General features: G+C 46.7%; 236 protein-coding genes, 1 tRNA gene, 3 pseudogenes, 1 riboswitch and 2 other annotated features (1 of these 243 cut by a window edge). Of the genes and pseudogenes, 42 read left to right on the top strand and 198 right to left on the bottom strand.

What is annotated here, in order from left to right; all coding sequences use genetic code 11:
- The 43 genes from trpE to GON05_RS15785 form a co-directional block, all read right to left on the bottom strand.
- Positions 1-1,271, bottom strand: partial view of an anthranilate synthase component I gene (gene trpE / locus GON05_RS15985; protein ID WP_157320000.1) — the 5' portion only. Its footprint begins 277 nt before the window's first position; only the first 1,271 of its 1,548 coding nucleotides appear in the window; it begins with the start codon at positions 1,269-1,271; its stop codon lies off the left edge, out of view.
- Positions 1,272-1,564: 293 nt separating this feature from the next.
- Complete coding sequence (aroH, locus tag GON05_RS15980; protein WP_157319999.1) at positions 1,565-1,951, bottom strand: chorismate mutase; 387 nt, start codon at positions 1,949-1,951, stop codon at positions 1,565-1,567.
- Entirely contained in the window at positions 1,941-3,050 is a 1,110-nt protein-coding gene (aroB, locus tag GON05_RS15975; RefSeq protein WP_157319998.1) for a 3-dehydroquinate synthase, read from the bottom strand. Before aroB ends, aroH begins: the two co-directional genes overlap by 11 nt.
- A 1-nt stretch (position 3,051) precedes the next feature.
- Positions 3,052-4,215: a chorismate synthase gene (aroC, locus tag GON05_RS15970; protein WP_127451384.1), complete on the bottom strand. Its 1,164-nt coding sequence runs from the start codon at positions 4,213-4,215 to the stop codon at positions 3,052-3,054.
- A gap of 240 nt (positions 4,216-4,455) precedes the next feature.
- Entirely contained in the window at positions 4,456-4,620 is a 165-nt protein-coding gene (locus tag GON05_RS38855; protein ID WP_167053794.1) for a hypothetical protein, read from the bottom strand.
- A 95-nt stretch (positions 4,621-4,715) separates the two neighbouring features.
- Positions 4,716-5,501, bottom strand: a complete 786-nt coding sequence (locus GON05_RS15965) for a CheR family methyltransferase (protein ID WP_157319997.1) — start codon at positions 5,499-5,501, stop codon at positions 4,716-4,718.
- A gap of 129 nt (positions 5,502-5,630) precedes the next feature.
- The gene (gene ndk, locus GON05_RS15960; RefSeq protein ID WP_157319996.1) at positions 5,631-6,074 is read right to left on the bottom strand and encodes a nucleoside-diphosphate kinase; all 444 of its coding nucleotides are present in this window, start codon (positions 6,072-6,074) and stop codon (positions 5,631-5,633) included.
- 166 nt (positions 6,075-6,240) lie between these two features.
- Positions 6,241-7,218, bottom strand: a complete 978-nt coding sequence (locus GON05_RS15955; RefSeq protein WP_157319995.1) for a polyprenyl synthetase family protein — start codon at positions 7,216-7,218, stop codon at positions 6,241-6,243.
- Positions 7,215-8,078 carry a menaquinone biosynthetic enzyme MqnA/MqnD family protein gene (locus GON05_RS15950; RefSeq protein WP_157319994.1) on the bottom strand — a complete coding sequence of 288 codons (864 nt, stop codon included), beginning with the start codon at positions 8,076-8,078 and terminating at the stop codon, positions 7,215-7,217. Before GON05_RS15950 ends, GON05_RS15955 begins: the two co-directional genes overlap by 4 nt.
- Positions 8,071-8,673, bottom strand: coding sequence for a UbiX family flavin prenyltransferase (locus tag GON05_RS15945; protein ID WP_157319993.1), 603 nt, complete (start codon positions 8,671-8,673; stop codon positions 8,071-8,073). Before GON05_RS15945 ends, GON05_RS15950 begins: the two co-directional genes overlap by 8 nt.
- Positions 8,670-9,545: a UbiA-like polyprenyltransferase gene (locus tag GON05_RS15940; protein ID WP_157319992.1), complete on the bottom strand. Its 876-nt coding sequence runs from the start codon at positions 9,543-9,545 to the stop codon at positions 8,670-8,672. Before GON05_RS15940 ends, GON05_RS15945 begins: the two co-directional genes overlap by 4 nt.
- 7 nt (positions 9,546-9,552) lie before the next feature.
- Positions 9,553-10,302, bottom strand: coding sequence for a demethylmenaquinone methyltransferase (locus tag GON05_RS15935; RefSeq protein WP_157320062.1), 750 nt, complete (start codon positions 10,300-10,302; stop codon positions 9,553-9,555).
- A gap of 19 nt (positions 10,303-10,321) precedes the next feature.
- Positions 10,322-11,188 (bottom strand): heptaprenyl diphosphate synthase component 1, encoded by an 867-nt coding sequence (locus GON05_RS15930; protein ID WP_127451372.1) that lies wholly within the window; start codon positions 11,186-11,188, stop codon positions 10,322-10,324.
- Positions 11,189-11,285: 97 nt separating this feature from the next.
- On the bottom strand, positions 11,286-11,819 hold the full coding sequence (locus GON05_RS15925) for a hypothetical protein (RefSeq protein WP_157319991.1): 534 nt from the start codon (positions 11,817-11,819) through the stop codon (positions 11,286-11,288).
- Between the two features lie 126 nt (positions 11,820-11,945).
- A complete protein-coding gene (mtrB, locus tag GON05_RS15920) occupies positions 11,946-12,194 on the bottom strand; it encodes a trp RNA-binding attenuation protein MtrB (protein ID WP_246239167.1) in 249 nt (82 codons plus the stop codon).
- Between the two features lie 80 nt (positions 12,195-12,274).
- Complete coding sequence (locus GON05_RS15915) at positions 12,275-13,192, bottom strand: phosphatase PAP2 family protein (protein ID WP_309492343.1); 918 nt, start codon at positions 13,190-13,192, stop codon at positions 12,275-12,277.
- Positions 13,193-13,296: 104 nt separating this feature from the next.
- Positions 13,297-13,370, bottom strand: a tRNA-Pro gene (locus GON05_RS15910).
- A 154-nt stretch (positions 13,371-13,524) separates the two neighbouring features.
- Positions 13,525-13,797, bottom strand: a complete 273-nt coding sequence (locus GON05_RS15905; protein WP_145655310.1) for an HU family DNA-binding protein — start codon at positions 13,795-13,797, stop codon at positions 13,525-13,527.
- A gap of 247 nt (positions 13,798-14,044) precedes the next feature.
- Complete coding sequence (spoIVA, locus tag GON05_RS15900) at positions 14,045-15,523, bottom strand: stage IV sporulation protein A (RefSeq protein ID WP_090821662.1); 1,479 nt, start codon at positions 15,521-15,523, stop codon at positions 14,045-14,047.
- A gap of 264 nt (positions 15,524-15,787) precedes the next feature.
- Complete coding sequence (locus GON05_RS15895) at positions 15,788-16,537, bottom strand: DUF3939 domain-containing protein (RefSeq protein ID WP_309492319.1); 750 nt, start codon at positions 16,535-16,537, stop codon at positions 15,788-15,790.
- Positions 16,538-16,562: 25 nt separating this feature from the next.
- A complete protein-coding gene (locus GON05_RS15890) occupies positions 16,563-16,916 on the bottom strand; it encodes a 2Fe-2S iron-sulfur cluster-binding protein (RefSeq protein WP_157319990.1) in 354 nt (117 codons plus the stop codon).
- Between the two features lie 34 nt (positions 16,917-16,950).
- Complete coding sequence (locus tag GON05_RS15885; protein ID WP_181646562.1) at positions 16,951-17,535, bottom strand: nucleotidyltransferase domain-containing protein; 585 nt, start codon at positions 17,533-17,535, stop codon at positions 16,951-16,953.
- A 27-nt stretch (positions 17,536-17,562) separates the two neighbouring features.
- The gene (locus GON05_RS15880; protein WP_157319988.1) at positions 17,563-17,856 is read right to left on the bottom strand and encodes a 2Fe-2S iron-sulfur cluster-binding protein; all 294 of its coding nucleotides are present in this window, start codon (positions 17,854-17,856) and stop codon (positions 17,563-17,565) included.
- An 18-nt stretch (positions 17,857-17,874) separates the two neighbouring features.
- Positions 17,875-18,054: a DUF2768 family protein gene (locus GON05_RS15875; RefSeq protein WP_127451234.1), complete on the bottom strand. Its 180-nt coding sequence runs from the start codon at positions 18,052-18,054 to the stop codon at positions 17,875-17,877.
- A 101-nt stretch (positions 18,055-18,155) separates the two neighbouring features.
- Positions 18,156-18,422 carry a stage VI sporulation protein F gene (locus GON05_RS15870; protein WP_127451790.1) on the bottom strand — a complete coding sequence of 89 codons (267 nt, stop codon included), beginning with the start codon at positions 18,420-18,422 and terminating at the stop codon, positions 18,156-18,158.
- 93 nt (positions 18,423-18,515) lie between these two features.
- Complete coding sequence (locus tag GON05_RS15865) at positions 18,516-19,559, bottom strand: NAD(P)H-dependent glycerol-3-phosphate dehydrogenase (protein ID WP_157319987.1); 1,044 nt, start codon at positions 19,557-19,559, stop codon at positions 18,516-18,518.
- A gap of 54 nt (positions 19,560-19,613) precedes the next feature.
- Positions 19,614-20,222 carry a glycerol-3-phosphate 1-O-acyltransferase PlsY gene (gene plsY, locus GON05_RS15860; RefSeq protein ID WP_157319986.1) on the bottom strand — a complete coding sequence of 203 codons (609 nt, stop codon included), beginning with the start codon at positions 20,220-20,222 and terminating at the stop codon, positions 19,614-19,616.
- Between the two features lie 14 nt (positions 20,223-20,236).
- The gene (gene der / locus GON05_RS15855; protein WP_157319985.1) at positions 20,237-21,562 is read right to left on the bottom strand and encodes a ribosome biogenesis GTPase Der; all 1,326 of its coding nucleotides are present in this window, start codon (positions 21,560-21,562) and stop codon (positions 20,237-20,239) included.
- Between the two features lie 131 nt (positions 21,563-21,693).
- Positions 21,694-21,873, bottom strand: coding sequence for a capping complex subunit for YIEGIA (locus GON05_RS15850; RefSeq protein ID WP_127451228.1), 180 nt, complete (start codon positions 21,871-21,873; stop codon positions 21,694-21,696).
- Positions 21,874-21,879: 6 nt separating this feature from the next.
- Positions 21,880-22,785, bottom strand: coding sequence for a YIEGIA family protein (locus GON05_RS15845; protein ID WP_157319984.1), 906 nt, complete (start codon positions 22,783-22,785; stop codon positions 21,880-21,882).
- Positions 22,785-23,411, bottom strand: a complete 627-nt coding sequence (locus GON05_RS15840) for a YphA family membrane protein (protein WP_157319983.1) — start codon at positions 23,409-23,411, stop codon at positions 22,785-22,787. The genes GON05_RS15845 and GON05_RS15840 overlap by 1 nt, the downstream gene beginning before the upstream one ends.
- A gap of 127 nt (positions 23,412-23,538) precedes the next feature.
- On the bottom strand, positions 23,539-24,597 hold the full coding sequence (fni, locus tag GON05_RS15835; RefSeq protein ID WP_157319982.1) for a type 2 isopentenyl-diphosphate Delta-isomerase: 1,059 nt from the start codon (positions 24,595-24,597) through the stop codon (positions 23,539-23,541).
- A gap of 31 nt (positions 24,598-24,628) precedes the next feature.
- On the bottom strand, positions 24,629-25,939 hold the full coding sequence (gene rpsA, locus GON05_RS15830) for a 30S ribosomal protein S1 (RefSeq protein ID WP_127451220.1): 1,311 nt from the start codon (positions 25,937-25,939) through the stop codon (positions 24,629-24,631).
- A 148-nt stretch (positions 25,940-26,087) separates the two neighbouring features.
- Entirely contained in the window at positions 26,088-26,669 is a 582-nt protein-coding gene (locus GON05_RS15825) for a lysophospholipid acyltransferase family protein (protein ID WP_127451218.1), read from the bottom strand.
- A 1-nt stretch (position 26,670) separates the two neighbouring features.
- Positions 26,671-27,354 carry a (d)CMP kinase gene (gene cmk, locus GON05_RS15820; RefSeq protein WP_157319981.1) on the bottom strand — a complete coding sequence of 228 codons (684 nt, stop codon included), beginning with the start codon at positions 27,352-27,354 and terminating at the stop codon, positions 26,671-26,673.
- A gap of 139 nt (positions 27,355-27,493) precedes the next feature.
- Positions 27,494-27,766, bottom strand: a complete 273-nt coding sequence (locus GON05_RS15815) for a hypothetical protein (RefSeq protein ID WP_246068972.1) — start codon at positions 27,764-27,766, stop codon at positions 27,494-27,496.
- Positions 27,767-27,827: 61 nt separating this feature from the next.
- On the bottom strand, positions 27,828-28,511 hold the full coding sequence (locus GON05_RS15810; RefSeq protein WP_338114085.1) for a flagellar brake protein: 684 nt from the start codon (positions 28,509-28,511) through the stop codon (positions 27,828-27,830).
- Between the two features lie 85 nt (positions 28,512-28,596).
- Positions 28,597-29,970: a germination protein YpeB gene (gene ypeB / locus GON05_RS15805; RefSeq protein WP_181646561.1), complete on the bottom strand. Its 1,374-nt coding sequence runs from the start codon at positions 29,968-29,970 to the stop codon at positions 28,597-28,599.
- 109 nt (positions 29,971-30,079) lie between these two features.
- The gene (locus GON05_RS38850; RefSeq protein ID WP_164819461.1) at positions 30,080-30,235 is read right to left on the bottom strand and encodes a hypothetical protein; all 156 of its coding nucleotides are present in this window, start codon (positions 30,233-30,235) and stop codon (positions 30,080-30,082) included.
- Between the two features lie 70 nt (positions 30,236-30,305).
- Positions 30,306-31,001, bottom strand: coding sequence for a glutamic-type intramembrane protease PrsW (prsW, locus tag GON05_RS15800; protein WP_127451210.1), 696 nt, complete (start codon positions 30,999-31,001; stop codon positions 30,306-30,308).
- 95 nt (positions 31,002-31,096) lie between these two features.
- A complete protein-coding gene (locus GON05_RS15795; RefSeq protein WP_157319979.1) occupies positions 31,097-32,599 on the bottom strand; it encodes a DnaB-like helicase C-terminal domain-containing protein in 1,503 nt (500 codons plus the stop codon).
- A 132-nt stretch (positions 32,600-32,731) separates the two neighbouring features.
- Positions 32,732-33,337 (bottom strand): genetic competence negative regulator, encoded by a 606-nt coding sequence (locus tag GON05_RS15790; protein ID WP_127451207.1) that lies wholly within the window; start codon positions 33,335-33,337, stop codon positions 32,732-32,734.
- Positions 33,338-33,583: 246 nt separating this feature from the next.
- Positions 33,584-33,928 (bottom strand): hypothetical protein, encoded by a 345-nt coding sequence (locus GON05_RS15785; RefSeq protein WP_157319978.1) that lies wholly within the window; start codon positions 33,926-33,928, stop codon positions 33,584-33,586.
- Positions 33,929-34,093: 165 nt separating this feature from the next.
- On the opposite strand from GON05_RS15785, the gene GON05_RS15780 reads away from it, so the two are divergent.
- Positions 34,094-34,951, top strand: coding sequence for a polysaccharide deacetylase family protein (locus GON05_RS15780; protein ID WP_157319977.1), 858 nt, complete (start codon positions 34,094-34,096; stop codon positions 34,949-34,951).
- Between the two features lie 57 nt (positions 34,952-35,008).
- Here the strand turns inward: GON05_RS15780 and GON05_RS15775 are convergent, their stop codons facing one another.
- Positions 35,009-36,667, bottom strand: a complete 1,659-nt coding sequence (locus GON05_RS15775) for a stalk domain-containing protein (protein WP_157319976.1) — start codon at positions 36,665-36,667, stop codon at positions 35,009-35,011.
- A gap of 305 nt (positions 36,668-36,972) precedes the next feature.
- A complete protein-coding gene (locus GON05_RS15770) occupies positions 36,973-37,584 on the bottom strand; it encodes a CPBP family intramembrane glutamic endopeptidase (RefSeq protein WP_157319975.1) in 612 nt (203 codons plus the stop codon).
- 89 nt (positions 37,585-37,673) lie between these two features.
- Between GON05_RS15770 and GON05_RS15765 the strand changes: the two genes are divergently transcribed.
- The gene (locus GON05_RS15765; RefSeq protein WP_157319974.1) at positions 37,674-38,594 is read left to right on the top strand and encodes a hypothetical protein; all 921 of its coding nucleotides are present in this window, start codon (positions 37,674-37,676) and stop codon (positions 38,592-38,594) included.
- Positions 38,595-38,671: 77 nt separating this feature from the next.
- Here GON05_RS15765 and GON05_RS15760 read toward each other — a convergent pair whose 3' ends face one another.
- Entirely contained in the window at positions 38,672-38,995 is a 324-nt protein-coding gene (locus GON05_RS15760; protein WP_309492308.1) for a rhodanese-like domain-containing protein, read from the bottom strand.
- 238 nt (positions 38,996-39,233) lie between these two features.
- Positions 39,234-39,466 (top strand) — a binding site (T-box leader).
- Positions 39,467-39,539: 73 nt separating this feature from the next.
- On the opposite strand from GON05_RS15760, the gene serA reads away from it, so the two are divergent.
- Positions 39,540-41,120: a phosphoglycerate dehydrogenase gene (serA, locus tag GON05_RS15755; RefSeq protein WP_157319972.1), complete on the top strand. Its 1,581-nt coding sequence runs from the start codon at positions 39,540-39,542 to the stop codon at positions 41,118-41,120.
- 125 nt (positions 41,121-41,245) lie between these two features.
- Here the strand turns inward: serA and GON05_RS15750 are convergent, their stop codons facing one another.
- The 9 genes from GON05_RS15750 to GON05_RS15710 all read right to left on the bottom strand — a co-directional run bounded on the left by GON05_RS15750 (position 41,246) and on the right by GON05_RS15710 (position 50,634).
- Positions 41,246-43,141 (bottom strand): HAMP domain-containing sensor histidine kinase, encoded by a 1,896-nt coding sequence (locus GON05_RS15750; RefSeq protein ID WP_181646560.1) that lies wholly within the window; start codon positions 43,139-43,141, stop codon positions 41,246-41,248.
- 1 nt (position 43,142) lies between these two features.
- On the bottom strand, positions 43,143-43,856 hold the full coding sequence (locus GON05_RS15745; RefSeq protein ID WP_127451191.1) for a response regulator transcription factor: 714 nt from the start codon (positions 43,854-43,856) through the stop codon (positions 43,143-43,145).
- Positions 43,857-43,895: 39 nt separating this feature from the next.
- On the bottom strand, positions 43,896-45,155 hold the full coding sequence (gene ccsA, locus GON05_RS15740) for a cytochrome c biogenesis protein CcsA (RefSeq protein ID WP_181646559.1): 1,260 nt from the start codon (positions 45,153-45,155) through the stop codon (positions 43,896-43,898).
- Entirely contained in the window at positions 45,152-46,813 is a 1,662-nt protein-coding gene (gene resB / locus GON05_RS15735) for a cytochrome c biogenesis protein ResB (protein ID WP_127451189.1), read from the bottom strand. Before resB ends, ccsA begins: the two co-directional genes overlap by 4 nt.
- 35 nt (positions 46,814-46,848) lie before the next feature.
- On the bottom strand, positions 46,849-47,382 hold the full coding sequence (gene resA, locus GON05_RS15730) for a thiol-disulfide oxidoreductase ResA (protein WP_127451188.1): 534 nt from the start codon (positions 47,380-47,382) through the stop codon (positions 46,849-46,851).
- Positions 47,383-47,468: 86 nt separating this feature from the next.
- The gene (locus tag GON05_RS15725; protein ID WP_127451187.1) at positions 47,469-48,215 is read right to left on the bottom strand and encodes a pseudouridine synthase; all 747 of its coding nucleotides are present in this window, start codon (positions 48,213-48,215) and stop codon (positions 47,469-47,471) included.
- Positions 48,216-48,276: 61 nt separating this feature from the next.
- Entirely contained in the window at positions 48,277-48,810 is a 534-nt protein-coding gene (locus GON05_RS15720; RefSeq protein ID WP_127451186.1) for a spore maturation protein, read from the bottom strand.
- A gap of 6 nt (positions 48,811-48,816) precedes the next feature.
- Positions 48,817-49,416 carry a nucleoside recognition domain-containing protein gene (locus tag GON05_RS15715; protein WP_127451185.1) on the bottom strand — a complete coding sequence of 200 codons (600 nt, stop codon included), beginning with the start codon at positions 49,414-49,416 and terminating at the stop codon, positions 48,817-48,819.
- Between the two features lie 24 nt (positions 49,417-49,440).
- Positions 49,441-50,634 carry a D-alanyl-D-alanine carboxypeptidase family protein gene (locus tag GON05_RS15710; protein WP_157319971.1) on the bottom strand — a complete coding sequence of 398 codons (1,194 nt, stop codon included), beginning with the start codon at positions 50,632-50,634 and terminating at the stop codon, positions 49,441-49,443.
- A gap of 258 nt (positions 50,635-50,892) precedes the next feature.
- Between GON05_RS15710 and GON05_RS15705 the strand changes: the two genes are divergently transcribed.
- Entirely contained in the window at positions 50,893-52,188 is a 1,296-nt protein-coding gene (locus tag GON05_RS15705) for an ArsB/NhaD family transporter (RefSeq protein WP_157319970.1), read from the top strand.
- A 52-nt stretch (positions 52,189-52,240) separates the two neighbouring features.
- On the opposite strand, the gene ytfJ is transcribed toward GON05_RS15705, so the two are convergent.
- The 15 genes from ytfJ to GON05_RS15635 form a co-directional block, all read right to left on the bottom strand.
- The gene (ytfJ, locus tag GON05_RS15700) at positions 52,241-52,735 is read right to left on the bottom strand and encodes a GerW family sporulation protein (protein ID WP_157319969.1); all 495 of its coding nucleotides are present in this window, start codon (positions 52,733-52,735) and stop codon (positions 52,241-52,243) included.
- A 116-nt stretch (positions 52,736-52,851) separates the two neighbouring features.
- The gene (locus GON05_RS15695; RefSeq protein WP_221435235.1) at positions 52,852-53,559 is read right to left on the bottom strand and encodes a DUF2953 domain-containing protein; all 708 of its coding nucleotides are present in this window, start codon (positions 53,557-53,559) and stop codon (positions 52,852-52,854) included.
- Positions 53,560-53,653: 94 nt separating this feature from the next.
- Positions 53,654-54,256, bottom strand: coding sequence for an SMC-Scp complex subunit ScpB (gene scpB, locus GON05_RS15690; protein WP_157319967.1), 603 nt, complete (start codon positions 54,254-54,256; stop codon positions 53,654-53,656).
- The gene (locus tag GON05_RS15685; protein ID WP_157319966.1) at positions 54,240-55,031 is read right to left on the bottom strand and encodes a segregation and condensation protein A; all 792 of its coding nucleotides are present in this window, start codon (positions 55,029-55,031) and stop codon (positions 54,240-54,242) included. The genes scpB and GON05_RS15685 overlap by 17 nt, the downstream gene beginning before the upstream one ends.
- A 15-nt stretch (positions 55,032-55,046) precedes the next feature.
- Positions 55,047-55,685 (bottom strand): site-2 protease family protein, encoded by a 639-nt coding sequence (locus GON05_RS15680; protein ID WP_157319965.1) that lies wholly within the window; start codon positions 55,683-55,685, stop codon positions 55,047-55,049.
- The gene (gene ribH, locus GON05_RS15675; protein WP_127451174.1) at positions 55,685-56,155 is read right to left on the bottom strand and encodes a 6,7-dimethyl-8-ribityllumazine synthase; all 471 of its coding nucleotides are present in this window, start codon (positions 56,153-56,155) and stop codon (positions 55,685-55,687) included. The genes GON05_RS15680 and ribH overlap by 1 nt, the downstream gene beginning before the upstream one ends.
- A gap of 55 nt (positions 56,156-56,210) precedes the next feature.
- Positions 56,211-57,437, bottom strand: coding sequence for a bifunctional 3,4-dihydroxy-2-butanone-4-phosphate synthase/GTP cyclohydrolase II (locus GON05_RS15670; protein WP_157319964.1), 1,227 nt, complete (start codon positions 57,435-57,437; stop codon positions 56,211-56,213).
- Positions 57,438-57,480: 43 nt separating this feature from the next.
- Positions 57,481-58,152: a riboflavin synthase gene (ribE, locus tag GON05_RS15665; protein WP_157319963.1), complete on the bottom strand. Its 672-nt coding sequence runs from the start codon at positions 58,150-58,152 to the stop codon at positions 57,481-57,483.
- Positions 58,153-58,168: 16 nt separating this feature from the next.
- Positions 58,169-59,278 carry a bifunctional diaminohydroxyphosphoribosylaminopyrimidine deaminase/5-amino-6-(5-phosphoribosylamino)uracil reductase RibD gene (gene ribD, locus GON05_RS15660; RefSeq protein WP_157319962.1) on the bottom strand — a complete coding sequence of 370 codons (1,110 nt, stop codon included), beginning with the start codon at positions 59,276-59,278 and terminating at the stop codon, positions 58,169-58,171.
- Positions 59,279-59,512: 234 nt separating this feature from the next.
- Positions 59,513-59,694, bottom strand: a riboswitch (FMN riboswitch).
- A 636-nt stretch (positions 59,695-60,330) separates the two neighbouring features.
- Positions 60,331-60,522: a hypothetical protein gene (locus GON05_RS38845; protein ID WP_185157217.1), complete on the bottom strand. Its 192-nt coding sequence runs from the start codon at positions 60,520-60,522 to the stop codon at positions 60,331-60,333.
- A 258-nt stretch (positions 60,523-60,780) separates the two neighbouring features.
- On the bottom strand, positions 60,781-61,212 hold the full coding sequence (locus GON05_RS15655; protein ID WP_127458246.1) for a peptidylprolyl isomerase: 432 nt from the start codon (positions 61,210-61,212) through the stop codon (positions 60,781-60,783).
- Between the two features lie 180 nt (positions 61,213-61,392).
- Positions 61,393-62,724, bottom strand: coding sequence for a diaminopimelate decarboxylase (gene lysA / locus GON05_RS15650; RefSeq protein ID WP_127458245.1), 1,332 nt, complete (start codon positions 62,722-62,724; stop codon positions 61,393-61,395).
- A gap of 165 nt (positions 62,725-62,889) precedes the next feature.
- Positions 62,890-64,509 carry a spore germination protein gene (locus tag GON05_RS15645; RefSeq protein ID WP_157319961.1) on the bottom strand — a complete coding sequence of 540 codons (1,620 nt, stop codon included), beginning with the start codon at positions 64,507-64,509 and terminating at the stop codon, positions 62,890-62,892.
- 22 nt (positions 64,510-64,531) lie between these two features.
- Complete coding sequence (locus tag GON05_RS15640; RefSeq protein ID WP_157319960.1) at positions 64,532-64,951, bottom strand: stage V sporulation protein AB; 420 nt, start codon at positions 64,949-64,951, stop codon at positions 64,532-64,534.
- Positions 64,948-65,583 (bottom strand): stage V sporulation protein AA, encoded by a 636-nt coding sequence (locus tag GON05_RS15635; protein ID WP_127458242.1) that lies wholly within the window; start codon positions 65,581-65,583, stop codon positions 64,948-64,950. Before GON05_RS15635 ends, GON05_RS15640 begins: the two co-directional genes overlap by 4 nt.
- 177 nt (positions 65,584-65,760) lie before the next feature.
- Here GON05_RS15635 and GON05_RS15630 point away from each other — a divergent pair, with 177 nt between their 5' ends.
- Positions 65,761-65,970 (top strand): DUF378 domain-containing protein, encoded by a 210-nt coding sequence (locus GON05_RS15630; RefSeq protein ID WP_127458241.1) that lies wholly within the window; start codon positions 65,761-65,763, stop codon positions 65,968-65,970.
- 96 nt (positions 65,971-66,066) lie between these two features.
- On the opposite strand, the gene GON05_RS15625 is transcribed toward GON05_RS15630, so the two are convergent.
- The 17 genes from GON05_RS15625 to GON05_RS15545 form a co-directional block, all read right to left on the bottom strand.
- Entirely contained in the window at positions 66,067-67,497 is a 1,431-nt protein-coding gene (locus GON05_RS15625; RefSeq protein WP_157319959.1) for a SulP family inorganic anion transporter, read from the bottom strand.
- A gap of 156 nt (positions 67,498-67,653) precedes the next feature.
- On the bottom strand, positions 67,654-68,409 hold the full coding sequence (gene sigF / locus GON05_RS15620; protein ID WP_029192952.1) for an RNA polymerase sporulation sigma factor SigF: 756 nt from the start codon (positions 68,407-68,409) through the stop codon (positions 67,654-67,656).
- An 11-nt stretch (positions 68,410-68,420) separates the two neighbouring features.
- Positions 68,421-68,867, bottom strand: a complete 447-nt coding sequence (gene spoIIAB / locus GON05_RS15615) for an anti-sigma F factor (protein WP_127458239.1) — start codon at positions 68,865-68,867, stop codon at positions 68,421-68,423.
- Positions 68,864-69,217 carry an anti-sigma F factor antagonist gene (gene spoIIAA, locus GON05_RS15610; protein WP_127458238.1) on the bottom strand — a complete coding sequence of 118 codons (354 nt, stop codon included), beginning with the start codon at positions 69,215-69,217 and terminating at the stop codon, positions 68,864-68,866. Before spoIIAA ends, spoIIAB begins: the two co-directional genes overlap by 4 nt.
- Positions 69,218-69,384: 167 nt before the next feature.
- Entirely contained in the window at positions 69,385-70,515 is a 1,131-nt protein-coding gene (locus GON05_RS15605; RefSeq protein ID WP_246239195.1) for a D-alanyl-D-alanine carboxypeptidase family protein, read from the bottom strand.
- Between the two features lie 231 nt (positions 70,516-70,746).
- Positions 70,747-72,048, bottom strand: a complete 1,302-nt coding sequence (locus GON05_RS15600) for a pyrimidine-nucleoside phosphorylase (protein WP_157319957.1) — start codon at positions 72,046-72,048, stop codon at positions 70,747-70,749.
- A gap of 72 nt (positions 72,049-72,120) precedes the next feature.
- A complete protein-coding gene (locus GON05_RS15595) occupies positions 72,121-72,504 on the bottom strand; it encodes a cytochrome c oxidase subunit II (protein ID WP_127458235.1) in 384 nt (127 codons plus the stop codon).
- A 224-nt stretch (positions 72,505-72,728) separates the two neighbouring features.
- A complete protein-coding gene (locus GON05_RS15590; RefSeq protein WP_157319956.1) occupies positions 72,729-73,583 on the bottom strand; it encodes a purine-nucleoside phosphorylase in 855 nt (284 codons plus the stop codon).
- A gap of 39 nt (positions 73,584-73,622) precedes the next feature.
- Positions 73,623-74,450, bottom strand: a complete 828-nt coding sequence (locus GON05_RS15585; RefSeq protein ID WP_157319955.1) for a purine-nucleoside phosphorylase — start codon at positions 74,448-74,450, stop codon at positions 73,623-73,625.
- A gap of 39 nt (positions 74,451-74,489) precedes the next feature.
- The gene (gene deoB / locus GON05_RS15580) at positions 74,490-75,662 is read right to left on the bottom strand and encodes a phosphopentomutase (protein WP_181646558.1); all 1,173 of its coding nucleotides are present in this window, start codon (positions 75,660-75,662) and stop codon (positions 74,490-74,492) included.
- Positions 75,663-75,776: 114 nt separating this feature from the next.
- Positions 75,777-76,673 carry a site-specific tyrosine recombinase XerD gene (xerD, locus tag GON05_RS15575; RefSeq protein ID WP_157320054.1) on the bottom strand — a complete coding sequence of 299 codons (897 nt, stop codon included), beginning with the start codon at positions 76,671-76,673 and terminating at the stop codon, positions 75,777-75,779.
- Between the two features lie 77 nt (positions 76,674-76,750).
- Positions 76,751-76,990 carry a DUF4227 family protein gene (locus GON05_RS15570; protein ID WP_157319954.1) on the bottom strand — a complete coding sequence of 80 codons (240 nt, stop codon included), beginning with the start codon at positions 76,988-76,990 and terminating at the stop codon, positions 76,751-76,753.
- A gap of 59 nt (positions 76,991-77,049) precedes the next feature.
- Positions 77,050-78,180, bottom strand: a complete 1,131-nt coding sequence (ald, locus tag GON05_RS15565; protein ID WP_157319953.1) for an alanine dehydrogenase — start codon at positions 78,178-78,180, stop codon at positions 77,050-77,052.
- 167 nt (positions 78,181-78,347) lie between these two features.
- Positions 78,348-78,833, bottom strand: a complete 486-nt coding sequence (fur, locus tag GON05_RS15560; protein WP_127458229.1) for a ferric iron uptake transcriptional regulator — start codon at positions 78,831-78,833, stop codon at positions 78,348-78,350.
- Positions 78,834-78,938: 105 nt separating this feature from the next.
- Positions 78,939-79,580, bottom strand: coding sequence for a stage II sporulation protein M (spoIIM, locus tag GON05_RS15555; protein ID WP_309492296.1), 642 nt, complete (start codon positions 79,578-79,580; stop codon positions 78,939-78,941).
- A 63-nt stretch (positions 79,581-79,643) separates the two neighbouring features.
- Positions 79,644-80,822 (bottom strand): endonuclease Q family protein, encoded by a 1,179-nt coding sequence (locus GON05_RS15550; RefSeq protein WP_157319952.1) that lies wholly within the window; start codon positions 80,820-80,822, stop codon positions 79,644-79,646.
- Position 80,823: 1 nt separating this feature from the next.
- The gene (locus GON05_RS15545) at positions 80,824-81,378 is read right to left on the bottom strand and encodes an NUDIX hydrolase (protein ID WP_157319951.1); all 555 of its coding nucleotides are present in this window, start codon (positions 81,376-81,378) and stop codon (positions 80,824-80,826) included.
- A 102-nt stretch (positions 81,379-81,480) separates the two neighbouring features.
- Here GON05_RS15545 and mciZ point away from each other — a divergent pair.
- A pseudogene (gene mciZ, locus GON05_RS40075) lies at positions 81,481-81,546 on the top strand (Z-ring formation inhibitor MciZ); the annotation flags it as partial.
- Positions 81,547-81,580: 34 nt separating this feature from the next.
- On the opposite strand, the gene GON05_RS15535 reads toward mciZ, so the two are convergent.
- Entirely contained in the window at positions 81,581-82,714 is a 1,134-nt protein-coding gene (locus GON05_RS15535) for a DUF3866 family protein (RefSeq protein ID WP_157319949.1), read from the bottom strand.
- 131 nt (positions 82,715-82,845) lie between these two features.
- Complete coding sequence (locus GON05_RS15530; protein WP_157319948.1) at positions 82,846-83,976, bottom strand: M20/M25/M40 family metallo-hydrolase; 1,131 nt, start codon at positions 83,974-83,976, stop codon at positions 82,846-82,848.
- A 73-nt stretch (positions 83,977-84,049) separates the two neighbouring features.
- On the opposite strand from GON05_RS15530, the gene prli42 reads away from it, so the two are divergent.
- The gene (gene prli42 / locus GON05_RS15525) at positions 84,050-84,154 is read left to right on the top strand and encodes a stressosome-associated protein Prli42 (protein ID WP_307719957.1); all 105 of its coding nucleotides are present in this window, start codon (positions 84,050-84,052) and stop codon (positions 84,152-84,154) included.
- A gap of 1 nt (position 84,155) precedes the next feature.
- On the opposite strand, the gene GON05_RS15520 is transcribed toward prli42, so the two are convergent.
- From GON05_RS15520 to lpdA, 4 genes are all read right to left on the bottom strand, one after another.
- Positions 84,156-85,526, bottom strand: coding sequence for a dihydrolipoamide acetyltransferase family protein (locus GON05_RS15520; protein ID WP_157319947.1), 1,371 nt, complete (start codon positions 85,524-85,526; stop codon positions 84,156-84,158).
- Between the two features lie 67 nt (positions 85,527-85,593).
- A complete protein-coding gene (locus tag GON05_RS15515; RefSeq protein ID WP_157319946.1) occupies positions 85,594-86,574 on the bottom strand; it encodes an alpha-ketoacid dehydrogenase subunit beta in 981 nt (326 codons plus the stop codon).
- A gap of 3 nt (positions 86,575-86,577) precedes the next feature.
- On the bottom strand, positions 86,578-87,588 hold the full coding sequence (locus GON05_RS15510; protein WP_127458221.1) for a thiamine pyrophosphate-dependent dehydrogenase E1 component subunit alpha: 1,011 nt from the start codon (positions 87,586-87,588) through the stop codon (positions 86,578-86,580).
- Positions 87,589-87,693: 105 nt separating this feature from the next.
- A complete protein-coding gene (gene lpdA / locus GON05_RS15505; protein WP_157319945.1) occupies positions 87,694-89,118 on the bottom strand; it encodes a dihydrolipoyl dehydrogenase in 1,425 nt (474 codons plus the stop codon).
- A 157-nt stretch (positions 89,119-89,275) separates the two neighbouring features.
- Between lpdA and GON05_RS15500 the strand changes: the two genes are divergently transcribed.
- On the top strand, positions 89,276-89,533 hold the full coding sequence (locus GON05_RS15500; RefSeq protein ID WP_127458219.1) for a DUF2627 domain-containing protein: 258 nt from the start codon (positions 89,276-89,278) through the stop codon (positions 89,531-89,533).
- Between the two features lie 17 nt (positions 89,534-89,550).
- On the opposite strand, the gene GON05_RS15495 is transcribed toward GON05_RS15500, so the two are convergent.
- The 3 genes from GON05_RS15495 to steA are packed head-to-tail and all read right to left on the bottom strand — an operon-like array spanning position 89,551 to position 92,299.
- Positions 89,551-90,441, bottom strand: a complete 891-nt coding sequence (locus tag GON05_RS15495; protein WP_157319944.1) for a hypothetical protein — start codon at positions 90,439-90,441, stop codon at positions 89,551-89,553.
- The gene (locus tag GON05_RS15490; RefSeq protein ID WP_157319943.1) at positions 90,411-91,142 is read right to left on the bottom strand and encodes a glycosyltransferase family 2 protein; all 732 of its coding nucleotides are present in this window, start codon (positions 91,140-91,142) and stop codon (positions 90,411-90,413) included. The genes GON05_RS15495 and GON05_RS15490 overlap by 31 nt, the downstream gene beginning before the upstream one ends.
- Positions 91,139-92,299 carry a putative cytokinetic ring protein SteA gene (gene steA / locus GON05_RS15485; RefSeq protein WP_157319942.1) on the bottom strand — a complete coding sequence of 387 codons (1,161 nt, stop codon included), beginning with the start codon at positions 92,297-92,299 and terminating at the stop codon, positions 91,139-91,141. The genes GON05_RS15490 and steA overlap by 4 nt, the downstream gene beginning before the upstream one ends.
- A gap of 121 nt (positions 92,300-92,420) precedes the next feature.
- Here steA and GON05_RS15480 point away from each other — a divergent pair, with 121 nt between their 5' ends.
- On the top strand, positions 92,421-92,606 hold the full coding sequence (locus tag GON05_RS15480; protein WP_157319941.1) for a hypothetical protein: 186 nt from the start codon (positions 92,421-92,423) through the stop codon (positions 92,604-92,606).
- A gap of 72 nt (positions 92,607-92,678) precedes the next feature.
- Here the strand turns inward: GON05_RS15480 and GON05_RS15475 are convergent, their stop codons facing one another.
- Complete coding sequence (locus tag GON05_RS15475; RefSeq protein WP_157319940.1) at positions 92,679-92,858, bottom strand: hypothetical protein; 180 nt, start codon at positions 92,856-92,858, stop codon at positions 92,679-92,681.
- A gap of 125 nt (positions 92,859-92,983) precedes the next feature.
- Here GON05_RS15475 and GON05_RS15470 point away from each other — a divergent pair, with 125 nt between their 5' ends.
- On the top strand, positions 92,984-93,217 hold the full coding sequence (locus tag GON05_RS15470; protein ID WP_157319939.1) for a hypothetical protein: 234 nt from the start codon (positions 92,984-92,986) through the stop codon (positions 93,215-93,217).
- Here GON05_RS15470 and GON05_RS15465 read toward each other — a convergent pair.
- Positions 93,184-93,423, bottom strand: a complete 240-nt coding sequence (locus GON05_RS15465; protein WP_127449687.1) for a hypothetical protein — start codon at positions 93,421-93,423, stop codon at positions 93,184-93,186. The two genes, GON05_RS15470 and GON05_RS15465, sit on opposite strands and share 34 nt — an antisense overlap.
- Before the next feature lie 102 nt (positions 93,424-93,525).
- Here GON05_RS15465 and GON05_RS15460 point away from each other — a divergent pair, with 102 nt between their 5' ends.
- On the top strand, positions 93,526-93,792 hold the full coding sequence (locus tag GON05_RS15460; protein ID WP_127449685.1) for a hypothetical protein: 267 nt from the start codon (positions 93,526-93,528) through the stop codon (positions 93,790-93,792).
- Positions 93,793-93,833: 41 nt separating this feature from the next.
- Here GON05_RS15460 and GON05_RS15455 read toward each other — a convergent pair whose 3' ends face one another.
- From GON05_RS15455 to GON05_RS15440, 4 genes are all read right to left on the bottom strand, one after another.
- Positions 93,834-95,243, bottom strand: a complete 1,410-nt coding sequence (locus tag GON05_RS15455) for a cobyrinic acid a,c-diamide synthase CobB (protein ID WP_157319938.1) — start codon at positions 95,241-95,243, stop codon at positions 93,834-93,836.
- On the bottom strand, positions 95,236-95,466 hold the full coding sequence (locus tag GON05_RS15450; protein ID WP_157319937.1) for a hypothetical protein: 231 nt from the start codon (positions 95,464-95,466) through the stop codon (positions 95,236-95,238). The genes GON05_RS15455 and GON05_RS15450 overlap by 8 nt, the downstream gene beginning before the upstream one ends.
- 122 nt (positions 95,467-95,588) lie before the next feature.
- On the bottom strand, positions 95,589-96,014 hold the full coding sequence (locus GON05_RS15445) for a hypothetical protein (protein WP_127449678.1): 426 nt from the start codon (positions 96,012-96,014) through the stop codon (positions 95,589-95,591).
- An 89-nt stretch (positions 96,015-96,103) separates the two neighbouring features.
- Positions 96,104-97,198, bottom strand: a complete 1,095-nt coding sequence (locus GON05_RS15440; RefSeq protein WP_246239163.1) for an MBL fold metallo-hydrolase — start codon at positions 97,196-97,198, stop codon at positions 96,104-96,106.
- 202 nt (positions 97,199-97,400) lie between these two features.
- On the opposite strand from GON05_RS15440, the gene GON05_RS15435 reads away from it, so the two are divergent.
- Positions 97,401-97,493, top strand: coding sequence for a YjcZ family sporulation protein (locus GON05_RS15435; protein ID WP_145655433.1), 93 nt, complete (start codon positions 97,401-97,403; stop codon positions 97,491-97,493).
- A 73-nt stretch (positions 97,494-97,566) separates the two neighbouring features.
- On the opposite strand, the gene GON05_RS15430 is transcribed toward GON05_RS15435, so the two are convergent.
- From GON05_RS15430 to GON05_RS15295, 28 genes are all read right to left on the bottom strand, one after another.
- Positions 97,567-97,794: a helix-turn-helix domain-containing protein gene (locus GON05_RS15430; RefSeq protein ID WP_157319936.1), complete on the bottom strand. Its 228-nt coding sequence runs from the start codon at positions 97,792-97,794 to the stop codon at positions 97,567-97,569.
- Between the two features lie 101 nt (positions 97,795-97,895).
- Positions 97,896-98,699 (bottom strand): sporulation transcription factor Spo0A, encoded by an 804-nt coding sequence (gene spo0A, locus GON05_RS15425; RefSeq protein WP_157319935.1) that lies wholly within the window; start codon positions 98,697-98,699, stop codon positions 97,896-97,898.
- 232 nt (positions 98,700-98,931) lie between these two features.
- Positions 98,932-100,272, bottom strand: a complete 1,341-nt coding sequence (gene spoIVB / locus GON05_RS15420) for a SpoIVB peptidase (protein ID WP_157320050.1) — start codon at positions 100,270-100,272, stop codon at positions 98,932-98,934.
- Between the two features lie 118 nt (positions 100,273-100,390).
- Complete coding sequence (recN, locus tag GON05_RS15415; RefSeq protein WP_157319934.1) at positions 100,391-102,121, bottom strand: DNA repair protein RecN; 1,731 nt, start codon at positions 102,119-102,121, stop codon at positions 100,391-100,393.
- Between the two features lie 15 nt (positions 102,122-102,136).
- The gene (ahrC, locus tag GON05_RS15410; RefSeq protein WP_127449667.1) at positions 102,137-102,586 is read right to left on the bottom strand and encodes a transcriptional regulator AhrC/ArgR; all 450 of its coding nucleotides are present in this window, start codon (positions 102,584-102,586) and stop codon (positions 102,137-102,139) included.
- A gap of 2 nt (positions 102,587-102,588) precedes the next feature.
- Entirely contained in the window at positions 102,589-103,041 is a 453-nt protein-coding gene (locus GON05_RS15405) for a hypothetical protein (RefSeq protein WP_157319933.1), read from the bottom strand.
- Positions 103,042-103,284: 243 nt separating this feature from the next.
- Positions 103,285-104,118 (bottom strand): TlyA family RNA methyltransferase, encoded by an 834-nt coding sequence (locus GON05_RS15400; protein WP_157319932.1) that lies wholly within the window; start codon positions 104,116-104,118, stop codon positions 103,285-103,287.
- 38 nt (positions 104,119-104,156) lie between these two features.
- Positions 104,157-106,043 carry a 1-deoxy-D-xylulose-5-phosphate synthase gene (gene dxs, locus GON05_RS15395; protein ID WP_181646557.1) on the bottom strand — a complete coding sequence of 629 codons (1,887 nt, stop codon included), beginning with the start codon at positions 106,041-106,043 and terminating at the stop codon, positions 104,157-104,159.
- A gap of 117 nt (positions 106,044-106,160) precedes the next feature.
- Entirely contained in the window at positions 106,161-107,057 is an 897-nt protein-coding gene (locus GON05_RS15390) for a polyprenyl synthetase family protein (RefSeq protein WP_157320048.1), read from the bottom strand.
- 10 nt (positions 107,058-107,067) lie between these two features.
- Positions 107,068-107,322 carry an exodeoxyribonuclease VII small subunit gene (gene xseB / locus GON05_RS15385; protein WP_127449659.1) on the bottom strand — a complete coding sequence of 85 codons (255 nt, stop codon included), beginning with the start codon at positions 107,320-107,322 and terminating at the stop codon, positions 107,068-107,070.
- On the bottom strand, positions 107,309-108,679 hold the full coding sequence (gene xseA, locus GON05_RS15380; RefSeq protein ID WP_157319931.1) for an exodeoxyribonuclease VII large subunit: 1,371 nt from the start codon (positions 108,677-108,679) through the stop codon (positions 107,309-107,311). Before xseA ends, xseB begins: the two co-directional genes overlap by 14 nt.
- A gap of 8 nt (positions 108,680-108,687) precedes the next feature.
- The gene (gene folD, locus GON05_RS15375) at positions 108,688-109,554 is read right to left on the bottom strand and encodes a bifunctional methylenetetrahydrofolate dehydrogenase/methenyltetrahydrofolate cyclohydrolase FolD (RefSeq protein WP_157319930.1); all 867 of its coding nucleotides are present in this window, start codon (positions 109,552-109,554) and stop codon (positions 108,688-108,690) included.
- Positions 109,555-109,604: 50 nt separating this feature from the next.
- Complete coding sequence (gene nusB, locus GON05_RS15370) at positions 109,605-110,063, bottom strand: transcription antitermination factor NusB (RefSeq protein WP_157319929.1); 459 nt, start codon at positions 110,061-110,063, stop codon at positions 109,605-109,607.
- Positions 110,060-110,254 carry a hypothetical protein gene (locus GON05_RS15365; protein WP_157319928.1) on the bottom strand — a complete coding sequence of 65 codons (195 nt, stop codon included), beginning with the start codon at positions 110,252-110,254 and terminating at the stop codon, positions 110,060-110,062. The genes nusB and GON05_RS15365 overlap by 4 nt, the downstream gene beginning before the upstream one ends.
- Before the next feature lie 16 nt (positions 110,255-110,270).
- Positions 110,271-110,498 carry a DUF2273 domain-containing protein gene (locus GON05_RS15360; protein WP_127449651.1) on the bottom strand — a complete coding sequence of 76 codons (228 nt, stop codon included), beginning with the start codon at positions 110,496-110,498 and terminating at the stop codon, positions 110,271-110,273.
- A gap of 14 nt (positions 110,499-110,512) precedes the next feature.
- The gene (amaP, locus tag GON05_RS15355) at positions 110,513-111,073 is read right to left on the bottom strand and encodes an alkaline shock response membrane anchor protein AmaP (RefSeq protein ID WP_181646555.1); all 561 of its coding nucleotides are present in this window, start codon (positions 111,071-111,073) and stop codon (positions 110,513-110,515) included.
- An 88-nt stretch (positions 111,074-111,161) separates the two neighbouring features.
- Complete coding sequence (locus tag GON05_RS15350) at positions 111,162-111,575, bottom strand: Asp23/Gls24 family envelope stress response protein (protein WP_127449647.1); 414 nt, start codon at positions 111,573-111,575, stop codon at positions 111,162-111,164.
- An 83-nt stretch (positions 111,576-111,658) separates the two neighbouring features.
- A complete protein-coding gene (accC, locus tag GON05_RS15345; protein ID WP_157319926.1) occupies positions 111,659-113,017 on the bottom strand; it encodes an acetyl-CoA carboxylase biotin carboxylase subunit in 1,359 nt (452 codons plus the stop codon).
- 41 nt (positions 113,018-113,058) lie between these two features.
- Positions 113,059-113,556 (bottom strand): acetyl-CoA carboxylase biotin carboxyl carrier protein, encoded by a 498-nt coding sequence (gene accB / locus GON05_RS15340; RefSeq protein WP_127449643.1) that lies wholly within the window; start codon positions 113,554-113,556, stop codon positions 113,059-113,061.
- Between the two features lie 156 nt (positions 113,557-113,712).
- Complete coding sequence (locus GON05_RS15335; RefSeq protein WP_157319925.1) at positions 113,713-114,528, bottom strand: SpoIIIAH-like family protein; 816 nt, start codon at positions 114,526-114,528, stop codon at positions 113,713-113,715.
- Positions 114,529-114,564: 36 nt separating this feature from the next.
- Entirely contained in the window at positions 114,565-115,227 is a 663-nt protein-coding gene (gene spoIIIAG, locus GON05_RS15330; RefSeq protein ID WP_246239161.1) for a stage III sporulation protein AG, read from the bottom strand.
- The gene (gene spoIIIAF / locus GON05_RS15325; protein ID WP_157319924.1) at positions 115,208-115,930 is read right to left on the bottom strand and encodes a stage III sporulation protein AF; all 723 of its coding nucleotides are present in this window, start codon (positions 115,928-115,930) and stop codon (positions 115,208-115,210) included. Before spoIIIAF ends, spoIIIAG begins: the two co-directional genes overlap by 20 nt.
- 13 nt (positions 115,931-115,943) lie before the next feature.
- Positions 115,944-117,143 (bottom strand): stage III sporulation protein AE, encoded by a 1,200-nt coding sequence (gene spoIIIAE / locus GON05_RS15320; protein ID WP_157319923.1) that lies wholly within the window; start codon positions 117,141-117,143, stop codon positions 115,944-115,946.
- A 24-nt stretch (positions 117,144-117,167) separates the two neighbouring features.
- Positions 117,168-117,557 carry a stage III sporulation protein AD gene (gene spoIIIAD / locus GON05_RS15315; protein ID WP_127449633.1) on the bottom strand — a complete coding sequence of 130 codons (390 nt, stop codon included), beginning with the start codon at positions 117,555-117,557 and terminating at the stop codon, positions 117,168-117,170.
- Between the two features lie 10 nt (positions 117,558-117,567).
- Complete coding sequence (gene spoIIIAC, locus GON05_RS15310) at positions 117,568-117,771, bottom strand: stage III sporulation protein AC (RefSeq protein ID WP_029197158.1); 204 nt, start codon at positions 117,769-117,771, stop codon at positions 117,568-117,570.
- A 59-nt stretch (positions 117,772-117,830) separates the two neighbouring features.
- Positions 117,831-118,349, bottom strand: coding sequence for a stage III sporulation protein SpoIIIAB (spoIIIAB, locus tag GON05_RS15305; protein ID WP_127449631.1), 519 nt, complete (start codon positions 118,347-118,349; stop codon positions 117,831-117,833).
- A gap of 6 nt (positions 118,350-118,355) precedes the next feature.
- A complete protein-coding gene (gene spoIIIAA / locus GON05_RS15300) occupies positions 118,356-119,339 on the bottom strand; it encodes a stage III sporulation protein AA (protein ID WP_157319922.1) in 984 nt (327 codons plus the stop codon).
- A gap of 72 nt (positions 119,340-119,411) precedes the next feature.
- Positions 119,412-119,675 (bottom strand): YqhV family protein, encoded by a 264-nt coding sequence (locus GON05_RS15295; RefSeq protein WP_127449627.1) that lies wholly within the window; start codon positions 119,673-119,675, stop codon positions 119,412-119,414.
- 354 nt (positions 119,676-120,029) lie between these two features.
- On the opposite strand from GON05_RS15295, the gene comA reads away from it, so the two are divergent.
- Genes comA through GON05_RS15280 form a run of 3 tightly spaced genes read left to right on the top strand, consistent with a single transcriptional unit; the run spans position 120,030 to position 122,096 of the window.
- Positions 120,030-120,833: a phosphosulfolactate synthase gene (gene comA / locus GON05_RS15290; protein WP_157319921.1), complete on the top strand. Its 804-nt coding sequence runs from the start codon at positions 120,030-120,032 to the stop codon at positions 120,831-120,833.
- Positions 120,834-120,836: 3 nt separating this feature from the next.
- Positions 120,837-121,574 (top strand): 2-phosphosulfolactate phosphatase, encoded by a 738-nt coding sequence (locus GON05_RS15285; protein ID WP_157319920.1) that lies wholly within the window; start codon positions 120,837-120,839, stop codon positions 121,572-121,574.
- Between the two features lie 57 nt (positions 121,575-121,631).
- Complete coding sequence (locus tag GON05_RS15280) at positions 121,632-122,096, top strand: DUF441 domain-containing protein (RefSeq protein ID WP_127449623.1); 465 nt, start codon at positions 121,632-121,634, stop codon at positions 122,094-122,096.
- Between the two features lie 9 nt (positions 122,097-122,105).
- Here GON05_RS15280 and GON05_RS15275 read toward each other — a convergent pair whose 3' ends face one another.
- The 5 genes from GON05_RS15275 to GON05_RS15255 all read right to left on the bottom strand — a co-directional run bounded on the left by GON05_RS15275 (position 122,106) and on the right by GON05_RS15255 (position 126,172).
- Entirely contained in the window at positions 122,106-123,362 is a 1,257-nt protein-coding gene (locus GON05_RS15275) for an aspartate kinase (protein ID WP_157319919.1), read from the bottom strand.
- 142 nt (positions 123,363-123,504) lie between these two features.
- On the bottom strand, positions 123,505-124,062 hold the full coding sequence (efp, locus tag GON05_RS15270; protein ID WP_181646554.1) for an elongation factor P: 558 nt from the start codon (positions 124,060-124,062) through the stop codon (positions 123,505-123,507).
- A 15-nt stretch (positions 124,063-124,077) separates the two neighbouring features.
- Positions 124,078-125,151 carry a M24 family metallopeptidase gene (locus GON05_RS15265; RefSeq protein WP_157319918.1) on the bottom strand — a complete coding sequence of 358 codons (1,074 nt, stop codon included), beginning with the start codon at positions 125,149-125,151 and terminating at the stop codon, positions 124,078-124,080.
- 20 nt (positions 125,152-125,171) lie between these two features.
- Positions 125,172-125,606 carry a type II 3-dehydroquinate dehydratase gene (gene aroQ, locus GON05_RS15260; protein ID WP_127449615.1) on the bottom strand — a complete coding sequence of 145 codons (435 nt, stop codon included), beginning with the start codon at positions 125,604-125,606 and terminating at the stop codon, positions 125,172-125,174.
- Between the two features lie 77 nt (positions 125,607-125,683).
- Entirely contained in the window at positions 125,684-126,172 is a 489-nt protein-coding gene (locus tag GON05_RS15255; protein ID WP_157319917.1) for a YqhR family membrane protein, read from the bottom strand.
- A gap of 152 nt (positions 126,173-126,324) precedes the next feature.
- Here GON05_RS15255 and GON05_RS15250 point away from each other — a divergent pair, with 152 nt between their 5' ends.
- Positions 126,325-127,269 (top strand): DUF1385 domain-containing protein, encoded by a 945-nt coding sequence (locus GON05_RS15250; RefSeq protein ID WP_157319916.1) that lies wholly within the window; start codon positions 126,325-126,327, stop codon positions 127,267-127,269.
- Positions 127,266-127,526 (top strand): hypothetical protein, encoded by a 261-nt coding sequence (locus tag GON05_RS15245; RefSeq protein WP_157319915.1) that lies wholly within the window; start codon positions 127,266-127,268, stop codon positions 127,524-127,526. Before GON05_RS15250 ends, GON05_RS15245 begins: the two co-directional genes overlap by 4 nt.
- Before the next feature lie 10 nt (positions 127,527-127,536).
- Here GON05_RS15245 and GON05_RS15240 read toward each other — a convergent pair whose 3' ends face one another.
- Positions 127,537-128,505 (bottom strand): patatin-like phospholipase family protein, encoded by a 969-nt coding sequence (locus GON05_RS15240; RefSeq protein ID WP_157319913.1) that lies wholly within the window; start codon positions 128,503-128,505, stop codon positions 127,537-127,539.
- Between the two features lie 111 nt (positions 128,506-128,616).
- Entirely contained in the window at positions 128,617-129,042 is a 426-nt protein-coding gene (gene mntR, locus GON05_RS15235) for a transcriptional regulator MntR (RefSeq protein WP_127449606.1), read from the bottom strand.
- Positions 129,043-129,205: 163 nt separating this feature from the next.
- Between mntR and splB the strand changes: the two genes are divergently transcribed.
- On the top strand, positions 129,206-130,267 hold the full coding sequence (gene splB, locus GON05_RS15230; RefSeq protein ID WP_157319911.1) for a spore photoproduct lyase: 1,062 nt from the start codon (positions 129,206-129,208) through the stop codon (positions 130,265-130,267).
- On the opposite strand, the gene GON05_RS15225 is transcribed toward splB, so the two are convergent.
- The 10 genes from GON05_RS15225 to GON05_RS15180 all read right to left on the bottom strand — a co-directional run bounded on the left by GON05_RS15225 (position 130,264) and on the right by GON05_RS15180 (position 141,667).
- A complete protein-coding gene (locus GON05_RS15225) occupies positions 130,264-130,977 on the bottom strand; it encodes a cytochrome c biogenesis CcdA family protein (RefSeq protein WP_157319909.1) in 714 nt (237 codons plus the stop codon). The genes splB and GON05_RS15225 overlap by 4 nt on opposite strands.
- A 1-nt stretch (position 130,978) precedes the next feature.
- Entirely contained in the window at positions 130,979-131,779 is an 801-nt protein-coding gene (locus GON05_RS15220) for a metal ABC transporter permease (protein ID WP_127449601.1), read from the bottom strand.
- Between the two features lie 12 nt (positions 131,780-131,791).
- The gene (locus tag GON05_RS15215; protein WP_157319907.1) at positions 131,792-132,571 is read right to left on the bottom strand and encodes a metal ABC transporter ATP-binding protein; all 780 of its coding nucleotides are present in this window, start codon (positions 132,569-132,571) and stop codon (positions 131,792-131,794) included.
- Between the two features lie 34 nt (positions 132,572-132,605).
- Entirely contained in the window at positions 132,606-133,526 is a 921-nt protein-coding gene (locus tag GON05_RS15210) for a metal ABC transporter substrate-binding protein (protein ID WP_157319905.1), read from the bottom strand.
- A 143-nt stretch (positions 133,527-133,669) separates the two neighbouring features.
- Complete coding sequence (locus GON05_RS15205) at positions 133,670-134,071, bottom strand: hypothetical protein (protein ID WP_181646553.1); 402 nt, start codon at positions 134,069-134,071, stop codon at positions 133,670-133,672.
- Between the two features lie 114 nt (positions 134,072-134,185).
- Positions 134,186-136,183 carry a methionine--tRNA ligase gene (metG, locus tag GON05_RS15200; RefSeq protein ID WP_157319901.1) on the bottom strand — a complete coding sequence of 666 codons (1,998 nt, stop codon included), beginning with the start codon at positions 136,181-136,183 and terminating at the stop codon, positions 134,186-134,188.
- 372 nt (positions 136,184-136,555) lie between these two features.
- On the bottom strand, positions 136,556-136,804 hold the full coding sequence (gene yidD, locus GON05_RS15195) for a membrane protein insertion efficiency factor YidD (protein WP_220138879.1): 249 nt from the start codon (positions 136,802-136,804) through the stop codon (positions 136,556-136,558).
- Positions 136,805-136,897: 93 nt separating this feature from the next.
- A complete protein-coding gene (locus tag GON05_RS15190; RefSeq protein ID WP_157319900.1) occupies positions 136,898-137,623 on the bottom strand; it encodes a transposase in 726 nt (241 codons plus the stop codon).
- A 1,113-nt stretch (positions 137,624-138,736) separates the two neighbouring features.
- Positions 138,737-139,543 (bottom strand): pyruvate, water dikinase regulatory protein, encoded by an 807-nt coding sequence (locus tag GON05_RS15185; RefSeq protein ID WP_181646552.1) that lies wholly within the window; start codon positions 139,541-139,543, stop codon positions 138,737-138,739.
- Between the two features lie 96 nt (positions 139,544-139,639).
- Positions 139,640-141,667: a beta-galactosidase gene (locus tag GON05_RS15180; protein ID WP_157319898.1), complete on the bottom strand. Its 2,028-nt coding sequence runs from the start codon at positions 141,665-141,667 to the stop codon at positions 139,640-139,642.
- Positions 141,668-141,793: 126 nt separating this feature from the next.
- Here GON05_RS15180 and GON05_RS15175 point away from each other — a divergent pair, with 126 nt between their 5' ends.
- Together GON05_RS15175 and GON05_RS15170 are read left to right on the top strand one after the other, a co-directional pair.
- Positions 141,794-142,615 (top strand): AraC family transcriptional regulator, encoded by an 822-nt coding sequence (locus GON05_RS15175; RefSeq protein ID WP_181646551.1) that lies wholly within the window; start codon positions 141,794-141,796, stop codon positions 142,613-142,615.
- 65 nt (positions 142,616-142,680) lie between these two features.
- A complete protein-coding gene (locus GON05_RS15170; RefSeq protein ID WP_157319894.1) occupies positions 142,681-143,337 on the top strand; it encodes a DsbA family oxidoreductase in 657 nt (218 codons plus the stop codon).
- Between the two features lie 96 nt (positions 143,338-143,433).
- Here GON05_RS15170 and GON05_RS15165 read toward each other — a convergent pair whose 3' ends face one another.
- Positions 143,434-144,843, bottom strand: coding sequence for an MFS transporter (locus tag GON05_RS15165; RefSeq protein ID WP_157319892.1), 1,410 nt, complete (start codon positions 144,841-144,843; stop codon positions 143,434-143,436).
- A gap of 165 nt (positions 144,844-145,008) precedes the next feature.
- Here GON05_RS15165 and GON05_RS15160 point away from each other — a divergent pair, with 165 nt between their 5' ends.
- Positions 145,009-147,108: an LTA synthase family protein gene (locus tag GON05_RS15160; protein WP_157319890.1), complete on the top strand. Its 2,100-nt coding sequence runs from the start codon at positions 145,009-145,011 to the stop codon at positions 147,106-147,108.
- 56 nt (positions 147,109-147,164) lie between these two features.
- Entirely contained in the window at positions 147,165-147,548 is a 384-nt protein-coding gene (locus tag GON05_RS15155) for a YmaF family protein (RefSeq protein WP_157319889.1), read from the top strand.
- A 53-nt stretch (positions 147,549-147,601) separates the two neighbouring features.
- On the opposite strand, the gene GON05_RS15150 is transcribed toward GON05_RS15155, so the two are convergent.
- Together GON05_RS15150 and GON05_RS15145 are read right to left on the bottom strand one after the other, a co-directional pair.
- A complete protein-coding gene (locus GON05_RS15150) occupies positions 147,602-148,582 on the bottom strand; it encodes an aldose 1-epimerase (protein ID WP_157319887.1) in 981 nt (326 codons plus the stop codon).
- A gap of 24 nt (positions 148,583-148,606) precedes the next feature.
- Positions 148,607-149,503, bottom strand: a complete 897-nt coding sequence (locus GON05_RS15145) for a CPBP family intramembrane glutamic endopeptidase (protein WP_157319885.1) — start codon at positions 149,501-149,503, stop codon at positions 148,607-148,609.
- A gap of 154 nt (positions 149,504-149,657) precedes the next feature.
- Between GON05_RS15145 and GON05_RS15140 the strand changes: the two genes are divergently transcribed.
- The gene (locus GON05_RS15140; protein WP_181646550.1) at positions 149,658-151,016 is read left to right on the top strand and encodes a sensor histidine kinase; all 1,359 of its coding nucleotides are present in this window, start codon (positions 149,658-149,660) and stop codon (positions 151,014-151,016) included.
- 11 nt (positions 151,017-151,027) lie between these two features.
- The gene (locus tag GON05_RS15135) at positions 151,028-151,729 is read left to right on the top strand and encodes a response regulator transcription factor (RefSeq protein ID WP_157319881.1); all 702 of its coding nucleotides are present in this window, start codon (positions 151,028-151,030) and stop codon (positions 151,727-151,729) included.
- Here GON05_RS15135 and GON05_RS15130 read toward each other — a convergent pair.
- Entirely contained in the window at positions 151,726-152,571 is an 846-nt protein-coding gene (locus GON05_RS15130; protein ID WP_246239187.1) for a YitT family protein, read from the bottom strand. The two genes, GON05_RS15135 and GON05_RS15130, sit on opposite strands and share 4 nt — an antisense overlap.
- Before the next feature lie 258 nt (positions 152,572-152,829).
- On the opposite strand from GON05_RS15130, the gene GON05_RS15125 reads away from it, so the two are divergent.
- Positions 152,830-154,944 (top strand): LTA synthase family protein, encoded by a 2,115-nt coding sequence (locus GON05_RS15125; RefSeq protein WP_157319878.1) that lies wholly within the window; start codon positions 152,830-152,832, stop codon positions 154,942-154,944.
- A gap of 69 nt (positions 154,945-155,013) precedes the next feature.
- Here the strand turns inward: GON05_RS15125 and GON05_RS15120 are convergent, their stop codons facing one another.
- Both GON05_RS15120 and GON05_RS15115 read right to left on the bottom strand, forming a co-directional pair.
- On the bottom strand, positions 155,014-156,033 hold the full coding sequence (locus GON05_RS15120; protein ID WP_157319877.1) for a Gfo/Idh/MocA family protein: 1,020 nt from the start codon (positions 156,031-156,033) through the stop codon (positions 155,014-155,016).
- 36 nt (positions 156,034-156,069) lie between these two features.
- Positions 156,070-156,843 carry a sugar phosphate isomerase/epimerase family protein gene (locus tag GON05_RS15115; RefSeq protein WP_157319875.1) on the bottom strand — a complete coding sequence of 258 codons (774 nt, stop codon included), beginning with the start codon at positions 156,841-156,843 and terminating at the stop codon, positions 156,070-156,072.
- A gap of 173 nt (positions 156,844-157,016) precedes the next feature.
- Here GON05_RS15115 and GON05_RS15110 point away from each other — a divergent pair, with 173 nt between their 5' ends.
- Together GON05_RS15110 and GON05_RS15105 are read left to right on the top strand one after the other, a co-directional pair.
- Positions 157,017-157,778, top strand: coding sequence for an AraC family transcriptional regulator (locus tag GON05_RS15110; protein WP_338114077.1), 762 nt, complete (start codon positions 157,017-157,019; stop codon positions 157,776-157,778).
- Between the two features lie 252 nt (positions 157,779-158,030).
- Positions 158,031-158,258: a 3-dehydroquinate dehydratase gene (locus tag GON05_RS15105; protein WP_127449564.1), complete on the top strand. Its 228-nt coding sequence runs from the start codon at positions 158,031-158,033 to the stop codon at positions 158,256-158,258.
- Positions 158,259-158,302: 44 nt separating this feature from the next.
- Here GON05_RS15105 and GON05_RS15100 read toward each other — a convergent pair whose 3' ends face one another.
- The 8 genes from GON05_RS15100 to GON05_RS15065 all read right to left on the bottom strand — a co-directional run bounded on the left by GON05_RS15100 (position 158,303) and on the right by GON05_RS15065 (position 166,247).
- Positions 158,303-158,815: a DinB family protein gene (locus GON05_RS15100; RefSeq protein ID WP_157319873.1), complete on the bottom strand. Its 513-nt coding sequence runs from the start codon at positions 158,813-158,815 to the stop codon at positions 158,303-158,305.
- A 67-nt stretch (positions 158,816-158,882) separates the two neighbouring features.
- Entirely contained in the window at positions 158,883-161,078 is a 2,196-nt protein-coding gene (locus GON05_RS15095) for an alpha-galactosidase (protein ID WP_157319871.1), read from the bottom strand.
- 162 nt (positions 161,079-161,240) lie between these two features.
- Positions 161,241-161,528: a ferredoxin family protein gene (locus GON05_RS15090; protein ID WP_157319869.1), complete on the bottom strand. Its 288-nt coding sequence runs from the start codon at positions 161,526-161,528 to the stop codon at positions 161,241-161,243.
- Positions 161,525-162,835 (bottom strand): FAD-dependent oxidoreductase, encoded by a 1,311-nt coding sequence (locus GON05_RS15085; RefSeq protein WP_181646549.1) that lies wholly within the window; start codon positions 162,833-162,835, stop codon positions 161,525-161,527. The genes GON05_RS15090 and GON05_RS15085 overlap by 4 nt, the downstream gene beginning before the upstream one ends.
- Positions 162,832-163,944 (bottom strand): electron transfer flavoprotein subunit alpha/FixB family protein, encoded by a 1,113-nt coding sequence (locus GON05_RS15080; protein WP_157319868.1) that lies wholly within the window; start codon positions 163,942-163,944, stop codon positions 162,832-162,834. Before GON05_RS15080 ends, GON05_RS15085 begins: the two co-directional genes overlap by 4 nt.
- Positions 163,945-164,019: 75 nt before the next feature.
- Positions 164,020-164,853, bottom strand: a complete 834-nt coding sequence (locus GON05_RS15075; protein WP_127449553.1) for an electron transfer flavoprotein subunit beta/FixA family protein — start codon at positions 164,851-164,853, stop codon at positions 164,020-164,022.
- 277 nt (positions 164,854-165,130) lie between these two features.
- Positions 165,131-165,556 carry a GNAT family N-acetyltransferase gene (locus GON05_RS15070; RefSeq protein ID WP_157319866.1) on the bottom strand — a complete coding sequence of 142 codons (426 nt, stop codon included), beginning with the start codon at positions 165,554-165,556 and terminating at the stop codon, positions 165,131-165,133.
- A gap of 40 nt (positions 165,557-165,596) precedes the next feature.
- On the bottom strand, positions 165,597-166,247 hold the full coding sequence (locus GON05_RS15065; RefSeq protein ID WP_246239159.1) for an HAD family hydrolase: 651 nt from the start codon (positions 166,245-166,247) through the stop codon (positions 165,597-165,599).
- A 151-nt stretch (positions 166,248-166,398) separates the two neighbouring features.
- Here GON05_RS15065 and GON05_RS15060 point away from each other — a divergent pair, with 151 nt between their 5' ends.
- Entirely contained in the window at positions 166,399-167,514 is a 1,116-nt protein-coding gene (locus tag GON05_RS15060) for an MHYT domain-containing protein (RefSeq protein ID WP_157319864.1), read from the top strand.
- A 69-nt stretch (positions 167,515-167,583) separates the two neighbouring features.
- Here the strand turns inward: GON05_RS15060 and GON05_RS15055 are convergent, their stop codons facing one another.
- Complete coding sequence (locus GON05_RS15055) at positions 167,584-168,918, bottom strand: MFS transporter (RefSeq protein ID WP_246239158.1); 1,335 nt, start codon at positions 168,916-168,918, stop codon at positions 167,584-167,586.
- Between the two features lie 201 nt (positions 168,919-169,119).
- Between GON05_RS15055 and GON05_RS15050 the strand changes: the two genes are divergently transcribed.
- Positions 169,120-169,884, top strand: a complete 765-nt coding sequence (locus tag GON05_RS15050; RefSeq protein WP_157319863.1) for a sulfite exporter TauE/SafE family protein — start codon at positions 169,120-169,122, stop codon at positions 169,882-169,884.
- A gap of 68 nt (positions 169,885-169,952) precedes the next feature.
- On the opposite strand, the gene GON05_RS15045 is transcribed toward GON05_RS15050, so the two are convergent.
- Positions 169,953-170,696, bottom strand: coding sequence for an ABC transporter permease (locus GON05_RS15045; RefSeq protein ID WP_157319861.1), 744 nt, complete (start codon positions 170,694-170,696; stop codon positions 169,953-169,955).
- Positions 170,697-170,698: 2 nt separating this feature from the next.
- The gene (locus GON05_RS15040; RefSeq protein ID WP_157319860.1) at positions 170,699-171,328 is read right to left on the bottom strand and encodes an ABC transporter ATP-binding protein; all 630 of its coding nucleotides are present in this window, start codon (positions 171,326-171,328) and stop codon (positions 170,699-170,701) included.
- Positions 171,329-171,585: 257 nt separating this feature from the next.
- On the opposite strand from GON05_RS15040, the gene panD reads away from it, so the two are divergent.
- The 3 genes from panD to GON05_RS15025 all read left to right on the top strand — a co-directional run bounded on the left by panD (position 171,586) and on the right by GON05_RS15025 (position 174,056).
- Positions 171,586-171,987 carry an aspartate 1-decarboxylase gene (gene panD, locus GON05_RS15035; RefSeq protein ID WP_157319858.1) on the top strand — a complete coding sequence of 134 codons (402 nt, stop codon included), beginning with the start codon at positions 171,586-171,588 and terminating at the stop codon, positions 171,985-171,987.
- Positions 171,980-172,714, top strand: coding sequence for a YheC/YheD family protein (locus GON05_RS15030; protein ID WP_157319857.1), 735 nt, complete (start codon positions 171,980-171,982; stop codon positions 172,712-172,714). Before panD ends, GON05_RS15030 begins: the two co-directional genes overlap by 8 nt.
- Positions 172,715-172,844: 130 nt before the next feature.
- Positions 172,845-174,056 carry a threonine synthase gene (locus tag GON05_RS15025; protein WP_157319855.1) on the top strand — a complete coding sequence of 404 codons (1,212 nt, stop codon included), beginning with the start codon at positions 172,845-172,847 and terminating at the stop codon, positions 174,054-174,056.
- Positions 174,057-174,117: 61 nt separating this feature from the next.
- On the opposite strand, the gene GON05_RS15020 is transcribed toward GON05_RS15025, so the two are convergent.
- From GON05_RS15020 to GON05_RS14975, 10 genes are all read right to left on the bottom strand, one after another.
- Positions 174,118-174,750: a hypothetical protein gene (locus GON05_RS15020; RefSeq protein WP_157319853.1), complete on the bottom strand. Its 633-nt coding sequence runs from the start codon at positions 174,748-174,750 to the stop codon at positions 174,118-174,120.
- 342 nt (positions 174,751-175,092) lie between these two features.
- Complete coding sequence (locus GON05_RS15015) at positions 175,093-176,982, bottom strand: arginine--tRNA ligase (protein ID WP_157319852.1); 1,890 nt, start codon at positions 176,980-176,982, stop codon at positions 175,093-175,095.
- Positions 176,983-177,035: 53 nt separating this feature from the next.
- Positions 177,036-177,256: a binding site (T-box leader), on the bottom strand.
- Positions 177,257-177,304: 48 nt separating this feature from the next.
- Entirely contained in the window at positions 177,305-178,189 is an 885-nt protein-coding gene (locus GON05_RS15010) for an EamA family transporter (protein WP_157319850.1), read from the bottom strand.
- A gap of 59 nt (positions 178,190-178,248) precedes the next feature.
- On the bottom strand, positions 178,249-180,483 hold the full coding sequence (locus tag GON05_RS15005; RefSeq protein WP_157319849.1) for a GDYXXLXY domain-containing protein: 2,235 nt from the start codon (positions 180,481-180,483) through the stop codon (positions 178,249-178,251).
- Between the two features lie 181 nt (positions 180,484-180,664).
- A complete protein-coding gene (locus tag GON05_RS15000; RefSeq protein WP_246239156.1) occupies positions 180,665-182,221 on the bottom strand; it encodes a sensor histidine kinase in 1,557 nt (518 codons plus the stop codon).
- Positions 182,214-182,906 carry a response regulator transcription factor gene (locus GON05_RS14995; protein ID WP_157319847.1) on the bottom strand — a complete coding sequence of 231 codons (693 nt, stop codon included), beginning with the start codon at positions 182,904-182,906 and terminating at the stop codon, positions 182,214-182,216. Before GON05_RS14995 ends, GON05_RS15000 begins: the two co-directional genes overlap by 8 nt.
- A gap of 242 nt (positions 182,907-183,148) precedes the next feature.
- Positions 183,149-184,927 carry a methyl-accepting chemotaxis protein gene (locus GON05_RS39925; RefSeq protein WP_157319846.1) on the bottom strand — a complete coding sequence of 593 codons (1,779 nt, stop codon included), beginning with the start codon at positions 184,925-184,927 and terminating at the stop codon, positions 183,149-183,151.
- Positions 184,928-184,932: 5 nt separating this feature from the next.
- Entirely contained in the window at positions 184,933-186,603 is a 1,671-nt protein-coding gene (locus GON05_RS14985; protein ID WP_157319844.1) for a pyridoxal phosphate-dependent decarboxylase family protein, read from the bottom strand.
- A gap of 312 nt (positions 186,604-186,915) precedes the next feature.
- Entirely contained in the window at positions 186,916-188,718 is a 1,803-nt protein-coding gene (locus GON05_RS14980; protein ID WP_157319843.1) for an ABC transporter ATP-binding protein, read from the bottom strand.
- Positions 188,705-190,456 (bottom strand): ABC transporter ATP-binding protein, encoded by a 1,752-nt coding sequence (locus GON05_RS14975; protein WP_157319842.1) that lies wholly within the window; start codon positions 190,454-190,456, stop codon positions 188,705-188,707. Before GON05_RS14975 ends, GON05_RS14980 begins: the two co-directional genes overlap by 14 nt.
- A 182-nt stretch (positions 190,457-190,638) precedes the next feature.
- On the opposite strand from GON05_RS14975, the gene GON05_RS14970 reads away from it, so the two are divergent.
- Positions 190,639-190,842, top strand: a complete 204-nt coding sequence (locus GON05_RS14970; RefSeq protein ID WP_127449519.1) for a YrzA family protein — start codon at positions 190,639-190,641, stop codon at positions 190,840-190,842.
- 54 nt (positions 190,843-190,896) lie between these two features.
- Here the strand turns inward: GON05_RS14970 and GON05_RS14965 are convergent, their stop codons facing one another.
- On the bottom strand, positions 190,897-191,856 hold the full coding sequence (locus GON05_RS14965; protein ID WP_157319841.1) for an acetylxylan esterase: 960 nt from the start codon (positions 191,854-191,856) through the stop codon (positions 190,897-190,899).
- Between the two features lie 18 nt (positions 191,857-191,874).
- A complete protein-coding gene (locus GON05_RS14960) occupies positions 191,875-193,545 on the bottom strand; it encodes a hypothetical protein (protein WP_157319839.1) in 1,671 nt (556 codons plus the stop codon).
- A 235-nt stretch (positions 193,546-193,780) separates the two neighbouring features.
- Here GON05_RS14960 and GON05_RS14955 point away from each other — a divergent pair, with 235 nt between their 5' ends.
- From GON05_RS14955 to GON05_RS14945, 3 genes are read left to right on the top strand one after another with little or no spacing between them, the layout of a single operon-like run.
- A complete protein-coding gene (locus tag GON05_RS14955) occupies positions 193,781-194,809 on the top strand; it encodes a methionine ABC transporter ATP-binding protein (RefSeq protein ID WP_157320042.1) in 1,029 nt (342 codons plus the stop codon).
- The gene (locus GON05_RS14950; RefSeq protein ID WP_157319838.1) at positions 194,806-195,468 is read left to right on the top strand and encodes a methionine ABC transporter permease; all 663 of its coding nucleotides are present in this window, start codon (positions 194,806-194,808) and stop codon (positions 195,466-195,468) included. Before GON05_RS14955 ends, GON05_RS14950 begins: the two co-directional genes overlap by 4 nt.
- A 30-nt stretch (positions 195,469-195,498) precedes the next feature.
- Entirely contained in the window at positions 195,499-196,356 is an 858-nt protein-coding gene (locus GON05_RS14945) for a MetQ/NlpA family ABC transporter substrate-binding protein (RefSeq protein ID WP_157319837.1), read from the top strand.
- A gap of 46 nt (positions 196,357-196,402) precedes the next feature.
- On the opposite strand, the gene ald (GON05_RS14940) is transcribed toward GON05_RS14945, so the two are convergent.
- The 16 genes from ald (GON05_RS14940) to GON05_RS14865 form a co-directional block, all read right to left on the bottom strand.
- A complete protein-coding gene (gene ald, locus GON05_RS14940; RefSeq protein WP_157319835.1) occupies positions 196,403-197,518 on the bottom strand; it encodes an alanine dehydrogenase in 1,116 nt (371 codons plus the stop codon).
- Between the two features lie 123 nt (positions 197,519-197,641).
- Positions 197,642-199,309 carry a PucR family transcriptional regulator gene (locus GON05_RS14935; protein WP_309492261.1) on the bottom strand — a complete coding sequence of 556 codons (1,668 nt, stop codon included), beginning with the start codon at positions 199,307-199,309 and terminating at the stop codon, positions 197,642-197,644.
- A gap of 140 nt (positions 199,310-199,449) precedes the next feature.
- Positions 199,450-200,601: a DUF2264 domain-containing protein gene (locus GON05_RS14930; RefSeq protein WP_157319834.1), complete on the bottom strand. Its 1,152-nt coding sequence runs from the start codon at positions 200,599-200,601 to the stop codon at positions 199,450-199,452.
- On the bottom strand, positions 200,594-201,715 hold the full coding sequence (locus GON05_RS14925; RefSeq protein WP_127449506.1) for a glycoside hydrolase family 88 protein: 1,122 nt from the start codon (positions 201,713-201,715) through the stop codon (positions 200,594-200,596). The genes GON05_RS14930 and GON05_RS14925 overlap by 8 nt, the downstream gene beginning before the upstream one ends.
- A 17-nt stretch (positions 201,716-201,732) precedes the next feature.
- Positions 201,733-202,752 (bottom strand): LacI family DNA-binding transcriptional regulator, encoded by a 1,020-nt coding sequence (locus GON05_RS14920; protein ID WP_157319832.1) that lies wholly within the window; start codon positions 202,750-202,752, stop codon positions 201,733-201,735.
- Between the two features lie 134 nt (positions 202,753-202,886).
- On the bottom strand, positions 202,887-204,233 hold the full coding sequence (locus tag GON05_RS14915; RefSeq protein ID WP_157319831.1) for an ABC transporter substrate-binding protein: 1,347 nt from the start codon (positions 204,231-204,233) through the stop codon (positions 202,887-202,889).
- 481 nt (positions 204,234-204,714) lie between these two features.
- Complete coding sequence (locus tag GON05_RS14910; protein ID WP_157319829.1) at positions 204,715-205,623, bottom strand: LLM class flavin-dependent oxidoreductase; 909 nt, start codon at positions 205,621-205,623, stop codon at positions 204,715-204,717.
- Positions 205,624-205,659: 36 nt separating this feature from the next.
- The gene (locus GON05_RS14905; protein WP_157319828.1) at positions 205,660-206,442 is read right to left on the bottom strand and encodes an SDR family NAD(P)-dependent oxidoreductase; all 783 of its coding nucleotides are present in this window, start codon (positions 206,440-206,442) and stop codon (positions 205,660-205,662) included.
- Between the two features lie 115 nt (positions 206,443-206,557).
- Positions 206,558-207,643: a Gfo/Idh/MocA family protein gene (locus GON05_RS14900; RefSeq protein ID WP_157319826.1), complete on the bottom strand. Its 1,086-nt coding sequence runs from the start codon at positions 207,641-207,643 to the stop codon at positions 206,558-206,560.
- A 37-nt stretch (positions 207,644-207,680) separates the two neighbouring features.
- The gene (locus GON05_RS14895; protein WP_157319825.1) at positions 207,681-208,763 is read right to left on the bottom strand and encodes a Gfo/Idh/MocA family protein; all 1,083 of its coding nucleotides are present in this window, start codon (positions 208,761-208,763) and stop codon (positions 207,681-207,683) included.
- 540 nt (positions 208,764-209,303) lie between these two features.
- Positions 209,304-209,987 carry a hypothetical protein gene (locus tag GON05_RS14890; protein WP_157319824.1) on the bottom strand — a complete coding sequence of 228 codons (684 nt, stop codon included), beginning with the start codon at positions 209,985-209,987 and terminating at the stop codon, positions 209,304-209,306.
- Between the two features lie 134 nt (positions 209,988-210,121).
- On the bottom strand, positions 210,122-211,084 hold the full coding sequence (gene glpX / locus GON05_RS14885) for a class II fructose-bisphosphatase (RefSeq protein ID WP_157319823.1): 963 nt from the start codon (positions 211,082-211,084) through the stop codon (positions 210,122-210,124).
- Positions 211,085-211,125: 41 nt separating this feature from the next.
- Positions 211,126-211,917, bottom strand: a complete 792-nt coding sequence (locus GON05_RS14880) for a pyruvate, water dikinase regulatory protein (protein ID WP_157320040.1) — start codon at positions 211,915-211,917, stop codon at positions 211,126-211,128.
- 28 nt (positions 211,918-211,945) lie between these two features.
- Positions 211,946-212,560 carry a helix-turn-helix transcriptional regulator gene (locus GON05_RS14875; protein WP_157319822.1) on the bottom strand — a complete coding sequence of 205 codons (615 nt, stop codon included), beginning with the start codon at positions 212,558-212,560 and terminating at the stop codon, positions 211,946-211,948.
- 236 nt (positions 212,561-212,796) lie between these two features.
- Positions 212,797-213,339 (bottom strand): chromate transporter, encoded by a 543-nt coding sequence (locus GON05_RS14870; protein ID WP_127449486.1) that lies wholly within the window; start codon positions 213,337-213,339, stop codon positions 212,797-212,799.
- 16 nt (positions 213,340-213,355) lie between these two features.
- Entirely contained in the window at positions 213,356-214,000 is a 645-nt protein-coding gene (locus GON05_RS14865; RefSeq protein WP_127449484.1) for a chromate transporter, read from the bottom strand.
- A 241-nt stretch (positions 214,001-214,241) separates the two neighbouring features.
- On the opposite strand from GON05_RS14865, the gene GON05_RS14860 reads away from it, so the two are divergent.
- Positions 214,242-214,610, top strand: a complete 369-nt coding sequence (locus tag GON05_RS14860; RefSeq protein ID WP_157319821.1) for a hypothetical protein — start codon at positions 214,242-214,244, stop codon at positions 214,608-214,610.
- 83 nt (positions 214,611-214,693) lie between these two features.
- Here GON05_RS14860 and GON05_RS14855 read toward each other — a convergent pair whose 3' ends face one another.
- Positions 214,694-215,602 (bottom strand): DMT family transporter, encoded by a 909-nt coding sequence (locus GON05_RS14855; protein ID WP_157319820.1) that lies wholly within the window; start codon positions 215,600-215,602, stop codon positions 214,694-214,696.
- 169 nt (positions 215,603-215,771) lie between these two features.
- Here GON05_RS14855 and GON05_RS14850 point away from each other — a divergent pair, with 169 nt between their 5' ends.
- The 5 genes from GON05_RS14850 (at position 215,772) to GON05_RS14830 (ending at position 220,946) form a co-directional block, all read left to right on the top strand.
- On the top strand, positions 215,772-217,172 hold the full coding sequence (locus GON05_RS14850) for a spore germination protein (protein WP_157319819.1): 1,401 nt from the start codon (positions 215,772-215,774) through the stop codon (positions 217,170-217,172).
- 11 nt (positions 217,173-217,183) lie between these two features.
- Complete coding sequence (locus tag GON05_RS14845) at positions 217,184-218,272, top strand: GerAB/ArcD/ProY family transporter (protein WP_157319818.1); 1,089 nt, start codon at positions 217,184-217,186, stop codon at positions 218,270-218,272.
- Positions 218,265-219,383 (top strand): Ger(x)C family spore germination protein, encoded by a 1,119-nt coding sequence (locus GON05_RS14840; RefSeq protein ID WP_157319817.1) that lies wholly within the window; start codon positions 218,265-218,267, stop codon positions 219,381-219,383. The genes GON05_RS14845 and GON05_RS14840 overlap by 8 nt, the downstream gene beginning before the upstream one ends.
- A gap of 122 nt (positions 219,384-219,505) precedes the next feature.
- Complete coding sequence (locus tag GON05_RS14835) at positions 219,506-220,717, top strand: threonine synthase (protein ID WP_157319816.1); 1,212 nt, start codon at positions 219,506-219,508, stop codon at positions 220,715-220,717.
- A gap of 13 nt (positions 220,718-220,730) precedes the next feature.
- Positions 220,731-220,946, top strand: a complete 216-nt coding sequence (locus tag GON05_RS14830) for a hypothetical protein (RefSeq protein WP_157319815.1) — start codon at positions 220,731-220,733, stop codon at positions 220,944-220,946.
- Between the two features lie 11 nt (positions 220,947-220,957).
- Here the strand turns inward: GON05_RS14830 and GON05_RS14825 are convergent, their stop codons facing one another.
- The 5 genes and pseudogenes from GON05_RS14825 to GON05_RS14810 all read right to left on the bottom strand — a co-directional run.
- Positions 220,958-221,449, bottom strand: a complete 492-nt coding sequence (locus GON05_RS14825) for a hypothetical protein (protein ID WP_157319814.1) — start codon at positions 221,447-221,449, stop codon at positions 220,958-220,960.
- A 125-nt stretch (positions 221,450-221,574) separates the two neighbouring features.
- Positions 221,575-225,285: a rhamnogalacturonan lyase family protein gene (locus GON05_RS39750; RefSeq protein ID WP_157319813.1), complete on the bottom strand. Its 3,711-nt coding sequence runs from the start codon at positions 225,283-225,285 to the stop codon at positions 221,575-221,577.
- 11 nt (positions 225,286-225,296) lie between these two features.
- Entirely contained in the window at positions 225,297-226,340 is a 1,044-nt protein-coding gene (locus GON05_RS14815) for an S-layer homology domain-containing protein (protein ID WP_157319812.1), read from the bottom strand.
- 94 nt (positions 226,341-226,434) lie between these two features.
- Positions 226,435-227,244, bottom strand: a pseudogene (locus GON05_RS40230) (cohesin domain-containing protein); the annotation flags it as partial.
- Positions 227,245-227,280: 36 nt separating this feature from the next.
- Positions 227,281-229,563, bottom strand: a pseudogene (locus GON05_RS14810) (rhamnogalacturonan lyase); the annotation flags it as partial.
- Between the last annotated feature and the right edge of the window lie 1,123 nt (positions 229,564-230,686).

Raw genomic sequence — 230,686 nt, 5'->3', positions numbered from 1 at the left:
TCTGGCTCCAGCTCAGCAATAATCTCCATAGCTCGCAGCTTCGGCGCTCCAGACACCGTCCCTGCTGGCATGCAGGAAAGAAAAGCATCGAAGAAATCTTTATCTTTCGCAATTTTTCCAGATACGTTGGAAACGATATGCATGACATGTGAGTAGCGCTCGATATCCATGAACGTATCGCACTTAACCGTGCCAAATTCCGATACGCGGCCAATGTCATTACGTCCCAAATCCACTAGCATCAAGTGTTCAGCGCGTTCTTTCTCATCCGCTAGCAGCTCTTTTTCCAAAGCTAAATCTTGTTCCGGCGTCTTGCCACGCGGCCTTGTTCCGGCAATTGGACGAGTTTCCACTTTTTCCTCTTCAACCCTTACAAGCAGCTCGGGTGATGTGCCAACGACGACTTCATCATCCATTTTGAGCACATACATGTAGGGAGATGGATTCATCGTACGCAGAACCCGATATACCTGCAGCGGTGAGACCGTAGTTTCCATCTCAAAACGCTGTGACAACACAACCTGGAAAATATCACCGGCACGAATATATTCCTTCGCTTTATTCACATTGGCAATGTACTTTTCCTTTGTGATATTCGAACGAATGTCGCCAAGATCCGGCTCCGATACAATCGGATTGTGTGTCATCGTTTCCGTGCCAAGCGGCCTTTTAATCTTCTCAATCGTCGCATCGATTTTCTCACAAGTCGCATGATAAGCTTGAGCGATCTCTGCATCCGTTGCAAAAGGCTTCACATGTACGTTAGCAATCACTTTGATTTGCTGTTTAAAATGATCGAAAACGATAACTTGATCACAGAACATGAATTGAATGTCGTTCATTTGCAAATCATCAATTTGATGAGCCGGCAGCTTCTCATAGTATTGCAGAAGATCGTATCCAAAGAATCCGACAGCGCCGCCCGTGAATCTCGGCAGATCCGCAAGCTGAGGACTGGAGTAGGATCTTAGGTACGCCTTCAACACATCGATGGGTTTCTCATCCGTCACCTTGTTCTCGGTTTGTGTTTCAACGACCGTTTTCCCATGTTTCGCCTTAATCATCAGGAAAGGATCGCTTCCAATGAAGGAATATCGAGCCCATTTCACGCCGCCCTCTACGCTTTCCAACAGGAACGCACGCTTCTCTTGATACAAGTGTTGAAAAACACGAATCGGGGTTTCTGTATCGGCTAATAGATGACGTACCACAGGAATGAGGTTATAGTCTTTGGATAATCGAATCACTTCTTGAATTTCAGGTGTATACATGGTTACATCCCCTCTCAGCTTGTGAGCCTTCCGTCGTTCTCCGAGGTGCTCCAAACTCTAATTGAATAACAAAAAAGCCTCTACCGAAGTAGAGGCTGGCTTTTAGTTTTATGTAGAAGATTAAGAAGAATGTGAAAAATAAACGTTGAATGTATGACGAAACAAACGTCTCCGAATGAGTCGTGTTCATCTTCATACAGTTCTCTGCTATCATTCTCATCTCAACTGGGCTCTGCTCTACTCAACTAAACTTGCTCTGCTCTACTTACCTAATCTCATCTAACTACACTATACTACCGTGCAGCTTCATTTGTCAATTTAACAATATCAGGGCGAAGTGCTTTAGCTTCTTTTAAATAAATATGGTTGATTTCCGATTGGCTCTTTGTTGTGTTCACTTGAACCATGAGACGGATACATTTTGGCAATGAATTTTCAACCGGAACTTCCAATGAACACATTAACGGCACGAGTTCCCAGCCAACCATCGTACGAATGGCCCGCGCAGGGAATGTTGCTGTAATGTCTTCCGTCACTGTAATAAAAACCGAACAAATATCCTCTGGGCGAAAATCATTCGCCTCTACGATGGCGCGAAGCAGCTCTCCAGTAGCGGTCAAAATTTCTTCCGCTTCATTGTGTTCAACTGTCGTTGCGCCACGAATTCCCCTACAAAACATCGGCTACACTCTCCCCTTTCAGAAGCTCGACAATTTGTCTGACTTGCTCTACTGTAACATCCTTACGGATTTCAACTTTACCAATTTCCATAGGAATAATGTAGACCATAGTGCCTTCTTTGAATTTCTTATCGTGCATCATCGCGCTCATAATGCTATCCGTGTCCAAATGAGGCGGAATGCTGACAGGCAGTCCGTATTTCAAGAACAGGCCCTTGGTTATTTCATGAATTTCTTCAGAGTATCCAAATTCCTGGGCAAGCTTGGCAGCCCCAACCATACCGATGGAGATCGCTTCCCCATGCAGCAGCTCACCATAACCAGCCACTGCTTCCAAAGCATGGCCAATCGTATGTCCTAAATTTAAGATGGCGCGCAAATCGTTCTCCCGTTCATCTTGAGAGACGACGATCGCCTTCACTTTGCAGCCTATATACAGCGCATAACTAAGCGCTTCTGGATCAAGAGATAACAAGCGCTCTGCATTGTCGTCACACCACTGCGTGAACTCAGCATCCCAGATCAAGCCATGCTTGATCACTTCGGAGAGGCCCGCCTTCACTTGGCGCGGCGGCAAAGTCAGAAGCAAGTCGATGTCGAAGAGAACGAGCTCGGGCTGGTGGAACGCCCCGATGATGTTCTTCGCCATCGGGTGGTTTACGGCTACCTTGCCGCCGACAGAGCTGTCGTGGGCAAGAATCGTCGTCGGGATCTGCACGAAGCGGATCCCGCGCATGAAACTCGCCGCCGCGAAGCCGGCGAGATCGCCGACCACGCCTCCTCCAAGGGCGACGATCGCAGAACTGCGATCAAGGCCCGCCTGGAGGGCGGTGGTGACAATTCCCTCGAGCTGCGCGAGGGATTTGGATGTTTCGCCTGCGGGAACGACGCAGGACGTTGCGGCGAAGCCGCCTTCGCGGAGCAGCGCCATAACGCGCTCAAGGTGCAGCGGAGCCACCTCGCTATCGGTGACGACAAGCAGCGGTGACTTGCGGCTGAGCTTCGCGCGGTCGAACAAAGCCGTGATATCGTTCAGGACGCCTTGACCAATGTAGATCGGATAAGAACGTTCGCCAAGCTCTACCGTAAGCTCTCTCATATTAGTAGTTCTCCACTTGTTTCAAGAAGTTGTTGAGATTCGCACGAATTTCCTCAATGGAGTCCCCGCCGAATTTATCCAAGAAGGCATTCGCCACTTCCCATGCAATGACATTCTCCATAATGACGCCCGCAGCCGGGACTGCACAAGTATCGGAACGCTCAACCTGCGCTGTGAATACTTCTTTCGTATCGATATCCACGCTTTGCAGCGGTTTGTAGAGTGTCGAGATCGGCTTCATTACACCGCGAACGATAATTTGCTCGCCAGTCGTCATCCCGCCTTCGAATCCGCCTGCACGATTCGTTCTGCGTCTAAAGCCACTTTCTTCTGTATATAAAATTTCATCATGGACATTCGATCCTCTGCGCTCCGCAGCTTCAAACCCAATACCGAATTCCACGCCTTTGAATGCTTGAATAGATAGAACCGCTTGCGCAATTTTCCCATCCAATTTGCGATCCCATTGTACGTGGCTGCCCAATCCTACCGGCACGCCTTCAATGATAACTTCAACGATACCGCCGAGTGTGTCGCCATCTTCTTTGGCAGCGTCGATCGCCGCGATCATTTTGGCTTCCGCTTCTTTGTCAACCACACGCACCGGTGATTCCTCGGTAATTGCAATCAGTTCATCGATCGGAAGTTCTTGACGCTGTGCTTCTACATCCCCGATGCGGATGACTTGTCCAGCCACCTTAATTCCGAACTCTGCCAGCAATTGGCGTGCTACAGCCCCAGTCGCTACGCGCATAGTCGTTTCGCGGGCGCTTGAGCGCTCCAAAATGTTGCGCAGATCTTTTTGATTATATTTCAAACCGCCGTTCAAATCGGCATGCCCAGGGCGAGGACGGTTCACGCGGCGTTTGCCTTCGTTATCCTCTTCGACCGGCTCAATGCCCATAACGGTTGTCCAATGCTTCCAGTCATTGTTGACAACAACTAACGCTATTGGAGCACCTGTTGTTTTGCCATGGCGCACACCGCCGGCAATCGTAGCCGTATCTTTCTCGATTTGCATCCGACGACCACGGCCATACCCTTTCTGACGTCTATGTAATTGAAAATTCAAATCCTCAAAGTTAAGGGTTACATTACTTGGAAACCCTTCAATAATCGCAGTGAGCTGCGGTCCATGTGTTTCTCCAGCCGTTAAATATCTCACAATCCGTTACCCCCTATAATTTGGTGAAGCATTTGCTTATAAGTGCTGCCAAGATGAAGTTACTGCCGTTTCAACTTGAAATTGTTTCCAAACGCTTTAGCGCTTTGACGCGCGATTATCTTTTAGTCATTATAGTATAGGTACTCTGGTTTGGCAACAGCACAAACGCAAAAACACGCTTTGCATATAAGGGGTATTCCCTTAGGCGCAAGCGTGTTAACATCGGCTCAGGAGCAATGGTTACCCGTGCATGGGCTGCTTTTGGACAACTCTTGGAAGTTCTGCCATTTGTGGGTCATTCATCAAACCCATGATTTGCGACGAATCTACTCCCAAAATTTGTGCACATTCCTGAATGGAGATCATTCCCCTACGATAAGCGGTTATCACTTTGCGTTTGTCCATAAGAGCCCCCTAAGAGTTGCATCATTTTTATGTATTGTACTCATTAACGTTCATTGAGCTTTGCTACATCTTAGTATTGGAAGATATGGAAGATCTTATACACCCTTTTTCCTATAAAAGAAAGTATCCGCCGGTTCTAAGTCATACTGCCCTGGTGAAAAAATTTGCTCAGTCGACCCAACGAATAGTAACCCTCCTGGCTTTAATGCTTTTGCAAATTTCTGATATAACACATGCTTCGCTTCTTCAGTAAAGTAAATGATCACATTTCGGCATACAATCAAATCGAACCCGGTATCAAACGTATCGACAAGCAGATTCTGCTTTTGAAATTTTACTGTTTTTTTCAAGTCATCTGAAACATGATACATAAGCTGATCCTGCCGAAAATATTTCTTCACATACTTCTCGGGAACATCTCGCAAGGAGCGATCGAGGTAGGCCGCTTTGCGCGCTTTATCCAGGGCGCCCTCATCGATATCCGTCGCAAGCAAATGGACATCGTTCAAGGCCCCCTGCTCCGCCAGAATCATGGCTAACGTATAAGGCTCCTCTCCTGTTGAACAAGCAGCGCTCCAAACCTTCAGTCTTCGATTCTTTTTGAGCATTTCGGGAATGAATCTTGATTCCACCAGCTCCCAGCGATTCGGGTTCCGCCAAAACTCGGAAACGTTGATAGTCATCCGATCCAGAAATTCATAAAAGAGTTCTTTATTTTTCATCATGGCATCAAAAAAGGAAACAAACGTTTGATAACCACGTTTCATTCGAAGTGTTGTCAGACGTCTTTTCATTTGTGCCTCTTTATAAAGAGCAAGATCTATGGACGTATGTTCTTTTACTTTTTTTATAAATAACAAAAAATCCTGATCCTCTTCCATGCTGTCCACCCACCTTGGTCTTTGTCTAAATAACATACATTCTTTCATTCGTTGCCAAATTCCTTCAAAGCACGACAAAAAAAAGAACCTGCATCTGGAAAGATGTCAGGTTCTTCAGGTTTCGAATTGCTAAATCCACTGCTGAATGATTTTCGTATAATCGAGAAGCTCGTCCGCTTTAAAGAAATTACCGATCTCGCGTTCAGCGCTTTCCGGTGAATCCGAGCCATGAATGAGATTGAAGTTCGTATGTACCGCATAATCGCCACGAATCGTACCAGGTGCCGCTTCCAATGAATTCGTTTTGCCGATTAACGTGCGGGATAAAGGAATAACTTGATCTCCCTGCCACACCATTGCGAAGACAGGACCGGAGGTAATGAAATTAACGAGTCTTTCGTAGAAATCTTTGCCTTCATGTTCAGCATAATGAAATGCAGCTTGTTCTCTCGAGACCATCGTCAATTTGCTGCCAATAAGTTGAAAGCCTTTCTGTTCAAAACGCTTTACAATTTCACCGATCAGGCCGCGCTGTACGCCATCCGGTTTCACCATCAAGAATGTTTTTTCCATGTAACGATATCCTCCTTAGCGTTTTCTTTAGAAAACTTGCTTCATAAGCAACTACTGAGTTTTCGTTAGAAAACTGACTTCCATCGTAGGCCTGTACGCCCAAAAGGGTTAAATCTTATGTATTCCCTCTTAGTTTACACTTTCTGGCAGCTTTTCTCAAATCACTTTAGTACGAGCGATTGCCGATGAAATGTGCAACTTCGATTAAATCTTTTTTGGCTTGCCCGTTCGGCAGCTTATCCAAAGAAGCAATTGCCTTGTCAATGTATTTCTGCGACAGCGTATCTGCCATAGCAATACCTTCACTGTGACGGATGATATCCAAAAAAGTGCTAACATCTGTTTGTCCATCTAATTTATGTATACGGTCTAACTCAGCCAAAATAAGCGGTTTAAGTGCCGGGTCCTGCATAGCAAACAAGACAGGAATCGTAATGTTACCTTGCTTCACATCGGAACCTGGCGGTTTCCCGATCTGCTTCTCGGTCCCGATAAGATCCAGAATATCGTCTCTGATTTGGAAAGCCATCCCCACGTTGTAGCCAAAACCATAAAGTTTATTGCTAATCCAATCCGGCGCATCCGCAGCCATTGCACCCAATTGACAGGAAATAGCGATAAGCAGCGCTGTTTTGCGCCTGATTCTCAATAAGTAATCACGAATCGTTTGCTCGGAGTGAAAAAAGAACCGGATTTGTTCCATCTCACCAATGGACATCTCTACAATCGCTTTAGACATGATCTGATGTACCGCTGGCTTGTGAATTTGAGTGATGACGCCTAATGCCTTTGCAAATATGTAATCACCTGTATACATCGCAATCCGGTTATCCCATTTGGATCGGACTGTTAATTGCCCGCGTCTTGTATTCGCATCATCAATAACATCATCGTGAACAAGCGATGCCATATGAATGAGCTCCAACGGCACGGCCACGCGCTTCATCGTTTCCAACTGATAGTTGCCGAACTCGCCCGAAAGCAGTACAAAAACAGGACGAATTCGTTTGCCGCCAGCTTTCAATAGATGATTTGATGTTTCTCTCAACATGGCGTGATCGGAGTATACGCTTTCCTCAAGCGTTTTTTCAATTGCCGCTATATCTTTTTTCTTTCTTGAATAAATATCGATTAAATTTTTCATTCTGTCACCCGTGCCACTTTATTCTCTGACCATAAAGCGATGCTTACCGGCTTCGGCAGGAACCCAAGCTCATAACAATACTTGTAATAGGAAGCAAGCCCTTCCCATTGTTCCGGACCAAAATCATAACATAACGTATGAAAGTAATGATGCCAATAGGAAGCCGTACCGCCAACGGAAGCTTGCGCCTCCTCAATCATTTCTTCCGGATTACTGTGTGCTTTCGCTTTACTTGCCATGAATGCATTAAACACATTGGCCACAAGCTCCGGATACAGGTCTGCCGTCTCCTTGCGTATCGCCCATACGGCAAAAGAAATCCATTGTCCTGTCCATTTCGCCCATTCTTGCCCAAGATCCGTAATCATATACGTTTTATTGCGCCAACTCTCTTTAATCGCATCATCTCCGATGAGCAGTGCACCGTCCCCAAGCGCCATCATCTGCTCGACATCGGGAGTTGCATATTCATAAGTGGGTTTCCCCTCGTAAAACTTCTCAAGGATGATCTTGAGCAAGTTTACCGATGTAGCTGAAGTTGTGGGCAGCAAAATATGCCCGTTCGCAATCTCGCGGAGCGGCTTCTCATGAAACAACAGGATGGAATTGACTTCTCCATATGCACTTACGGAAAGATCCGGATATAACAAATAATTCTCAAATGACTCTCCATAAGCAAAAGAGGAGATTGGCCCCATATCAATATCTCCGGCAGCCATCGCTTTATTCAACGAAGTCGGAACCTGCTCAATAATATCGACCTCGGACGTGTTCATCAGTTCAGGAAAATAATAATAGATCGGCCAGACGTTGGTATAATTGATACGGCCAATACGAATTTTCGGGTCAGAGCTACTCATCGTTATCACCCCATCTTCGGTACAAGGAATGCTCAATGTCCATACTGTCCAGCACCTTGCCTACCAAGAAATCGACCATCTCCTCAATAGAGCTCGGACGATGATAAAAGGCTGGCATAGCCGGAATCATACGTACGCCCATTCTAGACAAGGTCAGCATGTTTTCCAAATGTATGGCATGCAATGGCGTTTCCCTTGGAACCAGAATTAATTTTCTTCCTTCTTTCAGCATCACATCGGCTGTCCGTTCCAGCAAATTATCGGATGAGCCATGCGCGATGCCAGATAACGTGCCCATCGAGCAAGGGATGACAACCATCCCTTTTGTCCGAAAGGATCCACTGGCAACGGTTGCTCCAATATCAGCAATCGGATGGTGCTCGAATGAGCCTGTACGGCCGCCAAAATGCTCTTGCAGCATTTCTTTGCGTTTGCTTGCCTGCCAGCCCATCTCATCATGCAGCACTCGCCAACCGGCCTCTGTGACAATCAAATGCACATCCAAGCCTTGATCCAGCATGACCTGACACAACCGAACGCCATAAACAGCTCCGCTTGCCCCAGTAATCCCTACCACCCAATTGCCGCCGCTCATAAGTACTCTCTCACAAGCACATCAAGCAGTGTAAAAGCAAACATCACAAGACTAAGCACACCGTTCATTGTAAAAAAGGCTGTATTCAATTTAGATAAATCCTGTGGCGAAACAAGTCTGTGTTCTTTGTACAAAATAAAATAAGCAATAACGAGTCCTACTAGATAAAACCAGCTCAAATGTGTAATGAAGAATAAGGTAACCAGACCAACCGCTGTCAGTACGTGAAGGACACGAGCTGTGTTCAATGCGGCCTTGATGCCAAAGCGGCTAGGCAAGGAATGAAGACCTTCATTACGGTCAAATTCTGCATCCTGACACGCATAGATGAGATCAAATCCAGCGCTCCAGCAAACGACCGTCAAATAAAATACGATGGATGCCCATGTGAATTGGCCTGTTACGGCAATCCAGCCGCCAAGCGGTGCCAAGCCTAAAGTCAAACCGAGCACAAAGTGGCAGGTCCAGGTAAATCTTTTGGTATAAGAGTAAAAGACAAGAAAAAACACTGCGATAGGCAGCAGTTTCATGGATAACGAGCTTAGATTGGAAGTTGCCCAGAAAAGCAAAGCAAAAGAAATAATAATATAAATAATAACTTGCGGAATGGAGATTAACCCGGCGGGTATTGCGCGATTCTCAGTGCGCGGATTTTTCTTATCAATCGCTTTATCAATTACACGGTTTAAGGCCATCGCAGCGGTTCTAGCTCCCACCATTGCTAGTGTAATCCAGCCAATTTGAGCCCAACTCGGCAAATGTCCATTTAATACTACGGAGCCAAGAATCGCTCCCATGAATGCAAAAGGCAGTGCAAAGACACTGTGTTCGAATTTAATCATTTCCAGAAAGATTTTTAGTTTAGTAAACATATGCGCATTACTCTCCTGATTTCGTATTCCCCTTGGTGCCAATATGCAAGGCCGCAACCCCGCCTGTTAACGGGTAAGCCTGTACACTCTTTAATCCTAGGTTTGTAAATATAGCCGCTAATTGTTTGTGGTCGGGAAAATGAATTAATGATTCCGGCAGCCATTTGTACTGCTCGTATTTCTGAGCAATCATCTTACCTAAGAAAGGCAGGACGCGTTGGAAATAAAAATAATAGATGGACTTAAACGGCTGCCATGTCGGTTTGGACAATTCCAGAGACACAACTAGTCCTCCTGGCTTAACGACACGCTGCATTTCACGAATGACTTGCTCCAAATCAGGTACATTCCGGAGGGCAAATCCGATCGTTGCATAGTCAAACGTGTTATCGTCAAAGGGAAGACTCATCGCATTGCCTTGAATTAACTTAATCTGCTTGTCCAAGTGAAGCTGCTTAATTTTCTCTGCACCATAGTCCAGCATGTTTTGGCTGAAATCAAGCCCCACCATCTTGCCGGTGCCGCTTGCTTTGGCTAGTGAGATGGTCCAATCACAAGTGCCGCAGCATAAATCAATCGCTGTCTCGCCAGGTTGAACATTCATCTTCTTCATCGTAAATTTACGCCATGCTTTGTGCCTGTTGAAGCTTAAAATATTGTTCATTAAATCATACTTTGGCGCAATGCTCTCGAAGACCGAGTGGACGAACTCTTCTTTGGTTTTCGAGTTTTTAACGGGTGTTTTTGATTTTGTCATATTCATCTGTCAGTTCACCTCAAATTTCTTCCAGCACTTTGGGCTGCTTGGCTAAAAAACGCAGGAACGGCTCGCCTATGTGAAACAGTTCACTTATTAGTTTGTCCGATTCAAGCTGCTTCACTTTAGCTTGCAGCAGCTTCGTCTGAGAATCCAGCATTTGATACAGTTGCGAAGGGATATGATATTTGTGCACCAGTGTACGGACTTTAGCTTGATCCGACTCCTCGGTTTGAAGCTGTTTCCGCTCATCCTTAGTACCATGCTGCAAAATGTGCCAGAATCCCCAGCTGCCCTTGAAATCCGAAGCAGACTCCAATCGGAAAATTTCTTCGAAGAGCACTTCACATTTCGTATAACTTCTCAAAATCTCCGGCCAAGCTTGGTCATACACCTCAGACATGAACTCCGAGAATGACAAAAAAAGCTGAGATTTAATCTCCACCGTTTGGTGAATGTAATCTTCTGCCGATAATTTCAGTTGCTTCATTTTCATGTACGTATTCATCTTTAACCTGTTGACATCACAAATGGCATTCGACAATTGCTTAATCATGTCAATTTGGCCGGCACCGGCAAGGAGATGATAGAAGCGAGAACTGAAATAATCTCCAGCAAGAACTTTAAGCTGTCTGGATCTTGCGGCTTTTTTCTCTTTAATGTCATTTGAAGCCGTAACCAATTCATGGGTGTCGAGCGCAAGCTGCACAAGCGATGTCGCTAACGTGTACAACTCACTGGAGGTGCTCAATTTACTATTTCCGTTCAAGAATGCAAACAACAGACGGGTGCGCAGCTCCGGGAAATCGGGCAAGTCTGTGTGAATTTGGATCATATCATACTCCGTGTACTGCTTAGCGATCTCTGGGATCCGATAAGAATTCATGCAAAAGCCTCCGTAACCGTGTGCCAAATCTCATTAAGGTTGGTCAAGTTTCAATTCAAATCATTATATCATAACACGTAAAGAGACGCACAATTAATTATAAAGGATATCTTTGCTGCCATTTCGAGGTATAGGTAATCCGAAACCGATTCTGCAGCTCCTGCTCAAGTTGAATAAGGCTGAGCTCATTTGCGCCCTTCTCCATATCCTTCCCAGATTCACGCTCGGCAACCATGGCAAGAACAAGCTGTGTTGATGCGCTATCCGAGGCATTGGAATAATCGATCACCCGAACCCAGACTTGGTTCACATTTTTTGTTTTCATCAGCATAGTCTGAGCGATTGTGTATAAATCCCGATAGACGGCTGCCGAGTCCGCATTTTTAGGCAAACTCAAATCAAGCGACATGCGGGCGTTGGTCAACTCGACTTTGCGAATCCGCATTTGCAGAGGCACTTGAACGAGTAGATCCGGTAAATTATTATCCGTCACTTGACCGATTCGGTTGCTTGGCCAGTGGTATGGTGAGCTTAAGCCCATCGAGCTATCCAATTTGGGCAGTAAAGATAAACAAACGACTATGACAATAGATACCGCTAACATCATCACGATACGCATCGACCATCTCATATCATATTGCACCTCCTGGCTATTCAGCAAGAGCAAATCGGACTATAAACATTGCTTCTGTTACAAGCTCTATACACCATTGTACAAAGAAAAAAAGCAGGCTATGCCTGCTTTATCAATAATAAATTATTCTTCGGTATCTACAGTGCCGTATTTCGTAATGATAAGCGCTTTACCTCTGACCTTAACTGCGGAGGTGTGCTCTGTAAACTGGGCAATCATAACCTCGCCCTTGTCCAATTTCTCCGTATGATGAAAGCGTGTGTCCTGACCGCGTGTTAGTCCAATAACATGAACGCCATTATCTTTGGCTTTGATAACAAAATATTCATTGCCGTTCGTGTTCGATTGGTTCATTTTGCTCGTATCGTCCATTCTCATCCTCCGTTCTTGCCTTCACTTCATATACCCTTACCTAATGATGCCAAAAAAAGCATCCCGAAGTCAACTAGCCCCTAAATTGAAACTTCATTCGAAGTTGTTTGCAGGCCGTTACCGTAATATTTCTTGAATCTGGCTGGCAGCACACGCGTAGAACCCAATCGAATAAGGAAATCCGATAGCTTGACCGTCCCATAAGCGAATAGCATGCCGGCAAATACATCAATTAACCAATGGATTTGCAGATATAGCGTTGAGAAAATGATCGCAGCGCAGTAAGTCACCATCATCGTTTTGAAAATACGATCTTTTTCTCGTAAGGCCAGAAGAAGCATAGCAAAGGAGATCGAAGTGTGCATACTCGGAAAACAGTTCATCACAGCTACAAGCAATGAGTTCTGATCCGCAAATACACGATTTAATAAATCCGGCTGCTTATTCACATACCACACTTCATGCAGCAAAATAAGGTTGTAGAATGGCAAAATTAACGGAAACTGCAGCATGTGACCGGATAATGCGTACGATAGCATTTTCTTGATACTGCGTGTCCAAAAGCTTCTCACAATGCAGATCCACAGGGATAAAACAAAGCCATAATTATAAATCCAAACCATGGCTTTATCCAAGGCAGGAGTAGCAATCCATCTCGCCCATCCACCCGTGTTCAGAGGAATCGCATTCATATATTCATCCCAGTGCCAGGGATGGCGGTTATTTTCAAACATCCAGTTGGCGATTTTCCACCAAAATCCGTTGCCAGACCCGTAGAAATAATAAAACACTCCGAGCAGCGGTATACCGAAAAGAAAAAACCGCTTCCAATCCACATCAATTTGATCTTTGCGAACACCTAGCAAGCAGATCAACAACAAGATCCAACATTCTTTACTCCAGTTGCCAACCACGCCAATTCGCCAAACTAAGTAAATCGATGCAATAATACCGAACATTGTCCAATCTTGGGACTTTACTAGCGCGTTCAGTTTCACCTTATTCAAGACTGTTCCCCCTAAATCATCTAAGAAGTGCTTATTAATCGGAACAAGCCTCTGCAAGAGAAAAAGACATCGGACTTTCGATGTCTTTTTCATAATCGGAGTAACACGATTCGAACGTGCGACCTCACCCACCCCAAGGGTGCGCGCTACCAGGCTGCGCCATACCCCGTCTGTATCCCCAAGCTACTTATTCACTTTGTAATTATAGTAGGAGATTTTCGAATTGTAAAGGCATTTTCTGCCTGTAAATGAATAAAACCGTGACAGCAAAATGCGGCCACGGCTTTGTTGTTATATAACGTTCAATAGTATGTAAAACGCAATTATTGAATGCCATCTTTAAGTGCTTTACCAGGTTTGAAAGCTGGAATTTTGCTTGCTGGGATTTCGATTTCATCACCAGTCTGTGGATTACGTCCTTTACGAGCGGAACGTTCACGAACTTCAAAGTTACCAAACCCAACTAATTGTACTTTATCCCCGCCTTGCAGCGCTTCGGAAATTGCTTCAAAAACAGCATCAACTGCTTTCGTTGCATCTTTCTTGGAAAGCTCAGAGGTTTCAGCAACCTTGTTAATCAATTCAGATTTATTCATGCCATTCACCTCCCCCCAAGATTTCTTACTTCCGTTACTTCCTGTTTTCACCGTTTCGTCAGAAAATATACATGAATCCGTGAAAAAACGTTGATTTTCTTAGTAAAAATGAACATCGAAAGCAGACGAATAAATTCATAGTAATATACTATGACATCAATTTCAAGTATCGTTTTCCATTTTATGTGGGTATTTTTGCTATAAAACGACAAAAAACACTCTCGCGAGTGTTTTTTTGTCTACTTTCTTACAAAATTATGGCAATTAAACCGCCAGATCCCTCGTTAATAATACGACCAAGTGTTTCTTGCAGTTTGTAGCGCGCATTGTCCGGCATTTGCGCAAGTTTCCCTTGAATGCCTTCACGCACAATGGAATGCAAGGATCTTCCGAAAATATCGGATTCCCAAATTTTGAGCGGATTATCTTCAAAATCCTGCATCAAATAGCGGACAAGCTCTTCACTTTGCTTCTCGGTTCCAATAATCGGAGAGAATTCAGACTCGACATCCACCCGAATCATATGAATCGACGGAGCGGTTGCCCGTAAACGGACACCAAATCTAGAGCCTTGGCGGATCAATTCCGGCTCATCCAGCGCCATCTCTGCGAGCGTTGGAGGTGCGATACCGTAACCGGTTGTTTTGACCATTTCCAGCGCCTCAGCGAATTGATCATACTCTCGTTTGGCGTGCGTGAAGTCCTGCATCAACTGCAGAAGGTGATCTTTGCCGCGAATTTCAACACCGACCACTTCCACCAAGATACGATCATAGAGTTCATCTGGCGCAAAGAGATCAATCTCGGCCACACCCTGACCCATATTGAGCCCAGCAAGTGCCGCTTTGTCAATAAACTCGTATTCAGCAAACTGGCTGACGACACGATCCACGTCGCGCAAGCGTCTAATATCTTGAACCGTATCACGTACGGAGTTTTCGAATTGAGTACGCAGCCAATGATTCTCGTCTAGAACCATGACCCAGCTTGGCAAATTCACATTCACTTCATGAACAGGGAATTCGTAGAGCACTTCACGCAGGACAGAAACCATCTCTTCTTCGCCTGCACTTGCCACGCTCATTGTCACTACTGGCACATCATAGCGGCTTTGCAGCTCGCTGCGCAGCTCAAGCGCCGGTTCACTGTTTGGCTTCTGAGAGTTGATAATGACGATGAAAGGTTTGCCCACTTCCTTCAGCTCATTTATCACTCTTTCTTCCGCCAGCACATAGGATGACCGTGGGATATCCGAGATCGTGCCATCGGTTGTCACCACAACGCCTAGTGTTGAATGCTCCTGAATCACTTTGCGAGTTCCGATTTCAGCCGCTTCCTGGAATGGAATCGGTTCATCGAACCATGGCGTATTAATCATGCGCGGACCGTTTTCGTCTTCATAGCCTTTGGCGCCATCAACCGCATAACCTACACAATCAACAAGGCGCACATTCACATTCAGCCCTTCGGCCACAGAAATTTGGACCGCCGTATTCGGCACGAACTTTGGCTCCGTTGTCATAATCGTGCGGCCAGCAGCGCTCTGCGGGAGTTCATCGGTAGCCCGGATCCTATCCGCTTCGCTTTGAATGTTCGGAAGCACTACAGATTCCACAAAACGCTTAATAAAGGTTGATTTGCCTGTACGGACTGCTCCAACAACCCCCAGGTAAATGTCCCCTCCCGTTCGTTCTGCAATGTCCTTAAAGATATCCACTTTCTCCAAGAGAATCCCTCCTACAGTTTGGTCGTCAACTGACTTTGAGACGTTAACAATTGACTACTCGTACATTCATTTGGACTAGTAAGAAATATATGTACTTTCGATAGAAATATGATAGATGTTGCATATCTTTTTTTACCGCTCATATTTTATGAAGCACATATAGGGCTTTCCTCACCACATTGAAAAAATATATGATTGCATCGACGGCGATATTCTGAAAAATGAAAAAAACCTCCTACAGAATACTGTAAGAGGAATCGATATTTATGGCGCCACTTGGGGAAGTGGCTGATTATTCTGCCAATGGTAGGGAAAACTGCGAATCGGCACGAAATAAGATTTGTTCACGAGAATTTCTCGTAAATCCTGATCCGGTTTCAGGGAACTGGCTAAACTCTGATCTTGAATGAACTTCATCAAATCCATTGCATAATCGATAGCAACCTCGCCCGTTTGCTTATTTACCAAATAGGTTACGAGGTTCTGGCGGTTGTAAACCGACTTGATTTCAGGTGCTTTCATCCCCAGATTATTGAAATCCACATACTCGAACGCTTCATTGATAGCAATTCCAGCAGGCAATTTTCCATCATGGCTTGCTTTATAATCATTTATTTTCTTTTGAACATCTTCCACGCTTTGATAAGCCGATAAATCCATCAGCTTCACCGTCGGTTTCGTTTCTGCATCAACGAGCACGTAGATGAAAATACCACCGCTTTCAAAAGCGTTCGCCGGTACGGTGCTTAAATAGTTTGACTTTTTCAACTTTGCAAAATCAATGACATATTTCTCATAGAGCGGGGTTGTCATATCACTATTTTTTATAGGCAGAACACCGGTTTTCTCATGGAACAGATCCACGGCTTGCTGAACAACGGTAATAAACTCCGCAGGGTTAATTTGATTTTCCTTACGCAGTTCTTTCGGATAAGCGCAACCGCTTAACAGCAGAACCATACTAAGAATAATGCCTATCCATCTGCCATATCCAACGCCTCGAGCTATTTTCACGCATCCATCATCCTATCTTTGTTCTCTAAAATAAATCATCATCTTCGGCTTGTCTGGCAAGCTGAGCACGTATAGCAGCCTTCAGAGGGTCCTCCGGAATCGTCACCTGTACAGGGCCAACCACACGAGCTTGGCAGGCGAGGCGGTAGCCTTCCTCCGCTTGCGAGCCAAGTTTCAGCCGTTCATTCACATTCATGGGGGCAAGCCCCTTGCTGTTGGCGTCATTCACCTTCACTTTGCACATCAGACATGCGGCTTTGGCTCCGCATCGTGTGCGTATATGAACCTTGGCCTTCCGTCCGGCATCCAGTAAAGTCGTGCCTGCCCGAACACTTATTTTCTTGTCGTCTGGCCAGAAATGCACTTCAAATCCACTCATCAGGTCCACCTACTTATCTGTCAACTTCCTAATCTCAGTGCGAATCTAGTAATTCCTCAAGCTTGTGCTCAAACGCTAGTCCCCAACTATTTCTTTGCAATAACGCATGTAATGCCGGCATGTGCAGCTCTGGAGCAGCCCTCATCGTTTTAAGGATAGCTTCGTAACGATCAGGCCGCTTTCTCAATAAATTAAAGAGAAGTTCATGAGCTAACGGCATTACCTTCACTTCCAAGCTGTCAATCATAGCTGTATGGCTGTGGTTCTCCCATAGGTACGCAGCCTCCACTTGATAGGAGGAATCCAGTGCTTGAACCTTGAAATCCCCTACTACTTCAACCGCATCTCCATGAATTTGATAATGGCTGAGGATCGAAGCATATATGTTTGTTTGACTATACACAGGTGTATCAACGGAATAATCCTGAAGAGAAGCATGAATAGCGGATACATCGTTCTTATCCACATAAATATCCAGATCTCTCGGACTTCTTCCAATATCTACGTTTTGCATAAGCAGTCCGCAGCTGCCACCGATGAGCCATCGTACGCTAGGTGCTTGCAATAATTGTGTATGAATGGTCGTAATCGTTGGTACTAACGGTTCCAGCAGGACCAAGATGCCCACACCTTTCAGGCAGATATTTTAAAAATAGGGCTTATGTGTAACGGAAATGACGCCTGTTTGCTTAATCATGCATTGGCAAGCAAGTCGATAGCCCTGCTCGATTTCTTCGGGCTCCAGGCGATTCTCTTCCGCATCGGAAGGTAGGGAAAGCAGCTCACGTCCAGCAGCTACATAACAGCGGCATCTGGCACATGTGCCTCGTGTACACGAGAAGCCCCATTCCACGTCGTTTTTGAGCGCATGATCCAAGATACTTAGCCCAATTTCCGGCTCCATCGTTTTCTGCGCTTTGCGCGTTTTTAATTCCAGCATGTATGTATCGCCTCCAAGTTAGAACAATGATAGCAGCATATAGAGTAAAATGGGAATGAATAAAATAAAGGCAACAGTCGATAGAACGACACGAACCCATCCTTGGGTACGCGTTCTTGCGTACGAAATCAATAATGATGCGACAACCATGAGTCCAATGGCTACAAAAGACGCCCACATTTTGTCCAAACTTGACATATTTTTAACCCCTTATGTATAATCTTTCAAATTATCAACAGTAAGTATAGCATAGGATGAGAAAAAAAGCATAAAGGGCAGCAAGCTCCCCTTCATGCTTTTTATTTTTTGCCCATCATCATATTCATAAGCTGCTGCATGTTGTTGCTGTCGAGCTTAGAGCTTTTCACTGCCTGAATGATATCATTGATCGTCTCTTCGGATACTTTAACATTGACAAGGCCAGAGACTTGTTTGATCAGCTGACGCAGCTGAGTCTCGCTTTGAAGTGTTGAAGGTTTCACACCGCTAGCAATTCTCTCGATATCTTTAGGTGAAACGGATTTCCCTGTTTTCTTCTTCACCACGTTCAATACGTCTTTAGACATATCTTTATTTGCCAAATGTGCCGCCTCCCTATACCTGATAAGAACTAAATACTTATACGGTATAGTATGAGTGCGGGAAGCATGTGGTGTAGGCTACTTCAATACATTTGTAATGGCATCGGTAGCCACTTCTTCGATCTCATGGGTTCTGACTCGGCCCATAAGGTCCTGCGCGGCTAACTGCGGCGATTTTCCATCGAAAAGCACCTTGTACAACTCATCTGTAATCGGCATTGTCACATCATATCTGCGAGACAACTCATAAGCAGCTTTCGTTGTCTTCACGCCTTCCACGACCATGCCCATCTCTTGCAGCACCGCATCTAGAGGCATACCTTTAGCTAATTTATTTCCAGCACGCCAATTCCGGCTGTGTTGACTCGTACAAGTCACAATCAAATCACCGATTCCAGCTAATCCGGCAAAAGTCAAAGGGTTAGCCCCCATCGTTGTACCTAAGCGAGCGATCTCGGCCAGTCCTCTGGTCATCAGCGCAGCTTTGGCATTATCACCAAAGCCCAAGCCATCTGTCAGCCCTGCACCCAGGGCGATGATGTTTTTGAGTGCTCCGCCGACTTCAACGCCTGCAACATCGGGATTCGTATAGACGCGGAAATACGAGTTAATCAATAAATCCTGCGCAGCCTCAGCCGCTTCCAGATCTTGCGCCGCGACAACGACGGTGGTCGGGCATTTCCGTATGACTTCTTCTGCGTGACTGGGACCGGAAAGCACCACAAGCCGATTCGGATTGATGTCAGGCAGTTCATCTGCCAATACCTCGGTCATCCGCTTGAGGGATCCCGTTTCAAAGCCTTTGGTCGCATGAATCAGCAAAGCATCCTTTTTCAAAAAGGGACGCACGTTGGATGCAACCTCACGCATTCCGGACGAAGGAACGACCATAATAATCGCATCTGCTCCTTCTACCGCCTCCTGCAGCGAATTCGTCGCTACGATTAACGGTGATAACTCCACATCTTGGAGAAAACGGCTATTCCTGTGTTGTTCGTTGATCTCTTGGACTTGCTCCTCATTCCGAGACCATAACAACACTTGATGTCCATTATCCGCCAGTACCGTGGCAAGAGCCGTTCCCCAGCTGCCTGCTACTAGAACCGATACTTTGTTTGACATGGTTACCCCTCCTAAACGTTATGCATTGGAATTACCGGGTGATGTAAGATCAGACTATGCTCTTTTCTGGCCCAGTTTATTCTCTTTACCCTGAACGAGCTTCACAATGTTGGTACGATGGCGCATAAAGGCAAACGCGCATAGCAGGATACTAATCCACAAAACCGGTAGCGGTCGATCCATTCCCCAAATAAGAAAAGGTAAGAGTGCAGTTAGAATCAAGGAACCTAACGAAACGAAACGGGTAATAGCAATAATAACGATAGCCGTTAAACCTGCAATTAACGTAGGAATGAAGCAAAGCGTGGCCATTACACCGATTGTCGTGGCAATCCCTTTGCCGCCGCGGAACCCGTAATACACCGGCCAGTTATGCCCAATGATGGCAGCAAGTCCGCACAATACGCGAACCCACATATCGTCCGGTCCGGGAGCTGCCCAAATGCCAAGGCAAACAGCAGCAACCCCCTTCAAACCGTCCAGGAGCAATACCATAATCGCCGGACCCTTGCCCAATACGCGAAGTGTGTTGGTTGCGCCTGCATTGCCGCTTCCATGCTTGCGGATATCGATGCCTTTAAACCATTTTCCAAATAAATAACTAAAGCTGATAGCCCCTAATAAATAACCTGCTACGATTGTTATTATGGAAATTAAAAGCAAGCTGCAACATCTCCTTATTCTTTGTCCGAAGTCTTTCTACGGCTTAGGATACGAATCGGCGTACCTTCAAAACCAAAGGCTGCACGAATTTTGTTATCCAAATACCGTTCATATGAAAAGTGCATGAGCTCAGGCTCATTCACGAATAGCACAAAGACAGGAGGCTTAACGGCAACTTGAGTCACATAGTTAATCCGCAGGCGTTTACCTTTATCCGTTGGAGGCGGATTATAGGCTACGGCATCGGAGACCACATCATTCAACAAATGCGTTTGAACACGCAGGGCATGATTTTCCGCCACTTGAACAACAACCGGCAACAGCTTATGTAAGCGTTGTGTTGTTTTGGCTGATACAAAGACAATCGGAGCATAACTCAAGAACAAGAAATGATCGCGAATGGTTTGTGTAAAATGCTGCATGGTTTTATCGTCTTTCTCAACGATATCCCATTTATTTACGACGATGACAATCGCTTTTCCTGCTTCATGCGCATATCCAGCGATATGCTTGTCCTGATCAATGATGCCTTCCTGGCCATCAATAACAACGAGCACAACATCTGCGCGTTCGATTGCTTTCATTGCGCGCATGACGCTATATTTCTCCGTATTCTCGTAAACCTTGCCTCTTTTGCGCATACCAGCGGTATCGATGATAACAAATTTCTGGTCATCCCGCTCAAATGGCGTATCGATAGCATCGCGTGTCGTGCCGGCAACATCACTGACAATAACACGTTCTTCGCCGAGAATGGCATTCGTCATGGACGACTTGCCTACGTTCGGACGACCGATCAGCGCAAATTTAATGACTTCTTCCCCATATTCGTCATCCTTTTTGTCAGGGAAAAGCCCACAGACAACTTCGAGCAGATCGCCGATCCCAATCCCGTGCGAACCCGAGATCCCAACCGGATCGCCAAATCCCAGAGCGTAGAATTCATAGATATCATCTTGGCGCGCCAGGTTATCCACTTTGTTCACGGCAAGGACAACCGGTTTCTTGGAACGGAACAGCAGCTGAGCTACTTCTTCATCCGATGGGGTTACACCCGCTTTAGCATCTACCATGAACACAATAACATCCGCTTCTTCAATCGCAAGCTCAGCCTGCACACGAACAGATTTGAGGATTGCATCCTCGCCATCAATTTCAATACCGCCTGTATCAATCACGCTGAATGACGTATTCAGCCATTCGCCCACACCATAGAGTCGATCACGTGTTACACCCGGTTTATCTTCTACAATCGCAAGGCGATCGCCTACGATCCGATTGAAAATGGTGGATTTTCCGACATTCGGTCGGCCGACAATTGCAAGTACTGGTCTAGCCAATTCTCATTCACTCCTCCTGATTCCATGATCAGCCATGGAAAAATACGCAACTTACATCATAACAAAAAAGACACGGATTGGCTAATCTCTTTTGAGACTTCTCGCCAAATTGATCATAACAAACCACCCTTTCATGTATGTTTGACCAAAATCATCGTGCCATTTTTCAAATCATGCGCGTTCGCATCCAATATTTTTTCCAGCGAGAAAGAAACTTTCTGCAGGTCATCCTCCTGCTCTACCACGAATATTGGCGCACCTCCGCCAACCCGATCCTTCGTTAATGTCACAACAGCAAGAATTTGCGACATGGCGAATCACGCCCCCTTATTTTTGTTTACGCCGGCCTCTGACGGCATACGTACGGCGCTCTCCAGCACGGGAACCCGATGCAAAGCTACAAATGTTTTGTCAACATCCTGCTCTTGCGGCAGCAGCAGCACTCCGAGAATGCCTGTATTCATATCCAGCTTGGCCATAGGCCGCAAAGAGGGCTCCCCCTCATCTCGATAAACGCCAAATAGCGTAGAAATATCGTGTAATATCGCCTGTCTTTGACCTAGATTCGCCAGAGTTACTCGAGAATTACGGTTTTTAGGTTTAATCAGAAAACCTACCCCATGCTCTTGAATCTTACTTCGGCTATCCTGCAGCCCCACATTCATGATATAAACGGATCCAACAAACAAATCAGGTCCATCCATCCGAATCGGAACGGCTTCAATATCTGCAATATCCCCCAGCTTTTTACCCGATTTAAAAAAGTGCGCAATCCAGATCGATAAAATACCGGCAAGAACTCCCCAGTACCAGGCAAACAAAATGCTGAAAAGGGACGCCAGAAATGCCGAGAAAATGACCAGATAATTTCTTCCCTCAAAAACCATGGCAATGCCTTCAATATAAGCAGCACCTCTGGGAACTAACTCCAGTTCATCAACCTTCGTTAAGCTTTGTCTCTCCATATTACGAACATCACGGAACTGCTGCGCAGCTAAGGAAAGAAACGTAACCGCTGTATAGTTTTTGTCGAGCAAAGCAGGCACTGCGACAGCACCTAAACCTGCCGCGATGACGCCAAGGGAAATATGTATGATTTTTCCATGCGGATATGTCGGGTATTGTCTGTAATCTGTTCTAAGCATATTGAGTCTGGCTAAAATGCCGAAGATAACACCCACCACAATGCCAATCGTATACCGGTGTGAATAAAACCAGTCCATTACTTTCTCCAGCCTCCTCTTCGCTCTATCCAGCTTCTTATCATACTTCGACAGCCCGAGTAGGCCGCTTGCAGAATAATCGTCATAGTTCGCGCAGCAAAGACAGATAGCCACCATTGGTCTTGAAATGTCGAATGTCCGACATGATGGTAGCCCTCTACGGGATGAATACTCGCCTGGTACATATCACCAAGCAAATAGCCCATCGAGAGAGCGGCGATTTGCTCCAGAGGATTGCGTTGTAAAACAACCGCTATGAAAGCGAGCAATAAGGCGATGTCCCAGTCTGAATTGCGCACAATGAGGATCGGATCCATCTCCAGCAGCTGTTGCAGCAAGAAATGAAGCGAACCCAGCAGAAGCCCGATAGACAGCAAATGAAGCTTATGTATGAAGCCTTCAATCACGAAAAGAATAGCTATGCTAATGGCAAAAACCAAGATATAGACGAGTTGGATATGCATCTTCTTAATCGTCACGGATAGGCACGAACTTGCAATCCACAGGGCAAAAAAAAGAAGCATGCCCTTATGCGATATACTTCTGACGTACAGTTCCTTCCATCCGCTGGCAAACAAAATCAACGTGATGCAAAGGAGAATGAGAGACAAATAACCGGAGTTCATAATCTGACCACCCTACAAGGCATTGGCGAACCGATGATAGCTATCACCGCTTGCCTGCGGATCTACGGCTTCCACTCTTCTTAGTAGAGGGAAGCACATCTTGATCCTTAGTATGGCAATCTTTCGATTATTTACTCCGATTGGTTTTATCTGCGTATGAAGTTAAATCAATTCCACGGGTGCGGCACCATTCCGCCGTTTCTCCCATAATGACGACGGGGCAATGCCCCAAATCCTTAATTGTAGGGGCGCCTAGCGCTGTCATAATTAAGATAAGTCCTTGGTGAAGCTCGTCTGCAAAACGATGAAGACTGTGGGTGCCTTGCTCGCGCAGCACCTTCAGAAATACACCCGCCATACCGACGGCTGAGGCGCCAAGCGCAAGCGCTTTGGCCGCTTCCAAAGCGTTCGTAATGCCCCCTGAGGCAATGACTGCGCCTCTTGGATAAACAGACAGCGCCTCCAAAAGCGAGATGCTCGTCGGGGTACCCCAGTCGTTCAGCCACTCTATCGCCGCTGGACGTCTGGCATTCTCGATGGCGGCGAAATTCGTGCCGCCGGAACCGCCAACATCCAAGACGCGGACACCGATGTCTTGTAATTGTTTGGCGTTATCCTTCAAGATGCCGAAGCCGACTTCCTTGACAATGACCGGCACCTGAACGTGCCGAACAATGGCTTCAATCCGCTTCAGCATGCCTACGAAGCTGCGATCTCCTTCGGGCATGATCAACTCTTGCATAACGTTCAAATGAATTTGCAGCGCATTGGCTTCAATCATGTCAATGGCTCTAACAGCTTGTTCAACGGTGGCTTCGCTGCCCAAATTCGCAAACACGACACCCTTCGGGTTTTCGCGCCGTACTACTTGGTAGCTGGACGCTACCTCGCTGTTTTTTAACGCTGACATTTGGGAGCCGACGGCCATCGCCATGCCTTTCTCCCTTGCCATAATCGCTAGCTCGCGGTTGATGCTCTCTGTCTCATGAGCTCCTCCGGTCATCGCATTAATTAAAATCGGCGAACTCATAATGAGATCGCCGATTTCAGTCGTAAGTGCAATGTGATCCGTTGAAGTCTCAGGTAAACAGTTATGCACAAGCTTGATATCCGACAGCCCTTGCTGTCTGGATTGACCAAGCTCCAGCGCGTAATGGACATGCTCCATTTTGCGTGAGATGCGCATTCCTTTGGTCCCCCTAAAATCCAAGTATCACTTATTTTTTAAATTTAGCCAATTTGTCGCCGAAACGCTCACCAAGTGTCATGGACAAACCTTGGTTGCTAAGAGAAACGTTCTCGTTACCAGCGATTTCTTTTTGATGGCTAGCGCTGTTACCGCGGTCACGGTCGCCTCTTGGTTGTCTTTCTCTTTCCGGTTTCGCAGCGGACGGAGCAGCTGCGCCAGCAGGAGCTTCAGGAGCTTCTTCTGTTTCTTTGATGCTTAGGCTAACGCGTTTCTCGGAAGCATTGATTTCCAAGATTTTCACTTGAACTTCTTGGCCTTCTTTCAATACTTCATGTGGTGTTCCGATGTGACGGTGTGCGATTTGAGAAATATGCACAAGACCTTCAACACCAGGAGCCACTTCAACGAATGCGCCAAATGCAGCAAGACGTTTCACTGTACCTGTTACGATATCACCAGCTTTGAAATCATTCTCCACATTGGACCAAGGGCCTGCTTGTGTAGCTTTGATGCTTAGGCTGATTTTGTCGTTGGACGGGTCAAGTTTAAGGATTTGCACTTTAACTTTGTCGCCTTCTTTAACAACGTCAGAAGCTTGATCTACATGGTGCCAAGCAAGCTCGGAAATGTGTACCAAACCGTCGATGCCACCGATATCAATAAATGCACCGAATTGTGTCAAGCGTTGAACTGTTCCATCAAGAACTTGTCCTACTTGCAAACCTTCGATGATTTTCTTTTTGTTTGCTTCGAATTCTTCATCCAATACATCTTTTTGGGAAAGGATGACTTTGTTTTTCTCACGATCGATTTCTTTCACACGAAGACGCAATGTGCGGCCTTTGTAGGAGGAGAAATCTTCAACGAATTGACGCTCAACCATGGAAGCAGGTACGAAACCGCGTACGCCGATATCCACAACCAAACCGCCTTTTACAACTTCAGCAACGGAAGCTTCGATAATTTCTTTGCTTTCCAATTGGCCTTGTAGCGTTTCCCAAGCTTTTTCGCTGTCTACAACGCGTTTGGAAAGAACCAATGTTTCTTTCGCATCGTTGATGGAAACAACTTTCAACTCAACTTCTTGTCCAAGCTGTACCGCTTGACCAGCATCTTCCAAGCTTACGGAAGACAGTTCGCGAACCGGAATAACACCATCGTATTTGTAACCGATATCCACGAAGGCTTGATCTGCGTCTACCTTAACGATTTTGCCTTTCACGGTAGCGCCTTTCTTCAGCACAGCAACATTGTTCATGGCATGCTCCGCTTCTGCTTGCGATACGGCTGTTTCTTGAGCTTCTTGCGTTTGATCTTGAACTTTTACTTCATCTGACATGAGATTAGCCTCCTCTAATTACAACCAACAAAAAATAATTTATAAGTCACAAAGCAGTATGTAAGCTTCTACTCTGTTTCAAACAAAACAATCATCATTCGCTTTTGAAGATAGTATAATTCCAAGCTTTCATTTCCATACATGTGGCCTATGCCTTGCTATATGTACTGTGTAAGCGGCGAATTTCTTTCATAATGGCTTCCGTCGCGAGCTCCAAATCTTCTGAGCTGGCTCCCGCGTAAGCACTCAAATCAAGCGGTTTGCCGTACACAATGGTCATGCGGCGGAATAAAGAATAAGTACCAACAATTGCCACAGGAACGACAGCAGCTCCGGATTTCAATGCAAGAGAAGCAGCGCCCTTCTTGCCCATTCCCCCAGCGTTATTACGCGAGCCTTCCGGGAAAACGCCTAACATATTGCCGTCACGGAGCAATTGCACCGCGAGGCGGATTGAATCTCTGCTTACGCCACCGCGTTTAACTGGAAAAGCGCCTACTTTAGAAATAACCGCGCCCAGAACAGGAATGTCGAAGAGTTCGGCTTTCGCCATAAAATGTACCATACGTTTAAGCGGTGTTCCTAATAATGGAGGATCCAATAAACTTGTATGATTGCCGCAAAGCACTACTGCACCATGTTTAGGGACATTTTCCATGCCGATGGCACGCAACCGGAAAAACAAGGTGAAAAAGCAGCGAAACAAGGCCCTGCCGATGCGATATAGCATCTTATTTGCCACCTCCGACTTTGTCTTTACAAAGCCCAAGTATCTCGTCCACAACTTCTTCGATTGTCATTGAGGTACTGTCCATCAATACAGCGTCATGAGCACGTCTGAGCGGAGAAATCTCTCGATCTTGGTCCAATTGGTCCCTACGAGCGATGTCCTGTTCAAGTTCGGAGAGCGTCAGTGTACAAGTACCGCTGCTCTGCATCTCTTTGAAGCGTCGCTCTGCGCGTTCCTTCACGCTGGCTGTCAGAAACACCTTGATTTCTGCATCCGGCATCACATGAGTACCGATATCCCGGCCATCCATAACAACGCCTTTAGAAATCGTCATTTGTTTCTGCAAATTGACCAGCAGCTCGCGTATCGCGCCATAACTGGCAATTTGGGAAACATGATCTGTAATGGCAGTCGTACGGATTGCTTTCGTTACATCGACGCCATCGACAAAAACTTGTTGACCCTCTTCTCCAGGAATGAGCTCAATCTTCATACGATTGGCCAAAGCAGCCACTTCTGCCTCTTGATCAGGTAACAGCCCTTCTTGCTGTACTTTCCATGTTACTGCCCGATACATGGCCCCTGTATCCACGTAAACGAATCCAAGTGCTCCGGCAACAAGCCGAGCAATGGTACTTTTACCGGCACCAGCAGGTCCATCAATGGCAATATTGAACTTATCCAAGCTGCTGTTCCTCCCAACGATACTCCACAATACCTTACGAACAAAAAAGCAGGCACTGCCTGCTAATTGATTCAAATTATATCACACTACCTAGGTATATGCAAAACTTGGACGCATAATAGATTGCAACCCAGCCTGCTTAAGAGCGCTCTCCCTTAGCATTTTGAGGCAGCATATAAGGCTTGCCTTCCAGGGGTTCAACCCGCGTAAAATGCTTGCGTACATAAGGGATTTGGAGCAATAACTGCACGCAAATAAGCACGATAAAACATACGAGAGTTGTTCGAATAATGACCTTTTCTACTTTCGCAGAAAAAAGGATAAACAACTGCTCATAGGACTTCGCTTCCCGATCGTTGGACAAGAGCTTCTCACCTGCTCGAATAGGCATATTGTCTGGTAGTATACCCATACGAGCCTACTCTCATGCTTGCAAGTTGAGAGAGTTCTGAGATCGTCAAAAGATCCCTATCTTATCTTTTGCGGAAATCCATCTGGCGCTCAAAACAAAAACGAATCAGTTTCTGGCGCTCCCTGTCCAAAATGTCAACAAATCGGACCATGGCAAGCTGCTTGCCGGTTTCCAATTGCTTGACGCGCACAACTTCGCCGTTAAATGGAATATGCTCAATGTTGCCGTTCTTGTAAGGAACGAGCAGCCAGCAAGAAATAATCGTGTTGATGCCAAGTGGGATTTGGCCGTCATATTCCATCGAGATGCCGCCACCGCCAACATCGTCGGTCACACCGATAAATTGAATCTGGTCAGACACTTTGACCGCAATTTCCAGTTCAGCCGGCACCCTTAGAAAACTTCGGCGTTGGACTTGCGTAATAGCTTCCGGTTCGGGCTTATGAAGCTCTACTAACCGTAACACGTCTTCCCGAAACCCGGTAACCGACGTTGTGAAGTAATGTTTCACGCCGCCTTGTGCAATATAGAAGGTGTTCAACTCATCGCCATAATACAGCTTCTTGAGACGGCCCGTCTGCTCATTCATAGGAATTTCTATCAAGATTGAGCTATCCGTTACATCGGCGATTCTGGCTTTGTATTCAATCCTGGATTCTTCATCATCAATACTATTGACTTGTATATGTAAAATTTGGTTAACCTTGGGCAGCAATCCCTGCACCTCCGAAACATATGATGACACAATTATAACCACGCCGCCCTTATTTGAATAGCAAAAAAAAGAAGATGGGCTCGAATCTGCTCGAACCCACTTCTCTTTTTCGACTTTATGTCGTTTTATTTGCCGCAGCTTGTGCTTGATCCGGGCGAATCGTCTCGATTTTTTCTTCCATCCCCAAATCAGCATTGATAAAAACACGATATAGATTATTGTTCATTTTCCCAATAAATTCATGACAGAGAACCTCTTCATCCAGATCATTTTTGATGATTGCGAGAGATTCCCCCGTCACTTTCATATTCGGACTAAGTTGTTTCCGCGCTTCGGCCGCTGTAATTTTGGGTTGTCCAATATTCCGCTGAACTTGGCCATAAATATAATCCGTCGCTTGAAGTCCGATCACTTCGAGCGTGTCCAGTGCAACTTTAACGCTGATTTGCTGCGGATAAATGGTAACATCCTTCTCACGTTTAGCGAAAATAATATTCGCAATGTTTTGATATTGATCATAGCTAACTGCACTCATATCTTTGTATTCATGCTGATCCAAGAACTCATTCGCGATATCGCGGGCTTGTCTAAGATCAAACTTCGACTCTTTGACATCACGAGGCTTCATGAAATAAATCAAATGACCGCCTTTTTTCGTATAATCCATTTGCGCACTGTCGGCGCCGTTCGTTCCGCTCGGCACCACAACGCTAAAGCTCTGATTCTCAGGCGTATTCCCGCCGTTTTCTACAACTTGCATATTGGCCGTGTCGGCTTGCCCCAGGAATTGAGCCGCCTTTTGCTTAATTTGATCTGCCGTCATATCATTGCCGGACAGCATGCTTATTTTTTTCTGGGAAAGCATGCCCATACTGCCTGGGCCCCAATTCAACTCCTCGTAGGCGCCAACTTTTTTATCAACGATGGAAAAGCCGTCAATGATGGCATTATCATGCACTTCATTTTCGGAAGCCAAGGCCATCTCCACGTCCATCCAACGCAAATTGTTCGTCATTACTTTGTCCTGAACCCCGCGTATTTCCTTCGTAATCTCAGCGGAATGATCGTAAAGCGAACTTAGCGTTTTTATTTCCGTTTCCGTTAATGGCTGCTTGGTCATGTCGCGAACGGACATTCGGTAGGAATAATTCGCCATATTCGCTAAGAAGTCCTCGGTCTTGTTGAAAGGCAGCAGCGTTAACGGAAGCTGTGTAATGTCACTTTGAGCCTGGCTGGTCAACCGCCAAACATTCACAAGTCCTTTGCGGTATGATGGCTCCGCCGTCGAATTAACAGCAAGTGTGTTCCCTAGCTCCGTATGCAGCTTATCCATATGGAAAGAGAGATCATGGAACGCACGCTGATATTGATTCTCTGCTTTAATCAAAATCGTATTTTTCTCCTGATGCTCCAAGTAGCCCCAAACCGATGCACCGATTAAGGCAACTAATAAAAATGGAAACATGACAATGCTCAATCTTTTATACACGTGAATACCCCTTTCATCCCCTAAACTTGCGCTTAGTTTTTGCGCGGATAGACAGGTTTATACAAGATTGACAACAAAAAGAGGCCTATTCGTAAAGAATGGCCTCTCGTTATTCATCCGTCTCTATTTCAAAGTCATGCTCGTTGCTGCAAATACATTGCCTGAATCCCGTTTCGATTTTACCTTTTTCTCTTTTACCTTTCAGCACGAACTTTTCCCCGCATTGTCTGCAGCGGATCTTTACTTTCACTCGTGTTATGGACATGTACACCCTCCCGGTACTTCCGAGCCTATGAGCCAGGAATCACGTTCTATACAGTCCAGTATTGCCCAAATTAACTCATTTTAATCTTCTCATCTGCTGATGCGACGCGTAGTGGCGAATGCGCATTCGCCCGGTCAACCCGCCAAATCGTCCGAATCCATAGAAATGTCATAACCGGAATCATGACCCAGATCCAGTTGGATTTGAAAAAGAGCAAAATGTAATCAAACAATCCATGCCAGAAGATCGGCAGCAGAAGCGAGAACCACAGGTACTTTTGGGCCTTGTTAGGAACGAATTTGGCTTTCCCCAAGTAATAACCCATCATAACCCCGAACAGCGCATGCGCCGAAACCGGCAGCAAAGCGCGGATCATTAGCGCAGAAAAGGATGCTGCATTTAAAAATGCGTAAATGATATTTTCTAATGTCGCGTAACCCAAGCTTACCGCCACCGCATATACAATTCCGTCATAGGGTTCATCAAATGCTTCATGTCTGAAAATCAGATGATACAGAACGAACCATTTCATGAACTCTTCAATCCCCCCGGAAAGGAGAAACGATGAAATAAAAGTTCCCTCGCCAAATTCTTGAACCAAAGCATTTTGAAGCACCATAGTCGGGTATACAAGCAGCACACCAAATAAGAACATGCGGATAACCAAATGAATGGGTTCCGTTTCGTATTTATCTTTTAGATAAAAATAGGCAAGCAGTGAGAGGCCTGGGGCTACGGCTGCAAGAACAATCGGTAGTATTTGCAAATGCGGCTTCCCCCTTATGCTAGAAGTTATGAAATACCCTCAGTACAGTCATTTTATATTCCATTATAGTCATTTTGAAATGACTTTTCTATGATTTATTCCGTAAACAGTGCGCAATCATTATGGAAAACAAGAGGGATATTCCCTATTGTGCCATTTCGGTTCTTCGTTAATGCTAGCGATATCGCCTGTTGGCCCTCCACATCCGACGCCACAGGCTGCATGATCATCACGACATCTGCGGAAGCCTGCACCCGGTCTGGAACGTTATCTTGACCTAACTCCAGTGCGGTAGCTGCGATAATCGGGCAATCCCATTCGCGGGACCATTGCTTAAGCGTAAACGCGATAGCCGCTTGCTGCTGCTGCCAAGTTAATGCCGCCGCGGCTTCGCCCATCGGAATTCGCTGCAAATGATCAATGAAAATGACGGGTTCCTTGCCCACAATGACGGCGATTCGCTCAATATTAGCGGCTACTTGATCCAGCGTTGTACTCATCGTACACTCAAGCATCCAAAGCATTTTACTAATTTTGCCGTACTGCTTATTCGCCTCAGCCACTTGTTCGGGATCAATTTTTCCTCCAAGCACTTTCTGCGGCGCTACACCGATAATCCTCGCAATGCTGCGGGACCACAATTCGAAATTCGTCATGTCCCAGGAAACAAATATGACCGGCGTTTCTTCAAGTGCGATATGATCAGCCATTTGTTTCAGCAGCATGCTTTTGCCAATGGATCCTGAACCTGCAAGAAGGTACAAACCGTTGCCAAAGCCGCCAAATAGGAGCGTGTCCAGCTTAACAAAGCCCGTTCGAATCGAGGCTACTTGCCCACGGAATCTCTTCATATATTCTTCCAAATAAACCGTGCTATTCTTGATATCCGGCGCTACAGGAGCCAACATAGCCTCTTCAACAGACTGATTCACGAGCCCAAGGAGAGCCTCAACCGGGTTCTGTGCTCTGACGAACAGATCATTGATGTCGCGAATAGTCTCAGGCAAGGAGATAATGTAGGTTTCGTTCCCCTGCTCTCTCAGAACAGATTCAATCCTTGTAGACTCTCTCCGTCCATACTCATCGTTCCCCATACAAATATAGACGCGTTTTCCCGTAAAAAGGGAGAGATGATGTTCTTTGAATATCCCATAATCCGGCACACAAACAGCCGGGACTTTGGCCTGCGTAAGAGAAAGCACATCGAAAATGCCGCTGCACAAGATAACTTCATCGGAATCTTCCAAGGCGGAGTAATTAAAAAGATATTGATCAACCCCGTACAAAGCCTTGTATTTCGGTTCCTTATTATCAATTGAGCGTCCGATTAAGTCGACAATCTCACCGTCGTAATTACGGATTGGCAGGATCACTCGATGCTCAAAATAATCGCCTAACTGATTCTGATCGACGTAGAACCCGATTTTTCCGATTTCAAAACCAATTCGGAATAATTGAGCAGTCTCCTCGGTGATACCCCTTTTTTGCAAGTACAAATAGGCTTCTTCTCTCATCTGTTTCTGGTAATAGCTAAGTAAACTGTCCAAATCAACCGCTGCCAATGTTGGCGCCAGGCGTTTATGTTCTAAGTTCGTCATGATTTTCTCCCCCATCGTCTCTTCACAAGGATGCAAAACCACTTTCTATCCAATTAAAAAAAGCATCAACAAAAACGGTTGTTTTTGAAGATGCTTGTTTCATTCAACAACAAAAGAAAAAGAGGAAGGCCTTTATTTAAAGTGCTGACAGAGCACCTTCACGGCGTCATCGGCAATAATCGTCTTCCCATACTCTTCAAGCACCGCTTGTGTAACGGAAGCAGCTTCCCCGAATTCGGACAGGACCGCGATTAACGCTTGGTACTTCGTATCTTCAAGGTCAACAGGTTCTAGTTGTAAAATATATTTCCCTTTGTAGGAATAAAGGGTACCGCCTTCAATAAGAAGCGGATTGATTACTTTGGAGACACGCAGCAGATCTTCAAAATCACGGAACGCATAGGAGACTAAATCGCTTTGTTCAAGCGTTACTTCCATCTCATACACTTCTTCAGCTTCATGATCATCATACGAATCTGAATTCGCATACAAATCAAGCTTGCCTCTTGTTACAATGACAACCATTCCCTGGGCTGGCAGTGCAAACACCTCAACAGCTAGAGGTCCGGACGGGTCAAATCCGAGCTCTGAATAGGCTTGATCCATCATTTCACTGAATAGTTCGTGTACTTTGGGGATTTCTCTCCACATGTCGTCCTTTTGAATTCCGCGTTCAGTTAAGTCATCGAATGTTAGGAAAATCCGTATCTTATCCTGACTTAAGCGTTCTATTTTCATGATAGGATCCTCCTTTGAGCCTTCCGATTGGAAAGCTTGCATCGAAAGCATGGTCATCTTATTAAAACAGAATATGATAAAAAAATAAAAATGTGAACCTTGAAGTAAGATTTGGACAAGTATTCTTTTATCGTTTTCACCTACCATGTTAACACTATTTGATTCCAATTGCACGCGCAAGTTATGTATAAAAGAAAAAGCACAGCCGGCCCCGTGGGTTTGCCTGACTGTGCCTGTAGTGAGAATTTATTGAATTGTCGACGTATTTTCTTTGTTGGCTTGCAAAATTTCGTTAACTGTCACACTCAAATGCGGATCTTCTTTCACGATTTTTTCCACCTGGCCGAGCCCTCCGCTTGAGTTTGCGCTTGAGTTAGCACTCGAATTGGTGCTTGTACTTGAGAAATTCCGGACCGGTGAATCGCCAAATGATTTGCTCGCAAAGGTATCTTTCGCCTTATCCACTACCTTCCCCATCGATTCACTGGAAGAGCTGAACGCGGAGAACAACATGGATTTACTTTTGCGATTCAGGTATACGACCGCTGCCGCTCCGGCAATGCCACCTAACAAGAAAGTACCTATTTTCATTGGGTCTCCCTCCATGTTAATTTAGTATGAATCCTTCATAGGTTGCGCGAGTTGAAGAAAGGGCATACGCCCAAACAAGAGGAAAACAAAGGAGATATGTTCTGGAAGAAATGTGGTACTATAAGGAGAGACATAAGAAGTTAATTTGCCTGAGGAGAACGAGAAATGACTAACAAAGCCAGTGTCCTGTTGATCAGCATGATGATATTCCTAACGGCCTGCAGTGAAAGCCAACCGGCTAAGAGCCCAGTTTCCACAGCCAGTGCGACACCAACAACGGCAGCTACGACAGCTGCTAGCCCTACTCCTACGGCGGCACCTACCCAAACACCAGCTCCCACACTTACGCCGGAGCCAACGAAAGCAGTCCCGCAAGAAGTGAAGAAGGACTATCATATGAACAAAAACTATGATATCGTCCCCAATGACCCTAACGGAAACAAAAAAATTATTCTCCTGACTTTTGATGATGGACCCAAAGAGAAAGAGATGAATCAATCGTTAATCGACATCCTCAAAAAACATAACGCGAAAGCGATTTTCTTTTTCAATGGCTACCGAATTAAGCAAAAACCCGAACTCGTTAAGCTCGTCCATGAAAGCGGCAATGTCATCGGCAACCATGCTTGGGATCATGACAATATGAAAGACATGCCCAATGCCAAAATTGATCAGCAAGTGGACGATGTTCAAAAAGCGATTACAGACTTGACGGGGCAAGCTCCGCAATTTTTCCGCCCGCCATTTGGTTCGGGAAATGACTATTTGAAAGCCAAAATTAAAGCTAATCATATGCTCTATATGACTTGGTCAAACGGTTCATTGGATTGGGAAATGACCAATCAAAAAAATGATCCGAACAAAGTCATTGAGAATGTCATGAAGCAGCTGCATGGCGGCAGCAATATTCTGATGCATGAATTACCTTGGACGGTCAAAGCCCTGGATACCCTCCTGACGCAGTTAGAGGAGAAAGGGTATTCGTTCGTCGATCCCAATGCCATTGAGCTCGAAATGCGATAAAAAAAAAGCTTTGCAGCCCTTTTTCCTAACACAAAAGGGCATGCAAAGCTTTTTCTATTAATAGCTGATATTGACCGTTTTCGAGCTTTCCACATAGGTGACTTTCGCTCCAAGCGCTTCCGACAATAGCCGAACCGGGATCATCGTTGTTTCATTCACCAACTTGGCCGCGGCCCCTGTTTGATGCTCCACCCCATTTAAGCTATACGCATCACGGTTTGTATAGAACATGATCGTTTTGTCTTTTTTCTTATAAACCGCAGCCTTCAGCTTATCGTCCCACTCCACCGTTGCACCAAGTGCCGCGGCAAGATCTCGAATATATAGAAACGAAGTACCCTCTTGAATATAAGGCTTCTGTTTCATCGTATATGGAATGAGGTCAAGAACATATTTATCGCCGGACAAGGCGAAGGAAACGGTATGATTTCTATTAAGCCCGAAATTGCCCATTTGCAGGACATAAGAAGCCGGATCACTATGCAGTTTTAGCACACCTAATCCTTCCCGCGGCTCTGTGCGGAATGTCCATTCCTTGTCGTAAGACTTGGTACTGCCATCCTTCATTGTTGCTGTCAGTTTAACTTTCGCTTCATAGGTCGTATCCAACGTTAGCGGCTTAGAAGGCATCAGGATAACTTCTGTACTCAAATGATCGTCTGTGCTAGGTTCATTTTTCAGCAGGCTGACCGGTTGGCCACTTTCATCCTTTAATTCTGCCTCGTCCAAACTCACCTTTTTCACGTCCGGCCCATTGATTGAAGCCATGATCGGATAGCCGACCGGATAGGCCTCTTCAGCATGAATACGAATCGGATCTGGCGTTTCGTGTCCATCAAAGACGGTTGGCACATAAACGTCGTTGCTTCCTGGCGAAACAACAAGTTCAGGTGCTGCACCATCTGAGAATCCAAATTCAATCACATGATACGCTCCTACTCGGTAAACACCTATTTCGACAAGACCAGGGACCATGAATGGCGTTCGATGATAAGGCGCATCAAACAAACTATCAATGGCTTCAACGAGCGAAACCTGATTGTAAGCAACATCCTCGCTGCTCGCACGAGCGTATCCGATAAATTGCGAGCGTTCTCTTAATGACTTTCCGATATAGCCTGGCAGGGCCGGATCCTCATCATGCAGGGAAACTGCCGTTTTGATCGGATCGATTTTGTTTTGCGACAAATATTGCGCATGCTTCTGAGCCGCTAGATTCAGGGCATCACTGAATTTTACTTGGGGCAAGCCCATTTTGAGACGATAATCATTAATCGCCTGCAAACCTGCTTGCTGCTCCTGACTTGTCTCCGAAGATAGCTTGGCAGCACCTTGTACCACGGTAAAACTCCAATTCATTTGAACAGGATCATAACCGTCAAATTTAAAAGACAAACGGGCTGAATATGTGCCAGGTGCCAAATCTTCCTTTGGTTGATATACATATTTAACAGAAACAGGATCGTAAGTAGCTTGCACTTCCTGATCATTGAGATAAAAATGATAGCTGTCTGGCGTTTTCCCTTCACTTAACTCTAAATCCACCCCGATATCCGGTCTCAATAAGCCTACATTTCCCTGCGGATAAGCCAAATACCCATAGGAAAACGCGTAAGACGGCTTTGACGGCCAAATGAAACTGGATAATAAAACAAAAAGCGCAGCTATTATTTTGACAGAAGTAGTCCATTTTCTTCTCGCTTGAATCGCATTCATTGCAACTAAATCCTCCCATGACAAAATGAGCCCATAAAAAAGAAGCTATGAATCTATCATAGCTTCTCTATTTACTTAACACAAACTTAACTCAACTGGCATATTTTACGAATAGTTCCTAATCCCCCATATTGTTAAACTAATGACAAGAATTACAAATAACCACAGCAATGTAACATAAAATATTTGGGTCCATTTTCCCCGTTCAGAGGGATGCACTGCTTTCCGCGGCGGTAAATAGGTGTCATCTTCCTCCATTTCAATCGTCCTTCGTTGAGAACGAGAAGGCATTTTTCCCTCTGCATTCATGTGCTCTGTTCTTCCTCCTCCTTACCAAAACGAAGTATGCATCCCATGACAAAGTCAATGATGAAATGGGCAATAATAGGCGTCCAGAGGCTCCCCGTTTGTAAATAAATCCAGCCGAGGCCGTAGCTTATACTAAACACCATCCCTGTCATGAGCCAATGCTGCAAATAGCGGATATGAATCGCCGCGAACAATATACTGGTCCAATAAGGGCCCCAGGCATGCTGAATAGCTCCGCGAAAGAGTACTTCTTCGCATATGGCAACAATAAATGAAATGAGCGCGATATGCCAGATCGGACGCCGCCCGAAAATCATCTCATTGATTCCGCCGTCATCAGACACTTCTTTGGGCACCCACCTTGAGATTAACATATCAATCCCAAGAACGGCTATTGCAAATAAAGTCCCCCAAATCGGGATTTTCCAACCGCCCTGAATCGTGAACATGGAAATAAAGTTATGATTGCTCTGAAAAAAAATGATGATAATTCCGATAATAAGCGTAAGCACTTGGGTTATGTACAGATTGAGCAGTAAAGTTCGGTCATTGAGATCATTCACATCGACTTTTCCGAAGCGGATATTCTTAAAATCGAATTTTTTCATAGATGCAGCCTCTTTCCTCACATATTCCCTTTTATACCTATTTCACCTATACTAAGTTAAAAGAAAAAGAGAGAATAAGGAGCTTGATTATGGATAAGCGTCTTACCCGCACTGATTATTTATTTGCCCTCATGTTTATCTTTATGCTTGTTTGTATCCTTGGCGCCTTCTTCTACGGATTGAAAATCGGGCAGGAAAAATCGGATCAGAAATACGAGAAAATATTGCACGCTGACAAAGCAGTTGCTCAAGAATATGGGGCCTACGACCAGCAAGTTCTCGTTTCTTATTACCATACCATCTTTTTGCCCTTTAGGGAATTTCAGAATAAATGGTTTGAATTAATGAGTCAAATCGAAGCCGGCAATTCAACCGTCGATGCCTCGGCCGTTCTCAAAGAATTGAGCAAGCTGGCTGACGAGAAATATACCGCCCTCCAAAGCAAAAATATGCCGGCGACCTCGCCGCTTCTCGTCCAATCCCATCAAGGATATCTCAAGAGCTTGAAGCTCTTTGCGGATACATTGAAAGGATATCAGAGCAAAGCCAATGGGCTAAGCGGACCACAGCTGCTTGATGCTATTCAAAAAGATGCTTATTTCGTAGAAGCCAAAACACAAGCGCTAACAGCTCAGAAAAATTACTTTGATTCTATTGTTGCATGGAATGGCACAATCGATCCTGATATTGAAAACTTCGACCCTAACAATAATGCGAACTTAGATCAATGGCGTGCAATGAATCTAAATGTCAAAAATCTGTACATCACAGCAAAATTGCTGAAAAACAAATCGTTTGCTCCCTTTTACCCACAGGATTTGACGATTCGTATAGATGAATTTATCGCCTCCGGAGAAGCCAAGAAACTGAACGTGAATGATGTCAATCAAACGATGGACCTTCTGCTTAGTACGAATGCCGTTCGATCCGGCGATTTTGTGAAAGGCAAAGCCAAATGGTATGCGAACGAACCGCTGCCACAGCTCCCTTTCTTCTCGGATGTCACTTAAACGAATACATAACATGAGCAAAAAGGAGTTAAGCGGCCTCAAGGTGCTTAACTCCTTATTGGTGCCAATAATGAAGCTCAGTCGTATTGAAATCCACGTAGCATCCCAACTGCTGCCATTCCACCGTCAACATTAATAACGCGCTCTATGCCGTTCTCTTGCAAATACTCAGCAACCCGATAGCTGCGCACGCCATGTGCACATACGAGATAAATGTCCTGATCTTCCGGCAGTTCGCCTAAACGATGGGGGATTTGTCCCATTGGGATCAGTTTGGCTTCATCCAGATGATAATAATCCCATTCATGGGGTTCCCTCACATCGATAATGATGCTATCCTTCAATGTCCGTTGATCCAATGCTTCAACAAACTTCTGTGGGTGAATACTGGCAATCTCCACTAGAGCACTTCCTTTCTTACCTGCTGCAATGCAATACCTATTTATCCAGTACAATAGCGAAAATCGTAGTAAAATTCAAGCAAAAATACCATTGCTTTCTGAGGATCCTTGCTTTAAAATAAACAAAAATGCTTTCGCATCGTTGTCAAATATGGCTTTCATGTGAATTTGATGAAAATGATTCGACATGTATTGACACGATTTCAACAGCATGGTAATCTAATGAAAATTCTATCACAGTAAAGCGTTGACGGAGCCAAGCAAGTAAAGTAGTTTTCAGAGAGCCGATGGTTGGTGCGAATCGGTAGCGAACATTTTGCGGAGCACTCCAGAGTTATTGCATTGAACGAAAGTAGATGCAATCGGAACAGGAACACGTTACAGTTCCAGGTCGCAAGACCGATTGAGGCTTCTCATGCGAATGGGCAGCGAACTAGGGTGGTACCACGAAAGCAATCTCTCGTCCCTTTGGATATAGACATCCGTGTCTGTTCCGGAGGGTTGGGAGTTTTTTTTATGTTCATATTCTAAGGAGGTTCGAATGATGTACAAAGTTCTAGTATCCGATCCAATTAGTGACATGGGAATTCAAATGCTTTATGATGCAGCTGACGTTGAAGTGGTAAAACAAACGGGTCTATCCGAAGATGAGCTTGTTGCCATCATTGGCGAATATGATGCTCTCCTGGTTCGCAGCCAAACGAAAGTAACAGAGAAAATTATGAGTGCGGGGTCAAAATTAAAAGTAATCGGCCGCGCTGGTGTGGGCGTCGACAACATTGATCTCGAAGCTGCAACAAAACGCGGTATTATTGTTATCAATGCACCAGACGGCAATACAATTGCAACTTGCGAGCTTACTTTTGCCATGATGATGTCTACAGCTCGTATGATTCCACAAGCCTATAAGAAAACAGTCGGCGGCGAATGGGACCGCAAATTTATCGGTGTTGAGCTTCGCAACAAAACACTCGGTATCCTCGGAATGGGACGTATCGGGAGTGAAGTAGCAAAACGTGCGAAAGTATTCGGTATGGAAGTTATCGGGTATGACCCGTTCTTGACAGAAGAGCGCGCTGAGAAACTGGGCGTTAAGCTTGGCACTGTTAATGAAATCGTAGCGAAAGCCGACTTCATCACGGTTCACACACCACTTACGCCAGAAACACGTCACTTAATTTCCAAGCCTCAATTCGAGATCATGAAACCAGGCATGCGCCTGATCAACTGTGCTCGCGGCGGAATTATTGACGAAATGGCGATGGTTGAAGCTATCGATCAAGGGATCGTAGCTGGTGCTGCTTTTGACGTATTCGAAGTAGAACCTCCGCAGAAGGATCACCCGTTCTTGAACAATCCAAAAGTAATCGTAACTCCTCACCTTGGTGCTTCTACGATTGAAGCGCAAGAAAACGTGGCGATTGACGTTTCTGAAGAAGTTCTTCATATCCTGCGCAACGAGCCGTTCAAAAATGCGGTTAACTTGCCGCCAGTACCGGCAAATGTTTTGAACAAACTTCAACCTTACTTCGGACTTGGCGAAAAGATCGGTTCGATTCTGGGCCAAATCGCGCAAGGCGCTGTATATGAAATTGTCGTCAATTATGCAGGCGATCTCGTTGATGTAGATACAAGCCAATTAACTCGTTACATTGTTAAAGGTGTTTTCGAGAACCAATTGGAAGGCATCAACATCGTCAACGCGATGCACTTGGCTAAATCACGCGATGTGAACATCGTTGTTCAAACTTCAAATACATCCAGCTCTTTCACAAACCTTGTAACAGTTACCGTAAAAACAAAACAAGAAGAAAAAACGCTTGCTGGAACTTTGCTTTCCGGTTATGGCGAACGTATCGTGCGTATCGATCAATATCCGGTTGACTTCTCTGCTGAAGGAAACCTGCTGCTTATCTCCCACAATGATAAACCAGGGATCATCGGTCGCGTAGGAACACTGCTTGGAAGCAACAACGTGAACATTGCAACGATGCAAGTAGGTCGTAAAGTGATTGGCGGTTCCGCGATCATGGTTCTGACAATCGACAAATCGGCTCCAGCTGAAGTGTTGGCAGAACTGTCGACCCAAGCCGAAATCGTGAATGTTCGTGCGCTTAAAGTATAAAGCACTCGCTTAAAGGTACAAAGTGTTTCACGAACAACAAGATTTTGTCTGAATATTCTACAAAATGAAAGGCGTTTGCTGTGAGTTTTCACAGCAAACGCCTCTTTTGTGTCGAATTTGTGACATTAATTGGGTTCACAAGGCAGTATAATCGTGAACGTTGTTCCTTGCCCCAGAACACTTTGGGCTGTAACGATGCCGAAATGCGATTCTATAATATTTCTAACGATGGCAAGACCCAAGCCTGTTCCTCCCGATGAACCGCGCGTACGGGCTTTATCGGCTTTGTAGAACCGTTCGAAGATGAACGGCAGGTCATTGGCAGGTATCCCCTGCCCCTGGTCGGAGACCTCAATGCGTATTGCGGGCTTATTCTTATACTTAGCCCGCTCCGCTTTCACGGCAATACTGGCCCCTGAGGCCGTATGCCGGAAAGCATTATCGAGCAGGTTCGTCAGCACCTGCTCGAGCCTGTCCTCATCCCCTCGTTCGAGGATGAGGGGCTCATCCGGCAGCGCCATGCTTAGCGCGATGCCACGCTCTTTGGCCAGCACCGAAAACTTGCGGTGCATGCGCCGGATCAGGGAGTCGACTTCGACCTCCCTGAATACCAGCTCGAGATGGCCGGCCTCCATCCGCGCCAGATCGAGCAGGTCACGGACGAGGCGTCCCATGCGGAGCGACTCATCGTGGATGACCTGCACAAGCTCCATGCGCTCTTCCGGCGTGGTGGGGATATCATCCAGCAGGGCTTCACTATAGCCCTGTAGCATCGAGATCGGCGTACGCAGCTCATGCGAGACGTTCGCCACAAAATCTTTGCGCAGCTTGTCGAGGAGCTCTTCCTCCGTCACATTACGGAGAACCGCTACCGCGCCGCGGACCTCTTCGCTTTGCTCGCTCATGTATAACGGCGTCATCGCAACAGACCATACGCCGTTCTGCACATGGAGCTTGGTTGCGGCTTCCGATGATTCGTCCACAACCGCTTCAAAAAGCGGAATCAGCGGGACGGGAATCGGAACCAGGAACGGATTGCTGTAGCTGGTCAATCCCCAATCACCGAGCGCTGTATCAGGCTTACGATAGCGTTTGGTCTCCTCATCATCCTCCGACCACTCGATGGTGCTCCACTCCTGCACGATTTTCTCACCTTGCGGATTCGTCAGCATAACAGAACCATTCGCATCCAAAGTGATTACCGCATCGGTCATACTGTGCAAAATGCTGGATAAGTGCTCTTTCTCTTGGGAAAGCTCACGGATGCTTTCCTGCATTTTCTCTCCCATATGGTTAAACGTCTTGGCCAATTCACCGATTTCATCCTTGGAAATAATAGGTACTCTGGTCCCGTATTCTCCTCTGGTGATGAAATCCGCCGCTTTTTTCAACTGCTGAAGCGGCCTTGTAATTTTGGCGAACAGGAAGAAGGCAAAAAAGGTTGTCATTAGAAAACCAACAATGGACACATAGATAAACAATCTGAGCATGTAAGACTGTGTCGCTTCAAGAGATTGCAAGGATTGATAAATAATCGTCGCTCCAGCGATGCTGCCCTGCAAATTTTTCAGCGGAACAGCTACAACCAGATACTCTTCACCGGCTTTTAAACGGCCAATTTTGGACTTGTTAATTGATTTGTCAATGGTTTCACCGGCAAATACACGTTGTAGTTCAGCATCCGTATACAGATCCTTGGCGTGGAAACCACCTAACGTATTTCCCAGGGTGGATGGCAACGTCATTTCCTTCATATCCTTGGAAATCACCAGCATTTTCGCATCCTGAAAACCTAGTAGTTCATTGCTCAACTGATAAAACTGTTCATTATACATATGATGAGAGGCTTCTTCTGAGAAATTCCGAGCAAGCTTCTCAATATTGGCGGTTTGATCCTTGGCTTGGGAGAAATAATTTTCCATATAATTGACAAGAAAAAGACCTAGTATGAGCAGTACTACCCCAACTAGGCCAATGATGGTCAACCAAAGCTTACCTACGACGCTTCTGAATATAAACACGTTATTTAGGCACCTCTAGCTTATAGCCTACTCCCCACACGGTCGTAATCATCGCAGCAGCATCCGGGGAAACTTTGTTTAATTTTTCGCGGAGTCTTTTCACATGGGTATCGACCGTCCGCAAATCTCCAAAAAATTCATAGTTCCAAACATCCTTCAAAAGCTCCTCACGTGAGAACACTTTATCCGGTGACACAGCCAAATAATGCAGCAGTTCGTATTCTTTTGGCGTCAACGCCACTTCCTGGCCACCTGCCGTTACACGATGGGCATCATGTTCAATGATCAGGTTTGGAAACACGATATTGTTGCTTGAGCTTGCATCCTTAGACAGATAGGCCGTCGCTGAGGAACGGCGCAAAATGGCTTTAACCCGGTAAATCACTTCGCGTGGAGAGAACGGCTTCACGACATAGTCGTCCGCACCCACTTCAAATCCGCTGACACGGTTCGTTTCCTCCCCTTTGGCGGTCAGCATAATGACAGGCGTAGATTTCACCTGGCGAAGACGCGCACACACTTCAATTCCATCTATTCCTGGGAGCATTACATCAAGAAGCACCAGATCATAGTCCGTTTCTGTCGCCATGCGCAGAGCGTTCTCTCCATCCTCTGCTTCTTCAATGATATAGCCCTCTTTTTCTAAATACATGCGGAGCAGTCTCCGAATTCGTTCTTCATCATCAACAACGAGTATGCTAGCTTTCATTTCCATGGAGCTTCACATCCTTATCTAAATTAAGTTCGATTTGATTTATACACCTGCATAGGAGTGCAGCCCAGCGATAACAAGGTTTACCCCAACTAACGTAAACATAACCACGATAAAACCGATAACGGTTAACCAAGCTGACTTCTTGCCTTGCCAGCCTTTGGACAACCGAAGATGTAAAAATACGGCATAAAATAACCAAGTAATCAGTGCCCACACTTCTTTGGGATCCCAGCCCCAGAATCGTCCCCACGCTTCCTGAGCCCAAATCATCGCAAAAATCAATGCGCCCAATGTGAAAATCGGGTAGCCGATGGCAATAGCGCGATAACTGATTTCATCGAGATCCTCAGGATCCATCCCTTTCACGATAGGGCCAATAGCAGCCCCTAACGGTTTGCGGGCTATCAGTCGAGCCAGCCAATAAAGGACTAGACCTCCAAGAACGGACCAAATTACCGTGTTCAACTTACGCCCCGCGCTTGCGCCTTCCATCCAGGACGGTGCTGTAAATAGCGGTTCCTTCATGCCCAAGAACGGCTTCATTTCAACAACTTTCGTATCATAAGGCTTCACAATTGGCGGCAGAACGAAAGTCTCTTCTTGAGTGCTCGTTTGCTGCTGCCCTTGCGCATCCATAACCGTCACTTCTTTGGAGAATACAGCTTTATAGCCCGAACCGTTAAATGTAAAAATAGAAGCAATAAAAGCGATTAGCATTAGGATAAAAAAGAGTGTTAGCTCTACGCCTCTTTGTTCACGCTTATCTGTTTGGGTGGTGCCTTTAAAGTCCACGGCACGCAGGAGATACATAAGTCCGCCAGCAAAACCGACTCCGAAGAAGGCTTCGCCGGTTGCCGCTGTCGTTACATGGATCTTCAGCCAGTAACTTTGCAGTGCCGGAATCAGAGGCTGAACCTCGCTTGGGAAGACAGAGGCATATGCAATGATAATAAAACCGATCGGCAATGCGAAAACACCAAGTACAGGCGTTCGATAAATGAGATAGACGATCAAGAAAGCGAACATGATCATCATCCCGAGGAAGGTCATGAATTCGTACATATTCGAAGTCGGAATGTGATTCCCTTCCGCCCATCTTGTAAAGAAGAATGTCACTTGGCAAGCAAATCCGACAACAGAGGTAAGGAAGGCTACGAAGCCCCACTGTTTCTGATGCTGCTCCGGATCACGATTGCTCCACTTTTTCCCGGTAATCGAGAGGACGAAAAGCAAAAATGCTGCCAGGTAAACGAAAAATGCGATAAGTAAAAAGGTGCTGCTGACTGAATTGACATTCACCCCTGGTTCCCTCCATTGTCTAATGATTTCGGCAGTATGTCCAAATTATTTTTCTTTAAGGCTGCTGCAACCTCATTGCGTAAGCCGAACCAGTTTTTGTTCGTATGTCCGCCGAGCGTAAGTTTACCTTGGTCGATGCGAATCCAGATACGGCGATGCTGCCAGTAGAAGCCCATAATGACCCCAATCATGAAGATCGCAGATCCTACCCAGATATAAGGCATTGCTTTGTCAACACGAATGTTAAGGTAAGTCGTATAGTTGGCAAACTGGACGCCTTCCATAGTCCCAACGGCAATCTTTAGCTTCTGGCTGATCGCACCGTTAATCGTATCTTGGGAGAACGCTTCTTTGTCAATTTGTCTTGGGAAATACAAATACGGTTCACCATTGGCCGCCAATCCCGGACCTGTGATGCTAAAAATAAATGCCGGAGCTTTCGGCTCATTCGACTTGGAGATAGGTTGTCCTTTCTCTAGCCCAAACTCAGGGAAGAACCCTTTTAAAGTCAGCTTATAAGGGCCAACTTGATAAACATCCTTCGGATTATTCATCGGCAGATCGAAGCTTCCATACGTTTCACCTGTTGCAGGATTGCTAAGTGTTGGTTTGACTGAAATCAGGAGCGGTGTGGCTTTGTAGTCAAATTGATACGCTTGCAAGCCTTTATAATCCAGAGGATGATTCACCAGAATATTGGCTTTATGCACTTCTTCTAAAACCGGCTCTTTCGTTGAATCGTCACAATTCGCCGAGCAGTGATACAAGACAGCCTGTGTTTCATACGTTTTGGGAACGATTTGTCCCTTGGACTTTATGCTTTCTGGCAAATCTTTTTCGTCATAAAGCTCTAACGTAAATTTTTCATTTTTTATAAAATAAGAAGTATGGGGGATGGCTTTGGTTTCACCTTCCAAAATACCCATATACTCATCCATATGCCAGCCCGGGATGCTTCTCATCAAGACACCGATCAGAAAAATAATAAGGCCAATGTGGTTAATATATGGGCCCCAACGGCTGAAACGGTATTTCTCGGCAAGCAGTGCCGTCCCATCTTTATGTATGCGGTAATTTTTTTTGCGTAAAATCACGCCGAGCTTATCGGTCCATGCTTCCTCATCTGTACCTGACGGCAAGTCGGTCACTAGGGTCACCTTTTGCCGGGTCAAGAAATTGAGATGCTTGCGGATTTGCTGCTTGGATAATGCGCGGTAGAGCGGCAAAACACGATCCAAACTGCAGATGACAAGCGACGTCCCGATCATAAATAGCAAGGTGATGAACCACCATGAGCTGAATGTGTGCGAGAGTCCAAGAAAATGATAAATTGTTCCCAGTTTCCCGTACGTTTCCGAATAATATTGCGCAGGATCCATATCCAAAAATGTGTTTTCCTGCGGATATATCGTGCCAACGGCAGAAGCTAGCAAGGTGATGAAAATAATCCATACCGCTATTTTAACCGAGGAGAAGAAATTCCAGACTTTATCTAAAATTGAGGGGTTCGATTTCTGCGAGCGGCGGGCCATACCGTCATAGCGCATTTCAAGTATATCTCTGCCATCCGTATCGATCAGCGGATTGCCGCAGGATTCACAGAGCGTAGTTCCTGTGGGGTTCTGATGCCCACAATCGCATTTGGTGTTGTAGAACATGATGACCTCCTGAAAACTCTAAGCATTCACTTCTATTAAGACTTAACGGCAAGCTTCGATAGCGTTTCATCGACAAAAGCTTCGGTCATTTGCCCAATTTTTTTGACGGCTACTTTGCCGTCTGCGCCGATAAAGAAGGTCGTCGGATAGTCCATTACGCCATATTGCTTGCGCACAACTTCTTTCGCATCCAACAGTACAGGCATGTTCAAGTTATACTGATCCATGAAGCCTTGAACGGTCACTTTGTTTTTGTCGACATTTACTTCCAGGAAAATAACGCCTTCTTTGCTCCATTTGTCATACTGCTTTTGCAGCGCAGGCATTTCTTCCTTACACGGCGGACAAAAAGTGCCCCAGAAATTAATTAAAACCGGCTTTCCCTTGTATTCCGATAACTCATGTGTCTTGCCATCTAAGCCGACTAATGAGAAGTTCGTCGCTTTGTCGCCAACTTGGGGGTATTTTTTACTGTCAGAAGCCGACAAATTCGTAATAATGGTAAACACGCCAATAATAAGCACGATCGCAAAGATCCCGATCTGTACCCATTTCTTTCTTGCACCCACGATTAATCACCTTCACTTTTTCTTTAGCTATGTTAGATTTTTCACATAGGGTAATACCTTTATTATAACGAAAAGAAGGCCAATTCTTATTGGCCTTTTTGAACGTTATGTGTCTTGAGAGCCTCGTTCCTAAGCTCTTCAACCTCTTTGGGCGTCAAGTGGCGAAACTTCGCTCTTGGCAAGCCTGTAAGAAAGATTGGACCGAATTTAATCCGTTTCAAACGAATCACCGGGAAGGAAATCGCCTCAAACATCCGTCTGACTTGCCGATTCCTGCCTTCGTAGATCGTGATCTGAATGACGGACTCATTCTTCTCTAAATTCACATCCGCATACTCAACCTCAGCCGGCGCTGTCATCCCGTCTTCTAACTGTATGCCCGTTTTTAGCTTGTCTAATAACGTCCCGTGCGGCACTCCTTTGACAGTTGCTTGATACGTCTTCGGCACATGATGCTTAGGATGCGTGAGCAGATGAGCAAATTCCCCGTCATTGGTTAAAATGAGCAAACCTTCCGTATCATAATCCAATCGTCCGACCGGATACACGCGTTCTTTGATTCCTGGCAAGAAGTCTGTAACTACTTTACGTCCCTCAGGGTCCGTCGCGCTTGTAATGACACCCTTCGGTTTATGTAAAATCACATAAATCTTCTTTTGTTGGCCGATAGCTCGTCCATCGACTCTGATTTCATCCTCAGCCGGGTTCACCTTCACGCCAAGCGTTGTGACAACTTCACCGTTCACTTGTACACGCCCCGCAGTGATGATTTCTTCACATTTCCGGCGGGAGGCGACCCCCGCTTCGGCTAATACCTTTTGCAGTCTTTCCATTATCCGCTTTCACCTCAAGCTAATGATAACGGAGTTGACTGCAAATCACAAGAGCGCCGGCTCAGCTAAACACTAAATAGCAGATGACAATCGATGCAACGAAGCCGACAATATCTGAAATAAGCCCTACCTTCAAAGCATACCCTGCCTTACGAATGCCAATGGCTCCAAAATACACCGTAATTACATATAAAGTTGTATCCGTGCTGCCTTGAACGGTAGAAGCGATTCGGCCAATCATCGAGTCCGGACCAAATTGTTCAATCAAATCGGTCGTAAATGCGAGCGAACCCGCTCCGGTGATCGGCCGTAAAATCGCCAGCGGCAGCACTTCGGTAGGGACACCAATGCTTTCAAAGAAAGGCCGCATCCAGCCGATTAACAAATCCATCGCCCCCGAAGCGCGGAAGACGGAAATGGCGACCATCATGCCGACCAGATGCGGAATGATTTTGATCGCCGTATCAAAGCCCTCTTTGGCGCCATCAACGAACGATTCATAGACAGGCACTTTGCGATAAGCCGCATATAAAGGGATGAACACGATCATGATGGGAATAGCCCATGCAGAGATGAGCGAAACGAAGGCATACATGCGGAATCATCCTTTCAGCGGAGGGATGGGAGAGCGAGACCTTCGGTACCATCGGTCCACAAAAATAGCAACGGCCGTCGAGATGATCGTAGCAATCAGCGTCGTACCCACGATTTCCGCAGGATTGACGGAATTGTAATTCATGCGTATGGCAATTAACGTTGTAGGAATTAACGTGATGCTTGACGTATTCAACGCAAGCAACGTACACATCGCTGTACTTGCCGTGTCTTTATCCGCATTCAACTTCTGCAGCTCTTGCATGGCCTTAATGCCCATCGGCGTTGCCGCATTGCCCAGACCAAGAATGTTGGCGCTCATGTTCGACATGATATAACCGATAGCCGGATGGTTTTTGGGGACGCTTGGGAACAAAAATCGCACCGCAGGCTGCAGCAATCTGGCAAGCTTGCTAAGCAGGCCGGCATCTTCGGCAATTCGCATCATTCCCATCCAAAAAACGAGCACGCTAATGAGTCCGAAGCAAACCGTCACACCGCTTTTTGCGCCATCGAAAGCAGCTTGCGTCACGGCTTCAACATTCCCATTCAAAGCAGCAACAACGAAGCCGATGACGATAAAAAACAACCAAATCCAATTCACCATATCGATGGCCTCCTTGTGAGCCCTCTAGTCCGCCCACTCTGATCTAGAGATTGAAAACAACTCCTGAATTAACATCCGGCAAATTAAACTATAATGGGTTAGCAGCGTTTCTTGGTAAGGTTTGCTCTCTTGAAAAGAGAACGTGGACTGGCTCTGCGCTTGTAATAACGGACTCGCTTTATCGTATAGCGGCACCGATTGAATCAGTTGCTGCTGCAATGAAAACTGTATGCTCCCCCGCTCAGCCAACCGGTATGCCGTGGAAGAAGGATCAACCAGTTTCACTTGATGCGTCAACTGAGATGCTTCGCCTTCTGCCAGCGGGTAAGAGAACGTTCTACCCGCTACCCATGGCGTTCCCTCGACGGCATCGCCTTTGCCCACGATTGTCTGCAGCGGATAATAGGTAAAACCGTATTGCAGCAGCCTTGCATGATCGGCCCAATCATCGCCATCATTCAGCGTGACGACGGCGAGCTGTTGACCGTTCCTGGTCGCTGAAGAAACAAGGCAGCGCTTCGCAAGCTTTGTATACCCTGTTTTCACACCGTCCGCTCCTTCAAAAAGAGAGAGCATCTTGTTTTTGTTCAACCACGAATAATCCCAGGCTTCATTCGGGTTCGGCACTTTTTTCAGCTTCGTCGAGACAATTTCCTTGAACACCGGATTCTTGAGCGCATAAGCCGTAAGCTTGGCCATATCGTTAGGACTGGAACGGTGGCCTTCCCCTTCATCGAGCCCCGATGGATTCGTAAAATGCGAATGATCCATGCCAAGCGAACGCGCTTTCTCGTTCATCAGATAGACGAAACCTTCCACGCTTCCGCCCACATTTTCGGCAATGGCTGTAGCTGCGTCATTCCCCGAACGAAGCATCAAGCCATACAGCATATCATGCAGTCTCATCTCTTCGCCAAGCTTCAGGTAGATGGATGAGCCCTCTTTGCCGAAGGCCGTTTTGCTAACCTTCACTTTATCGTTCAACTTCCCTTGTTCAATCGCGATAATGGCGGTCATGATTTTGGTCAAGGAGGCAATCCGCATAGGCGTGTCCCCTTTTTCACTATAAAGGATGCGTCCAGACTCCACGTCAATGAGCGAGGCACCAACCGCATTGGTACGAATGCCTGGCGGCGCTGCTTCCACTTGCGCCCAAGGTGCGAGCAATAGACTGATCAATGCGCTGCACAAGATGATGAACCCGACTCTTTTCTTCATCGTTATCCCCCTACTTACCAAATAGACAAGACAAAAACTTTGTACAAGTATATGCTTTGGAAATGGGGATATGTCCAAGTCCTGTTATTTACAAAAGGAGAAACCATCGGTATAATGAGTTGGAATTGAATAACGAGATCACCGGAGGAGCCTGTCATTGCAGGCTCCTTTTTGCCATTTTTCGGATAATACTGGGAAAAAGGTTTAGTATCTGCGTGCTTGTGCCATAACTAAAATGGAAGAAGATGGAGGTTTATTATGCTTACTTGGATAGCACTTATTATTTTTTTAGTCACTTATGCGCTCATTATTTCGGAAAAAGTCAACCGTGCCGCGATCGCCTTATTGGGTGCTGTGATCATGGTTTTCGCAGGTATTCTGGATGTTCATAAAATTTTCGAGAAGTACATTGAATGGGAAACCATCACGCTCTTAATCGGAATGATGATCCTTGTGGGTATCACCAACCAGACAGGTGTCTTTCAGTTTGTTGCCATACGCGCGGCCAAAGCCGTCAAAGGCGATCCGATGAAGATCCTGCTTGTTCTATCCACGTTAACCGCTTTTGGTTCTGCCCTTTTGGACAATGTAACGACGGTTTTGCTTGTTGTCCCTGTTACCATCGCGATTACGCGCATATTGGAAATAAATCCTGTCCCCTTTCTGATGGCTGAAATCATTGCTTCCAATATCGGTGGAACAGCTACATTAATAGGCGATCCGCCTAATATTATGATCGGGTCCGCGAATCCGCATTTAACGTTTAATGCTTTTCTCCTTCATCTTGGCCCTATCGCACTCATTATTATGATTGTATCGCTTGTCATGCTTTACCTCATGTTCCGCAAACAGATGCATCCCAATCCCGTATTGCAAGCCAAACTGATGGAAATGAATGAACGGGAGACCATCCAAGATCAGCGGCTCATGGTCAAATCCTTGATTGTTTTAGCGCTGACCCTCATCGGTTTTATGCTTCATGCGGTCATTCATGTCGACGCGGCCGTCGTTGCGATAACAGGTGCGATATTACTTATGCTTTTCGGATTAAAAGAACACGATATCGAGAAAGCTTTCGCTTCGATCGAGTGGGTGACGATTTTCTTTTTCGCGGGATTATTTAGCTTAGTGGGGGGATTGCAAGAAGTTGGACTGATTAAAAAGCTGGCCATGCTTGCCCTGGATGTAACAGAAGGCAACATTCAAAGCGCCTCCTTGCTCATCCTTTGGGGTTCTGGAGTGGCTTCGGCAACCATCGACAATATTCCTTTTGTCGCAACTATGATTCCGCTCATCAAAGATATGGCGGATGGGCTTGGCCTTGCCGTAGATTCAGCGCCAATCAATACACTGTGGTGGTCGCTTGCTTTAGGCGCATGTTTAGGCGGAAACGGCACCATTATCGGTGCGTCAGCGAATGTCATCGTGGCTGGCCTAGCGGCCAAAGAGGGGAAAGGCTTTAGTTATTTGGAGTTTTTAAAAGTAGGCGTTCCTATTACGCTGGTTTCATTGCTGCTCGCGCACGTCTACATTTATCTTCGTTATTTGCTGTGATCACGCATAAAAAAAAGCTGTCACAGAGGACAGCCCAGACGATAACCGATTCTTATACGATGAAATTTTGATTCTCGATATTCGTTACGTTGTTAGCGCCGTTTGTTCCCACTGTGCCCGCTTTCGTGTTAAAGCCTTTGACCATGCTTTGAATGCGGTCTACAACCTGCGGCGCAGAATCGATGAGGCGTTCCAGGATATGCGTTTGGTTGTCGAGAGGAACAACTTTAACGCCATTTTTACCAACAACGAGGAAGGCAATCGGTGTAATGGAGACCCCGCCGCCGCTGCCTCCTCCGAAAGGAAGGGCAACCTTCGCGTTCAATGCATCGTTTTTGCCCATCGTGCCGCCTTCAATTTCAATTTCAGAATCGGTCACGAACTCGCTGCCGCCCGCTGCAAATCCGAAACCAACTTTGGATATTGGCATAATGACACTGCCATCCGGAGTTTCAACAGGGTCTCCGACAATCGTGTTAACGTCGACCATTTCCTTGATATTTTCCATGGCGACTTTCATGAGTCCTTGAATCGGGTGTTCTGACATGATAATATTCCTCCTTAGCGTTTTTCGCCATTAAAAACTGGCATCGGAAGCTTAAGTGTCTAAGACCAATATTGGTTCTTTTTTAGAGTACCCTTAGAGGAATATCGTTATGTACATCACGAAGCTGTTTTAAATCTTGACCTTGCTTTCAGAGCCATTTGAATCCAGGTGCGTATGCCGCCTTTTACTTTAGCAGCCCTTACCATCAGCCTGACGCCTGCAAAAACCATATGCCAGACGCGGATTCGGGCAGCAACCCGTACTTCCGTTGAGAAGTGTTTCTCATTAAATTGCGGAATCACGTCTACCCGCGGCGTTGCCCTCACCTGAACATAGCGCATTGTAAAGCCTAAGAGCGACGATTTAATCCCCCAGATGGCTCCCGTCGTAATAGCCGTTTCCGGAGCATCTCCCACACCGACGCGCGTTACCCATTTTAACTCGGTACATTCCACTCTAGCTAAAGTCTGCCGCGTCCAATCATACAAATTGAGCGTATGAACAAGCAAGTCTTTGGTTTCCTTATAAAATTGAATTACTTTGTCCTTCGTAATATGATCCTTGCTCTCATCTTTCAGCTTTGCGTATGTTTTATTCACAATTTCCGATTTGATCAGGATCCCTTTCGTGAATCCCTTGAACTGTATGATGGGGATTACATAGCGATAACGGATTAATCCAAATAAAGCACGCATCTCCACAGTAAGTGTGTCATTATCTTTCACTCTGGAGAAATAAAACTCTCCCCGAATGAAACTGAGCAGCGCAATGATAATGGCAAGGATGACGATTAGAAGCACGAATCCTACCCACAACAACCCCATTCTCCCCCTTAACAAAAAAACTCCACAGCCAGAAGTGATCTTCTGGCAAGTAGAGTTAGTATGAGCTAATTTAGGAAATGAAATGCATTTATCGTTACTCGGTTTCCTCCGAAACATCCTCGAGTGTAATCTGTTTCTGATCTCCGCCCATCCGATCAAACAACATGCGAGTTTCTTCCTCCAGATCAAACTCGCCTTGGAAGCTGCCTGAATCCGGCAGTTCCTGGATGGAGCTGAGCCCGAAATACTCAAGAAATTGTTTGGATGTACCATACAAGATCGGTTTTCCTACTGCATCTGCACGTCCAACTTCCAATATAAGATCTTTTCCTACCAGAGTAGCCAAAGCACGATCACATTTCACGCCGCGTATTTCTTCGATCTCTACTCTTGTAATCGGTTGTTTATAAGCAACAATGGATAAGGTTTCCAGTGCAGCTTGCGATAAGGATGAACGTGAAGGTGTGTAAGCCAGTCGCTCAAAATATGGCGCATGCTCAGCCAATGTCGTTAACTGGTAAGCACCGGCTACCTCAACGATCTGGACTCCTCTTCCCTTGCGTTTAAATTCCGTGCGCATATCCTTAAGCAAATCGCGAACGATGTACAAATCAAGATCCATGACCTCAGCTATTTGTTTGGCATCCAATCCCTCGTCACCAGAGGCAAAAAGGAGTCCCTCAATAATCGATTTCATCTGTGGAAAACTGAGTGTCAATGTCTGAACCCTCCTCTTTGGCTTGAATCACGATATCTTCAAATAATTGATATTGATAACATACGACTTTTTTCATTTTCATCAATTCAAGAATGGCCAAAAATGTGACGACGATCTCTTCCCGAGTCATTTCATAATCAAACAATTTCGAGAAAAGCAGCTTGCCGCCTTTCACTTTTAGCAAATCTATAACCTCTCTAATCCGTTCTTTGACAGAAATCTCGTCTCTTCGAATTCTAGTAACAATATTGCGGTTCACAAGTTTGCGAAGCGTGCGCTGAAAAGCGAATAGCAAATCAGCAACGTCCAGCCCTTCAACAGGGTTCTCCTGCACATGCGGCAGGAATGGCGTCAAGTCTTCAGGCTCACGCGTATACACCAGGCTTCGCTCTACTTCTTTATCTCTAAGCATATCAGCAATAGACTTGTACTTTCTGTACTCAATAAGTTTAGCGACTAACTCTGCGCGAGGATCAAGCTCGTCTTCCATATCATCAAAATATTCGTCAAATTCAATAACAGGCGGCTTGGGCAGCAGCATTTTGCTTTTGATAGAGAGTAGTGTAGCGGCCATGACTAGAAACTCACTTGTAATCTCCAACTCCAGCTCTTGCATAGCTTGTACATAAGCCAAATACTGATCTGTAATTTCTTTGACAGGAATATTATAAATGTCGAGTTCATTTTTATCGATAAGATGAAGCAAAAGATCAAGGGGGCCTTCAAAAGCTTCTAACTTATAGGTAACTTTCATGTAATCTCCCCCTTGTCATAGTGAAAATATATTCATAACAAACTGCGCGGCAAACGGATAAATACGTTCCAAGGCCCATTGGCCGATAGGTGTAATCATCAAAACGATGACAAGAAAAAGTGCATATCGCTGATTGCGATCCATCCATCTTTGATTTTTCGGAGGAATCAGGCCTTTAAGGATATACCAACCATCTAGCGGATAAAGCGGTAACATATGTATAAGGCAAATCATGAGATTGACAATGACGCCGTACTGCAAATAGACTCGCCATTGTTCCACGGTGATCGACTCGGATGCTCCTCCGAAAAAATCAGGAAGAAAGAAATAGAGCCACCAGAAAAACAAAGCGAGCAGCAAATTGGTAAAAGGACCTGCTGCATACACAATTGTATGATAAAGTTTTGGCTTTTTAAACTGCATAGCCTCTACCGGCATTTTCTTCGACCAGCCGTAAGGACCAAAAACAATCATCGCCAACCCCAAGGCATCCAAGTGTACCAAGGGGTTAAGCGATAAACGTTTGCTGTCCCGGGCTGTCCGGTCTCCGAACAGCCAAGCAACTCCTGCATGTGCAGCATCATGGAGCGTCATCGCAATCAGGAAGGCGAGCAGCCTGGGAAGCAGTGATTCCAGATGATAATAAGAAAGCATTAGGAAGTGAATTGTTTCGTCAAGTTCGCCATCTCAATTGCCGTTACTGCCGCTTCCCAACCCTTGTTGCCAGCTTTCGTTCCCGCGCGTTCAACCGCTTGCTCGATAGAATCCGTCGTTAAAACACCAAAGATTGTTGGAACGCCTGTTTTCAGGTTAATGGCAGATACACCTTTTGCAACTTCACTGCACACATAATCAAAGTGAGGCGTTGAACCACGAATGACGGCGCCAAGGGTAATCACCGCATCATATTTCCCGCTTTCCGCCATTTTTTGAGCAATAAGCGGAAGTTCGAACGCGCCCGGTACCCAAGCAATATCCACTTCACTATCCTGAACGCCATGGCGTTTCAAAGCATCCTGCGCGCCGCCAAGCAATTTGGAAGTAATAAATTCATTGAAACGACCTACGACGATACCATATTTCAAATTCTGCGATACTAAATGTCCTTCATAAATTGTAGCCATGATTAAATTCTCCTTTTCTATATAAAAACCGTTATTTGAAGTGTAAGATCTAAGATCAGATTCCGCTGCCGGAATCATGGAAGCTCAGCATGTGGCCAAGCTTTTGTTTTTTTGTCCGCAAATAATTAACGTTGTCCTCTTTGCTTGGCATTTGAATCGGAACGCGTTCAACAACTTCGAGACCGTAACCCTCTAACCCTTTAATTTTGCGAGGATTGTTCGTCAACAAGCGCAGCTGCGTAATGCCAAGATCTTTCAGAATTTGCGCGCCAATGCCATAATCACGAAGATCTGGAGCAAATCCAAGCTTAATATTCGCTTCTACAGTGTCTAATCCCTGCTCTTGCAGAGCATAAGCTTTTAATTTGTTGATCAGACCAATACCGCGACCTTCCTGTCGCATATATAATAATACACCATTGCCCTCTTCATCAATCTGTTTTAATGCAGCATCCAGTTGAGGACCGCAATCGCAGCGGTGTGAATGGAAAACATCACCAGTTAAACACTCGGAATGCACACGAACCAGCGTTGGTTTGGAAGGGTCAATTGTTCCTTTAACTAGGGCAACATGCTCTTTGCTATCCAGTTGATTCGTATAGGCGATTGCTTTAAAAGTGCCGAAATCCGTAGGCAGCTTAATTTCAACTTCACGCTCAACCAATTTCTCCTGTTGATTGCGGTAGTGAATCAAATCTTGAATCGTAATGATGCATAAATCATGTTTTTTGGCGATTTCCATAAGATCCGGAACCCGAGCCATCGTTCCGTCTTCCTTGATGACTTCACAAATGACCGCGGCAGGATAGGACCCGCATAAAACAGCCAAATCAACCGCTGCTTCTGTATGTCCAGCTCTGCGGAGTACGCCGCCTTTTTTGGCGATTAGCGGGAAAATATGACCCGGTCTGCGGAAATCCTGAGGTTTCGTATCCGGATCAATCAAGCCCATAACCGTTCTTGAACGCTCATGTGCGGAAATCCCCGTACTTGTCTCAACATGGTCTACAGATACGGTAAAGGCAGTGCCATGATAATCGGTATTTCTAGCGACCATCGGCGGCAAGTCAAGCTCTTTGGCCCGTTCTTCCGTAATCGGCGTGCACACCAGCCCGCGGCCTTCTTTGATCATGAAATTAATCACTTCCGGGGTCGTTTTATCCGCCAGTGCGATGAAATCCCCTTCGTTCTCGCGATCTTCGTCATCCACAGCGATAATGACTTTCCCTAAACTGAGATCTTTCAGTGCTTCTTCGATCGTGCTGAATTTTATTTCTGTCATCTTCACCTCTCCTAACCGAACTATCTTTGTAAGCTAATTACCCTTACATAAAGCCATGATCCGCCAGAAAGCTTGCAGAAAGCGTGCTTTGCTTTTTACCGTTACCCGCCGAGGCATCAGCAGGACCGAACTTTAGCAGTCGTTCCATATATTTGCCCAGAACATCGCATTCCATGTTAATAGTATCTCCTGCTTTTTTATCATGCAGAACGGTTTGAGCCAGTGTATGCGGAATAATCGAAACCGCCAGATCGCGTTCTGTGACATCGACAACCGTAAGGGAGATCCCGTCAATGGTGATCGAGCCGCCAGCTATTATATATCGGAAAATGTGTTTATCCTCCGGTTCGAACCGATAAACAACCGCATTTTCTTCTGGAATCCGCGAAATAATCGTTGCTGTTGAATCTACATGTCCTTGCACAATGTGTCCGCCGAAACGGCCGTTTGCCGCCATCGCTCGCTCCAAATTCACGCGTGTACCGGCTTGCAGCTTGCGCAAATTCGTCTTGCGGTAAGTTTCCGGCATCACGTCGACAGAGAAAGATTCGTTGTCAAACGAAATGACCGTCAGACAAACCCCATTCACCGAAATGCTGTCTCCCAGATGAACATCCTCAAGGATCTTTTTTGCGCCAATCGTTAATACCATAGCTTGACCTACGCTATGAATGCGGCGCATGTGGCCGATTTCTTCAATAATGCCGGTAAACATGACAGCCCTCCATTCGTTAGCTCTTAAACACCGGATACCCGGTTAGGCATACATCCGGTCCGAACTGCTCGACCTTTAACCGGTCGAGCGTAATTGCGTCATCCATCTTCGCGAAGCCTTCGAAGGTGATGTTCATAGGTGCTGCCTGCCCGCCGCCGATAATTTTCGGCGCAAACATCAGCACCAGCTTATCCAGTAGGCGCCGCTCCAGCATGGCGCCGCTCAGCTTGCCTCCACCCTCGAGGAGGATGGAGCCGATCTCTCGCTCGCCGAGCTGCCGCATGGCGAGCGTCAGATCCACCTGCGGACCGTCGCCGCAGGTGAGGACCGTGATGCCGCGAGCTTCCAGCGCGGCACGCCGCTCTGCGGGCGCCTGTGCGGTGGCGAGCAGGATCGTCGGCTGACGATCCTGCTCGGTGAGCACCTGGGCGCCCAGCGGGACTCGCAAGCGCGAGTCCGCGATGATCCGTACCGGCTGCACAGCCGGTACGTCGCCGCGCGCGCTTAAGCGCGGGTCGTCGGCGATGACAGTATCGACGCCGACCATGATCCCCTGATGCCGATGGCGCAGGGTATGCACGAATTCGCGCGACGCAGGCGACGTAATCCATTTGCTGTCGCCTGTTTTCGAGGCAATGCGGCCGTCGAGCGTGCTGGCTGTTTTCAGCGTCACGAAAGGCATACGCGTGACGATGTACTTATTAAAAGTCTCATTCATGAGCGAGGCTTCCTCTCCCAGCAGCCCAACGGACACGTCTATGCCGTGGGCGCGCAGTTTGGCAACACCCGTGCCCGCAACCTGCGGGTTCGGGTCGGTGCCCGCAACGACAACGCGGGCAACACCGGCCTCAATGAGACGGTCGCTGCAAGGCGGCGTCTTGCCGTAGTGACTGCACGGCTCAAGCGTAACATACGCCGTGCTGCCCTTCGCTTCTTCGCCAGCCATCTGCAAAGCAAGAACCTCAGCATGGCCATGTCCGCGCTTCAGATGCGCCCCCATCCCCACGATACGACCGTCTTTTACCAGGACGCATCCAACAACGGGATTAATCCCTGTTTGGCCAAGAGCACTCTCAGCCATTTGCAGAGCGAGCCTCATATAAGCTTCATCATTCAAGACATGCATGTGTGTTCACTGCCTTTCCAAGCTATTTTGAAATAGAATGCAAAAAGACCCCTCCGTATATCGGATAGGGGCCAGAGATTGTTTAGGTAACACGAAGAAGCTTCATCCATCCACACTTGCTGCATTTTTGATCAAATCAAACAAGCACGACGTATCCATGCCAAAGCATAGACCTGCCGAATTTTTGTTCTCGTGAAAAAATGTACAAGCATGCATAGCGAATCTAATGTTCGCGTATTCCTTCTCCCATCCAGACTATACTGTCGGTCCCGGATTCTCACCGGGTCAGCCGTAGCGAAGCTGTATATCAGGTACCGCTAGCTTCAAAACGGGTCACGGACTAATTGAAAGCAGCCAGATCAGCCTGCCATCAAATCACCGCCGGTGTGGAATTTCACCACGCCCCGAAGGTTTGCACACATATGAAAAGTAACTTATGAAAAATTTATCACTCACTCATCGAAAAAGCAAGGTCTTTTTTACCTCGCCCTACAAAAAACGACTCATTTTGCACCGCTTCAACCCGATTGCGCCTATGTTTCCGGTAGCACTATTTGCATAAAACTGGATATATTCCCCTTCCAAATAGTACATACTGACCTGTGCAGGCTCTGCCCACATCCTAACGGACCACACTGCCGCTATTCCCGTTATTTCGAGCATTCTCTTCTCTAGCGGACTTCAGAGTCGCTATTCGGTCCATTCACGGCCATTTTAGTCGGAATCATCGTGAATAGCAGCTCTCCTGTCCGTTAGAATTTCACAAAGCCTATTTCTGCGAAATAAGGTCATCTCTGTCCGTTAGCTGATGTCTGCTGCACCTTTCTCTCTGAAGCTGCCCCACCTTCAGCGGCTTTCCAACGATGTTTTACATCGTTGAAGTTGTTCATGCGTGGTCGCCTCGTTGGAGCTCAGCTTTTTACCGTCGCTAGCATGTGGTGCGCAGGCTCAACCCTCATCTAACGGACCTCACAGCCGTTATTCCCGTTATTTCGCGCATTTCCCAGCTCTAACGGACTCCAGAGTCGCTATTCGGTCCATTCACGGCCATTTTAGTCGGAATCATCGTGAATAGCGGCTCTCCTGTCCGTTAGAATTTTACAAAGCCTTATTTCTGCGAAATAAGGCCATCTCTGTCCGTTAGCTGATGTCTGCTGCACTTTTCTCTCTGAAGCTCCCCTACCTTCGGCAGCTTTCCAACGATGTTTTACATCGTTGAAGTTGTTCATGCGTGGTCGCCTCATTGGAGCTCAGCTTCTTACCGTCGCCAGCATATCGTGCGCAAGCTTTGCCCTCATCCTAACGGACCTCACAGCCGCTATTCCCATTAAATCGCACATTTCCCAGCTCTGACGGATTCCAGAGTCTTTATCCGATCAATTCACGGCCATTCTGCAAGCAAAGCTCAAGTAACCGCCGACACTAGAGACTGGTGTCCAGCAGCTCCCTCAAATAAAAGAACCTGCTGACAACTGTCAGCAGGCTCTTCCCATTTTCCGATATTAAACTTCTACAACTTCTACTTTTTCCATCAAGTCTCTGCCTTTGAAAGCATCAACGAGTTCCATACCTTTGGACACTTTACCGAATACAGTATGTTGTCCATCAAGGTGAGGCTGTGGTTGGTAAGCGATGTAGAATTGGCTTCCACCTGTGTTTCTGCCTGCATGAGCCATAGCCAAGGAGCCGCGCTCATGTTTGTTAGGGTTGATTTCACAGTTGATTTGGTAGCCTGGGCCACCAGTTCCTGTGCCGGATGGACAACCGCCTTGTGCAACGAATCCTGGGATTACGCGATGAAAAACAAGTCCGTTGTAGAAACCGGAATTTGCTAATTTTTCAAAGTTGGCAACGGTATTTGGCGCGTCATTTTCGAAAAGATCGATTAGAACTTCGCCACCGCCTGCTAGTTTAATTTTTGCTTGTTTGGCCATTGTGGTCCACTCCTTTAGACAATAATATCTTATTCTACTATGAAAAGATGCATTTCACAAATCTGCCTTTCAGCTAAATAGAGAACTCTATTTTCGTGGGCACACAAAAAGCTATCCTTCAAGTCCTGAAGACCTGAGGGATAGCCCTTTCTCAGCCTGTAAATCCAGCTGTGTTCTATGTTAAACCGTTTTGCTCACTTGTTTCATTCTAGCAGGAATTAAATCGTTCCCGACAATATTGTCGAATGTCTCGCGCTTCACGACGAGATCGCTTTGCCCCTCGCTCACGAAAACTACGCCTGGACGGCGGATACGATTATAGTTGCTTGCCATCGCATAGTTATATGCGCCTGTGCAAGACACGGCAAGCACGTCGCCCGAGTTCACTTTCGGGAGGTTCACGTCCCAAATCAGCATATCGCCGCTCTCACAGCATTTACCGGCAATCGATACGACCTCCGTAGGCTCTTCGGTTGCGCGGTTCGCCAGCATAGCTTCATACACAGCCTCATACAAGGCAGGGCGCGGGTTATCTGTCATACCGCCATCGACAGATACATATTTACGTACACCAGGAATATCTTTCGCCGTTCCAACGGTGTACAAGGTCGTTCCTGCGTCGCCGACGATACTGCGGCCCGGCTCTACCCAGATTTCGGGAAGCGGATATTCGTTGCGTCCGAAATTGTCTTTAATCGCATCCGTGATAGCTTTCACGTAAACGGATACCGGAAGCGGAGTATCTTCATTCACATAACGGATACCGAAGCCTCCGCCAAGGTTAATGACTTTGAATGTCACGCCAATTTCTTGACGAACTTGAACGGCAAAGCTGGCCATTTTCTCGGCAGCCATGCGGAAGCCTTCCACCTCAAAAATTTGCGAGCCAATATGAGAATGAATACCGAGCAGTTCCAAATGGCTCAGCTTGGAAGCCTCCTCCACCGCGCGGAATGCGGAACCGTTGCCTAGATCGAAACCGAACTTGGAATCCGTTTGGCCCGTGGAAATATATTCATGCGTATGTGCTTCGACACCTGGCGTAATACGCAGTAAAATTTTCACTTTTTGACGTTTTTCACCGGCAATGGCGTTCAGCATTTGAAGCTCGATAAAATTATCTACAACGAAACAGCCAATTTTCGCATCAATCGCCATCTCGATCTCGTCAATCGTTTTGTTGTTGCCATGGAAATGAATCCGCTCAGCCGGGAATCCAGCTTGAAGAGCTGTATACAGCTCGCCGTCCGATACAACATCGAGGGACATTCCTTCTTCTTCGACAATGCGGCACATCGCCATCACACAAAAAGCTTTGCTCGCATAAGCCACTTGGAATTTGAGACCGGACGCTTTGAAAGCATCTACAAACTCGCGGCAACGTTCACGCACAAGCGCTTCGTCAAACACATATAAAGGTGTCCCATATTCCGCAACCAGCTTCGTTGCGTCGACACCACCGATTTCAAGGTGACCTTGACCGTTAATTTTACTTGTACCATGCAAATACATAGCTTCATTTCCCCCTCACCCTGAACCTGCTGCTGCTCATATTTCGCTCAAACGGCCGAATGCGCATTACTATTTAAATTAACATAGGAAAAGCGTATTTGACAATATCCTCACTACCCTAAATCGTAAAAAGGACAAGATGAATGCTCTTGTCCTTTTAGTTTATTACGATTTGGGTTGACGTGTGCCGTCAATTGGTTTTGTAATGCTTAGACGCGTTTTGGCTGCCAATACGGGACGGCGTAGAAGAATCGCAAAAAAGCTTTTCGCGTTGAAAGGAATGAGCGGCCACATGTAGGGGGCATTGTAGGACTTTCTTGTAGCCAGCCAGAGCAGCCATAAGGTCGATCCGACTACAAAACCCGGAACATGGAAGATAGCCACAGCAATGAGCAACCCCAGCCGGATGATCCGGTTAGCCAGCCCCAACTCATAGCTTGGAGTAGCAAACATCCCAATGGAAGCAAGAGCCAGATATAGGATCACTTCATTGATGAATAAACCCGTCTTAACGGCTATATCCCCAACCAATATGGCTGCTACCAAACCCATGGCAGTTGCGAGTGGAGACGGGGTATGCACCGCGGCCATCCGCATCAGATCGATCCCGATATCGGCGATTAGGAATTGAACAAGCAGCGGCAGCGTGCCCTCTTTCTGCGGCCCAAGAAACTCTAGACCGGGAGGTTTTAAAGAAGGATCCATCACCATCATAAACCAAAGCGGAAGCAGGAAAATGGAGGACATGATTCCGGCAAACCGCACCCACCTTAAATAAGTGCCGATAAACGGCGTTTGTCTATACTCCTCTGCATGCTGCACATGATGGAAGAAGGTCGTTGGCAATATCATTACGCTTGGAGATGTATCCACAAATAGACACACATGTCCTTCCATCAAATGTGCGGACACAACATCGGGACGCTCTGAATAACGTACCATCGGATACGGATTCCAGCCTTTATTAACGATAGCTTCCTCCAGCTGCTTTTCACCTAGGGGGAGACCATCTAACTTCACTTGGCTGATTTTTTCTTTAATTGCATCAACCAAATCCGCATTCGCAATATCGTTGATATAACCGATGCAGACATCCGTTTTGGTTCGTTTGCCAATTTGCATAATCTCCAGCTTCAACCGCTCATCGCGCACTCTTCGTCTAACGAGTGTTACGTTCAATAATAAGGTTTCTACGAAACCGTCCCGTGAACCTCTGACAACCCGCTCCAAATCCGGCTCGCCAATGGACCGAACGGGATAGCTCTTGACGTCGATGGCGATGGCCGCCGTTTCTCCCTCAATGAAGAGCGCGGTTCCACCCATGAGCACCTGCCCTACGATTTCGGACATTTTTTTGTAGGACTTGACTTGATTGTGAGGGATTAGATAATCCATGAAAGATTCGACCGTGTGGTGGTTCACACTTTTTTCACCGGCATAGGAAAGGCGTGTCAGAATATCCGATAAAACCGTATCCTTGACGAACCCGTTACAGTAGAAGATCCCCACTCTTTTTGATCCGAACACCATTTCCCTAAGCACAAGATCGAAGCTGCGATTGAGGCCAACGCGCTCCTCCAGCACTCTTTTTACATCCTCTAAGTTATCCGGAATGTCCTCCTGAATTTTCAACTCCTTTTCTTCCGGCGTCATATTCGTGATTGGATTATATTCCGATAAATTTCCTTCCTCATCAATGGCCAGTTTATCTAATTTTTCTTTGGATTCGTTCACATGATCATGTTCATGTTCATGGTCATTCCCTGTTTTGACGATTACTTTCATGTCCGTGCGCCTCCTTCAATCCTTAATAAAACAACCACTCAAACAAGGATCCAAACACTTTGCCGAAAATCATCGCCATCAGCAGCAAAATCATATAGGAACCCATACCCACCCTCTTGGCAAGGATCGGCAGCACATTAATAATTTCAGTAAGCGCAGCTGCTAACATCCCTACAAAACAGCCGGCAAATAGTCCAACGAGCGAAGCACTTATTGGAAATAGATGCACCTTCATATCGCTAAAATCCACCCAAGTAAACAAAAGGGAACCTAACACAACCGCAGCTTCATAGGCACGTATTTTAGAGAATGTTCGTGTGATCTGCGCCAGCCTCGGAATAATGTCCAGGACCACAAGAAAGGCAACCATCCCGCTGCCCACGGCAATTCCTCCCGCTAATCCGATAAAAGCAATCAGAAGGACTTCTCCAAGGAGAGTCATCCCTTCGACTCCCCTTCCTCATGAATTTTCATATACTCTTCGGTGATCACATAATGGTTAATATTCTCTTGGTACATGAACATTTCGACTTCAAGCGGACTTGGTTCCTCATTAAATTTCTTTTTAAACAAATGGTTGAAGAAGATCACCATCCCGACACCTATGCCGAGGGAATACGGGATTTGCAGAATGAGCGGATGCTCTACCTTTTTACCCGTCATCAGCTCGTAGATCCTCTGGTGAACCTCCAGCATGGAAACATCGGCATGGAAATTCATAATGGCCAGCCCTGAACCGATGAACAGCAGCAGCCATACCAATCCGATGAGCACTGGACTTGCTTTTTTATTATCAGAAAAAATTTCAAGGAGCACATGAGGTTCCCCAAAATGCTCAATTTGCAGCTCCGGGTACCGCTCTTTCACTTTCCGAACGATCAGCATCATATCAATCAGGACGCGGTTGCCATCCTCCTGCTGCGGCTTATGAATAATCAGCTCGTTCAAAGCTGTTTCATAGTCAGGTTCCACAATAATTTGCGCGATATGCCGCAGCTGAACGACACTTCCTTTGCGAACACTCGCCTTACGCCTGAGCCGGATATACAGGTATGGAGCTCCACTATTAGCCATGGTCTCACTCCCTTCACTACTTACGGGTATCATCCATGTATAGGAGTAGTATGCAAAATGTTTCCTACCCATAATCACCCGCTGCAATGGTAAATTCTCCAGGAATAAAGCTCTCCTCAAATTGACATAGTAAGAAATGAATAACGATAACTTATTCCATACAAAGAAGGTGATAACATGGCAAAAGTAGCGTTAACTCTAGTGATTATTGGTGCGCTGAATTGGCTTTTAGTTGGGCTCTTCGAATGGGATTTAGTTTCAGCTATATTGGGTGGGGATTCACATCGGGAATCTTCGGTTTTAAGTCGCATTATCTATACCATCGTCGGCTTATGCGGCATTTACTGCGTAAGATTCTATTCCGACAACAGATATTCTGCACGATAAACGTATAGGTTTAAAAAAAGAAAGCCGCCATACCCAGTAGATTGTCGGGTAAATAGCGGCTCTTTTTCTTTTCTATAAAAATAGCTGTGACAGTATTTAACTTGCTTGTTTCACCAAAAGCTTGCTTTCCTCATTCAATCCAATACAAATCACCGTTTTGCCCAGCTGCTCATACTTCGCAATGGTTTTAGCGATAGCCGTAACAGCGGAGTGATCCCAAACATGCGAGCTGCTAAAATCAATCGTGATGGTCTCGGGGTCATTTCTATAATCGAATAAATCAATAAAATAAGTCATTGTGCCAAAAAATAACTGGCCGGAAACCCGATATGTTTTGGCTCCGTTAGCGTCTATCGAGGTAAAGGCCTTAATTTTTGCGGATCTCCAACCAAAAATGAGAGCACTTAACGTAACTCCGGACAAGACCCCAATGGCTAAGTTGGACGTTGCAACAACGATGGCGACAGTAATTACCATGACTAACGCGTCGCTTCTTGGAATTTTGGCTATCGTTCTCAGTGATTTCCAATCGAAAGTGCCTATGGACACCATGAACATGACACCAACCAATGCCCCCATCGGAATTTGCTTAACGACATTACCAAGCACCATGATCAAAAATAGCAAAAACACGCCGGACACAAAGGTGGATAGACGCGACCTTCCTCCTGATTTCACATTAATCACCGTTTGGCCTATCATCGCACACCCTGCCATCCCGCCAAAAAAACCGGAAAACACATTGGCAATGCCTTGCCCGCGAACTTCTTTGTTTTTATCGCTTTTTGTTTCTGTCATTTCATCCACGATCGTAGCCGTCATCAAGGATTCCGTAATACCGACCACGGCCAAAGCCAAGGAGATCGGAAGAATCACCCCAATGGCTTGCAGAGACAGATGGAAGTCAGGAACATGGAAAAACGGCAGTGTCTGCGTGATTTCCCCCATATCTCCTACCGTGCGCACATCCAGATGCAAATTGATCGATATGATGGTCATCACAATAATCGCAACTAACGCAGAAGGGACGGCTTTGGTTATCCGCGGCAGTCCATACACGATGACCAAGGTACCTGCTACCATCGCGTACATCTGCCAACCCGCACCTGCAAAGCTAGGAAGCTGAGCCAAGAAAATAATAATGGCAAGGGCATTTACAAAGCCAATGACAACCGAATGCGGAATGAAGGTGATAAATTTGCCGAATTTGAACACACCCATGAGATATTGAATGATACCGGTTAAAATGCTGGCGGCGAATAGATATTCAATGCCATACTTCGCTACCAAAGGCCCCATCAGAGAGGCCATCGCGCCAGTTGCTGCCGAAATCATCCCCATCCGGCCACCGGTGAATGAGATCACTAACGCAATGATGAATGAAGCATACAAGCCAACCATCGGGTCTACCCCAGCTAAAATGGAAAAAGCAATCGCTTCGGGGATTAAAGCCAAAGCCACCGTTATTCCTGACAAAACATCCTTTCGTACATTAAAAAACCACGAATCCTTCCATTTCCCGTACAACTATATTCACTCCTCAACTGATAAAAGAATTGATTTTGATTTTTCGCTTTCAGAAAAATCCACACCGTTATTGGCAGTACTTATTATACATAAATCTCGCCAATGTCTCTACGCACAAAAAATAACCGTCCTCCTGATGGAGAACGGTTATTTTCGTTATTGCGCAATCTGATCTTTGATCGATTGCAATATCTTCTTTTCCAATCGTGATACTTGCACTTGGGAAATACCCAGTCTGCTAGCAACCTCCGACTGTGTTTGATCCCTGAAATAGCGGAGGTAGACAATGAGCCGCTCCCGCTCGGAGAGCGTCCCGATGGCTTCGTTGAGCGCAAGCTTCTCGAACCACTTCTCTCCGCTTTCGTCGGAGATTTGATCCATTAACGTAATGGGATCCCCGTCGTTTTCAAAAACGGTCTCATGAATCGAGGAAAGCGGCTTATTCGCTTCTTGCGCGAAAACAACTTCCTCCGCCGTGATCATAAGCTCTTCTGCCACCTCTTTAATCGTAGGAAGCCTGCCAAGCCTTTTCGATAACTCGTCCTTCGTCTTGCGAATCTTATTAGCCAGTTCTTTGAGCGAACGGCTAACCTTGAGTGTTCCGTCATCCCGAAGGAAGCGCTGAATTTCGCCGATAATCATCGGCACCGCATAGGTTGAAAACTTCACATCATAGGACAGATCGAATTTGTCAACGGACTTGAGCAGTCCGATGCAACCGATCTGGAACAAATCTTCGGCTTCGTATCCCCGGTTCAAAAAGCGTTGAACCACAGACCAGACCAAGCGGATATTGCAGCTGACGAGTGTTTCTCTGGCGAGTCCATCTCCGGATTGGCTGAGGGCGATTAACCGTTTGACTTCCGAATCGTCTAAATAACTGTGAGAAGCATGCTTCAGATCGACATCCATAGATCAAACCCCTAATTGTATAAAGCTTTTTTAGATTCAATTCGCTTCAACATGTTTATTTTGGTTCCGATTCCGACGGCCGTCACAACTTCCACTTCGTCCATGAAATTTTCCATAATCGTGAATCCCATTCCGGAACGTTCGAGTTCTGGCTTGGATGTGTAGAGTGGCTGTTTCGCTTGTTCCAAATCATCTATGCCTGAGCCCTGGTCCTCAATCGTAATTCGGACTACGTCATCCTCAATTTTCGTTGTAATGGTAATTACACCATCCGGTTTATTGTTATACCCATGAATAATCGAATTCGTCACAGCTTCTGAAACGACCGTTTTGATATCCGTTAGTTCATTCAAGGTTGGATCCAATTGTGAAACGAAAGCAGCAACAGCGACACGTGCAAAGGCCTCATTCTCGGAACGGCTGGCAAACTGCAGCGTCATAAAATTGTGCTCACTCATAGTGCAACCTCCAAACTGGACATTGCATTACGTTCGTTATCCTGAATTGATACGATCTTGAACATTCCGGAGAGCTCGAACAAGCGATAGACAGCAGGCGAAACATCACATACGACCATCTTGCCGCCTTTACTCGTGATTTGCTTATAGCGACCGAGAATGACGCCCAGACCTGAACTGTCCATGAACGTAAGATCTTTCAAACTCAGGATCAAGTGATGCGTATGCTCTTTGGCAATCGCTTCCTCCATCCTGGCTTTGACGACATCGGCAGTATGGTGGTCCAGCTCGCCTTTCAATCTAACAATCAGCGCTCTTCGGCCTTGCTCGAATTCAATTTGCAGGCTCAACCTGTTCACTCCCCTCAGCTGAGAGACTTTGAGCTACACTCAAAGATCCCTAAATAAGTCTTGAAACTTAAGTTTCTACAACTGAGTTGGGAACTCCTGCCACCCCGACAAAACTAGAAGAAAAGCGCTAAAACTAGAAGAAAAGCCTGATTATTCGCGAAATCTCATCAATTATCTGTATGGAACATGTGCGAGGTCGTCCGCTTGAACAGCTTCCACCAAGACGCTTTATCCACAGCTACCGGTGACTCAAGAGGGTACTCCGTCAGCACATTATCCCCGCTGTATACGACAATTTTACCAATCGGTTGACCCATCGTAATAGGTGCTCGCAAGTTTGGCTCCAACTGCAGCTCATGTCGAATGTTATCTGTTGCCGTGCCCTTTTTCATTAAAATGCTGTAATTTTGCTTCGCAACTAACGGCACTGTCGAAACCTGGCCTTTGTTTACGGTAAAATTCCCCAGGCTATCGCCTGACTTGAATAAAGGATAGTTGGTATATTGGGCAAAAGCGTAATCAAACAGCTTTGTGACCTCCGCATTTCGCGTTTTAGTGTTCGGTTCTCCGAGCACGACAGCCACGACACGCAAATTATCCCGTTTGGCCGTTGCCGATAAACAGAATTTCGCTTCGCTGGTGTAGCCGGTTTTGAGGCCGTCTGCGCCGCTATAGAAGCGTACAAGCTTATTCGTATTTACCAACCAGAAAGGGTTTGGTGATTCTTTCCGCAGGTAATCCTGATAGGCACCGGTAAATTTCGTTATCCCTTCATGCTTAAGCAGTTCTCTGGACATGACTGCAATATCATTGGCTGTTGTATAGTGATTGGCGACAGGCAGTCCGTTGCAATTTGAAAAATGGGTATTTTTCATGCCAAGCTGCTGCGCGCGTTCGTTCATCATTTGCACAAAATTTTCTTCGGATCCTGCGATCTTCTCGGCCATCGCCACTGAGGCGTCGTTACCAGAAGCCATCGCAATACCCTTCAGCATTTCCTGAACCGTCATTTCTTCGCCTGGCTCCAAGAAGATTTGTGAACCTCCCATAGAGGCTGCGTATTCACTGACCCGGACTTTTTCATCCATTTTAATATTGCCTTTGTCAATGGCTTCCATGATAAGAAGCATCGTCATGATTTTCGTTATACTAGCTGGCGGAAGTTTGGTGTCTTTGTTTTTCTCCGCAATGACTGTGCCCGTGTCTGCATCCATCAATACCGCGGATTGCGCGTTCGGCGTTAAGTCGACCGTAGGCGCTTTTTTCTCTTCCGCATAAGCAGCCGGTAAGATCAGCATCACACATAACTGTAAACAGATTAAACTTATTAGCCCTTTTTTTCGCATAGCCTTTGTACCCCTCCTGTGAGATTATGAAGTGAAAACCAGACGCTTGCAGCTGGAATGACTGCTAATCAGTCTTGACGATTTTCCATCAAAATATTCCAAAGGAGGGAAAATAAAAAAGCTATCTCAAAGGTCTAAAAACCAGAGAGATAGCCTCTTGCATAGAACGAGTGTGAACCTGATCTACACGATCACATCATATATCAATTGAACAGGAGCCGGCTGACCAGCCGCAATCCGATAAGCCCCTTGAATCATTGCCGTAACTTCCTGTACATCTTCTCGATTGGCATGAATGGTGCAAATCGATTCCCCTGTCTGGACAGCGTCGCCAATCTTCTTATTCAAAGTCAGACCTACTGCGTAGTCGATCTGATCCTCTTTCTTGGCGCGTCCTGCGCCAAGCAGCATAGCCGCGATTCCGATTTGCTCGGCATCGATTTGATTCACATAGCCATCCCGCTCGGCTGGCACTTCAAAACGATAGCTCGCTGTCGGCAGCAGCTCCGGTTGATCAACCACCCTCGGATCGCCTCCTTGGCTCGCTACAAACCGCTTGAACGTCTCCAACGCCTTCCCGTTCATGACAATGTCGCGGACAGCCTCCTGCGCCTCTTCAAAGCTCTCAAACACTTTGCCCAGCAGCGACATATATGCCGCTACCGAAATCGCGACTTCGGTTAGCTCCTTGTCGCCAGTGCCGCGCAGCACTTCGATGGATTCGCGAATTTCGTTCGCGTTGCCGATTTCGCGGCCAAGCGGCTGCTCCATATCGGTGATCATCGCAATTGTATTGCGATTTAATTTCACGCCGATATCGACCATTGTGCGGGCAAGCACTCTTGCATCATCGACGGTTTTCATGAAGGCACCGGAGCCGATTTTCACATCAAGGACAATCGCGTCGGCGCCCGAGGCAATTTTCTTGCTCATGATGGAACTGGCAATCAACGGAATGGAATCTACTGTCGCTGTTACATCTCTTAGAGCGTACATCTTCTTATCCGCAGGAGCCAAGTTACCGCTCTGGCCAACAATCGCAATTTTATTCGTATTGACTGCTGTAATAAAATCCTCTTTCGATAATTCAATCCGGAAGCCCGGAATCGATTCCAGCTTATCTACGGTACCGCCAGTATGGCCAAGGCCCCTGCCTGACATTTTGGCGACTGGTACGCCGAGAGAAGCGACGATCGGGCCGACAATCAGACTGATTTTATCCCCTACTCCGCCAGTCGAGTGTTTATCTACTTTAATCCCGGCAATCTCCGACAGATCAATCATTTCCCCTGATCCAGCCATGGCCATCGTTAATGCGGATATTTCCTCACTGATCATGCCATTGAAGAAAATCGCCATCAACAGCGCTGACATTTGGTAATCCGGAATATCCCCTTTTGTGTAACCCTGTACGATAAACGTGATCTCTTGTTCGGTTAAAACCTCACCGGACCTTTTCTTATGTATTAAATCAACCATTCTCATATGAGTTCCTCCTTCAATAATAAATCGAAAAAAGGGAGCTGCTTGAGCCCCCCTTTGTACTAGTATTCTCTTTTATTGTACAACTAATTTAGCTTTCATTTTAGCGTGACCTTCGCCACATGGTAGTACGCAATCAATCTCATAAGTTCCCGGTTTGTCAAACGTAATTTCTTTTGAAGGGTTTTCTTTATCCAGCTTGACATCCAACCCTTTAATTTCGATTGCGTGTACGCCTTCTTTCAAAGACAAGGAAACTTTCGTAGGCTCGCCACTTTTGATCGTGTAATCGGTCGAGTCAAATTGCCAGTTAGAGGCTGCAATCTTAAGCTGTTGAATTTTGCTGCCGGCTTCCTCTGCTGCTTTCGCCTCTTGGCGTTCAGAGATATCTTGAAAAAGGACTCCCAGCCCCAGTGCGCCCGCAACGATAAATAACACAAAGAAAATCCACTTTTGCATGCATATCCCCCTCATAATGTGTTCACTTCATCTATTCTACCTAACATCGCGAGACAATCCCATACAGGTTTAGTGGCAAATCCTTGAATATTTTGTGACGGAATTGTGAATGAATCCTCGTAAAAACATCCCCCTTATCGGGGGATATTAACCTTACTATTTCCCACACGGATGTAAATTACACACCCTTCAGCCTCTCCCGAATTTGGAAGCCGCCGGACCCTTTATCCCAGTTGCACGTCACGCACAAAAGCTTTGACCAAAGCAATGAACTTCGGTTTCGTCCGATTGGCCACCGCGACAACCTGTTCATGCGTTAGAGGCTCAAGCTCCTCGCCCACCGCCATATCTGTAATACACGAAATCCCTAGGACCTTAAGTCCCGCATGACGGGCCGCGATAACTTCACCTACGGTGGACATCCCGATCGCATCGCCGCCAATTCGAGCCAGCATCATCAGTTCAGCCGGTGTGCAGTAAGTAGGTCCTGTAATCCCTGCATAAACGCCTTCCTGAAGCTTCAGAGGCACGCCGTCCTCTCCCACTACCGTTTGGGCCAGCTTATGCGCAAGCTCGCGATACTCGCGGCTGTACGCTTCGGACATATCCGGGAAGCGAACACCCAACTCGCTGTGGTTAGGTCCGATTAACGGATTGTCACCCGTCATGTTGAGGTGATCGCTAATCACCATGAGATCACCGGCTTTGAAGCCGCGATTCATGCCTCCCGCCGCATTCGTCATAACAACGGAATGAACGCCGATTGCTTTCATGACATACACAGGGAAGACAACCTTTTTCATATCATAACCTTCGTAATAATGAAAACGCCCCTGCATCACGATGACTTGCTTGCCTTCAAGTGTTCCTGCGACAAAACGGCCTTCATGCCCTTCAACCGTTGAAACCGGGAAGTGCGGCACTTCGCTGTAATCAATCGCAATCGGATTTTCCACCTGATTCGCCATATCGCCAAGCCCTGAGCCCAAAACTAGCCCGATAACAGGTGCGACATCCCCTAATTTCCCTTTAATAAACGCTGCTGCTTCATTAATTTTCTCTATGTACGTCAATGCCATGTTGAATCTCCTTATCTGATAAATAGCCTTAATTTGTAATTAAATAGCCTCAATAATGCCCAGTACCAATTTCAAAAACTTAGGTTTAACTTTCTCCGTCGTTTCCATCACTTCTGCGTGGGAAAGCGGTTGGTCCAAAATTCCGGAAGCCATATTGGAAATGCAGGAGAAACCAAGCACCTCAATGCCTGCATGACGGGCCACGATCACTTCAGGTACAGTAGACATACCTACGGAGTCACCACCCAGTGTACGGAACATACGTATCTCTGCCGGAGTTTCATAGTTAGGTCCGAGCAATCCGACATAAACGCCTTCTTGCAGTTTAAAATCTTGCGATGCCGCCACATCATGCGCCAATTTACGCAGACGTTTGCTGTACGCTTCCGACATATCCGGGAAACGAACGCCCAGTGCAGAATCATTGGGTCCGATCAATGGATTGCGGTAGGTCAAATTCAAGTGATCGCTGATAACCATCAAATCGCCGACTTGGTAAGACTCGTTAATGCCTCCAGCTGCATTCGTGACGATCAACGTTTCCACACCCAGCTCTTTCATAACGCGAACAGGGAACGATACGGTTTCAGCCCCATACCCTTCATAGGCATGGAAGCGGCCTTTCATGACCAATACTTGCTTGCCTTTAATCGTACCAACAACCAACTCCCCCGCATGACCTTCAACGGTGGATACCGGAAAGTGCGGAATGCGCGAGTAGTCAACGACGATCGGCTGCTCGATTAGGTCAGCAAGCACACCGAGTCCTGAACCTAAAATAAGTCCGATTTGCGGTTTAATTTTCGTTTCATTCGAAATAAAGGCGGCAGCCTCTTGAATCTTTTGAATCATGGATGTTTCTGACATGTTATATTCCTCCTTGGCTTTTTCAGTTGGGCAGTCGCTTTATTTGAGAAGATGCAGGAAACTTTCGCCTTGATCTGTAGGTTTTACGCCGAAATTATCGGCAATGGTAGCCCCTAGGTCAGCGAATGTTCCACGGATTCCTAGAGAAACAGGAGCCTCAAAGCTCGGGCTGTATAGCAAAATAGGCACATACTCGCGTGTATGGTCTGTTCCCGCGTGCACGGGATCGTTGCCGTGGTCCGCTGTAAGGATCAGCAGGTCTTTTGGCCCTAGCTGCGCTTTGAGCTGCGGTACGAAGCTGTCGAATTCCTCCAAAGCTCGGCCATAGCCTTCAGGGTCGCGGCGATGACCATATAACGAGTCAAAATCAACAAGGTTGGTAAAAGCCAACCCTTTGAACGGCTCGCCAAGCACTTCAATCGTCTTCTGTATGCCGTCTAAATTGCTTTTTGTGGATGTTGCTTTCGTGACGCCCTCTCCGTCAAAAATATCATTGATTTTTCCGATGGCAATGACATCATATCCCGCGTCCTTCAAGTGATTCATCACGGTCGGCTCCGGCGGCTTCACCGCATAGTCATGCCGATTCGGCGTACGCTTGAAAGCGCCCGGCTGGCCGACATAAGGTCTCGCAATGACTCGGCCAACTGCAAATTCACCTTGGGTTAGTCGTCTCGCAATTTCACAAGCGCGGTACAGCTCTTCAAGTGGAATCACATCTTCGTGAGCTGCCAACTGGAATACGCTATCCGCCGACGTGTAGACGATCCAAGCCCCTGTTTTCATCTGCTCTTCGCCAAGCTCGTCAAGAATTTCTGTGCCAGAGGCCGGTTTATTTCCAATGACCTTGCGCCCTGTTTCCTGCTCAAACTGCGAAATCAATGCTTCCGGGAATCCATCCGGATATACGTTAAAAGGTGTAGAAATTCGTAACCCCATCAATTCCCAATGCCCCGTCATCGTGTCTTTTCCAACCGACACCTCGGCCATTTTGCCATAATAAGCTTCTGGCGCGTCGTCTGCCGGGATGCCTTTTATCTCAGCGATACTGCCCAGACCCATCCGCTGCAAATTAGGAAGCGAGAATCCGCTCACTCTCTCCGCGATATGTCCAAGCGTGTGGCTGCCTGTGTCGCCAAACGCTTTGGCATCCGGTAATTCGCCGATGCCTACGCTATCCAATACGATTAAACCTATTCGTTCAAAGCGCACACTTGTCCCTCCAAATTGTTCACAATGTTATCCACCCTTGATTATCGCATTTCCACTCTATGAATGCAAAACAGCAGCTTTCCCTTTTCCTTCAGGAAATCGCCGCTGTCATCTTTACATATTCGCTCTCGGATGAGCGCGGTTGTAAACATCTTTCATTTTGAGCTTGGTAACTTGTACATACAGCTGTGTAGACGAAATATCGGAATGTCCGAGCATCTCTTGGACGGATCTTAAATCTGCGCCATTCTCGATCAAATGGGCAGCGAAAGAATGCCGCAAGGCATGAGGTGTGATTTCACTTTCAATCTTCATCTCATTTGCATATCTTTTCAAAATTTTCCAAAAGCCCTGTCTCGTCATCCGTGTCCCTAAGTGTCCAATAAATAAAGCTTCTTCGTCCGCCGACTTCTTCAACAATTTCTTGCGATCTTTATGTATATAGGCGGATAAGCAGCGAATAGCGATTGAACTAAGCGGGATATTACGCTCTTTGTTTCCTTTTCCCATACAGCGAATGAAGCCAAGTTGCAATTGAACGTCATCAACGTTCATCGAGATCAGTTCGGAGACGCGAATTCCCGTTGCATACAGCAGTTCAAGCATCGCTTTATCGCGCACGCCGCTCACAAGCTCAAGATGAGGCGCATCCAGCAATTTGCCAACCTCTTCGACGGAAAGCACCTTGGGCAGCTTTTTTTCGGGCTTAGGCGCTTCAATGAAAAGGGACGGATCTGCGTCCACCAGACGTTCTCTCACCAGATACTGATAGAAAGCACGGATCGAAACAAGATTCCGAGACAAAGTAGCTGTAGCTCTGCCTAACAATTTCAATTGAGATAAGAAACCCACAATGTTGGCTTTGCTTGTTTCTTTCCAAGCTGTAATCCCCTGCCGCTCTAAATAGTTAACAAACTGCTGCAGGTCTCTTTCGTAAGATTCCAGTGTATTCTTGGATAGTCCGCGTTCTACAGACAAAAATCGGATGAAGGATTGCAAATCAACCATCATCATGTTATGTAGCTCCTTCGTTAACCTGCCATATTTCTAACAGATAGCATTCAACGATGGACCTCCGAACTCCTCTTTTATTCACCATACCAATAAAATAAGCGCAGCCTGTCACTCATTTTATCTGACTCCGGAAACGATGCATGCTCATGCTGTCCAAATACCTTGACCGAATTGCCTGCTGGCGCACGATAGCGGTTCACAGGCTCTATCCAGCTGGTGAGTACTACCATCACTTGATACAAAACAACCGTTAATATCATGAAAAGCAGCATAAAGCGCAAGCGAACAAGTAATTTTCGATAGGAAAAAATCATAGGCCAGGTCCCCATTTCTGTCCCTTTCTTTAGGACAGGATATGAGGCTCAGGCCCTGTTTATGACAGATCGGACAACTTCACATACGGCATCCCCAGCGCTTCAGCAACCGCTGGATGGGTTACGCTGCCTTTGTACGTGTTAACCCCCAATTGCAGAGCGTAATTAGCTGTGATTGCCTCTGTCAATCCTTTATTGGCAAGCTCCAAAGCGTAGGGCAATGTTACGTTCGTCAAGGCAAGCGTCGAAGTGCGTGGGACTGCGCCGGGCATATTCGCTACTGCATAATGCACGACGCCGTGTGTTTCATAGGTAGGGCTGCTATGCGTAGTCACCCGGTCGATCGTTTCGATCGAACCGCCTTGATCCACGGCGACATCCACGATGACAGCTCCAGGCTTCATCGTTTTGACCATCGCCTCTGTCACCAGTCTTGGCGCTCTTGCTCCTGGAATAAGCACGGCCCCGATCAAGAGATCCGCCTTGGCAACGGCGCTTGCTATATTAAACGGATTCGACATCAAGGTATTCAGCCGGCCACCGAAAATATCGTCCAAGGCACGCATCCGATCCGCGCTCCGTTCGATAATGGCGACATTAGCTCCTAAACCAAGCGCCATCTTGGCTGCGTTGGTCCCGACAATGCCTCCACCAAGGATGACAACATTCGCTGGCGGTACGCCTGGCACGCCGCCCAATAAAATGCCGCGCCCGCCATAAAACTTCTCCAGAAAATGAGCGCCGATCTGGACGGACATACGACCGGCAACTTCGCTCATTGGCGTTAGCAGAGGAAGCGATCCATTGGCGAGCTGAATCGTTTCATAAGCAACACCAGTCACCTTCTTGTTTAACAGGTGGTCTGCCAAATCTCCCGCTGCAGCCAAATGCAAGTAAGTGAAAAGCACCTGTCCCTCGCGGAAATAGCCATATTCGGCGGGTAGCGGTTCTTTCACTTTCATAATCATATCGCTGCGTGCCCATACCTCAGCGGCATCCGCTATAAGAACGGCGCCTTCCTTGGCATAATCCTCGTCGCTGAACCCGCTGCCCGCTCCGGCACCGGCTTCAACGAGCACTTTATGTCCTGCCATAATAAGCGTCGTTGCTCCGCCGGGAGTCAAAGCGACGCGGTTTTCATTATTTTTTATTTCCTTTGGGACGCCGATCACAAATAATTGCTCCGTCATTCGCGTCTACCTTCTTTCTCATGAACGTTAGTCATAATGTACCCATGCTTCCAGTCCAATTATGTGGAAGGAGATTCTATTTTCTAATATCCAGTATATGAGAAATAAGCAAAAATGCCTGTACGCACCACATGTGCTTACAGGCATTTTCTTTGTATAAACAGCTCTTATTCCGCGCTGTTATTTTTGGATTTGTCCAATGAGTCCGGTTTCCCTCGTTCGTTACAGCGATAGCATATACCTTGAAAATCAAGTCGATGATCCAGTACTTGAAAATGAAAATCCTTATCCAGCCTTTCTTCCAAAGGCCCGAGCCAGTCTTCCATAATTTCGTCCACGGTCCCGCATTGAACGCAGATTAAATGATGGTGATGGTGACGTGTGCTGTCATCGCGCAAATCATAACGAGCTACGCCATCGCCAAAATTCATTTTCTCCAAGACATGCAGCTCACTCAGCAGCTCTAATGTTCGGTACACGGTTGCCAGACCGATTTCCGGAGCTTTATCCTTCACAAGCATAAACACGTCTTCGGCACTTAGATGATCTTGTTCATTTTCTAATAGTACACGCACAGTCGCTTCCCGTTGAGGGGTAAGCTTGTACCCTTGGGATTGCAACTGCTGCTTAATTTTCTCAATCCTTGCTTCCATATGCCTCCCCCTCAGAAAGGTGGGCATCCAAGCCCAATTTTAGCCACTCTTTTCATTATAGGGGGAGCTTACTGACAAAGTCAAACAGAAACATGTTGTTTTCTGTCATCCATAGAGCGGAACCAGCATCGGCGTGACCCATTTCATCATCAATTGCGACACATATCCCTCCCAAAGTGCTGCTCCAAGAAGGAAAACACCCATTAGCAAGGTCAATGTTGTGAACCGCATGAAGGGTTGGTACATGTTGCCATTACGGCTCATAAACCGATTTTTGATCATATAAATGGAAAAAGACATCGCTGCAACACTACAGAAGAGAATCGCCGGAATGACGATCAAATTTTGCGGAGCTACAGAAACCAGCGCGAACAACATGCCTTTCCAGGACATTTGACCGACCAGATAGCCAACTGTAAAGCCGATCAGCACACCCTTGAGGAAATCCAAAACCAGGATGAGCGGAAGGCCAATCACGGACAACCCAAACAACCAGATCAGTAAAATCCACTTCATGTGCATGCCAAAAGATTGAACGAATGACTGCCTGCTGTCAAATTCGCCGCCATCGTTAATCTCATGGAAAAAGCTTCCCAAATGACGCGTCATTTCCTGCTTTTGCTCCAAGGAAAGCGCATTAACCATCACAGCACCGAACACAACACCAATGAGAAAGAGTACGGAGACGAATATAAACAGCGGCAAATTGTCCTTCATATATTGTTTCATCGTTAGGTTCCTATTCACTCTCGCAGCTCCTCCCGTGTGTACAACCTCTACAAAGACAAGCTTATGAGCGAGAGCTGGAAACTATGAACGATTTTTCACTTTGCCATATCTGCCGCCTCCGCCAACCTCAAGCGAAAGCGTACCTTCACGCGCACCGACCAGGTATGCGGCTATTTCTTCACCTACTTCACTTACCAGCTCTTCCTGCGTTGTGCGATGCAGCACATTCATCTCCGTTCCAAAACGGTGAAGCAATTGATTCAATTTCTTAGGACCAAGCCCAGGGATAAACTCCAGTGGGACTTGAAAATGATACGCCGGCCTGTAAGGTGGCAGATACGGCTCTTGGCGATCCGCCAAATCCAGTATTCGATCCATAACGCCTCGAACGATTTTATTGCTGCCGCAATCTGTGCAGCGCTCTACTGTGCCCTCTTGCTCATCTAGAACGGCTTCACACAAGGAGCAGTAGGTTCTATGATACTTGCCCAACCGGGGATTCAACCCGTAATTTGCGACCACGCCACGCCCTTCTTGGCGATGAAGCGCCTTAACGAGCTCATCATAAGTAGGCGCTGCTAACTGTATCTCGTTATACTCACGCCCGATTTTACCCAGCGAATGCGCATCTGAATTGGTTATGAATGTAAAAGGATCCAGCTCAGAAATCAGTCCCGCCATCTCCGAATCGGCGCTTAGTCCAAGCTCCACAGCTGAGATACCTTTCAGATCAAGCAGATTTTCCATCCTGCTCGTTGCGCTGCCGTAGACGCTTTTGTGAGGTGTGAAAATGTGAGCGGGAATCAGGATTCCCCCCCTGCCAAGCACCTCCTCCTGCAAGACTCGCGCAGGCACATAGATTCGCTGTGAGCTGAGCTCTACATTTTTCATGTACCCCTTCATCCAGTTTGTAAATCCCTGCATGACCTCGAGATTGGGCATATACGCTAATAAATGTGCCGGCCCCATGCCAGGTTCCCTGACTTCAATCTCACTTCCCAGCAAGACGGTTGTATCCCGGTACCCGATACCTCCGCCCTCCAGTTCCACCATCTCGCCACGATCCAAATAGGTCAGGATGTCGTTTTGCACGGAAGGCGAATGGCAGTCGATAATGCCGATGATCTCCATCCCTTTGCGAACGGCCGCTTCATGGGCAATATTGAAAAAGGTAAGGTTATTCGCGGCGCTAATCTTAACAGCTTGGCCGCTCTCCGTTCGTCCAATATGAATATGAAGGTCTACGTAATAAGACTTCATCTTAGATCTGGCCCGTTAACTTGTATAGCTGCCAAGCGTACACAGCCATAATGGTTTTCGCGTCGCTGATACGCCCTTCCCGCATATACTGCTGAGCTTGCTCCAGGGTAATGGCTTCACATTCCAGAAATTCATCCTCATCCGGATTGGCGTCTCCTTTGACCAAATCTTCCGCGATATAGAGATGAATAATTTCATCAGCAAATCCCGGGGACGTGTAAAAGGAGCTCACCAACCTCACGTTGTCAGATCGGTATCCCGTTTCTTCCTCCAACTCGCGTAAAGCCGCTTTCAACGGTTCTTCCCCTGCATCCAGTTTGCCCGCCGGGATTTCAACCTGACTTTTCTCCAATGGTTTTCGATACTGCTCCACGACGATCATTTTATCCCCAATCAATGGAATGACCGCTACGGCACCAGGGTGCCTCACGATTTCTCTCGTTGCCGTTTCCCCGTTTGGCAGAGTAACAGTATCTAGCTGAAGGGATATGATTCTGCCTTTATAAATGGATTCCGTTTGTACAGTAACCTCTTCGAATTTCTTATGTACGGTCATTTCGACACCTCATCCTCATCAATTTCTAAAATGGCATAACTTGTCCTACTTTTGCATATCGATCATTATATCAAATTTCAACCGGAAAAGAGGAAGATCGATATGAAGAGCTATATCGCGGAAAAACAAATTCGTCTGGTGGGAAAAGCCTGGGAAATCAAACGCCAACTTGAGCTCATGGTGCAGCAAGGCGGGCCGAACATCACGTTGATCGATTATGCAGCTGGATTGCACAATCCACCGCAGCGCACACGCCTTGGAAATAAGCAGGATCCTGCCATAATCCCCTTCCCATCGAGGTAATCGGCAGCGGATATGGGCGTAAGGACTCCGCGATTTGCTCCGCCGATACAGATGGCATCATCCTGATTTGATGCGTCTCCAAACGGTTCAGTTGCTCTTGAATGATCGCATATTCCTCAGCAATATTTTGCGGAAAAGGCAGGATAGCCGGACATCTCGCAGCAAGCTCCAAAGCTGTTAGGGTATGATGGCTAATCCCTCGATGCCGTGGCCGCTCATCGGCAAAAGAAAGGCGCGGAATCACAATCGGAGTCCCGCCTAAGGCGTATACGGCATTAACGAGCTCACCGACTTCAATCCCGGAATAGCCGTATCGTGTACCTGTCCCAACAATCCCAGGTCCCATCGTTACGAGACATATGTCCGCTTTGGCAGCATGTTTAGCAGCAATCAACGCGCTAAATTTGTTCACTGCCTCCAACTTCCCACCATAAGCCTGACCATACGTTATTGTGCTTTGAAGCCACCCCATGGCCTCCAGTTGTGCGATATGCTGACTCCAAGCTAGCGGGAGAGCGCCGCCGTCCGTCATGATATAGGCAACGTTCCTCGCCATTTTTACCGGCTGATTCGGCTGATTCAGCTGCTGCTCACGGTATCGAAGCCAACACAGCGCCACAGGAAGCATACTGTGTAATTCCCCAAGCAAGACAGGCATCCCCTCCAGCGTTTTCTCCTTTTGAAAAAGAGGATGAAACCTGCTGTTCTCTTCCTCCACAGCAAGCACACTCCGCTGCAACGGGGTGTATTTGAGTTTCATAATATGTCCATCGGATAAACGTTCAGCATCAGGGAGATCACTGTCCATTGCGTCAGCAGGGAGGACGATGTGATAACCTCCTGAGCCTAATCCAAGCTCCTCAGCCGTTACATTCAGAATAACCACATCACCGGGACGAAGCGGCGGTGAACTATCGGTATAATGGACAGCGCGCTCCTCCTTGCCGCTATGCCGCATGATCACACAGACGACCTGCAGCCCTTCCCTAACCGAAATGATCGTGCTTACCTTGCCTTCCGCCCGCCTCAGCATCCCTATCTCCCCCTTGCAGCTCGTTACTTCTTGCAGCATATGTGACTTAGCGCAGAGTTAAGCTTATTATCAAAAAAACCGATTAGCGCGCCAACATAACATTTGGCATCAACTAATCGGTATCTATCGTTTTAAACCTTTGCAGCTTCTTTCACAAGAGCAACGACCAATTCAGCCGTTTTGACCAAATCGCTAATGGCGATATGCTCTTTGGTCGTATGAATTTCGTGGTAACCAACGGCAAGATTCACCGTTGGAATCCCCATGCCGTTAAAGATGTTCGCATCGCTGCCGCCACCGGAGTGGAACGTGCGAGCTGTTAATCCAAGCGTAGACAACGCTCTGGAAGTAAGCTGAACGATTGGAGCAGAGTCATCATGCATATAAGAAGCATAAACGATGTCTGCGTTAAACTCGCAAGTCGTTCCTGCATCTGCCGCTGCGGATTCACAAGCTTCTTTCATCGCAGCGATTTGCGCTTCCAGCTTATGCTGCACAATGCTGCGAGCTTCCGCTTCCATCTTCACTTTATCGCATACAACGTTAAGTGGACCTACGCCGGAGAAACTGCCGATATTCGCCGTTGTTTCGTTGTCAATGCGACCAAGCGACATGCGCGAAACAGCCTTGGAGGCAACTTGGATGGCACTGATGCCATCTTCCGGATTAACGCCTGCGTGCGCTGATTTGCCATGGAAAATGATCTCGATTTCCGCACGTCCCGGCGCTGCAGTAGCAATATCACCGATGCTGCCATTGGAATCCAGTGCGAAGCCGAATTCGGCTTCCATCATGCTGCGATCCATGGCACGGGCACCTTTCAGGCCGCTTTCTTCCCCTGCCGTAATAACGAATTGAATACGGCCATGAGGAATGTTTTGCTCCTTAAGCACTTGAATACCTTCGAGCATAGCAGCGATCCCTGCTTTGTCGTCACTACCTAGGATTGTAGTTCCGTCGCTGCGGATGTAACCATCTTCGCCAATTTGTGGCTTGATGCCTTTGCCAGGAGCAACGGTATCCATGTGCGATGTGAAGAAAATCGTCGGTATTGCGGCATTGCTGTCCGTCGCTTCCAATGTACAGATCAAATTGCCTGATCCGTGACCGCTTTTTGCCATCGAATCATCTTCAACGACCTTTAAGCCTAATTGACTGAACTTCTCTTTCAGCACCACACAGATTTCTTGCTCAAAGCGTGTTTCACTGTCTACTTGAACGAGTGATATGAATTCTTCCACTAAACGGTTTTGCTGAATCATGTACTTTCCTCCGATACTCACTATGGGTTACAATAATACGGTACAAGCTTTTACGATAAAGGAGTGACTCTTCATGTTGCAGAATAGACGTTGGTTTAAAGTCGTGATTTACGTAATGCTCATCACCATGCTGCTATCGAGCATATTGTTTACTGCCGGATTATTTTTTGATTCCTAGTTTAATAAATTTTTGTATCGGCATTGTAACTTTCCAAATTTTCTTTGACTCTCTGCAGGAACCTACCACAGATCACACCATCCAGAATGCGGTGATCAAGCGACAGACACAGGTTAACCATAGAGCGGACTGCGATCATATCTTGAATAACGACAGGCTTCTTCACAATCGATTCGAAGGTCACAATGGCTGCTTGCGGGTAGTTAATGATCGGATAAGACAGAATCGAACCGAAGGAGCCTGTGTTGTTAACCGTGAACGTTCCGCCAACCATATCATTCAAGGACAACTTGCCGGCACGCGTCTTCTTCGTCAATTCATCAATTTCTCTGGCCAGTCCGGCGATATTCTTTTGATCCGCCTTCTTGATCACTGGCGTCATAACCGAATCTTCCGTCCCTACGGACAGAGAGATATTAATATCGCGTTTCACGATAATTTTATCTACGGCCCATACCGAGTTGATAATCGGGTAATCTTTAATCGCATTCACGACCGCTTTCATCATGAAAGCCAAATAGGTTAAATTAATGCCCTCGCGGCGCATAAAGTCGTCCTTCACTTTATTCCGCAGTACCACGAGATTCGTAACATCCACTTCGATCATCGTCCATGCATGCGGGATTTCCGTTACACTTTGGCGCATGCGAGTAGCAATGGCATTACGAATTGGCGTTACATCAATGAAGTGCTCATTGCGCGAGTCGAGCGAATGACCTTCCGCTTCAATGAGCGGCGTTTGTGGGTTCGCAGAGAGATGGATGCCGGAGCTGCGCACTGGCAGATTGGCAGGCTGCGTCTCAACTTGCGGAGCCGGCGCACTGCTTGCTGCCGGTGCTGCTTGCTGATTCACATGAACAGCCGCAGCCGCAGCTGCAGGAGCCGATTTGGAGCCGCCACCTGCGACGAATTGCTCAACATCCTTGCGCGTAATTCTTCCGCCAAGCCCTGTCCCAGGCACACGTGATAAATCTACGTTGTTCTCTTGGGCCAGGCGCTGAACTGCCGGTGAATAACGGCCGCGCATGCTTTGGTCACTGCCTTCTTCCGGCACGAACACACTCGTGCTCCCCGCCTGTTCCGCAGCAGCAGCAGGCGAACCAACTGCTGCTCCTGCCGACTCCTCGATCAAACAAATGGCCTCGCCGACAGCCGCAGTTTCACCGTCGCCGACAATAATTTTCACTAAGGTGCCTTCAATCGGTGAAGGCATTTCTGTATTTACTTTCTCTGTGAAAAGCTCACAGAGTACGTCATATTGCTCGATATAATCGCCTGGCTTTTTCAGCCATTTGCCGATTGTAGCCGATACGAGGCTTTCCGCTAAATGCGGAACCGTTACCTCTGTGAGTCGACCGTTCGTTTGGTTCATGGGTGTACCTCCTAAGTTCAGGAAATGATCAATGGCATAAAATTAGACCAAAGGAATTGTAAAGCGATTAAAACATGGCAAGCTGGCGCATAGCTTCCTTCAGCTTATCGCTATTGAGCAAGAAGAACTTCTCCATAGGAGGGTTGCTGCCCACAGCCGGTGCGTCCGGTCCGCAAAGTCGAGCGATCGGTGCATCAAGTTCAAACAGCAGTTCTTCGGCGATGATGGCGGACACTTCGGCGCCAACGCCGCCTGTTTTGTTATCTTCATGCGTGATGAGCACCTTGCCCGTCTTTCTCACAGCTTCCAGGATTGCCTCTTTGTCCAAAGGCTGCAAAGTTCGCAAATCCAGCACGTGGCAAGAAATACCTTCCTTCGCAAGCTCCTCAGCGGCTTGCAGTGCAAAATTCACGACCATCCCGTAAGCGATGACCGTAATGTCCGTACCTTGGCGCTTCACGTCCGCTTTGCCGATCGGCACGATGTAGTCCTCTTCCGGCACATCAGCGGTCAGCGCAAGATACGCCTTCTTATGCTCGAAGAACAGCACGGGATCCGCATCACGGATCGCTGCCTTGAGCAATCCCTTCGCATCATACGGATTGGAAGGCGCGACGATTTTCAAACCCGGCGTGCCGAAGAAAACCGATTCCGGACACTGGGAATGGTACAAGGCGCCTGCGCCGGTCGCCCCGTAAGGCGCACGAATCACAATCGGGCAAGACCAGTCGTTATTGGAGCGATAGCGGATTTTCGCCGCTTCGCTTAGAATTTGATTTGTCGCCGGGAAGATGAAATCGGCGAATTGAATTTCGGCAATCGGCTTCATGCCGTACATTGCCGCACCGATTGCTACACCGACGATAGCGGATTCCGCAAGCGGTGTATCCAACACGCGATCTTCTCCAAACTGATCGCGAAGCCCTTTGGTGGTGTTCAAGACACCGCCTTTGCCAACGTCTTCACCGAGGACGAAAACATTGTCGTCGCCTTGCATTTCCTCCTGCATCGCAGATCGGATAGCTTCCAAATAAGTAATGACTGCCATAAATTAGTGGTCATCTCCTTCTGCGTAAACGTGGCGAAGCGTATCTTCCGGCTTCGGATATGGAGCTTGATCCGCGTATTTCGTAGCTTCGTTAATCTCTTGCTTAAGTTCTTCCTGAAGCTCACGATCCTGCTCATCGCTCCATAGACCGCACTCCATCAAATATTCTTTGAACTTGACAATTCCGTCTTTTTGACGATTTTCCTCAACTTCTTCTTTCGTGCGGTACAGCATATCATCATCGGAAGTGGAGTGCGGCATCAGACGATAAGACATCATTTCGATCAGGGTTGGACCTTCTCCGCGAGCTGCGCGATCTCTTGCTTCCTTGGTAACACGATACATTTCCAAAACATCGCTGCCGTCGACTTGAACGCCCGGGAAACCATATCCAAGTGCGCGATCTGAAATTTTTCCGGCTACTTGTTTATGAAGGGGAACCGAAATGGCGTATTGATTATTTTCACAAACAAAAATGACAGGCAGTTTATGTACCCCGGCAAAGTTGCACCCTTCGTGGAAATCTCCCTGGTTGCTGGAGCCTTCTCCGAAAGAGACGTAAGTAACCAAATCTTGCTTTTTCATTTTGGCGGCAAGCGCAATACCTGCAGCATGAGGGACTTGCGTCGTTACAGGAGAAGATGCTGTGACGATATGATTTTTCCGGTCACCGAAATGACCCGCCATCTGTCTGCCGCCGCTATTAACATCCTCTGCTTTACAGAATACGGCAAGCATAAGATCCTTCACGGTCATACCAACCGCAAGAACAAACGCATAATCACGATAATAAGGCAGGAAATAATCTTTTTTGGCTTCCATGGCGAAAGCCATCCCTACTTGACCTGCATATTGCCCCATCCCGGAAACGTGGAAAGGAATTTTGCCCGCACGCTGAAGCATAAAAGCACGTTCATCATATTTAGCCGCAAGACTCATGACTCTATACATACGAATAACGACTTCGTCAGATAACCCTAATGTTCTATGCTTATAAAGCTGACCAATGGACATGGAGGTTGCCTCCTTAAAATAATTTAGATGCTATTCTTATTACCTGGTCCTAAGACTTGACTCTATAAGCTTATTATAAACGCAAACGCTTATGATTACAATTTTTTATCCGCTAATGGCAATTCCATCCACAGCAAGCATAGCCTCGCCTAAAGCTTCGGACAAAGTAGGATGCGGATGAATCGTTTGTCCGACTTCCCAAGGCGTCGCGTTCAGCACCTGAGCCAAAGCCGCTTCGGTAATGGAATTCGTCACATGCGGTCCGATCATATGCACACCGAGAATGTCATTGGTCACACTGTCGGCAATCACTTTCACGAAGCCGTCGCTATCGCCGTAAACAAGCGCTTTCCCAATCCCTTTAAAGCTGAATTTGCCCACTTTTATTTGATGACCAAGATCGATTGCTTGCTGCTCCGTATACCCTACGCTGGCAATTTCAGGTCTCGTATATGTACATTTAGGGACCAGATGCGCCTGAAGCTCGTGAGGTGTTTGACCTGCGATATGTTCTGAAGCAAGAATTCCTTCATGCCCTGCCATATGCGCCAACATTAACCCGCCAATCACATCGCCGACCGCATAAATGTGGGATTCCGTTGTTTGCATATAACGATTCACACGAATGACGCCTTTATCTACTTTGATATCTGTGTTTTCAAGTCCGATGCCCTCAATATTGGCTGCTCGACCAACAGAAACAAGTACTTTATCAGCTTGCAGCTCGATCAGCTCGCCTTGCTTGTCCGCTTGTAGCGTGACCGAACCCTCCGCGATCTTCACAGAGTCAGGCAGCACTTTTGCACCAGTCACCAAGTTAATGCCGCGCTTTTTTAACAAGCGCTCAAGCTCCTTGGAGATATCGCCGTCCTCCAGACTTACTAACCGTTTCTCATACTCGACAATTGTCACCTCAACACCGAAATCACGCAGCATCGAAGCCCACTCGACACCAATCACGCCGCCTCCAATGATGATGATTGACTTCGGAAGCTCGTTCATCCGCAGCGCATCTTCGCTTGTCATAATGTGTGTGCCGTCAATCTCAAGCCCTGGCAAGCTGCGAGGTTTGGAGCCGGTCGCGATCACCAAATTGCTCGAAAGCAGTGTTTCGATATCGCCGTCTTCTTTCTCAACAGATACGGCTCCACTGCGTGGCGAGAAAATCGAAGGACCGATGATACGTCCATTTCCGTAATGAACGGTAATTTTATTTTTCTTCATCAGGAATTGCAGCCCTTGGTGGAGTTGATCAACGATACGCTGCTTGCGTGCAATCACATTCTCGAACTTGAGTTCAAGAGAGCCTGCAGTGATCCCGTATTCCTCGCTTTTTTTCATAGTTGCATAAACTTCGGCGCTTCGAAGCAAGGCTTTGCTTGGAATACAGCCTTGGTGCAAACAAGTGCCACCCAGCTTCTCTCTTTCAACAACCGCCACCGTTTTCCCTAGCTGAGCAGCCCGGATAGCAGCCGTGTAACCGCCAATTCCGCCGCCTAGTACAACAACATCATATCTATGTTCACTCATTATATAATTCCTCCTATTGCCTTCTGTGCCATCATAGTCTCTACTATATTACCCTTTTTTGGATCGGAAATCATAGTCTTATTTGTGAATTAGACAGGCAAACCGTTTCAGAGTATGATGATAGAAATACTATGATCCCTAGATGTAAGGAGCAGCTATGAAAGCACCATTTTACCGATTTATTGCCATTCTTCTACTCGTTATTCCCGGTTTGACAGCAACTTATGGATTTCTCTCCATGAAAGACGCTTTTTTCGCACAGTTCGACACGGACGGCCACATGCTTTGGGGGAAATTTTTACTAGGCCTAATTCTATTTCTATTGGGTGTCGCTTTTATTGGTGGATGGACTTTCTTCCGCGACCGCAAACGCAATTATCTGGCTCCCAGATTTAAAGCCAAACGGCGCAAATAGACCGGACCCTCAATTTCTCAAGTCCGGCCTAGACGGTCTAGCCAATTTAAGAATCGGTTACGCTCGATCAGAGCGGTAATGGAGCTCACTTCAGCCTGTTTATGCAGCAAGATGAGCACGATCACAATCAGACATTGCATCTCCCAAGGAAGGGTCATGATGACGGTATATCCAAGCGTAAATCCAAGCAGATTCGCTCCGGCGTCCCCCAGCATGCCCTTGCCTCGAACATCCATGCCATATACCAAATAACCTCCCAGGCATACTGGCCATATAGGAAAAGCTAGAGGGATGCTACAGCCCGCCAACCATAAGGATACAACCACTACAGTCACTACACCTGTGAAAAAAAACTTCAGCGAACGCCCAGGACGCACATCAAGCAAGTTCAAAGCGTTCGTCATCAGCATAAGCAAAAGCATCTGCCCCCCTATCCACCAGATAGGGGTTTGTCCGTTTTCGGCCGACAATGCCAGCCATCCCGCAGCCGTGGCGATTCCTAGCGCCTTGACGGCTCCCATGGAGAACGTTTTCGTTTCTTTCCAATAACGATAATGTCCTTTTAAACCTTTCACTGCTTTGCTGCCGATTAGATCATCCGTCCAACCCAGCAAGAATATGAGGCTGGCTGCAAAAACAAACACCTGATGGTTCGTTTCAAGTAATTCCATCCTCGCCAAAGGGCCTATCTGCCAATAGGCAATAACGCGATTGACCAATTGTAGAATAAGCTCCTGCAGCCATAGAAGCAGCCACAGCAGCGCCCCCAACCCGCGCGGGACCACCTGTCCGGCATAGTTCGTTTCAACTTGACTATGGCCCTCCAGGAACCTCAAAACGTGCGGCAGCAGCCATCGCCCGGCTGCCGCAATCACCATCAGATCGAGGAGCGATCCGATGAGTACCATAGCTGCTTCCTCTCCTTCCAGCGAGACAGCAGCGCCAAGCTGACCGCGGCAAATTGCTTGCCGCGATGCATGAATCCGTGCCAATCCCGCCCCGTTTCCCGGTGCGTGATTGGCACGTCCAGCTCCACGATGCGCAGGCCGCGCCGCGCCGCATCGATGGTTAGCGCGACTTCCACGCCGAAGCCGCGCCGAAGCTCCCCAAGCTCCCGCAGCCGATCCGCGCGCACAGCGCGCTGGCCGGACAAGGGAGCTTCGGTCTCATAGCCGCTGAGTCGGCGGATGCCGCGGCGGGCTAAGCCCTTCACCAAGCCGAAGCCGGCTTTGGTGCGGGGCGGCGGCAGCTTCGCGATCGCCATGTCCGCTTCGTGCCGCAGCAGCGGCTCGATGAGCACGAGCGCCCGCCCAGCCGTAGCCCGCAGGTCGGCATCCAGAAAGAGCAGCAGATCGCCCCTGGCTTCGGCGACGCCTGACTGCATCGCCGCCCCCTTCCCGCATCGGCGATCGTGCTTAATCAGCTTGTCCGCCCACGGCCAAGCGGCTTCATAAGTTTTATCGCAGCTCCCGTCATCCACCACGATAATTTCAATTCTCATTCCCGGATTGTACATCAGATCCACGTGATCCTGCAGGTGCCGCAGCGTATGTTCAATGCTTCCCTCCTCATTCCAAGCAGGAATGATAATGGATATGTAAGGTTTCATCCTTCACCTCCGAGTTTCCATACGACATGGGCGACCCGCTTCACGATCCAATGCAATTGGAATAGACTCAATGCGATAAAAAATAGGGAAAGCAACAAAGTTGAGCTAATCTCTTTCGTCCAACCACGAGACTTATATAGGATGCCTATGCTCTTGATGTCCACCAATCGCGCCCCGACTTTCATTCTGACCAGGAGCGTGCTCCCCATGCCTGCTCTCCCTTTTTCCAGAAAATCAATCATATGCGTGCGCGCGCCTACCGTGACTAACACTTCACACCTTTTCTCATAAGCAAACAACAGCGCCATATCCTCGCTTGTACCAAAACATGGAAGCACATGGGCGGACAGCCCCAAATCTTCGATTCGCGAAAGTCCCGGCGCGGTTCCATCCGCATAAGCATGCACAACAATTTCAGCGCCGCAGGAGAGCGCCTTATCTGTCACGCTGTCCATATCGCCAACGATTAAATGAGGCAAGTAGCCACACTCGAGAAGAGCGTCCGCCCCGCCATCCACCCCGATCAACACCGGCTTTACTTCAGCAATATAAGCTTTTGCGGCAAGCAAATCCTTCTTATACCCTTTTCCTCTGGAAACAATCAACACATGCTTATCTTCCAAATTCGTTTGGATAGCAATCTGCGGGAGCGGCTCCATCACCGCATGCATTTCACGCATGGCGTAAGATAACGTATTATCAATGAAATGCTCCATCAATTGCGTCGTCCGTTCATTCGCTTGCTGCTGCATGCAAAGCCATTTTTCACGTGTAAAAGGGCTGCAAGGAATCACTTGATCCTCCATTAGGATCCGATCCTCATAAACCGAAATTTCCGAATTAGTCTTGAAAGCTTCGAATACAGCGGCATCTGCTTCCCAAATCGGAATTTGTTCTTGAAGCAGCATAAGAGGACCTAGAGTCGGATACCTCCCACTCATTGTCAGATCGCAATTAATGACAGCCTTGACTTTCTGATCGATAAGCTCTTGAGCGGCTACTTCATCGAGGTCACGATGCCGGAGCACGACAATGCGTCCAGGGGGTAAATCACGAAGCAGTACTTTCGTGATCGCTCCTGCGCTAATTTTCCCTCTGCACTGCGGCAGCGGCTTAGAAGAAAACAATGACAGCGAGGACCAATTCAAAATAGACACCGACTTTCCTTTCGTCTATAGATACGTCTATTTTGCCCTCTGCCATGAAATTCTATGTATAATATGCGCAGTTAATGGCAAGCATTGAGGTTATATTCTTGAGGAAAGGAGATTAACATCCATGGAGCTAAACATGAGTGCAGAGGAAGTGCTAGGCCATATTGTGCAGCTTCACAGCACAGGGGAATCACTAGCCAAGAAAAATGTGAAAAAGCTGCATCCTGATCTTATGAAAAACGCCCTGTATTACTACCCAAGCTGGGAACACGCCTTGCAAAAGACAGGAGTGGGCAATATCGTTCACTAAACATACATAGACATACATAGTAAAGCTCCGAGAGGCAGAACTCATGCCAAACTCGGAGCTATTTTTTCACCGTTATTCCTCGATTACTTCCCATTCCACCTGGATCATGCGGTCGACCCAAGTTCTGATCTTGATTTCAATCGCGCTCTCTATTTCTTCCTCTGTCATTTCCCCTAGCTTATGTTCAGCGATTTCCAACACATCTTGCTTCACCATGTCGCCGGCCACAGCCAATTGAATGCTGATCCGCAAATAACTCACCCTCTTAGATTCAGATCTATTTTCATTTTAAAAAAACTTTCCATTGCGACTGCTCCCATGAATATTTAGAATGAAGAAGTACTACGAATATTCTACAACGAAAAGAGGAAAATCCCATGTCCAAATCGCAAGCGCAAAAGCAGCGGCAGCGCCATTTACGAGAAGGTAAACTTGATCCTGCCATTCAACGTCTTCACTGGAACGGCGTTAATCCCGTATCCAAAAAGACCCCAAGCTTGAAAGAATTGCAAGCCAAACAGCTGCATAAACACAAATCAAGGAATTTGAACCATCACCATGGGGACGATTCCTTTTTTCATGTAATCGTAATGCCCTGTTCAGCTGCATAACGGATGCATGCTTCCTTCTCATCAGGACGAAACGTATACTTACAATCAAATCCGTTAAAAAACAGCTTCCACTCCGTGACAACTCCGTCATCATCCACCGCCAACTCAGCTACATATAAAGAATCAGGCTCATCCTCGAACTGTAGTCCGATATGGAGCTGCATCTTGCCCTCCACGATTTCCTGCTCACAATAATCGATTATCACCGGCTTAAGGCCTCCTATTGAATAAAATCTTTTTTATTTATATAATATACTAACGCGCCCAAGCTAATAAAGATAAGGGCATGCTAGTAGGAGGAATTACTAATGGCTTATGATCCGCAAGTAGTAGACGCAACAATCGTTAGTGATAATAAAAAAAATGGTCTTTTCGAAGTGGTCGTTTCATTGAAAGACCGGAACAAATGCCGTTTATTCTTTGAAAGAGATTCCGAAACCGGAATCGGCAGAGTGACCGACCTGAATAGATTGATGAAAGAACCTTGCCCGATCTGCCGCAAAGATTACCTTTGCAACTGCCTAGACCGGTACAAAGAATCCATCGCAGATCAAGCTTTAACTCTCATAAAATAAGTGCTGCATCTAGAAAATGGTTGGTCAGGAGGAAATCCTGATCAACCATTTTGCTTTTTCTCGCTTTTATATTGTTCGCAGGCGCGGATCCATTTTTCTACAATCCCCGGATTCGAAGCGAAATGTAAATGCGTGTAGCCGGCCACAAGGCTCCCGCTCGCATATCCATCTGTTCGAATCCCCATGCGTCCACTCGATTGAAAAGCTGGCGGTATAACCGCTCCCTCCGCCGGTTCAAAAGTGGAATAGTGAAACTCATGTCCACATGCTTTTGCCCCGGGTGAGAGTAAGAAGTTGGCTTCATTCGTACCCGTAATTTCACGGTAGCCTAATGCCGCTAACTTCTTTTGCATGGTCACTTTCCCAGGAACAATTCCTACCATGTTAAAAGCATTTCCTGTCGTATCTACAATTTGCTGAGTTAAATACATGAAGCCGCCGCATTCCGCCAACGTTGGAAGACCTTCCGCAATGCGATTGCGGAAAGACGCTTTTACCCCCTCATCAGCTCCCAGACGGTCAGCAAATTCTTCTGGAAACCCGCCTCCGAGATATAAGCCATCCGCATCCAACGGAACCTCCTCGCCTGCAAGAGGTGAGAAGAACACGCATTGCGCGCCTCCCTCCTCCAATAGTTCGAGGTTCTCCGGGTAATAAAAGTGAAATGCGGCATCCTTAGCTACCGCAATTCTCACACGCTTACGCGCACCTGGATTTGCATCAGAAAACAGCCGCGGCTGACTTTCAACCGGTTTTGCCGCTGCCACTTCAAGCAGTTGGTCCAAGTTCACGGTAGCGGCTACCTGATCAGCCAACTTGTCAAAAAAGGGCTGCAGCTCGCCTCTCTCGATCGATGGGACAAGCCCTAGGTGTCTCTCCGGCAGCTCAATGCTCGCATCACGAGGCATCCAGCCAAGGACAGGAATGCCGCATTCCTGCTCGATTGCTTGCTTCACCATCTTATAATGCGCTTCACTACCAGCACGATTGGCAATGACTCCAACGATGTTGTCGCCTTGCCCAAATTGCTGAAAGCCCTTGACAATTGCCGCTGCGCTTCTGGCCATGCTCGCAATATTCACAATGAGAACGACAGGAGCACCGAGAATTCGGCCAATGTCAGCCGTACTTCCTTCATCGGTTGCTGGATCTTTTCCATCAAACATCCCCATGACGCCTTCGATAATCGAAATATCGGAGCCGTTGCTGCCGCGAACAAATAATTCCTTTACCCCTTCACGGCCTACCATCCATGAATCCAAATTGCGGGAAGGCCTGCCTGTCACGGCTGTATGATAAGTCGGATCAATATAGTCGGGACCGCATTTAAATCCTTGAACCTCCAGCCCGCGTTTTTGTAGTGCGGCCATGATGCCAATTGCTAGCGTAGTTTTGCCTACACCGCTGCCCGTTCCCGCAATAACCATTCTACGTGTCACGCTTTTATTCATAGACAGCCCGATAAAGCCCCTCTAGTAAACTTTGATAGCTGCTCGCTTCATAGGTTATTTCCGAGAAAGACACATGAGTGACTTTGTTGCTCGTTTTAACGATAAAAAAACTGTCTTCCGCCCGATCCGGGTCAATATACGTGTAGCATTCGAGCTGGCTGCTTCCTGTTTTCTGGCGCAAAAATTCAGTTGCTTCCGCACTTGCATTTGCATATTTAGGCATGGTTGGATTCCTCTCAAACTAATAAATTCATGTTTCCTAGTATAACTTATTTCTTGATCTAAAATCCAAAAAGAAAAGACTCGGTAAACGAACCCTACCCAAGTCTCTTCTGAAAACCATATTCATTTCAATGGCGCCTTTTTCCTCTTCAATGCCAGATAACCGCCTAACAGCGAGACCGGCACGATCGCGAAGAAGCCAATCAGCTCATACCATAATGGGATACCGTTATTGCTCAGCATCGAATCGAACCCGATCGCCGCCCCAATGACACCAATACATGCCGCATTAAAATATTCCGCACGTTTCGCTACCCTGGCAGCGACATACCCGCCAAGAAACGACCAGAAAAGGCCAATGACTAAAAACAACAGTAAAAGCATGACATTTGAATAAAATGTGCTAATATCCTGCTCGTTCACCGGGTTACTTCCAAAGTATAGGCTGCCAAATAAAACGGTTGATACCAAAGTCCCCACATTATCAACCGCGACGCCTAACAGCACGCCCAGGAAATGAAATTTTCTTTCACTTTTTTGCTCAACCATAAATTATTCTTCTCTCCTGATTACTTGTCTAGATCTACCCATCATACCATGCTGAAGACCCAGTATCCAGTTTCTTACCAACCTGGCGATTACCCGCGCATCTTCCACCAAGCGGTGTTCGGTACTTCATCTGCATGAATACGCACGGTTTGGCCGATTTTCGGCGTTGCGATTCGGACGTGATTTCCATGTGCCGCTTTCACTGCCCGCTCAACCGGATCGAACCAATCATGCAGCGCTAAGGTGAAAGCTCCCCAGTGAATGGGAATGAGCAGCTTTCCTTTCACATCCTGATGGGCTTGTACAGTCTCTTCAGGAAGCATATGAATATCAGCCCAGCGTTTATCATATTGGCCGCATTCCATTAATGTAACATCGAAAGGGCCATACTTCCGGCCAATCGCTTCAAAATGAGGGGAATACCCGCTGTCTCCGCTGAAAAATACATTCGATTGCTCGCCTTTGATTACCCAGGAACACCAGAGTGTAGCCCCACGGTCTGTCATGCTTCTTCCTGAAAAATGCGTCGCTGGCGTACAAGCAAATGTCAGCCCATCATAGGTGAACTCATCCCACCAATCGTATTCCGCGATTTTTTCAGGTGGCACACCCCAGCGTTCCAAATGGCCTCCAACCCCTAGCGGGACCAGAAATTTATTTACTTTGTGCTTAATTTTCAGAATAGTGCCGTAATCCAGGTGGTCATAGTGATCATGAGATAACACGACGGCGTCAATGACAGGCAGTTCAGCAACTTCAAAAGGCAATCCGCCGCTATATCTTCCCTTCCCAAACCAAGGAAAAGGGGATGGAGCCCGGCCAAACATAGGATCGAGTAAAAGGGCCTTTCCATCGATTGTGAGCAGTGACGCGGAATGGCCAAACCATGTTACTTTTGTTTCGGTATCCTTTTGAAGAAGTGGGGCATCCATAACCAAGGGAGTGGACGGTCGACGATTAGGGGCGCTTTTGGTAAAATCACGCAAAATACCCAATGTTGTTTTTAAGTTCATCTCCATCATGGCTGGAGCAGGATTTTGAAATTTCCCTTGAACAAATTGGGGAGAACGCGATAATTTCAACGCTTTTTCCTTGGAAGGCCGTCGTCCAAAAACCGGATATCCATACAAAACTAGCACAATAACAACAATAAGCATCACAACAATCACTAATGTTAATAACAACTTCTTCGCGCCTCCAAGCTTTACCTTACGGTGGTTAGTATGTTTTGACTTAGATGTATAACGTAAATTTGCAAAGTTTGGTTCCAATTTTTTTGCAATTCGGGACAAAAGCACAATCAGTCCTCTCGCCCAAACATTCATTTAAAAATAGTCATAAGCTATCTCGAAACACAAACCAAATCTCAGTTGGAGGTTGATTCGGATGAGTTGTGGAACTGGTGGGTATAATTCTTCAGCAGCAATCTTGGTACTTTTCATTTTGCTGGTAATCATCACTAGCGCATTCGTTTGGTAATTAAACTTACGGAAAGGCTACCTACTTGATAGGTAGTCTTTCTGACATTCCATCTGCAGATTGCGCTTTTTATTTAATTCACGGCGGACTCGCTTGTGATTAATTCATATAAATCATTTACTTCGCAACCCAAAGTAACGGCAATCGAAATTGCCGACTTGAGTGGCATAATTCGTTTATTTTCCACGAAATCAGAGAGCTTCTCCGGCTTATAATGCAAAACTTGTGCTAATTCCTCCATCGACATCCCCTTTTCTTGCAAACGCTCACTTAGTAGACACCTGCCAAGTTCATATTTCATTGATAAAATCCTCCGCTTCATCTCGTTGTAAGAAACAATAAAACCCAATAAACCAAATTGGTTCATTGGGTCCATATACGGTTATAAAGATCCTAACTGTCTCAAGAAACCTTATGCTCAATTCTGAGCTTATCCGCCACCATCGCGATAAATTCGCTATTCGTCGGCTTCGATTTCGAGATATTAATCGTGTAGCCAAAAATAAAGGAAATGCTGTCGATGTTGCCGCGCGTCCAAGCGACTTCAATCGCATGACGAATCGCGCGCTCAACGCGGCTAGGCGTCGTTTTGTACTTTTCAGCGATGGCTGGGTAGAGGGTTTTGGTGATCGCGCCTAGAATTTCGATGTTATTATACACCATCGTAATCGCTTCGCGAAGATATTGATATCCTTTAATATGTGCAGGAACGCCGATTTCATGTATGATGCTTGTGATATTTGCGTCCAAATTTTTTCCTTTAGGCATATGTACGACATTCGCGCGAGGTGTTGAAGCCGAGGAGGTTGTCGCATTGGTTTGCGTATTGCCGACCAGCTGGCGAATTCGATTCGTTAACGTTTCCATGTCAAAAGGCTTTAGTATGTAATAAGAAGCTCCAAGCTGTACAGCCTTTTGCGTAATGTTTTCCTGACCGAACGCTGTCAACATGATGATCTTGGGTTGTGTAGGGAGGTTCATTTCCCTCATTTTTTCGAGTACACCCAAACCGTCCAGATGAGGCATAATAATATCTAAAATGAGTACGTCAGGTAATTCGCGTTGTTGTTCGAGAAAACGAAGAACTTCATTACCGTTGTACGCAACCCCTACAATTTCCATATCCTCTTGCTCACCAATGAACTCGGATAATAAATGGGTAAACTCACGGTTATCGTCGGCTAGTAAAACTTGAATTTTTTGCAACGTAAAATCCTCCTTTAGCTACTGGGCAGGTTTGGTTATTTCTCTCTTAAGAAAGGTATTCGACACCCCAACTTAAATTCCTTCTGTCGAATATTATTTTTCTTTTCTTTTATTTCACTTTCTTATATAATAATATATTTATCTTCTGCATACTACATTTTTCGACAAATTCATAGTAAAACGGATATTCCTTTGTAGAATCCGGTTAAAATAAAACAAAGAACCAAAGGCTTTAGCTCGCCTTTGATTCTTTGAAAGTCGCTCCATTTGATGGTCTAAGAATGATCCCTGAGTCTTGCAGCATCCACTCGATAAAGCAGCCATAGCCGCTTGTAGGATCATTAACAAACACATGCGTGACGGCACCGATGAGTTTCCCATTTTGAATGATGGGGCTGCCGCTCATCCCTTGCACAATACCGCCCGTTTTATCTAACAAACGAGGATCTGTGATTTTGATGACCATGCCTTTTGTTCCTGGCGTGTCCTGTTTAGAGACGTGAACAACCTGAATATCGAATTTCTCAACCTTCTGGCCTTCGACGACAGTATAAATCTGTGCCGGACCTTCCTTCACTTCCTCAGCGAAAGCTACAGGAATAGCTTCTTTGTCCAAGCTGTGGTCAGGCGCCGCATACATTTTGCCGAAGATACCGAAAGCTGTGTTGCGTTCGATATTGCCAATCACTTTGCTATCTTTGTAGAGCGTAGCATGTTTTTCGCCGGGATCACCGTTATGGCTTTTGGAGATTGAGGTCACATTGGAGTACACAATGTCGCCGTCACCAACAATAATTGGCGTCTGGGTATCCATATCCGTGATGACATGTCCCAGAGCTCCATATACACCCTGATCAGGCGCGTAGAAGGTCAGAGTGCCAACACCTGCAGCTGAGTCGCGGATATATAATCCCAAGCGATAAGACTTGTCTACAACATCATAAACGGGTTGAAGCTTAACCGAGATCTCTTCATTGTTGCGCAGGATTTTGAGATCCAGAGGTGTTTTGCTCTCTCCGGATTTAGCAACCAGGTCCGCAACCTTACTGACATCCTTCGAATCCTTGCCATTGATTTTGGTAATCAAATCTCCGACTTGAATTTTCGCTTCTTCTCCAGGTGAAACTTTTTGGTCTGGGGCAACAGAGACCAAGTGATGACCTACCACCAGAATACCGGCAGACTTAATCTTCACTCCGATGGTTTGGCCACCTGGAATGACTTTCAAATCAGGTACGACATTCACTTTCACTGTTTTAATCGGTATTGCGCCGAACAGCTTGAGCTTCATTTCGGTTTGCCCAGAGCGATCGGACTGTAATGAAATGGGTTCGTTCAGATTAACTTGAAATGAGTGCTCAGCATTGCCATTTACTTTCACAATGTCCGTGTCTTTGACCGTCACTTGGGCGCTAACGGGCATCGTTAATTGTAGCTGCTTCCCTTGACCACTAAACAAGCGGAGTTCTTGGGGGAAAGAGGCAAAACTTTGAAAAGGCGGAGACAAACTTACCATACAAACGAAGAAGACGAGCAGGAGTCCGAACAATCTTTTCCTTTTGCTGGATTGCAATATCTTCACGCTCCCTCACACATCCTTAGGCCCTGACGAACTTCGTCGTCAAATGCGTACCTATAAGTTAACCCCACTCCCCCTGTTTTATAACTGAAAATGATGACTATCTATACTTTCATGCCCTTGCTTTCTTATTTCTTGCCATGGCAAGCATTTCCCCTGCATGATGCAGCGTCGTTTCTGTCACTTCGACCCCGCCGAGCATCCGCGCCAACTCTTCAATTCGTCCGGAATCCGGCATATCTTGCACCCGGGTGAACGTTCTGTCCTGATCAACTTCTTTACGAATATAGAAATGAACATCAGCGAAGCTGGCGACTTGCGGTAAATGTGTAATCGAGAAGACTTGACAGCTGCCTGACAAATTAGACATTTTCTCAGCAATCGCTTGCGCCGCGCGTCCACTTACCCCTGTGTCAACTTCGTCGAAGACGAGTACAGGAATCTGATCGATTCGCGCAAAAATAGTTTTCATGGCCAGCATGATTCGCGACAATTCCCCACCTGAAGCGATTTTGCTAAGTCCACGAAGCGGTTCCCCCGGATTAGGCGCCATCATAAATTCAATCTGATCGATCCCTTGGCGCGAAAATTTCACTTTCTTCCCTTCAACTTCGATCCCGTTACGCTCGTCAAGCACTTGCTCGACTTGGACGCGGAACTGGGTGCGTTCCATCTGCAGATCGCGAAGCTCATGTTCAATCTGAACAGCGAGCTGCTGAGCAATTCCGCGGCGCAAATTAGAAAGATCAAGTGCAGCGACGCCTAATTGCTTTTCGAGCGCAGCAAGTTTCGCCTCAATCTTCTGAATATGCTCGTCCTTATTCTCGATCGTGTCGACTTCTGTTTTTATTTTCTCCAAGTAAGTCAGGATCTCTTTAATATTCTCTCCATATTTTCGGCGAAGAGACGTGATTGTATCCAATCTTTGTTCAATAAAATCCAAACGTGACGGGTTGAACTCAATACCTTCTCGATAATCGCGTAATTGGTAAGCGGCATCCTCCAGCTGATAGTAGGCGGATTGCGCCTGTTCAAGCAATGGCGTAAGATTGGCCGGATCCAATTGAACGATATCCTGAATGCGAGAAACCGCTTTGCCGGCGGCATCCAAGCCACGGTTCGTCGCATAAAGGAAATCGTAAGCTTCGGAAGTGCTTTGATACAGCCTTTCGGCATTGGCCAGTTTGCGCTTCTCTTCCGCCAAAGTTTCATCTTCGCCAGCCTTCAGCTTCGCAGCCGATATCTCATCGATTTGGAATCGATATAAATCCAGCATCTGAAGCGCTTGTTTACTCGTTTCCTGAAGCTCACGCAAATCCTTATGCAATTTCATATATTCATCATAAGTAGATTGATAGATTTTTTTAGCCGCAGCTATTTCCGCATCCCCGAACAAATCAAGAGAATGGATGTGCTCCTCATCGTTGAGCAGCGATTGATGCTCGTGCTGTCCATGAATATTAACGAGCCATTCCCCTGTTTGACGCAGCATTGTAAGATTGACGAGCTGACCATTAATCCGACTGGAGCTCTTCCCAGTAGCCGTAATTTCCCGGCGGATCAGCAAATGCTCGCCCGGATCCGCTTGAATGCCGAGCTCAGTCAGCGTATCCCAAACCGGATGAGTCGGCGGAAGCTCGAACATGGCTTCAATCTCAGCTTTGTCTGCTCCATAACGGACCAAATCGGAAGAACCCCTGCCGCCAACAATGAGTGTTAACGCATCGATGATGATGGATTTCCCCGCGCCTGTTTCCCCTGTAAGGACATGAAACCCCATTTTAAAACGGATATGCACGTGTTCAATAACCGCCAAATTACGAATCGATAATTCTGTAAGCATGTATTCCTCCTGGCTTTAAGATAATAAGGACATAACTTCGTTTACAAAAGAAACGCTTTTCTCTTTGCCGCGGCAAATCACAAGAATCGTATCATCACCGCAAATGGTTCCCATGACACCTTCCCACTCCAAATTATCGATCAGTGCGCAGATGGTGTTTGCAGTACCCGGAAGGCACTTCATCACAACCAGATTGTCGGTGCTATCAATGCTCACAAAATGATCGCTGAGCGCTCTACGCAGCCTTTGCATAGGGTTGAACCGTTGATCGGCTGGCATCGAATATTTATATCTCCCGTCATCCAGCGGGATTTTAATAAGATGAAGTTCTTTGATATCCCGGGAAACCGTCGCTTGGGTAACATGGAAACCAGCCGCCCGCAGAGACTCCACCAATTCATCTTGCGTCTCGATTTCGTTATTCGTAATGATTTCCCTGATTTTTACATGCCTTTGACCTTTCATGCCTACACCTCTATATGGAATGTGATTTTTTTGATTTTATTCATGGCCATATCGACATAAAGCACCCCGTCAGCCTCCGGATAAATAAGACTGTAAGCCAGCAGCATATCGCGAATGGAACTGCCTGTCATTTCAAGCGGCTTCCGTTCCTTGGCTACTTTAACCAGGTAAATGCGCTCATCCTTCTGGACAAAATAGTCAATAAATAGCCTGCTTTCCAGCTGCTCTTTATCGTTCAAGGTCATGGAGATTGGAATTTTGGTTTTACCGGCCAACACGTCAAAGCCAGCGCCTTCCAGCAGCTCAACAACTTCATCCTGAGGTATTTCTGAATGTTTCGGAATTCGGATTCGCTTTTTCGTTGGCCCATTCAGCCACCTTTGAAATCGAAAAAAAAGAAAACCTATACCTACAATCAGGATCAGCAAAATGACTGTGACATCGCCCTTCTCCATGTCCCTCACCTCGCCATAGTATTCGCGGATATGATCCGTAAATCCTTTTTATGAAGCAAGGAAAAACGACTTCGTCGTGCTTTTCTGGATGAGCGCGTTTGTCAACCAAGGATAAACGACTTCGTCGTCCTTTAGGACGAGCGTGTTTGTCAAGGTAGAGCGAAGCAAAAGTAAAACTTATACTTTCTTTATCTACTGAAAAAACCCATCTCTGGGCCACAAAAAGGGTGCTCAAAGATGAGTTTATTTGCCATGCAATTTTTGTGCTTCTTTTACGGTAACGGCAATGAGGTCTTTCAGCGAAGCAGCGTCAGCAAGCGTGGCATCATCATTCGAATCGCTTGACCAGTAAGCTAGAAATTCAATATTTCCTTCCCCACCCGTAATCGGTGAGTATGTTAATCCTTTCAATCGAAAACCAAGCTCTTCTGCAAAAGTGAGCACTGTGGTCAAAACTTCAGCATGCACGTCTGGATCCCGGACAACACCTGATTTACCCACTTTCTCTCGTCCTGCTTCAAACTGCGGTTTAATGAGCGCTACAACGGCACCCTCGTTCATTAAAATTTCTTTCACAGGAGGTAAAATAATGCGCAAAGAAATAAAAGAGACATCAATACTGGCAAAAGTTGGCCGCGGGCCGTTCAGGTCTTCCATTGTGGTGTAACGGAAATTCGTTCTCTCCATCACTTGAACACGCTCATCATTGCGCAGCGACCAATCCAATTGATTGTAACCTACATCAACCGCGTAAACCTTGGAAGCGCCGTTCTGCAGCGCACAATCCGTAAACCCGCCTGTGGATGCGCCGATATCAACCATCACAGCGCCAGCCAGATTGATCTCAAACTGTTTTAACGCCTTTTCCAGCTTCAGGCCGCCTCTGCTAACATAAGGATGAAGCGCCCCTTTCACTTTCAGCACAGCTTTTCGGCTGATTTTCATCCCTGCTTTATCTACGGGTTCTTCATCAGCAAAAACAAGGCCTGCCATAATGGCGGCCTTTGCTTTTTCCCTGCTTTCAAAATAGCCTTGCTCCAAGAGCAATAAATCCAATCGTTCTTTATCCGATGACATTGTGTTTGTCTTTACTCCTATTCGTAGCGTTGCAGCGTTTAGGCCCGTTGTCTTTTGCGAGGCACGAGCTTCTTCACTTCGGCAATTAAATTGTGTGCTGTAAGTCCGACCTCTTCACGTTGTTCCTTCACCGATCCATGCTCAACGAAGTAATCGGGAATCCCCATCACGTTAACATGTAATCCTGTGAAATGATTAGCTGCAAAAAACTCCATGACAGCACTGCCAAACCCGCCTTGAATGGCGCCTTCTTCCATCGTGATGATCGGTATCGATTCATTCGCCAACTGGTGTAAATATGCTTCGTCCAACGGCTTAATGAAGCGAGCGTTCACAACGCGGAGTTTGATTCCTTCTTTGGCTAACTGCTCAGAAGCCTCTAAAGCAACTTGAACCATCGGACCCACCGCCAAAACAGCGGCATAATCGCCATCGCGCAGCGTCTCCCAAGTTCCGATCGGGATTGCTTTTGGAGCTTCATCGAGGTTCGCCCCGACTCCGCTATTCCGAGGATAACGATAGGCAATTGGCCCTTCGTCATATTCAAGAGCTGTCTGCATCATATCCTGTAATTCTTTCTCATCCTTCGGCATCATTAGCACCATATTAGGCAACGAGCGCAGGAAGGCAATATCGTATACGCCTTGATGAGTTTCGCCATCAGGTCCTACAAAACCGGCGCGGTCAATGGCAAAGGCCACATTCAACTTCGGACGGCAAATATCATGGACCACTTGGTCGTAAGCTCTTTGCAGGAAGGTAGAATACACGGCAAACACAGGCTTTAATCCTTCGCTGGCTAAACCTGCGCATAACGTAGCCGCATGCTGTTCCGCAATCCCAACGTCGATCATGCGGCTTGGGAATTGCTTGGCAAACTTGAGCAAGCCTGATCCCCCTGGCATCGCAGGTGTAACCGCCACGATACGGGAATCCTGTTCAGCCATCTGGATCAGTGTGTTACCAAACACCTCTGTATACATGGGAGGTCCAACCGATTTCAGCACTTGGCCTGACTCAATTTTGTAAGGTCCCGGCCCATGCCAGCTATGAGAGTCTTGCTCAGCAGGCGTGTAACCCTTTCCTTTCATAGTGACGACATGCACAAGTACGGGCCCGACAACTTTCTCTGCTTGCTTCAAAGTATCCAGTAAAACAGGTAAATTATGTCCGTCTACAGGACCGATGTAAGTAAAACCTAACTCTTCAAACCAAACTCCGTTTAACACAAAATATTTGAGACTGTCCTTGAGCTTCTCCGCTGTCTTAGCCAACGTGCCGCCAATGGCAGGTATTTTCTTAAGTAAATGTTCAACTTCTTCTTTCGCCTTCAAATAATGGCGATCCGAACGAATCTTGCTTAAATAGTTATGAATCGCCCCGACGTTGGGCGCAATGGACATTTCATTGTCATTCAGAATGACCATAATATTTTTCTTCTCATGACCAATATGATTCATGGCTTCTAACGCCATGCCGCCAGTAATGGCACCGTCACCGATGATGGCAACGACTTTGTTGTGTTCGCCTTTGAGATCACGCGCCATGGCCATGCCCATCGCTGCGGATAAGGAGGTACTGCTGTGTCCGGCTTCCCAGACGTCATGTTCACTTTCAGATCGCTTGATAAACCCACACAAGCCTTTGTACTTACGCAATGTATCAAACTTATCCTTGCGGCCTGTCAAAATTTTGTGCACATACGCCTGATGACCCACATCAAAAAGCAATTTATCATAGGGGCTGTGGAACAAGGTATGTAATGCGATGGTGAGCTCAACCACACCTAAGTTCGAGGACAGATGTCCACCTGTAACGGATAACTTTTCGATCAGAAATTGACGGATTTCACCAGCCAATACCTCAAGCTCCGCCATGGATAACCGTTTCAAATCCTCAGGTCGATTGATTTGTTCGAGCAGCACGCTTGTTTCCTCACTTTCAATGTGAAAATACTGTGATTCATTTCACCATTATATCATAGTTTTGGGCAAATCGTGAAAATCCACCCAAAGTAACAACAAAATATGTAAAATAAACCTTTAATGATCTCTTTCCATTAAATAATCAGCAAGCTGAAACAGCCTCTCCGGATTGGTAAACCCGCCTTGCAGAAGCGCTTTCTTAGCCTTTTCGGTCAATTCCTTGACCTTCATCTCAGAAGCTTCGAGCCCGATAAAATACGGGTAAGTCACCTTTTGCTGTTTCTCATCGCTCTTCACCGGCTTGCCGAGCTTCTGCTCATCCCCGATAATATCCAAAATATCATCTTGAATTTGAAAAGCAAGTCCGATCGCATTTCCGAATTCGCTTAACGCAGCTAGCTGCCCTTGTGTGGCTCCGGCAATATGCGCTCCCGCCCGCAGCGAAAATACGATAAGATCACTCGTTTTGTGCAGATGGATGAACTCTAATTCTTCAAGCTTCGTTAAGCCCTGTTCTCCAAGCATATCAGCGGCTTGTCCGCCAACCATCCCCCTTGCACCCGCATAGGAAGCAAGTTCTTCCGTGATGGACAACACACGTTCCGCTGGAATGCCATGAACCTTATGAGCTTGTGTGATGCTGTAGAAAGCATGTGTCAGCAAAGCATCCCCTGCAAGGATAGCCATAGCTTCCCCGTATACTTTGTGATTCGTCAGTTTCCCTCTGCGGTAATCATCATTATCCATCGCAGGGAGGTCATCATGAATCAAGGAGTACGTATGCACCATTTCAATCGCAAGTGCTGCAGGTAATGCCGCTGCTTGAGATCCGCCAAGCGCCTCAGCTGCCGCCAGAACGAGAATAGGCCGCAGCCGTTTGCCGCCAGCCATCAGTGAATAATTCATGGACTCACGCAGAGAGGCTGGTACATTCCACTGCGCAGGGAGTGCTTGTATTAGTGCTGCTTCGACCAGTTCAGCGTTCGAAGCAATATATTCACGAATAGTGGACATTGTCTTCAACCTAATTCCCCTTATCTTCCAAGACAGGTTGGAAAGGCTTCCTGTTTACAGTGCCTGTTTCCCCTTCAACCAGCATCTCAATTTTCTTCTCGACTTGCTCTAGCTTCACGCCGCACAAGTGAGAGAGCCGAACACCTTCTTGATAAAGCTCGATTGCTTTCTCCAGAGGCACGTCGCCGCTTTCCAATTGCGCCACAATGCGCTCCAACTGCTCAATTGCGACTTCAAAACTTACTTCCGTTTCATTCGTTGACATTTTGGTTCTCCTCCATCCCCGATACTTGGCAGTCCAATCTGCCGTCCTTGAGGCGAATCTTCACATGATCCCCAACCTTCACCTGGCTAACGGATCGAATAAGGATCTGGTCCTCTTCGTCATACGCCAAGCTGTAGCCGCGCTGCATAACCTTCAGCGGGCTGAGGGCGTCCAGATGACGGACGCTGGCTTGCCACTCCTGCTTCTTCGCACGCAGGAGGGTCTGCATGGCCGTGAGCATCTGCCGCCCCGAGGTATCGAGGCGCCGCCTTGCAAACACGGCCTGCTCTTTGGGATTGAAGCTGCTGAGCGTACGCTCCAGCTTCATGTGCCGCTCCGCCAGCCGCTGAACGCGCTGGCGCATCCGGTAACCGAGCTGCTCCGTCAGCCGGTCGAGCCTTTCCGCAGGCTGCATCAGCAACTGCCTGCGGGGGTTCGTCAAGAACGGCGAGCGCTTCGCACGCTCGAGCCGTTCTTGCTTGCGGCGCAGCTGCTGGAGCAGCCCGTAGTGCAGGCGCTGCGCCTGCTGCGATAGCTGCTGCTTCAGCTCCAGCGTGCTGGGCACGGCGAGCTCCGCCGCCGCCGTAGGCGTCGGGGCTCTCAGATCGGCGACGAAGTCCGCGATCGTGAAGTCCGTCTCGTGGCCGACGGCCGAGATGACAGGAATCGCGGAGGCTGCAATAGCCCGCGCCACCGCTTCCTCGTTGAACGCCCACAGCTCCTCCAGTGAGCCGCCTCCGCGGCCCACGATGAGCACGTCGGCTTCACCGAGGCGGTTCATCGCTTCGATCGCTTTGACGATCGAAGGAGCTGCTCCTGTACCCTGTACCAGTACGGGATACAGGAGGATTTGCACCGACGGAAAGCGCCGCTGAAGCGTGATGATGACATCACGGATAGCGGCCCCCGTCGGGGAGGTAATCACGCCGATCGCGCGTGGAAACCGAGGAATCGGTTTTTTGCGCTCCGCCGCGAACAGCCCTTCCGTTTCGAGCTTCTTTTTCAGCTGCTCGAAGGCTAAATACAAACTGCCGATGCCATCAGGCTGCATCGCCGTCACATAGAACTGGTAAGCGCCGTCCCGTTCATACACGGAAATATTACCTCGGGCAATCACCTTGGTACCCTCTTTGGGAATGAAGCCTAGCCTCTGGTTATGGGAGGCAAACATGATGCTCTTCAGTCTGCCATCGGCATCCTTCAATGTAAAATACATATGGCCGCTGGAATGATGTGTGAAGTTGGAAATCTCCCCTCGCACCCATACATCTTGTAGGCGATTGTCGCCTTCAAGCAGCAATTTAATATAGCGGTTTAAATCCTTGACAGAAAAAATCTTCGTCTCGTTTCTACCCATAAGCTCGATTAAACACTCACATTCACTTTAGCGGCGCGGCTTGCAGCATCCACCGTATTGCGAAGCAGCATCGTAATCGTCATCGGTCCCACACAGCCCGGTACCGGTGTAATCGCGCTTGCTATTTCTTTTACCGCTTCGAAATCAACGTCACCCGTCAACTTGCCGTCAGCAGGACGATTCATCCCCACATCGATGACAACAGCGCCTGGTTTTACGTGATGTGCTTTAATTAAATGCGCTTTACCTACGGCAACAACAAGAATATCAGCTTGCTTCGTAATTTCCTCCATATTCGGAGTGCGTGAATGAACAATAGAAACCGTTGCATGCTCGCGCAGCAATAGCATAGCCATTGGTTTTCCAACAATATTGCTTCTTCCAACGACAACAGCGTGTTTGCCAGCGATTTCTACGCCTGTACGTTTTAAAATTTCGATAACTCCGTGAGGCGTACAAGGCTTCATACCGTCTTTACCGATCATTAAATTCCCAACATTCACGGGGTGAAAGCAGTCCACGTCTTTCAATGGGTCGATTTCATCCACAACAGCTTCTTCATCAATATGTTTAGGCAGGGGTGATTGTACAAGAATGCCGTTAATTTTGTTGTCGCTATTAAATTTGTGAATGAGTGCGATTAATTCTTGCTGAGTCGTAGCTTCAGGCAGACGGTGTACTTCCGAATAAATACCTACGTCGTCGCATGCTTTTGCTTTATTTCGAACATACACTTGCGAAGCCGGGTCTTCCCCTACAATTACAACGACAAGGCCTGGTTGATGGCCACTCGCTGTAAGCGCTGCAGCATCCGCCCGAATTTCCTCACGAATAGAACTTACCAATTCTTTTCCATTAATAACTTGACCAGACATGTTTTTTCCCCCTAAAAATGTTGTGAACATCATCTTCGTAAGCTGTTAAGTTAAGTTGGTGTGACCTTACTTTTCAATTCTTCGACTTCCTTGATCATTTTACCAAGAACGCCGTTGACGAATTTTCCGGACTCGTCTGTGCCATAATGCTTTGCCAAATCAATGGCTTCATTCACGACAACTTTCGGCGGAACATCATCTCTGTAGAGCATTTCGTAGACAGCCAGACGGAGCACTTCACGATCAATGCGTGACAGCCTGTCCATGGCCCAGCCTTTCAAATACTCTTCAAGCAGCTCATCAATGCGAACTTTGTTGCTATATGTCCCCTCAACCAGCTCCAAAATGTAAGCTGAATTAATTTTGTCCCCTTTGATTTCCAATTGCGTTTCATTGTCATTTTCCGCTTCATGAACGGCGATTTGGACAGCTTCCTGAGGAGTAGCCTCATTCATCTGGATTTGGTATAAACTTTGTACAGCAAGCTCTCGTGCAACTCTGCGTTTCATTTTGTTCCTCCTAAGAGTTTTGCTTCAGCAAAACTGACTTCGTAAGCATTAACTTTGAGTTTTGCTTTAGCAAAACTGTCTTCGTAAGCGTAAACTTTGAGTTTTGCTTTAGCAAAACCGTTTTCGTCCTTTTTTAAGCTCTTTTTGTTAGTATACGTCATAATGGAGCCAATCCAAACAAAAAAATCCATGGATGTACCAGGGATTTTAGCGAAACATTCTCCATTTTTGCGTGAGATAGCGCCAAATGTCTTCAAGCATGACGAAACTTTCCTTGCGATCCAGTTTGTTCCCAATATAAAATCCGACCAGAACAATGAATCCAAAGATCAGCATATCCCAGAATCCAAAAAATAAATAAATGAAGCCGAAGAAAATGCCTGCTGCCACTCCGATCACTTTGCCCCTATGGGACTCCCACAATTCGTTCCACATGAGTGGGTTCACCTCTATTCGACTCGGCTTTTAAACGTTGGGGCTGATTGCACGATATTTGCTACGAATACGGTTACGGAAGCTACGGGAATGCCGGTAATGTCCTCTATGTAACTTTTCACAGTACTTTGCATCTCTTCTGTGAGTTCAGGAATCGAACTTTCCCCGTCCACCACAGTTCTGAGCGTAATTTCAAGTCCTGATTGATTCACTCTTACACGTGCGCGCAGATCTTTGGCACCTTTCGAACGACCAGCAGCTTTCAAAGATAAATTCTCGACGGTTTCCATAGAAATGCGAATATCGCCAAAATCCGTGCGTTGATCAATCGATGGCGCTTGAGCGCGGCCGCGGCGAAGCGTTAGAATGAGAAACCGAACAGAAATTAGCAGCATAACCACGCTGATAATGATGGCTGGATATGCGTAGTTCTTCTCGTAATAGAAATTACGTAACAGTTGACCTACTTGTTCTAATGGGATCCAGCTCGATGCTGTGAACAATACAAGGATAGATGCAACGAAAATAATTAGGCTATAGAGAAGCAGCAAGAGCCTGTCCACAATTTTACCCACGTAAGCTTGTCCCCTTCCTATAGTTAGAGGAAACCCCCTGCATGCTGTAGGGGGTTTCAATGATCCATATGGATGCAGCAATTCCGCCTTATTTCACTCGACCAGCAGCTGCTGTTTCTTCTTCAACCGGTTTCTCTGCCTGTTTAAAATGAACATCATGAATATGAACATTAACCTCAACGACGCTAAGTCCAGTCATTGATTCGATTGCGTGCTTCACATTCTGTTGAATGGCGCTAGCAACCTCAGGAATGCGATTCCCATATTCGATAATGATGGAGACGTCAATGGCAGCTTCACGTTGTCCGACTTCTACCTTTACGCCTTTGGACAAGTTCTTGCGTCCAAGCAATTCAGCAATGCCGCCAGCAAGTCCACCGCTCATCCCCGCTACTCCTTGCACTTCCACCGTTGCCAAACCGGCAATGATTTCAATAACCTCGGGGGCAATTTGGATGCTGCCCATGTCTGTTTTGACGTAATCCGGAGCGATTGTGCTCATTGTGGCACCTCCTAAGAATTTTTGGATAAGCCATCCTTAATTTATAACTATACCATTTTGCCAAAAATATGACAAATGATTATCTATGAATCTGCATCGTTCACATCGTGCTCTTCCAGGAATTTAATATCATGGTCGCCTTTGATGAACTTCTTGTGTTCAAGCAGTTTCAGATGAAACGGAATCGTTGTGTTAACACCGTCAACGGCAAACTCCGTGAGCGCTCTTTTCATGCGGGCAATCGCTTCATCGCGTGTACTTCCCCAGACGATTAGTTTAGCGATCATAGAATCATAGTGTGGTGGAATCGTATAACCCGGATAAACGGCACTGTCTACACGAACCCCGAATCCACCAGGAGGCAAGTAGAATTTCACTTGGCCTGCCGAAGGCATGAAGTTCCGGTTCGGATCTTCCGCGTTTACACGGCATTCGATCGCCCAGCCATTGATACGAACATCATCTTGCGAGAAGGATAACGGATTGCCTTCAGCAACGCTAATCATCTCTTGGATAATGTCGATCCCGGTAATCATTTCGGTTACGGGATGCTCGACTTGAATTCTCGTATTCATTTCCATGAAGTAGAAATTACCGTCAGGTCCAAGCAAGAACTCAAGTGTTCCTGCACCCGAGTAATTAACAGCCAGAGCTGCGCGAACGGCTGCCTGCCCCATAGCTGCACGCGTTTCAGGCGTTAGGATCGGACAAGGTGCTTCTTCTACGAGCTTCTGTCTGCGGCGCTGTACGGAACAATCACGCTCACCCAAGTGAACGACGTTGCCATGTTTGTCCGCTAAAATTTGAATCTCTACATGCTTCATGCCCGTTAAATATTTTTCCAAATAAATACCGGCGTTACCGAAAGCATTTTGCGCTTCTTGCTGCGCAGCCGTAATTTGGGAGACAAGCGTCTCTTCATTTTCGGCAATACGAATCCCTTTACCGCCGCCGCCGGCTGTCGCCTTAATGATAACCGGGTACCCGATATCTCTTGCGATGACGATTGCGTCTTCCACGTTTTCAACCAACCCATCAGACCCTGGAATGATTGGCACGCGCGCGTCCTTCATCGTTTGCTTGGCAACCGCCTTGTCGCCCATACGACTAATGGCGTCAGGTGAAGGACCGATGAACGTAATGTTGCAGCTTTCGCAAATTTCTGCGAAGTCGGCGTTTTCCGCTAAAAATCCATAACCGGGATGAATGGCATCACATTCTGTTAGTGTGGCAACACTCATCAGGTTCGTGAAGTTCAAGTAGCTGTCCTTGGACGCAGTCGGACCAATACAATAGGCTTCGTCAGCAAGTCGCACATGCAGCGCTTCACGATCTGCTTCCGAATATACAGCCACCGTATAAATGCCCAACTCACGGCAAGCTCGGATAATACGAACAGCTATTTCTCCTCGGTTCGCTATTAGGATTTTATGAAATTTCATTAATTTTCCTCCTAAGAGTTTTCCGTTAGCAAAATACTAACTTACTCCGGTCTCACCAAAAATAAAGGTTGTCCGTACTCAACAAGTTGACCGTTTTCAACGAGTACTTCAACGATTTCACCTTTGATTTCAGCTTCAATCTCATTCATCAATTTCATAGCTTCAACGATGCACACAACCGTTTTATCGCCTACTTTTTGACCAACACTTGCGAAAGGAGCAGCGCCAGGAGAAGCAGACTGATAGAAAGTTCCTACCATCGGTGAGACGATCTTATGTAAAGATGAGTCCTCTTGCTTAGCATGTCCAGTAGTCGCAGGTACAGAAGTTTCCAAAGCTGCAGCCGGTGCTGCGTGAGGAACACTTGCTTGACCAATCGGAGCATATGTGTGTTGAACTGGTGCTGTTACGTATACAGGCTCTGACTTATTCGGCTTGCGAATCGACAGGCGAGCACCTTCATTTTCAATTTCAAGTTCTTGTAAAGAGGATTGATCGACGAGTTTGATTAACTCTTTGATTTCACTCAATTTGAACATTCATGTCACTCCTTCAAAGTTGGTGAACCAGTAAAAAATGCGGTTTCATAGCCGCAACGTATGTATTATACCCATAAACGCAAGAAATGGAAAGAGTCCAGTTTTACCTGGACCCTTTCCTGTACCCTCCCTTGCCGTGTTTAAAGCTCTTTTAAACTATGGACGCACGTATTGAATTTTGATGTTTTCTGGGGCAGCACCAAGCTCCTTGACAACCATATCAACGATGGTAACCCCTTGGCTTTTCTCCAATTTATCGCTTTGAACGGTTACTTTCCATTTGTTTCCTTCTTGATTAACGATGGCTTGAGGGAAGTCTTTCATCAGCACATCTTGCAGATTTTCAACTTTTTCTTGAACATCTGTCAATTTGGATAAATCATTCGTTGCTTTCGCTACCGCTTCAGGTGTTTTTTTCGTGTCAATGATGATTTCCATCAGATCGGAAGAAGCTTTGGCGAAATATTCACTTTGTTTCATTTGCTCATTCGTGAAGTAGTCGCTTGCCGACGTTGTTTTCGCTTGTTCTTCCATTTGTTTCAGCACTTGATCGTCCGTTTTCACATTTGCGTTTGCATCAGTTTTCACGTCTGTTTTAGCATCAGTTTTCACATCAGCTTTTGCATCAGCTTTTGCATCTGTTTTTGCATCTGTTTTTGCATCTGTTTTTGCATCTGTTTTAACATCCGTTTTCGCGCCTGTCTTAACGTCTGTTTTTGTTGAATTTTGCGGCGTTGTTGCTTTCGTGTCGACTTTTGTATCTGTGCCAGTAGTTGCTTTTACGTCTGTTTTTGCTGCATTTGCCGTATCAACCTGAGCCATATCAATCTTCACTTCTTGGCTCTGCTTCGTCGTATCCGTCGATGCCAGATCCAGTTTATTCACATCCTCGGTGAACAAGTAGTACGCGGAGAGCACCACCATCAAGCTAAGCATAGATACGAGCCAAATTGTTTGTCTTTTTGCGTTCATTGTATATTCCTCCTCAATTTTGATTACCTATTGGATTTATTCACCGGTTTTCCGGGGTAAAATGGAGATACGATTCAATGGGACATCAAGCCCGCGCTCAACGGCTTCCGAAATCATTTTCTTCACCGTCAGATTCTCAGCGCCCTTCGCGACAACGATGACCCCTCTGATCTTAGGTTTGATATATTTGAGCACAAGCGGCTTCTGGTCGCCTGACACTTGATAGATAACCACTTCCCCGCTTCGCGTGACCTGGGATATATTCCGAGTCGCCCCGCCATTGTCGCGTTCTGTCGTCATTTGCTGGTTATCATTGTAATTTTTGTCGACGGTCAATTCCTCCGTTGACTCAATGGTGACCAGGACTTCAACATCGCCAACACCAACGATTTTTTGTAAAATATCTTTGAGCTGCGACTGATACGCCAGTTCATATTCGTGAAAGCTCGAGTTTTCCTTGGATGTATTATTGAGAAATGTTTCTTTACTGGGAGGCGGAGAGGCTCTGCCCGCAGTGATGGGATCAACCTCTTTTACAGTCATAAATGCATTCATAATCATCAGCGCCGCTCCCATAAGTCCGATCATGATGACCCATAGGAGTGTGTTCTTACGTTTCGGCCCTCCCGGACCTCCGCCGAATTTGTTCTCCATCCATTGCAGCAATGTTCCCATCGATTCACCTCGCAATCCTTCCATTCCTTTGTTCAACTTGGATATCAATGCGTGCAGGCTCAACCAGCCAATTGCGCGTAATGCCTTGTTTCAGTCGTTCAACCTCCTGCTCGTAAGGGGCTGATGCCTGAGCCGATGCTGCCATCTCTTTCTCATTCGTTTTAATCCTTATCGGATCAATAGGCTTAACCGGTTCCATCGCAGCAATACTTTTGGATCCAGCAGCAGGACTTGACTTGCTTTTGACTTCTATATCATCAAGGGTGACCCTGACTTTCGTAATGGCAGGTTTCCCATTATTGTCTATTTGCGCGACGACCTGAACGTCATGAACGGTTAGGTCCGTCTGTTTCTGAATGTCCTCTTTCATCAGTCCGGCAAGCTGGGTCTGGATCATCTGCTGTGATTGCTCTTGGCCCGCAGCCTGAAGCTTTTGGGCATCCTTCGTAATCACATCGAGTGATTTCATCCAGGAACTTCCTCCACTTCCGCTAGCAAGCATCGTCTTTTCGTTTTGCTGCTTTTCGGCTTGGCTAAGCAATTGATCCACATCCCAATCTTTCTGAAATAACTGCAAGACGGGCGTTAAAAGTGTTAGTAGGATGAATAAGCTCATGACGGTTTTTACATAGCGCTGCATGGTGTTGCTGGGAAGCAGAAGATCAACGAAGGTAGCCAGCATAATGACCATGATGACCGTTTTCAGCCATCCGCCTAACCAGTTCATAGCGAATCTCCTTTCACCGCATCATCACCGAGACATTACTGATCGTAATCATGATCGTTAAAGCCAGAAAGAACATTAAACTCACAGCCGCAAGCGCAGCGAAAACGTAGATCAAGCTTTTGCCAATCGTCTGCAAGCAAGCAATGATCGGGCTGTCTCCCAAGGGCTGCATAACCGCTGCGGACAAGTTGTAGATAAAAGCCAAGGTCAGAATCTTGATCGCCGGGAACGCGCACAGCATGATCAGAATGACAACGCCGACAAGTCCGATCGCATTTTTCACGAGCAAGGATGCACCTATGACCGTCTCCGTTGCATCGGAGAATAAACGCCCTACCACGGGAACAAAGTTGCCTGTGATATATTTGGCTGTTCGGATGGCTACGCCATCTCGCACCGCACCGGCAGTCCCTTGAATCGAAATCACGCCGAGGAAAACAGTGACGAAAACCCCGAGCATGCTAAGACTGATTGTGCGAAGCAGGTTGGCCAGCTGGGTGACTTTGTATTTGTCACTTAGCGAGCTCACGATGTGCAGAACGGCCGAGAAGAACAATAACGGAAAAACAAAGACATAAATCGCCGTGCCCACAGAGTGAATCATGAAAACGATAAGCGGATGCAAGATGGCTACTGAGGTTACATTTCCCATAGAAGCTAGCAGTGTTAGCAGCAGCGGCATGATTGCGATCATGAATTCTATCATCGATGTGATTGCAGTTTTGGCATATCCGATTGCTACGCTGAAGGAATTGATCGCGATAATAATCAAGACCATGTAGGTAATGGAATAGCCGAGCTTGCTTACCGTGTTTCTTTCGAATGAACTCTGCAGCGTTTCGAGAATCATGCTGAAAATCGTTAGAATCACAATGGAAGCGAGCAGTTTGCCGTTGATGATGATTTCATGGAAAACGTAGCGCAAGAGTCCTTTGAAAATGCTTTTCATGCTGATGCCCTTCGTGCCCAGGAGCAGTTCCATGAAGGTTGGCGTCTTGCTTTCGGGGAAGTAGCCGCCGTAATCTTTCATGAGCTTATCCCAATATTGCTCGACAGGCTCCGTATTCAGATGTTCTGCTTGCTCCTTGATGATGGCGTCTGTCGGTGATTCTGCGGTCGAGAAGCTCGACATACCAAGCCATAAGGCCATTATCATGATGAACAAGATGATCCAGCGGTTGTTCAGCTTCTGGTGCGAATAAAGCAGGTTCATTTGAGTCACTCCTAAATGGATCATCTAAGCAGGGAGAAGCTTAACGACAGTCTCGATGATGACGGTAATGATCGGAATCGCCATTACCATAATGAGCACTTTCCCAGAGAGTTCGATCTTGGAGGCGATGGATTCTTGTCCGGCATCGCGCACAATTTGTGCGCCGAATTCAGCAATGTAGGCAACTCCGATGATTTTCAGGATCGTTTTAAGGAACACCATATTGATATTTGATTTTTGCGCTAAATCTTCAAGCACCTGGATGACACTGGAGATTTTGCCGATCAGAAACAAGAAAATCATGATGCCTGTAAAGGCCGCCAGCAAGAACGCAAACATGGGTTTCTGCTCCTTGATGATGAGCGTTAGTATCGTAACGATGAGCCCCAGGCCTACAATCTGGATGATTTCCATACGGCGCACCTCATTGGAATAAGAAGATCGTTTTGATTTCTTTAAACAAATGATCGAGCATGCTGACAACCATGAAGAGCACGACCACGAAGCCAATGACCGTGACCCAGTGTGCCATATCCTCTTTCCCCATCTGCTTGAGCACCGAATGGATCATCGCGATGATGATGCCGATGCCGGCAATCTGGAAAATGGCATTCACATCTACGTTCATTCCAGGCACCTCACTCTGTTGACAAGGAACTTCTGCATAGGGTAAGTTCCTCGCTTCCCTTAATACATCAAAATTACGATTAGTGCTCCGATAAGGACACCCAGGCTTTTCCACATTTTCTCGTAACGGCGTTGATCTTCTCTGGACTCGGTCTCTTCTGCCTGAAGCTGTGAAATAGCTAGCCGCAAATGCTTGATTTGATCACTGCGATCCGTCACGCCCAGTACAGACCCGAGCTGTAGTACAACCTCTTGCTCGGCTTGCTTCATCGATGTTCTTCCCCATACATCCTTAACGCTTCTATGCCAAATGTCACGAGTCGATGTCCCGTCACTCGCCAGCAACCGCTCCGATGTTAATCGAAACAAGGAGGACAGCGGTTCAGCAACTTGTTTGCCAAGAGAGGAGAAGGCTTCGGGCAGTGGTGTAACTGCGTATGTGATTTCTGTTTCCATGCGTCCCAGCGCCGAAATCAGCATCCGGATTTGTTTAGGTCGCCTAACGTAATGAGCGGCTTGCAGAAAACCATACAAGGTGGCGGCACTGATAATGAGCACCCCGCCAACGAATTTCAGCATCTTTCATCATCCTTTACGTGCAGGATAGTGTTCCAATGGCTTACCCGACCGATCCAGTATGCGATAGGCAGCAGGCTCGCCTTTTCTTCGATGCAGGATGACATATCTCGTAAATACACCCTCTTCCAAAAGCTGCTTCAGAACAGGCCTCATTCGCACATCCTCATAATCGGCACCGTGCGCGGTTGCAACGACGCGAATCCCCGTATGGACAGCCTCGTGGATCGCTCCTGCATCTTCTGGCCGGCCGATTTCATCGACGACCAGCACATCCGGCGATAAGGATCGGATCATCATCATCATGCCTTCCGCTTTTGGGCAGCCGTCCATGACGTCTGTTCTCGGTCCGAGATCGAATCTGGGCACTCCTCTGACACAAGCCGCCAACTCCGAGCGTTCATCGACTACGCCTACCTTCTTGCCTGTCGTCCCCAGGCTGTTCACGCCCCACTCTCCGCGGCTGATGAGCCTGGCCATGTCACGGACCAGGGTTGTCTTCCCTTGCTGCGGCGGCGAGATCACGAGCGTGTGATGGACGCTTCTCCGAATGGGGTCGAAGAGATGCGGCAGCACCTGCTTGCCCACCCCTTGAATCTCGCGGGCAATCCGAATGTTAAACGAGCTAACATCGCGAATCTGCTTAACATCCCCTTGATCTAACACCGTGCGCCCGGCTAGTCCGACGCGATGGCCGCCGGCAATGGTGATATACCCTCTCCGCAGTTCTTCTTCATGGGTGTACATGGAATGGTTCGTCAGCATTTCAAGCAAGGTCAGGCAATCTTGTCGGGTTGGCTTGTACGCCCGATCTTCCGCAGTCACCAATTGGCCTCTCTCATCAACGAAAGCGTACCCATCCCCCCAGATCAACTCGAAGGGGCGCGATTCTCTCACCCTGATTTCCTCAACGCTAGCTTGTACGTCCGGCGGCAAAGATGAGAGTAGTATTCGAAGCGTTTGAGGAAGAATGTGCATGATCGTGTCGTGCATAGCGAAACATCCCTCCAAGTTGTCCAGTCTTCTATATTCATTTCTATGCTTAATAGAAAGAAATATGACCGATTACTTTTTTAAAATACCAATGAATAGACAGCTTACTCCCGCAATCACCCAGAGCATCTTCCCATAGGAAAGCTTCTCTGCTATCCCTACCAAACCTATCGTCGTAGTAGCTAGTAGTACTAGAGGACCTACTAGAGCGAGCGTAGAGTTCACTAGCAGCGCTTTCTCCACGGTCGCCAGTCTCAGCATCACGATCGCTGCTATGATCTCTATGCTCCCTGACATCAGCCTCAGCGACGCCATCGCTAGGACAATTTTGTTCATGTTTTCTACTCCTTTCGTAAAAAGAAACAGCTTTTTTGAACCACACTGCACCAAAGCAGCTCGCGGAGCATTGATATAAAAGGCTGGAAGAGCGACTTTTGTAAAACTGTTCCTACCGCATAAGAACCTATCTAATAAATGGAACAGTTTTACAATGGAGCCTGGAGGTTTTTATATCAATGCGGAGCACGCTAACCTAGTTTATTGGTCGGTGCGGTTCAACGACAGCTCACTCTTTTTACCCTACCTTATGCGGGCTCGTCTGATTTTAGGCATAGTGGGCACCACCATTTGCCCAGATGCATATGCTGTACACATAATTGAACCTTCGAAGGACAGTGAGGAGAAATACCGATGGAAGTTACCTCTTATTTGAACTGGAATCCCGTTCTGGCCGACCCCACAGGACAAAGGCAGGCCAAACCCAGAACGCTGGGTAAAACAATGGTAATGGATAAAGGCCTAGGGCCAAATGCATTTGAAGATTTGCTTACCGCGGGCAGCAATCATGTGGATTTGATCAAACTCGGCTTCGGCACATCTCCTCTATATCCGCAGCATGTGCTGAAAAGCAAAATTAACGCCGCCAAAGAAAATGGCATTTGCATCTATCCGGGAGGAACTTTTCTCGAAGTTGCGATCACACAGCACGCAGTGGATTCCTATTTCGATATGATTGTCGCACTCGGATTTAACGGTGTTGAAATATCCAATGGAACCATTGATTTCGACCGTAAGCTTAGAAATGAGTTGATCGCGCGTGGGCTAGACGAAGGACTAGAGGTTGTTACCGAATATGGTAAAAAGGGCTGGGGTTCTGCCATCGAATTAGAGGAATTAATCGAGACTGTTATGCTAGACACCGAATTCGGAGCTTCCCTAGTCACGATTGAAGCTCGTGAATCCGGGATGGGTGTCGGGATTTTTGATTCACAGGGAAAATGTAAGGATGAGGAAGTTGGGCAAGTGCTCTCTGCCGTTCCCGGACAGCGGCTTCTGTGGGAGGCTCCGCTCAAAAGTCAACAGGTGCACTTGATTAGCATGCTTGGAGCAGATATCCACTTGGGCAATATCTCGCCGGATGAGCTTATTGCTTTGGAAGCATTGCGCAGAGGACTGCGTTCCGATACGTTGTCCTTAGGTACCAGAAAGGAATAAAAGATGCATATCGAGGTTGTCGCCAACATCGGCGAAGCAAGAAGTGACGATTTTCTTCATAAAACCGTCATCGTCGTTGATGTTATCCGTGCAACTAGCACGATCATCACCGCATTGATTAACGGATGCAAAGCCATCGTTCCAGTGGATACCGTTCTGAGGGCCAAAGAACTGCAGCAAGAGGGTGATCTGCTTGGAGGGGAACGCTTTTGCAAGAAAATTCCCGGTTTCGATTTCGGTAATTCACCATTGGAATATACCAAGGAAGCTGTACAGGGCAAACGAGTAATCCTGACGACAACGAATGGCACTAGAGGCATTCAAAAAGCAATAAAAGCCGATCAAGTGCTGGCAGGTTCTTTTTTAAATAGTAAAGCTTGCGCAGCGGCCGCGATTGCCTTCAAGAGGGACACTGTTATTCTATGCGCAGGGACACAAGACGTCTTCTCCCTAGAGGATGGACTTTGTGCTGGGCATATTCTTGAGGAGCTGAACCTGGCTCTAGGCGAGAAACAGATAGCAACCAATGATTTCGGCTTAGCTATGCGAGGATGTTTTTTACAAGCCCAAAAAACGTTATACGATACACTGCTGTCTTCCACGAATGGAAAAAAAATGTGCAAGTCCGGTTTTCAGGCGGATATTGAAGCCTGTGCCAAAACAAATATCACGGATCAAGTGCCGGTCCTGGAACGTGATCAAATGGTGCTGCTGGGGACTTCAGGGCGTCCTGCGTTCTAAATACAAGCCCCTCTCATAAACTAAGATGGAAAGTTATGAGGGTGAGGGGTTTTGATGATGAATGGCAATATAATCTTAGTTACACTCATTGTTATTGGACTCATAGGCCGTTCTCCGATTATTACAACTGCTTCTTGCATGCTGCTTGCCTTGAAACTGGTTGGATTAATGCGGTTTTTCCCCGCCATGGAGCGCAGAGGCTTGGAGCTGGGATTGCTTTTTCTGACCATTGGCGTCCTTGTGCCTTTTGCGAGTGAACGAATCTCGATGAAGGACATCATGTCGGTATTTACCTCTTGGCCGGGAATCATTGCTCTACTTGGGGGAGCGATTGCAACCTATATGAACGGAAAAGGGTTGGAGCTATTAAAAATAGACCCACAATTAATTGTGGGTCTTGTCATTGGTTCCATTTTTGGCATTATCTTTTTGCGGGGGATTCCGGTCGGCCCTTTGATGGCCGCCGGGATCACAGCTTTTTTATTAAAAGTCGCTTATTTCATATCCGATAAATTCAGTTGAGAACTGGGATTATCTGCGATCTTGCGGTCCGCCAACGAAGGCTTGCTCCGTTGTGTCCAAGCCGTAAGCCGTGTGCAGAGATTGAATCACTTCCGTCAAGTTCGAGTTCTCGATGACGCAAGAGACTTTAATCTCGGACGTGCTGACCAGCGAGATGGAGATGCCCAGGTCAGAAATCACTTTAAACATCGTAGCAGCAACCCCAGGCGTACTAACCATGCCGGCGCCAACGATGGATACTTTCACCATGTTCACTTCGGAAGTTACTTCACGGAAGCCGATTTCACCGCGGATGGATTCAATCGCATCCAACGCTTTTTCACGGTCAGCAAGTGTCGTTGTGAATGAGAAATCCGCTGATCCATTAAGTACACCGCTTTGTACAATGATATCTACATCGACTTGAACCTCGGCAAGCGCCATGAATACTTTTGCCAGCTGGCCCGGTTTCTCGGGTACACCTAGAATACTAACTCTTGCCACATTCTTGTCATAGGCGATGCCACGGACAACGATTCCTTGCTCCATCACTGCTTCCTCCTTCACGTTGGTACCTTCATTGTTAGTAAAGCTGGAACGTACCACCAAGGTAACGTTATAGTTTTTGGCATATTCCACTGCTCTTGGATGAAGTACAGCAGCTCCCAAATTCGCAAGCTCCAGCATCTCATCATAAGAAATTTCGTTCAGCTTTCTCGCTACTTTCACAATGCGCGGATCTGTTGAGTAAATACCATCTACGTCGGTATAAATCTCACAAAGATCTGCTTTGATCGCAGCAGCAAGAGCAACAGCCGTCGTATCGGAACCGCCGCGGCCAAGCGTTGTAATCTCTCCAGCTTCCGTCATACCTTGGAAACCGGCTACAATCACGACATTGCCTTGTTCGAGCGCATTCAGAACGCGCGCTGGCTGAATATCCGTGATTCTCGCTTTTCCGTGCACATCTTCCGTGAAAATCCCGCTCTGCCAACCGGTGTAAGAAACTGCTTGTTCCCCTAAACTATGTATCGCCATCGATAAGAGGGCTACAGAAACCTGCTCTCCTGTCGTTAAGAGCATATCCATTTCACGAGCCGGTGGGGCTCCATCGTAAATTTGCTTAGACAGGTCGATAAGATCGTCCGTTGTATCTCCCATCGCAGATACGACAACAACGCAGCTGTGACCTGCTTGCTTTCGCTCAACGATTCTTTTTGCAACACGTTTCATTCGCTCCGCATCACCGACAGAGCTTCCGCCAAATTTCATCACTATTAGAGACAAAGCTGACCCACTCCTAACGCATACTAGTGCATAACAATTCAATATTATAGCATAAAATGTGGTTTTGTGTGAAAATTTGCACACACAAAATAAAAAAACTCCCTGACTTGTCAAAAGTCAGAGAGGCTTGTCCTAGTTGAAACTAGGCGCGGGAGATATAACGGCCATCTTCGGTATCAACTGTAAGCACGTCGCCTTCGTTGATGAACAGTGGAACTTGAACAACAAGGCCCGTTTCCACTTTTGCACCTTTAAGCGCGCCTTGAGCTGTATTGCCTTTAACGCCCGGCTCTGTTTCTACAACTTTCAAGTCAACGCTTTTCGGCAGATTGATCCCAAGAATTTCACCTTGGTAGCTCAATATTTTGATGTTCATGTTCTCAAGAAGGAAGTTCAATTCCCATTTCAATTGCTCGCGGGAAAGGCTGAATTGATCAAACGTTTCCGTGTCCATGAACGTGAACTCGTCGCCGCTTGCATACAGGTACTGCATTTCGCGGTTATCGATGTGTGCACGGCCTACGTTCTCGCCCGCACGGAAAGTACGCTCAACGGTGTTGCCGTTGCGCAGGTTTTTCAGCTTGGAGCGCACGAATGCAGCGCCTTTACCTGGTTTAACGTGTTGGAAGTCTAGAACTGTAAAAATATCGTGTTCTACTTCAATGGTAAGTCCTGTCTTGAAATCATTTACTGATATCACTTGTGAATCCCTCCGCTAGTCAATAATAAGAAAATCTTTTGTAGAACTTGTAAGTATTTTAATGCCGGTGTCAGTAATTACTGCGTCATCCTCAATTCGAACTCCCCCAAAACCAGGAAGATAAATGCCAGGTTCCACCGTAACCACCATACCAGGAGTTAAAATTGTATCCTCGGTTTTCGCCAAGCGCGGAGACTCATGAACCTCCATGCCTAAACCATGTCCGGTACTGTGACCGAAGTAATCGCCATAGCCATGCTTCACAATAACATCTCGTGCATAAGCGTCGCCTTCTCTGCCCGTAATCCCCGGCTTGAGATTGGCTAAACAGTTAAGTTGAGCTTCCAGCACAATATCATAAATTTCTTTATGCTTGTCCGTTGGCTTTCCTAGCATAACCGTTCTTGTGATGTCAGAGCAATACCCTTTATAATACGCTCCAAAATCTAATTTGACAAATTCGTTTATTTGGAGCACGCGATCACTTGCTTTGCCATGTGGCAGAGCGGAGCGTTCGCCGGAAGCAACAATCGTTTCGAACGATGTCGATGTGCCACCGTTTTTGCGGATAAACATTTCAATCTCAAGCGCAATATCGAGTTCTTTCACGCCTGGCTTGATATAGGACAAAATGTGTGAAAAGGTTTGATCAGCCAAATCTGCTGCTTCCTGCATCACTTGCAATTCAACATCGTCTTTGACCATTCGGATGCCCTCGACGAGTTTCGCCGTCGGCAAAAGCTCAATGCCTGGTAAAGCTGCTTGATAACCCAGGAAGTCACCATAGGACACATCCCCTTGCTCGAAGGCAAGTTGTGTGATCCCTTGTTGATTCAAGAGTCCTTTAACAGATTCCATCACTTTAGCCTGATGCTCAACCACTTCAAAAAGCTTCGCTTGTTGAGGGGCTTGCGTCATATAACGGAAATCTGTCAAAAGAATTGCACGATCTAACGTTATAAGAACATAGCCGGAAGAACCGGTGAAGCCAGATACATATGTACGGTTATAGGCATTCGTGATGAGTACAGCCGGTAAATTTTGCTCTTGCATAACCTTGCGAAGACGTTCAATACGTTTCTCCTGCATCGAAATCACCATTCCTTCTTTTACTGCATATGGGATAAAAGTGCTCTCAAACCCAGCTCATAGCTCTGCACGCCAAAGCCGCTAATCTGACCGATAACAACTGGCGCGGTGACCGAGTGATGACGAAACTCCTCGCGCTTATGAATGTTCGATAGATGAACTTCAACGGTAGGCAATTGAACGGAAGATAACGCATCGCGAATGGCGTAGCTATAATGCGTAAAGGCGCCAGGGTTAATGAGAATGCCGTCTTTCGTACCAAAGGCTTCATGAATTTTATCAATAATATCGCCTTCATGATTCGATTGGAAGCTCTCAATCTCAACCGAAAGAACTTCGGCTAATTCAGTCAAGCCTTGAATAATGACGGGTAGGGAAACCGTTCCGTACACACCAGGTTCACGTATACCCAGCATATTCAAGTTGGGCCCGTTAATCACCAGAACCTTTTTCAACAGGAATCACTCCCCAGGATTTTTCAGTTGCACAGACTTTATCCGCCTATTTAACCTTTGATATTTTACCATAACTTTCATGTCTTGTGTATAGGTTGTCTTGTTCTTGTATCTGTGTACTCGATCGCGATGGAATATCCAATAAACATTCCCCACACCAGGAATAAACATAGGTCCGTCAGAATGCTGTTGAGGTCCAGATCCGTAATCCAGTATGTCATTCCCGCCAATGGACCGATTAACAAATAGATCGCCGCCCACCAGAGCGCCCCATACCCAATTCCCCACCAGGCAGATTGCAGCTTCCACATTGTAACCATATAGATGAAGGCCGCGATGATGGAAAACACCGTAAAAAAGCCCCAGCCAACGAGTACCCCCTGCCAAGTCAGCAGAAAGTCATGTTTGAAAAAAGGCTCTACAAGAAAACCCACCACAATGTTGGTAAATTTAAAATAGTGTTCAATTATTTTCATTGCTCCCCAAATGAGGCCGGCGAAAAAGCCAATATATAAAACGAAAAGCCAACGATTTGTTTTCAATTCCCCCACATTTTTCTCATTCATTAGTCGTCTTCTTCCTTTCTCTACAGAGATTGCACGTCAATCACAGGTAAGAATAGTATGTTCTACCGTTATCGGTAGCATTCAAACCGTGAATCCGTTACAATAGGAAAGTACGAAAAACCGAATTCGAGAAGGATAAGAAGGTGGATCTCATGGCAGAACAAAACAGTATATACGGAGGACAAGCCGTCATTGAGGGCGTCATGTTCGCAGGAAAAAATGTGCATGTAACCGCCGTGCGCAAGAAAGATGGCTCACTTGATTTCTTGGAAGTCCCTAGGAAAGATATTCCCTGGGTACAATCGCTCAAGAAGATCCCATTGGTCAGAGGGATTGTCGGCATTATAGAATCCAGCGCCAAAGGTGCTCAGCATCTTAATTTCTCAGCGGAATCCTTCGCTGAACAAGAAGGCGAGGACAAGTCCTCAGCCAATAAAGATGAGAAGCCTGGCTTTTTCTCAAATATTTCGATGATCCTCGGTGTAGCGGTTGTGGGTGTGATCTCGTTCCTTTTTGGGAAATTCGTGTTCACCCTAGTCCCGGCAATCATTGAACAGTTTTTGTTTGGGAATGTATTTAGCAATCAAATTCTTCATAATCTTATAGAAGGTGTTATCAAGATTATTTTGCTTGTCGGATATATCTACTTCATATCCTTAACACCGATGATTCGCAGACTTTTCCAATATCATGGAGCTGAGCATAAAGTCATCAGCGCCTATGAAGCAGGCGTCGAGTTAACCGTCAGCAATGTACAGAAATTCAACACGCTGCATTATCGTTGCGGCAGCAGCTTCATTGTTTTTACCGTTTTGATCGGCGTCGTTATCTACTCATTCCTGCACTATGATGGATATGTAGAACGTATCTTGCAGCGTTTAGTGCTGCTACCCGTTGTAATCGGGGTTTCTTATGAAGTGCTAAGATTTACGAACTCCCTTCGTGAAGTGCCGGTTCTCCGCTACCTGGGGTATCCGGGACTATGGCTCCAACTGTTGACAACCAAAGAACCTGAAGACAGCCAGGTTGAGGTGTCCATCGCTTCTTTTAACCGGATGCGTGAAGCAGAAAAAAGAATAATGGAGGGACGGGTATGAGAAGAAGATTTTCGCCGGTCGAGATCGCTATCGGTGTTTTGATTGCGATTGGATTGTTGGTAAGTTTGCGAACTTTATTCATTCCAATTCTCGTATTAGGGCTTATATTTCTTCTATACAAATTCCCACCGTCTCGTTGGAAAAAACCTTCCTATGGCAGCCGAGGCTCATCTAAGCCAAAAAGGAAAAACGCAAAATTTCGCGTCATCAACGGAACGAAAGATTCAGACTCGGATGATTATCCGAAATATCACTAAGCCCTGATTTTCACTTGGATGGAATGCGAAGTACGTATTTCTCATAATTCTCTTCGTAGGTTTTGGCGGTCCATTTAGTAAAGTAGTCATTGGTCGCTTGGTATCCGGAATCGTACAGGGACAAACTCAATTCTTTAGACAAATTGAATTGTGTATTTCCCACACCGAGCGTTGGAATTTTGACTGTACGGAACCGGTTTTTCATCTCAATGTATCGCTCATCATGTGCACTCAGCATCGTCCCGAACAATGCTTCAAGCATCGTAATCGGTCCTCTAATGGTGTGCGTGGGCGTCTCACTTTTACCGACCAATTGAAACCCGATGACGGGAATGATTTCTTCCCGATCGGTGTCCCGGTCGAACACCCACAAGGGATAATTGCTTAGCAACCCACCATCAACGATATAATAAAACTGCTCTGCGAATGGCGCTGCCTTTGCAGAGCTTTTTATTTGCCGGCGAATCATAACCGGATCAAAAAAATAGGGGATGCTCGTGCTCATCCGCACTGCTTTGGCGATTGAAAACTTCCGCGGATCAATCCCATACTGCGCAATATCCGCAGGCAAAATAAGCAGCTTGCCTTGCGTAATATCAGATGCGATAATACGCAGCTGATTGGGCTTGAGATCTCCGAAATTGCGGATGCCCTTGGCAGCAAGCAGCCCCGACACCCACTGCTCCAGCGCTTCACCGGAGTAGAGGCCTTTCTTGATCAGCAGCCGCGCCGCCGGCCCAATGATCTTGGTATTAAAAATCGGCGATCGCTGCATAAACGATTTAAAAGGAGTCCTGAGGATGATTTCTCTCATCTCTTCTCCGGTATAGCCAGCTGACAATAAAGCCGCTACAATCGATCCAGAGCTTGTACCTGCGACTTGATGGAACACATGCCCCTGCTCCATTGCTGCAGTGACGCCGCCGGCAAGCGCTATCCCCTTAACGCCGCCGCCTTCGAACACGCCATTGATTAACATTCGACACCCCTCCCCGAAATCAAACAAAAGGGCTTACTTTGTTATGTATGCGGGGGCAGTTTGTTTCTATGCAGAATAAAAAGACAGAGCGCCGCTCGTTGCGGCCTCTGTCTAGTTATCAGCTTCTAATTCTTTACGAACATTCAGGAGTTCATCTGTCCGACCTGGATCTCTGCGGAAATATTCGACCAAAGTCTCGATACATGTAATGGAATCCCAGCTTAGATGATGCTCGATTCCCTCAACATCCTTATATATATTGTCCTCTTGGACGCCAATGATTGTTAAGAAATTTTCGAGCAGTTGATGACGTTCAACTAGTCGTTTGCCCATTTTCTTACCTTTTGGAGTTAACATAAGTCCGCGGTACTTCTCATAGATCAGATAATTGTCTTTGTCCAGCTTTTGAATCATTTTCGTCACGGAGGAGGGATGCACTTCAAGCCCTTCAGCAATGTCGGAGACACGAGCGTAACCTTTCTCGTCTATGAGTTTATATATTCTCTCCAGATAGTCTTCCATGCTAGGCGTAGCCATTGCTTTATTTCCCCCTGCTTTCCTTTATTTCCTGCCACTTGCTTACCTATCATAATCCATCAACCTCGATGCGGTCAAATATCCCATGGTTCATCCACTCTGTTCTCTGGCAAACTAAATGTCAGGAACGAACTTCATCCCGGCTTATTGAGAGGAGAATCGCATGTCAACAGAATTACTCAGTAGACCCGTACCTAACACAGCCGTCTTCGTACCAGAGCTTGTTTATTTTGAACCTGATGCGATGAATTATACCAAGGGCAAGATGATCTATGAGTGGGCCAAGCAGCAAGGGTTAGAGATTCATATGACAACCTCGCATAATCAAATACGCGATCTTCCGGGTGATACCGAGCTTGAAAAATATCGTATAGCCAAACGAACTTTGGTTGTCGGCATACGCAAAACGCTTAAATTCGACACTTCAAAGCCTTCTGCCGAATATGCGATTCCAATCGCCACTGGCTGTATGGGGCACTGCCACTACTGCTATCTCCAAACTACTTTAGGGGCGAAGCCTTACATTCGTGTTTACGTCAATATCGACGATATTTTAGGCGCTGCTCAAAAATATATCGATGAACGGGTACCGGAAATCACCCGTTTTGAAGCTGCCTGTACCTCGGACCCTGTAGGTTTGGAACATATTTCGGGCTCCTTGAAGCAGCTTATCGAATTCATGGGACAGCAGGAGCACGGTCGATTACGGTTTGTCACCAAATACCACCATGTAGAGCCGCTATTAGATGCCAAACATAATAAGCATACCCGTTTTCGCTTTAGTGTGAATGCCGATTATGTGATTAAAAATTTTGAACCGGGAACTTCCAAATTTCACGAAAGAATCGAAGCTGCCGGAAAAGTGGCTAAAGCCGGGTATCCCCTTGGCTTCATTATTGCCCCCATCATTTGGCACGAAGGTTGGGAAGAAGGTTATGCTACCCTTTTGGAACGGCTTCACCAAGAACTCCCAACCGAAGCTACGATCGATTTAACCTTTGAAATGATTCAACATCGCTTTACCAGAACGGCCAAAAACGTCATTGAAAAACGATATCCCAAAACAAAGCTTGAGATGGATGAAGAAAAACGTAAATACAAATGGGGCCGCTGGGGGCAAGGTAAATATGTGTATCCAGATGAACAAGCGAACGCACTAAGGGAATTTATCACAGAACAAATTTTTGATAAATTCCCTCAAGCCAAAATTGAGTATTTTACTTAAAACTTCAACCAATCCGGGGTTATGGTGTTTAACCAAAGTGTGATCTGCGTCATTTTACCTGTATAAAGTAAAACCGCAATCACCACCATTAAACCCCCTCCAATTTTCATAATGAGGTTGGAATAACGCAAAATCCATTTGGTTGAACCGATAAAAAAGGAGAGGATAAAAAACGGAATCGCGAATCCTAACGAGTAGGCGGTTGTTAGCTGAAACCACGTTCCAGGCTCTGTAGTTGCCAAAGCGAGAATCGCCGACAAGATGGGTCCTACACAAGGAGACCATCCTGCAGCAAACCCCATTCCTACCAGCACTGAACCGAGATATCCCGCGGGACGGAACTTGATTTGCAGCTTGCGTTCTTTCATTAACCATTGTGGTTGGAAAACGCCAAGTAAAAACAATCCCATGATAAAAATCAATAACGCTGCAATTTGCCGAAGCAAATCTCGATAATCAATAAAAAAATTACCTAAAAATCCTGCCGTTAAGCCGAGCGCATAAAAAATGATAGAAAACCCGACGATAAAACTTAACGTATGCAGCATAGTTTGCCTGCGAACCTGGGATGATGTCTCACCCGATTTCAATTCACTTACCGAAATTCCTGTTATGTAGGAAAGATAAGAAGGATATAATGGCAAACAGCATGGCGAAATGAAGGATGCGATCCCCGCCCATAAAGCAATCCATAAATTCACAGAGTCCATGTTAAATCCTCAATCCTCTTTTTAAAATGATCCCGATCAACATTGCAATGAGTGTAAGCACAACCGTTCCACCCGGAGCGAGATCCCAAACGCCAGCAACAACCAAGCCAATGACAACCGCAATTTCTGAAAAAATAACAGCCAAAATAACGGAGTGTTTAAAGCTTCTTGCGATTAGCAAACTACATGCGACTGGAATCGTAAGCAAGGACGAAACAAGCAGTGCGCCTACAATCTTGATGGCAACCGAAATAACGAGTGCAGTAAGCATTGTAATCATCATATTATAATATTTAAGCGGAAGTCCACTTACGCTAGCGGCATCCTCATCAAAAAACATGAGAAAGAACTCTTTAAAGTGAACAGCAATGACCCCGACCACAAGCACTGATACCCCGAGAACAACCCATAGATCTTGCCGATCCAGCGTATAAATGCTTCCGAACAAATAGCTCATGACATTCATATTAAAGCCTTTGCCCAACGTAAAAAGAATCGTAGCCAGCGCGACGCCACCTGACATGATGATGGCGATGGAGAGCTCTGCATAGGTTTTATAAGCTTTGCGCAGACGTTCAATCGCGAACGAAGCTAACAAGGCGAAAATAAGCCCAACGCCCAAAGGGTACACGTTAATAAGAAATCCCAGGGCGACCCCCGCAATAGAAACGTGAGCGAGTGTATCTCCGATCATCGACAATCGCCGAAGGACAAGAAAAACGCCCATTAATGGCGCTGTCAGCCCGATCAATATACCGCCAATTAAAGCGCGTTGAAAAAAATACTCCGTGAATATGTCCAAAATGCCCGCTCCTTACTGAACTCCGATCATCTCGCGAATCTGGCCGATCGAATGTGTCAAATTCGTTTCCCGGCAATCCTCGGGATCATGGGTATGCTTCACATGAAACTTGATACCGCCGCTTACTTGCTGCGGCTCCGAACCTAAATATGACTGCATCATGTCCATATCATGCGACACCATGATGAACGTCATATGATGATGCTGATGCATGTGGCGGATCATCCGGAAAAATCCGAGCTGCGATTCCGCATCAATCCCCACGGTCGGCTCATCCAATATGAGCAGCTCCGGATTGTTCACAATCGCGCGCGCGAGGAAAGCGCGTTGCTGTTGTCCGCCCGACAGCTGGCCGATTTTACGGTCAGCTAAGTCCTCGATGCGCATGGCCAGCATCGCGTCTTCCGCTTTTTGCAGGTCAGCTTTGGACAACCTGCGGTAGATCCGCTTCTTCGAATACATCCCGGATAAAACAATTTCCCGCACAGTAGCCGGGAATAAGGGATTGAAGGCATTTTTTTGCGGAACATAGCCAATGCGTTCCCAATCTTTGAATTGGCTTAGTGGACTGTCAAACAACCTGATCTCCCCGCTCGTAGGCTTAAGAAGACCTACGAGCATTTTGAGCAGCGTTGTTTTACCTGCACCATTGGAGCCAATGACACCAACAAAATCTCGTTCAAGCACATTAAAACGAAGCTTATCAATGACCTTCTTATTTTCGTATGAGAAGGAAACATCATCAATAGACACGATACTCTGGTGGCAGAAATCTTTATGGCTTATCTCCATGTTCATAACCCCTGACTCATAATGAACTACCTTTCTATTGTAAGGCAGTCACTAAATTTTTCAAATTTTTGTCCATGATCGAGATATAATCCTCGCCAGCGTCAGCTTGCTCCTTCGTTAATCCTTCAAGAGGATTCAATACCATCGTTTCTACCTTGGCATCTTTGGCTAACGTCTTCGCCAGCTTATCGGATACAAGCTCTTCAAAGAATATATATTTCAAGTTATGCGCTTTGATGTATTCATTCATATTCTTTAGATCCTGAGCGGTTGGCTCGGCATCAGGCGATAGACCCATAATGGATAATTGCGTTAAACCATAATCTCTGCATAAATAAGCAAACGCCTGATGAGAAACAGCAATTTCCTTTTTGGAAGTTTGCCCCAGCTCTTTTTTATAACGAGCATCAAGATCTGTTAACTTGGCAGCATAGCTCGCATAATTTTGCTCGAATGCATCCTTATGAGCCGGATCTGCACTAATCAGTGCCGTTTTAATATTATTAGCCATTTTCACAGCATTTAACGGGCTAAGCCACGCATGTGGGTCAAATTCCTCTTTATTTTCAGAGGTTCTTATCAAATTTGCCCCATTACTCGCTTCTACTACTTTTAAAGTAGAGTCTGGTGATAGACTTCCCAGAAAATCTTTCACCCAACCTTCAAATCCAGCACCTTGATAGACGAAAACCTGTGCTTGCGTCATATTTTTGATGTCCCTGCTCTTCGGAGACCAATCGTGAGGCTCAACTCCAGCCGGAACCAGGTTAATGGCATTTACATATTCGCCGCCAATTGCCTTAGTAAACTCATATAAAGGATAAAAACTTGTTACAACATTAACCTTTCCTTCAACAAGTTTAGCTTTTGAACTTGCAGCAGTACCGCATCCAGCCAATATAACAGATAAAATAACCATGACGGTTATGGACATAATCCATTTCGAACGTATCATAATCTTCACTCCACTCGCGTTCTAAATCGTAATATTTTTTATTAACGAATTGATTATACGAGTCCCCCTACTTGAAGTCAATACATCTTGGAGGCAAAATAAAAAGCCCTGCCGTGAAATGTCACAGCATGGACTTAATTCAATTACTGCTTCCCTTGGTCATCCTTTTGCTTTGAACTGTCAGAATCTTCTTTAGATGAGCTCTTATCTTCCTTATCGGCTCCGTCTTCAGACTTGGATTCCGTTTTTTTGTTGCTTTCCTCTTTCAATTTCTTATATCGCTCTTCCGACTGCTTAATTAGCTTATTCTCTTGCTTTACCTTATATTGAATAATCTCATTGTACATCTCATATTGTTTTTTTAACTCTTGATTAATGACACTATCATCCTCTTTTTTTGTGCTCGACGCCTTGGACTTAGATTCATTTTTTGCTTTCTCTTCTTCTTTCTTTTTATCCGAACCTCCGCCAAAAATAGAACAAGACGTTAAAACAAGAACCATCACCGAAATACAGATCAACTTAAAGAAATTTCTCGCTCTCATCTATATCACTCCGCCGTGGTTAGTTTCCCTTAGAGTACCCCACTTATATGAACCCCCATACGACAAAAAAGCACCCTCGACCTATGAAAAAATAGGGAAAGGATGCTGACTTGATTATTTTACAATCGCGCCGTTAGGCATAGAATCCGGAACTGTGGCCAGTGTTAGCTGGTCCCCGTGCGAAGCAGCGAGAATCATACCTTGCGACAGCTCGCCGCGCAGCTTGGCCTGCTTGAGATTGGTGACGCAAATAACTTTGCGTCCAGCCAGTTCCTCGGGCGTGTAAAACTTCGCAATGCCCGAAACAACCTGACGCTGCTCGTATCCAAGATCGAGCTGCAGTTTTAGAAGCTTATCGGCGCCTTTCACAGGCTCCGCCGATATTACCTGAGCTACGCGCAGCTCCACCTTGGCGAAATCGTCAATTCCGATTTCCTCCTTAGGCTCTGGCGCGGGTACTGCTGAAGCAGCAGCCGCAGGTGCTGTTTCTTTCACTTCATCGGCGGAGTTTGCCGCTCCTCCGCCCATAGCTTCAACGATGTACGCGACCTCAGCCGGAGCGTCCAATCTTGGGAACATTGGATCTCCCTTTTGAACGGTTGTACCCGTTGGGAGATGCCCGAATGATTGCACGCTTTCCCAGGCGGTTAAGCGCGGCAGATCCTCGGCAGCTAAGCCAAGCTGCTGCCAAATTAGTTGCGGCGTCTTCGTCATAAACGGACGCAGCAGTACAGACGAAATGCGCTGGGATTCAGCCAGCACGTACATGACGGAGCCAAGTGTTTCGCGCTTGGCTTCATCCTTGACCATCGACCACGGCTGAGTCTCGTCGATGTATTTGTTCGTGCGGCTAATCAGCTGCCACACCGCGGAAAGCGCAATGGAAAACTCCATCTTTTCCATTGCTTCTTCATACTTCGCTACCGTCGTTTGAACAGTCTCCAAGAGGTTGTCGTCGAATTCGGTAGCCCCTGGCACATACGCGGGAATCGTGCCCGCAAAATACTTATCGATCATGACGATCGTACGGTTAAGCAGATTCCCCAAATCATTGGCAAGGTCATGATTGACCCGCTCTACAAAGCTTTCCGGCGTGAACGTTCCGTCAGCCCCGAAAGGCACTTCGCGCATCAAGTAATAACGAAGCGCGTCCAACCCATAACGATCAATCAATGTCACAGGATCAACAACATTCCCTTTTGACTTTGACATTTTGCCATCTTTCATTAACAGCCAGCCATGAGCAAATACTTTTTTCGGCAGCGGCAAGTCTAGCGCCATCAACATAATCGGCCAATAGATCGTATGGAAACGAACAATCTCTTTACTCATTAAGTGAACATCGGCAGGCCAATACTTATCAAAAATACTCGTATCATCCGAACCATATCCAAGTGCAGTAATATAGTTCGAAAGAGCATCAATCCACACGTAAATCACATGTTTAGGATCACCAGGGACTTTGATCCCCCAATCAAACGTCGTTCGAGAAACAGCTAAATCCTCAAGTCCTGGCTTAATGAAATTATTAAGCATCTCATTTTTGCGAGACTCTGGCTGAATAAACTCCGGATTTTCTTCATAATACTGCACCAAACGGTCAGCATATTTGCTCATCCGGAAGAAATAAGTTTGCTCCTTCATTTTCTCAACAGGACGTCCACAATCAGGACATTTTCCATCCACGAGCTTGCTCTGCGGGAAAAATGACTCATCCGGAATACAGTACCAACCTTCATATTCCCCTAAGTAAATATCCCCTTGATCAAGCAATCTTTGAAAAATCTTGCCAACCGCATCCTTATGACGAGTTTCTGTTGTACGGATGAAATCGTCATAAGAAATGTCGAGCTTGCTCCACAAGTCCTTAATTCCAGCAACAATACCATCTACAAACTCCTGTGGCGTCGTTCCTTTTTCTTGTGCTTTACGTTCAATTTTTTGTCCATGTTCGTCTGTCCCCGTTAGGTACCTTACATCAAAGCCGCGAAGCCTTTTGTAGCGTGCCATAGCGTCGCCTGCCACCGTTGAGTAGGCATGACCGATGTGCAGCTTATCACTTGGATAGTAGATGGGCGTCGTGATGTAAAACGTTTTTGATTTTGTTGTCATCCAGAATTCCTCCTAGCTAAATGTAGAAAACACAAAAAACCCTCATCCATCTTGGGACGAGAGCTGAACTCACGCGGTACCACCCAGTTTCCCCCGCCTTTCACAAGCTCGGGGCTCAGTAAGTCTATAACGACTTGCCCATTAACGCTGGGACACGAAGCCAGCTTACTCCCAATCATGCGCATTAATACTTCTCATACGCAGTCTGAGCCGCTCGAAGGCTTATTCTCCAGGACCATCTTCCAAACTTACTCCTATACCGGCTTTCACCTTCCCCGGCTCTCTGTTCATAGGCTTCCGTCTGTACTTATCCGTTCATCGAATCCATATATAACATCTTAAGGCAAATATATCGAAAAAAAGAGCCACCTGTCAAGCCGACTGATCGTTATGAATTAATTTTTCCGCCCGCGGAGGCACATGATCAATCCCACCAGGATGAAATGGATGGCATTTGCAAATCCGCTTCATAGAAAGCCATGAACCTTTTAGAGGACCATGCACTTCAATAGCTTCTAATGCATACTGCGAACATGTGGGATAGAATCGACAGGTCGGCGGCTTTAACGGCGAAATGAACTTCCGGTAGAAATGAATAGGAGCTTGCATCGTCCTTTTCATATGATGTCTCTCTCCCTCACCCAAAGTTAATTGAACATGATACTCTACCATCATGCCTCAAAAACAGTATCGGGTCAAATTGAAGAATTATACTTATTCAGGAATGTGAAAACACTTAAGAAATGTAGGATAAAAATAATTGGATATTGCCATTTTGAACCACTTAATCAAAAAACGTTCACGATCACACTTATCATTAAATTGATCTTTGATATATCTACTTAGTTGTGTATTGCTGTAGTGATTATTATAAATTGTTAATTTCGTGTTTAGTCTATTTAATTTGGATTCAAGATACGCATGCAGATCTCGAGTTGAAGATTTTTTATGAGTCGGTGGAATTGGCTGAGTCGGGGCGCATTGGTTTGGTTCATCCGTGGTTGAAAGATTATTAGATTTTTGTGATTCACTGTTAGTTGATTCAAGTTTATTAAGTAATTTAGTTCTATTCTGAGTGTAATCGAATGCAAACTGAATTTTTTTCAATAATAATTGCGCACTTCTAAAATTAATCTCAAGAACTTGAGATAGAATGCTTGCGGTACACTCTACTCCCTCTTTAAATAAAAATTGAATGGCTTGGAACCATAGAAGTAACGGGTGCTTTGATTTGTGCATGAGTGTTCCTGCAGTTAAAGAAACCTGCATTCTACACTCTTTGCATTCTAGCAATTTACGAGTTCGAATGTTGAAAGCCTCATTATGATCGCAACGCGGACAGCAAAACCCATTTGTCCAACGCATTTTCAATAAAAACTCCTCACATTCTTCTTCCGAACGAAATGTGTATGAGCTCAGATCCATAAATTGCTGTTCCATCTTCTCACCCCGCAAATAGAACTTTTGTTCTTATTCCCATTATACCAAACATATGTTCGAATTGGAAGTTTTTTTTATTTTGGCCCCTTAGTTGGATGAGAATAAGTCGGTGAAATACAATTTCTGTGATATATGCAAAAGTATTAAAAACACTGTTTAGGTGGTGCTGAGATTCATAACTAATAAAAGGCTAATTCAAACCGACAATTCCTTGTTGTAGATACGACAGATTTTGCTAAATCAAGTTATATGGAGTCGTTATCTGAGCTTGCTCAGGTTACAGAAGTAAGTGTGGGTTCAGTGTTAGACAGTAGATTGACGCGGTAGTGTTGTGCTGAAGGTAACTATGAATGTGCTCTGGGGCGAGTGATGTGGTTATTGGTGCTATTAGTAATTGGGTATGCTTGGGGGCTCGGATAAGATGCGGATCGGTATGTTGGGACGGTATGCGCGGGGGGCGCGAGTTGTTGTGGATGTTGGTGCTATCTGTAGGTTGGGTATGCTATGGCGGTTGGCGCTACAGTGCGGATCGTTATGTTAGGGCGATATGCGCGGGGGCGCGAGTTGTTGTGGATGTTGGAGCTTTCTTTAGGTTGGGTATACTAGGACGGTTGGCGGTATAGTGCGGATCGTTATGTTGGGGCGGTATGTGCTGGACGCGGTTTATTTTGGATGTTGATGCAATCTGTAGGTTGGGTATGAGTTGACGGTTGGCGGTACGGTACGGTGCGGATCGGCACGTTGATAGGGTGTGCGCTTAGAGCAAGATTGTTGTGACTGTTGGTGCTTTCAATAGGTCGGGTATTCTTGGGCGTTGGAGATAAGATTTGGATGGGCACGTTGAAGCGGTGCGCTGGAGCGAGTGTTATCGTGTTTGTCGGTGCTTTCTGTAGGTTGGGTATGCTTGGGGGCTTAGAGGTAAGATGCGGATCGATACGTTGGTGCGAAGTGCTGAGGTGCGGGTTGTTGTAGATGTCGATGTTTTCTGTAGGTTGAGTATGCGAGAAAGCCTGGGGGGGGACGGTGCGCATCGGTTCGTTGGGCGGAAAATAAAAAAGATGCCTATGAACCCGGTAGAGTTCATTGGGCATCGTTTATGGAGAAGGATTTCATTTATCTGAATGAAACAAGATCTAGGATAATTCCAGCTGTTTCTTCGATTGCTTTGTTGGTGACGTTGATGATCGGGCAGCCGAGCTGCTTCATAATGGACTCGGCATAGTCGAGTTCTTCTTGGATGCGGCGGAAGGTGGCGTATTGGGAACCATCCGGGAGGCCGACGGCTTTGAGACGTTCGAGACGGATTTGCAGGATTTGGTTGGCGTCCATGGTGAGGCCGATGATGCGTTTGCTTGGGATTTTGAAAAGCTCCGGTGGTAGCTTTATTTCTGGGATAATAGGAAGATTAGCAGATTTAATTCCTTTGTGTGCTAGGTAAATGCTTAGTGGTGTCTTGGAAGTGCGTGAAACTCCGATAAGTACAACTTCGGCTTGAAGCATGCCGCGGTTATCTTTGCCATCGTCGTATTTGACGGCAAATTCGATCGCATCTACTCTGCGGAAGTAATCGGCGTCCATTTCGTGCAGTAAACCCGGTTTACGCTTAGGTAGGTGTCCATACGTTTCTGAAAATGCTTCCAACATCGGTCCCATTATATCAACGGTTCGCACACCGAGGCGTTGCGCTTCATTTTTCATGGTTTCGCGAAGCTCGGGCTGCACAAATGTATAGGCCACGAAGCCCCCGGCTGCAGCTGCTTCCTGCAGCATTTGAACGATTTCACTTTGTTGGCTGATATGACCGTAACGTTTAATTCTCATCTGTTCGGAATTGAATTGACGAACGGTAGCTCTGGCAACGGCATCGGCGGTTTCTCCAATTGAATCTGAGCAAATAAACAGCTGCTGTTGTTCGGTCACTCTGCACCTCCCCTTTGAACCTACTATACGTGAAATTATACCAAAAATGCAAAAAAACCTCTATCCTTTAAAGCGACAGAGGTTTTTCGCTAATGGCTAATGTTTTTTTAGAATGATAACTGCTTTTGCCGGGAGCGCGATGGTGTTTTCTATTTGGTGATTGGATATCATATTTGTTGCTTTGAGATCTCCTAGATCCACTGTTTCCTCATGATCATTATGATTAAGAAGGAACATATAGGTGTCTGTATCTCGAGTTCTTACGGATATCTCCACTCCTGTAACAGGTGCTACAGGCGGAATAATTCCTTTGTTCTGGCACAAATTGCGAATGAGTCCTTGTAAAAATGAAGGTTCCGGGCTAGTTGCTACATACCAGGCTTGGCCAGAACCGTATGTGTTTACGGTCAGGGCAGGCATTCCTGCATAGAAGTCGCTGCCATAAACGGCTTTGATCTCCGCGCCTTCTGAATGGATTAGATCACAAAGTATGCCGCATGGATATTCGCCTTTCAGTTCTCCCCACCGCTCTCTCATGACGATTTGGTTGGACTGGTTGGGGAATAAGGCATCGATTTCTTCAGCCCAAATTCCCAGTACTTTGCGCAACTCACCAGGATAACCGCCTAAGGTGACGATGTCGTTCTCATTGACAATACCGCTGAAGAATGTGGTGAGGAATGTCCCACCTGCATGTACAAATTCTTCGACACGTTTTGCGTAGCCCTTTTTAACCATATAGAGAACTGGTGCAATGACGATGTCATAGCCAGATAGATCGGTTTCAACACCAATCATATCAACTTGGATATTTTGCTGGAAAAGCGCGTCGTAGTACTTATGGACTTCATTCACATACTTCAGCGCGACGGTTGGCCCGCTAGAAAGTTCGACTGCCCAACGGTTTTCCCAATCAAATACGATAGCTACTTTTGCTTCGACTCTGGTATCCAGCAGCTTATCCGAGAGTATTTGCAACTCAGCCCCCAGCTCCGCACATTCGCGAAATACTCGCGTATTCTCATGACCGGCATGCTCGATGACGGCTCCATGGTATTTTTCACATGCTCCGACCGATCTTCGAAGTTGAAAGAACATGACGGTATCCGCACCGCGGGCCACAGCTTGATAGCTCCAAAGTTTCATTACGCCTGGACGTTTGAGTGAGTTGTAGGGCTGCCAATTTTGCTGGCTTGGCGTTTGTTCCATTAGCATGAAGGGTTGTCCTTGTTTTAACCCCCGCATAAGGTCATGCGTCATAGCTGTCAAGCTGATCGGCGTGTCCAGGGATGGATAGTTATCCCAAGAAATCACATCCAAATATTTGGCCCATTTAAAATAATCCAATTCTTTGTATAACCCCATTAAATTTGTGGTGATTGGAAGATCAGGCGTATGTTTTTTGATAGCGTTGTATTCAAGCTTATAACATTCTAGCATGCTATCAGACATGTATCTGCGATAATCCAGTGAAATGCCTTGGAAATTGGTGTTATCCACTCCCCATTCTTCTGACAAAGCATTTGGAGAAACGATTTCTTCCCATTCATAAAAGGTGTGACCCCAAAAGCTTGTATTCCAAACTTTATTTAATGTTTCAATTGTCGTATAGCGTTCTTGAAGCCAACTGCGGAAACCGTCTGCGCATTGCTCACAGTAACAATACCCGCCGTATTCATTTGAAATGTGCCAGATTAAGATGGCAGGGTGATTTTGATAACGTTCTGCCAGCTTCTCAGCGAGGAGCGTAGAGTATTTACGATAAGTAGGGCTGTTTGGGCAAGAGTTGTGTCTCCCGCCAAATTTACGCTTCCTTCCTTCAAAATCAACACGGAGAACGTCCGGATAGTTACGCGCCATCCAAGCAGGATGAGCCCCTGTGCTCGTAGCTAAGCAAACATAAGTCCCGTTCTCATAAAGCTTGTCTATGATTTCATCTAACCATTCAAAATCGTATGTGTCTTCATTTTTTTGCAATCTCGCCCACGAAAAAACATTAACGGTCGCTACATCAATTCCAGCAAGTTTAAACATGCGTAGATCTTCATCCATGACTTCTTTATCCCACTGCTCGGGATTGTAGTCTCCGCCGTACCAAATTTTGGGGAGTTTCTCATTGATCATAACGGCCACCTCATCAAATTGGTTAAATAAATATAAGAATAAATCCATTGTATTGGATTATTTTTCATCTTAAAATATAATATTTTTACATACTCATATAATAAAATGGAACAGGTGGACTCACTCATGCACAAAAGATATGAATTAACGCCTTCAGCTGCGCAACCGTTTCCAATCTTTATTGAAAGTATTGGACATCATGAGGATCAGGAAAAATTGGTTAGACCGGAGGGCTTCCCCAATTATCATTGGCTCCAAACCTATGCCGGTGAAGGAGAGTTCATCCTGGATGGCAAAAAATATTCACTGCCGGAAGGTACGGGTGTTTTCATGTTACCGGGAGTTCCGCATTCTTATTATGCCGTTACAGAATTATGGTGCACGCAGTATGTCACCTTTGGCGGAGCTTGTATTGAAGCCATCCTTGGCACATTAGATCTGTTGGATTCTGCTGTTTACAGGTGGGATTTGGGTGGTCCAATGAATACGGTAATAGGTCAAATAATCAAACATATGGATACAAGCTCCGAGTACTCCGGGTATGACGCCTCAGCCGATTTATATCATTTTTTCATTCAGCTTAAGAAACATGGTCAGGTCAATAACCGCACTTCGATTCGCAATCAAATTGCTCTTTTACAACCTTTACTGATGTGGCTTGAAATTCATTATCATAACCCTGATACAAGTCTTGAAGAAATGGCTGAAGTGTTAGCCATAACACCTCGGCATATGAACACGTTGTTTCAGCACGCTTTCGGGCTCTCTCCTTACTCTTATCTAATTCGGATGAGGCTTCGCAAATCCAAAGAAATCCTCATTCACCAACCTTCAAAAACAGTCAAGGAAGTGGCTAAATACGTTGGGTTCCGTGATACGAGCCACTTTGTAGCCAGCTTTCGCAAGCACGTCGGACTGACACCGGAAAGATTCCGACAGATGAATTAAAGAACCTAATCGTATATAATGAAAATATAGTTACTATTTTTTTATCGAAGGAGTTTGAATTCTTTATGATGATAGAAATTTTTGAAGATATTGTTTGTCCTTGGTGCCGTATCGGGAAAAAGAATATGGAAGATGCTCTAACCAATTTCACAGCGGAGCCGGTTGAAGTTCACTATCGCGCGTTTCAACTAGATCCATATACCCCAACAGAAGGCTCTCCGTTCCGCGAGGTCATGCACAAAAAGATGCAAGCCGACGAGGATCGATTAAACGGTATGCTGCAGCAGGTCACTCAAGCAGGCAAAGCCTCAGGTTTGCATTTTGACTTCTCCAAAGTTGAGAAAATGCCGAATACGCTAAAAGCTCACCAACTGATTGCAATTGCACCTAAAGAGTTAAAAAAACCAGTCGTAGACGCATTATTTAAAGCTTATTTTGAAGATGGCAAAGACATTGGACATTTGGATGAGCTGCTGGCCACAGCAGAACAACTCGGTATGGACCGCGAGAAAACAAAATCGCTTTTGGACGCGAAAGAAGGGCTGGAACAGGTTGAAGATGATTTTGAGTTCGCTAGGCAAGCAGGTGTAACCGGCGTTCCCTTTTTTGTGATAAACCGAAAATATGCGCTTACTGGCGCACAGCCATCCGCGACGCTCCTTCAGGCCCTACAGCAGATTAGCGCTGAGCAACCTGACGAAAACGGTAATGAGAACGAGTAATAAAAACGAATTATAAAAACGAATCATAAAATTGTGCAGCAAAAAAAACCGACTCGCTTTTCTCCAAGAAAAGCTGTCGGTTTTTTTATTTGCAATTTAGGCTGCTGCTTCAGATGATTCTCCTGCTGCTTTTTTAGTGAATATTCGCAAGTAGAACAATCCACTAACGATGATCACTGCCGCAAAAATGATGAGCAGATTACTATAAGGAATTGCTGTTACAGAATTTAGAACAGGATTCTTGTAAAACTCCATCATGCCGCCATCCAACAATTTGGCGACAAGTGCCGTTCCTACAGCCCCTGAAATAAAGCTGATAAGATTGAAAAGTCCCATACCCACTCCGGTTTCACTCACACTCAGCGTCAAAGAGACACGGTTCGCCAGTGCCGTTTGCACGAAGGAGAAGCCGACATAAGTAGGAAGAAGCGCCGCAGAAATGAACCATGGGGAATGGCCAACCAAGAAAGCAATGGCCACAAGGCTGATCACCAAAAGCCCAAGACCAATAAACACGACAAAGTTATTTCCCTTTTTGTCCGCCAAATTTCCGCCAATTGTACCAAAAATAACGGCACACATGGCCCCTGGGAACAAAATAAGCCCAATTGTGCTCGTGCCAAGATCATTCACTTTGGCCAACATGAGCGGAATGACAAACATGATCCCCATGACGGTGCAAAATACGAGGAATCCAACGATTAAACCGCCACGCAGCAGTTTATTTCGGAATAGCGACGGTTCAATAAAAGGATCTTTGGCTTTAAGAATATGAGAAATAAACCAAATGAATAGTGCTAGGCTCGCGGCCAAATAGTACCAATGAGGGAAAGATAAGTAGACGATAATGCCAGCGACTGAAAATGCGACGAGCGCCGCCCCCAGGATGTCGACACTGCCTTCTTTGCGCTTTTCCTCAGGTAAAATCTGATTAAAAAACGGGATTGAAATCAGAGTAAACAAAGGAATAATGAACAAGTACGTCCAGTGGAGTGATGAGGAAACAAAACCGCCCACTACAGGCCCTACGGCGATGGCAAAGGAAACAGTGGAAGTTAAAAGCCCGAAAACTTTTCCTCGATCCGAAGGTGAAAAGTAGCGTGCAACGACGACCATAACGAGCGCTGGAATGGCTGAGGCTCCTGCGCCTTGCACGGCGCGCGCAAATATGACCGCGGGATACCAGGCCTGAAGCACAAAGCCAAGCGCAGATCCAATACTATAGATGAGGATTCCGGCAACAATCAGCTTTTTCAATGAAAAAATATCGGATAACCGTCCATAGATAACGGACCCAATCCCGAAAAAGATGATAAACGTAGTGAGCACCCAGCTAACCCCTGTCGGCGTAATCCCGTACTGCTTAGCGATTTCGGGTGTTGAAACGTTGAAAACTGTTTCGTTTAGTACAGCAAAAAAGATCAGAAAAATAATCCATGGCACAGCCTTTTTGGCATCTATAACCTTCTCTTGTGCCACCTCAGTTGCAGAAGCAACGTGTTGCATGGTTTTCACCTCCACTTTCCTTCAGTTATCTGTAAGTTTTTAGATTACAATTAACTGTAATGTTAATTGTTATAGTTTAATCTGTCAAGGGATATCTTCCCTCTTTGATCAAGATATATGATAATGAACGAATGGACTTGCACTAATCGAACAGGAGTTACTTTAATGACGACTTTACTTCAATGGCTCAAGCAGCTGCCCTCCCGTATTATGATTGTGATTTTGCCTTTTTTCCTGATGATGATGGTCGAATATTTGGATCGCGGCTCGTATGAAGAGCTCCACAAATGGGTGATGAACCACCCTCTCTCCATGGTTCTTGCCTACTTCGTAGTGGGAACTTTGTATCTCTTCCTTATTGCTGTTACCGGCAAAAGTCGTTTATCCTTCTGGCTGCTTTGCGCTGTGCTTTTACCGCTTGGTACTATTAGCGGAAGTAAATTAAAGGCAATAGGAGCCCCTTATTACCCGTGGGATCTTTATTTTAACAATCAAATTGTGGCTTATGTGCCCTTTTTGAAAGGGTATCTCAATCTGAAAATACTCGGAGTTGTCGCGCTCTTTCTCGTAGTGCTCGCTTTGTTATTTCATTTGGTGCTGCGCCGCCAACGTATCCGATTTACCTGGATAGAACGCGGTATTTATGCTGTTGTTGCCATCGTAATGGCGACGAGCCTTTATATGGATAAGCCTATTCCATTCATGAATCTTTACGGGATTTACACGGTCCCCTGGGATCAAACAATAACCTATGATGAGAATGGATACCTTTATTCATCCGTGCAGATGTTAGGCTTTCTGAACGTAGCTAAGCCGGAGGGTTATAGCAAAAAAGCGATAGCGGACATTTTAGCCAAAATTCCAGAGAAACCGGCTGCAGGCGATAAAAAACCAAATATCATCGTCATGCTTGGAGAATCATTCTGGGATCCAACACTGATGAAAAACGTAACATTTAGCCGTGATCCGATCCCTAACCTGCACCAGCTTCAAAAAACGTACACGAGCGGTTGGATGATGTCTCCTCAATTCGGCGGCAGTACGGCAAACGTAGAATTCGAAGTACTATCCGGTAATTCTATGCGGTTTTTCGGCAAATCTCCGGATAAAATACTTCCTTATATCCAATATATGAATCATGGCGTTGATTCTTTGGCCAGTATCATGACTAGACAAGGGTACACCGCTACTTCTATCAACCCTTTCTTCAGCTATTTTTTTGATAGTCGAAAGGTGTATATGGATTTTGGATTTTCGCGATTTATTTCCAGCGAGTATTTCCCAAATGATTTTGAGGGGCCGAACTATGCGGATCGGGCTGTCGTGAAGAAGATTATTGAGGAAACTGAAAAAAGCGCGGGACCTGATTTTATTTTTGCAAACACGATGGAAAATCATCATCCTTACAAGCCAGGGAAGTTCAGCAAAAACACGATTGAAGTGACGGGGGATATTAGTTCGGAATCCAAAGGTATTTTGGAAACGTATGCTCAAGGTATTTCGGGAACTGACAAAGCGCTTCAGTCCTTGGTGGATTATTACTCCAAAAAATCTGAGCCTACGATTCTGCTGTTTTTCGGCGACCACTTTCCTTTTTTTGAAGATGATTACAAAGTGTACCGCGATGCGAAATATGTTCTTCAGGGCGATCCTGATCTATATACAAAAACTCACTATACGCCATTTTTGATATGGAACAATTTCCTTCCTGCAGATCAAGAACAATTGAATCTCAAGATGAGTCCTTCGTTCCTGGGTCCAAAGCTCCTACACATGGCTGGTGTCAAAGGAAGTTACTACACCGATTATTTGTATGACTTATCGCAGAAGATTCCGGTCATACCGCCAAATGACATGTGGGAGAAATATAACATCAAAGCAAGTGATCTTAGTGAGTATATGAAGCTTCAGTATGACAATTTATTTGGCGGACGTTATGGGTATGAGGCCAAAGGATTCAAAGACACAATCGTTCAGCCTGGATATGTGTTAGGGTATGGAGATCCGGTCATTACTAAATTAACTCGCAGCGGTAATAAATTGCAGGTTTTGGGCAAGCCTTTTTATTCTTCCTGCAATGTGTATATTGATGGTATGTTGTTTAAGTCTAACTTTGACGGTGAAGATACCTTGTATGTTGACCTGGCGGATAAAGAGAATCCGATTCTCGATAACGACAAGCCTCATCAGGTCGAAGTGCGGGTTTATGACGATAAAAAGATGAAAATTGGACAGTCACCTTTATACCCGCTTCCGCAGTCATGACGATAGCCCTCTTGGAATAGGATGAACCATATCCTGCGTCCAAGGGGGTTTTACGTTTGTACAGTTATGTTCCGCCTGCTCACGTTCATTTTTTTAAGGCCATGACATCCATGACTCTCGATCATAATCATTTATTACGCCTATATACCTTTAATGTAAATGGCACTGCTTATGATGGCCATGTTCACCAATACCAAGGGATTACCGGCATTCGATATGGGCATTACCATAATTATTTTGGTACGACAGGTCCTGCCATTCCGCTGCAAAACGGCACGCATATCCATTTTTTAGAGGGAATCGTAGAACTTAATGCATATAACACATCTAGAGGGGGTGCACTTGTAAGCTCGGCTAAAAAAACAGGACTGATTTCTGAGTTGCATCAGCATACATACTCCGGGTATTCTACGGCTGGTTTTGGCTATGAACCTTGGTGAAAAAAAAGAGCCAAGTTCAGAAGCCGGACGGCCTCCTCTTGACTCTCGCTGTATTATTGTAATGTTTGGATTTGAATGGACCACTCGAAAGTGAAGTTCTCTCCTGCCGCTAAGCCCAGTGCACCGGAAATTTCGGGTGCATAAGACTCGTTGAATACGTTCATGATGCTCGTGTATGGCTCCAGAGATACGGCATTCGTCCATGGCGCCGTGAACAGAACATGAATGGGAAACTTGTCGCCCATGTTGAACACAAGCTTGGTTCCGCGAGCTTCATACTGAATCTCGCAGGTCTGAGGGCCCGGCTCGATGCTGAGCATCTGCGAGCCGCCTGGATAGCTAGGCAGCGCCGTAACGAGCTCGCCTTGCTGAAGCGCCGCGGTGAGCGGCGATGGCGCAGGCTCGCCTGCGGCGTAGCCATCCTCGCTGAGCGGCCACTCTGCCGCCGCGGGGATCAACACCTTCATGCGGCTGGCTTCGCCGTCCGCGTAAGCGAAATACGGGTGAAAGCCAAGTGACAGCGGCATCTTGCTGCCGCTCTCATTGGCGATTTCACCGCTGAGGGACAGCGTACCGTCCTTCAGCCGGTACGTAAAGCGAAAGCGTGCGGCGTGTGGAAAATACGCCAGCACGTCCGGATGCTCCGCGATATTGAACTCCGCGGAGACATAAGCCCCGCCAGCGGCATCCGCGCCGCTGGCAACGACCTTCCACGGCCGCTCGCGCAGCTCGCCGTGGGAGTGGTCCGGCTCCCGGTTAGCGGGGAGCCGGTATTCGCGGCCTTCGAAGGTGAAGGCCGCTTGCTTGACGCGCCCCGGTGGGAACAGAATGGGCACGCCGTAGCGCGAAGACTTGACGCGAAGCTCAGCGACGCTGGCTGGCTTCGCGATGTAGGCCTGGTTCCGCACATCGAAGCGGAACAGGTGCAGTCCAACGGCCGGAATGATTTCGGCCGTTGCTTGGGCTTCGTGGTCGACGAGGCGAAGCGTCGACTCCCCGTCCCATTCACTGTGGATAAGTTCATAACGTGACATTATTAAATCCTCCTTTGTTTATGGTTAAGATAAGATTTTTTTGTAGGTCTGTCTTCTGGCTAGTTGTCCATAATAGCTCATGACCAACAGTATCCCCACTACGAGTATGATCGTGGTGACCAAGCTGCCCTCCGCCCCAAAGTTGCCTCCAGAAAGAAGCGCGCTGCCTTGATCTTGGACTTTGAAAATTGAAGGCATCGGTGTGCCAGATACCTGAAATCCAAAAATACAGCCTTGAATAAAGTTCCACGACAAGTGCATGCCGATCGGCATCCACAAACCTTTTGAAAGCTCGCGGGACAAACCGAATAACAAGCCCGCCAAAATCAAGTTCAATAGCGGCATAGGCGTGCTCCACATCCCGGGGTTGAAAGAGTGCAGGAATGCGAACACAAGCGTCGATATGGTTATGGCAACAGTCGCACCAAACCTTTCTTTCACTAGCCCCTGCAGATAACCGCGGGCAAATAATTCTTCATTGACAGCGACGCCAATGAACAACAAGAAGCCCCCTACTAATTCGGCCAGCAGCGATTCGGTCCATGAATTGGACTGGACGTTAATGCCGCCGAGCAGCCAGATGCTTAAGCAGGAGACTGTGATAAGGAGCGCCCCCGTAACGAAGCCTTCACCTAATCGTCTCGCAAAATGGCGACTCTGTATGCCTAGTGTCCATCCTTTGCGCCGTTCAAAGATCCCATACGAGAGAAACACGCCGCTTATGAAACCAATAATCTGCGCCCACAAAGCTGCCTTAATAAAAAAGGAATCGCCTGCAACTGCGGCCATGCTCCTCTCCAGCTCCGGCTGCTTCAAAATCGCAATAACCGCTGCCACAATCGATAAGATGACCGTAATGACAACAATGAAAACAAGGGACAAGAGTACTTTGCCCAAAATGGTCAGAATGGATAAGGACATTCGCTTCTTTACATCGATGAGGCTTCACTCCTTTCTCCCACTTATTCGCGAAAAAGGCCCTAAATCCTGCCAGTTCCCCGGTAAAGGAACTCTTGTGCAATTGTTGGCTCCGTGCCACAATAGAGGAAATATTGGATTTGTCTACGGAGGACTCATGCTGTTCGTTCTATTTGCATTATGGATTATCGCGCTTGGCCTTGTGATGATCGATCCCCGGTCGAGCACTATGCGTTGGATGAGCGCCATCGCTTTTACGGGTGGTTTTGGCGCCCTTGCAGCTGTCTTATCGGAAACCTTCATCCCTTACATCCAACAAACCGTGCCTAATCCTTCAATCAGCACCATGCTTTATCACTTCATGGGGATTTGCTCGCTAATTTCTTATTATGGCTTGCCCTATTCGTTCGCTATGCTCTCGCTCAGCTATAATACGACATGGCAGAAACCCGTTTTACGCAAATGGCTGCCAATTGTATTACTGCTGCCTGCGATTGCGTGCATTCTGTTCACACCAGGATACACAGAGGAAATGCCGATTACATTCCCCATCGTCGCGTTATGGGCAGTGCCTTATTTTATCATTGGCTCCGTGCTCATTGTGATGAAAACAGAGCGCCTACCCGCATTAAAGCGAACGCATTTATTTACATGTCTTGCGCTTTTGCCGCCAATCCTCTGTGTTGGTGTGCTGAACTATGTGATGCCAAGTTTCGGTTATTACCGGATGTGGGTGTACCACGTATGGATTCTTGCTTTTGTCGTGCCTTTTTTCGTTTACACATTTTTCAAATACGGCTTCCTCGGGATGAGGCTTTTAATTGAACGTCGTAAGCTGGACTCGACACTTCGTGCTATCACCTCAGGGACCGCTATATTAAATCATGCCATTAAAAATGATGTCGGGAAAATGCGGTTGTTTCTGGAAAAAATGAAGCAGCATGCCGAAGAAACCCAGCAAACGGAGCTTTTGCAGGACATTGAGGTCGTCATGGGAGCTTCCGGGCATATCCGCGATATGATTTCCCGGGTCCACGAACAAACACAGGAGCTCCCCCTGCGGGTCACTTCTGTTTCGATCGGTGAGCTGATCAATGAGGTACTTCTCCCGCTCCAGCCTTTTCTTGCGAACATCGCTGTTCATTTGAACATCGCTGAAAATTTAACGCTTCAAATTGACCGCATTCAAATGGCGGAAACGTTAACGAATGTGTTGATGAATGCAATTGAAGCCATGCCGCATGATGGCGAGCTTATGATTCGCACGTTGCACGTGAAGAAAAATATCGTCCTGGAAATCAAAGATAACGGCATGGGGATGGACAAAGATGTTTTGAAACAAGTCCTGGAACCTTTTTATACGACGAAAAGCGGCAGCCGCAATAACTTCGGCCTTGGGCTCGCCTATTGCTATAGCGTCATGAAAAAGCATGGAGGGTCTTTGGAGCTTAGCAGTTCACCGGGGAAAGGAACGAGTGTGTTTCTTACATTTCCAAGCAGCCGAATACTAACTTAAGGGGGTTCAAGATGGAACCAATTCGTATATTAATCGTTGAGGATGACCTGGATTGGCTGCGCGGCCTCAAAGCGTTTTTAGACCGCCAGCCTGATCTGCAAGTCATTCGCACCCTCTCTACCGCAGAAGAAGCGAGAGAGCTCTTTACGGCGTCTGAATCGGATGCTGACGTTGTACTTATGGACATTATGCTGCAGGATGAACCCGCTGGAATCGGCCTCGCCGAGCAGGCACTTTTGGCATGGGGGGCCAAAGTCATCATGCTAACTTCCATGGAGGAAAAGGACTTCATTTTCCGTTCCTTCCAAGCCGGCGCCATCGATTACCAAATCAAATCCAGATTTGAGGAACTACCGGATATCATCCGCGGTGCGCATGCTCGGAAAGCGTCCATTAACGCCGCTGTAGCCGAGCAAATGCGGGAGGAGTTTCGCCGGCTCAAGCGGCTTGAACATCAATTCAAGGTCAAGGAAGCCCGTGATCTGATTACACCGACAGAACTTCAAGTACTGGAAATGATTGATCAAGGCCATACGCAAACGGAAATTGCGAGCCGTTTTTTCATTTCGCTGCGGACAGTGAAAATTCACGTAGGCCATATATTAAAAAAATTAGGAAGTCCAAGCAGCAAGGATGCCGCTCAGAAAATGAGAGAATTAGGACTGTTCGAGCAGGGAAACTCAACACAGACAGGTGATAGAGAAAAAGACTAGTGGATATCTTTCTTTTTAAATCTTCCGCCTTTGACATCGTGGATATTGCCGACTGCGAGGAATGCCGATGGATCGAGTTCATCAACAATGGATTTCAGCTTCGCCTCCTCCAGTCGCGTGATGACACAGAAGATGACCTTTTTATTGTCTCCGGAGAAACCGCCTTCTCCTTCCAGATACGTAACCCCACGCCCCAGCCGGTCCAAAATAGCTTCTCCGATCTGTCTAAACCGATCACTGATAATCCAAACGGATTTGGATTCATCAAAACCTTCGATCGTCACATCAATCATTTTATAAGCGATAAAATAAGCAATTAATGAGTACATCGCGCGATCCCAGCTGTATACAAAACCTGCACTGCCAAGAATAAATACGTTGAAAAACATCACAACCTCGCCGACGGAAAAAGGAATCTTTTTCGAGATCAGAATCGCAATAATCTCTGTTCCGTCAAGGGATCCCCCGAATCGGATAACCATCCCGACGCCAATCCCAAGGATAATCCCTCCAAATACGGCAGCCAATAAAGGATCATTCGTCAACTCATGAACCGGGTGAAGCAAGGCTGTACCAGCCGACATCACCAAAATAGCGAACAATGTCGATAACGCAAACGTTTTTCCAATCATTTTATAACCGATAAACAGAAATGGAAGATTCAATAAGGTAAGGAAAATCCCTACTTGAATGTGGGTCAAATATGACAAAATGATCGAAATACCGGTAATTCCACCATCAATAATTTTGTTAGGGACCAAAAATATTTCGAGTCCTACAGCCATTAAGGCTGCTCCGATAAATAGAAAGACACCGCGCCGCATTAAGCTGGTCTTGGTCATTCTGCGATGCTGCGCTCTAATTGTTGCCCGCTTCTGCAATTCAAACTGTTCTTTAGCCATCGTTCATCCCCTTTCGTCACTTACATTTTTCTACTTACTATCTTCTCGTCGGAACCATCATTTCCCTGCCTAAAGCCGCCAATTTTTCACGTCAAAATGCCTTAAAATAATTAGATAAACTACCATCGAATATTGCCGATTCCCATGGTATAATGTCAGATGTCCTTTACAATTTATCTACAATCCATAGGAGAAAATATGAAATTACATCTAGAACGTTTACTGCAGCTATCCCGGCAGCGGCTGCCCTTTATTCTTATTGCCTTAATTCCTGTGGTCATCATGGAAATTTTAAGCCGCGGGCAATATATAGAGATGTTTACCTGGAGCTATAAACATATTATTGAGCTGCTCTATAATGAATGGATTGTATTTAGTCTGCTTCTGCTTTTCATCGCCATTATTGGCCGTACTAGAGTAGCCTATTGGATTCTTTCAGGCATACTGCTGGTGATGGGACTCATTAGCGGAATAAAACTCAAAATACTAGGCGTCCCTTTGACGCCATGGGATATCGTTTTAGCAGGCGAAGCGTCCGATATGGTGCAATATATTAAAAATATTTTCACCTTCAATGTGCTGTTTATGATCGTGTTGTTCCTTGCAGCCAGCTACTTCTTGTTATACCGCACACAGTTATTTATGAAAAAAGTGCATATAAAAGAACGGGGAATTGTCGCCGTTATTGCGCTAGGCATGTTGGCAGCGGTTTATACCGATTTGCCACTACCTGTTCAGAAATGGTGCGGTATTAAAGCTTCGGTATGGAATCAGGTTGAAAATACGCAAACCAACGGTTATGCGCTGGCCACGTTCCTGAATACCAAGTCCATGTTTAGCGATAAACGTGAAGGTTACGACGACAAAGCGGTCGAAGCCATCGTCAGCAACTCACCTAAACCGCCGATTAAAGCCGGCGATCCGAATGTTAAGCCGAATGTGATTGTCGTATTAAGCGAAGCATTCTGGGATCCTACCGTGATCAAAGGCGTACAATTTAGCCGGGATCCGATCCCATTTTTTCACCAATTACAGCAGACAGGTACGAGCGGCACCATGCTTTCGCCGCAGTACGGCGGTGGGACTGCCAACGTGGAGTTTGAGGTATTGACGGGGAACTCGATGCGCTTCTTGCCGCAAGGATCGATTGCGTATAACCAATTTATTACGAATGAAGTGGATTCCTTAGCTAGTATTTATGCAAGACAAGGTTACACATCTACAGCGATTAGCCCTTTCTATAACTGGTATTTTAACAGCAATCGCATCTATAAAGACTTTGGTTTCTCGAAATATATTCCGATTGAATATTTTAAGCCTAACTATTCGGGCCCTTATATCGCGGATAGTGAAGTTGCTGCGAATATTATCCATGCGACGGAGCTTAGCGACGGTCCTGACTTTGTTTTCGCGAATACAATGGAAAATCATTTCCATTTCTTCCCGGGTAAATTCCCGAAAAATACGTTTGATGTCACAGGGGACATGTCCCCTTCTTCTCAAGGTATGCTCGAAACGCTTGCTCAAGGCATCAATGCGTCTGATCGAATGCTGAAAGAGCTTGTCGAGTATTATGAGAAAAAAGGCGAGCCTACCATCATCGCATTCTGGGGCGACCATTTGCCGGCCTTGGGCGATGATTACGCAACCTATATTGATACCAAATATATCAGTGGTAAGGATGATCCGGATTTCTTGAAAAAAATGTACAGCGTTCCCCTTGTCGTTTGGAACAATTTTGACACGGAGCGCAAAGATAAGCTGAATATCAGCCCATCATTCCTAGGTCCTTATCTTATTGAATTATCTAAACAGCAAGGCAGCTATTATACTAATTATTTAAGCCAACTTTCGAAAAAGATCCCGATCATCCCGCCCAAAGATTATTTTGAGGCGATGCACATCAACGAACAAGATTTAAAAGACTATGAAACCTTGCAGTATGACATTATGTTTGGCGACCGGCATGCCTACAAGGATTACAAGGTGCCTATTATTAATTCGAAATATATGCTCGGTTTTGGTCCCATTCTCCTTGATAAAGTCGAGGCAGATACACAAGACCAGGATATCTCAGGGCGTTCCAGTGTTACACTCCTGATACACGGCAGTAACTTGCCCCCACTCAGCATTGTAACGCTGAACGGTAAAGCCATTCCGACGACATGGCAAGATGAGCACATGGTTACGGCCCGAGTGGAAGGCAATTTGCTTAAAGCCGGAATATGGGACATACAAGTGCAAGTGAAAGACTCCAAGGAAACGGTTGTGGGGAAATCCAACACACTCCCGATTGAGATGGGCGGAAGATAAACAAAAGAGAGTGTCCAACGGCCAAATTCATGGCTTGTGGGACACTCTCTTTTTTCATATAAAATGCAATTAGAGCGTAATGACTTTGCCTGTTGCTTCGGATTCGAATGCAGCCAGGATAACTTCCAAGGAACGCTTGCCTTCTTCGCCGGAAATGCGCGGTTTTGTACCACTCACAATGCAAGAAACGAACTCATCGATTACGCCGCTGACCGTTTGCTTCTCATTCGTCGCTACTTGACCAACTTTGTAACGTTCAACCGTGCCGTTACGAAGTTCAACGATAACTTGATCATTAGGATCTGTATCGATTTTGATAACGCCGTTCTCGCACCATAGAACTGTGGAGTTGTCTTGGCCTTTGTAGTACGTCCAGCTTGCAACCAGAGAGCCAGTAGCACCGCTCTTCATGCGCAGTAAGCAAGTGGAGTTATCATCTACATCCGTTCCCTCTTTGTGAATAGTGCCCACGAAAGCTGCCACTTGTGCAACTTCATCATTCAGCAAATAACGGATCAAATCGGATTTGTGCACGCCAAGGTCGCCCATTGCGCCCATGATCGCTTCTTCTTTACGGAAGAACCAGCTCTCGCGGCCGTCAACGCTCCAGCCTTCCGGTCCTGGATGTCCGAAAGAGGTACGGAATGTCAGTACTTTGCCCAGCTTGCCGGATTCCAAAATTTCTTTCGCTTTCACGTGCGGCGCCATTAGGCGTTGGTTGTGGCCAACCATCAAGAACACGCCGTTTTTCTTAGCAGCTTCAATCATAGCTTCCGCTTCTTCAGCTGTAGCAGCCATTGGCTTCTCTACAAGTACGTGCGCGCCAGCATTTGCTGCGGCAATAGAAACTTCTGCGTGCAAGTAGTTAGGCGTACATACGCTAACAGCATCGACTTTTTCTTCTTTCAGCATTTCAGCGTAGCTGCTGTAAGCTTTTCCGCCGTGAAGCTGAGCGTAGTGCTCAGCTCTTTCGATAATCGGATCAACGAAAGCAACAAGCTCAACATTAGGATTCAATGCGTATTCCGGGATATGTCTATGTTTGGAAATCGAGCCGCACCCAACGACGGCCACTTTAATTTTACTCATTATAATTGTACACTCCTCTAAAAGATAAGTTATGAATTAGTTAGGAACAACGTTGATGTAGTGCTCTTTAACCCAGTTCAAACTGTTTTCAATGCTCACAAGCGGCGGCTTCTGGCAGTGATCCTGCTCAACTACAAGCCATTCCACGCCTGCTTGCTCAGCAGCTTTAATTACTTGCTCCAGCGGAACTTCGCCTAAGCCCAGCTCCAACGTAACCAGCTTGCCTTCAGCATCCTTGGAGAAATCTTTGAAATGAAGCAGCGGCAGACGTCCTGCATACTTGGCAATATAAGCTAATGGATCTTGTCCTGCATATTTAACCCAGCACACATCCATTTCCACTTGAATCGCATCTTTTCCCGCGTACATCGCATCAAAGACGAATTCGCCGTCTACTTTATGATGGAATTCGAAATCATGATTATGGTATAAGAACTGCAAGCCTTGTTTGCCAACTTCAATCGCAATTTGCTCACACTCAGCAATTAGCTTTCTCCATTGCTCTGCATTTTCACGTTCTTCAGCACCTACATAAGGGCAGATCGCATATTTCGCGCCAATCGTGTGCAGGTAGTCGATTTCGCCTTGCAGATCATTGCGGAATCTCTCCAGACTTACATGGCTGCCAATAGCTTTCAGGCCAAGCTCATCCAGCAATTCTTTCATTTCAGCAGCAGGCTTGTCAAAATAACCCGCAAACTCAACGCCTTCATAACCTAACTTCGCAACATGGCGAAGTGTGCCTTCCAAATCTTTAGCCATATCATCACGAAGTGTATACAATTGAAGACCGATTCCTAAACGTCCCATTTGTTTCCCTCTTTTCTTAAATTCCAATTTATGCATTTCTTTGACCATGTAGACAGTATAACGGAACATAGCTTATTATGACCATTCACGATATAATCAAAACATCTCTTATTTGGCTACGAAAGGTGATTACCATGGATACGGAGTTGTTGACCTGCGGCTATTCTTTTCATATGGAACCGTTTAATGTGAGTACGAAATCCGGACTCAATACTTATCTTTTCCGTTTACAGACAGAGGGTACTTGTGAAATTCTCGTTGATGGTCAAATGATTCAAATCGAATCAGGCCATTTGCTTCTATATAAGCCGGGCGATCCGTATGAGTTAAAGATCGAACCCGCGAAAGATAGCCCCGGCGGCAAAATCGCCAGCGGAGATTATTATTTATTTTGCAAAGGGGCATGGATTGACGCCTGGTGGAAAAGGAGCTACAAGCAAACTTGCACACGAATTGATCTAGATGCGCGGCTCATTTCGCTTTGGCGCCAGCTTATTCTTGAAAAACGCAGAATGGAAGAGGAAAACCGGGAGCTTAGCGGTTATTTGCTGCAGGCGTTATGCCTGTATGTGGAACGCGCGGCAACGGAAACCGTTTCCTTGCAAGGACGGCCTTTTACAGGCACTCGGATGAAACGGTTTATCGAGGCGCATGCAACAGCCACTTTCAAAGTGGACGATGTGGCTGACCACGTGGGACTGAGCGTATCCCGCGCTGTTCATTTGTTCAAGGAATGCTTCGGCAAAACCATGATTCAGTACGCCTTGGAAGTCCGCTTATCCAGTGCAGTGGAACGCATGCATGATAGCTCCATGTCCTTGGAGCAAATCGCCTTGAGCTGCGGCTTTGGCAGCTATCCGTACTTTCATCGCGCCTTTAAACATCGATTCGGAATCTCTCCGAAGCTGTATCGGCAGAAAGATTCGCAAAATTAAAGAAAATTCACAAATTTTTCATGTAGTTTTTCTTAGAGTTTGGAACTTTTTTGCCTTCTAAATCGTATATTCTTTGACAACGGAAAAAGCTGGTCCGTTTGCTAGATTCAAAATGAGGAATTATTTAGAATAGTTTTAACATATATACATGAAATGCAAGTTTGTTTCAAAATTGTAAAACTATTTTAAGGTTAAATTAATAATCCTCATATATGCTTGATGTATATCCAATTCCTAGGATGGTGAAAATCTATGAAAATGTTTATTACGATTCATAACAAACCCGTGCCTGTCTACTCCGATGAGAAAAATAAAAAGAAATTCAACCTATTGAAATCCGCTCTTGAAGCGAAAGTTACGAAAGGCAGAGCCACTATTAAGAAATGTTTGGAGTCGATCATCAGCATCGAAATCGTTGGCTGTGAAGCGATCCTTCATTCCTTTAACGAACGCGATTCGTTGGCTTTATCGCTATATTAAAAAAAGAGTTTGTCGAGGGCGTCCCCCAGACAAACTCTTTTTTTCTATAAATATCTTTCCTTCACAATGCTCAGATGGTGTTCAGCATGACCGGCAATCACGTAAGCAAGGCCTCGTGCAGTGATGTCAAACGTGCTGACGTTCGCTTGGCGTGACCAAGCGGAATCTGCAATCGTGCGGCGAAGCGTTAAGGTCGCCTGCCGGACCGCTTTGAAATCATTCAATAAATCCTCGATAGACAGCTCGTCGAACGAAGTATTCGCAACAAAGACGTCTTGATCAAATCCGGGCAGTACCGTCGAATCTCCGCGAGAAATACGCAGCATCCGGTAGCTCATTACCCGCTCAGTGTCCGTAATATGCCCTAATACTTCTTTCAAGCTCCATTTCCCCGGCGCATAGCGATATCGTGACTTTTCATCGTCGATTTCCCCAAATAAAGCAAGGATTTCATCACGTTGACGATCTAAGAACACCTCGTATTCCTCGTCAGTCACTTTGCTGATGTACTGTTCATAATATGGCGCGTATTCATCTTTCCCAGGCCGCTTCAACATAGCGCAGTAATCTCCCTTCCATGATCAGTCTATTTATGTAATAGACTAATCATAGCGGAAATTTGGATCATTGAGAAGATGCTTGTAGCACCCATATCTTACTTTGGAAGTCTCCGCGCAAATCGTTGACGGGAAGACCGGCGTAAAGAAGGTGATCGCCAGGATACTCCTCTTCCTTGCCCGCAATGCGGTAATCGAAATCTGGGTTAAGCCCTTTTAACCGCAGCGTTTTGAGCGGTGCGTTCGGTTCGGCCAACACGCGGAAGTAGCCGACCAGCGCTTGTTTCTTATCTTCAGAGACGATCATCCAAGCCGTTTCGTTGCCCTCAAACGGACTTAACAGACGATATAAGTCGCCGAATTGGACGAGCGGACGAATTTCTTTGTAGTTCGCGATTTGCTGTTTAACAATCTCTTTCTCTTCATCCGTGAAACGGGTGAGATCCAACTCGTAACCGAAGTTACCGGACATCGCCACATCACCGCGCATCTTCAGCGAGGTTTCGCGGTGCACCTGGTGATTCGGAACAGCGGATACGTGCGCGCCCATCGTGCTGACTGGGTAGACGATGCTTGTACCGTATTGAATTTTCAAGCGGGAGACGGCATCCGTGTTATCGCTCGTCCATGTTTGCGGCATGTAATAGAGCATACCAGGGTCGAAGCGGCCGCCCCCACCAGAGCAGCTTTCAAACAAAATATGTGGAAATTCTTTTGTTAACGATTCTAGAACACGATAGAGACCCAGGATATAACGGTGAGCCGTTTCCCGTTGTCTTTCCGGCGGCAGCGCTGCGGAGCCGATTTCCGTCATATTGCGGTTCATGTCCCATTTGACATAAGTAATCGGGCTGCTGCTCAGAATGTTGCGAATCATCCCCAAGATAGCCTCGCAAACATCCTCGCGAGAGAAGTCCAGAATTAATTGCTGCCGGCCTTCTGTACGGCGGCGGTTCGGCACGTGCAAGCACCAATCCGGGTGCTTCCGGTATAATTCGCTGTTCGGAGACACCATCTCCGGCTCAAACCACAGTCCGAATTGAAGCCCCATGCCATTTACTCTGGCAACCAAATCTTCCAGCCCATTCGGCAGCTTTGCTTTATCGACGAACCAGTCTCCTAGAGAGCTGTTGTCGCTGTCTCTTTTGCCGAACCAGCCATCGTCAAGGACGAACAACTCAATCCCAAGATCCTTGCCCGCTTTGGCGATGCTTTCGATTTTGTCCGCGTTAAATTGGAAGTACGTCGCCTCCCAGTTATTTACGAGCACCGGTCTCGTACGGTCACGGAACTCCCCACGGCATAGGCGGGTACGGTACAGTTTATGATAAGACCGCGACATTTCCCCTAAACCGGAGCTGGAGTAAACCATAACGGCTTCTGGCGTCTGAAAAGCTTGTCCAGGCTCAAGCAGCCAAGAGAAATCAAACGGATTAATCCCCATGGAAACACGTGTATTCCCATACGGCTCTACTTCGGCATGAGCGGCAAAATTCCCGCTGTACACGAGGCTAAACCCGTATACATCCCCATGGTCTTCGCCCGCTTCTTTGGCGAGCAATGCAATGAATGGGTTATGCTGATGGCTGCTGGAGCCGCGGCGGCTTTCTACAGTCAATTTGCCAGGAGCAAGCGCTCTGCGTTCGATATACCGCTCTCTCACCCAGCTGCCTGAAAGCTGCAGCAGATCAAATTCGCTGTGCGAATAATCAACGCTCATGCTAAGCGCGCGAAGCAGCTTCAAATCAGCTGTGCCTTCGTTCACGAAACGCACGGATCTTGTTAATGCCGCATGCTTGTCAAAGATGGTGTAAGAAAGAATGACACGTAGACCAATCAACGCATCCACTAATTCCAACTCAAGCGTTTGCGCTTCGTTTTCATGCTCTGTATACGTAGCCGGCAAACCTTCTAATGCAGGCTTACCTGCGTAAATTCGATGTTTATCATAGATAAGTTCAGTAATCGTCGACCCGTTCGAAAGCGCAACTTGATAAGCAGGCTCCCGGAAGTCACTTGTTCCATAGGCTGGATATTCCTGCGGTAACGTATCGAAAGAGATGCTGCGGTCTTCCGGAACCGGGTTCGGAGAGAACGAACATCTTTCATGAAATTGTAAAATGGCGGCCAATTGCCCGGAACGGATGGGGCGACCCCAGTAGACATGTGCCGGGTAGGCATTTTGGACAAGCTGAATCACATAACTCATCTGGCTGTTTTTTAAATGGAAAATACCTTGTGTCTGTTCAAAAGTTATCTGCATAATATCCCTCCTGCTCCTTATTATCTTATTCTTTGCCAATCCGCACTATGGAGATTGTACACTTACATATGGAGAAATGTAGTTTTGCTATAGTATTCCCTAATTTCAGCAAAAAAGGAGCAGCGGCTCGAAAGCCTTGCTCCCTTCCATAAATCCTTCCATTTAGCCGAATTTATACGTCATGCCGTACCCACCTTTGGGATAAACCCAATCAATGTTGTGCGACGGACAAGCAATTCGGCAGGTTCCACACTCAATGCAATTCTCAAAGGCGACCGTCGTAATCTTGAGCTTCTTTTCCCAATCATACACGTCAGACGGACAAAAGTAGTTGCAATCCTTGGTCACACAATTCATACATGTTTGTTTGTCTTTAATGACAAGGTGTGACTTGTCGTCGCATTTGTAACGGATCGTAAACAGCTTATCAGAAATGTCGCTTTGACTCATCCGTTCATCGCCCTCCATCCCTTATAGCCCAGCTTCATCAAGTTCACCGTGCCGCCTGCGGCGTTTTTAATCAGCTTCATCGCCATTTTCTGCTTATCCGCCTTGGCAATGCCATCTACCAGGAACATGTTGTAAGCCGCTTCATTCAGCGCTCTTGGCAGCTTATCAAACAGGAGTTCAGGATCCTGCTCCTTCAGGAACTGATGCATGCCCTTATACTTTTGCAAATCTTTGTGCACAAAGGATTCGCGTATCTTTTGATCATAAGCCTGCAGCGAAGCGGCGGTGTAATCTCCGCGGCCCTTGGCCTCCACAATGGCTTCGCCTGCCAACCGGCCGGAAGTCATCGCCAAATTCGTACCTTCCCGATGGACGAAGTTGATAAGCTGCGCAGCATCTCCGCAGACGCACCAGCCGTTGCCCGAGAGCGGAGGAATCGAGTGAAAGCCGCCTTCGGGGATCAAATGCCCGGAGTACTCCTTCGTTTCTCCTCCCTGTATCAGCTTGCGAATCATCGGATGCTGTTTAACCGCGTCTAGAACGGCATAAGGCTTCACTTTTTTATCGCGCAAATGGTTAACCATCACGCCCACGCCTAAGGAAATCGTATCTTTATTCGTATAAAGGAAACCCATTCCCGCCATGCCAAGTGAAGTTTCGCCCATAAATTCAATCGTCACGCCTTCGTCGCCTTCCAGCCCGAAGCGGTCCTCGATTTTCTCTTTGGGCAGCGCAATCACTTCTTTCACCGCAAGCGACACTTGATCCGGCGTCCATTCCTTATGAATGCCCATGGCTTTTCCGAGCAAGGAATTCACACCGTCGGCAATGACCACAACATCGGCATACAAATCGCCGTCATCCCGATCCGTTTTGACACCAACAACCTTATCGCCTTCACGAATAACATCCAGCGCAACGGTTTCATACACAGGGATGGCACCCGCGGCAACCGCTTTATCGGCGAACCATTGATCAAATTTAACACGTAAACCGGTAAAACAATTGTAAGGCTCTTTATATGCCTCATTGCGGTGACCGAATGTGACCATCGATTCTTTGCCCATCATCCAAATGCGCTGCTCCACAATGTACCGTTCCATCGGAAAGTTCTTCTCTTTCCAAAACTCGGGAACGAGCTCTTCAATTTGCTTCCGGTAGAGGACGCCGCCGAAAATGTTTTTGGCACCGGGGAACTCCCCCCGTTCCAGAAGTACAACAGATAACCCGGCTCGCGCCATGGTTAACGCTGCTGCTGCACCGGCTGGCCCCCCGCCAACGACGATCGCATCGAACTTTTCATTCACTTGGCCTCACTCCTTTCCAGCGTTGGTATAGAAGCGGTTGTATCGGCAGCGGGTTTGGTAAACAGGGTGCGTCGTTTTTTCACCTCTTGCGTGATCGCCGGAACCAGCTTAAACAGATCGCCTACCATCCCATAGTGAGCAAATTGGAAAATAGGCGCTTTCTCGTCTTTGTTAATGGCGACGACAACGTCCGCGTTGCTCATGCCGACGGTATGCTGTACAGCGCCAGAGATGCCGATGGCGAAGTACAGCTTCGGTCGCACAGTCGCACCGGTCTGCCCAACCTGGTGCTCATGCCCGATCCAGCCCGCGTCCACCGCCGCGCGGGATGCGCCAACGACACCGCCGAGCGCCTCCGCCAGCTCGGCGAGCAGCCCGAAGGGCTCAGGGCCGCCTAATCCGCGGCCCCCGGCCACAATAATCTCGGCTTCCTCGAGATTCAGCTTGCCCGTCTCGTGCAGGAAGTCCAGCACCTGCGCGGCAATCTCTTCCTCCCGCATCGCCGCCTCGATGGCGACGATTTCGCCTTGGCGCGCCGTATCCTTCGGCAGCGCCTGAAACACCCCGGCGCGCGCCGTCGCCATCTGCGGCCGGTACTGCTTGCAGAGGATGGTGGCCATCATCTTCTCGGAAAAAGCCGGCCGGCTGGCCAGCAGCAGCCGCGACGGAGGCGGCTCCACGTCGAGCTGCGTCGTGTCGGCCGTCAGCCCCGTCGGCAGGTGCGTCGCGATGGCGCCTGCCAGATCCCGGCCCGTAGCTGTCGCGCCGAACAGCACGATCTCGGGCTTTGCTTCCTCGATCAGCTTCAAACAGACCCGGCTGTAGGGCCGGGTTCGGTATGTGCGAAGCTCCGGCGCTTCGCAGAGGTACACCCGGTCCGCGCCGTAGTGCACGGCTTCCTCGGCGAGGTGGGCTACACCTTCGCCGATGACGAGCGCCATGAGCGGCGCGTCCAGCTTCGCTGCCAGCTTCTTGCCTTCACCTAGCAGCTGCCAGGACACCTTTTTCGCTGCCCCGTCCCGCTGCTCCACAACGATTAATACGCCCCGATAAGCGGACCAATCAGGCATTGCCCCTTCGGCCTGCTCCGTCGTTTGTTCATTGGCCATAGTGACTTCCTCCATTCGTTACATGTTCCTTACAGTTCTCTCTACTCTTGCATCCTTTCGGCATTGCGGCTTTGCCTATGCCCAGTCAAGCAGCGTCTGCATTTCCTTGCTCATGAGCTGGTCAGCGAGTTGTGCCGCGCCCGCTTCCGGCGAATCATAAGCGATCATATTGGTTTTAACAGCTTTCACTTCAGGCACCCATGTCTTTGCAACGATTGTCGGGGAGCCTTTGAGACCGATTTTCGCCCGCTCCAAGTCTGGAAAATCCGCCGTCGTCCACACTGTCGGCTTGTATCGCGCCGCTCGAATCATGCCTGGCAGCGATGCCCTTCGAACCTTGTTCAGCTCCTTCAGCGCTGTGATCAACACAGGCATGCTTGTCTCAACCACTTCAATACCGTCTTCCAAAAGGCGGTGTACGCGAACTTTGCGATTCTGTTCATCAACGTCCACCACTTTGTTCACGTACGTGAGCTGCTCCAAATCCAACCGGCACGCGACCCCTGGCCCGACCTGACCCGTGTCGCCATCAAGTGTTTGTTTCCCGCAAAAAACAATATCCACCGGCCCCCACGTCTCGGCGATTTTACGTATCGTCCGGGCCACGACATAGGAAGTAGCCAGCGTGTCCGCTCCAGCAAAGCCGCGGTCCGTTACGAGGACGGCATCATCCGCGCCAAGCGAAATGCACTCCTTCAGGCCTTTCTCAGCGGGAGGCGGTCCCATGGTCACAACAGTCACTCTTGCCCCGGTTTCATCCTTGATGCGAAGCGCCTCTTCCAGCCCATGCATATCGTAAAAATTCACAATGCTGGGAACGCCTTGACGAATTAACGTGTTATTTTTCGGGTCAATGCGAATTTCTCTAGAGTCAGGCACCTGCTTGATACACACTACGATATGCAGCATTTCTGCACCCTCCTGTTTCTTCCGGAATCTTGTATGACACCGTTTGACAAAACACCCGCAATGCTTGTCATCATTGTGAAAAATGTCACTTAAATGACGCATGGAAATCGCTTTCATGAATAACTTAATAACGCAACAGCCTACAACAATATATGCAAATTGCTATCTAACATGACATTTACTTTTGGCTTGGGCTATTATCTCTGAGCTACTGTGAACATTGCGCATAAAAAAAAGATCGGCCAGGATTCATCCTGACCGACCTAATTGCCAACTGCTATTCATCTTCCGGATCAATCTCATACGTGCATACAAATCGCTCAACACCAGGGTATTTCTCGCCAAGACTGCGAATCACGAAGCCAATGCTCCGGTAAAATTGAACCGTTTCCTCATCCGTCTCCGCCACGATTCTAACTGGGTGCATCTCTTCTATGATTTCGAGGATGATGCCCCGGCCGAACCCGGCTCCTCTGCTATGAGGTTCTACCGCCAGATGATGAATCGTCATTTCCTGCTCATCATTGATTCGAAACCCGATAATGCCGACGAGTACTCCTTCTGATTCATACCCGTAAAGCCACATATTCGAATCTGTTTCATATCTCTTAATCGTCTCTTCTAATACATCCGGATCAGGGAAGACGCTGTAGCTGAGCAGTTCCTGAATAAGATTCTCTTGAAGTCGGGACTTCACATCCATTAACACTTACGATCACTTCTTTCTCTTGTTCATCTGTAATCTATACATAATCTAACAGACTTAACAGCTTGTCAATCTGAGCCGCCGGTTTAACGCCTTTTTCCACCATCAACGGCACGCCACTCCCATAACTTATAAAAGGAATCCCTGCTTCCTTAGCAGCTTGGCCGTCAATCCAGGAATCGCCAACAGATATCCAATTCTCCACTGCAATTCCGGAAAAATGCCTCATCACAAATAAATTCCCTGAAGGATAGGGCTTCATCGCGTCCATCTGCTCCCTTCCGACAATCAAATCAAAACGTTCTTTGATTCCCGTGGTCTCCAACGCTTTAATAGCTGCCGCGTAAGAGTTATTGGTCACAAGCGCAAGTGTATAAGTTCCCTGAAGCTTCTCCAAAAGCTCCTGCGCACCCGGCTCAAGACCCGCCCCCTCCATGCCTTGAAGTTCATAACCCTCAGCAATCTGCAAGGCGGCTTCCAATACTTCTTCCGATGCACCCGCTTCTTTGACATGGGCAAGAATCGTTGAAGTTGTATGCGAGTCAATCGCAAACTCTTGCGATAACATCCCCTCTTGAATTAAAAAAAGGGCAACCGCCTGTTTCATTGCGGGAAAATCAATATGAGATTGAAGAAGGGTATTATCCATATCAAAAATAATGCCACGAATTGCGTTAGCTTTTTTCAACAGCGCTTCCTCCTCCCTATATCAAGATTTAGTGTATTTCGACACAATTCGATTTTAATTAACATTAACCGCTATATACACGCCATTGACTGACAACTATAATAAAACCACCACAGACTGGCACACCATCAATCTATGAGAGGAATCGGATATGCATCTTGCAGAAGCTCATCCCTATAATTTGTACCTCATACTTCTAGCTTTCGTCGTTGTTCTGTCAGCTTCTTGTACTAGTCTGAAATTGACCAAAAGAATTACTGATTCCAGCCCCTGGCAACAAAAATTATGGATCTTAAGATGTGCTTCTACCTTAGCGGCAGGCATCTGGTCCATGCATTTCATCGCGATACTGGCCTGTCCATATCCGTCTGTTAAAAGCTTCGATATGATAACCTTATTTACATCTCTGGCGATCGCTATCATTGGCTCCATCATCGGCTTTACTGTCATGCATTTCGCCGCATTCGAATTTCCGAAATTTCTGCTCGGCGGCACATTTATGGGCTTGTCGATAGCCGGTATGCATTTCATGAATATGAGTGCCCTCAAACAAGTGGAAATTCGCTATGCGCCTTTTCCATTTATCCTTACTATTCTATTAGCTATCATAGCATCCATAACCGCTTTATATCTATCCACCTACGCCAAGCAAAAAGTAGTCACTAGTAGCTTTGTCATCAGTTTAACCCTGACTGGCATGCATTACCTCGGGATGTCTGCTGGAAAAATGACTTATCCAGATAGCAGCATGCTTGCAGAACATTATCGTACGAGCATGGACAGTTATGTTCTCGCCTTGTTAATTGCTTTTGGAACGATCATTTTTTTCTCCATCAACTTGTTTTATTCCATGAAAATTGATCAGAAGGTAGCCGAACAATTTGCCCTGAAAGCTTCTTTACTGGATACAAGCATCGACAGCATCATGGTGTTTAACAGCCGGGGTTGGATTATTGATTGTAATCCGGCAGCATCCGCTGCATTCGGTTATACGCACAAACAAGCTTTGTCCTTAACCGTCTTTGATTTTCTATTTCCTTTTGATCGAAATGGCGAAGCGGCCGCTTCTTTGTTTCAGCAGTTATCACGGCAAGATGCCGCTTTGCTCGGCAAGCGAATGGAAATGGCGGCCTACCGTGCAGACCGTTCCGAATTTCCGGCTGAGATCACCATCACCGGCTTTCAATTCAAAGGCAAAATGATCTTTGCAGCAACAATTAGAGACATAACGAATCAGAAGCGTTCAGCTTCAGCTTCCGCTTCCTGAATCATCCTTATCGACACGAAGAACCTGAGGGACTCCCTCAGGTTCTTGATCATTTTCGTTATTCCCGGCTTAAGCCGCCTGTTTGGATGTGGATTGAATCACAAATGGAATGAACATGGAAACCAAGCAGACAATGAAACCAAAAACGAACATCCCATGGAAGCCGATGTAAAAAGCAGTCGCTTTCGTCAAAATCGCCCCCATGATGGTCACGCTCACAGCCGTACCAATATTACGGGCGAATAGCTGCAACGAAGTAGAGATCCCTTTCTGGTGCGCCTCAACTAGCTGCTGTGAACCAATCGTTGAAACCGTAAAGATGAGCCCATAAGCAAGCCCAAGCATCGTCATCGTCGCAAATGAGTACCAGTAAGCTGTTTTTTCACCCATAAAATAAAGCATAATTGCCGTAACCAAGAGCAAACCGTTCCCAATGATCAGCAGCGGTTTGTAACCATATTTTAGCACCCATTTCCCGCTTGGAACAGCAACCACCATCCAACCAATCGACGTACCAAGCAGAGCAAGCCCACTCACAAATAGCGAATACCCTTGATTTTGCAAATATAGCGGTATAAAACTTGAAGTCCCAAATAGCGCTGCACAGGAAATAAACGAGACCGCAATCATAATGGCCACAGGTCGATTTCGAAGCAGGTTCAAAGGAACAATCGGTGCGCTATGCCTTTTCTCATAAAAGAAAAAGGCAACCATACATACTACGCCTAATACCCCGTAAATAAAGTTGTATTGCTCAATCGTTGTCGTAAGGAGCAGCAGCGAGATCCCCAAGGCGAACAGCACGGCCCCGCCGTAATCCACCACGGATTTCTTCGCTTGATAAACTTCCTTATACGGCTTCAAAGCTAAAAGCGAAACCAAACAAATCGGAATATTAACGAAGAATATCCAACGCCAGCTCAAATAAGTCACAAAAAATGTTCCTAATAACGGCGCTAATACAGCCGCCAGCCCCCACATCGCTGTGAAAAAGGCCTGCACTTTCCCACGCTGCTCCACAGGATATATATCTCCCGCAATAATCGCTGGAAACGGCATCATCACGCCTGCGCCAATCCCTTGGATGGCTCTAAAGAGGATCAGCTGCAGCATACTCTGGGATAACCCACATAGGACAGACCCTCCAAGAAACAAAAGGATCCCTGCGGCATAGATCTTTTTCCGACCAAATAAATCGGATAACCGGCCTGCTAGTGGAGCAAGTACGGTAGAGAGCACCATATACGAGGTAAATGCCCAGGCGAACAGGTCACTACCGCCAATTTCCTTCACAATGATCGGCATCGTCGTATTGGCTATGGTCGCATCCATAGACGCCACTAGCATCGCTAGTACGATGCTGACCATAACCGTTGTGCGATTGCTTCGATTACTACTCATCATTTTTCTTATGTACCTCCTTATGCTGTCTTCCTAGTCACATCCATATATTGTAACTGATTCGCTATCTAATGAATAGCGTGATTAAAGATTTGGTCGCCATGACTCGAAACGGCTTACAAAAAACTTCTTTACATAAGGCTAATGCATATAATAAAATTAATCCAATTGAATTAGTGGGTAATTGACAGGGGACATGACTACATGACTTTGAGTATTTTATTAATGGGTGTAATTGTTGGTTTTTTGGTTGGATTAACTGGTGTTGGCGGAGCTTCGCTGCTCACCCCCATCTTGATCCTGATCGGTATTCATCCTTCTATTGCCGTCGGAACAGACCTGCTTTATAATTCCATCACAAAGCTTTTCGGCACCATTCAGCATTGGCGGCAGAAAACGATTGATTTTAAGCTCGTCAAAATGTTAGCTATGGGCAGCATTCCCGGCGTCATCGTCGCGGTAATCTTCCTGAAATTCTTCAACTCGTTTTATAATAATCAAGAAGTTATTATCAAACACGCGCTCGGCTACGTCTTGATTCTGGTTGCCTTTGCCACCTTGTTCAAAGTTTTCTTCGGCCATAAGATCAAAGAAAACCGTTGGCAGCTCAAAAGCTTGCAAGAGAAACGCGGTCTGACAATCACCATTGGCGCGGTTCTTGGCTTCATTGTAGGCATGACCTCCATCGGTTCCGGCTCTTTATATGCCATTGCCATGCTTTACTTCTTCCGCATGGCTCCAGCACAACTCGTCGGCACAGATATCGCACATGCATTTTTCCTGGCAACGACAGCAGGTATTTTGCACGCCAGCATGGGGAATGTCAATTACACACTCGTTATCAATCTTCTACTTGGCTCAATCCCTGGCGTACTAATCGGCAGCATGCTAGCTACCAAGGCTCCAACCAACGTCCTGCGGACCATTATTGCCAGTCTGGTATTAATTAGTGGCCTTAAATTAATATGAGAACAACATAAGCGCCCGAATGTATTCGGACGCTTTTTTTCATGGATTCCCCGGGAAATAACTGTTCTTTACTTCAACGTCATTTCTTTCGTGAACCATAATTTATAGCTCAGAATGCTTAAAATAATTCCTGTCATTGCTGCCGAAGCCGTGAACGCAAACAAAATCAAAATTTGATACCTCACCGCTTCAATCGGACTTGAGCCTGCAATAATCATGCCTGTCATCATCCCAGGCAATTGAACTAAACCAACCGTCTTCATCCCGTCAATCGTAGGAATCATACTTGCCTTCACAGAGCGCTGAAGTGCTTGTTGGATGGCCTGTTTCGGTGTTGCTCCCAATGCAAGAAGGGCATCAATCATGTCCCGGGAGGACCCTACCTCACGATTCATTTGGTTCAAAAACAAACCGCAAACAATCATGGAACTTCCAATGGTCATCCCGCTGATAGGAATGATGAATTGCGTCGTTGGTTTGATAATTTGGAGGCCAAGCATCAGTCCCATCGTTAGAATTTCCGTTATGGCAATTGCTGCTGCTATCCGCCAATGGATTCCCGTTAACCCTTTTGCTCGTTTCCCCGCATTTTGTGTAGCGATCATGATCATTATCGCGATAATTCCTATAATAAGTCCCAAATGTTCAGTTTGAAAAACAAAATGAAGCACATAACCTATGAATAATAGCTGCAAGGCGCCACGAATCGTTCCCCATGCAATGTCCTTCTCAAGCCCCAATTTTTGCCATCTGGATAAAACCATCGTAATCATAATAAAAGTTAGCGTAAAACCCAAGGCAACTGCTGACATAATTACTCCACTCCCCCTTGATCAAGGGAAAAAGAAGTTAAGTCGTCTTTTTTCACTGTTTCTGATAACACACCGTTCTCCAGATACCAAAACCGGTTGGCCACTCGCTCGGCCTGCTCCTGCTCATGGGTCACCCAAACAAGCGCCGTTCCCCTTTCTTCCTTCCATCTCATGAGCGTCGACTCCACCGCTTGTTTGCTCTGTGCATCCAGCGCTGAGGTCGCTTCATCAAGTAAAAGGATGTCAGAGCCCATCAACATCGAACGCACAAGCTGAACGCGTTGTTTTTGTCCGCCTGACAACTCCACCGGATTTTGAGACCAGCTAAGATCCCCCAGCCCAACCTCATCCATTAGCCTCTTTGCTAGAGGCTGATCAAATTTGCGTTGATGAAGCTTGCTCACCAAAGCTAAATTGTCCTCCACGGTTTTCGGCAGCATGGCTGGTTGTTGAGGCACATAACATACTTGTTTCCGCCATTCACAGGGTCCCCAACTCTCAACTGGACGTCCATGTAAGGATAACCGACCACTCTGAATGTTGTCTAATGCGGCTAAAACTCGTAATAGCGTACTTTTCCCCTGCCCAGACGGCCCCTGGATCGCTATAACATCTTTTGGCTTTACTTCCACGCTGATTTGTTTAAAAAGTGGAGTTCCCCCTCCGTTTGGATGGTTCTTATGTACATTTTCAATAACGAAAAAAGGCTGCAGAATGTCTCACTCCCTAGATGAATTAATACTTATGATAACTAAATTATATCATAGCTACATTTCACGGCGGCATGAACCCATTTTTTTCGCAAACAGGCGTTGGCCTACACAAGATGACTTGCCCTATTCATACGTTGTGATGAACACCCAATGTGATGATAAAGGAGCTACTGCATATGCAGCGACTAATGTGTAAAGGTAAAATCCATCGCGCTACGGTGACGGAAGCCGATCTGAATTACGTCGGAAGCATTACCATAGATGCTTTGTTAATGCGTAAAGCAAACATTTTACCCTATGAGATGGTTCAGGTTACCAGCCTGCGCAACGCCACAAGATGGAAAACATATGCCATCCCTGCGACTGAAGGCTGCGGAAAAATCGGACTGAACGGCCCGCCCGCCCATCTTTTCCACCCCGGGGATCTTGTCATCATTTTGAGTATGGGTCTGATGAATGAAGCAGAAATTGCCTCCTTGAAGCCACAAGTCGTATTTGTCGATGAAGAGAATCAGGTGCTCAGGGTCGAGGAGCATGATGTCATCATTCAAGAGCAAGAAGTGAAGCCCTATGAGTAATCTCAGCACCAGCAAGTGGACGAAATACAAGCTGCTCCGCAAATCGGAGAAGCTCCGCGCGTACCTTCCGGAGACCGAATGGCTGAAGGAATCCGCGTTCTGGCGACTGCTGAACAAATACCAACAAGTTATTATTAAGCCTACTGGCAGCTATGGCGGACATGGCGTCATTCGAATTAAAAAATTGGAAGATTCCGGATACGAACTTCAGGACGGAGCGAAAAAGAAACGATTTACCGATCAAGAGCAAGTAAACGCCTTTCTCAAAAAGAAAACCGGCAAAAATTTCATTGTCCAGCAGCGCATTCCACTCGCTACCGTTAACGGGCGGCCTTTTGATATGCGAGTGATGGTGCAGCGACACCCCCATTCGAAGTGGCAAGTAACCGGTAAGCTGGCGAAAGTCGCTGGCAGCGGTTTTATTGTGACGAATATCCGCATGAGCAGCGGTAAAGTTGTATCCGTGGAGCATGCTATCAAACATTCTCAGCTAAAATCCATGCGATCAGCCGATCTGCTGGCACAGCTCGATAAAGTCGCACTTAAGAGCGCTGCCAAGCTTGGACCCTCCTACCGGTGGGTAAAAACGATGGGCATCGACATGGCCTTTGACAAAGCGGGGCATGTTTGGATCATTGAGGTCAACTATGCACCGATGCTGGAACTGTTTTTGAAACTAAAAGATAAATCAATGTTCCGCCGAATCAAGTCCTTTCACAAAAAATAAACAGATGCAAGAGACACAAGCCGTCTCCATCTTCTCCCGGTTGTAATAATCTACATTAGAGTTGGCAGACGCGAATTCATGCTAACTAACCAATCGTTTTCCCGCTGAAAACGGCGAGGAGGCCCAGAGAATGAAACAATTGGGGCTTTATTGCTCACGATGTTCGGCAAAGCTCCCTTTCCGCTATCAAGACATGAAATGTACTTGCGGCGGTACGTTATTGGTCGATTACGACTTGGAGCGCTTGAGCAAATCATTAAAGAAGGAAGCATTACAGACTCGCTACCCATCCATGTGGAGATACAACGAACTGCTTCCGGTGAGCAACCCGGATTGTATCATCACGCTTGGCGAAGGCTGGACCCCGCTAGTACGCTTACAGAATTGGGAACATAAGCTGTCCCTTAGGCAGCTGTGGATTAAACGCGAAGAACAGAACCCGACGGGAAGCTTCAAATCACGGGGATTTTCCGTCGCCGTTTCTCTACTGAAAGAATCGGGAGCAACCCGAGCGGCGGTTCCTTCCAACGGCAATGCCGCTGGCGCGCTCGCTGCTTATGCTAGCCATGCCGGGATTAAATCTTCGGTGTTCATCCCTTTGGATTGCCCTCCGCTCATCGTAGAGGAGTGTCCACTTTATGGGGCGGAAACCTTTCTTGTGGATGGCTTAATCCATGACGCCGCAGCAATTATTGAAACCGGCAAGGGGGAGCAGGGTTGGGTAAATGTCGGCACCTTGAAGGAACCTGGGCGCGTAGAGGGAAAAAAAACAATGGGACTTGAGCTCGCCGAGCAGCTCGGATGGGCGTTTCCCGACGTTATCATCTATCCGACCGGCGGAGGCTCCGGAATTATTGGCATGTGGAAAGCCTACCATGAGCTCAAAGCGCTTGGTTGGGTTGACGGCCCTATGCCACGGTTCGTTTGCGTGCAGGAAGAGGGCTGCCAGCCCATCGTCGACGGGCTGCTGCAGCAAACGGCAAGAAATCAGGCCGGAACAGCCAAAGAACCTAGTCCGACAGGCATGCGAGTGCCTCTGCCACCTGATCTGCCTCTGATCTTGTCAATCGTGAAGGAAAGCGGCGGTACAGCACTCGCCTTATCCAAGAGCCAGATCGCCGATGCCACACGCTCTTTAGGCGCCCAAGGCATTTCTTCCTCGCCGGAAGGTTCTGCCACCTGGGCAGGCCTGATCGAGCTCTGTGACAGTGGTTGGCTGCGTCCCACCGACTCAGTCGTGCTGTTTAACACTTCGCATGCCATGAAATATGCGCAGTTGGAACGTATGTCCTCCGTTCCAAAGATAAGGAGCTATGCGGATTATAAGTCGCTTGGGCGCTGAACAAGAAAAACCGTCAGGAAAGAATTGCTCCTTCCTGACGGTCCTTTTATGTTTAGCGAATCTAAGCTTGACCTAGATTATTTTCCTCATACAAACGGTACATCGCTTGAATCAGAGGCTCTGCCGGATCACGGTTCAATAAGAATAAAGTCATTAAATATTGCAGCGGAAGGGCACAAGTGTTGTTCCCGTCTTGCACAGCAACGAAGCCGGCTTCCAGAACCGGGCCATGCTCCTCATGAAGCTCTAAATCAACATAAATCTTTTGATCAGGGAACTCTTCACGAACAGCTGATGCACAGTAAGGAACAATATGTTTATCCAGAAGTTCTTTTGCTTGGTCTTCCGTTTGCGGTGGATTAGGAAGCGCATGATTCTCCGGGCTTCTCAACAAGTCAACAAAGAAGGAAGAAAGCCAGAGTCCAGCGTTCGGATTGGTTTGGAAATTTCGCATAATTTCGTTGAGGAAAAATCCACATGAAGTGAACTTCTCATCTTTTTTTAGTGTAAAAGCAAACATCGGGCCATACGTTGGGTTATTTCCGATTTGTCCCTCGACTTCATATTCGGGAAATTGCGCCTTCATAACTTCGTTTATGTGCTGAAACCAAGTCATAATGATCTGGGCCTGTTCTTGTTCCAAATCTTGTTCGTTATTTTCTTCGGTTTGTGTTTCGATCTCTTTTTCTGTCATTGTGGTAAAAGCCTCCTGAATCATTCATATTGGCACGAATATCCCTATTGTACCGCATTTAATCCAGATCAGAAAGCTATTGTTGCATTTTTAAGGACGAATGCGGACGACACCAACCTCAGAAGCGTTCACCGAGATCGAATTCCCGCCTTGACCAATGGTTGCACTCACGGATTGTCTGACTCTCACTTTTGTTTTTCCGCTGCTATCTCAGCAAACATGGCACTTCATGCTCGAACTCGGAAGGGGCTAGCGCTTTTTCTGCTTTTTATGCAGCCCGTTGACAGGCTGTATCAGCAAATACATAAGGGAAGCACATTAGGCTCTATCTAAGGGAGTTTTTTATAATCGTTTAGGAGTCGGCATACCAAGCAGTTCAAGCGCTTCATGAAGGGTAGCCTTCACCGTTTGTGTAATCCATAAGCGGTGGGAAATGCTCTCTTCGCTCCCTTTTAAAACCGGACATGCACTATAAAAATGATTGAACAAAGATGCTAATTCAAACGCATAATGACAAATTAGACTAGGAGCCAACTGAGCAGTGGCATTCTCCAAAGTTTCCGGCCAGTAAGCGATATGCCTCAGCAGCTGGTATTCCTGATCTTCCAGAAGAGTTCCATGAAACTTGGCCGCTATGGCTTGCAGACGATCGTCCACCTTCGCTTTGTCCAAAATACGGTTCGCTCTTGCGTAAGCATACAGCAAATAAACGCCTGTATTCCCTGTCACTTCGGTCGCTTGCTCCAGATCAAAAATCACTTCGGTTTGCAGCTGATATTTTAGCAAATAGTAACGGATCGCAGCCGCGGCGATGGATCTGCTGGATATTCCCGCTTTTCTTGAACGTTTGGCATCGATCACTTTCTCCATGCGATCAAGCAGGTCTGCGACTTTAATCCCAATGCCTTGACGGCCTGACATCGCATAGGAACTTTTGCCTTCGGAAGTATCCAGACCAAGCCCTGCCGCTGTATCTGGACTTAAAGAAACAACGCCGTAGCTGACATGCTTGAGTTGGCTAGCCTGCTGCTGATAACCAAGCACTTCAAGTGCCAGCTTCACCATCTCTTGCGGATACTGCTGACGGTAGTCAATGACATTAATGACCATATCTGCGCGCCCGATCGTTTTTTTACTTCCTTGAGCAGCCGTTGACCACAAGCCATCCTCCCATTTTTTATACACAAAATCATTTTCCAGCAGTCCGAATTTCCACAGGTGATACGCTATATCCTTCGCGGTATAGGTAAGAATGCCATTTGAACGAACAAGCACTTTATCCCCTTGAAAATCCTGGTTGTCCGCTGGGGTTTCAGCTCCGCCTTCTTCGAGGTTCTTCAGTACCCAACAGCCTGCCAGTTTCCCCTCCGTCACCTTATGAAACATTTCCGTTTTACTCAGCAGCTCGAAAGTGGTATCCCAGAATCCGGCACGAACAATGCTGCTTTCCCACACCAGCACATCATAGGAGATGCCAAATTGCTTCATTTCCTCCAACTGCTCACGCACAATTCGCTCCGCAACCAAAGCACCCATCCACGCAAGATTCGATGTCCCGCTTTCAATGGCATGGAGGACCACAGATCGCTGCTCGGCTAACGCCGGCTGATCTTTATAGGCTTGATTCACCTTAGCGTAAGTTTCCCAACAAAAATCCCCGAAACGTGGAAAACTTCCCTCCGTTTGCGTATGAAGAATACCTACCACCGTATCGGCTAATTGATTCCCGAGGTCATCAATATAATTGTGAACCTCCACTTCATACCCGGCATGCGATAGCATACGTGACAAAGAGTCACCGATACAAGAATTTCTCAAATGCCCTACATGTGCCGCTTTGTTAGGATTAATGGAGGTATGTTCCACCAGTACCTTGCTTTGTTTACTGCGGCTGGTGCGCTTCGTTGGAGCTTGAAATTCCCCATCGGCCCAGGCTTCCCAGTTGATATAAAAATTCAGAAAACCGGGTGCAACAGCAGCTGCTTTGCTAAACAAACCTTGAACAAGCCCATTCTGCTCGATGCGGCTTTGAAGCTCCCCGGCGATCTGCAAGGGGGACTTGCGCAGTATTTTGGCCAAAAGCATGGCAATGTTGGAGCTGTAGTCTCCATGTTCCGGGTGCGCCGGATGCTCGGTTAAAATTTTCAAATTAGCTGGACGCTGCGTCCCGGACTCCTGAAACATGGCTTCGACGTGCTGCTCAATTTCAATGGTTAATAGCTGTTGAATCATCGTATTTCCTCCCAAATGGCATCATTTGCATACAAAAAAGCCCCCGTCTCTAAATAAGAGACGAGAGCTGTTCATTCCCGCGGTACCACTCTAAGTGTTAAATCTACAGATTTAACCCCTCCAACGATAACGGCTTATGCCGGATCTCCCTACTGCTCATTTCGGAAGACCATTTCCCAGGTCCGTTTCGTTCCTGACATTCGTACCGGTTCCCACCAATTCCGGCTCGCTGCGACTGTCCGACAAGAACTACTGTCCTGTTCATCAATGTTACATATCAAGTTATGAATTGACTGAATATTACTTCAATATGTTGGAGTTGTCAAGAGGCAACTACCTTCATCATTAAGATCCCAATAAAGGCCAAAGCCAATCCAGACTGTTCCATCTTTGAAAATTTATCCTTCAAGACAAATCGCGTGTACAGCAGAACGATCAGTACATTCAATGCGACAACAGCCGAAACCAAGCCTGCCTTGCCATGATCAAATCCATGAAGGATGAAAATCATGCCAACCACATTCGTAATGCCCACGATCATCCCGAATAAAAAAGTCCGTCGTTCCGTCCAACCTGTGGTGGCTGCCACTTTTACCTGTGTAGACTGCTGATGATTACTTCGCTTCTGATCCCGCAACCACCACAGTCCAAAACAAACAGTTCCGGTAGCAAACATACAGAATAACGTTGGAAACAGCGGGGCCGCGACCAAGGTCGTCCACTTACTAGACAAGTCATTGGCGGCAAAAAGAATCAAGGCCAGCGCTCCCCAGCCAGCGCCTTGCAAATTTTTGAGCGTAATGTCATTGGAGTAACGCACGACTAAAATTCCGATAACGATAATAACAAAGGCTAGAAACTGCATAATATTAAGCCGTTCATCCCAAATCAAATACGCAACGAATACCACAACGACGGAAGGCAAACCGGTCAGGATCGCGACCAATGACGCTTTGCCTACGGCAAAACCTTTGAACATACTGGCATTGGCCCCGAAAGAAAACAGCCCCATTTGAACGCCAATCAGCGCAGTCACGGTCCAAGCTTGATGTAAAAGGAGGGCGCAGCTGCCGCTAATTAACGCCCCCATGAAAAATGTGCCGCATAGCAGCACATTCCGGTTTAATGATTGCTGGCTGGACCAGTGATACAGAATGCCTCGCAGCCCGAAACTGAAAGCCGCAAGTACGGAATACATGAGCCACATCCGAACAGCTACCCCTCTCTTTTTCTTGCAAAGATCGGGTAATTTTACCACATTAATCTTTATTGAACAACACTTTGTTGCAGTATAAGGCGCTCAAGAATCGCATCTCCGCCCGCAGAAACTTTCACTTCCGCAAACTTGGCGTTTTGCTCGTAGGTACGGCCTGTTCCTTCTGGAATGAAATAATTTTCAATGCCATAATCGATCCCCTCATACCCTCTTCGAGTACCGTTCATACGCACTTCTCCTGGGGCAAGTTCTTCCCCTTTCGTATAGACACGTTTGAATTCATACACATCTGTAGCTGTGTTCGGAGCGAGCACGACAGAGATTTTCTTTTTAGATGTCACATCATCGTTCTTCATATCGGAAATAGGCGGCTCAGAAATCGTATAGCGCAAGCGCACATAATCCCCTTGAATGAGCGAACGCGGGTCCAGCGGTTCAAGCTGGAGTTTGATGAGCTGTCCATGAGAGAGCAGCCACTCGCTTTTGCCAATTTGTATCGACATGGCTGCGATCTGCAGCAGCACTAGCACGGCAATCAGGAGTCGATTCGCTTTAACGTTTGCTCCAGCAGCAGTTTCGGGTTCGGCAGCTTCAAGGCGATGCCTTTTTTCATACCAAACGGTAAAGATCAGTATCAAGATGCCAATCATGCCAAAAGTAATCGATTTGTGCAGCAGCTTCCAGGCTAAATCATAATATTTGTACACGAGGAAAGCTGTCCAGAACCCCATTGACCAAGCGAAAATCCAACGGCTGTGTAGCTGCCTGCTAACGACTAAGGCAAGCACGACAAGGATAAAGAACAGGGCGTTGGTGACATAATACCAAGCAGATTCGGTCATGAAAGTTAACACAAACAATGTGAAAAGAAAAGATGGATAGCTGCTATAGAGCACCGGCTGCCTAACTGCAGCATTCCGGATGACCTGCCCGCCTGCAAACAGGACGAACAATAAGCCCGTAATCACTGACAAAATGACAACACTGCTATTGAGCCAATTGGTTAATATCGCAGCTGTGATCAAAATTGCCGCAAGGAAGAAAAAAATGCGATGCACCATCCCGGCAATGTAGATAAACGCGGCGATTGTAAGCGCTAAGAAAGCGAATTGGACGGGGATATTTTCTGCAAACACAGCCGCTCCCGCTCCAAGAAGCAGTCCGCTGATGAGTATGGTGTACCTCACTAACGCATTTAGCTTTTTCAAAAAGATCATGCTCGTTACAACAACAAGTCCAAAACCCATCAACACATTCTCAGGGTTCTCAAACCCCAGCACCAACGTAACAATCCCGATAACCGTCAGGCTGCCTAACAGCGATCCGATGATAACGACGGAAACCGTAAGAACACGCACAATCCATTTGGTAAAATCACCTTCCGGTTTAACGTCCTCTCCTGCCTCACCATCGAGTACTTCATTCCTTGGCTTCTCGGCTGGCTGCCATGCCCGGATAAATGTCATGAACTTCACATTGGCACCGATGAATACAATCACAAATAGCAAACTGATGATGAAAAAAAGCTCATTATAATGGCGAACGACGAGTTCGATGTATTTAAACGTAATCGTGGCTGAAATCCATAAGCCTGAGAACAAGAGATAAGCTTTGCTGCGCATTTTATGTGAGTACCATACCGCTGCCGCAAGAGCTCCAATCAAGGGCAGATTCATGAACACCCCGTAATCTTCGAATGCGTACGAATTTGAAAGCACGAGCAGAATACCTATTACCGCTTGGAATGAAATCCACTTCAAAAACGAAGAGTTCAGCTTCCCACGTTCTGTTAACAAATAGATAATGCCATTCACAATTGCTAAGCCTACCCAGATCGTAATTCGAACACCTTCCGAATCCGATCCGCCTTGCCAATGAGGAAAAAAGTAAAAGCAATAAGCCAAATGCCCAAGAATATACGACAGGATGTAAAAGGGCTGCCACCTCGTCCATATGGCAAAAAGAAAGGCCGGAATAAACCAGACCGCAAACAACGTGTAGCTGTCGGCATGAGAATTGTAGGTCTGCCCAATGAGCCCCGCTCCTACACCAAAGGAAACGCAGCTTGCAAACAAGCTAAGCCTACTTAGAAATTGCCGACCCGTTTGATGGGAAAGCCAAACTGATAATCCATAGAAGCCGAGAATAAGCAGAAAAGTTGGCGCAAACTTCTCCCAGCGGTTTAATTGCTCCCAGTTGGTTGCGAAAAAATATACAATGGCCGTTAGCAGGGAACTGGCTCCCAGCACATAGCCTAATTGAATCGTAATCCATTTCGATTTCATGATGCATAACCCCCTCTCGTCTTAATTCTCATTGTACTTGAGTTATACGTTTTGAGAAGTACTAACTATTCCTAGTACCCCATCATTAGCCTTTATTAACGCTCCATAGCGCATCTTGACTATAAAATCATAAGAAAAAAGCCAATTTTGCCTTTGGGGCAATAATCGGCTGATTATTTCATTAAACAAGCTTTAATTTCACGAAAAAATGAATTTGTCCGTTGCTTTGCTCAGCCCAAATGGCACCTTCGTGCGATTCCACAATACTTCTGGCAATCGCGAGCCCTAGACCGGAGCCTCCGGTATTGGAGGATCGTGAAGCATCAACCCGATAGAACCGATCAAATAACTGATGCAAAGCGTCATCGCTAATCACTTCTGCTTGATTGCTAACTTGTAGAGTGACATACCGATAATCATGGTGCAGGCTAACGGTAATCGCCCCTGGCTTCAAACTGTACTTCAGGGAATTTCCCAGAAGATTCTCAAAGACACGAATCATTTTATCCACATCGATACGAACCAACAGCTTCTCCTTCGGGATTGTGCGGTTGATCGTAAGCTGTTGCTCCTCAGCCAATGTGACAAATTCCTCAAGCAATTGGTCCAATAGCTCGTTGATTGCTACCCCTTCTCTGTAAAGAGGTTCATCGCGATTGGATAACTTCGTGAACTCGAACAAGTCATCAATAAGTAGTTTCAGCTTTTCGGACTTATGATAAGCAATACTAATATACCCAGCCGCCTGCTCAGGTGTTTCGTAGCTTTTATCATGCAGCAGCCGTAAATACCCCATGATGAGCGTCAGAGGCGTGCGTAAATCATGAGAAACATTGGTAATCAGCTCGCGCTTCAAACGCTCACTTCTTCTTTCCTCCTCAATCTTTTTCTGCAAATCTTCTGCCATAAAGTTCAAATCTCGGGCAAGAGAACCAAGCTCGTCTTGACTACGTTCAATGACGCGGTAATCCAAATTCCCGGTTGCAATGATGCGCAGACCACCAGCCAATTCCTCAATGTGGCGCATTTTCTTTTGCGTCATGAAGTAGAACAAAAGGATAAAAACAGCAACAGCACTCAAGAGAGACAGCGGACTTTCACCTTTCTGATACGTAATGTGCGGTTCCGGGATGCCGGAGACAATCAGATAAGATTTTTGTCCCCTATAGTTGACAGGGTAAAAACTCGAAAATTCTTTTCGGCCATAATCCTGTTCCGTCCTCGCGTTCATCGCGTTGCCGATCACATTGTAAATTTCGACATTTGTTTCCGCCGCATTTTGACTTCGATACACGACTCTACCTTCCAGATCCGTTATTAGAACTTTGAACTTCTGATCATTCATCCCCTTAACATGATTTTCGAAGAACTCGGGATTCCTCTCCGAATCTTCACTACCGGGCAAATCCCGTTGATTTTGGAGGGCTGATAGTTCATTAACAAGGCTTCGGGCTTCACTATCTATTCGTTCAATTCCGAATTTATAATCAATTACAGCCGTCTGCCTCATTTCTCCGAATAGATTAGAACAAATACCATAAGTCAGAAGTCCCGCCAACAAACAAACGACAAAGGTTATCATCAACTGCATTCTTATACTTCGCTCAATTTGCCCCATCGTAATTTTATAGAGCGCCTGAACCAAAATAATCAGCTTTCGAATAAGATTAAAGGGAAAAAAGGTAAATCGAAATCGGTTTACTTTAGCGTAAGGATCGATATTGTAACGTTTATTCAACTTTATAGCCAACCCCCCAAACGGTTTTTATAAATCTCGGAGTTCTTGGATTTGATTCAATTTTTTCGCGAATTTTGCGGATATGTACCATGACCGTATTATCAGAGTCATAGTAGGCTTCCTTCCATACGGTTTCGTACAGTTTCTCCGAGCTCCACACCATCCCTCGGTTGCGGACTAACAGCTCAAGAATAGCGAATTCCCTTGGGGTTAACTTAATTTCTTTACCTTCCAGCTTGACTTCATGCGTCTGTGTGTTAATCGTTAGATCGTCCACTTCGAACTCGTGGTCTTTGTTCACATGAGGTACGTTAAGCCTAGTGTAGCGGCGAAGCTGAGACTTAATACGAGCGATAAGCTCCAACGGATTAAATGGTTTACTCATGTAATCGTCGGCCCCTGAGCTTAAGCCCCATATTTTATCCATATCCTGACTCTTTGCAGACAGCATGATGATCGGCATATTTTTTTGCTCTCGGATTTTTAAGCAAGCCTCGATCCCATCCATTTTCGGCATCATAATGTCGAGAACGATAAGATCTATCTCTTCCTTCTGAAGAACCTGAAGGGCTTCTGCTCCATCTGATGCTCGAAGCAGTTGATATCCTTCATTTTTCAAATAAATGGCAAGCATATCTATAATTTCTTTCTCGTCGTCGACTAGGAGTATTGTAGGTTGTGCCATGCCGGATTTCCTCCTTTACCTCATTTCTGTGTTACTAAACGTATCAAGTTGATCTCGTAAATTCAATCAAAATGTTAATAGCTATCATGAGGTTTAGTATAGACACTGAATCTTAACAGATTATGGAGATAATTCTTAAGATTTTCTTAACTTCAGGGATCTTACGCTTAAAATGCCGCCAGCTCTCTATTTGATTAGAACCCATATAAAAAAACCAGCCCTAAGGCTGGTTAGTCCATTTTTCATTTGTGCTGTGGCTCAGTGAGCTTAAAGCTTTTCACCGACTTTTGCAGCTCCACCGCCATCTCCGCTAATTGGCGAATTGCCGTTGTAATCTCTTCGATCGAAGCGCTTTGCTCTTGCGCAGCAGCCGCAACTTCCTCATACCCGGCAGACTGATCTTCGGTAATGCCCGAAATTTTGTGCATCACGCGGGAAATGATCTCGAATGATCGCACCGCTCTCTCCAGTGTATTCAACAAGTTATCAGTCCGCTCAGAAAACACGGAAATACCATTGAAAATAACTTTGAAATTTTCATATGTATCATTAATCCATGTCTGCCCCTGCTCGACAGCATGATTCCCCTGGACGATGCTTTCCATGACCAGACGGCTGTCTTTTTGCGTGCCGGACACAAGCTCCGTAATCGAACTTGCGGCTTTCGATGACTGCTCTGCCAGCTTCTTCACCTCACCGGCAACAACGGCAAAACCTTTGCCTTGCTCGCCAACGCGAGCCGCTTCAATCGAAGCATTCAAGGCCAACAAATTCGTCTGCTGCGCGATCTCCGTAATAATGTTGATAATCGCTCCGATTTCCTTCGAACGATTGCCTAATTGAAGAGCGGCTTCATGCGACGATTTCATTTCTTGCTGAATCACATTCATCTGATGCAGCGTCTTCTCGACGAGCTGCTGACCGTCAACCGAATGTGCCCCAACTTTATGCGCCATCTCCTGCATCTCTTTGACTTCCGTCGTGACTTCCGTCAGTTCGGAGTTGATCTCAACGATGGATGATGTGCTCTCTGATATGGAGCTTACAACTTCCGCCACGCCGTCATACATGCTGTTCATAGAAACTGCAACCAGTCCTGCACTTGAGCTTGACTCATCCGCAGATTGATACAATTGCTCACTCGTATGAGTAATGATATGCGAGGAATCATACATCTGGCGGATCAGCGATTCCAAGTTCTTGCGCATCACATTAAAGGAATCAGCCAGTTTACCAATCTCATCGGTTCGCGCAATGGAGACTTGTTCAGTTAAGTACCCCGCAGCGACCTTCTCTGTGACATGCATGAGGTGAACGACCGGTTTGGTTACGCTCCGACTAATATAGTAGGCGATCAAGCTGCCAATAGCCAAAACAATAAGCGTTATGCTCAGCATCGTCCAGAATAATTCATGATAGGTTTTGGATATAACGCTCGCATCCAAATCAATACCAATAATGCCGACGTTTTCACCATTTTTGTTTCTCAGCGGTACAAATATCGATTTATGAATGCCATATTCATCTTTATAAATATTGCTAATCATGGGTTTGTCTTGCGCGATTGCCTCATTCATTTCCGGCGTAAACGGGTATTCGGTTCCGTAATCATCGTCAACGCCCGTCAGGATGACGATCTGATCTTTCGTTGGCGTTCTGGTCAATACATACACGTTCTCCAACGTGTCATGTTTTTTGAACTCCTCGAATTGTTTTTTTATTCGCTGGTAACCTGGATGTTTGGTATCCGTTATATCTTCAGGACGCTCAGGAATGACGGCCAAATAGTTGGATACGTTTTGAATATTTGACGTTAATCGCAGAACAAATTGATCCTCAAGCTTTGTCGTTAAACCTTTGCTCACCCAGTAACCGGACAATGAAAATACCGAGCTGACAACTAACAACAGCACAACAATGCTGAGCGTCATTTTGACGGCAATATGTTCACGGATCCAGTTCACTGCTTTCGTATTGAAAAGTTTCCCTTTATATGTCAGAGCTTGCTTATGCGTAGCCACTTGTGTTACCTCCCGCTTATCGTAGATGCTTCAGCATATTTCTCAAAAACCTGTGCGACGAATGTTTTCAAATACTGCACAATTTCCGGTACATGCTTAACCTCCGTATAAGGGGAGATCACGAAAATTTTGGTTGCATATAAAGCTGTAAAACTCCCCTCTTTCGTTGGCACTAGCAAGTGCTTTTTGGTGTCGCCGAAAAATATGCGGTCTCGCTGCTTCCCAAGAATTTCAAACAAAATTTCATTAAACTTGTTGTTACGATCAATCTCACTTAGCGAACAAGCCCCCGAAACCTCTTCCTCAAAACGGGAGCCACCCTCTGGATAAAGCCGGAATAACGTGATAATACCAGGATTATCCGCATTCACAATAACAGCCTCCGGAATTTCCAGACGCAGTGCCTCACGGAAGGCAAGATTAACTTCAACGAATTGAGCTAACAGCTGCTGATACCCTTGAATGCCGAATGCAAGAAGAGCGCTGTAAATACTGATTGAGCTAGCCATGCGAGAGCATTCCAGTGTATATCCTGTATGATACTGGCCATAACCACGATGCCCGACATATGGCGTTTCGTCCGGATGCAGGTCCATCAACGTTAGATCCGCGGCTTCTTTGACAAGAAAGAGACTAGTCAGATAAGGGGTTTGCCCCAGCTTTTGAAAATCAAAGCAAAGCGAATCCGCCAAATGCAGATGTTTCATCCGGCTATGTATAACTTGTAAGGCTTGCAATACCTCGGCTTTAAACGCTAGCGGATTGGCGGAGAAATCATAGTCTTGGAAGAAAGCAAAAAATCCACCTAACGCCGAGTCCGCATGGATATGAGGTCTTAACAGCCCAAACTGAGCAGCAACCTTGCCGGCTGTAGCCTGGATCATCTCCAAATCATCAATCCCCATGGCATCCGTCGTACCTGTTGTAGCGACAATATAAATCGGGATCCCACCTAGGGCGATGACCTCTTCCATCTTAAGCTTCAGGTCGCTCACGTCCATAGAACTGTCAGCCTTCGTACGAACACGGATTAATTTATCGGTTCCGATTCCCGTGGCCTCAACAGATTTGAATAAGCTGTAATGGGCGGCATCGGAGCAAAATGCGTACAAATTGTCGGGAACACCTTTCTGCAAGGCTTCTGGAGCATATTTGGCAATTGCTATACGCAGTCCTGAGAACACAGCTCCCTGACCACCCCAGGTTGTGTAGCCACCGCTTTTCATGGCATCATAACCGATTAATTTCGACATCATGCTGATAACTTTTACTTCCGCTTCGGCACCCGCTGGACCGTATACATCCCATAAATTGTTGCCGTTCACCATGAATGCCGCAAGCATACCTACAATGCCCGGTATACTGGCCATCGGCAAAATATTGGTTAGAAAATATTTGGTATGATATGGATGATTGTGCAGTAGTGCCAATAACTCCGAGTTAACTTCCTCCATCGGCATGCTTTCAGAGGGGATCGCGCTTTGTTGGATGAGGTTGTTGTAAAAGCGGTCTGTGCGGTCTTTTTCACCTCTAAGGTTGACGCCATCCGGATTTTTCAGCCCATCGACCCCGGTCAAAATTTGTTCAAAGAATCGCATCATCATTTGGCGTGATTGTTGGTTACCATTTTCACTAGGAAACAATCTCTGTACGTCTGGCAATCTTCTCTCTCTCATAATTTCCTCTCCTATCGATAGAATCGTTTAAAGAAAATAGGCAGAAAAACGTCCAATTGAGGCAAAACCCCTTTCTTTCGACAATAGCCGACAAAAACCTTACATTTTTATACAATAGTATAGTACAGCAATTTGAATATAACAACACAATTTACCAATTATTATACTTATATAGTACTTTTGTTATATAGTTGAACCCTTACCATTTAATAACCATTGGTAGAATAAGAAGGATAAAAAAAGCTTTATCAGCATTCCTATCAGGAACGTGATAAAGCTTTTTTATGATTAATATCATTGTGTCGACTTAGACTAAGAAATGGATTGCGCCGCGTCCATACTCCCGTGAGAATGCAAGTACAATTGCTCATAATAGCCATGCAGAGCAAGCAATTCAGAATGATTGCCTTCCTCTACAATTTGACCTTGGCTCATAACCAGAATACGATTCGCATGAATAATCGTGGAGATCCGATGGGCGATCACAAGTGTTGTTCTTCCCTCAGCAACAATCTGCAGGGCCGTCTGGATCAGCTGCTCCGTCTGAGAGTCCAAATTCGCCGTAGCCTCATCGAGAATCAATATTTTCGGTTGGAAAACAATGATCCGCGCGAAAGAAATCAGTTGTCTCTCCCCCGCAGACAAACCGCTTCCTCTTTCCGAAATCCGCGTCTCGTACCCATCCTTCAGCCTCGTAATCAAACTGTCAGCGCCCACCAATTGGCAGGCTTTGATGACATCCTCACGAGCAACGGATTCATCAAACATCCGCACATTATCGAGAATACTGCCTGCATATAAATAGGGTTCCTGCTGGACCAGCCCGACCATACGATGCAAATTCGCTTGCGCAATATCCCGGATGTCCGTGCCATCAATCCGGATGCTTCCTTCCTGCACATCGTAAAAGCGGCAAAGCAAGGAAATAAGCGAACTTTTACCCGCTCCCGTCGTGCCGACAATCCCGATCATTTCGCCGGGTTCAATGCGAAGCTCTAGATCTTCAAGCACGGAGATATCCTTCAAATAGCCAAACTTCACATGGTTAAAATGAATCTCGCCTTTGACCTTGGCCAGCGGGATCGTTTTGGCATTCTGCTTGTCATTGACTTCCGGCTGTGTAGCAAAAATGTTCCAGATCCGGTTCATGGAAACAGTGGTAGACTGAAGCGTATTCCATTGCTGCGTGATATTATTAATCGGTTGAAAAAACTGCCGAATATACGTAATAAACGCATAAAGCACACCAAACTCAATCGTTTTATTAAATACGGCCATTCCACCGACCCAAGTGATAAAAGCTACGGAAAGATTCCCTAAAATATCAAAAGAGCGATTAAACAACACGTTCGTGCGGATTTCCCGCAAGTTTGCCTGAAAGTAGCTCGAATTGCGATCTACGAAACGTTTCATTTGTTCATTCTCTTGGTGAAAGGCTTGAATGAGATGCATGCCTGATAAATTTTCAGCCACATAAGCTACCATTTGAGACAATCGCGTCCTGGAAAGCTGATACGTTTTGCGCATGTATCTACGAAAGCTTATAGCAATAATCGCTATGATTGGAATGACGATCATACTGTATAACGTTAGCGTTGGATCCAGATGATACATTAACACGATGATGAAAATCAAGGTCATGCCGTCGCGCACCAGACTTAACAAGACTTGCGTAAAGAACTGGTTCAGTGTCTCTGTATCGCTGGATACATGGGTAATGAGACTCCCGCTAGGCGTCTTGTCATAATACGACATCGACTGTTTGAAAATGTGCTGAAACAAATCCTTACGGATTTTAGCTACAATGCTTTGGCCGGCGAATTGCAGCAAGTTGTTCTGCAGGTAACTGAAAAATAATGAACTTACCGAAAGTCCTACATAAAATAGACAAATCATCAGCAGTCCGTGATAATCATTTTTCCCGATCATCAAGTTATCATCGATCGCGATCTTTACGAGATAGGGCTGAAACAAGTCAGCAGCGATCCCCATCAAGGCGCACACCAGAACGGCTGCAAATGTCAACCAATGTGGTTTGGCATAAACGGATAAAGCCCGGAAGGACGTTTTCACCGCTTTCGGCTCAGTGGTGCTGCTCTCTTTACTCCGCGACATCGTGGCTGCCCCCTTCCTGTATCGCATGAAGCTCGGCGTACAAGCCTTCCTGCGCAATAAGTTCTTGATGTGTGCCGCGTTGAACAATTCGACCTTCGTGGAGCACAATAATTTCATCCGTATGCTTTAATGCCGATATCCGGTGGGCAATCCATATCGTCGTTTTGTTGGAACGTTCTTTACGAATCGTATCGATGATATGCTTCTCTGTTACAGAATCCACTGCGCTAACGCTATCATCCAGAATCATGAGCGGTGAATCCTTGATGATGCCTCTGGCAAGACTCGTGCGTTGGCGCTGACCACCTGACAAAGTCACCCCGCGTTCTCCCAGCTTCGTCTCAAACTTCTCGGGGAAGGAGATAATGCTGTTCAGGATTTGCGCATTTTTGGCGGCGCGTTCTACCTGCTCAAGCGGTAATTCCCGTTTGTAAAACGCAATGTTGTCCCGGATGGTTGTGCTGAACAGAAAGCCTTCTTGAGGCACATAGGCGATTTGATTGCGCAGGCTTTCCAAGGTCACATCCCGAATGTCAGTATCCCCGATGTAAACTGTTCCCTCAGGAGGATCATAAATCCGCAGCATCAGCTTCACCAGCGTGGATTTGCCGCTTCCTGTTTTACCGATAATGCCAATCGATTTACCCGGCTCAATCGTTAGCGAAATATCATGGAGCACTTCATCCTCATCATCGGGGTAAGCGAAGGACAAGTGCTCAATCCGAATTCCCTCTTGATCGAGGTGTGAAGGTTGCGCCAGCTCTGACTCTGCAACTTCCGATTTCAAATCAAGCAGCTCATTGATCCGCTCAAGCGATGCTTTGGACCGCTGCATGGCATTGATAACACGTCCGATCTGCTGAAGCGGGTTGACCATCATGCGTATGTAGAGCGTTAGTTCAACGAAATTCCCAATCGTAATCCGACCATGAATCGTCAAATAGCCCCCAAATGCAATCGCGATAATAAGCGATATTGCGCCCAGAAACGGAATTAATGCTTCAAATAGGGAAGACAGACGAACCAGTCTTAGTTGGTTGTCGCGAATCCGATCCACCGTTGTACTGAACCTGTTAATCATGATCGGTTCAACCGCGAACTTTTTCGTGACACGGATGCCGCCAAACTGCTCCTCGGCTGACTCGGTCATTTTACCTAAAGCCTCTTGAACCTGTAAGGAACGATTTTTGATAATAGGTTGAAATTTTACACTTAGAATCGGGATAAGCAATAGTGGCAGAACACTTACAAGAATTAAATACAACGGAACTGAACTGAAAAGCATGGTCACGACAACCGCAATAATTAAAATCGCCGAGTTCACAATCTGGTTAATTCCCATCGAAATCGATTCCCGGATGACGGTCACATCGTTCATCACATAACTCAGCAGCTTGCCGACACCATTTTTGGAGTAAAAAGTAGCCCCTAGCTGTGTAAAATGATCAAACAATCGATTTCTGGCAACGAACTCGAATCGTCTTCCGTTTCGCATAATCAAATACTGTCCAATTGCTGTTAAAACACCGAATGTTATACCAATAATCAAGAGCTGCACGCTGTAGGTCACAATTAAATCTCTACTCAAGCCCCCAACCTTAAGGTGATCCGTAAATGCGCCTAGCTGCTTAGGGTAATACGAATATACAATGTTGCCTACGGAGATTGATAATGCGGCTACGATGTACAACGGCCATTTCAGTTTCAGGAAATCAATTAATAACCTAGTTGACTTCAAAACGACATCACTTCCTAATACTTGTTGTCTGGAATAATAAGTATTCCGAAGGAACATTTGTATCTTGCTAGGCGTCCCCCTACAGTATACGCCTATTCAAAGCCACTTCCTATATCAGATATTGACGTTATAATAGAGAAGTCATCTAATTTTCACATATGTTACCTAGGAGGATTACGGAAATGGATTTTATATTAGACCGAATTGACAATAAAATTGAGTTCTTTCAAGCCTATGACTTGCGAACGCTGGAGAAGCAAATTAACGAACAAGTAGATAATAATAAAGCGCTGTTATTAAGTGTTTACGCCGTTCAGCATCACACCACATTCGACCCGAATGCCGGTAAAATGCTCTACAGTGCGGTTGTCCACTTCAAATCGTAAACGACATGAAAAAATGACTTCCCATCCGAATCGATGAGAGAGTCATTTTTTGCATTATAAGCCCAGCATGAACTGAAGCGTCTTATCATTAAAGCCGGGAAGGCCTTCATGTCCGAAATCCGGATACAGCTCGTAACTTTTAGGCGATTTGATTTTGTTGTAAGCGGCAAATTGCGTTGAAGGCGGACATACCGTGTCGGCTAAACCAACAGCCATCATGACTTCACCTTGAATTCGTCCGGCTAGATTTTGAATATCGATGTACCCTAACTTGGTGAAAACTTCCTCTTCCCGTTTATGCTGCGGGTCATGACGGCGGAAAAAGTCCTTCAGCTCTTGATAGGCATCCTTCGCCAAATCCATTTCCCATACGCGCTTATAGTCGCTAAGAAACGGGTACACCGGCGCCAATCGCTTAATACGCGGCTCGAGTGCAGCGCAAGCAATCGTCAGAGCTCCGCCTTGAGAGCCTCCCATAGCGCCTACACGCTCTGCATTCACTTCCGGCATGCTCATCGCGATACCAGCCAGCTGCGCTGTATCAAGGAAAATATCCCTGAACAATAATTGATCAGGATGATCGTCCAATCCGCGCACGATATGGCCTCTGAGCGTAGTCCCTTTCATGCCTCCTACATCTTCGGACAAGCCGCCTTGCCCACGGCAATCCATGGAGAAAAACGAGTACCCTAAAGCGGCATACTGAACTTTATCCGACCAATCGCCGGAATTACCTGAATAACCATGAAATTGTACGATAGCTGGATGCGGAGCGGATGAGTGCTTAGGGCGAATATATTTGGCATAGATCCGTGCGCCCTTCACGCCTGTGAAATAAAGATCGAAGCATTCAGCGAAAGGAACTTGAAATTCGCTAGGACGCAGCTCGATTTGCGGATCAACGGCTTTCATTTCGGCAATGGCCCGCTCCCAATACGCATCAAAATCAGCAGGTCGGGGATTGCGGCCCTCATAAGCGAGCAGCTTCTCTAAAGGCATATCCACTAATGGCATGATAACTCCTCTTTTCTTTTATTTTAAAGGGGCCTTATACGCATCGAACTGAACAGCTTGACCATTGACCCATCTGCCCAGATCGCGGTCAGGACCGCTTTTGAAAACAAGTACATCATTATTCAGCGTTGTGTAAGTCAATACGGCTCCGCCCTCATCTGACTGAGCGTGCTCCGGATGCCTGTTTTTCATCGTGCTAGCGAATTGACGTACGCCCTCAATCCCCTTTTTCAGCGCGTCATGCTTGTCGATGCATTCAATCACAACGGCATTATTGCGGCCGCTGCTCATGATGATGGAACGGTCGGCGAACGCTTCCCTTTGATACGACTGCTGAATATAGACAGCCATGTACGCTTGTCCACAAATACCGAACAACGCATGCTCATCTTCCACCCATTCCCCTGCCGGCAAACAGCCAATAATTTGATCTTGATTGCTTTCGGGGATTTGATAATCAGCAATGACGGTGTTCCGGTGAAAAAACACTTCTGAAAATTCGCTCTGATGCCGTAAATCTCCTTCTTTATTTCCAGCAGCTGGATGAAAAAAATAAGCATGATTGACGCCTGTCACAGCAGCCAGGGGAAGCGACACATCCCAGCGGTGCTGTTCATTGTCAAATTCAAGCATACGCTCGTAGATACCGCCTACTGCGAAACTTTCTGTGATATATGCATAGCTGTGCAGCACATCCTCATCATTAGCCGCCGTTCCCGCCTGCTTGGGAATTCGAAACTTCACTTCAGTTGGCGCCTTACGATGCAAGGCGAGTTCCAGAGCATCCGCTGGAGCTTCATACGCGAGAAAACCTGCAAATTCGGTTCGAGGCATTTCCTCAGGAAGCGTGAAATCCCCATACTGCACATAATCGTGCAGGACATTCGTATCCCTAGGCATATCATGGGGCCAAATTCTGGAATGGGGTCCCACCCAGGCCCCTCTCAAATAATACGTCGAGCGGATACGCCATAAATAATCCAGCATCTGAGCGAGCTCCTGTTTCAGCTCTTGATCCTTCATTAGCTGCCAAGCGCACGTAAACGCCTGAACCCAATGCCAGAACCATGGCAGCCCTCCGTATTCGGACATACCAATTGAGGTAATCCGATCCAATGTAAGGCGTAAGCTCGCAATGCCATCCTCCAACAATTCTTTATCTGCAAAGCGCTGCCCAAAAATGAGCTTGGCAGCCGTGTATTTGGCTTCGTGATGGTTGTAATGCTCAACCTTTTTACGATAAAAATTGCTCTTATAGATATGTTGAAGCGCTTCTTCAAATGAGCTGCGTAAGGGCTCGCTAAGAACGGCTGAGTATCGATCATAAAAATAAACCATTAAACTTCCCATCAGTTCCACGGGAAGTGTGTTTTTAGAAGCTTCCTGCGGTGTTGGTTTTAAATTTAACGGCCAATGTCCGTAAGTTGGGCTTTGCGCATCCTGGTCCTGTAGTTCAAGTAAACGTTGAAGAATCGTTTCTGCTTTACTTTTCGCCAATTGGCGGTCACCGGCAAATTCCATTTCATGCTCTTGAGAAGCGGCAAATAAATAGGAAGCATAATAGAAATTATCTCGAACATCTTGGTGAAATAAAAAGCCACTTTCTAGTATTGGCAGTTGATAGGCCACCGCGGCTACCTTTGATTTGATTTCGTTTTGTCTTTGTTGCAAATTCGTCAAATTTGTCATCCCCTTGCGTCCTTCATCAAAGATAACGGTTTATTTGTATAATAAAGCGCTGTCTTTCTTAGTTGAAACGTTTAACTCAAGTTTATATGCAATCATATGCAGCGTCAATGACTGACGGAACATTCATTTTTTCATATTTTGGCTGTTGCTTCCCTTTACAATTTCTTATAAAATAATCTACCATTGGTCAAAATATATAGTCACCATTATTTGCTTGGGATAGGAGGTATTCATCCTGATTCATATCGAGAGCTTACAAAAAGTGTACGAGGATGTACCGGGACGTGTACCGGCTATCCAGCAGATCCATTTACATATCGATCGCGGAGAAATCTTCGGCATCATCGGACATTCCGGTGCAGGGAAAAGCACCTTGTTGCGATGTGTAAATTTACTTGAACGTCCATCCTCGGGAAGCATCACCATCGACGGCGAAGACATGACAAGTTTAAATGCCAAACAGCTGCAAGTAAAGCGCCGCAAGATCGGCATGATTTTTCAACATTTCAATTTGCTCTCCTCCTCTACGGTTGCCGATAATATCGCTTTCCCGCTGAAGCTGGCGGGTATGGGACAAGCTGAAATAAAAGCACGGATTAAAGAGCTGCTTGAATTGGTGGGACTGCAGGACCATGCCGGCAAATATCCCAACCAGCTCTCGGGTGGACAGAAGCAGCGTGTCGGTATTGCCAGAGCGCTAGCTAACCATCCGGACATTTTGCTCTGCGACGAAGCTACTTCTGCCCTTGATCCGCAGACTACGAATGCCATTCTCGCTCTGCTGCTCGATATTAACCGGAAACTTGGCATTACGATTCTGCTGATTACGCATGAAATGCAGGTCATTCGCGCGATTTGTGACCGCGTTGCTGTTATGGAGAAGGGTTTGATCGTCGAAACCGGGAAAGTGCTAGATGTGTTCCTACAGCCGCAGCATCCGGTAACGAAGGATTTCGTCGGACAGGTTGCTGATTTCGCGAGCAGCGTAACGGAAGACGGCATGAACCTGAACAGTGATAATACGCAAGGTACTGTCATTCGGATTACGTATATCGGAGCGAAGACATATGAACCGATTCTCTTCGAGACTGTCAAATCGACGAATGTGACCTTTGCTATTTTGCAAGGTACCATTTCTTCCATGAAAGGGGTGCCGTACGGCCAATTGGTCGTGCAATTATCCGGTGCTCATCAAGAGGAAATCGAGGCTGTTATTGCTAAATTGAAGCAAGAAGGAATGGATGTGGAGGTGATGGCCCCATGAATATGACTTGGGAAATTAACTGGGCTGAGATTGCCAAAGCAACCGGCGACACGCTAGTCATGCTGGGGTGGTCGCTCCTGTTTACCATCATCATTGGCTTAGCCCTTGGCATTATTTTATTCCTTACTTCCAAAGGGCAATTGCTGCAAAATATGCCGCTATACGGCGTGCTCTCACTGATCGTGAACATCCTGCGCTCCGTGCCCTTCGTTATTCTCATGATCTCGGTGTTTCCGATCACGAAGGCGCTCGTGCACACCACGATCGGCGTGAAAGGCGCGATCCCGCCTCTCGTGATTGCCGCCGCGCCCTTCCTGGCGCGGCTGGTTGAATCCGCGCTGCGCGAGATCGAGAGCGGCGTCATTGAAGCCGCTCAGTCGATGGGCGCAACGCCATGGCAAATCGTCTGGCGCGTTCTGCTGCCGGAAGCACGCTCGGGCTTGATCTCAGCCGTTACGGTGACGGCTGTTGCCCTGCTCTCCTACTCCGCCATGTCAGGCGTCGTAGGCGGAGGCGGGCTCGGCGATCTTGCGCTCCGCTACGGCTATATGCGGTTCCGTACGGACATTATGATCGTCACCGTCGTTATCCTAGTCCTTTTCGTTCAGCTTTTACAAATGCTTGGGGACCGCATGGTCGCCAAATACAACCGCAAATAAGACATCACGATTATTGGAGGTCATTTTATCATGAAAAAACTTTCTGTTTCACTTGTTGCTCTATTCTTCGTGTTGGCGCTTGCCGCATGTGGACAAAAACCGGCTGAGAACCAAGCCAGCACAGCGCCAGCTGCTTCTGGAGCGCCAGCAGCAACGACGCCTGCCAAAGAAGTTACTTTGAAAGTTGGCGCGTCTTCCGTTCCTCACGCTGAAATTTTGAACGGTATCAAAGCAAAAATGAAGACTCAAGGTGTTAACCTGGAAGTCATCGAGTTCAACGATTATGTACAACCGAATGTGCAAGTGTTTGAAAAACAATTGGACGCAAACTTTTTCCAACACCAGCCTTACCTGGACCAATACAATGCCGATAAAAAGCAAGACCTTGTTAAAGTCGTCGGCGTACACATCGAACCTTTTGGTGCTTACTCTCAAAAAGTGAAATCCGCTGCTGAACTGAAAGAAGGAGCAACTGTCGCTATTCCGAATGACCCGTCCAATGCCGGCCGTGCGCTAGCTTTGATGGAGAAAAACGGTTTGATCAAGCTGAAAGATGGCGTTGGCATTAAAGGAACTGTGAAAGACATCGTCGAAAACAACAAAAAACTTCAAATTAAAGAGCTTGACCCGGCTATGCTGCCACGTACGATCGGTGAGTTCGATCTAGCGCTCATTAACACGAACTACGCGCTTCAAGCGAATTTGAACCCTACGAAAGATGCGCTGTTCATCGAGGACAAAAACTCCCCTTACGTGAACATTCTCGTCGCTCGTCCGGACAACAAAGATTCCGAAGCTATGCAAAAGCTGGCGAAAGAATTGAACTCCGCTGACACAAAAAAATTCATCGAAGATAAATACAAAGGCGCTATCGTTCCAGCGTTCTAACATAGAAAACCCGTCAGGAAGATCTTCCTAACGGGTTTTCTTATACTTATTGTAATAGAGATTGAATATCCGTATATGCGTAGCCATGCGCCTCAGCGACAGCCTTGTACGTAACGTGCCCCGCTACAACATTAATCCCTTTGGCAATGGCTCTATTGTCGAGTGCAGCCTGCACATACCCTTTGCCGGCAATTTGCAAGCCATATGGCGTAGTCACATTTGTTAGAGCCAATGTAGACGTGCGAGCTACGGCACCAGGCATATTCGCTACTGCGTAGTGAATAACGCCATGCTTCTCGTAAGTCGGTTGGTCATGCGTTGTGATGCGATCTATCGTCTCAATGGAGCCGCCTTGGTCGATCGCAACGTCCACAATCACGCTGCCGGGACTCATCGTTTTGACCATCTCTTCGGTCACGAGACGGGGTGCGCGAGCGCCAGGAATGAGTACAGCGCCGACCACCAAATCAGCTTGCCGCACAACTTCGGCGATGTTATAAGGGCTTGACATAATCGTTTTCACACGTCCCTGAAAGAGATCATCCAATTGGCGCAAACGATCCGGATTCAGGTCCACTATTGTAACATCGGCGCCTAATCCAATCGCCATTTTCGCTGCGTTGGCTCCTACGATTCCCCCGCCGATGACTGCTACTTTTCCAGGCTCAACACCAGGTACGCCACCTAACAGAATCCCTTTGCCGCCGTGCGCTTTCTCCAAGAAATGCGCGCCGATTTGGACGGACATGCGGCCTGCTACTTCACTCATTGGCGTCAATAATGGAAGACTGCCATTGTCCAACTGAATGGTTTCATACGCAATTGCAGTAACCTTGTTGCGAGCTAATGCATGTGTCAATTCAGCTTCAGGTGCAAGGTGAAGATACGTGTATAAAATCAAACCTTCATGGAAGTAGCCATACTCCTCTGGGAGCGGCTCTTTCACTTTAACAACCATTTCAGCTGCCCAAACGTCCGATGCTGCAGCAACGATCGTCGCTCCTGCTTGTACGTAATCTTCATTCGTGAATCCGATACTGTGACCTGCCATGGTTTCTACCAAAACTTCATGCCCCGCTTTTGTATAAGAAAGCACGGAGCTAGGCGTCATGCCCACACGAAACTCATTATTTTTTATTTCCTTAGGAACCCCAATAATCATTCTGCATCTACCTCTCCTAGGGACCCACGAAAAAGGATCCGTCTTCACTTGATAGTTCCAAGTATAAGAGGGATCCGATCTTGTTCCATTAGACAAATTGTCAAAAATCTGTTCGGTTTTTTTTCACAATTTTATTTCCGGATAAAGCAGTTGATACGCCCGAATTCCGACCTGCAGTGCTAGTCGTTTCTCAGGAAGCATGTAATCTGCACCTAGCAGCTCCTCTATTTTCTCCAGACGGTAATAAAGGGACTGTCGAACGATAAAAAGCTGTTGGGCCGCAATTTGCTTAGACCCGTCGCTGTCCAGATAAACCTTAAGCGTGCGCAGCAGCTCGCTGCCTTTCATGTGATCATAATCGATAATCGGCCCTAAATACGTACGGACAAAAGACTGCAGAATTTGCTTGTCGGCAATATGAAAAAGCAGTTGGAAAACGCCCAGCTCGTCATAAAACTGCACTTTGCCCCGCAGTGTCGGAGCAAGCGAAATCGCTTGAAGCGCTTCTTGATAGCTTCGGTGGGCTTGCAAAAAGCTGCGGTTGCTTTGGCCAACTCCGATGGTCAGCTCCATCTCCTCCTCAGCTTTCAAAAGCTGAAGCGACTGAAACACCTGCTGAAGCCGCTCTTTGGCCGGCCGTTTGGACGTTTTGTCAAAAGCTACGACGACAAGCCGATTATTTTTCAAAGTCAATAAGGGATGAAACGTGTGCTGCTCAAAAATGGAACGTGCGGCTAATGAAAGATGAATACCCGCAGATTCTATGCCATCACCGTCTTCAAGTACGGATTTGTATTCGATCTGTCTATGTTCAAATTCGATTAAAATAACATGATAAGGCAGCTCATTCAGCTGTTTAAATCCGTGGCCAATCAGGACTTTGACCTGCTCCTCGTCACGAATGCGAAGATGGAGCAGATCGTCTACCCATAAGGTTTGCGAGTACAATTTGCGCTCTTCCATATAGCGTTTCCGCAATAAATCCTGCGCGATCGACAAAGAGGCGGAGTCCAGAATCAAGTACTCATATTCCTGTGGTTTACGACCTAAAACAAGAATAATATGGGCCCAGGTTTTCCCCATCGCGCCAACAGGCTGTACGATAACTGTCTGGCCTTCTAATTCAAAAACGACTGGAGAGCCTGTATTGCTGGCCGTTGTTTCCCGTTCTATTTGGTTATTCAAAATTTCCAGCCATTGCGTCGTCTCCCGACTCCCCAGCTGTGGAACAAATTTGGGTTGGCCATCTTGAGGCATATAGATGACTTGGGCTTTAGTACTGCTCTGGAGCAGCCCCAGCACGTGGGATACGCCCTGCGAAGATAATGTCATGCGATGGAATTCTCGTGAAATTTTCTCCAGATCTTGGAGTACTTTATGATGTTGGTTAATGATGTGCGCATGAATATCTTGCGTAATGTCGATAAAGCGCACCGCTTGAGGGAAAATAATGAGAGGGAGCCCGCAGGCTTCCGCCGCGTCGATCCACGTCTGCGGGATAGCACTTAAATAATGGCCCATCTCTATGCAAAGACAGGAAACGTTATTATTAATAAGCTGCTCCAAATAGAGCATAAACAGCTTCGTATCGCTCTTAAAGGCAGCCCCCGTCGTCAGGATCATCTCTCCGCCCTGCAGCAGCTCTTCAAACTGGATCACTTCAATGATGTGCACCCAGCGCACTAGACGCTGTAACCCCTCTTGTCCTGCTGCAATATAGGCTTGCTGAAAGAAGGGTCTACCTAGCACTTCTTCAACCGTTAATTGATAATCTTGATTCAAGACTGTCACGCTACTTTCTTCTGGCTCATCAAAGTTATCCACAATTGACTATTCAGGCTGTTTGGGGATAAAAGAATTAACGAAGTTTAGTATACATGAAAAAAGCGCCTGTTTCACTAGGAAACAAGGCGCTTTTTGGATATCCAAACTTATATGGCTTTATCAATGGCAACGGTTTGCCCGGACCAAACCTTCTGCGAGGTCCAAGGCGCATCCGCATCGCTCCAGAACGCATCATCCGCCGGCAAACCAAGCGGCAGGAAGACAGCGGAGCACAGGTATAGGCTGCCTGTAGAGATGTAAGGCTCGCCAAGTTCAGGCTGGTGACCGCATAAACCAATCGTCAGCCAGCCCTTTTCGTCGAAGGTGCCCGGTGCTTCAATCAGACGCGTGATGATGGCGCTTAATGCGCATCTAACTTGCGAAGGAGAAACACCAACCGGCAGTTCGCGACGCAGCGCTGTCTGAGCCAGCGACTGAAAAGCGCCGAACCGGTAAGCAAGCGACCTGCCGATAACAGGGAACGTGCCCTCAGGAGAGATGGAACGCTCCTGAACAGCGGCATAACGCTGCGCACGAGCCAAAATGTCCTTGCGCATAACAGCCCAATCTTCATAATGCGCATCCACATGCTCGATGATATCAACCAGCATAGGCTGAATCACGAAGCTGTTGTAGTAATCCGCATGATAGTGAGGGCCATCGCCGTACATGCCGTCTCCGAGGTACCACTGCTCATGCTGCTTGAGGGCAAAGTCCACACGCATCTGATCCCAATCCTCACCCATAAATCTAAGCGCGGTTTCCGTCATCGCAGCGAACAACAGCCAGTTGTTGAAACCCGGCTTGCGAGTTCTTGTCGCTTTCAAGGCTTGCACAAGATTGCTCTGAACACGGCTCTCCAGTCCATGCCAAAGTGTGTTAGGAGCTCGCAGAATCGCATGCGATAGAAAAGCAGTGTCCACAATCGGCTGAAATCCGTGGCTAAAGTTCATGAAATCAGGCGATTCGGGATCAGTCGCCGCATCCAGACCTGTACGCACGAGCTGGACGTAATGTGTCCGAAGCTTTTCCTCTTCTGCATCCAGCGCAGGTGTTTCCAGCCAAGGAGAGATACCAACAAGCGTACGGGCAAAAGCCTCCAGATGCGAGTATTGGCGCTGCTCTTCTTTTTTATTTTCAACAGGCATGGTTGCCCGCAGTTGTTTATCTGCCAATGCCGTAAGAACCGGATCCGCAATGCGAAGCATGGTTTGTACCCAGTAAGAACGGGTACTGCTGGCTGCCGCTTGATTATTCATACCAGTATCCTTTGATTCCTTTCTCCATGCGCACAAGCGCTTCCAAGTAGTAGTAATCTCCCCAGATCATGAAGTCGTCCGGCGCATTTCCGCCGCGTACACTATAGGAGCCGCGCTCAATGAAACCTTGTGCATCCGGCTTGCCGATTGTTGCATACGATTTCACGAGTCCAGCCATGGAGCGCCCAATCGCATTTTCCAAATAAGCACGGTCTGCATCATCCCCAGCCAAATGCTCCAACAACTCAAGCGCTCCTGCAGAAGCAATCGCGGAAGCGGAGCTGTCGCGTTTCGTTTCTGCGTTCACAGGCGCATTGAAATCCCAGTACACAACGTCATCCTGCGGTAAGCGGTCAAAGAAGTAACGAGCCAAACGTTTCGCAGTTTCCAGGTAAAGCGGATTTTTCGTATAGTGGTAAGAAAGCGCAAACCCATAAATCCCCCATGCTTGGCCGCGAGTCCATGTTGATCCATCGCTATATCCTTGTGCCGTTCCACCATGCAATGGCTCACCGTTTTCTTGGTCAAAATAGAACGTGTGGAAAGAGGAATCGTCGCCACGCACCAAATAACGGCGGCTTAAATCGGCATGAATGACAGCAACTTCTTTGTATTTCGCGTCGCCTGTTTGTTCATAAGCCCAGTACAATAGCGGCAGATTCATCATGCAGTCAATGATAATGCGGCCACCGTTATGCTCATCGCCTTCTGGGCCCCAAGCTTGAATATACTGACCTTTTGGTCTCCAGCGCTTCATCAATACGTCAGCAGCTTGAAGTGTAAGCTGTTTGGCATTCTCATCTTTTTCAATGATCCATTGCGCTTTGGAGGAAAGGGAATATAAAAAGCCGATATCATGATGATCTAGAGCAACATTGTCTTCCAATCTTTTCTTAAAGCTTGCCACCGTTTTCTGTGCAGCCTCTTGAAATGCTTTGTCACCGCTGTATTGGTAGCCCAGCCACAAAATACCGGACCAGAAGCCGTCCGTCCAATCCGTATTCGGATTCAAGTGATACACATCATTTTCGCTGACATGAGGAAATAAATCCCCAAAACGTTCAATGTTCACTTTCGTTTTCTGTAAAGCATCTTCAATGGCTTGTTTCCACATACAATGATTCACTCCGTTTACTGTAGTTTGGTTGTTCCTCGTTCTATAAAAGTAAGCGGGACCTCGATTTCGCGGTCTTCGCCTGACTCCGTTTTGTTGGCAATCTTGTGCATCAGCTTGTTTATCGCCATTTGCGCTTGATCGATATAAGGAATGTCCCAGCTTGAAATGCCAGGATAGCTTTCTTTCGCAATATAATCGTTATTAATTCCAATTAATTTTAGGCGGCCCGGAATATCAATGTGCAGCTTATTAGCCGCAGATAACACTCTCAATGCCACATGATCGTCAAAAGCGACAATGCCAACAGGCTTTGCATGCTGCTGCATAAGATCACGCAGATAGGCCTCGATATCCAAGCCCATCGTATCCACAATTTCTTGGGACACACCCCCACCGAATTGCGCCATCCCGGCATTAAAACCGATGAGCCGCTGTTCATCGATGACTTTCGAGCGTTTGCTGCCTAAGTAGCAGATCGCTTCGCAGCCATGATCGGCAAGCACCTTGACGGACTGCAAGCAAGCTCCTGCAAATCCAAGATTCACAGCTCCTGTCGCGATGTCCTCCGGCCAGCCCCACCCATTGATCAGCACTAAAGGTGTTCCGCTGTTGACGATAGAGCGCGTCGTTTCAAAGCCCATAGCTAAACCATGGCAAATTAACCCGTCAACTCTTCGCTGCAGCAAAACTTCCAAGTGCCTGCGTTCAATATCCGGGTCAAAACCTCCCGAAGAGAAAACGGATAAGTGATATCCAGCATGATGCGCTTCAATCTGTAAATGTTCGGCAAGCTGTCCATAGTAGCCGGCCATCGCTGGAATAATGAGACCGATTTCATAAGTTTTGTTACGGCTTAGACCTGCTGCCATCGTGTTGCGTCGATATCCCAGTTGTTCAGCAGCCAATTCGACTTTGCGAATGGTCTCTTTCGATGAGCGAATACCACCTCGATTCAACACATTGGAGACGGTGGCAATCGACACACCTGCTGCTTCGGCCACTTCTACAATGGTGACTTGTTTGGGCTTGGTCATCCCTGTTTCAACTCCGTTTTGTTAAACGTTTAACATACTCTATTAGCTTAATGTGAAACGTTTAACCTGTCAAGAGAAAAAAAGACCGGTTCCCTCACTTCAAGGGAATTCCGGCCTCTCGTTTTGACGAAGAGTTACTTCGCTTTATTTTTTTCCAACACAGCGTTAGCATCTTTGCGGAATTTCGCAGCAGCATCTTCTATGCTCGTTTTCTTGTACAAGATTTGCTCGCTGGCAGCTTTGAGCAATTTCTCGACTTCGATGGAACCAACCGGGTTCGGAGGATCCATTTGGGAGCTGTTTTGTTCAGCCCATGCGACATAATCAAAGATTTTCACTTCGTTCGGGGACAGCAGCGGTTTGAGCGCATCTTTCACTTTAGAGGAAACAGGCACACCACGGTCGCCTTTAATCAATTTGTTGGCTTCAATATCGTTCACGAAGAAAGAGATGAACTTCGCTGCTTCTTCTTTTTGCTTGGAGCTGTTCGCAATGGAGAAGTACATACTTGGTTTCAAGAACAAGCCTTTATTTCCGTTGCGTCCAGGAAGCGGGAGCAATTCAAGCGGACGGTCTTTCACCAAGTTGGCAACAGCCAAGAATTGATTGGACCAACCATTGCCGGTTACCGCGTTGTTCAGCAAAATTTCGTCTTCCTCAGCTACACCTTTCTTCTGTGACTCTTTATCAAGGGAAAGGATATTGCCGGCTTCGTACCATTTTTGGTAACGTTTGAAGTAGTCAATGAACGGTTTATCGTCGGTGTAACCAAGCGCCGTCCCATCTGCATTATACATTTTTTGATCGACAGTACGCAGGTAGTACGGGAAGAAAACTTCATGATGAAGCGCAAAGCCGCCGATTTGTTTGCCGCCAGCTTTCGCTTTTGCCGCAACCGCATCATAATCCTCCCAAGTCCAATCTTTGGTTGGTGTTGGAATGCCTAAGCTCTTGAACGTATTCACATCTACTGTCGTCGCCAGCGCATTCACGCCTAAGTTCATCGCGACTAACTTACCGCCTACTTCACCGCCGGAAATATTATTCGGGGAGATGGAGGAAACGTCGATCAGGCCATTTTTCGTGTAAGGCGTCATATCCGCCAACTGATTTTTCCCGCCGTATTGGGTCAGGTACGAGATATCCATCTGGATAACATCCGGCAGCTGATTGGCTGAGGCTTGCGGAGCAAGCTTTTTCCAGTAGTCGTCGAATGGCGCGTATTCCGCTTCAATTTTGACATTCGGGTTCTGTTTCTCATACATCTCGATCACTTTTAACGTGTAATCGTGACGCGCTTGCCCACCCCACCAAGCAACGCGAAGCTTAACTGGATCTTTGCTAGGTGCTGTTGTAGCCGCTGCAGCTTTGGATGGTTCCGCGCTGGCCGCAGGTGCTGCTGGCGTATTCGTACCTGACGAGCATGCTGCCGCAGTAAACATGATGGATAACGACAGAGCTAAAGTGAACACTTTTTTCATCTCTATTCCTCCCCTAAGTGAGCCGATCAAATTTGGATAACGCTTACATGTTTATTATCCAACTTTCTAGGGGAAAGTTTAATCCAGAAAGTAGAGGTATTTGTTTAAAAAACAGTGTTAAAAAAATATTAAAAAAAAATAAAACCAACGCGCTACTTTTTACGTAGTACTGTTCATGCATGACATTCTTTCAGGGTTAGGGAGGTTTCTTGCTTATGACATTGACTCTCAGGTACTACCAAACCGCTTCAATCCGGGACGCCATTTCCATGTTAGTCTGGTATTTACGTAAAAAACGCCGCGCGTAACATGACTTATAGGGTTCGCAAATAAGCAAGGATAAACGACTTCGTCGTCCTTTTAGGACGAACGCGTTTGTCAGGGTAGATGCGAAGCAAAAGTATAAAACTTATACTTTCTTATCTACGAATAAAGGCTGCTCTCCAGTAGATGATCTACTAGAGATGCAGCCTTTTTGCTGTTAAGAAATGATTGAGCTTATTAACTCATAGGAACGCAATCGCCGTTCATAATCTGCAATCGGCGTGACCAGAAGAAATTCATCGACCTCACAATCGCGTGCGATCCGCTCCAACTGCTCATGCACGCTAGCTACTGTGCCGATGAGCATTCTGCGCTGGGGCTGCTGGGACTCTGCACCTTGCAGCCAAGGCATACCAGCTGCTAATGTCAGCGCCTCCTCCTCCGAATCGGCGCAGACCACACCTACCGCGATGATGACGCGGGGGACTTGCCCTTGTGCGGATGGCACAAAGTTCTCCCGGTAGCCATGCACAACTTCAACAGCATCGCTGTCGCTCATAAATTGGCCGAATACGTAGCCAGTTCCATGTTCAGCCGCTAATGCTGCGCTTTTGATGTTGGTGCCGAGCATCCACACTTCCGGCGCAGTAGGTGGCATCGGCCTTGCCGTTACCGGTTGGCCTTCGCACTCAAACCGGCCTTCCAGCAAGGCCATTAACGACTTCAACGTTTCCGGCAGCTGCCGAACGTTTTCCAGGAAGTTGCCACTTAGTGCAATAGCGGCATTGGCAGAACCACCGGGCGCTCGCCCGATGCCAAGATCTATTCTGCCCGGGTAGAGGGCAGCAAGCATATGAAAGCTTTCTGCCACTTTCATCGGCTTATAATGGGGCAGCAGCAACGCGCCTGAACCGATGCGAATGCGTTCCGTCCTCGCGCCGATATGCGCCAAGAAAACCTCAGGCGCCGTACAAGCCAACGCCGGCATGTCGTGGTGTTCAGCGACCCAGTAGCGCGAGTAGCCCCATTTTTCGGCTTGCCTGGCGAGCATGACAGCTTGCTCATAAGCTGTGCCGGCGTCTGCCGGGGCTATGACGGGAACAAGATCTAACACACTAAGCTTCATTCCGATGTGTCCTCCATAACCAGAACCGATGCGAGTTTACAAAGCCTCGCCTTTGCCTCCATCAATATTGACCGAAGTCCCCGTTACATAAGATGCAGCTTGAGAGGATAGAAAAGCGATCACGTTCGCCGCTTCCTCTGCTTGTCCGATGCGACCTAGCGGGATGGCGTGCCTTGCATCACGTGCATACTCATCCCAAGTGAGCTCAGGCGCCTCGCGCTTCCAAGCTTTTTCCAGCTGGTCACTGCGAATCTTCCCGATACAAACCGTGTTCACGCGAATGCCATCCCCGGCAAGATCTTTGCTCATCGCGTTAGTCAAGGCTAGTCCTGCTGCGCGGCTGACACTTGTAGGCAGGGAGGAAGCCGGCGGTGTCTTGGCCGCAGAAGTCGTCAGATTCACAATGGAGCCGCCACCGACTTGCTTCATATAGGGAATCGCATAACGGGAGCAATGAATCGCTCCGAACAACTTCAGCTCCAAATCCTGCCGCCAAACCTCCGTTCCCACTTGTTCAAAAGGCTTCGCCGCGGAAGTCCCGGCATTATTGACCAAAATATCAATACCGCCAAAAGCTTCAACCGTTAGCTCGACAGCGCGTTTGCAATCTTCTTCTGACATAACATCCGCTTGAATCGTTAATACACGGCTTTCTGTCAAGTCGGCAATATGTTTGGCAGCTTCTTGCAGCTGCTCCTCATTTCTAGCACAAATAGCAACCTTCGCCCCCTCGCGGGACATCGTGATCGCTGTCGCCAAACCAATTCCTTTGCTTCCGCCTGTAATTAAGGCAACTTTCCCCTTTAAGCCCAAATCCATCCTTACATCCATCCTTTCCTAGACACCAGAGTAGTTCTAGCATACTCTTTTTGGCAGCATTTTTTCAAATGTTGGCAAAAAAAAGAGAGTGGCGCGAGCCCCTCTCTTCTACTTTCTAATTATTCAAGTAAACTGCTTTTCCAGTGCGTGCTGACTCATAAATAGCTTCCAAAATTTGTGATACAACATAGGCTTGCTCAGGAGTCACAACAGGCTCTGCATCCGTTTCAATCGCTTTGATCCAAGTGCGCATTTCCAGATCCGCATCACTTTCTTTGGCTCCATCATAAAAAGCAACTCCGCCGGCTTTCAGATCAACTTCCGTTGTATACAAACGGCTGTGTTTTTCGCCATTGATACGAAGTCCACCTTTCATGTCTGCGCCGCCTTCTGTTCCGCTCAGCGAGCACTTCGCCTCGTCAACTTCCAGCGTGTTCAGAGCCCAACTGGATTCCAGCATAATAGTCGCTCCGTTTTCCATCACGATCATCCCGAATGCGGAATCTTCCACTGTAAACTTGCTTGGATCCCACGGGCCCCATGCGTTAGCGGCATTTTCTTTTTGAGACAGTTCGTGGTAGGACGTACCGAGAACAACTTTCGGTTTGTAGTTGTCCATCATCCAAAGCGTCAAATCCAAGGCATGTGTCCCGATATCGATTAACGGGCCTCCGCCTTGTTTTTCTTCATCGAGGAATACGCCCCATGTCGGAACTGCACGTCGACGAATCGCATGCGCTTTAGCGAAGTAAATTTCCCCAAGCTCACCTTGCTCACAAACGCGTTTCAAATGCTGGCTGTCCGCACGGAAACGGTTGTTATAACCAATTGTCAGCTTTTTGCCTGTACGTTTCGCTGTTTCAGCCATACGTTTCGCATCTGCTGCCGTTTTCGCCATCGGTTTCTCACACATTACATGCTTGCCAGCTTCCAAAGCTGCAATAGCAATTTCCGCATGAGAGTCATTCGGAGTAAGAACATGCACGATATCAATCGTAGCATCTGCTAGTAATTCTTTGTAATCTTCATAAACGGTAGCGCCCTCTGCGCCGTATTTGTCAGCCGCCTTCTCTGCGCGCTCGCTAACGATATCACAGAATGCGACAATTTCAATATTTTTCAGCTTGCTCAAGCTTGGCAAATGCTTACCGTTTGCAATTCCACCACAACCAATGATACCAATACGGAAAATACGTGACATAAGATTACCTCCAAAGTAGGTTGAATTTTATTGTGAATTAATTAGGAAGTTCAATGGTGACTTCACGTTTCAGAAGCGAGGAGCGAATAATACCATCAATAATCGCTTGATTGCGGACGATTTGCTCACCAGGAATCGGTGCAGGCTTGCCGTCGCGAACCGCTTCAACAAAATCGCGAACTTTTTCGTTAAACAAATTTTTATTATGATCGATGATCGGAATTTGACTTTCGGTATGGTGTCCAAGAACATCATGGAAGTACGTGATAGATCCAACAGATCCATCAAACACACCGCTCCATGGGCCTTTACCGGCAGGCGTCACTTTAAGTCCGCCATCGGTTCCAAGGAACAGAGTCGGCCCTAATGTGTCCATGTGCATCGCCCATGAGATTTTGAAATTCAGCACGAGATCGTTTTCGAATCGGATCATAGCAACGCCGAAGTCCTCTACATCGAAGCGCGCTGCTTCTTTATGATACAAGGGGTTCGTACCAAAATAGTTAGAACTGTAAGCGGATACGGTAAGCGGTTTCGGATATCCCATCGCATTAAGCGCCATATCAAGCGAGTAGCAGCCGATATCGGCCATTGCACCGGCACCTGCGATTTCTTTGGAGATAAATGTGCCGCCAGGCATGCCTCTACGACGTCCGCCGCCAGTCTCCACGTAGTACACTTTGCCCAATTGACCGGACTGAACCACATCTTGGATGGTTTTCATGTTCGGATCATACCTTGGTTGGAAGCCAACATTGAGCATAAAGCCTGTCTTTTTCGCTGTTTGCGCCATTTCTACCGCTTCATCCAACGTAACGGACATCGGCTTTTCCAACATGACGTTTTTGCCTGCCAGCAAGGCATCTACCGTTGTGCGGTGGTGAGCCACATTTGGCGTGCAAATACTTACTCCATCAAGGTCTAACTCCAGCAACTTTCGGTAATTGTCAAAGGCTTGCGCCGATGTAAGCTGCCAGAAATCAATAAATTGCGCCGCTTTGCCAGGTACAGCATCTGCAACCGCTACAATCTCTACATCAGCCAACTCCCGGTAGGCCTTTACATGCGCGCCAGCAATACCGCCGCCGCCAATAATGCCGATTTTCAATGTTTTGCTCATCTCATTACCTCATCGCTACATGTAATATTAAGACATCCTACATAAATGTAGCATAGGAATAATAGGATTTTTAGTCTAACATTAGGACAAAAAAGATAAGAAATTGCGACATCGCATATTTACGCGAAGAAATGGCTTGTCTTTCCGATGCCGATGGATGGGCATTCATCAAATGGATTCCCCTTCCAAATCAGGATTGAAGCCGTCATTTTGAGAGCGAAATAACGGCACCTCAGTCCATTAGTCCTCAAATTCAGCCGAATTTGGCCAAATAACGGCTGCTGGGTCCGTTACAGAACAGTAGTTGCATGGGGAGAGGTGACGGGCGAGGTACTATTGGTGGGATTCGTGGCACTTTAACTAGTTGGATTATTGGTGGTGGCGGTATTATTTACCTCCTGTTTAGTCCCGCTTGCGCTACAAAACGCAAATAGAGCTGCCCCAGTAGATATCTCTACTGTTGTCGCAGCCCCATCACAGAAAAACTCCTTTGCCTATCGCCTTCTACTCCCGATCCAGACATTTCCACCATCCTGCTGCTTAGGCGCTGCCTTCGCCGCCCACCTTCTTCTTCGCATCCTCCAGAAGGCTCCGGTAAGCCGGTTCATCCGGATGATCGCGCACTAAGTCCTCGTAGTAGCGGCTGACTCGCTGAAAATAATAAGGATGAACATCCTGCGTCGGAACAAGCCGGTATGGATCCCAGCGGTACGTTTGCACCTGGTACGCTTGATTCTGCTCTTTCACCCAAAGCGCGAGCTCGCATAGGCCGTCTTTCCCGTCTCGGGTCGGCATATCCTCAATCTCCAAATGGTCATACGTCGTCCCCGGCGGAATCATCCGCTGAAAGCCACTTGACGTCCACTGAATAATGTCAAGTTCAGAGCCTGAACCTGAACTTATGCCCTCCTGACGCCAGCCGATAAGGATATCCCAGCCCTGTCTGCGTGAAACAGGCGCTGCCGCAAAATCCGTCACTTCCCTGACTCCTCCCGTTGCTGCAGATGCAATAGGAAACCAGTTACCGGAATAGTCTTTGATCGAGAACAGGTACTGGTTGTCTAAGAATCTATACATAGCCGTGATTTCGGGAGTGCCGTCACCATCAACGTCCGCATACAAGATTGCCGCGGGATTCCCCTGCTGCTGCAGCTGCACGATCTCAGCTTCTTGAGGTATGCAGCTCCGGACGACGGCAAGGAAATCAATATTGTTCATGCTCATGGTTATCCCTCTTTTCGCATCATTCTCAGCTAAAGTATATGCGACTGTGGACTTGGCCCATGAATACTAATGGCAAGAATAACAAAAGACCATGCATCTCAACCCAAGTTGACATACATGGTCTTCCTTACGCCTTAGGCGCTCCCAAGATACACCTGCGTCTGATGGACGCAATGAATGAAACGCACGGTTTGCGTTTCAGCTCTCATGACGACCGAGTGAGTCTCGGCGCGGCCGCCGAATTGATACTTCACTCCGCTCAAGAAGTCCCCGGTGGTAACGCCTGTCGCTGCAAAATAAATATCGGATTCTCCGACGAGATCACGCATGCTCAACACTTTGGAGGGATCCGTGATCCCCATAGCCAAGCAGCGAGCGACCTCCGCATCATCCTCCGGAAGAAGCCGCCCCTGGAACTCGCCGCCCATACAACGCAGCGCGGCCGCGGCAAGTACGCCTTCCGGCGCGCCTCCTGAACCCACGTGCAGGTCGATGCCCGTTTCGGGAAAAGCGGTCGCCATCGCTCCCGCCACATCGCCATCACTGAGCAAATGTATTTTAACGCCTAGCGAACGAAGAACTAAGATTTTGTCGGCATGCCGTTTGCGATCCAAAATCGAGACGGTTAGCTCCGTTACATCCTTTTGCAGCAGCTCCGCAGCTTTGCGTACGGTCACATCGAGTGGATCCTCTAACCGGAGATGACCGGCCAGTCGGGGACCGACGGCGAGCTTTTCCATATACATATCTGGAGCATGCAGCAGATTCCCTTTCTCCGCAATGGCCACAACGGAAAGCGCATTGTTTCTGCCGCTTGCTACGATATCCGTACCTTCCAGCGGATCTACAGCCACATCATATTCAGGACCAACACCGCTGCCCACTGGCTCGCCAATATAGAGCATGGGCGCTTCGTCCATCTCACCTTCTCCGATGACAACAGTTCCCCGAAATGGAATGGAGCTAAAAATAGAACGCATGGCAGATGTTGCCGCTTCGTCAGCGCTATGTTTATTCCCTTTTCCAGTCCACCGAGCGGACGCCAAAGCAGCATATTCTGTAACCCGTACAATTTCCAGTGACAAATCTCTTTGCATACATCCATTCACCCTTTCTACTTTGGAATTGTTATGTGCGTTTACGTTCTGTCGGCTAAAATAAGTCCTGCTGTTTCTTCGATCGCCTTCTCACTCACATCGATGATGCGGCAGCCGAGATCCCGATACAATTTCATCGCAAAAGCCAACTCTTCTTTGACTCGCTCCCCGGTCGCATATTTGGCGCCAAAGGGAAGCCCTACTGCTTTCAAGCGTTCTGTTCGAATGCGTACCAGATGATCAGGATTCATCGTTAAACCAATTAATTTCTTAGGATCTAATTCATATATAATGGCGGGCGGCTTTACCTCGGGAACAAGCGGGTAATTGGCCACCTTATTTCCTTTATGCGCCAAATAAATGCTAAGCGGTGTTTTGGAGGTGCGGGAAGGCCCGAGCAGGACAATATGTGCGTGTCTCATCGCGCTGGGATCTTTGCCATCGTCACTATTTACCGTGAACTCAACCGCTTCAACCCTCTGGTAGTACTGCTCATCCATCTGGTAGAGCAAGCCTACTTTGCGCTTCGGCGAATCTTTGAACGTATCAATGAATGCCTGCATCATAGGTCCCATAATGTCAATCGCATTGACGCTAAGTCGAATCGCTTCCTGCCGCATCATCTCCCTAAGCTCGGGAAGAACAAGGGTGTAGGCAATAAAACCGTTTACTTTCGATGCTTCTTCCACTAAGGAGCGCACTTCATCTTCGGTTCGGATGGATCCGAAGCGTTTGACCTGCACTTGGCTTGCATTAAATTGGCGGATTGTTGCTTGTACGACGGTATTCGCCGTTTCCCCCACAGAATCCGAACAAACGAAAATCGTATGCATCTTTTCTCCCACTTGCACTCCTCCTGATTTAAATCCCCAGCGCTACTTCAAGCAGCAGTTTGGTCATCGTCGTTTTCGTAATTCGGCCAATTACTTCTTCAAATTCCTGATCAGGCGCTGCCGGCTTAACGACGGGCAATCCGTCGACTTGATGATGAATCATTTTCCTGGCAGCTTCTAATACGCTATCTTCCGGGTGTACCGTAACAATGTTCGGATGCCTGGTCATGACGAGCGAAACAGGCATTGTGTTAGCGGCGGACTGCCCTAATGTCACCTTCAGCAGATCCTTTCGTGAGACGATACCTACTAAAGCCCCCTGTTGATTTACAATCATTAAACTTCCTACGTTTTCGAGAAAAAGTGTCACGACAGCATCGCTGACCGTAACGGTCTCCCTGAGCACAACGGGAATGCCCATGACTTCTTTGACCTTCATCGCCTCAATATGCTTAAATGGTGAATTCACTTCAAGCGCAGCTTTTCCAAGAAAATAGCCGACTTTCGGTTTGGCATCAATATGCCCAAGCATCACCAAAACAGCCAGATCCGAACGAATCGTCGGGCGGCTAATGCCTAAAAGCTCAGCGATGCGTTCACCCGTAATCGGGGCATGCTTGCCCACAAGATCAATAATTTCCAACTGGCGGGATGTCAGCTCGATGATGTTTCCCTCCTAAACAATTCAAAACCACCTATATAGTGTGTTCTATTTATTATATATTGTATATTATATAGCATAAAAAAGGAAAATAACATTGTTTTATAGCACATAAAATAATTTCTTATCATTTTTGGACACGTTCCGTTCACTTTTCATCATATAAAAAAGCCCCCTTTCTACTTCCCGGAGGAATAAAAGAGAGCTTTTCTATACAGCTATTGGAAAAAGACGATACCCATAATGCCCGCGCCTACAATAATAATAAATGGATGCAGCTTATATTTGACAATTCCCATGAAAGCACCGATGGAGATTAAAATCGTAGCGATCTGCTGCCAGGTAACCGGCAGTTTCGCTTCACCCCAACCTGCCATGCCGAAGTGTATCGCCGCAAAAATAATCAAACCGGTGACAACAGGTTTCAAGCCATAGAAAGAAGATTTGAACCACTTATTATGATGCCATTTATACAAGAAAGCCGCTAATAAAATAATCAATAAAAGAGACGGAAGTACCATGCCTAGCGTCGCCGCAATAGCGCCCATCACGCCAGCCGTCTGAAATCCAATTAGTGTGGCACAATTCGTCGCAATCGGTCCTGGGCCTGACCCCGCCAAAGACACCACTTGGTTAAAAGCTTCATCTGAAAGCCAATTGTTCTTGCTCACCTCGTGCTGGATGACCGGCATCATCGCGTATCCACCGCCGAAGGAGATAAACCCAATCTTAAAAAAAGTAAGAAATAAACTGAATAGCACGCTTTTTCACCTTCCCTCAAATACCGTCAGCAATGAAATAATCTGCGGCCCGGTTGGTCATTGGCGCTTGCGATTTCGTTTCTTTGCTTGCGAATGGATCTTTCATTCCCCATTTTTGCTTCAAGAAAACGACAGCAATTCCGACCACAAAGCCGGAACCAATCACTAAGATCGGTGATATCGGGATGAAAAGCAGGACGAGTACGGTCGCTATGGCTGTAAAAAGTGTCATTTTATCGATAATCGATGACTTCGCCATTTTGTAGGCAGCTGCTGCGATCAGTCCGACAATTGCAGCATGAATCCCCTCCATGATAGCTTGCATTTTCGGATAACTTTGGAGAATTGCGTAAACCATACTGAGGAGCATTACAATGATAAACGTAGGAAGCGTAATGCCGATGACGGCTGCTACGGCTCCTCGAATTCCTGCCAAATGATAGCCGACTAAGGCTGAAACGTTCACGCCTACGCCGCCCGGAGCTGCTCCGGAAATGGCAAGAAGTTCTGTCATCTCATCATCTGACATCCACCCGTTCGTCTCAACCACTTCTCGGTGAATAGCAGGCAGCATAGCATAACCGCCGCCAAATGTAAGTGGGCTGATCCGCAGAAATGTCCAGAAGATGCTTATTAATTTACGAAAGTTGTTTGTTGGCATGTTGGTTGACCTCCCCTGCACTTAATTCTATTTTGAACTAAAGAGAGTAGAATGTCCAATCATTTTTACTAATCCGCTCTCTAAATCCCCCTTATAATGCAGGACGGACGTTTATTTCAATCCCGATCATCCCGATTAAAAATGTAAGTTTAATTTATTTTGGTATAAAGGTCAGCTTTCAGAATAATTGGGGTAAGCCTAACATAAGAACACCTAATCCAATTGAAAGGAAGGATGAATCATGAGCCGAATCATTCAAGCGTATTTTCACACGGAAAATCAAGCGGAGGATGCAAAAGTATTGCTGATGAAGTACAATCCGGAAATGCTCGAGGTTGGATCCCTGGAGGGCGGATATAATGGCAGCGGACGGCTGCTGCTTCCCATCCTGGATGGTGGTGGTTTGGTAAACGAAGCCAACATGAACAACAGTTATGCGATGGTTGGTACACTGCCGACTGCAGCTGCCAACTCTTCCGATTATGCGAGCGACCGGGACGCCACTGCACTTCATTATGTGCTCACAGCCAAAGTCGCGTATGCCGATTATTCAGGTGCCGCTGAAATCATTCGCCGGAACCATGGGCATCTGGAGGAATTAGATGAGTAAGCAAAGAGTTCCCTTATTCCATAGGGATCATTTGCACCAATAAAAAAAAGAGCTTGCCGACATCAACATCGGCGAGCTCTTTTTTATGCAGCATTCGTCTGCCGCTTTTTCATCGCATAATTCGTGATATAAACCCCGGCCACGATAAGTATCGCTCCCAAGAGATGATACACTCTCAGTGATTCGCCGGTAAAAGCCGTTGCAAAGATCGCGCTGAACATCGGGATAAAGTTCAGAAAACCCGCGCAGCGCTGGGGCCCCAGGATTTCGATGGCTCGATTCCAGCTTAGGAAAGCTATGATTGAAGCGAATAATCCGATATAAATGAGTCCTGAGATAAGCGCTGAATTCCAAGCAATTTGCGGGGATTTTACCGCCACTTCGGTTAATGAAAGCGGAATTAGCAAGATCAAAGCGACGACAACCTGCGCCAGCAGCAAGGGGCTGGAGGGAAATCTCCCAGCTACCTTTTTCATACCAACGGAATATAAGGCCCAACACAGAACTGCTGTTAACATCAGCAAATCACCTTTATTAAAAGACAGGTGAAGCAGCGCTGACAGACTCCCACGGCTAATGATCCAACTCACGCCGGCCATAGAGATAAGAATCCCCGGCAACGCCGTCCAGGCTAATTTTTCTCGCATAACCAACCATGTCAGGATCACCACAAGTATCGGTGTCGCCGAGTTCATGAGTGAAGCGTTAATGGAACCCGTATATTGAACCGCGACATAAGTCAATGTGTTAAATCCGGCAACGCCCGTTGCAGACAAGAACAAGAGCATTTTCCAATTCCGGAGGAATTCCGTCCTAAGCCGCCAAGTTTGCTTGCCATAGAACGGTAGAAGCAGCAGAAAAGCAATGCCCCAGCGCAATGCTGCTAACGTTATGGGCGGGATATGCTCGACGAGCGCTTTACCGGCCACAAAGTTGCCTCCCCATATGCAAGTGGCGAGCACTAAAAGTATGTAGGGGGATTGTCGTATCATGCGGGATCAAACTCCTTTGTAAATCCATCATCGGGTCATGCCCTTATACATGATAACATATGACGCACACCTAGGGACGATGTCCCCCATAATATCGAATAACTAATTGGCGGAAGATACATACTAACGTATGGAAATATTGTGAAATGACTAAAGGAGATCTACACGGATGAGCAGCGAAGAGATAATGGAGATCAGCCTGCTAGAGCAAACCTTGCAAATACTCAGCGACTGTTCTGACTTGACGAATCAACATTTCCCGCTTCATCAGGTCGATTTGGTTTATTTCAATTATCTTGTCCGTTCAGAATCTCTAAGAAATGATATCTTAAATCTGCTCAATCAACCTGAAGTCACGATGGTTGCGATCCTTAGCAAGTCTTCCTTCAAACAGAAACTTCAAGCGAACGAAATCGTTCATGATATTCTGAACGGCAGTATCGCTATTTTTTACAATCATAAAGCCTATTTGTATGAAGCATATGCGCCTGAATCGCGGTCGATAGAAAGTTCAGAGACGGAAAGTGTTATCAGTGGTCCAATGGACTCTTTCACCGAATCACTCAGCACAAATCTGTCTTTAATTCGCAGACGCATCAAGGATCCGTCACTCAAAGTGCTTTCCTTCACAATTGGAAGCAAAACAGGCACATCGTTAAATCTCCTATATTTAGAAGGTGTTGCAGATTCGTCTCACGTGCAGCAGTTAAGCGAAATGATAAAAAAGCTCGATATTCCTGTCATCAATGAAACGAATATTCTTGTACAATATTTAAGCCCTAGCAAGTACTCAGTTGCACCGCAAATTTTAACGAGTGTGCGCCCTGATCTCATTATTAATAAATTAGCCAGCGGCAAAATTGTCGGACTGCTCGATGGCAGTCAAGCTGCCTTCAGCACACCAACTTCTTTTGTTGAATTTTTCATGTCCCCTGACGATTATTATCAACCTTGGGCGGTCGCCTCCGCTGTTCGTATTCTACGGCTTATTGCCTTATTCATTACCCTCAGCTTCACCGCATTCTATGTATCACTTGTCACTTATCACTATGAAATGATTCCGCCATCTCTGCTATTAAACTTAATGGAATCCCGCAGCAGAGTACCTTTTTCGCCCCTGATAGAAGCGATTTTTATGGAAATGACCATAGAACTTCTTCGTGAAGCAGGAGCACGCTTGCCTACCAAAATTGGGACCACCATCGGCACCGTCGGCGGTATCGTCATCGGTCAAGCAGCCGTTCAAGCTGGTGTAACAAGCAATATTCTCATAATCTCCGTTGCTATTTCGGCCATTGCCTCCTTCGCTATTCCCAGTTATATCATGAGCGCTTCCATTCGCTTAATGCGATTTGGCATTATTTTATTGGCAGGTCTCTTTGGAAATTTCGGTTTGGCTTTCGGACTCGGCTGGTTAGTCGTTCAACTTTCCAGTTTACACATGTTCGGCTTGTCATATATGGCACCTTTTGCACCTTCACAACCTAGTCGTTGGCTAGACTTGGTTATTCGAGCACCGATTCATCTTGTGGCTAAATTAAAAAAGCCCTCCCATCACCCAGACAAATGAAGGAGACACTCATGCGGGCAAAGCTCCCTTTTTTTCAGACCACTATTTTGGCCAATTACATTCAAACCGGTGTCGTTGTATTCAGTCTGCCCCGTCTGCTTGCTGAACATATCGGGACAAATGGGTGGGCTGCTCTATTCATCTGTTCGGCTGTCGCTGCGGTTAATCTCTTCCTGATTTCGTTGGTTTATCGATTCGGCAAAGGGAAATCCATCTTCGATCTCACAAGATCTGTTCTTCCGAAGTTCATTGTGATTCCTTTATTTATCATTCTAGCCGCATTATGGGCTGTTCTAGGCAGTCTGGTGGGTAAAGATTTCATTCTCATTATTACGTCCTTATCCTTCCGGTCTCTCCACCCCATCTACTTGTACGTGATGCTTGAGTTTCTTGTTTTCATGTTACTGTCAAAAGGAATATTCACGATTTCCAATACGGCCGCTATCACTTTTTTCATTCTAATTTGGAATACTTTATTATTGGTTTATGCTCAGAATGACTTTGAATTGTCACGCATGACTTCCTTTTGGTTTAAAGGCGTAGATCATACAGTAAAGGGATGGTTTCAGATTTATTCAGCCTTTCTCGGCTACGAGCTGTGCCTGCTTCTGTTTCCCTATGTGGATGAAAAATCACATTTAATGCGTGCTTTTCAAATCGCCAATCTCAGCACAACCTTCTTCTATGCTTTAGTTTGCTTTGTTGCCTTTGGTTTCTTCAGCTTGCATCAACTTCAACATTTGAAATTTCCCGTGCTCAATTTACTTTCCTATGTGGAGCTTCCTTTTGTGAAACGAGTGGACGATCTCGTGTTCAATATCACCATTTTGCGTGTTCTCATTTCGAACGTCATGTTTGCTTGGGCAGCCTCTGAAACGATTAAATGGGTCCTGCCAGCAGCAAAGTTCCGTTCTGTCCCCTATGTGTTCTTAGTTTTTTTCGCAGCAATTGTCTTCTTTGCCATACCTTCAACGCTTGAAAAAACAGAACCCTGGTTATACAGATTTAGTATTGCCGAAGTTGGGGTCGCTTTCGCTCTCCCTATCCTATTAATGATTATCCTGCTCATTAACAAACGCCGGGGGCAAAATTATGCATAAATGGTTGATTGTTATCATGCTAATCAGTCTCACAGGTTGTGCCCAGCAGCAGCGGATTGAGAAATTAGGTATGTCGGATATCGTTGCTTTTGACCCTGCGTATGAAGAAAATGGAAAGCCATCCAATACGCAATTATCGATTGCGATATCAGTCCCAAAGACAGGAAAAATGAATAATACACAATTAGATATCTTGCAAACAAAAGCCGATTCCCCCAAAGAAGCGCGGAGTAATTTCAACCGCCAAATTGACAAAGTCATTGTTTCAGGTCAATTGAGAAGTATGATCTTCGGGAAAGAGTTAGCTAAACAAGGCATATGGAGGGCATTAGACTCTTATCGCCGTGATTATTCGGTAGGTGAGCAGCTAAATATAGTTGTAGTAAACGGTAGTGCCGTCGACATGTTGACCCATTCCCATACTCAAATCCAATCAGTTGGAAATTATATTGACCAGCTTCTGACGCAACAATCCGACATTCATGAAGTGCCCAATACCACACTTTACAGCTTCGCTCGCGATTATTTCGACGACGGTATAGATCCAATTGCGCCTATGATCATGTTAAAAAATGATCATGTAGAAATTGAAGGCGTTGCACTATTCAAAAAAGATCGTTACATTGGTAAACTCAATCAAGACAAAGCGGCGATGTTTGCAATACTGCACCAGAATCTGAAAGATGCAGAATTTGACATCAAATTTATGGATCAATCTTCCGGGCAAAAAGAAGGGGCTATGATTAACTCCATCATTTCAAAAAGAAAAGTGTCCGTGTTGAAGCATGATGCCGGTAGCAGTCCTCAGATTGTTATCCATATTCAACTTAGCGGAATTATTTTGGAGTATACAGGCACAGCCACATTTAAAGAAGCAGCAGAGCAAACAGCTCTCAATCAAAGCTTGTCTGTCGCCATACGCGAGCAACTGCAAGCAATTGTCGACCAAGTACAGCGTACCGGTGGGGATAACTTGGGATTTGGCACTTACGTTCGAAACAGTATGAGCTACGAGGAGTGGGAAAAGTTCGATTGGAACGCTCGATATCCGAGTGCTGAGATTCGCGTGGAAGTAGATGCTTCGATTCGTGACTTTGGGATGATCTTATAACAACTTTTCAGGCTCCGTTGACATCCGGCTTTCATTTCCATTACGATGGCTAAGTAATTGTCCTTGGGTTGGTTTTGAAATTTTCTAAACTTTCACATTTGTTTACTTAGGAGACTTGAGCCATGAAGCATAGTTTTGTATCTCATCTTTTTTGCCCGAAATGTGACACGCAATATACAGCCGAGGACAAACATCAGCTGTGCAGCTGTGGTTCACCGCTTTTAGTCGCCTACGACATGGAGGGTATTTCCAAATCCTTGACTCCTGCCATGCTTCGCGACCGTGAACCAAGCCTTTGGCGCTATCGCGAGCTGCTGCCCGTCATTCAGCCGGAGCATGTCGTTACACTCGGCGAAGGCTTCACCCCGCTGCTTCCCATGCGCAGCATCGGCGCAGATATGCAGATCCCCGGTCTGCTCATGAAAGACGAAGGCTTACTGCCTACCGGCTCTTTCAAAGCCAGAGGCGCAGCTGTTGGCATCTCCAAAGCGAAGGAGCTGGGCGTGACGGAGCTTGCCATGCCGACCAATGGCAATGCAGGCGCAGCGTGGGCCTTGTATGCTGCCAGAGCGAAGATGAAGTCAACGATCATCATGCCCGTCGATGCTCCACTCATTACCCGTAATGAATGCGCCATTTCCGGATCCAATCTGTATCTGGTTAATGGTCTCATCAGCGATGCCGGGCGAATTGTCGCCGATCTCGTCAAATCATACAGCCTCTACGATGCCTCTACGCTCAAAGAACCTTACCGCATCGAAGGCAAAAAGACGATGGGACTTGAAATCGCTGAGCAGCTGGGCTGGAAGCTTCCTGATGTTATTTTGTACCCAACTGGCGGAGGCGTTGGATTAATCGGGATTTATAAAGCGCTTCAGGAACTGCAAACCTTAGGTTGGGTGCAAGGGAAATTGCCGCGGCTTGTCTCTGTACAAGCAGAGGGTTGTGCGCCAATCGTCAAAGCTTGGGAAAATCAAGCGAAAGCTTCGGAATTTTGGCAGGAATCCAAGACCGTCGCCTTCGGCATTAACGTTCCAAAAGCGCTTGGCGATTTCTTAGTCTTGGAGGCCATCTATGCGACGGGAGGATGCGCAATTTCCATTCATGACGAGGAGCTGCTGAAAGAACAGCAGCGAATCGCTGAGCTTGAGGGAGCATTCGTGTGCCCAGAGGGAGCAGCTACGTTCGCAGCCGCAAGAAAGCTGAAACAAACCGGCTGGATCGCCGAAGATGAGTGCGTTATTGCGCTTAACACGGGGGCTGGCATTAAATATCCGGATACCGTAAACGTCCAGGTGCCTGTCTTGCAGCCGGAGGAACGGATCACGAGATAAGGACGGGCCAGGGGTGAACAACGAATTGAACAAAACACTGATTACGGACATGCAATTATTTGCGGCGGCACTCTCACAAGCGAATGTCGCCGTGATCCAATGCACGGCGGATGATATCCCGGTTTTTCTCGCTGTTGGCAAAATTAGAAAATACACGCCTTTCGAGGTACAGATCGGTGAAATATCGTATCTGCGGGAAGAAAGCGAATTTCGCATTAAAGAAGATTAACAATGAAGCTTTTAATAAAAAGTCACTTCGCAATAAGATCCCAATGGAATAATTTCATTTAAATACTTGTACATTGCTTCCTTCTCACGATTCTGAAGATGTCGGTCGGCATGAAAATGAAAATAAATCAAGCTCTCCGCGGCATCATAGTGGACAAACGTTAAATGACCGCAGGGAAATAGCCGATTAATGGCCTCAATAATGCCATATTGGTTTAAATTCCTGCGTTTCGCCGTTTGAACAACAGCTTCCGGAATGTCCTGCGGCAGCGGGACTTTATCCGTTTGCACCAAGTTATAGGCTTTCACTTGATAACTAACATAAGGATACAAGTAAGCGCTTGCATAACGTTGCAGGCTCTCCGCATCCTTTTCCGATAAGTACAAATCTTCGTTCCAGGCATAGATCGTCGCTTTATGCTTTTCCGGCGTATGAATTCGTACATATCTCAAATGCGGAAAACGCTTTTTCACCAACTGCTCCGATAATAGACGAGTTCCCACCTTCATCACCTCTTCGAATTATCTCTTATTATCTTATTCGGATACCTATCTTCCTAGACCCGCTCTGATACGCATAAAAAAGCCTGGCAGGAAGATCATAGATCCCCACCAGGCCTTTCTTTTAGCTATTTTAAAATGTAGCTGGCCACTTCACTTAAATCCAGAATATCAATGATGCCGTCCACATGGACGTCCGCTTTGCTATCCCAGTTAGGATCAGTGTTTCTTAATCCATAATGAGCGGCAATAAAGGCTAAGTCGCCGATGCTCACTTGACCGGAGTTATTCACATCGTATCCATGACTTGTGTGCACGGAAGCTTGGAACGCTGTAAGCGCGGCATTCAGTTCAGCAACGGCTTGCATAATTTCAGCCTGTGTAACATTCGGATTCGCTTGAACGGCTTTGGCCTTCGTAATGGCAGCCAGAAGATCAGCTTTCGATCCTGCTGGATATTCCCCTTGACCAATTCCTTCTACCGCCTGTGCGTATGTCGTCTCAGCCGTGCTAATAAGTGTATTCAACGCGGACAAGTCGGCATAACGAATCGTAATCGGTTTCTCTACGCCTTGGAAAGTGGTTTCCACCCCTGCTGCATTCGCCACCTCAGCCGAGCTGTAAACGTTGGTGACAACCGTACTGCCAACCGACTTGGCTCTGAGCTGTAGCGAGATCAGTTCGCTATTGCCCGTCACGCCGTAGTCAGTTCCCAAACTAACCAAGATAACTCGCACCTTGCCAGGTGTACTGTACACGTTGCCTACAACACTCACACCATCTTGCAATTCTTTGGTTGATACATATTCGAAGTAATCCGGATTATACGTAAAGCTCACATTTTGTGCGATGATGGGCTCCGTAATACCGCTCAGACCGTATGTCAGCGTGAGCGTCTCCCCAGGTTTTAATGTGCTTCCCCCACCTAACATAATGCCCGGCTCTTGCGGCTCACCAACTGGCACTGTAATATTCGGCATTGGCGGCTGTGTCATCCCTCCACCGAGGTAATAACTCACATGAGGCGGCTGGTTATAACCGGTATTTTCACGAGCCACACCTAATCGGTATACAGGATCATGCATTAACGTATAAAAGCGGTAATCTGTTACATCCGTTGTCATATAGATGCGCAGCGCACTGCTGTCTTCAAGCCGCCACATGGCTTCTTCACGCCAGTCACCGAATAGATCGGCTTGCAGGCCGGGGTTTCCTTTTGTTCCATTGTTGGAGAACGTACCCACTGCTGAAAGCAGCGTCTTCACTTGCGAATTCTCATAATCCCATTTCAAAATATTACCTACACCGGTCAGCGTCGTATCATTGTAGGTATGGTCGAGCAGCTCACGCTGGAGATCTCCATCCCACCAAATCGCGAAGTTCGCAGGTGGAATATGCGTGGAAATCTCATTGCCCTTCACATCGTACATACCCCCGGAGGTACTGTTCCAGCCTCCCGCATCAATGGCCCAAGATTCAGCGCCTTTGTACCGAGGATCGATATCGGCGGATACACCACGGCCTACATCATAGGTCGTAGGTTTCCCCCAGATGAGCTCGCCTGTTTTCGCATCGCGGAATTCCAAGCCTGCACGGCTCGGCTTTTCCTCATGCACCTGAAAAACCTCATAACCAGGGCGATCCGGGTCCAAGTCGCTTAAATGCATGGCATCTCCATGTCCCAAGCCCGTTGTATAAAGTCCTGTACCATCGTCGTCAACCGCCATTGCACCATACACAATTTCATCTTTGCCGTCCCCGTCAACATCCGCAACGCTTAAGTTATGATTTCCTTGACCTGCATAGCTGCCATTTCTGGGCGTGTTTGAATCAAACGTCCACACTTTCGTTAACTGTCCGTCTTTCCAGTTGTACGCGACAAGAACTGTTCTCGTGTAGTAGCCACGTGCCATAATCAGACTTGGGTGCTCGCCATCCAGATAAGCAATTGCTGCCAGAAAACGATCGACACGGTTACCGTACGTATCTCCCCAGTTCCCCACCGTTCCTCTTGGAGGTTCGTAAGAAGTCGTATTAAGCGTTTTACCTGTGGTACCTTCAAAAATGCTTAAATATTCAGGACCGGTTAAAATGTAACCCGATGAATTGCGATAATCCGCCGCCCCGTTCCCAAGCACGGTTCCAGCTCCATCGATGGTTCCGTCCGCCGTTTTCATGGCGACTTCCGCTTTGCCGTCCCCATCCAGATCATACACCATGAACTGTGTGTAATGAGCTCCAGCCCGGATATTTTTACCCAAATCAATACGCCATAATTGGGTGCCGTCAAGTTCATAGGCATCCACAAAGACGTTTCCTGTGTAACCGGACTGCGAATTGTCCTTGGAATTGGAAGGATCCCATTTCACCACATATTCGTATTGACCATCGCCATCCAAATCACCCACACTAACATCGTTCGCGCTATATGTATAGGCGACCCCATCTGGGGTAGTGCCCCCTGTTGGTTTATTCAAAGGAATATCCAAATGATTCGTTTCCATGACAGATGCGCTGCCCGAAGCTGTTTGCTCAATTCCGCTCACGATGGCACGAACTGTATATGTTGACTGCAGCGTACCTTCCGTATCAAGGAAGTTTGTGCTTGAGGTGATCGGGGAGCTGTTGATCTTCTGGCCGTCCCGATACAAATTGAATGAAATGCTGCTTGGCTCTGTGCCCAGCAATCTCCAGCCGACATACACGCCATTGCTCACTTTAATCGCCGTGGTGCCTCGTTCCAGACGTTCCATTTGACGTTGGAACACTTTTTTGATCGGTGATACAACAGAGGCTGTGAGATCGGATAACCCCGCCGAATTTACGGCAGCAATTTTGTAAAAGTAAGGAATATTCGTTGTCACGGATTGATCAACATAGGATGAATCCGACGTTCCGGCAATTTTACTGTAAACTCCCGTCTCGCTTGCCGATCTGTAAACATAGTAGTAAACAGCTCCAGAAACGGTATCCCAGTCTAAACTAACGGAGCTTTCTGTGGCACTCGTGATTTGAAAATGGCCGGGAACCGCTGGTTTTTGGCCCGTTCCATCTGCAACGGTTACCGTCAGCGGATCACTTTTCGGTGATTCATAACCACCGACTGTGTTTGTTACCGCATACGTATAAGTTAAACCAAGTTCAACTGAAGTGTCTGCATACGCTGCTGCGCTCGTTGTTCCAATCTTGGTATAATCGGCTTGTCCTTCACCTTTCCTGTAAATGCTGTATTCGCTCACACCTTGTGCAGCATTCCAACTAAGCTGTACGCTTGGTGATGGAGATACGTTCACTCTGTCAACCTTGACACCGCTCATAACCACAGCCGGCGTAATTTCGATGACGTTGACACGGCCGTCATTGCCGCCAATATCCACGTTCATCTGTCCGTCCGCAACAGTGACAACAGCCGTGACATCCTGAAAGCTGCCGCTGGCCGTATTTGTGGAACCCCGATTGATCCCCTCAATCGTTACGGCCGTCTTATTGCTTGCCGTTCCATCACCTGCGGTAACTTTGACGAAATAATCCCCATTTTCCATATCCACTTTAAATGAGAAGCTTTTATCAATGACAAAATCTCTTAAAATATCGCTGAAACCAGCTCCACGATCTCTACTCGCTATGGTTTTGCTTAGACCAAATCCGGTAGAACTGCTATACAACGTAGATTCAGAAACTCGTGTATAACCGGGAGCTACAGGACTTGTCGCTGTTCCAAAATCAAAGAGGTAGGCTTGCTGAGCAGCAGAAACTGTCTTAGGAAGTACTGCTGAGCCTGAAAATATGGCGAACGCCATCGTTGCGCTTAAAAAAAGCGGAAGTTTTCTCATTTTCATTTCGCGTTCATCTACCTTTCATTTGCCGATTGGAAGTTATCGTAAGCTGCGAGAATTAATACGGCCGCTTCAGCTCGTGTCGCCTGATCATCTGGAACAAAAAAGTTGTTGTCTCTGCCTTGAATCAACCCAGCTTTACGTGAAGCTTTGATTTCCTGCAGCGCCCAAGCCGGAATCTGATCCTCATCGGCAAAGGAAACCGCCTCATCGGAGTTTATCTCCAGACCGATTGCCCGTGCGACCATAACCGCCATCTCCGCGCGCGAAATGAGCCGATCTGCACCAAAGGAGTGATCTTCGTAACCCGTTACCACGCCAGCGGATGCCGCTTCAAAAATATAAGCTTTGGCCCATTGCGGAATATCGTCGATATCGGAGAATTGCATATTTTGTGCATCCTTACTAGTAAGCGAAATCGCGCGTACCAGCATAGCTGTGAACTCCGCTCGCGTTACTTTGCCGTCCGGTTGGAATGTTCCATCATCGTAACCGTTTACAATACCGAGCGATGCCGCTCGCTCGACGGCTTTTTGTGCCCAATGATTGGCCATATCACTAAAAGTAATAACCATTCCCAACTTAGGCGTAATGTCCATCGCAAGCTTGGAGTCGGAAGTTACCGTTGCTGCTTGCATTGCGCTCGTCACTTCTTTGACCTGTACAAGCTTGATCTCCGCTGGTCCTTCCAACAAATTCTCAAACGTAAAGGAAGCTAGCTCCACATCCCCTGAATCCCCCGGTAATTTTCCAACTTTGGTATGGGCGAAAACAACTTGCCCTTCTTTCACGATTGCCGGAACGGAAAATCCGTTCATCGGGCTCGTTCCTTTTATAAAACGTAAATGGGTCGTGTCATAGGATAATCGAATTTCGTAGCCAAAAAGGTCTGTCACATGGGTGCCTTTGACAACAACTCGCACCTGACTCCCGACTTGGGTTTGATTGCTGGTTAGGGATAAGGAGTAGCTAGGCGACTCAGCCGCCATGGCTTGTGCGGAACTGAATGAGATGCACAGAAATAAACATAATGCGAATAAAAGCCCTTTCTTTTTCAACGTAGCCTCCGTCCTCTCCGTGATGTGAATGGGTGCGGGGAGGAAAGCAGCAGCATTCCCTGCCTTCCCACCCGCTAATTAAGGAAAATCCCGCTTAAAAGTCTTCGTTAATGATCAACTGAGCAAGTGCTGAAAGATCTTCGATATCAATCATTTTATCGTTGTTGAGGTCAAATTGTTTCCAATCGTTCCAATCTGGACTGTCGACCGATTTACCATACGCTTTAACCATAAGCGCCAAATCGCCGATACTTGCTTTGCCATCATTCGTATAGTCACCAACCACTTTTGTAACCACAGATTGACGGAAAGTTTGAAGTTTGGCGGAAAGCTCAGCAATCGCTTGATTAATAAGCTCTTGAGAAATCGTCGGATCATTCGCAGCCAGAATCGCTTTATCAATAGCTGCTTGCAGAATCGCTTTGGAGCCGGAAGGATACTCGCCAACATGGCCGCCTTCAACTGCGCTGCTGATTACACCTTGTGCTTCAGCAATGAGAGCATTCAACTGCGTTTTGTCTCCAGAGCCAATTTGCACGGCGTACGAACTACCCTGCAACTGCTGCTCTATGCCTTCACCGTTTGCAACAGTTAACGCTGAGACGGCAGCAGTTCCTACTCCGGATTGCACGGAGGATTTGGCCGTCAAACTGATGGTGAACAACGGGCCGTTCGGACGCGTTTGTTTGTCGCCGAAGTGAACGCCAAGAATGCGAAGCTTGCCTGGTGTTTGTTTGTAATCAACAATCTTGAATGTGTTTTCGTCGAGCGAAACAGGAGGCGTGTTATTCAAATCCAACTTGTTCGTATCCACGTCAATCATGATATCCTCAGCCACTACCTCCGAGGAAACGTGATTCAATCCGTATGTAACATTGAAAGATTGCCCGGGAGCGACGGCGTCAGGACCACTTAAAGATGCCCCGGATGCAAAAGGCTTCAAGTTCGGAATCGGCACCTTGGACCAATCCGTGTCAGAGGCAAAATAAAAGCTCGTATATGCCGGTTGATTGTACGCTGTGTTCTGTCTAGCGATTTCAGCTCGATATTGCGGATCATGCATTAATGTGTAAATTTTGTGATTCGTTACATCCGTGCTCATATAAATTCGAATAGCGGAGCTATCCGACTTACGGACGAGCAATTCCTCTCTCCAGTCGCCAAAAATATCGGCAACAAGGGATGGATTCCCTTTCGTGGAGTTATTGGTCGTCGTGCCGGTAGCCGTCAGCGCTCTGGCCCCACCCCAAACGTCAATCGTCGGCGTTGAACCTTCCGCGCCATTCACAATTTGCGTCGTCATGTTGCCCGCCCATTTGATGCTCATGTTTGTGCCTGGCATGGATGTTCCTAATGTTGTGCCATCGGCCATGCGCAGGGCAGTGGCCCACGTTTCGATACCTCTTTTGCTCGCATCGACGTCACCGATCATACCACGGCCTGTGTCTTTCCCCGTGTAGGCACCATAGATCGTCTCACCCGTTTTCGCGTCACGGAAGGAGTAACCGTAAGGTACGCTTGTCGCGCCTTCGTGAACCATGAAGATCTCCAAACCAGGACGATCCGGGTTAATGTCTGTAACGTGCAGAGCATCTCCATGGCCTAGCAATGCGTAGTTTCCAGCATTCGGCCCCGAAGCAATCGTATCGCCGGAGCTGTACAACAGTTTGCCATCATGGTCAATCGTTGAGGAGCCGTATACAATTTCTTGCTTGCCATCGCCATCCACATCAGCGCTTGTCAAGGAGTGAGCACCCTGCGTCGTCAATGTTGCATAAGCAGGATTAGATCCCTCTCTGCCGTGAGGAGTGTCATTGAACGGATTCGTCATTTTTACCCATCCGCTGTCTACGAACCAATACTCTTCCAAATGTTTACCATTCCAGCGGTACGACACGATGGTACTTCTCGTATAGTACCCTCTGGCAATGATTGCATAAGGATTTTGGCCATCCAGATACGATACCCCTGCTAAGAATCGGTCCACACGATTGGCTGGCTCAATTCTAGCAAGCGCGTAATCCCCCCACATGAGTCCGTCATCTTCACGCCCCGGCTTGTAGTGGATGGTTTCCAGTTCCTTGCCTGTCGCGCCTTCAAACACCGACAAATACTCAGGACCGTCTACAACAAAGCCTTCAAATTCCCGCAATTTGTTATTTGTGCTTCGACTTGGGGCATACACGTCAATAAAATAATCCGCTAAAAGCTTCGCATCCCCTTCAGACAGCGGATAGGAATATTTTTTGGCGATACCGAAGCATTCTTCCAACGTTTTAGGCCAAGAACCGTTAAGCACCTCTGGGTGCTTATCCCAATTCATGAACATGTTCACCACATGATCGTAGTAACCTTCGGCGCTCAATCGATAATCGTCCGTATTGGCGTAGCCTTTGGCAAGATCTTCGCCCGGCATCGTGATGTACTTCGTGGATGTCACATTACCTTGAGCATCGTATTTACTGACCTTTGTACCCGGTGCTGTTTTGAACATCATCTCTGATTTGCCGTCGCCATCGAAATCATAAACCATGAATTGCGTATAGTGTGCCCCCGCCCGAATATTGACCCCAAGATCAATTCGGTACAATAACGTCCCGTCAAATTTATAGCAATCTACATATACGTTGCCTGTATAACCTTTTTGCGAGACGTCTTTGGAGTTCGACGGGTCCCATTTGACGAAATATTCATATTGACCATCGCCGTCAACGTCACCAACGCTCATGTCATTCGCTTTGTAGGTGTATGATTCACCTTTTGGTGTAACGCCATCCGCCGGCTTTTTCAAAGGCAAATCATAGAAACCACTGCCCCATGGCGTAACCGTTGCGCTTTTATCCACTTCATTTCCGTTAGCGACCGCAGCTACGTAATAGTGTGATGAAGCCGTTCCTGTGCTGTCAAAATAGTTCGTACTGTCGTCGATCGTAGCAATCTTCACGCCGTCTTTATACAAATTAAAGTTTGTCCCCGTTAATCCCGTGCTGGAGTAGCCCGTAACCTCATTGCCAAGCAGCCTCCAACTGAGAAACACGCCATTGCCTTTGACAACCGCTGTCAATCCACGATCCAAATATTCCAATTGAACGCCCGACGTCGTCCCCTGATTTCCTGATTGTTCATTGGCTGCTGCTGTTCCGACCATACTGCTGAACAACACCATGCAGCCGGCTGTTATAGTAAGCGCTTTCTTTGCTAGGCTGAGTTTCTTGTTCGCCATGCTTTTCGTCACCTTCCTAATCGGAGATATGTCGCGTATTTTGTCAGAAAATGATATGTATTCGATACAAATCGTTTCTTTTTATCGACGTTTGTCGAATCATGAGAGCGGGTTGAGGCTTAAGAATCAGTTTTTTGACTGGCTAGTGAGGGAAAGTCAATACATGCCATAATTAAAGATTATATCGGAATAAACATTCATAATCTTGCATTTTTCCGCCAAATCTTCTTAAAAGCGGCTTCAACTTATCCCCTACATATACTGCTCAAAGTGGCTCTTATTGGTTATTCGCAGCCTCCTTTCGTCTTAACTAAGTCACTTCATGTTGCTTCGTCCATGTTTCTCACTACCTCTCAAATGATACATTGTGTATTTTTTATTTACCAAATAAAAAACCGTTATTTTTGTTCAAGAAACAGTTATATTCCTGAAACGGAGGGAATGGGCCATTGTGAGAGCTCGAATGAGCGGGGGCTTGTTCGAGTGATGGGGACTCGAGATGTGAGTCAATGGGCGCTTGCTCGAGCGATGGGTGCTCGAGAAGCGAGTCAACGAGCGCTTGCTCGAGCGATGAGTGCTCGAAAAGCGAGTCAACGAGCGATGGGTGCTCGAGATGTAAGTGATAGTCGGTCGAAGAGGGAGCGAACATCCGAGAAACGAGAGATTGTTCTTCGGCGTTGCTTTAGGGGAACTGCAGGCCACTATTCCCCTGAAAAGAGGCATGTTCCACCTGTTATGGGAACTACAGGGCGCTATATTGTCTCTTTCTCGCGATAAACATGCCGTGGCAGCAAAATAAGACCCCACAGTTCCGCTCAACGAGGAAAAAGCTCGTTTTCCTCTGAATAAGGGACTCCAGTTCCCTCAAGTGAAGCCATAGCGAAATTCTCGCTATATTCATTTAAATTTGTTATTGGCAGGTGAGGTGGAAGTTGGCTGTGTTGTGAATAGGTTGATGGAATAGTGTGGGATCGGGAAAGTAGCTGGCTGAGACCTGACGGGCATTGTCAGGGGGAACTACAGGGCTCTATTCCCCTGTAAAGAGGCATGTTCCACTTGTTTGGGGAACTACAGGGCGCTGATATGAACGAAACCCGCAACTCCTAGCACGGAGTTCCTTTTT

Source organism: Paenibacillus anseongensis (genome assembly GCF_009757995.1).
In the GTDB taxonomy this organism is placed as follows: domain Bacteria; phylum Bacillota; class Bacilli; order Paenibacillales; family NBRC-103111; genus Paenibacillus_E; species Paenibacillus_E chondroitinus.
The sequence above is the reverse complement of the archived record's forward strand: the minus strand, read 5'-3'. Positions and strand labels throughout refer to the sequence as shown.

What these genes read in the sequence shown, in the direction of transcription:
- GON05_RS15480 (WP_157319941.1), top strand. Translation starts at nt 92,421, where the DNA reads ATGGAGCTAAACATGAGTGCAGAGGAAGTGCTAGGCCATATTGTGCAG.
- spoIIIAA (WP_157319922.1), bottom strand. Translation starts at nt 119,339, where the DNA reads ATGCACGACACGATCATGCACATTCTTCCTCAAACGCTTCGAATACTA.
- GON05_RS15470 (WP_157319939.1), top strand. Translation starts at nt 92,984, where the DNA reads ATGTCCAAATCGCAAGCGCAAAAGCAGCGGCAGCGCCATTTACGAGAA.
- nusB (WP_157319929.1), bottom strand. Translation starts at nt 110,063, where the DNA reads ATGAAACGCAGAGTTGCACGAGAGCTTGCTGTACAAAGTTTATACCAA.
- serA (WP_157319972.1), top strand. Translation starts at nt 39,540, where the DNA reads ATGTACAAAGTTCTAGTATCCGATCCAATTAGTGACATGGGAATTCAA.
- GON05_RS15455 (WP_157319938.1), bottom strand. Translation starts at nt 95,243, where the DNA reads ATGAATAAAAGCGTGACACGTAGAATGGTTATTGCGGGAACGGGCAGC.
- GON05_RS14950 (WP_157319838.1), top strand. Translation starts at nt 194,806, where the DNA reads ATGAATATGACTTGGGAAATTAACTGGGCTGAGATTGCCAAAGCAACC.
- GON05_RS15020 (WP_157319853.1), bottom strand. Translation starts at nt 174,750, where the DNA reads ATGACAGAAAAAGAGATCGAAACACAAACCGAAGAAAATAACGAACAA.
- GON05_RS14930 (WP_157319834.1), bottom strand. Translation starts at nt 200,601, where the DNA reads ATGAATAATCAAGCGGCAGCCAGCAGTACCCGTTCTTACTGGGTACAA.
- GON05_RS14860 (WP_157319821.1), top strand. Translation starts at nt 214,242, where the DNA reads ATGAGCCGAATCATTCAAGCGTATTTTCACACGGAAAATCAAGCGGAG.
- GON05_RS14835 (WP_157319816.1), top strand. Translation starts at nt 219,506, where the DNA reads ATGAAGCATAGTTTTGTATCTCATCTTTTTTGCCCGAAATGTGACACG.
- GON05_RS15635 (WP_127458242.1), bottom strand. Translation starts at nt 65,583, where the DNA reads ATGGCTAATAGTGGAGCTCCATACCTGTATATCCGGCTCAGGCGTAAG.
- GON05_RS15680 (WP_157319965.1), bottom strand. Translation starts at nt 55,685, where the DNA reads ATGCTTTCTTATTATCATCTGGAATCACTGCTTCCCAGGCTGCTCGCC.
- ytfJ (WP_157319969.1), bottom strand. Translation starts at nt 52,735, where the DNA reads ATGTCAGAACACCCGATTCAAGGACTCATGAAAGTCGCCATGGAAAAT.
- GON05_RS15360 (WP_127449651.1), bottom strand. Translation starts at nt 110,498, where the DNA reads ATGTGGAACGAATTGTGGGAGTCCCATAGGGGCAAAGTGATCGGAGTG.
- GON05_RS15400 (WP_157319932.1), bottom strand. Translation starts at nt 104,118, where the DNA reads ATGTCATCGGATAAAGAACGATTGGATTTATTGCTCTTGGAGCAAGGC.
- GON05_RS15695 (WP_221435235.1), bottom strand. Translation starts at nt 53,559, where the DNA reads ATGGGGTTGTTGTGGGTAGGATTCGTGCTTCTAATCGTCATCCTTGCC.
- GON05_RS15095 (WP_157319871.1), bottom strand. Translation starts at nt 161,078, where the DNA reads ATGCAGATAACTTTTGAACAGACACAAGGTATTTTCCATTTAAAAAAC.
- GON05_RS15495 (WP_157319944.1), bottom strand. Translation starts at nt 90,441, where the DNA reads ATGGTACTCATCGGATCGCTCCTCGATCTGATGGTGATTGCGGCAGCC.
- lysA (WP_127458245.1), bottom strand. Translation starts at nt 62,724, where the DNA reads ATGTATTTGCATGGTACAAGTAAAATTAACGGTCAAGGTCACCTTGAA.
- GON05_RS15165 (WP_157319892.1), bottom strand. Translation starts at nt 144,843, where the DNA reads ATGCAACACGTTGCTTCTGCAACTGAGGTGGCACAAGAGAAGGTTATA.
- GON05_RS15600 (WP_157319957.1), bottom strand. Translation starts at nt 72,048, where the DNA reads ATGAGAATGGTTGATTTAATACATAAGAAAAGGTCCGGTGAGGTTTTA.
- GON05_RS15125 (WP_157319878.1), top strand. Translation starts at nt 152,830, where the DNA reads ATGAAATTACATCTAGAACGTTTACTGCAGCTATCCCGGCAGCGGCTG.
- GON05_RS15845 (WP_157319984.1), bottom strand. Translation starts at nt 22,785, where the DNA reads ATGGACTGGTTTTATTCACACCGGTATACGATTGGCATTGTGGTGGGT.
- GON05_RS14855 (WP_157319820.1), bottom strand. Translation starts at nt 215,602, where the DNA reads ATGATACGACAATCCCCCTACATACTTTTAGTGCTCGCCACTTGCATA.
- GON05_RS15350 (WP_127449647.1), bottom strand. Translation starts at nt 111,575, where the DNA reads ATGAGCACAATCGCTCCGGATTACGTCAAAACAGACATGGGCAGCATC.
- GON05_RS15335 (WP_157319925.1), bottom strand. Translation starts at nt 114,528, where the DNA reads ATGAACGCAAAAAGACAAACAATTTGGCTCGTATCTATGCTTAGCTTG.
- GON05_RS15390 (WP_157320048.1), bottom strand. Translation starts at nt 107,057, where the DNA reads ATGTCCACTATTCGTGAATATATTGCTTCGAACGCTGAACTGGTCGAA.
- GON05_RS15950 (WP_157319994.1), bottom strand. Translation starts at nt 8,078, where the DNA reads ATGAGTAGCTCTGACCCGAAAATTCGTATTGGCCGTATCAATTATACC.
- GON05_RS15030 (WP_157319857.1), top strand. Translation starts at nt 171,980, where the DNA reads ATGAGTAATCTCAGCACCAGCAAGTGGACGAAATACAAGCTGCTCCGC.
- GON05_RS15120 (WP_157319877.1), bottom strand. Translation starts at nt 156,033, where the DNA reads ATGAGTAAAATTAAAGTGGCCGTCGTTGGGTGCGGCTCGATTTCCAAA.
- GON05_RS15705 (WP_157319970.1), top strand. Translation starts at nt 50,893, where the DNA reads ATGCTTACTTGGATAGCACTTATTATTTTTTTAGTCACTTATGCGCTC.
- GON05_RS15250 (WP_157319916.1), top strand. Translation starts at nt 126,325, where the DNA reads ATGGCAGAACAAAACAGTATATACGGAGGACAAGCCGTCATTGAGGGC.
- GON05_RS14840 (WP_157319817.1), top strand. Translation starts at nt 218,265, where the DNA reads ATGCATAAATGGTTGATTGTTATCATGCTAATCAGTCTCACAGGTTGT.
- GON05_RS15925 (WP_157319991.1), bottom strand. Translation starts at nt 11,819, where the DNA reads ATGAGATGGTCGATGCGTATCGTGATGATGTTAGCGGTATCTATTGTC.
- GON05_RS38850 (WP_164819461.1), bottom strand. Translation starts at nt 30,235, where the DNA reads ATGTCCATAACACGAGTGAAAGTAAAGATCCGCTGCAGACAATGCGGG.
- GON05_RS15110 (WP_338114077.1), top strand. Translation starts at nt 157,017, where the DNA reads ATGGAACCGTTTAATGTGAGTACGAAATCCGGACTCAATACTTATCTT.
- GON05_RS15685 (WP_157319966.1), bottom strand. Translation starts at nt 55,031, where the DNA reads ATGAAAGTTACCTATAAGTTAGAAGCTTTTGAAGGCCCCCTTGATCTT.
- GON05_RS15405 (WP_157319933.1), bottom strand. Translation starts at nt 103,041, where the DNA reads ATGGAGAAGGGCGATGTCACAGTCATTTTGCTGATCCTGATTGTAGGT.
- GON05_RS15240 (WP_157319913.1), bottom strand. Translation starts at nt 128,505, where the DNA reads ATGTTAATCAATGGCGTGTTCGAAGGCGGCGGCGTTAAGGGGATAGCG.
- GON05_RS15890 (WP_157319990.1), bottom strand. Translation starts at nt 16,916, where the DNA reads ATGAGTGGATTTGAAGTGCATTTCTGGCCAGACGACAAGAAAATAAGT.
- GON05_RS14920 (WP_157319832.1), bottom strand. Translation starts at nt 202,752, where the DNA reads ATGACCAAGCCCAAACAAGTCACCATTGTAGAAGTGGCCGAAGCAGCA.
- xerD (WP_157320054.1), bottom strand. Translation starts at nt 76,673, where the DNA reads ATGATGGTTGATTTGCAATCCTTCATCCGATTTTTGTCTGTAGAACGC.
- GON05_RS15965 (WP_157319997.1), bottom strand. Translation starts at nt 5,501, where the DNA reads ATGGAAGAGGATCAGGATTTTTTGTTATTTATAAAAAAAGTAAAAGAA.
- aroH (WP_157319999.1), bottom strand. Translation starts at nt 1,951, where the DNA reads ATGTTTTGTAGGGGAATTCGTGGCGCAACGACAGTTGAACACAATGAA.
- GON05_RS14845 (WP_157319818.1), top strand. Translation starts at nt 217,184, where the DNA reads ATGCGGGCAAAGCTCCCTTTTTTTCAGACCACTATTTTGGCCAATTAC.
- GON05_RS15430 (WP_157319936.1), bottom strand. Translation starts at nt 97,794, where the DNA reads ATGAAATATGAACTTGGCAGGTGTCTACTAAGTGAGCGTTTGCAAGAA.
- GON05_RS15450 (WP_157319937.1), bottom strand. Translation starts at nt 95,466, where the DNA reads ATGCCTAAATATGCAAATGCAAGTGCGGAAGCAACTGAATTTTTGCGC.
- GON05_RS15935 (WP_157320062.1), bottom strand. Translation starts at nt 10,302, where the DNA reads ATGACAAAATCAAAAACACCCGTTAAAAACTCGAAAACCAAAGAAGAG.
- GON05_RS14865 (WP_127449484.1), bottom strand. Translation starts at nt 214,000, where the DNA reads ATGCCAACAAACAACTTTCGTAAATTAATAAGCATCTTCTGGACATTT.
- GON05_RS15175 (WP_181646551.1), top strand. Translation starts at nt 141,794, where the DNA reads ATGCACAAAAGATATGAATTAACGCCTTCAGCTGCGCAACCGTTTCCA.
- GON05_RS15630 (WP_127458241.1), top strand. Translation starts at nt 65,761, where the DNA reads ATGGCAAAAGTAGCGTTAACTCTAGTGATTATTGGTGCGCTGAATTGG.
- GON05_RS15090 (WP_157319869.1), bottom strand. Translation starts at nt 161,528, where the DNA reads ATGAGTCAAAGCGACATTTCTGATAAGCTGTTTACGATCCGTTACAAA.
- GON05_RS15745 (WP_127451191.1), bottom strand. Translation starts at nt 43,856, where the DNA reads ATGGAAATGAAAGCTAGCATACTCGTTGTTGATGATGAAGAACGAATT.
- xseB (WP_127449659.1), bottom strand. Translation starts at nt 107,322, where the DNA reads ATGTCAACGAATGAAACGGAAGTAAGTTTTGAAGTCGCAATTGAGCAG.
- GON05_RS15545 (WP_157319951.1), bottom strand. Translation starts at nt 81,378, where the DNA reads ATGACCGTACATAAGAAATTCGAAGAGGTTACTGTACAAACGGAATCC.
- GON05_RS15770 (WP_157319975.1), bottom strand. Translation starts at nt 37,584, where the DNA reads ATGAAAAAATTCGATTTTAAGAATATCCGCTTCGGAAAAGTCGATGTG.
- GON05_RS39750 (WP_157319813.1), bottom strand. Translation starts at nt 225,285, where the DNA reads ATGAAAATGAGAAAACTTCCGCTTTTTTTAAGCGCAACGATGGCGTTC.
- GON05_RS15055 (WP_246239158.1), bottom strand. Translation starts at nt 168,918, where the DNA reads ATGATGAGTAGTAATCGAAGCAATCGCACAACGGTTATGGTCAGCATC.
- mtrB (WP_246239167.1), bottom strand. Translation starts at nt 12,194, where the DNA reads ATGGACGATACGAGCAAAATGAACCAATCGAACACGAACGGCAATGAA.
- GON05_RS15265 (WP_157319918.1), bottom strand. Translation starts at nt 125,151, where the DNA reads ATGCAGGAGAAACGTATTGAACGTCTTCGCAAGGTTATGCAAGAGCAA.
- panD (WP_157319858.1), top strand. Translation starts at nt 171,586, where the DNA reads ATGCAGCGACTAATGTGTAAAGGTAAAATCCATCGCGCTACGGTGACG.
- GON05_RS15445 (WP_127449678.1), bottom strand. Translation starts at nt 96,014, where the DNA reads ATGGTTGAGCAAAAAAGTGAAAGAAAATTTCATTTCCTGGGCGTGCTG.
- GON05_RS15365 (WP_157319928.1), bottom strand. Translation starts at nt 110,254, where the DNA reads ATGGATTTTTTTGTTTGGATTGGCTCCATTATGACGTATACTAACAAA.
- GON05_RS15510 (WP_127458221.1), bottom strand. Translation starts at nt 87,588, where the DNA reads ATGTCCATTGGTCAGCTTTATAAGCATAGAACATTAGGGTTATCTGAC.
- GON05_RS15875 (WP_127451234.1), bottom strand. Translation starts at nt 18,054, where the DNA reads ATGTCAAGTTTGGACAAAATGTGGGCGTCTTTTGTAGCCATTGGACTC.
- GON05_RS15655 (WP_127458246.1), bottom strand. Translation starts at nt 61,212, where the DNA reads ATGGCCAAACAAGCAAAAATTAAACTAGCAGGCGGTGGCGAAGTTCTA.
- GON05_RS15720 (WP_127451186.1), bottom strand. Translation starts at nt 48,810, where the DNA reads ATGTATGCCTTCGTTTCGCTCATCTCTGCATGGGCTATTCCCATCATG.
- GON05_RS15500 (WP_127458219.1), top strand. Translation starts at nt 89,276, where the DNA reads ATGAAAGCACCATTTTACCGATTTATTGCCATTCTTCTACTCGTTATT.
- GON05_RS15940 (WP_157319992.1), bottom strand. Translation starts at nt 9,545, where the DNA reads ATGTTTACTAAACTAAAAATCTTTCTGGAAATGATTAAATTCGAACAC.
- accC (WP_157319926.1), bottom strand. Translation starts at nt 113,017, where the DNA reads ATGAAATTTCATAAAATCCTAATAGCGAACCGAGGAGAAATAGCTGTT.
- metG (WP_157319901.1), bottom strand. Translation starts at nt 136,183, where the DNA reads ATGACAACAAAATCAAAAACGTTTTACATCACGACGCCCATCTACTAT.
- GON05_RS15100 (WP_157319873.1), bottom strand. Translation starts at nt 158,815, where the DNA reads ATGTTGAAGCGGCCTGGGAAAGATGAATACGCGCCATATTATGAACAG.
- rpsA (WP_127451220.1), bottom strand. Translation starts at nt 25,939, where the DNA reads ATGTCAGATGAAGTAAAAGTTCAAGATCAAACGCAAGAAGCTCAAGAA.
- GON05_RS15880 (WP_157319988.1), bottom strand. Translation starts at nt 17,856, where the DNA reads ATGCTGGAATTAAAAACGCGCAAAGCGCAGAAAACGATGGAGCCGGAA.
- comA (WP_157319921.1), top strand. Translation starts at nt 120,030, where the DNA reads ATGGAAGTTACCTCTTATTTGAACTGGAATCCCGTTCTGGCCGACCCC.
- GON05_RS14900 (WP_157319826.1), bottom strand. Translation starts at nt 207,643, where the DNA reads ATGTCACGTATTTTCCGTATTGGTATCATTGGTTGTGGTGGAATTGCA.
- GON05_RS15490 (WP_157319943.1), bottom strand. Translation starts at nt 91,142, where the DNA reads ATGAAACCTTACATATCCATTATCATTCCTGCTTGGAATGAGGAGGGA.
- GON05_RS15170 (WP_157319894.1), top strand. Translation starts at nt 142,681, where the DNA reads ATGATGATAGAAATTTTTGAAGATATTGTTTGTCCTTGGTGCCGTATC.
- mntR (WP_127449606.1), bottom strand. Translation starts at nt 129,042, where the DNA reads ATGGCTACGCCTAGCATGGAAGACTATCTGGAGAGAATATATAAACTC.
- GON05_RS15930 (WP_127451372.1), bottom strand. Translation starts at nt 11,188, where the DNA reads ATGAATTCTTATCGGATCCCAGAGATCGCTAAGCAGTACACGGAGTAT.
- GON05_RS15815 (WP_246068972.1), bottom strand. Translation starts at nt 27,766, where the DNA reads ATGGGTATACTACCAGACAATATGCCTATTCGAGCAGGTGAGAAGCTC.
- GON05_RS14925 (WP_127449506.1), bottom strand. Translation starts at nt 201,715, where the DNA reads ATGTGGAAACAAGCCATTGAAGATGCTTTACAGAAAACGAAAGTGAAC.
- fur (WP_127458229.1), bottom strand. Translation starts at nt 78,833, where the DNA reads ATGGAAGCAAGGATTGAGAAAATTAAGCAGCAGTTGCAATCCCAAGGG.
- GON05_RS15955 (WP_157319995.1), bottom strand. Translation starts at nt 7,218, where the DNA reads ATGAAAAATTTAATCGATATTTATTCAAGAAAGAAAAAAGATATAGCG.
- GON05_RS14985 (WP_157319844.1), bottom strand. Translation starts at nt 186,603, where the DNA reads ATGAGAGAGAGAAGATTGCCAGACGTACAGAGATTGTTTCCTAGTGAA.
- GON05_RS15775 (WP_157319976.1), bottom strand. Translation starts at nt 36,667, where the DNA reads ATGAATGCGATTCAAGCGAGAAGAAAATGGACTACTTCTGTCAAAATA.
- GON05_RS15865 (WP_157319987.1), bottom strand. Translation starts at nt 19,559, where the DNA reads ATGTCAAACAAAGTATCGGTTCTAGTAGCAGGCAGCTGGGGAACGGCT.
- fni (WP_157319982.1), bottom strand. Translation starts at nt 24,597, where the DNA reads ATGCGCATCTCACGCAAAATGGAGCATGTCCATTACGCGCTGGAGCTT.
- GON05_RS15585 (WP_157319955.1), bottom strand. Translation starts at nt 74,450, where the DNA reads ATGTCAGAAACATCCATGATTCAAAAGATTCAAGAGGCTGCCGCCTTT.
- GON05_RS15710 (WP_157319971.1), bottom strand. Translation starts at nt 50,634, where the DNA reads ATGAAGAAAAGAGTCGGGTTCATCATCTTGTGCAGCGCATTGATCAGT.
- GON05_RS15225 (WP_157319909.1), bottom strand. Translation starts at nt 130,977, where the DNA reads ATGGACTCTGTGAATTTATGGATTGCTTTATGGGCGGGGATCGCATCC.
- GON05_RS15460 (WP_127449685.1), top strand. Translation starts at nt 93,526, where the DNA reads ATGGCTTATGATCCGCAAGTAGTAGACGCAACAATCGTTAGTGATAAT.
- spoIIIAB (WP_127449631.1), bottom strand. Translation starts at nt 118,349, where the DNA reads ATGCTGAAATTCGTTGGCGGGGTGCTCATTATCAGTGCCGCCACCTTG.
- aroB (WP_157319998.1), bottom strand. Translation starts at nt 3,050, where the DNA reads ATGAGAGAGCTTACGGTAGAGCTTGGCGAACGTTCTTATCCGATCTAC.
- GON05_RS15105 (WP_127449564.1), top strand. Translation starts at nt 158,031, where the DNA reads ATGAAAATGTTTATTACGATTCATAACAAACCCGTGCCTGTCTACTCC.
- GON05_RS14980 (WP_157319843.1), bottom strand. Translation starts at nt 188,718, where the DNA reads ATGTCGCGGAGTAAAGAGAGCAGCACCACTGAGCCGAAAGCGGTGAAA.
- GON05_RS15670 (WP_157319964.1), bottom strand. Translation starts at nt 57,437, where the DNA reads ATGACAGAAATAAAATTCAGCACGATCGAAGAAGCACTGAAAGATCTC.
- GON05_RS15130 (WP_246239187.1), bottom strand. Translation starts at nt 152,571, where the DNA reads ATGACCAAGACCAGCTTAATGCGGCGCGGTGTCTTTCTATTTATCGGA.
- GON05_RS15790 (WP_127451207.1), bottom strand. Translation starts at nt 33,337, where the DNA reads ATGAAAATAGAACGCTTAAGTCAGGATAAGATACGGATTTTCCTAACA.
- GON05_RS15180 (WP_157319898.1), bottom strand. Translation starts at nt 141,667, where the DNA reads ATGATCAATGAGAAACTCCCCAAAATTTGGTACGGCGGAGACTACAAT.
- lpdA (WP_157319945.1), bottom strand. Translation starts at nt 89,118, where the DNA reads ATGAGTGAACATAGATATGATGTTGTTGTACTAGGCGGCGGAATTGGC.
- GON05_RS15205 (WP_181646553.1), bottom strand. Translation starts at nt 134,071, where the DNA reads ATGAGAGCGAGAAATTTCTTTAAGTTGATCTGTATTTCGGTGATGGTT.
- GON05_RS14850 (WP_157319819.1), top strand. Translation starts at nt 215,772, where the DNA reads ATGAGCAGCGAAGAGATAATGGAGATCAGCCTGCTAGAGCAAACCTTG.
- spoIIIAE (WP_157319923.1), bottom strand. Translation starts at nt 117,143, where the DNA reads ATGAACCTGCTTTATTCGCACCAGAAGCTGAACAACCGCTGGATCATC.
- yidD (WP_220138879.1), bottom strand. Translation starts at nt 136,804, where the DNA reads ATGAAAAGGACGATGCAAGCTCCTATTCATTTCTACCGGAAGTTCATT.
- GON05_RS15060 (WP_157319864.1), top strand. Translation starts at nt 166,399, where the DNA reads ATGCATCTTGCAGAAGCTCATCCCTATAATTTGTACCTCATACTTCTA.
- GON05_RS14905 (WP_157319828.1), bottom strand. Translation starts at nt 206,442, where the DNA reads ATGGATTTGGGCTTAAAGGGGAAAGTTGCCTTAATTACAGGCGGAAGC.
- GON05_RS15115 (WP_157319875.1), bottom strand. Translation starts at nt 156,843, where the DNA reads ATGGGACGTTTAGGAATCGGTCTTCAATTGTATACACTTCGTGATGAT.
- spoIIIAD (WP_127449633.1), bottom strand. Translation starts at nt 117,557, where the DNA reads ATGGAAATCATCCAGATTGTAGGCCTGGGGCTCATCGTTACGATACTA.
- GON05_RS15715 (WP_127451185.1), bottom strand. Translation starts at nt 49,416, where the DNA reads ATGGTGAATTGGATTTGGTTGTTTTTTATCGTCATCGGCTTCGTTGTT.
- GON05_RS14910 (WP_157319829.1), bottom strand. Translation starts at nt 205,623, where the DNA reads ATGAAGCTTAGTGTGTTAGATCTTGTTCCCGTCATAGCCCCGGCAGAC.
- ahrC (WP_127449667.1), bottom strand. Translation starts at nt 102,586, where the DNA reads ATGAAAGGTCAAAGGCATGTAAAAATCAGGGAAATCATTACGAATAAC.
- GON05_RS15640 (WP_157319960.1), bottom strand. Translation starts at nt 64,951, where the DNA reads ATGACTCTCCTTGGAGAAGTCCTTCTGATTGCTTTTATCGGATTAGCG.
- GON05_RS14970 (WP_127449519.1), top strand. Translation starts at nt 190,639, where the DNA reads ATGGATTTTATATTAGACCGAATTGACAATAAAATTGAGTTCTTTCAA.
- resB (WP_127451189.1), bottom strand. Translation starts at nt 46,813, where the DNA reads ATGTTCTACAACACCAAATGCGATTGTGGGCATCAGAACCCCACAGGA.
- sigF (WP_029192952.1), bottom strand. Translation starts at nt 68,409, where the DNA reads ATGGATGTCGATCTGAAGCATGCTTCTCACAGTTATTTAGACGATTCG.
- splB (WP_157319911.1), top strand. Translation starts at nt 129,206, where the DNA reads ATGTCAACAGAATTACTCAGTAGACCCGTACCTAACACAGCCGTCTTC.
- GON05_RS15190 (WP_157319900.1), bottom strand. Translation starts at nt 137,623, where the DNA reads ATGGAACAGCAATTTATGGATCTGAGCTCATACACATTTCGTTCGGAA.
- GON05_RS15210 (WP_157319905.1), bottom strand. Translation starts at nt 133,526, where the DNA reads ATGATACGTTCGAAATGGATTATGTCCATAACCGTCATGGTTATTTTA.
- scpB (WP_157319967.1), bottom strand. Translation starts at nt 54,256, where the DNA reads ATGAAATCGATTATTGAGGGACTCCTTTTTGCCTCTGGTGACGAGGGA.
- GON05_RS15795 (WP_157319979.1), bottom strand. Translation starts at nt 32,599, where the DNA reads ATGACGAACTTAGAACATAAACGCCTGGCGCCAACATTGGCAGCGGTT.
- GON05_RS14880 (WP_157320040.1), bottom strand. Translation starts at nt 211,917, where the DNA reads ATGCATACGATTTTCGTTTGTTCGGATTCTGTGGGGGAAACGGCGAAT.
- GON05_RS15725 (WP_127451187.1), bottom strand. Translation starts at nt 48,215, where the DNA reads ATGGAAAGACTGCAAAAGGTATTAGCCGAAGCGGGGGTCGCCTCCCGC.
- GON05_RS14995 (WP_157319847.1), bottom strand. Translation starts at nt 182,906, where the DNA reads ATGGCACAACCTACAATACTCCTAGTCGACGACGAGAAAGAAATTATA.
- accB (WP_127449643.1), bottom strand. Translation starts at nt 113,556, where the DNA reads ATGTTCAAATTGAGTGAAATCAAAGAGTTAATCAAACTCGTCGATCAA.
- ndk (WP_157319996.1), bottom strand. Translation starts at nt 6,074, where the DNA reads ATGGAAAAAACATTCTTGATGGTGAAACCGGATGGCGTACAGCGCGGC.
- GON05_RS14960 (WP_157319839.1), bottom strand. Translation starts at nt 193,545, where the DNA reads ATGACAAATTTGACGAATTTGCAACAAAGACAAAACGAAATCAAATCA.
- spoIIAB (WP_127458239.1), bottom strand. Translation starts at nt 68,867, where the DNA reads ATGAGTGAGCACAATTTTATGACGCTGCAGTTTGCCAGCCGTTCCGAG.
- ribE (WP_157319963.1), bottom strand. Translation starts at nt 58,152, where the DNA reads ATGTTTACCGGCATTATTGAAGAAATCGGCCACATGCGCCGCATTCAT.
- GON05_RS15245 (WP_157319915.1), top strand. Translation starts at nt 127,266, where the DNA reads ATGAGAAGAAGATTTTCGCCGGTCGAGATCGCTATCGGTGTTTTGATT.
- GON05_RS15785 (WP_157319978.1), bottom strand. Translation starts at nt 33,928, where the DNA reads ATGAAAATAGGTACTTTCTTGTTAGGTGGCATTGCCGGAGCGGCAGCG.
- GON05_RS15140 (WP_181646550.1), top strand. Translation starts at nt 149,658, where the DNA reads ATGCTGTTCGTTCTATTTGCATTATGGATTATCGCGCTTGGCCTTGTG.
- GON05_RS14890 (WP_157319824.1), bottom strand. Translation starts at nt 209,987, where the DNA reads ATGAGCATGAACAATATTGATTTCCTTGCCGTCGTCCGGAGCTGCATA.
- ald (WP_157319835.1), bottom strand. Translation starts at nt 197,518, where the DNA reads ATGATTATTGGGGTTCCTAAGGAAATAAAAAATAATGAGTTTCGTGTG.
- GON05_RS15150 (WP_157319887.1), bottom strand. Translation starts at nt 148,582, where the DNA reads ATGTCACGTTATGAACTTATCCACAGTGAATGGGACGGGGAGTCGACG.
- GON05_RS15905 (WP_145655310.1), bottom strand. Translation starts at nt 13,797, where the DNA reads ATGAATAAATCTGAATTGATTAACAAGGTTGCTGAAACCTCTGAGCTT.
- GON05_RS14895 (WP_157319825.1), bottom strand. Translation starts at nt 208,763, where the DNA reads ATGAGCAAAACATTGAAAATCGGCATTATTGGCGGCGGCGGTATTGCT.
- GON05_RS15520 (WP_157319947.1), bottom strand. Translation starts at nt 85,526, where the DNA reads ATGAACCAAACGAACGGTCGACTCACAGAGGTAACGGTTCCGCATTTA.
- GON05_RS15870 (WP_127451790.1), bottom strand. Translation starts at nt 18,422, where the DNA reads ATGTCTAAAGACGTATTGAACGTGGTGAAGAAGAAAACAGGGAAATCC.
- GON05_RS15605 (WP_246239195.1), bottom strand. Translation starts at nt 70,515, where the DNA reads ATGCTGATCTTACCGGCTGCTTATGCGGAAGAGAAAAAAGCGCCTACG.
- GON05_RS15215 (WP_157319907.1), bottom strand. Translation starts at nt 132,571, where the DNA reads ATGGAGATAAGCCATAAAGATTTCTGCCACCAGAGTATCGTGTCTATT.
- GON05_RS15295 (WP_127449627.1), bottom strand. Translation starts at nt 119,675, where the DNA reads ATGAACAAAATTGTCCTAGCGATGGCGTCGCTGAGGCTGATGTCAGGG.
- GON05_RS15255 (WP_157319917.1), bottom strand. Translation starts at nt 126,172, where the DNA reads ATGAATGAGAAAAATGTGGGGGAATTGAAAACAAATCGTTGGCTTTTC.
- recN (WP_157319934.1), bottom strand. Translation starts at nt 102,121, where the DNA reads ATGCTTACAGAATTATCGATTCGTAATTTGGCGGTTATTGAACACGTG.
- GON05_RS15780 (WP_157319977.1), top strand. Translation starts at nt 34,094, where the DNA reads ATGACTAACAAAGCCAGTGTCCTGTTGATCAGCATGATGATATTCCTA.
- GON05_RS15280 (WP_127449623.1), top strand. Translation starts at nt 121,632, where the DNA reads ATGAATGGCAATATAATCTTAGTTACACTCATTGTTATTGGACTCATA.
- folD (WP_157319930.1), bottom strand. Translation starts at nt 109,554, where the DNA reads ATGTCTGGTCAAGTTATTAATGGAAAAGAATTGGTAAGTTCTATTCGT.
- GON05_RS15945 (WP_157319993.1), bottom strand. Translation starts at nt 8,673, where the DNA reads ATGAGCGGCGGCAATTGGGTGGTAGGGATTACTGGGGCAAGCGGAGCT.
- GON05_RS38855 (WP_167053794.1), bottom strand. Translation starts at nt 4,620, where the DNA reads ATGGACAAACGCAAAGTGATAACCGCTTATCGTAGGGGAATGATCTCC.
- spoIIIAC (WP_029197158.1), bottom strand. Translation starts at nt 117,771, where the DNA reads ATGAACGTAGATGTGAATGCCATTTTCCAGATTGCCGGCATCGGCATC.
- glpX (WP_157319823.1), bottom strand. Translation starts at nt 211,084, where the DNA reads ATGCAAAGAGATTTGTCACTGGAAATTGTACGGGTTACAGAATATGCT.
- xseA (WP_157319931.1), bottom strand. Translation starts at nt 108,679, where the DNA reads ATGGGTAGAAACGAGACGAAGATTTTTTCTGTCAAGGATTTAAACCGC.
- GON05_RS15050 (WP_157319863.1), top strand. Translation starts at nt 169,120, where the DNA reads ATGACTTTGAGTATTTTATTAATGGGTGTAATTGTTGGTTTTTTGGTT.
- GON05_RS15645 (WP_157319961.1), bottom strand. Translation starts at nt 64,509, where the DNA reads ATGAAAGTAATCGTCAAAACAGGGAATGACCATGAACATGAACATGAT.
- ribD (WP_157319962.1), bottom strand. Translation starts at nt 59,278, where the DNA reads ATGCATGTCTTGAATGATGAAGCTTATATGAGGCTCGCTCTGCAAATG.
- GON05_RS14945 (WP_157319837.1), top strand. Translation starts at nt 195,499, where the DNA reads ATGAAAAAACTTTCTGTTTCACTTGTTGCTCTATTCTTCGTGTTGGCG.
- GON05_RS14965 (WP_157319841.1), bottom strand. Translation starts at nt 191,856, where the DNA reads ATGCCATTAGTGGATATGCCTTTAGAGAAGCTGCTCGCTTATGAGGGC.
- GON05_RS15765 (WP_157319974.1), top strand. Translation starts at nt 37,674, where the DNA reads ATGGATAAGCGTCTTACCCGCACTGATTATTTATTTGCCCTCATGTTT.
- GON05_RS15135 (WP_157319881.1), top strand. Translation starts at nt 151,028, where the DNA reads ATGGAACCAATTCGTATATTAATCGTTGAGGATGACCTGGATTGGCTG.
- GON05_RS15025 (WP_157319855.1), top strand. Translation starts at nt 172,845, where the DNA reads ATGAAACAATTGGGGCTTTATTGCTCACGATGTTCGGCAAAGCTCCCT.
- GON05_RS15550 (WP_157319952.1), bottom strand. Translation starts at nt 80,822, where the DNA reads ATGAAGTCTTATTACGTAGACCTTCATATTCATATTGGACGAACGGAG.
- GON05_RS38845 (WP_185157217.1), bottom strand. Translation starts at nt 60,522, where the DNA reads ATGAGGCGACCACGCATGAACAACTTCAACGATGTAAAACATCGTTGG.
- GON05_RS15435 (WP_145655433.1), top strand. Translation starts at nt 97,401, where the DNA reads ATGAGTTGTGGAACTGGTGGGTATAATTCTTCAGCAGCAATCTTGGTA.
- GON05_RS15145 (WP_157319885.1), bottom strand. Translation starts at nt 149,503, where the DNA reads ATGTCCTTATCCATTCTGACCATTTTGGGCAAAGTACTCTTGTCCCTT.
- GON05_RS15285 (WP_157319920.1), top strand. Translation starts at nt 120,837, where the DNA reads ATGCATATCGAGGTTGTCGCCAACATCGGCGAAGCAAGAAGTGACGAT.
- GON05_RS15530 (WP_157319948.1), bottom strand. Translation starts at nt 83,976, where the DNA reads ATGATTCAGCAAAACCGTTTAGTGGAAGAATTCATATCACTCGTTCAA.
- GON05_RS15160 (WP_157319890.1), top strand. Translation starts at nt 145,009, where the DNA reads ATGACGACTTTACTTCAATGGCTCAAGCAGCTGCCCTCCCGTATTATG.
- GON05_RS15075 (WP_127449553.1), bottom strand. Translation starts at nt 164,853, where the DNA reads ATGCTGCATATCGTAGTGTGTATCAAGCAGGTGCCTGACTCTAGAGAA.
- ald (WP_157319953.1), bottom strand. Translation starts at nt 78,180, where the DNA reads ATGACGGAGCAATTATTTGTGATCGGCGTCCCAAAGGAAATAAAAAAT.
- GON05_RS15005 (WP_157319849.1), bottom strand. Translation starts at nt 180,483, where the DNA reads ATGAAATCGAAATGGATTACGATTCAATTAGGCTATGTGCTGGGAGCC.
- GON05_RS15850 (WP_127451228.1), bottom strand. Translation starts at nt 21,873, where the DNA reads ATGTCGCAAATTCTTGCTGTTGTGACATTAACGAAGGATCGGGTTGGC.
- GON05_RS15825 (WP_127451218.1), bottom strand. Translation starts at nt 26,669, where the DNA reads ATGCTATATCGCATCGGCAGGGCCTTGTTTCGCTGCTTTTTCACCTTG.
- GON05_RS15535 (WP_157319949.1), bottom strand. Translation starts at nt 82,714, where the DNA reads ATGCTGAGGCGGGCGGAAGGCAAGGTAAGCACGATCATTTCGGTTAGG.
- GON05_RS15590 (WP_157319956.1), bottom strand. Translation starts at nt 73,583, where the DNA reads ATGGCATTGACGTACATAGAGAAAATTAATGAAGCAGCAGCGTTTATT.
- GON05_RS14915 (WP_157319831.1), bottom strand. Translation starts at nt 204,233, where the DNA reads ATGAAAAAAGTGTTCACTTTAGCTCTGTCGTTATCCATCATGTTTACT.
- GON05_RS15515 (WP_157319946.1), bottom strand. Translation starts at nt 86,574, where the DNA reads ATGGCAGTCATTACTTATTTGGAAGCTATCCGATCTGCGATGCAGGAG.
- GON05_RS15045 (WP_157319861.1), bottom strand. Translation starts at nt 170,696, where the DNA reads ATGTCAGCAGTTGCCTTGGGTTTTACGCTAACTTTTATTATGATTACG.
- GON05_RS15595 (WP_127458235.1), bottom strand. Translation starts at nt 72,504, where the DNA reads ATGCAAAAGTGGATTTTCTTTGTGTTATTTATCGTTGCGGGCGCACTG.
- ribH (WP_127451174.1), bottom strand. Translation starts at nt 56,155, where the DNA reads ATGGCTACAATTTATGAAGGACATTTAGTATCGCAGAATTTGAAATAT.
- GON05_RS15840 (WP_157319983.1), bottom strand. Translation starts at nt 23,411, where the DNA reads ATGAACTCCGGTTATTTGTCTCTCATTCTCCTTTGCATCACGTTGATT.
- GON05_RS15070 (WP_157319866.1), bottom strand. Translation starts at nt 165,556, where the DNA reads ATGGATGTGAAGTCCCGACTTCAAGAGAATCTTATTCAGGAACTGCTC.
- prli42 (WP_307719957.1), top strand. Translation starts at nt 84,050, where the DNA reads ATGTTGCAGAATAGACGTTGGTTTAAAGTCGTGATTTACGTAATGCTC.
- spoIIIAF (WP_157319924.1), bottom strand. Translation starts at nt 115,930, where the DNA reads ATGAACTGGTTAGGCGGATGGCTGAAAACGGTCATCATGGTCATTATG.
- GON05_RS15570 (WP_157319954.1), bottom strand. Translation starts at nt 76,990, where the DNA reads ATGATTTTTTCCTATCGAAAATTACTTGTTCGCTTGCGCTTTATGCTG.
- GON05_RS15080 (WP_157319868.1), bottom strand. Translation starts at nt 163,944, where the DNA reads ATGGCCAATGAACAAACGACGGAGCAGGCCGAAGGGGCAATGCCTGAT.
- GON05_RS15010 (WP_157319850.1), bottom strand. Translation starts at nt 178,189, where the DNA reads ATGTGGCTCATGTATTCCGTACTTGCGGCTTTCAGTTTCGGGCTGCGA.
- spoIIIAG (WP_246239161.1), bottom strand. Translation starts at nt 115,227, where the DNA reads ATGGAAGGATTGCGAGGTGAATCGATGGGAACATTGCTGCAATGGATG.
- GON05_RS15015 (WP_157319852.1), bottom strand. Translation starts at nt 176,982, where the DNA reads ATGATTCAACAGCTATTAACCATTGAAATTGAGCAGCACGTCGAAGCC.